Below are 230,686 nucleotides of genomic sequence, written 5' to 3'. Positions count from 1 at the left end.
CAGGCGAGCGGCCGCGGCAATCGCGAGCAGGCCGCCGAGGGAAAAGCCCAGCAGGTGATAAGGCCCCTGCGGTTGCTGCTGGCGCAGGTGTTCGACATAAAGCGCGCCGAGGCTCTTGATATCGCCGCCCAGCGCTGTGCTGTCGTCGCTCAGGTACGCCGCCTGCAAGCCCCACAGACGCCAGCCCGAAAGCGGCGCCAGCAGCGTGCGGTAATCCTGCACGTGGCCGGTGGATGGGTGGAAACAGAACAGGTTGGCGGCTTCAACGGTGTTGGGTGCCGACAGCCGGACCAGCGGCGAGAGCTTGAGCTCGGCCTGTACCAGCGCCGCAAACGCCGAGACGCTCGGGGCATTGAACACCGCATTGACCGTCACCGGTGCCGCCAGCGCGGTCTGCAAGCGGCTGGCAAGGGTCACTGCTGCCAGGGAGTGGCCGCCCAGCTCGAAGAAGTCATCGTCGATACCCACCCGCTCCAGGCCCAGCACCTGCGCCCAGACGTCGGCGAGCAGGGCTTCCAGCGGTGTGCGCGGCAAGGCGCTGCCGACCGTGTCGAGGACTTTATCGGCCCATTGCTGCAGGGTCTTGCGGTCGAGCTTGCCGTTGCCCATCAGTGGCAATGCTTCGACGATCCGCAGGGTGGGCAGCATGTAGTCTGGCAAGCAATCCTGGGCCTGGCCGTGCAGCCGGGCGACCGTGGTCGAATGCCCGGGCGCCAGGGTCATGAACGCGAACAGTTGCTGGCCGAGCTCGCCCCGAGGGATGCATTCCACGGCAGCCTGGGCTACACCGGGAAGGCCGGTCAGCTGCGCCTGGATCTCGTCGAGTTCCACACGGAAACCGCGGATTTTCACCTGGCGGTCTGCGCGTCCGGTGATTTCCAGGCTGCCGTCATGGCGATAGCGGGCCAGGTCGCCGGTGCGATAGAGGCGTTCGCCAGGCAGTTGCGCCAGTTCGATAAAACGCCCGGCGCTTTGTTGTGCGTCCAGGTAACCGCGGGCCAGTTGCGGGCCGGCGATATACAGCTCGGCGCTCTGGCCGGGGGCGGCCAGCGCTTGCTGCTCGTCGAGCAGGTACAGGCGCATGCCGTCGAGACGGTCGCTCAGCGGCAGGCGGCGATAATCCATGGCCGGCTCGGCTTTGTGCATCACCACGCCAACGGCGGTTTCGGTCGGGCCGTAATGGTTGAAGAGCGCCAGCGTCGGTGCGAGGCCGCGAATGCTTTGCAACAGGCGCCGCGAGCAGCTTTCGCCACCGAGGATCAATTGCTTGCGTGGCAACACGGCAGCGCTTTGGGCGTGAATCAGCCAGGCGTCGAGCAACGACGGCACGATCTTCAGGTGGTCGATCGGGTACTGCGCCTGCCAGGCAGCCCAGGCCTGGGCATCCATCGCCGTTTCCTTGTCCAGCAAGTGCAATTCGCCGCCGCTGAGCAGTGCCGGGAACAGCAACGTGTAGCCCAGGTCGGCCGCCAGGGAAGTCACCACCGCGCTGCGTTCGCCGGGCGCCAGCGCCAGGCGGCGGGACACGCTGGCGACATAACTGGCCAGCTGCCGATGCTCGACGATAACGCCTTTAGGCGTGCCGGTGCTGCCGGAGGTGAACAGCACGTAAGCCGCGTCCTGGGATTGGATCTCGACATCGACTGGCGTGGTGGGTGCTTGCTGCCAGGTCGCTTCATCCCGCAGGTCGAGGCTGCCGATGCCGGGCAACGCGGGGGCGCTGCCGGCCGAACCACTCAGGACCAAGACCGGCTGCGCCTGTTGCAGGATGGCCAGGGAGCGCTGTGCTGGCTGATGCACGTCCAGGGGAATGAACGCCGCGCCGCTCTTGAGCACGGCGAGCATGGCCAGGACCATCTGCGACGAGCGATCCAGGTACAACGCCACGCGGTCTTCGCGACCCACGCCTTGAGCGCGCAGGTAACGCGCCAGTTGGCTGCTGCGGGCCTGCAATTGAGCGTAGCTCAGTGGCCCGCTGTGGTCGCGCAGGGCCAAGTGCTCGGGGAACTGCGCGGCACACGCATCGAAGCGCGCCGGCACGCTGGTAAACGGCAGCGCCGCGACGTCGACTGGCGCCTGCAGGGCGGCCAGCGTCGCGGTGAAACTCGGCGACTGCAATGACAGCTCGGCCAAGGGCTTGCCCGGGTTGGCGAGGGCATCGAGCAGCAGCGATTGGAACTGCTCCAGCAAGACCAGGGCGGCTTGCTCGCTGTAGCGGCTCGGCAGGTGGCAGAGGTTCAAGCGATAGCCGCCAGCGGTGGTTTCGGCCACCAGCAGCAGCTCCATGCCCGCGGGGATGGCCTGTGCGTCCAGCACGGTGAGCGTCGATGCCAGGTTGCCCAAGGTGTCGAGCCGTTCGGGCAACTGCCCACCCCACTGAAAACCGTACTGCGGGGCGTCGCCCGGCTGTGCAGCGCTGACGCCGCAGTATTCCTGCCATTCCGTGGCTTGCTCGCAGAGCACCTGCAGGTTCGCCAGCGCCTGGGCAAAATGGCTGTCCGCCGCCGGTTGCCAGCGCAGGGGCAGGGGCTTGGCGAACAAGCCCCAGCAGTCGGCGAGTTCTTCATAGTCGTCGCGGCAATCGTGGACCCAGTTCAAGGTCAGTGCGGGGCTGTCGCCAGTACTCAGGCGCTGCAACAGCACGCCCCAGGCCGTCATCAAGACCTGCTCGGGCGATGCGTCGTGACGCTGGCAAAAGCTGTCCAGGGCCATGCTCACCGACGGGTTGGCGTCCAGGCGAGTGGTGACCGGGGCGTCGGGGCAGTCGCTGCGTACCTGGCGGTAGAGCAATTCGCTGGCGGCCAGCTCGTCCAGGGCCTGGCTGGCCCAGAAGCGTCGGCCAGGCTCGGCGTCTTCATCGGCCTGCAATTCGTAGAGCCAGGCGCTGTACTGGGTATAGGTCATGGCCTCGTCATCCACCGATGGCGCATCGGTCGAGCCCAATGCCTGCGCCAGGCGCAGCAAGGTTCCGCGATCGGCGCTCAGTGCCGGCAATTGCAGCGTCACCTGGTGGTGATCGGCGCCGATTGCTTGCACCTCGACGTTGAAGGCGTTCGCGGCCATGACGGTGGATTCGATCACTTGCAATGGCATCAGCAAGCCAGGCTCAGGCCTCACCCGCAGGCGCAAGGCCTCGTGGCAGGCGCTCAGGGCGACGAGTCGTTGCTGCAGACGTTCCAGGGCCAACGGACCTTTTATTTCCAGTTCCAGGCGCGCTGCTGGCAACCCCGCCAACCACTGGCTGCGTTGTTGGGGCGAGAGGGCGAAGGCTTCTTCACGTTTTTCGAAGGCGCTCATGCCTGCACCTCCGCAGCCGGCGACGGCTGCGCTTCGGGCAGGCAGCCGGTCAATTGTTCACGGCGCATCATCTGGCCCATGGCAACGCAGATCTTGCGCTCGCCCTCGAAGGGGTCCCGGGCATGGGCCACCAACATATTGTCCAGCATCACCATGTCACCCTTTTGCCAACTGAAACGTACTGCGCAGTCTTCATAAGCTTCGCCGATCACTTGCATCACCGCGTCTTCGATCACGCTGCCGTCGCCGTAGTACACGTTGCGGGGCAGGTGCCCGGGGCCGAACAGGCTGATCAGGTTGTTGCGCACTTCCGGCTCCAGGCAGGCGGTGTGGTGCAGTTGCACCTGGTTGAAGAACGACAGTTCACCGGTCTCGGGATGCGCGACGATGGCCGGGCAATGCTGGGCGATCCGCAGGTTGTCGGCCCCCAGCCATTCCCAGCGCATGCCCGACGCCAGGCATTGGCGCTCGACTTCCTCGCGCTGTTCGGTCTTGAAGAAGTCCTGCCAGCGTACATCCAGCTTGTCGGTGAAGTGCCGCACATAAAGCAGCCCCAGGGCCTTGAAGCGAGCGACGATGTCCTCGGGCAAGCGCGCCAACACTTGCCGGCAATCGACGATGGGCGTGCAGCCGCCGCGCGGTGCCGGCGTTTCGCAATAGAACCACTGCTTGCGTGGCCACTGCGGCAGATGGGAGCTCTCGTTGTGGAAGAGAATCATGTGCTGTTCCGGGTACGGCGTGGAGTGGTAGATGTTCTTGCCCGAGGTGTTTTTCGGCAGGTCGCCGTAGGTCCCGTAGAGGTCGGGTTCGATGGCCTGGGCGAATTGTTCGAAAGCGCCAGCGTCCGGCAGGTTGAAACCTCGGAACAGCAGGCCACCGTGGGTCAACAACTGGGCATTGATCCATTCCCGGGCTTGCAGCGCCCAGTGCACCGGGTCCAGGTCGCCGAGCAACGGCTCGATCACCAATGGCAAGGCCTGCCCGGCGTTGAGGGTGCGGGTACGGACCTGCTCGTGGGCCACCTGGCTCACGGCGGTAGCGCGCGTCTGCTTGAGCTTGCTCAGTTTCGACTGCTTGCGCGCGCTGCGGGCCGAGGCCTCGTCGAGCGACGAATCGGCCTGGGACGGCGTGCTGGCGTTGCCGCCCTCAAGGCGCCACGACCAATGCTCCAGCGCTTGGCCTGCGTCCGAGAGGATCTGCTCCAGCAGGCTCTCGAAGCCTTGTTCGAGGCGCTGGACGGTCTGCGCCTGCAGCACGCTGGTGCGATACACCCAGCGCACGTTCAGGCCTTGTTCCTCGTCCTCTTCGACGAACACAGCGAGGTCGAACTTGCTGCTTTCCTGGGGCGATACCAAGTGCTCCACCTCAAGGTCCGGCAGGCTGGCATTGCCGCTGGGTGTGTTCTGCATGACGAACAGCACCTGGACCAGTGGGTTGACCCCCGGCGTACGCGGCGGCTGCAACTCCTCGACCAGTTTGTCGAACGGCACCTGCTGGTGCTGGAACGCCGACAGGCAATCCTCGCGCAAGCGTTGCAGGCGGACGTCAAAGGTTTCGCCCTCGCTCAGGCGGGCACGGATCGGCAACACGTTGACGAAGAAGCCGATGAGATGTTCCAGGGCCGGATGTTCGCGGTTGGCCAGGTCGGTGCCGACGATGAAATCGTTGGCTCCGGTGGCCCGCTGCAACAGGCTGTTGAAGGCATTGAGCAAGACCATGAACAGCGTCGCCCGTTGCGCTTGCGCATAGGCCTTGAGCACCTGCGTCTGGGCCGCGGTGAAGCGTTGCTCCAGCGCCGCGCCCTGGTAGTCGGGGCGCGCCGGGCGTGGCTGGTCAAGTGGCAGCGGGATCAGCGTTGGCGCGCCGTCGAGCTGGCGGCGCCAGTAGTCGATGGCCCTTGCCAGCAGGCGCTGTTGCGCTTCGCTGCGTTGCCAATAGGCATAGTCGGCGAACTGGATCGGCAGCACCGGCAGCACCGGTGTCGAGCCGCTGGTGCGGGCCTGGTACCCGACGATCAGCTCCTGCATCAGGATGCCCATGGACCAGGCGTCGGTGGCGATGTGATGCAGCACCAGTTGCAGCACATGATCATCGGCACCCAGGCGCAGCAGGTTGGCGCGCAGCATTGGTGCCTGTTGCAGATCGAACGGGCGAGCGGCCTGTTCAGAGATCAGGCGTTGCAGGGTTGGCGCCTGCTGCTTGCTGTCGAGGTGACTCAGCTCGGTCGGCGTCAAGTCCACCACAGGCGCCGGGCTGATGACCTGGCAAGGCTGGTCGCCGTGGAGGTGGAACGCCGTGCGCAAGGATTCATGGCGCTCGAAGACTGCCTGCAACGCCGCTTGCAGCGCCGCGATGTCCAGCGCGCCACGCAGCCTGACGGTGGTGGTCATGTTGTAGGCGGCGCTGGGGCCTTCGAAGCGATCCAGGAACCACAACCGTTGCTGGCTGTAGGACAGCGGCAACGGCTGGTTGCGCGGCGCCAGGGTCATCTCGCTGTCGCTGTCGGCTTCGGTCTGGGCGTTGCGCTGCTGATCGACCGCTTCGGCCAATTGTTCGAGGGTGCCGCGCTCGAACAGCGTGCGCAGTGGCAGGTTCACGTTCAACCGTCGACGAATCCGCGACAACACCTGGGTGGCCAGCAGCGAGTGACCGCCGATGGCGAAGAAGTCGTCATGCACACCGACATCGTCCAGGCCAAGGATTTCCTGCCAGAGTTCGGCGAGCACTGTCTCGGTTGGCGTACGCGGTGCGATGCCTTGCGCCTGCGCTGTCTCGTCCTGGGGCACATCCAGGGCGGCGAGGGCGCGGCGGTCGACCTTGCCATTGGCGTTCAGCGGCAATTGCGCAAGGGCCAGCCAACGGGCCGGGACCATGTAGCTTGCCAGTTGCTGGCCCAGGTAAGCGCTCAAGACCTGTTGCGCGGACTCACCGCCCAGGTCGACCGCTTCGTCGAGCACATACCAGGCCACCAGTTGCAACGCACCGCGGGCGTCGGGCAGCGCCAGCACCGCCGCGCTGTCCACCGCCGGGTGTTGCATCAGGCGGTTTTCGATCTCGCCCAGTTCGATGCGGTGGCCACGGATCTTCACTTGCTGGTCGCGACGGCCGAGGTACTCGATCACGCCGTCGGCGCGCATCCGGCCGATGTCACCGCTGCGATACAGGCGCGCATCGGCCTGGAACGGGTGCGGCACAAAGGCTTCGCGGGTACGTTGCGGGTCGCGCAGGTAGCCGCGACCTACGCCGACACCGCCGATGCACAACTCGCCGGGTACGCCGATGGGGACCATGCGCAGCGCCGAGTCGAGGACGAACACCTGGTTATTGGCGGTCGGCTTGCCGATGGGCATGTGCAGGCAGTCGTCGGCCGGGGCTTGGGTGATGGGGTAGAAGGCGACGTCGTCCGAGCATTCGGCGGGTCCGTAGGCGTTCATCAACGGGATGGCCGGGAAGCGTGCGAACCAGTCCCGCGCCAGGGCCGGTGGCAATGCCTCACCGGTAGGCAGGAGCCAGCGCAGGCTCGCCAGGCTGTGGTGCGCCTGGCTTTCCTGGAGCATGCCGCGAATCAGCGCCGGTACGGTTTCCAGCAGCGTCAGCTGCTGTTCTTGAACCGCATCGAGCAAGGCTACAGGGTCGTGGGCCTGGGCATCGGGAAGAATGTGCACGGTGGCGCCGAACAGCGGTGCGGCGAGGAATTGCCACACACTAATATCGAACGCCGCCGAAGCCGTCTGGGCAATCCGTTCGTGCTCACCCAGGCCCAGGCTCGGGACCTTGCCGAACATGTTGTTGAGCATGCCGCGTTGTTCGACCATCACACCTTTGGGCGTGCCGGTGGAACCGGAGGTGAAGATCACGTAGGCCAGTTGATCCGGGTTGTGCACATAGCTGACCGGCGGCTGTTCGCGGCCTTGCCAGAGTGCCTGGGCGATCAGGCAGGTGGGTTGCTGGCGCATCTGCGGCAGGACGTTGTCCAGTGCCGAGGTCGCGTGCTCGCACACCAGCAACAGCGGCGCTTCGCCCAGGTCCAGCAGATCCGCCAGGCGGGCGTGAGGCTGTTGGATATCCAACGTCTGGAACGCGGCGCCGGCCTTGAGCGTGGCGATCATCATCGTCAGCAAGGCCAGGCCACGCTCAGCGAACAGCGCCACCAGGGTTTCCGGGCCGGCCCCGGCGGCTTGCAACGCATGGGCGATGGCGTTGGCGCCGCGATCCAGTTCGGCGTAGGTCAGCGATTGTCCCTGGCATACCGCGGCGAGGTGTTGCGGGCGGCTGCGCACTTGTTCGGCGAACAGCGCCGCATAGCCGCGCTCCAGCGGGAAGTCGACGTCGCTGCGGTAGCAGTCGATCTGCAACTGCCGGCGTTCCGACTCAGGCAGCATGTGCAGGCTGCCCAGGGGCGCCTGCGGTGTCTCCAGCATGTTCGAAAGCAGCTGCACCAGGTGCCCGAGCATGCGCTGCACGGTGTCAGTGCTGAAACGCATGCTGTCGTAGGACAAGCGAATGCCCAGGCGGTCGCCGGGGTACAACACCACCGTCATCGGGAAGTTGGTGTGCACTCGGTCTTCGTAGATGTCGATGCTGAAGGCATCCAGTTGCACGCTGCTGATATCCAGTGGCGCGTTCTCGAACACCACCAGGCTGTCGAACAATTGCTGGCCGCGCGGCACCTGACTGCAACGCTGAATGTCCACCAGCGACGCGCTTTCGTGTTCGCGCAATTGCGCGTTGTGGGACAGCAGCGCCTGCAACCAGTCGGCCACTGGCGCTTGTGGGTCGACATCGATGCGCAGTGGCAAGCTGTTGATGAACAGCCCGACCATTTCTTCTACACCGGCGAGGTCAGTCGGGCGGCCGGCGACGGTCACGCCGAACAGCACGTCGCGGTTGCCGCTGTAGCGCGACAGCAACAGCGCCCAGGCGCCCTGAATCCAGGTGTTGGGGGTCAGTTGGTATTGCTGGCATAGCTGCTGCAGACGCTGGGTCTGGGCGATGCTCAGGGTCTGGTCGAAGTCGCCGACCTGTTCCGGCGCCTGTTCCGGGCCGGCTGCGGGGCTGTCCACGTGCAGTGGCGTCGGCTCGCTGAAACCGGCCATTTCGGCTTGCCAGAACGCGTGTGCGGCGGCCATGTCATGGCGTTCCAGCCAGCTCATGTAGCCGCGGAACGAGCGCAAGCGCGGACGGGCCACAGGTTCCTGGCGCACGATGGCCTGGTAGATCGCCAGCAGGTCTTCCATCAGCAGGCCAAAGCACCAGGCGTCGGTCAGGATGTGATGGAAGCTGCGCACCACGGCGAAGCGTCGCTCGTCGAGTTGGAACACCCGCAGGTGGGTCAGTGGCGCAGCGGCCATGTCGAAACCTTGCAGGCGTTGTGCTTCGAGGGCCTGGTCCATGGCCAGGCGCTGCTGTTCTTCGTCGAGATGACGCAGGTCCTGCCAGTCGAACGCCGGGTGGGTCTGGCGGTACACGCATTGCAGCGGCTCATGGTCGTCCTGCCACCAGAAGGCGGTCCGCATCATCGGATGGCGCTCGAGGAACAACTGCCACGCAGCTTCCATCGCCGGGCGTTGCAATACCCCGTCCCAGCTGTAGCGTTGTTGCATCAGGTAGATGCCGCTGTGGGGTTGCAACAGCGTGTGCAGGAGCATGCCTTGTTGCATCGACGACAACGGGTAGACGTCTTCGATGTTCAACCAGTCCAGTGGCTCGGCCGCCAGGGTCGCCGCTTGCTTGTGGCACAGTGGAAACGCCTGGCTGGCAGGGCGCAGGTCCGGTGTGGCGACGAGTTCGGCGAGTTCGCTCAAGCGTTGAGCAAGGCGCGGTGCCCAGTCGGCGGCGAGGGTGCCCTGGCTGCGCAGGTGCAGGCAGTCATCCTGCCACCAGGCGTCCAGGGTCAGTGGGCAAGGCGAAGCCGTCGATGGGCTTGCGGCTTCGACCTGGGCCAGGATGCCGCGCTCTTCGCGATGGCTGTCGAGGTTGCCCTGCCAGCGAATGGCGACCGAGGCCGTCGGCAGGTCACGCAGCGGTTCTTGCAGGTAGGTGTTGTCCGACAGGTAGCGCAGGGCGCCATAGTCGACGCCGTGTTGCGGGTAGGCGCGCATCTGCGTGGCCAGTGCCTGCAAGCGTTGCAGCAGGCTGTCGCCTTCGGGCTGAAGGAAATAAGGCACCGCCAGTGCCAAGGGCCCGATGATGCGTGCCGGGTCGAGGTCGGCCACGGCAATCGGCCCCGCGACCGGCAAGCGCTCGACACTCGGTCGGGCGCCGTGCACGCTCAGCGCGATCAGGCCATTGCCGCACAGTTCACGGTACTGTTCGGCCACGGCTGCGGCCAACAGGCTATTCCAGTCCAGTTGCAGCACTTCGCCCAGGCGCTTGAGTTCGCCTGAGGTGGCGGCCGCCAGGGTCTGTTCGATCACGCTGACCGGCTGCTGGCTGTCAGGCAGTTGCAGCGGTTCCAGACCGGCGTATTGCAGCCAGTGCTCCCAGGCGTCGTCCAGGGCATCGCCCTGTGCGTGAGCTTGCTGGTGCCGTGTCCACTGGGTGAAGTCACCACCGGCGTAGGACAGGCGCACCGGCCGCTGATAACGCAGTTGCGCCAAGGCCAGGTTGAGGTCAGTCAGCAGCAGCGACCAGGAGGCTTCGTCCAGGCACAGCGGATGAGCGGCCAGCAGCAGGGCGTGCTTGCCGCCCACTTCCAGCAAGCTGGCGTGCAGGGTTTGGCCGGCGTCCAAGTCCAGCGCATCGACACCGGCCTGGGCCAGGGCTTGCAGTTGCGCCGGGGCGCAGGTCTCCAGTTTTTCGGTGGTGATGACCGGGGCCTTGGTCGCGACCAGCACCCGTTGCTGCCACTCGCCCTCCGGCAGGGCCTTGAGCGCCAGGCGCAAGGCCTGGTGGTGTTGCTGCAAGGCGCCGATGGCCTGGCTCAGCAGCTCGCTGTCGATCGCCTGGGTCAGCGCCACGCAACGCCAAGTCGCGTGCAACGGCCCTTGTTGCAAGCGCGCCAGTTGACCGGCGGCCAGCGGCAGTTCATAGCCATCGGCAATGTCTTGTGCCACACCCTGGCTGGCATCGGCGCCCAGCACCCGGGCGATGTCGGCGATGGTGCGGTTTTCGAAGAGCTGGCGGGGCGTGAGTTTCAGCCCTTGCTGGTTGGCGCGGGCGATGATCTGCAAGTTGATGATCGAGTCGCCGCCCAGGGCGAAGAAGTTGTCATGCACGCCGACACGCTCAAGCTTCAGCACCTCCTGCCAGATGGCGGCCAGTTGCGCTTCGACTTCATTGCGCGGGGCAACGTGGGTGGCGCTGTCGTCCGTGGGCTTTTGCGGGAGCGGCAGGCGCTGGACATCGACCTTGCCGTTACGGGTCAGGGGCAGTTCGTCGAGGGTGATGAAGTGCGCCGGCACCATGTAGTCCGGCACCCGCGCTGCGAGGTCGTTACGCAGTTTCGTGGCGGACAGCGACTGGCTGGCGACCAGGTAGGCCACCAGGCGCAGGCTGCCGTCCAGTTCCACGGCGCGGACCAGCGCCTGTTCGATCAGCGGCGACAGGCGTTTGAGCTGCGCCTCGACTTCGCCCAGCTCCAGGCGGTTGCCACGGATCTTGACCTGGCTGTCGACCCGACCGAGGAACGCCAATTGGCCGTCCACTTGCCAGCGCACGCGGTCGCCCGTGCGGTACCAGCGTTGTTGATCCGCGTCGAGGTGGAAGCGCTCGGCGGTCAGGTCCGGGCGGTGCAGGTAACCCCGGGCCAGGGCGCCGTTGATCAGCAGCTCACCGGACACCCCGGTGGGCACCAGCCGACCGTTGGCATCCACCACTTGCAATCGGCGGTTCGGCAGCGGCCGGCCGAGGGCGATGCTGTGCAGGCCTGCCGGCAGTTCGGTGGCAATCGCCCCGACTGTCGCTTCACTCGGCCCATAGTGGTTGAACACCCTGAGCCCTGGGGCCAGGCGGTTGACCTGCTCCAGCAGCGCCGGGCTGAGGGCGTCGCCACCGAAGACCAGCAGGGCGCGCGGCAACAGGCGGGCGTCGGGAAGCGCCTGCAACAGACCGGCCAGGTGGCTTGGGGTGATCTTCAGCACATCCACCGGGTGTTGCTCGAAGAGTTCGGCCAGCGCCAGGGGGCTGAAGCCGCTGTCTTCATCCACCAGCAGCAGGCTGGCGCCGCTGCACAGGGCGCCGAACAGCTGGGTGTGGCCGAGGTCGGCGGCGATGCTCGACAGCAAGCCGTAACGGGCCGCCAGCGGTGGGTTGAGTACCGCGTGCACCGCCGTCAGGTAATCGACGATGGACTGGTGCTCGACCACCACACCCTTGGGGGTGCCGGTGGAGCCCGAGGTGTAGATCACGTAGGCGGCGTCAGTCGGGCTGTGGGCCACGGTCGGTGGCATGTCTGGCTGGGAGGCGATGGTCTCGGCCTGTTCCGCCAGCCACAGCGTCGGCGTGTGCTCGGCCAGGCCCTTGAGCAGGGGCGAGGCGGCCGCGCCGATCAGCAGCGCGGCGCGGCTGTCCACCAGCACATCGGCCAGGCGTCCGGCGGGTTGTTTGAGGTCCAGCGGCAGATAGGCGGCGCCGGCCTTGAGGGTGGCCAGCAGGGCAATCACGAACTCGGCGCTGCGCTCCAGGGCCAGCGCCACGACGCTGTCGTGGCCGATGCCCTGGGCGCGCAAATACTGGCTGAGGCGATTGGCCTGCTGGTCCAGTTCACGGTAGGTCAGGGCGACCTGACGGTCGCGGACCGCCAGGTGTTCCGGGTGAGCGGCCACCTGTTGTTCGAAACGCTGGTGCAGGCACGCCTCAGGCACCGGCAGCTGCACGCCGCGACCCTGCACGAGCAGTTGCTGGCGTTCTTCAGGGCTCAGCCATTCAAGCTCGTTGACCCGGCACTGCGCTTGTGCCGTCATCGCCAACAGGATGGCGCGCAATTGTGCCGACAACACCGCGACCTCTGCGTCGCTGAAGCGACTGCGGTCGTAGCTGATCAGGTAGTGCAGTTGTTTGTCCGGCACCACGATCAGCGATAGCGGGAAGTGGTTGCGGCCTTGGGTGAGGGTAATGCCATCGACCTGCTGGTCGTTGCTCGGGGCACTGAAGCTCAAGCCACCGGTGTCCTGGTTGAGCGCGTCGGTGACCGGGAAGTTCTCGAACACCAGGATCGAGTCGAACAGCGCCTGTTCGGCAGCGATGCGCGTCATCGACTTGAGCTTGCCCAGCGGCAGGTAGGCGTGGTGACGCAGATCACTGTTGGTTTGCTGCAAGTGTTGCAGCCAGGTCACCAGCGTCGGCTCGTCAGCCCATTGCACACGCAGCGGCAATGTATTGATGAACAGCCCGACGGTGCTGTCCACCGCCGCCAGGTTCTCCGGACGTCCGGCGACGGTGACGCCATAGACCACGTCGTCACGCCCGGCGTGTTGGCCCAGCAGCAGTGCCCAGGCGCCCTGGATCAGCGTATTGATGGTCAGATCGTTCTGGCGGGCGAAGTGCGCCAGTTGCTCGGTTTCGCTGGCTGCCAGCAGACTTTCCCGTTCGGCGAACGGCGCTCCTGCCGGTGCTGCCTGGCGTACGGCGAAGGTGGGCAGCGGGGTCGGCTCGCTGACGTCCTGCAACTGCTCGCGCCAGAAGCCTTCGGTGGCGACCATGTCCTGTTCCGCCAGCCAGGCGATGTAATCGCGATAAGGGCGGGTCGGCGCCAAGTGGGCGGGGCGGCCATGGGCTTGTTCGTAGTACAGCGCCAGCCACTCCTGGACGGCGATGCCGACGCTCCAGCCGTCCATGAGGATGTGATGGAAGGTCCAGATCAGGTGCCAGCGCTCGGGGGCCAGGCGCACCAGGCACACGCGCATCAGCGGCGAGTCATTCAGCTCCAGGGGTTGCGCCCGCTGCTCCAGCGCCAACTGTTCCAGCGCGGCCTGTGGCTCGGCGCGGTCTTGCCAGTCCAGTTCGGTCAGGGGCAGGGCGACTTCCTGTTGCACCACCTGATAGGCATCGTCCAGTTCTTCCCAGAGAAACGCACTGCGCAGCACCGCGTGGCGCTGCATCAGCGCCTGCCAGGCAGCGCGAAACGCGTTCAGTTGCAGCGGGCCGTTCATGTCCAGGCTCAATTGTTGGTAATAAACCCGCGAATCCGGTTCATAGACGCTGTGGAACAACAGGCCGTGCTGGGTCGGCGAAAGGGAGTAGATGTCTTCGATGTTGTTCATGCTTGCTTGGTCCATTTCAAAGTCTTGAAAACTCAAGTGAGTCGATCAAGGCGCCGCATCGGTCTGAGACCTGCGGCGCCGCATCGCTCGCTAGCTTTGGGAATTGGGTTTGGTCTTGAGCTTGCCCAGCAGCTTGTCCAGGGATTTCTGGTTCAGCGCCTTGGCCAGCGGGAAGTCCGCGGGCATCAGCGAACCGGCCTGCGGGTCGAGGCAGTGTTCGACCAGCGCCTGCAAACGTTCCAGCAGGCGAGCGGGCAAGCGGCTGTCGGCGTTTGGCGTGACGCTGTGCCACTCGACACGCAACACGCCGTCCTCCAGCCAGGCCACCACCTCACGGGCGTGGGTCACCCGGTTAACCGAGGCCACGTCCGGCGGCGGGGTCAGGCTGCTGGCGCGCAACCAGCCCTCTGGCGTTTGCTCATGCCCCAGGTAGTTGAACAGCACATCACCGTGGCTGGCCGGCAACTCGCCGCGCTGGCGCAGCAAGCCGTAGCCGAGGCCCAGGCCAGGTACGTCACGCAAGGCTTGCTTGGCGTTGCGCACTTGATCGCCCGCGGCGCCGCTGGCATTCACGCGCAGTGGGTAGAGGGTGGTGAACCAGCCGACGGTGCGGCCGACGTCCAGCCCGGCAAACGGTGCGTCACGCCCGTGGCGCTCCAGGTCCACCACGATGTCGCTGCGCTGTTCGGCCTCGGCCAGGGTCGCGGCGAGGGCGGCGATCAGCAGTTCTTCCGGTTGCGTGCGGTAAGCCGCATGGGATTCGGTCAGCCATTGGTGCGTGCGGCTGGCGTCCCAGCGGGCCGACAGGGTCTGGCGTTCGGCGACCGTGGCCATGGGCGGCTGGTTAGCGCCGATCTGGGCACTCCAGTAGCGATGCTCGGCGGCGACCTTGGCGGCATGGGCTTGCAGGTGCTCGCTCCATTGACGATACGAGGTGGTTTTCGCCGGCAACGTCGGGCTCTCGCTACGCTCCAGTGCCGGGTACAACTGCTGGAAGTCTTCCAGCAGCGGCGTCCAGGAAACTGCGTCCACCACCAGGTGATGGGCCACCAGGTATAGGCGCTGCGGGGTGCCTTCCAGCAGCGCCGCGGCAAACAGCGGGCCGTGTTGCAGGTCCAGGCTTTGGGCAACTTGCAGCAGTTGTTCCGGGCGTTCGCAGCAGGTCAGTTGGGCCGCAGCCACTGGTGCGATGTGCGCCTGCCATTGGCCGTCGACGTCGGTGAAACGCAAGCGCAGGGCGTCGTGGTGGGCGACCAGTCGATCCAGCGTGGCTTGGACGATGGCCGGCACCAGGCGACGGTCGCTGTCGGCCAGCACCGATTGGTTCCAGTGCGCGACCTGGACCTGCTGCTGGTCGAAGAACCACTGGTGCAATGGCATCAGCGGCATCGGCCCGGTCACGTCACCTTGTTCGGCCTGGGTCAGCAACGCCGTGGTCACGTGGGCCAGGGCCGCTGGGGTTGGCGAACGGAACAAGTCCCGTGGGGTGAGCGAATAGCCCTGTTCACGCAAGCGCGAGATCAGTTTCAGGCCGAGGATCGAGTCACCGCCCAGGGCGAAGAAACTGTCCGAGGTGCCGACTTCACGGCCACCGGTCAAGGTGTCGCCGAGCAGCTCGCCGAACAACTGGCAAAGCAGGCGTTCCAGGTCGTTGCGCGGTGCCGCGTAGTCCTTCTGGGTGTTCGGCAAGGGCAGGGCGGCGAGGGCCTTGCGGTCGATCTTGCCGTTGGTGCTCAGGGGCAGGGCCGGGATCTGCACCCATACCGCCGGCACCATGTAGGCCGGCAGCTCGGCCGCGAGCTGGGTGTCGAGGTCCGATTGCGCGGCGCTACTGCTGTAGAACGCCACCAGGCGGTTGTCGATGACCAGGGTGCAGGCACCGGTGATGGCCGGCAGGTTCAGCAGGGCTGAGTCGATTTCCCCCAACTCGATGCGCTGGCCGCGCAACTTCACCTGATGGTCGAGACGCCCCAGGTACTCGATGTTGCCATCGGCCAGGAAGCGGCAACGGTCGCCGGTGCGGTACAGGCGATCACCGGCCACGAACGGGCTGGCGAGGAAGCGTTCCTCGGTCAGGTCCGGGCGTTTCAAGTAACCCCGGGCCACACCGACGCCGCCGATGTACAGCTCGCCGATGCTGCCAATCGGTAGCGGTTGCAGGGCCTCGTCGAGGATGTACAAGCGCAGGTTGGCGATGGGTTTGCCGATCGGCACGATTGCATCGTCCGCCGAGCAACGCCAGACCGAGACGTCGATGGCCGCTTCGGTCGGGCCGTACAGGTTGACCAGTGCCGCCGGGTGCTGGCCCATGAAGCGCCGGACCAGGTCCACCGGCAGGGCTTCGCCACTGGCGAACACCTGGCGCAGGCTCTGGCAGTTGACCAGGCTCGGCTCTTCGACAAAGGCCCGCAGCATCGACGGGACGAAGTGCAAGGTCGTGACCCGTTCCTGCTGGATCAACTGGCTGAGGTAGGCCGGGTCGCGATGACCGTCCGGACGGGCAACCACCAGGGTCGCGCCAGTGATCAGCGGCCAGAAGAACTCCCACACCGACACGTCGAAGCTGTACGGGGTTTTCTGCAGAACACGGTCGTTCGGGCCGATCGGGAAGGCGTCCTGCATCCAGTGCAGGCGGTTCATCAAGGCGCCGTGTTCGTTCATCACGCCTTTGGGTTGGCCGGTGGAACCGGAGGTGTAGAGCACGTAGGCCAGGTCGTGGGCTTCGACATTGATCGGTTCGAAGGCGGGTGCTTGGGGCAGGGCGTCGAGGGTCCAGGCTTGATGCCCGACCGGGAGGCGCGACAGCCACTGCGCTTGGGTCAAGGTGACCCGGGCATCGGCGTCTTCGATCAGGAACGCCAGGCGCGCGGCAGGCAACTCCGGGTCCAGCGGCAGCCACGCGGCGCCGGCATGGACGATGCCGAGCAAGGCCACGACCATCTCCACCGAACGCTCCATGCACACCGGCACGATGCTGTCGGTGCCCACGCCAGCGGCGCGCAGGGCGCGGGCGACGGTTTGCGCCCGCTGGTCCAGCTCGGCATAGCTCAGGCGCTGGCCTTCGAACACCAGCGCCGGGGCGTTGGGGCTCAGGGCCGCTTGCTGGCTCAGGGCGGTGTGCAGGTTGGTTGGGCCGCTGTAGTGGCGGTCGGTGGCGTTCCAGCGGTCCAGTTGCTGCTGGTCCTGCTGTTGCGGGAACAGTTCGACCAGGGTGCGTCCAGGGCTTGCCACCAGGGCGTCAAGCAGCGCGCACCACTGCGCGCTCCAGCGTTGCATCGTTGCTTCGTCGTACAAGGCCGATTGGTATTCCAGCGCCAGCGTCATGTCGCTGCCGTCGTCCTGGACTTCCCAGCTCTGTTCAAACTTGGCGTCGATCACCGGCAGCATCTGTTCTTCGACGTTCAGCCCCGGCCATTGGCTGCTGTCGATGCGGTCGTAGTTGAGGGAGAACAGCACTTGGAACAGCGGCGTACGGTTCAAGTCGCGGTTCTGCGCGATAGCGCCGACCAGGGTGGCGAAGGGCAGGTCAGCATGGGCTTGGGCTGCACGCAGATCGGCCTCGAGGCTGGCCAGCAGTTGCTCGGCCGGGGCCCGTTGGTCGACGTCGCTGCGGATCACCAGGGTATTGACCAGGCAGGCCAGCAACGTCTGGGTTTGCCCATGGTCACGCTGGTCCGCCGGGGTGCCGAGACGAATCTCCCGCTGACCGCTGTAGCGGGCCAGCAGCGCGCTCAGGGCCGTGGCCAGCACCACGTAGGTGGTCGTGCCGCGCTGACGGGCAAACTGCCGGATGGCTTCGGCGCGCTGGGTTCCGAGGCGCACGGTGAGTTGCCGGGCGCGGCGATCGGCTTCGGCGCCGCGTGGGTGGTCGATGGGCAGGTCGAGTTGGTAGTCGTCCTGGCCCAGGTGGTTTTTCCAGTAGTCCAGGCTGTCATTGCGCCGGGCCTGGGTGTCCGGGTGCTGTTGCCACAGGGCGAAATCGACGTAGTCGATTTCCAGCGGAGCCCAGGCGGGCGACTGCCCGTTCAGGCCGGCGGCGTAGGCCTGGGTCAGTTCGTCGATGAGCAACTGCATGGCCCAGCCGTCGGTGGCGCTGTGATGCAGGCACACCAGCAACAGGTTCTCGTCACTGCCTTGGCGTTGCAGCAGGTGCGCCCGCCAAGGCGCCGCGGCGGCCAGGTCGAACGGCGTCATCAGTGCGTTCTGGGCATTGGCACAGGTCGCTGCCCAGTCCTGGGTTGCAACGCCAGTGACCGCGAGCGCCGGGCCGTGGTCGTCGATCAGCAATTGCGGCTCGCCGTCGACTTCGACGATACGGCTGCGCAGCACCAGGTGGCGCTGGCTGACCTGCGCAAAGGCCTCGCGCAAGACCTCGACCTGCAACTCGCCGCGCAAGGTCAGGGCGAATGGCATGTGGTACTCGCGGGACTCCGGTACCAGGCGGCTGAGCATCCAGAACCGGCGTTGAGCCAGGCCCAGGGGCAATTGCGCCGGGCGCGGTTGTGCGCTGATCGACTCACCGGGCATGGCCGCGCGCAGATGCTCGGCCAGGGCCGCGACCGTCGGTTGGGCGAACACCAGCGGCAAGGGCAGGGAAACCCCCAGGCGTTCACGAACCCGGCTGACCAGGCGGGTGGCCAGCAAGGAATGGCCGCCGAGTTGGAAAAAGTTGTCTTCGATGCCGACTTCCGCACCACCCAGCACTTCGCTGAACAGTTCGCAGAGCACGCTTTCAGTGACCGTGCGCGGCGCGGTGCGCGGCTGCTCGCTTTGGCTTTGTGGCAGCGGCGTGGCGGCCAATGCCTTGCGGTCAAGCTTGCCGTTGCTGTTGAGCGGCAGGTTATCGAGCTGCACGAACAGGCTTGGCTGCATGTGCGCGGGCAGGCTGTCACTCAGGTCGGCACGCAGGGTGACCTCATCGGCGTCACCGCACCAGAAACTCACCAGACGCTGGTCCAGCAACAAGGTGGCGGCGTCGCGAACACCGGCCTGTGCCAGCAGCGCAGCGTCGATTTCCCCCAGCTCGATGCGTTGACCGCGCAGTTTCACCTGATGGTCGAGACGCCCCAGGTACTCGATGTTGCCATCGGCCAGGAAGCGGCAACGGTCGCCGGTGCGGTACAGGCGGTCACCGGCCACGAACGGGCTGGCAAGGAAGCGTTCTTCGGTCAGGTCCGGGCGTTTCAGGTAACCCCGGGCCACACCGACGCCGCCGATGTACAGCTCGCCGATGCTGCCAATCGGCAACGGTTGCAGGGCTTCGTCGAGGATGTACAAACGCAGGTTGGCGATGGGTTTGCCGATCGGCACGATTGCATCGTCCGCCGAGCAACGCCAGACCGAGACGTCGATGGCCGCTTCGGTCGGGCCGTACAGGTTGACCAGCGCTGCCGGGTGTTGGCCCATGAAGCGTCGGACCAGGTCCACCGGCAAGGCTTCGCCACTGGCGAACACCTGGCGCAGGCTCTGGCAATTGACCAGGCTCGGTTCCTCGACAAAGGCCCGCAGCATCGACGGGACGAAGTGCAACGTCGTGACCCGTTCCTGCTGGATCAACTGGCCGAGATAGGCCGGGTCGCGATGACCGTCCGGCCGGGCAACCACCAGGGTCGCGCCGGTGATCAGCGGCCAGAAGAACTCCCACACCGACACGTCGAAGCTGTACGGGGTTTTCTGCAGCACACGGTCGTTCGGGCCAATCGGGAAGGCGTCCTGCATCCAGTACAGACGGTTCATCAAGGCGCCGTGTTCGTTCATCACGCCTTTGGGTTGGCCGGTGGAACCGGAGGTGTAGAGCACGTAGGCCAGGTCGTTGGCGTCGACGCTGATCGGCTCTGCGACTTCAGCGATTGGCAACGCATCCAGCGTCCAGGCGTCATGTTCGGCGGGCAGGCGCGACAGCCACTGCGCTTGGGTCAAGGTGACCTTGGCATTGGCGTCTTCGATCAGGAACGCCAGGCGCGCGGCAGGCAGTTCCGGATCCAGCGGCAGCCACGCGGCGCCGGCATGGACGATGCCGAGCAAGGCCACGACCATTTCCACCGAACGCTCCATGCACAGCGGCACGATGCTGTCGGTGCCTATACCGGCGGCGCGCAGGGCACGGGCGACGGCTTGCGCCCGCTGGTCCAGCTCGGCATAACTCAGGCGCTGGCCTTCGAACACCAGCGCAGGTGCGTTGGGGCTCAGGGCTGCTTGTTGGCTCAGGGCGGTGTGCAGGTTGGTCGGGCCGCTGTAGTGGCGGTCGGTGGCGTTCCACTCGATCAGTTGGCGGTGACGCTCTGCCGCCGGCAGCGGTGTCCAATCGCCGAGGCGGGTCCGTGGCGCTTCGAGCATCGCCTCCAGCAGTTGTTGCCATTGTTCCAGCCAACGCCGGGCCGTGGTTTCGCTGAACAGCGCGGCGCGGTACTCCAGCAACACCGACAGCACCTCGCCGTCATGCACTTCCCAGTTCAGGTCGTACTTGGTGGCCTGGGCGGTCACGGCGCGTTCGCTGACCCGCAACTGCGGCCATGGCTGGCTCGACGAGTCGGCGTTCTGCATGGCGAACAACACTTGGAACAGCGGCGTCTGGCCGAGGCTGCGCGAAGGCTTCAAATGCTCGACAACCTGGTCGAAGGGCACGTCCTGATGCTGCTGGGCATCCAGCACACGGTTGCGCACCTGGTTGAGCAAACCTTCGAAGTCCAGCGCCGGATCAAGGTCGGCACGCATGACCACGGTGTTGACGAAGCAGCCGATCAGCGGCTGCAGCTCGGCGAATGGACGCTGGGCCACCGGGCTGCCAACCCGTACATCGCGCTGGTTGGCGTAGCGGCCCAACAGCAATTGCGCGGCGCCGAGCATGAGCATGTACAGGGTGGCGCCGCGGTGCTGGGCGAACTGTCGCAGGCGTTCCACCAGGACGGGCGGCAATTGCAGTTGGACCGCGCCGGCCGCCGGGGCGAGCTGGGTTGGCCGGCCCTGTTCGGTTGGCAGGTCCAGCAGGTAGTCGCCGTCCTCCAGTTGGTTGCGCCAGTATTCCAGTTGGCTGCTGAACGCGGTCTGTTGACCGGGTTCGCGCTGCCAGAGGGCGTAATCGGGGTATTGCAGCGCCAGCCCTGGCAGTGCTGCCGGGGCGCCCTGGCACTGGGCGGTGTAGCACTGTCGCAGTTCATCCAGCAGGTTCTGGCTGGAGGCGTCGTCGGTGGCGCAGTGGTGCACGTTGAGCAACAGCAGCGACTGGGCTGCGCCGCTGCGTTGCAATAGCGTGGCACGGACCGGCACTTCGGCGGCGAGGTCGAAGCGGCGGCCGGTTTCGGCGTGGATCACCGCGTCGGTCAGTTGCTGCCATTGCTCGTCGCTGGTCGCTTGCAGTGCCGTCACCTGCAGGCTGATATCGACCTGGGGTTCGATCACCAGCGCCAACTCGCCATCGCTATCGCGCACGATGCGGCTGCGCAGGATCTCGTGGCGCTGGACCACGCTGTTCAAGGCCGTGTGCAGGGCCTGGACGTTGAGTTCGCCGTCCAGTTGCACGGCGCTGACCACGTTGTACTCGCCACCGCCGGTGCTCAGTTGTTCAAGGAACCACAAGCGTTGCTGTTCGAACGACAGCGGCAGGCGCGCCGGACGCGCTGCCGGGACAAAGGTCGCCGCCGGGGCTTGCAGGGGATCGCCCAGCAGCGCGGCCAAGGCGTCGAGGGTCGGGTGTTCGAACACCGCCCGCAACGGCGGCACGCTGGCGAACTGTTGGCGCAGGCGGGCAAACAACGTCGCCGCCAGCAGCGAGTGGCCGCCGATGTAGAAGAAATGGCTGTCACGGCCGATCTGCGACGACGGCACCTTCAGCAACTCGGCCCACAGGGCAGCCAGTTGCTGTTCGGCGGCGCTGCACGGTGGATCGAGGGCGTCTGGCGCGGCTTGGATGTCCGGGGCCGGCAAGGCCTTGCGGTTGAGTTTGCCGTTGTCAGTCAGCGGCAGTTCATCGAGCAGTACGAATGCCGAGGGCACCATGTAGTCGGGCAGGGCGGCGCCAATGGCTTTGCGCCAGGCATGGATGTCGGCCTGCTGGTCGCACGTCACATAGGCGACCAGGCGCTTGTCGCCGGGCACGTCTTCACGGGCCAGCACCACGGCCTGGCGCACGCCCGGTTGGGCGCCGATCAAGGTTTCTATTTCCCCCAGCTCGACACGGAAACCACGGATCTTCACTTGATGATCCATGCGTCCCAGGTATTCGAGCTGGCCGTCGGGCAACCAGCGCACCAGGTCACCGGACTTGTACATCCGTGCCCCGGCCACGGTGGAGAACGGGTCTTCGATGAACACCTTCGCGGTCTGCTCGGCGCGGTTGAGGTAGCCCAGGGTCACGCCGGCACCGCCGATGTGCAGTTCCCCCGGGACGCCCACCGGCATCGGGTTGAGGAAGGCATCGAGCACGTAGGTGCGCACGTTGGCGATGGGCCGGCCGATGATTGGCCGCAGCGGGAAGTCATCCACCGCGCAACCAGTGGCATCCACCGTGCATTCGGTTGGGCCGTAGGTGTTGAAGAAGCGGCTGCCGGCAATCGACGGCAGGCGTTGCCACAGTTGTGCGTCCACCGCATCGCCACCGAACAGCACGAAGCGCGGCAGGTACACCTCGCCACGCCGAACACCGTCGCTTTCGAGCAGGGCCTTGAGCTGTGCCGGGGTACATTCGAAGGCGTCCAGGCGGGTGTCGCGGAAGAATCCAGCCAGGGCCTCAGGGTCGTAGCGCACGTCTTCCGGGGTCAGGTACAGGCTGTGGCCGTCGAGCAACAGGATCAGCTCGGCCACCGAACTGTCGAAGGCGAACGAGTAGTTGAAGCTGGTACGCATCGGCTGGTCGGTGTAGCGGCGATACAAGCCATGGATACGCGCCCAGGCCAGGTTGACCACCGAACCGTTGGTCACCAGGGTGCCCTTGGGCTTACCGGTCGAACCGGAGGTGTACATGATGTAGGCCAGGTCTTGCGGCCCGGCGAGCGGGGCAGGGTTGCTGTCCGGCTGGTTGGCGAACAGGGCTGCGTCGCTGTCCAGGCGCAAGCGCGGCAGTTCGGCGCCCAACTGTTCCAACAGGCCTTGCTGGCCGAGCAACAATGCCGGTTGCGCGTCTTCGAGCATGTACGCCAGGCGATCCACCGGGTAGGTCGGGTCCAGCGGCACATAGGCGCCACCGGACTTGAGAATGCCCAGCAGGCCGACCAGCAGTTCCAGCGAGCGCTCGACACACAGCGCCACCGGGCTGTTGGCGCCGACGCCCCGGCTGCGCAGGTAATGCGCCACCTGGTTGGCGCGCCGGTTGAGTTCGCCGTAGCTCAGGCTGCGGCCTTCGAAGCACAGGGCGTCACGCTCCGGGGTGCGTTCGGCCTGTTGTTCGAACAACTGGGCGAAGGTCAGGTGCGTTGGCACCGCCATCTCGGTGCGGTTCCACTCGACCACGGTGCGTTGCCATTCGACGTCCATCAGCAACGGCAAGGCGGCGACCGGGCGTTGGGGCTCGGCGAGCATGTGTTCGAGCAGATGTTCCAGGCGCGCCAGGGTCTGGCGGGCGCTGTCGGCGACGAACAGATCGAGGGCGAACATCAACTCCAGCTGGATCGGCGCATTGGCCGGGCACAGCACGTGCAGGTCCAAGTCGCATTCGGAATGTCGCAGCGGCGTGTCCAGCGCTTCGAATGCCAGCCCGGGGAAGCGCAACCGCGACTCCATGGCCAGTTGCTGGGCGACCATCACCTGGTACAGCGGCGCATGGCTGAGGCTGCGTGGCAGTTGCAGGCTGTCCACCAGTTGCTCGAAGGGCAGGTCCTGGTGCAGCAGGCCACTGCGCAGACGTTCGGCCACCTGTTTGACCAGGGCGCTGAAACCGACTTGCGGTTCGAAGTCCGCGCGGATCGCCAGGTTGTTCAACAGTATGCCCAGCAGGCCTTCAGTGCCCGGCTGTTCACGGTGGGTGACCGGGGTGCCGACCAGCACCGTGGCATCGCCGCTCAAACGGTGCATCAGCACGGCGAAACCGGCGAACAGGACGGTGAACGGCGTGGTGCCGAGGCGACTGGCAAAGGCCTGTACCCGGGAGCTGAGGTCGGCGCTGAGTTCACGCTGCACGATCCCGGCGCGGTAGCTTTGCACCGACGGCCGTGGATGATCGGTGGGCAAGGCCAGCAGCGGGCTGGCGTCGCTGTCGCGCCGGTCGAGGGTGGTGGTCCAGTAGTCGAGTTGGCGCTTGAGTTCGGCGCCTTGCAGGTGTTCGCGCTGCCAGAGGGCGAAGTCGGCGTATTGCAGCGGCAGGGCCGGCAGTTTGGCAGGGGCGCCGTTGCAACGGGCTTCATAACCCAGGGCCAGTTCGCGCAGGGCGATGGTGGCCGACCAGGCGTCCGAGACCAGGTGATGCAGGGCGATGCCGAGCACGTGCTCGCCCGGCGCCAGGCGTAGCAAGCGCGCACGCAGCAGCGGTGGGCAGGTCAGGTCGAACGGCAGCTCGAAGGTGTCTTGCAGGGCATTGAACTGCGCGCCGGCGCGAGCGGTGGTGGTCAGCCCCGACAAGTCTTCGAAGGGCAGCGCGATGTCCAGCGCTGGGCTGATGCGCTGGCACGGCACGCCGTCGGTGCTGTGGATGCCGGTGCGCAGGATTTCGTGGCGCAGCAGCAGGTCGTTCAGGCTGGCGTGCAGCGCCTCGACATTGAGTTCACCCTTGAGGTGCAGGGCGAACGGGATGTTGAACAGGGTGGTGCCCGGCGTCAGTTGCTCGATGAACCACAAGCGTTGTTGCGAGAACGACAGCGGTAGCAGCGCCGGACGTGGCTGGGCCTTGGGCACGCTGATCGCGCTGGCTTGCGGCGCGGCGGCCTGGGCCTGGCGGGCGGCGATGGCCACGGCCAGCAAGGCCACGGTCGGCTGTTCGAACAGCACCCGCAACGGCAGGTCGAGCTTGAACTGGGTGCGCAGGCGGGCAACGATCTGGGTTGCCAGCAGCGAGTGTCCGCCGAGGGTAAAAAAGTTGTCTTCCACGCCCACCGTATCGCGTCCCAGGACCTCGGCCCAGATCGACGCGACGGTGGTTTCCAGCGCGTTGCGCGGGGCGATGCTTTGCTGGGTGTCGGCCTGCCAGTCCAGCTCCCGGGCGGCCAGGGCCTTGCGATCGACCTTGCCGTTATTGTTCAGGGGCAGTTTGTCCAGGCAGACAAAGGCCGCCGGCACCATGTACGGCGGCAGTTGCGTGCGCAGGTGTTCGCTCAGGCCGTCGCTGCCCAGGGTTTCGTCATGGGCCGACCAGTACGCCACCAGCCAGGCTTCGCCGACGGTGTTTTCCCGCAGCAGGACGGCGGCTTCGCGTACGTTGGGGTGCTGGGCGAGACGGTGTTCGATTTCCGTCAGTTCGATCCGGTGCCCGCGCAGTTTGACCTGCTGGTCGCGGCGGCCGAGGTATTCGATCACCCCGTCTGCACGCCAGCGTCCCAGGTCACCGGTGCGGTACAGGCGACCTTCGAGTTGAGGGTGGTCGATAAAGGCTTCAACGGTGCGCTGCGGGTCGTGCAGGTAACCGCGGCCAACGCCGACGCCGCCGACACAGATTTCCCCGGCCACGCCCACCGGCACCGGGCGCAGGGATTCGTCCAGCACATACAGGCGGTTGTTGGCGGTCGGCTGGCCGATGGGCATGTGGCTGACCTCGGCCCCCGGTGCTTTGAGGATCGGCTGGAAGGCCACGTCGTCGGCGCACTCGGCCGGCCCGTAGGCGTTCATCAGGGCAATGTCGGGGAACCGTGCGAACCAGTCGCGGGCCACGGTCGGCGGCAGGGCTTCGCCGGTAGGCAACACCCAGCGCAGGTCCGGCAGTTGCAAGTCGCACGGGCACAGCGCGAGCAAGGTGCGCATCAGGCTCGGGACGATTTCCAGCACGTTCAGGCGCTCGCTGGCGAGCACCTGCAACAGGCGTTGCGGGTCGTGGGCAACTTCATCCGCAAGGATGTGCACGGTGGCACCGAGCACCGGTGCGGCAAGGAACTGCCACACCGAAATGTCGAACGCCACCGAGGCAGTCTGGGGAATCCGGTCGGCGGCGCTGAGCCCCAGGGCCGGTACTTTGCCGAAGATGTTGTTGAGCATGCCGCGCTGTTCGATCATCACACCCTTGGGCGTACCGGTCGAACCCGAGGTGAACAGCACGTAGGCCAGGCTGTCGGGGCTGGCGAGCACCGGCAGTGGCGCGTCGTTGCCGGACGTCCAGCAGGCTTCGGCGAACAGCGCCTCGGGTGCCTGGTCGAGGCCGCTGAGCAGTTGATCGAGCAGGCCGCTGCAGGCTTCGCTGGCGACCAGGAGCGGGGCGCGGGACAGCCCGAGGATTTCCCGCAGGCGCTCGGGCGGGTGATTGACTTCAAGGGGCAGCATCGCCGCACCGGCCTTGAACACCGCCAGCATCATGCTCAACAGCGCCAGGCCACGGGGGGCCACCAGCGCGACCAGTTGGTCTTCAACTGCGCCGGCCTCGCGCAGAGCGTGGGCCAGGCGCGTGGAGCGCAGGTCCAGCTCGGCGTAGGTCAGCGACTCCCCGTCGCAGGTCGCGGCGACCTGATCACCGCGCTGGGCGACCTGGGCGGCAAACAGCTCGGCGTAGCTTTGCTCCAGCGGAAAATCGTGGGGGTTGAGTGCCCATTCGCCCAGCAACTGCTGACGTTCGTCGGCGGCCAGCAGCTCAAAGCTGGCCAGCGGCGCCTCGGGTGCGGCGAGCATGTTGCGCACCAGGCTGGCGATGTGGCCCAGCAGGCGTTGCACGGTGGCGGCTTCGAAACGTTCGCGGTCATAGGAGACGCGGATGCCCAGCTGTTCGCCCGGCAGGATCACCACGGTCAAGCCGTAGTGGGTGTGCACGCTGTGGTCCATGCCTTCGAGGCTGAACTGGAAGCCGCCTTCGAGGATCTGTTCGTCGATGGGTGCGTTTTCAAATACCAGGATGCTGTCGAACAGGGTCTCGCCCCGGGGGAAATCGCTCCAGCCCTGGATGTCGGTCAAGGGCGTGTGTTCGAAGTCGCGCATGTCGACGTTGAGCTTTTGCAAGTCGCCCAGCCAACTGCCGAGCGAGGCGCTCGGGTCCACCGAAACCCGCAGCGGCAAGGTGTTGATGAACAGGCCGATCATTTCCGCGACACCGGTCAGGTCGGCCGGGCGCCCGGCCACGGTGACGCCGAAGACCACGTCCTGTTGCCCGCTGTAGCGTGATAGCAGCAGCGACCAGACGCCCTGGAAGAACGTGTTCGGGGTGATCCGGCGACTGCGGCAGAACGCCGCCAGTGCCTGGGTTTCCTGTTCGTCGAGGTGGATCAGTTGGTCGTCCACCAGCACCGCATCGGTGTAGCGGTCGCGGGTCACGCCGTTGTCCACGGTCAGCGGCGTGGGGGCATTGAGACCTTGCAGCTGGCCGCGCCAGAACTGCTCGGCCTCGCTCGCGTCCTGGTGTTGCAGCCACTGGATGTAATCGCGAAACGGCCGCGGGCTTTTCAGCTCTGGCGTGCGGTCGTTGCACAGTGCTTCGTAGACTTTGAGGAAGTCCACGGTCACCAGGGAAATGCACCAGGCGTCCATCAGGATGTGGTGGAAGCTGCGAATGAACTCGTAGGACTCATCGCCCAGGCGTACCAGCCGGAAGCGAATCAGCGGTGGCTTCGACAGGTTGAAGCCGACTTTCTGCTCGTCTTCCAGCAGCGTGCGGATTCGCGCTTCCTGCTCATGGGGGGCGAGCCCGCGCAGGTCGAGGGTGTCCAGCGGTACCTTGACCTGGCGATGGATCACCTGCACCGGTTGCTTCTGGCTTTTCCATTGGAAACTGGCGCGCAGGGAAGGGTGCAACGCCACCACCTGGCGCCACGATTCGAGGAACGCCCCTTCATCGATAGCCCCGCCGATGCGGTAGCGATCCTGCATCAGGTACACACCGGAGTCTTCGTGCAGCAGGGAGTGGAACAGCATCCCTTGTTGCAGCGGCGACAGCGGGTAAATGTCTTCGATCGGGTTACCGGTGGTTTTTTCGGTGGTCATTGAAAGCGTCCTGCGTAAAAAGGGGCAACGGTGATGGCGGGGCGACGGGACGAGCCGCTCACAGGTCGGCCTCGTCCAGTTCGGCCATCAGCGCTTGCATTTCGTCATCGGACAGGCCCGAGGCGCTGAACTCGGTGCTGTCGGCTTGCGGCTCGGCGGCGCTCGGTGCCAGCGGTTGCGCGACCTCGGCCATGGCCGCGATGGTCTGGCGTTCGAAGACTTGCTTGGCCGAAAGCGCGATGCCTTGCTCGTGGGCCTGGGCCACCACTTGCAGGCTCAGGATCGAGTCGCCGCCGATGGCGAAAAAGTTGTCGGTGACACTCACCGTCGAGAGCTTCAAGACCTTGGCGACGATGGCTTGCAGGGCGGTTTCCATGGCGTTGCGCGGCGCCACGTGGGCGCTTTCGTCGAACGAGTCGGGGGCGGGCAATTGGCGGGTGTCGAGCTTGCCGTTGGGCGTGCGCGGAAAGCTTGCCAGGGTCAGCACCAGGGCCGGCACCATGTACGACGGCAGGCGCTCGCCGAGGAAACGCTTGATCGCCTCGGAGTCCGGTGCGTAGCCGTGGGCGGCGAGGATGTAGGCCAGCAGGCACTTGCCGGCGGCGTGTTCCTGGACGATCACCGCGGCTTCGCGCACGTCGCTGTGGCTGCACAACTGGCGTTCGATTTCACCCAGCTCGATGCGGTAGCCGCGCACCTTGACCTGATGGTCCTTGCGCCCCAGGAACGCCAGGCGCCCGTCGGCCAACCAGCACGCCAGGTCGCCCGTACGGTAGGCGCGAGTGCCGTCGGCCAGGGTGACGAAGGCCTTGGCGGTTTCTTCGGGTTTGTGGCGATAGCCGCGGGCCAGGGTCGGGCCGGCGAGGACGATTTCCCCTGGCTCGCCAATGCCGCAGGCAGTGTCGAACTCGTTCAGCAGGCGCAGGTCCATGCCGGCGATGGGGCGGCCAATGCTGACGTTGCGGTTTGGCTCCAACACCTCATAGGTGGCCCAGACGGTGGCTTCGGTGGGACCGTATTCGTTCACCAGCCGGGCGTGGGGCAGGGTCTTGCTGTGTTGCGCGATCAGCGATGGCGGGCAGGCTTCACCGGCGACGATCCAGCAGGCAAGGCTGTCGGTGCCTGTGCTGCGCTGCAGTTGATCGAGCAGGGCCTGGTACAGCGACGGCAGCGACAGACCGTGGCTGACCTGATGCTGGGCAATCAGTTGCGCCAGGCGGGACATTTCCAGCTCTTCACCCGGGGCGGGCAAGACCAGGCGTCCGCCTTGGGCCAGGGTCCAGAAAATCCCGGCGACCGAACTGTCGAAGGCGAACGACGACAGCAGCAAGTAGGCGCGCACCGGAGTCTCATAGGCGGCCATGCGCACCTGGGTCGAGAAGCTCAGTGCGCCGTGGCTGATTTCCACGGCCTTCGGCGCACCGGTAGAGCCCGAGGTGTAGATCAAGTAGGCGAGGTCGATCGCGTCCGGCAACGGCAGCGCCGGCCAATCGCCGAGGTCCGGCGCTGCCAGGTCATCCAGCACGAAGCGTTGCAGGGTGGCCGGCACGCTGTCGGCCAGTTCGCTGCTGACCACGATGTGGGCAATGGCGCTGTCGGCGAGCATGTAGGCGCGGCGGTCGGCCGGGTAGGTCGGGTCGATCGGCACGTAGGCGCCGCCGGCTTTCAACACGGCGAGCATGGCGACAATGGCCGCGTTGCTGCGGGCGAACAGGATGCCGACGGGCACGCCAGGACCGATTCCGGCCGCGACCAGTCGATGGGCCAGTTGCGTGGCGCAGGCGTCGAGGTGGCTGTAGCTCAGGTCACCGTTCTGGTCGCTGAGGGCAATGGCGTCTGGCTGTTGGCGAACCTGACGGGCAATCAATTCCACCAGCGTCACCGGTTCGATGGCCGGCACGCTCGCGCCGGTGCCGATCAACTGCGATTGCAGCGTTCCACCCAGGGGCAGTTGGGCCCAGGCCCGTTGCGGTTCAGCCAGGGCGCCTTGCAGCAGTTGCAGCCATTGCTCGGCGAGGCAACCCGCGGCTTCGGCGCTGAGGGCATGGCGGTCGTAGACCAGTTGCGCGTGCAGGCTGGCGGGCAACTGGCGTACGTTCAGGCAGGCCTTCAGCGGGTTCATCACCGCGCCGGCATGACGCTCCCGGGCATCGCCCGAACGCCAGGCAAAGGCATAGCCGGCGTTGAGGTGGCCGGTGTAATAGTCTTGCCAGCCGACTGCCCGTTCCAGGGTGGCGGCCACTTGTGTGCTTTGTTCCAGCAGGGTCGCCTGGGCATCCAGTTCGATGCTCACGGGCAGGCACTGCTCGAACAGGCCCAGGGTGTTTTCCAGCTCCGCGCCGCGACTTTCATGGATCAGGGTGAGCGGCACCTGTTGCTGGCCGGCCAATCGTCCCAGCACCGCTGCCCATGCCGCCAGCAGCAGGTCCGGGGTCAGGGCCGAGTGACGGGCGAGGTCGCTCGGCAGAGTCAGGTCCAGCCGGGTCGGCGCGAACCCGCCATCGAGGGCCACTTCGAGCGGCAGCTGCAAGGTGGCCTGTTCGGTTTCGCCCGAGGGTTTCCAGAAGCTCACGCCCGGATGGTCCGGCGCGTCTTCAACCAGGCTCCAGCGCCATTCGGCGTAGTCGGCGTACTGCAAGGTGTCGGACAGGTCCGTGGGGTTGTCTTGCAGCAGTGCGCCGGCCAGCCATTTCAGGCTGGCGAGGTCGAAGTGGCTGCTGGCCGCCGCCAGGTCCAGGACCGCTTGTTCATCGGACAGGCGCACCAGGGTCACGCACAGTGGGGTTGCCCAGTCGCGGGGCTGGGTGGCGAGCCGGGCCAACGCGGCGTCCTGGTCGACGCGGCTGTGCTGGCGCAAGTCCTGGAGGTTCACCGCCAGCGAGCCGGCTTCGTCGATCACCTGCACCGGGTGGCGCAGGCCGGGCACGGGCATCAGGCGCGTGCGCAGGATTTCACTGCCGGCCACCAGGGCTTGCAAGCAGTTGTCCAGTGCAGCGACGTCCAGCGACTGTGACAGCGACCATTGCAGATGGCAGCTGAACGGGTGCTCCGCCGCGCCGTTGATGTGGGGGTAAACCGATGCCTGTTGCGGCGAAATACGAAAACCTTGAAGTCCGCTCATGTTCATCTCGACTGGAAAAGGGCTTGAGCCTGGATCACCGCACAGATGTCGGGGCTTGCTGGACACGTGTCAGGCAAGCCTCCTGCGAACGGCGGGTGGACCCGTTGAATGTCAGACGGCAACGTCGCTCGACAGCAGGGCTTCAGCCATGCCGGTCATGATTGCGCGCTTGCCGGTAAAGGGTTCGCGACCGTGCACGGCGAGCATGTTGTCGATGAACAACACGTCCCCCTGTTGCCAACTGAATCGCACCAGCGAATCGAGGTAGGCCGCACGCAGCGATTGCAGTACGTGTGGCTCGATCGGTTCGCCATCGCCATAAAAGGTGTTGGTGGGCAGGTCGAGGTCGTTGAAGTTGCTTTGCAGCGAATCGCGGATTCGCTCAGGCAGGGTGCTGATGTGGAAGAACGTGGCGTGATTGAACCAGACCTCTTCGCCGGTGCGCGGGTGGCGCACCACGGCCGGCCCGCGTTGGCGGGTGCGCAGGCGATTGTTGTCTTTCCATTCCACTTCGATGCCGACGCTGGCGCAGTAGGCCTCCACTTCGCGGCGGTCTTCGGACTGGAACACGGTCTGCCATGGCAGGCCGAAACCGTCGCCGTAGTTGCGCACGTACAGCACGCCTTTTTCCCGGAATCGCGCTTCGATCTGCGGGCTGATCCCGGCCTTCACGGCGCGGGTCGAGCCAATCGGTGTTTCACCGCCGGTCTCGGACGGCAGTTGGCAGTAGAAGAACAGCCGCAGTGGAAAGCGCGGCGAGTAGGAGTGCTCGTTGTGGGGGAAAATCATCTGGTCGGCCGGGTAGTCGGTCGAGGTGTAGATGTTGCCGCCGACCCGTGTCCGGGGCGAGGCGCGGAACATGTATTCCAGAGCGCCGGGGGAAAGGGCGGCGATCACTTGGTCGAACTGCTCGACGGACGCGACGTTGAAGCCGCGAAACAGCAGGGCGCCGTACTCCAGCAGTTTCTTTTCCAGCGACTCGCGTTCCCGGGTGGCCCAGGCGATCAGGTCGACGCCGCTGACCGCCGGCTCGATCACCAGGGGCAGGACGTGGTCCGGGCTGAGCAGGCGCTCGGTGACCAACTGTTGTTCCGAGACGTTCATGGCTTTGCGACGCACGGCGCCGAGGGCGCGTGGCGATGGGGGCACGATAGACATAACGGCATCCGACTCGGTTAAAGGGACAAGGAGCGACGTTTGGCTTGCATCATCTGGCTGCGACCGGCCAGCGCCTGTGACTGTTGTCGCTCACGGGCAAAGGCCTGGTCCCAGTTATCGATGCGCTCGGCCAATGCCGGCAGCGGCTCGTCCAACAGGGTGTGTAGCTGTTCCAGCAGGCCCGTCCACAGGTGTTGCAGGCGCAGGGCACGCTGCTGGTCGAAGTATTCGCCGCGATACTTGAGGGTCGCGGCGAGGCCTTCGCTGCCGTGCACGAGGTCGAGCACCAGGTGGAAATCTCCCGGTGCCTGGGCCACGTCCAGCGCGGACAGCTGCGCGCCGGCGATGGCGGTCGGGGTCACCCGTGACGGTTGATAGTTGAGCTTGACCTGGAACAGCGGCGAGTGACCGGGGCGGCGTTGCGGCGCGAGGGCCGAGACCACCAGGTCGAAAGGCAGGCCTTGATGGGCATAGGCCAGGCGCGCTTCATCGCGAACCCGCTCAAGGAAACCGGCCAGGGTCGGTTCGCCACGCAAGTCGCAACGCAGGGTCAACTGGTTGACGAAGAAGCCGATGACGTCGCTGTGCTCGGCCAGTGGCCGGCCATTGACGTCGGTGCCCAGCAGGAATTGCTGCTGGCCGCCCAGTTGCTTGAGCACCAGTTGGTAGCTGGCCAGCAACAGCATGAACAAGGTCATGCCTTGCTCGCGGGCCAGTGCTGCCAGCCGTTCGCAGCGGGCCTGGGGCACGCTGAAGTCCAGGCTGTGTTCGCCCGGGGCCTGGCCGCTGCCACCGAGTTCCAATGTTTGCGGCATGCCGGCCAGGTGTGTGCGCCAGAAGTCCTGCTCGGTGGCGATCTGCTGTTCGCTCCAGTACCGGGCTTCCCATTGGGCGAAATCGAGGTATTGCCCCGGCAGCCCTACGTCCGTCGAACCAGCCAGCTCCGCCAGCAGCACTTGTGCCGAACGCCCGTCGAAGGCGATGTGGTGCAGGGTCAGCAGCAGGTCATGCTGTTGGCCATGTCGGCTAAGCAACTGCGCTCGCAGCAGCGGGCCGGCTTGCAAATCGACAGGGTTGGCGTGTTCGTGGGCCAGGTGCTCGCTCAGCGCCTGCTGTTGCTGCGCTTCATTCTGCTCGCGCAAATCATGATGGATCAGCGCTACCGCCGTGGCCGGCAACACCTGTTGTTGCGGGCCATCGACACCGTCGCGGTACACCGTGCGCAACACGCCATGCCGCTCGACCAGCGTGTTCAAGCGCAGGGCCAGGGCCTCGATGTCCAACGGCCCTTGCAGGCGCAGATGCAGCACCAGGTTGTGGCGGGTGTCGTCCGGGTTCAGTTGGCGCAGGAACCACAGGCGACGCTGGGCGAACGACTGATGGCCCTGGTTGAGGTTGGCCTGCTCGGTCGAGGCTTCGGCCGTGGGCGCCGGTTCATTCAGGAAACCTTGCAGGGCCAGCGCCCATTGTTCCAGGGTGATTTCCCCGAACAAGTCCTGGGTCTCGAAATTCCAGCCCAGGTCCCGGTGCAGGCGCGCAGCGAAGTCGGCCACGCCGATGGAGTCCAGGCCCTGGCCGATCAGGCTGCGTTCGAAATGGGCGGACAGATACGGGTTGACCGCGTGCAGCGTCTGTTCCAGCCATTGGCGGCAGGCGACCTGGGCCTGTTGCGGCGTCTGGGCCACCAGGCGCTTGAACTGGGCAAGGTCAAGGGTCTCGCCGTTCGAGGCAGGCTGCCCACCGCTCTGGGCGATGATGCTCAATGTGCCGGCGGCCAGCTGCTTGCGTGCGCCTTGACGGGCGATCTTGCCGCTGGTGGTCATCGGGATGGTGCCGGCTTGCACCAGCACAATCTGGTCGATGCCACAGTCGGCGGCTTCGCGCACGGCGTTTTGCATCGACGCGAACAGCGCCGGATGATGCGCCGGGTCGACGAACTTGCGCTGCGGCTCGGCGACGATCACCAGTTTCTCGCGGCCCAGGGCCGGGTCCATTTCCGAGAAGGCGGCGATGCGTCCAGTGCGGATGCCCGGCTCGGCGTCGGTGATGGCGAATTCGATGTCGTGGGGATAGAGGTTGCGTCCGTTGAGAATCAGCAGGTCCTTGAGCCGACCGCAGATCACCACCTGACCTTCATGCATGAAGCCGAGGTCGCCGGAGCGCAGGTAATGCTCCGATGAGCCGGCAATCCGTGCTTCAAAGGCTTCGCGAGTGGCCTCGGGGTTCTTCCAATAGGACTCGGCGTTGCTCGGGCCCTTGAGCCAGACTTCGCCGATGCGGTCGGCGGCGCAGCGTTCGAAGGTGTGCGGGTCGACGATGGCGATGTTGTGCAAGGCTTGCGGGTAACCACAGGCGACGAACTCCACGGCGGCGGCATCGGCCGTCGCCAGGGCCACACGACCGGTCTCCAGCACGGTCTTGTCCAGGCGCAGCACCACTGGCAGTGCATCGGCCGGCGTGGCGCTGACGCACAGGGTCGCTTCGGCCTGGCCATACCCTGGGCTGATGGCCAACGGGTTCAGGCCACACGCGGCAAAGCGTTGGGCGAAGGCCTCCAGGGTGCCAGGGTGGATCGGTTCGGCGCCGTTGATCGCGTGTTTCCAGGCACTCAGGTCAAGCTGCGCGATCAGGTTGTCGCTGACCACGCGGTTGCACAGGGCATAGGCGAAGTTGGGGGCGAAACTGGCGGTGGCGCGGTAGCGGCTCAACGCCTGCAACCAGGTCGACGGCGCATTGACGAACGTCTGGGACGCCATCAGGTAGCAGGGCATGCCGCTGTAGAGCGGGGCCAGCATGCCGCCGATCAGGCCCATGTCGTGGTACAGCGGCAGCCAGTTGACCATGGCGCCGTGCTCGTCGAAAGCGTACGCCTGGCGCATCAGTTCGACGTTGGCGATCAGGTTGCGTTGACGCACCTCGACACCTTTTGGCGAACCGGTAGAGCCGGAGGTGTATTGCAGGAAGGCCACGGTAGAACCGTCGATGACCGGGCGTTGCCACTGGCTGGCCGGTGGCGTGCCCAGGTCCTGGACGGTCAGCACATCGACGCGTCCTTCCACCAGTTCCAGCAAGCCTTCGCAATAATCTGCCGGTGCAAGAATCAGCCCCGGTTCGGCATCCACCACCACGTTGCGGACGCGATCGAGGTGGCGCGGCTTGCGCGACGGCGGTGGGAACAACGGCACGGCAATCAGCCCCGCATACAGGCAGGCACAGAAAGTGCGGGCGTAGTCGAGGCTGCTGGGCAACATCAACAGCACCCGATCACCCGGTGCATAACGTGCTTGCAGCGCGGCCGCCAGGGATTGGGATTGCTCGTGCAGCTGGGCAAAGGTCAGGGTTTCGCCGATCTCTACGCCGTCCGGCAGAAAATGCAGGGCCGCACGATGAGGGAAGTGCTGGGCGTTGGCTTCCAGCACGTCGATCCAGTGTTCGAATGAAAACATGTGCAATTCACGCCATGGCCACGATGACTTTGCGGTCACCGGTGAAAGGATTGCGACCGTGTGCGACCAGTCGGTTATCGAGCATCAGGATATCGCCGGGCTGCCAGGGGAAACTGATGGCAGTCTCGCGGTAGACCTCGCGCACGGTGTCGAGCATGTCGTCGGCAATCGGCGAGCCGTCGCCGAAATAGACATGGCGCGGCAGGTTCTCTTCACCCACTGCCGCCAGCAGGCTGGCGCGTACGCTCGGTTCGATGGCCGAGACATGGAACAGGTGCGCCTGGTTGAACCAGACCCATTCACCGGTCTCGGGATGCTGCTGCACGGCGGTGCAACGCTGGCGGGTGCGCAGGTCGCCATCGGCTTTCCATTCCCACTCGATGTCGTTGTCCTGGCAGTAGCGTTCGACCTGGGCACGGTCCTGGGTGTTGAAGACCTTTTCCCAGGGCAGGTCCAGGGCGCCGCTGTAGTTGCGCACGTAGAGCAACTCGCGGCTGGCGAACAGCTCGCGAATCTCGGCAGGCATGCGCTGGTAGATCAGGCGGCTGTCGGCAATCGGGGTCTCGCCGCCGGTTTCACTGGCCTTGATGCAGTGGAACCAGATGCGCGAAGGCCAGGGGCGGGTGTAGGCCTGTTCGTTGTGCAGCGGGATGAATTGATGGGCCGGATACTCGGTGGAGCTATAGACCCCGGCGAAGACTTTGCTGCGCGGTGTGGAGCCGAACTCGTAACTGGCCAGCGGTGCACCAAAGCTGGCAGCGAAGCGCTTGAAATCAATGGGCGTGGCGACGGTGAAACCGCGAAGCAACACGCCGCCAACGGTGCTCAGGACATGGGCCAGGCTGTCGCGGATCGAGGTGTCCAGATCGTGGATCGACTGCCCCGATGTCCCCTGCACCAGCACGGGGAGCGATTGGGCGCTTGCATCCGTGGGCGCCATTGAAAAAAGCTCGGAACGCCCGTTCAGGTGTTCGATTGAGGTCATCCTTGTGCATCCTCTTATAGCGTCTTCGACCAGTCACAAGACCTTGAAAGCAGGGCAGCGGTCAGCGATGTAGGACTCGTCTGTAATGTATGTAAGGCGATACAAGACGACATACTAGGTACAAATGAGATGGATTATCAATACTATTTATTTAATTTTTTTTTTGGATTAGACTCCGCTCCGCTGGCGCCAAACAGCCTTCGGCCAGCTCAAAAAACCTAAAAATATCTGTCGCAGGGGAGCGGGGCGTGAATTTCAAAAAGAACACAATTGCGTTGGCTGTAGGGTCGGCCATCGGCCTGAGCAACGGCGCATGGGCGGCCGAAGAAGCCGGCAAGATGGAGATCGCTCCGATCACTGTGACGGGTGAAAAAATCGACCGCCCCCTCGATAAGACCCAGTCCAGCGTCGTGGTCGTCACCGACAAGAACCTGCGTGAACACGGCGACAAGGACCTGGTGGATGTATTTGCCCGCACGCCCGGCGTCTATAGCCAGGCCGGCAATGAGAACTGGGGTATCCGTGGCGTGCCGGTGTCCGGTTTTGACGACCAGGGCCCGGCGGCCCTCAACGGGGCAGTATCGGTGTATGTCGACGGTGCCGTGCAGCCCAACCGCGCGCTGACCCTCAGCCCGGTCCCGCTCTGGGATGCCGAGCAGGTCGAGGTTTTTCTCGGGCCGCAATCCACCACCCAGGGCCGTAACTCCCTGGCCGGTGCGGTGGTTATCCGAACCAAGAACCCAACCTTCGAACCGAGCTTCTCGGCGCAGACCAGCGTGGGCAACTACGGTGAGCACGGTGCGGCCGTGGCGGGCGGCGGGGCCATCGTCGATGACAAGATCGCCGGGCGTATCGCCGTGGATTATTCCGACGGTGACGGCTACATCCGCAACACCACGCTCGATAAAGACGCCAACCCGCATCGCACCAGCAACGCCCGCGGTAAATTGCTGATCCTGCCCAATGACGACACTGACGTCTTGCTGACTTATGCCCATAACGAACATCGCCAGGGTGACCGCTCGACGATGCGCGGCGCCGATGGCAAACCGAGCTATTACGACATCGCGTCCAATACCGAGGCCTTCGACAACCTCAAGCAAGACACCCTCAGCGCCAAGGTGGATTATCGCCTGAACGATGCCTGGTCGCTGACGAGCATGACCGCCAATACCAATACGGACTACAGCAACCGTCTGGACTTTGACCAGAATGCCGTGGACAACGAGGTCGTTCTGCGTAAGCAGGACGGCAACCTGTTCAGTCAGGAACTGCGCCTGAATTACGACTCGGACACGGTGAAGAGTTTCGTCGGTGCCTACTATGGTCACAACACCAACAACTTCCACGACCGGTTGTTGTTCGATGATGTGCTGGTTCGTACCGTCAAAGGTGATACCAAGATTGAAAACAAGGCGGTGTTCGGTGAAGTCAACTGGACGTTCGCCCCGCGCTGGACCTTGATCACCGGCCTGCGTTACGACCACGAAACGAACGATACCGACATCGAAGCAGATGGCCGCTTCGTGCCCGAGAAAATCAAGAAGTCGTTTGATGCCGTGCTGCCGAAACTCGGCATCGACTACGAACTGGCAACGGACCAGTACCTCGGTTTCACGGTGCAGAAGGGCTATCGCGGTGGCGGTGTCAACCTGCGTTCCGGTAGCGGTCACCAAGCCTACGACCCGGAATACACCACCAACTACGAGCTGTCCTATCGCGGTTCGTTCTTCGACAAGACCCTGCGTACCCGCGCCAACCTGTACTACACCGACTGGAAAGATCAGCAGGTCAGCGTGCGGCAGCCCGGTAGCACCGTCATTGATATCTACAACGCTGGTCGCAGTGAGATCAAGGGCCTGGAAGTCTTCGTCGAAAAAGACATCACCGAGCAACTGACCCTGAACGTCGGCGGCGCCATTACCGATAGCAAATACAAGGACTTCGTCGCTGACAATGGTCAGGACAGGAGCGGTGAGGCGTTCCTCTACTCGCCTAAATACAAGGCCTCGGTGGGTGGTGTCTATCGTTTCGACGATCGCCTGATATTCGGTACGGACATTGTCTATCAGAGCACTGCGCCTTCGGAGTACGAGTTCGATTCAAACGGTAAAGTCACTGGTGAGCGTAAGAGCGACGCCTATGTGCTGGTGAATTTCAACACCGAGTACAAAGTCACCAAGAACGTCGCAGTGTCCGCCTACGTGAAGAATGCGTTCGACAAGGAGTACGTCACCAACAATCGCGACGACGACATCATCGACGTCGGCGCACCGCGCACGGTGGGGATGATCCTGCGCTACGACATGTAAACCCACGGGCGCGGGGAGGCAATCTCCCCGCGTCTGTCCTGCAACGTTTCGGATGTTTGTTTCCAGGCTGTTTGTTCCCTTCCAAACCCAGCCTCCATGGAGGAAATCATGAGTGCTTTTTCGAATGTCACAGCGGGTGGCGCGCAACAGCTACGCCTGTTGCACACCGGTCTGTCGAATCCTTACTGCCTCGATTCGACACCACTGCTGGAACGTCAGCAACAGCAGGAATCCAACGCCCGCAGTTACCCGCGACGCATTCCCCTGGTGCTTGAAAGGGCCCATGGCATTTATGTGCAGGACAGCCGAGGGCAAGTGTTCGTCGATTGCCTGGCCGGTGCCGGGACCCTCGCGCTGGGCCACAACCACCCGGTGATCATCGAAGCCATCACCCAGGTCATGGCGGCCGGTGTGCCGATGCATACCCTGGACCTCATGACGCCCGTGAAGGACGCATTCGTCCAAGAGATTTTCGCTTGCCTGCCCAGCGAGTTCGCTCGCCATGCACGCATCCAGTTCTGCGGCCCGAGTGGGGCCGATGCGGTCGAGGCCGCGCTCAAGCTGACCCGTACCGCGACCGGACGGCATTCGGTCCTGGCGTTCGAAGGGGCCTATCACGGGATGACCCTGGGCACGCTGGCTATCAGCGGCAACCTGTCGCCAAAGAATGCCCTCGGCGCGTTGATGCCCGGCGTGCAGCGCCTGCCGTTCCCCCACGACTATCGTTGCCCGTTCGGGGTGGCCGGCGATCAGGCGGTCACGTTGAACGTTCGATACCTGGAACACTTGCTCAACGACCCGGAAAGCGGGGTGACAGCACCGGCGGCAATGATCCTGGAGCCGATCCAGGGCGAGGGTGGGGTGATCGCCGCGCCGGACCGCTGGCTGCAGGAGTTGCGCCGGTTGACCCAGGCCCACGGCATTCCGCTGATCGTCGACGAGATCCAGTGCGGCATTGCCCGCAGTGGACGGATGTTCGGCTTCGAGCAATCGGGCATCACGCCGGATGTCATCACCCTGTCCAAAGCCATCGGCGGCGGGTTGCCGCTATCGGTGATGGTCTACCACGAGTCGCTGGACGTCTGGCAGCCGGGTGCCCACGCCGGCACATTCCGCGGCAATCAACTGGCGATGGCGGCGGGTACCGCGACCTTGCGTTTTATCCGCGATCAAGGCCTGGTCCAGCACGCCGAAACGGTGGGCGTTCACCTGCAGAAACAATTGCAGGCGCTGCAAAACGAGTTCGCCTGGATCGGCGATGTGCGTGGACGCGGCCTGATGCTCGGCATGGAAATCGTCGACCCGCAAGGCACCCCAGACGTACAAGGCCATCCGCCGGTGGACACGGCCCGGGCCAAGGCGTTCCAGCAGGCTTGCCTGAAGCACGGCTTGATCGTTGAACTGGGCGGACGCCACGGCGCGACCGTACGCTTCCTGCCGCCGCTGATCATCACCGAACAGGAAATCGATTTCGTCGCGAAAATCCTGTTCCAGGCTGCGAGCACAATCAACGAGCACCCCGCAGGCTGATCATCCAGGTTCGACCCCGCATCCAGATACAACACCCAACCCTGTGGGAGCGAGCTTGCTCGCGAAGGCGCCGGCCCATCCAACATCACCACAAGCTGACCCACCGCTATCGCGAGCAGGCTCGCTCCCACAAGGGATTACGGGTGCCCACAGCATCCGGACCCAACACCAAACCCTGTGGGAGCGAGCTTGCTCGCGAAGGCGCCGGCCCATCCAACCTCACTACAAGCTGACCCACCGCTTTCGCGAGCAAGCCCGCTCCCACAAAAGATTGCAGATGCCCACAGCACCTGGATTCAACACCAAACCCTGTGGGAGCGGGCTTGCTCGCGAAGGCGTCAGCACATCCAACATCACCGCAAGCAGACCCACCGCTATCGCGAGCAAGCCCGCTCCCACAAAAGATTGCAGATGCCCACAGCACCTGAATTCAACACCAAACCCTGTGGGAGCGGGCTTGCTCGCGAAGGCGTCAGCACATCCAACATCACCACAAGCAGACCCACCGCTATCGCGAGCAAGCTCGCTCCCACAATGGATTGCGAGTGCCCACAGCATCCGGATTCAACACCAAACCCTGCAACAGTTGCTCAAGCACTGGCGTGAGTCAGCCCCGTCAAGGTGTCCGCGATGGCCTTCGTGCGTTGTGCGGTGCCTTCGGTGGTGCGGCTCGAGTCTTCCAGGGCATCGAGCATCTCGCGCAGGGCGCTGACGGCGACGGACTGGTCTTCGATCTGTTGGGCGACGCCTTGGATCTCCGTCGAGAGCAGGTCAATGTCCACGCCGATTTCCGCGGCATTCTTGCGGGTGATTTCCGCGAGCTTGCGGACCTCATCAGCCACCACCGCAAACCCTCTGCCCATCTCACCTGCCCGCGCTGCTTCGATGGCCGCGTTAAGGGCCAACAGGTTGGTCTGCCCGGCGATTTGCTGGATGACCTGTACGATCGACTGAATACGCAAGCTCGAACTGGCGAGCGCACGGGCGCCGACCACTGCTTCACCCGCTTGGGTGGCAAGCTGTTCGACGGTCGTGCCGGCCTGCTCGGCGACGCTGTTTTGCCGGTCGATCGTGCCCGTCAGGTCATCCATCGACAAGTGCAGTTCGCCAGAGTAGTGCTTGATTTGCGTCGCCATCAGCGCTTGTTGCTGGCTGGCCTGGGCCAATACCTGGCCCAGATCCGTCAGGCCGTCGAACACCGGCAGGATGGTGTTGTCCAGGCCGCGAGTGTCCAAGGCGCTGCTGAAGTCATTCATCTTGAACGCCATGATCTGCTTGACCACGACATGGTTCAGGCCCGCCAGCTTCTTGATCTGGCGGCGCAGGAAAAACGCCTTGAACTCGCCGTAGTGAGCAATGAAGTTATCGACGTACTCATCGACAAAACTGGCGCCCTTGGTGACTCTGAAGAAGAAAATCGCCGTGAGTGTCTGGTTGAGGTTCAAACCGAGGATTTCACCAAACGTCGAGAAGCCGGCCAGAGGCACATCCCCGAAAATACCGGCCATGCTGCCCAGGTCGCTGCTGTTGTTGAGCCGGCGCAGGATGCAGTCGTTGAGAATAGCGGCCACCGGACGGCCGCCTTTGCCCTTGAGGAATTTCTCGTAGTCGAGGCGGGTCGCCTCGCGAAGGGGCGTACGCTTGACCATCACCAGCTCTTCGCCGGGCGCCACGTCGCAGAACAGCTGGATGATCTGCTGCTGATAATCGATGCGGGCAATGGAGCGCACGAACAGCTCATCGCCCACACGGATGGCGAATGAATAATCGGCCAGCTTCTTTTCCAGTGCCTGGGCACTGCACTCGAATGCATCGCACAGCGCCTGGACCATGCTCTTGATGTTCCCACGGCTGTCGATGACCTGGTCGATGGTGCGGTCCTCGACCGACGCGGTCAGCACGCTGAACGTCAGCCCGGCTGGTTGGAAGTTCTGACTCTTGAACACCCCGAAGCGCACATCCGCCGCGGTTTTCAGGAAGACAATCTGCGCATGGTTCTGATAGCTGCGCTGCCCATCACTGATCAAGGTCTTCTTGAAATCGGCCTTGCCACCGGCCGAACCGCCGACGAACAGGCAAGGGAAACGTCCCGACTCATAGAGCGCCTCCATGAAGAACGACTCGGAAGCCGAAAGCCCATCGAACACCACGTAGGCCAAGGTATCGCGGTGGTCAATGGGCGTGCTCACTTGCGCCTGCTTGATGTTAGTCACCAACCTGGCGATTCGCTCACGCATGGCCAAGCGCTTGCCGCCACCGCGAATGTCCTCGCACTCCAGCGGCACCATCACCACCTCGGCCGACACAATCACACTGGCATCAAACAGCTGTAGCACCACCCGATCCCAGGTCTCGCCGGTCTGGCAATACAGCGTGTTCGCATCGTTGCACAACTCACCTGACGTCGTGCACAGGCTGATGGCGCAGTGGGCAAAGCGCTTCTTGACCTTGGCGGCGACCTGGTCGATGTCCAGGTGGGGGGAGATGAATCCGGTGATCAGCATTGGGGTGATACGTACGTTGGTCAGCGCCTGGTCGAGTTCACCTGAAGTGCAGGCCACGCTGACCGTCCCTTGAGTGTGGGCGCGGGCTTTGTTGAAGAGGTTCGGTAGGTTCATGGCTGGACTCGGTTGAGTGCGACGTGACGCGTACGAGGTATGCGTGCGGAGTCCATTCTCTGTAGCGGTCACGGCTGGGGGGGGCTTGTGTGGGCGTGAGCTTGTGCTATTTGCGGGGAGGGTCCATAGGGGCTTTTGGTTGGGGTTTACTACGTCTGTTGGCCAGCGACTTTCGTATGGGTGCCAGGGGAGGGCGATGAAAAAACAGTCTCTGACCTCTAGACGAAAAAATGGCAGCCGCTATGCTTCGGTGGTGGCCTCTTGCTACTTTTTATGGCCGTCATAACCAGTCCTTGGCGTGAGAGGAGGACTGGTTCGTCATCGCCCTTTTTGCAGAGACAACTCGTGAACAAACAAAAAGCTGTGCCGGGATTTGCTCGGAGTAGTTTAGATATAAAAACTGTGATGCTTTGTGTGTTGAAATGAGTGTCTCGAATATTAAAGGGGTTATTATAGTTAACGAAGCTGTATCTGGTGTCCAGTTGGCTGAGTTACAAAGAAAATTTCATATGAAACTGCCAGAGTCCTATGTGCAAATGCTTCGCTCGGCTAACGGCTTTTCATTGCAAAGTGGCGTGGTCGTCTATACTTCTGATGAACTTGTTGAGAGGAACGAGACTCTTGAAGTGAGCACTTATGCTCCAGGTTGTCTTGCGATAGGCGACGATAGTGGTGGTCGTTCCATATTAATTTCTTTCACAAGTGAATGTGTTTATTTGGTGGGGCAAGGTAGCATGGATTCAGATGATTTTGAGATGATTAGTAATTCGTTGACTTGTTGGCTTAGCAAGGGGTGTGTGCTCTAGTGCGCTGCGCTCGAAATAGCCTGTCCATTAGAGTGTGATTTAGCTCGTTTGCTTCTAATTTTGTGGTGCGCAGCGCTACATGTGAGGACGTAATGTACGAGTATGTAGAGTATGTGTTAGCTAATTATTTTAATGTGGCGATTGGTCATTCCGAAGGAGAGGCTGTTTCAATTTTGCGTGTGCACCTAGCCTCAAATCCAACCCTTTTTAATGGGGTTAGAGCACATATAGAAAATGCACTTGGGGACGAAAGTTTTTCGTGGAAAGAAGCTCTTTCTAGAAATGATGTTGTTACATTTGAAATAGAGGATGGGGCGCGCGAGTATGCGCGAGAGCTACTTGGGAGGCAAGTACTTAAGTTGTGATTGTTTATAAGATATCGGTTAAGAGGATCTGTAATAAAGGAGGGCTGTCGATGCTCAAAAAAATTGGGGAGGTTGAGATAAAAATTCATAATTCATAGTCGAAAGGGGGGCGGAGATGGGCCTCGACTTTAACTCACCTGTGATTGGCTCGTCTCATAATCGTGATCTGTTTCCGCATTACATTTGGTCGAGGGTGGAATAAATGATGACTAGTGATGAGTTATGTAAGTGCGCAAAGGCTGTTTCAACAAGAGGGTTTTGTCGATTTTGTTGAGATGTTAAGCCGGGATTATGTAAGTAATCGTGATGAGTGGCAGAACGATACTCTGGATCAGTTTCTTTTAGGGCTCTCAGGTTTCGCAAATGACATGGGTGGATATTACAAAAATATGGGGGAAGCTGTTGATGTTGACAAAATAACTTGGCGGATTGCTGCTGAAATGTTAATTGCCGCTACTGTCTACGAGTGATAGCGGATCCTCGGGGGGGCTATATTCCTTATGTTTCTGCTGTTGGGAGAGCTTGCTTGAGCATCCAGCGCCGACTTAAATCTGCTCTATTTCAATACCATGAGTCTTGTGATGGAGTGGAGTTGTTTGAAGTGCTCAGCACCCATCCAGAAATATTTTCGGGGAAGTATGGTGAGTACCCTGACGTACATCGATTGATAGATCTTAGGGTAGGGGCGCGAGGTTTTCGAGTTTGCCGTCAAATATCACAGGGTGAGTTAATAACTCTGGTTCCTATTGAAGAGGTATTTAATACGTCAGGAGTTCCCCTTTGGTTGACGGGAGAGAAATTGGTGCTGTGGGCTATAGATGAAAAGGAAAGTCCGTCAGACGAACCAACTGATTGGAGTAGGTATTGTTAGCTATGAAATATCATTTGACAGAGGGGGAGTTCAATGATCCAGCTGAATCCGAGATCCTCAATGACCTCTCGACTCACTCGGGTATGGCACTTCCAAAAAGTTATATCGACTTTCTCAAACAGCATAATGGTGGCGAGGGTTTCATAGGCGAGTATTACATTGTTTTTTGGAGTGCAGAGGAATTGGCCGACTTCAATCGGGAGTATGAAGTAGAAGTCTATGCTCCGGGCATCTTCTTGTTCGCTTCGAGCGGAGGCGGAGAGGGGTATGGCTTCGATACCAATGACGCAGCGATGCCGATAGTGCGCATCCCGTTTATAGGCATGGATCGGCGGTATGCCGAAACGCTAGCCTACGATCTCCCCGATCTATTTGCTCGGTTGGCAAACGAGGATGAATAAGCCAGGGCGCCCCAAGGGAATGGAGTTGTTCGAGATCGTACCGGTCATTTTAGGTGGCGATCCAATAAGCCCAGAAAACAAAACATGGTTGACGAGGCAACAGCATTTTGAAGCTGTGCGCTATTGGAATCAAGTTGTCAGCGGTAGGCGAAAGGAGCAGAGGTAACAATAGCGGATACTGTAGGAAATGTGAACTGCTCCAATGTTTTTTAAAGTTGACAATATGGAAGATCGGAGATTGACGCATGTATGATATTTTTCGCAGTTCTTTCTCCGAGGATTATCGTGTAGTCGATAAAGGCCTGACTGCTCTGGATATTAAAGGCGACGCTTATGGGGTGTCTGAACTGATGTCGGAGTTTGGAGGGTGTTCATTTGATAGAGCATTATATCGAGTGATGGCGCCTAGCTCGATTAGTGAGTGGAACCAAGTCATTGAATATGCGTTCCCCAATTTCGATGGGCGTGTGCAATGCTTTGGTTACGATTGGCTAGGTCGCATATTTGCGCTGGATTCAGGCCGGTTGGAAGGGGGGCATTCTGGAGTTGTTATGTTTGAGCCAGGAACCGGAGAGGCGCTAGAGATTCCCTGCAATATCGTGACTTTTCATAACGAAGAATTGATGGAGTTCCGAGAAGAGGCCTTAGCTGTTAGCTTCCATATTCAATGGCTAGCTCAAGGTGCTGCTCCTAGCTATGAAGACTGTATCGGCTATAGGGTGCCATTGTTTCTCGGTGGTAAAGATGTTGTCGAAAACCTAGAGGTTTCAGACCTTGATGTCTACTGGACATTAATAGGCCAAATAATTAGGAAAACGAAGGAGCTTCCTCTAGGTTCATTACTGGCGAATATTGTGCCCACTGATGAGGGGGAAGGAGGTTAGAGCCACATTTTTACTCTGGCGAAAATCTCTCTTTTCACTTGACGCATACTAGGGGATCTATGGTGAGTCTGATGAGGCTAACAATGCAGTCGAGAGTTTTTATGGTGTCTTCAATAGATGTTGAAGTGGCTAATAAGATAATGTCTTAAACATATTTCCAATCTATCGCGAGTGAGAGTGGTGTCGAAAATTTTATCTATATTTTTACACGTTATTAAAGTGACGGTTCTGCCACTGGCGTTGTCTAGTTGTTGTCTGATAGAGATGGAACAGGTTTTTTTTGACGAGCTTCGTATTGAAAATAAGTTAGCAATACCAATAACATATTGCAACGAATTCGATGCTACGACCTGTTCTGAGGTAGTCCAGAGCGGCGGAAGCTACAGCGTAATTTTCGTTTCGCACGTTGATAATGACGATGATGAAGAGATTTTAGAGGCATTTGATCGTCAAAACATCAGGGTCTGTGGAAAGGTCCTTGATATCAAACTTATTCGCTCAGTGTCGCCAATAGTTAAGCGTGACAAGGACCATTTTGAGATCATCATTAATAGGGCGGCAAGCGATCAATTTTGCCAATAGTATAGCCTTTGGGTTTTATCGCATCGATCAGCGCGCTAAATAATGTGAGAGCAGGTTATGAGACAGATGACGGATGAAGAAAAGACTGAGTTAAAAAAGAGAAAGGACAGGTTTGACGTGTTTCGCAAGGAATGTATGCCCGTTCTACATGATTTTGCTAATATATTAGGTTGTGAAAGTCCGCATGAAATACTGATTGTGCCTGAAAAATTTCTACCTTATATAAGTAAATATATGGCAGCGCAAGATGTGAGTGATAGCAATCGCATTTGGTTGATGACAAGGATAGGCTATTTTATTGGGGAGTGGCTTGTTGGTAAATTTGACGGGTGCTGGGTAGTTGATGAAAGCGTTGAGTCAAAAACCTTTTCGAGGTATGTGATTGGAGAGTTTGGGGGGGCTGGGGCAGGAAAAGTCATAGATCCATTTTCTTTGGCTCAAGCATATGTCGATACTCGGCCGCCTAGAAATTTGATCGAGCAGTTGGATTTGGTAGTAAATTCTTTTGAGGACTCCTGAGGTGGTATGAGGCGCGGAGACGGATAGCGGCACGCGGTCACTGTTTTCCAGTATGGGACGATTTTTTTTGCTGAGCTAGAAGTGAGAGTGGATTTCCGCTTTAATTTATCAAAGGAAAGTTAATATGGAAGTGATAGTGACGTTGTTAGATCACTTTATTGATGGGAGAGATACAAGTATTGAAGCTGCAAATCGTTTAGAAGTGTTGATTGATAACGCTTATCCAGACGATAATTTTTTACAAGCGACGGTGGAAGTTTTGGCGTGCTATCGCCCTGAAGGTGGAGATTTTATTTTTGATGTGAATCAAGTGCGAAATCGTCTTGTTGAAACTCGAATTTATTTGATGAAAGTCGCTTCCCTATGAAGACTGGTCCGAGCACATAAAAGAGCAGTGGGCAGATCACTTTGATTCTCTGCCAACGCAGCTTGAGTTTGCGAGAAACGGGGACAGACCACGTTTTCTGATGAAATTGAAGCAATGATCGTACGGGGAGCTCAGTAAGGCCGACCGGGGCGCCCGGAAAGCGATGCTGTCTTGGTTTGGATACGTAGTCTGTCTCCGTTTTTTTTTAAGTAGAGGCGTAAAGGTGGCGATGATTTTATTATTCCTTTTCATGTTCGGCCGCTTGAGTCGTCAATCATGCCGTCTGATTTTTCTGGGGCATATGTAAGTTGCTATGCGTCTGGAATTGATTATGTTGATGCTACTCAGAAAGCGCTAAAGCGGCTTTCTGATGATGGTCTGTATCCAATTGAAATTTTGGAGCCGATCCATTAGGAAACGTGGTCTGTCCCTGAGGAATTTCAGCTGTCAATTGTTGTGAAACCAATCGTTCCTAGAGGTTGAATTCAATGCAATATGTAAACCTGCTTGGTGTGCACCCTGGTTGCGTGGAACTGCGACCATTTGCGAAAAAATTCTTTGACGCCCTAGGCGTTAATGATAGGGAAAAGCGCGAGAGCAGTAATTACATTGATGGTTATTATTTTAAGGGTTCCCTTGGTGGCATGACTTTCTCCGTCGCTATTTCAGACGAAGATGCGCATGAAAACGTACCGTACTGGATTCACATTTCAGCGGACTTGGTCACACCTGACGCTCTGGAAGATGCGGTTTCCCAGTTGATTCGAGATAAGGTACTTCCAATGGGATTTCAGTTGCTCCGTATTGTTAACTTCGGCAAGCGAGGTGAGCTGCGAATTGACTACTGACATGTCAAGCGTGATAAAGATAATATTGTTATTGGTAGCGTTGTGATGACGGATTTTGCCGATGGCGAGATTTTCAGATTGGATCACGGCGACCAACGCACTTGAGAAGTCAGAAGGCAACAGAAAGATAGGGCTCTAATAAATGAAGTTTACAATGAGCGTAGTCGAAAAATTTGAGTTGTCAGATGGAGTTACGATTCTCGCTTGTAAAGGCTGTAACTCAAATGTTGATGTTATCGGAAAACGATTTTATCCGGTTTCTGGTGATAAGGTTCGACAGCCTCTGACGATAGTTTGTGAGCGTAAGCTGCTAAATCAACAGTCGAATCTTGATCAAAAGGCTTTTGAAATAAGAGATGTTGTGGATCTGACGCAAGAAGAGGCAAGAAGTGGAGGTTGGCAGTTGGTCGTAGAATAAGATCAAGAGGGCTCAACGGAGGGGCAAAATTCTGGCTCACTTAAAGTAGTGCTATTAACGCTTTGTTACGTTCTTTAAAGGCTAAATAGAATGCTAGCGATTGTCGGGTAAAAGCATTGCGCACAAGTAGATTCTGAGTTTGGCGATAAAAATTATCTGTTTTGAGGGTTGGCTGGATGAGTTCTCCAATTATTTTTGGCTTGAGCGAAGATGATAATTCAATGAGGTTGATTTATCGTCTTGAGCATGACTTGGAAAGAGATCACGAAAGAGTATCGTTGACTCAAGCTTTAACATTGGATAAAACTCGCCCGCTTATAGGGCTTAAAGGAACCTATGGGCTTTTTGGATCAGTAGATTGGTGGGGTAGCATCCGCCAAGGACAAATGCCACTGTTATTCGTTTCTGGCGTCATTTTGCGGGCTTATGTTGCGGGGCAAGATAAGCATCAAGCGAATAATATGCTTGATTTAGAGCTAGAAGACGGCTCGGTGCGAGCTGTTGGTATTTATGTCAATGACAGGGAAGACGTTCGGTTGTTTCGGCCTGGTTACAAAGCTAGTGTTGTGTATGCGTTAGATGAATTGAAACAACAGCCGGCTGCTGATGGTGTGAATTATTCGAAGGTTGCATTGGAGATGGCGGTTTCGTTGCAGTCTGTTATATAGCAAAAGCCAGTTTGTGTTGGCAGTTTTGGGGCGGTGCGGGCAGACCAAGTCTTCTAGGCGTTTTGGAGATGGTGATTAAGCGTATGAAGAAGCAGCTTGAAATAAGGAATGAGGTGACAGCGTTTTATATTCGTAGTGAGTTTGAAAGAGGAGATGCTCTATTAGCTGATTCAGTGGGTGTGCTATCTAATTATATTAAACTCGAGTGTATTGGGAATAGGCATTTTTATAAGCGGGAGCTAGCTGATGCGATTCGTTGCTATGAGGAAGGAATTAGTTTGAATTCCGAACACCAAGTGGCGAGATATCAGTACTTGGTCGGCGTGCAGCTTGAGAAAAAAATGGAGTTGGTGGAGGCCTTTAAGCGCTATCAGGCAGCTATAGAGGCTGATTCTTCATTTGTGGATGCCTACGTAGAGTTAGGGGGGTTGCTTGTTAGGGTTGGTGATTTAAAGGGAGCTTTGCATTGCTATCGTGACGCTGTTCGTATTGATAGTTCTGATCCCGGTAATCTATTTAATCTAAAAGCAGTTTTAGAGAGGTTGGTAGAGGAAGATCCTGGTGACTATGAGGACGAGCTTAAGCGCATCAACAAAACTTATGAGGGTTGTCCAAGAGGCGCTCAGTTGCAGGATAAAAGTTGGTGATAAGCGGAATTTTTTGGAGAGCCGGGGACAGACCACGCTTTCTGATGAAATTGAAGCAATGATCGGGCGGGGAGCTCAGTGAGGCCGACCGGGGCACCCGGAAAGCGATGCTGTCTTGGTTTGGAAACGTAGTCTGTCTCCGTTTTTTCCTTAAGTAGAGGCGTAAAGGTGGCGATAGTTTTTATTATTCCTTTTCATGTTCGGCCGCTTGAGTCGTCAATCATGCCGTCCGATTTTTCTGGGGCATATGTAAGTTGCTATGCGTCTGGAATTGATTATGTTGATGCTGCTCAGAAAGCGCTAAAGCGACTCTCTGATGATGGTCTGTATCCAATTGAAATTTTGGAGCCAATCCATGAGATGAACTCTGGAAACTGGTTCGAGCACATAAAGGAGCAGTGGGTAGATCACTTTGAGTCTATGCCAACGCAGCTTGAGTTTGAAGAGGCGATGCAGAACAACAAAGTGGTATATGGGCCTTTTGGTTCATATTCCTAGCAGTGGAGCTTCTGGAGGTAGTAGTTTTTTTGCTTCATCCATCTGCTGATTCATTACAAGTGAATTGATCTTGTGGGCCAGTGGTGTTACGTCAGTAATCCGCTGAATCCATTCTTCGGTATATAAACGGACGGCCTCTTGGCTGAGGCCTATCTGGATGGCGCGATACGGCAGTGGTTGCAGTAGTAGATTGCGCTCTGGGTCCCACTGAACACGTACCGGGGAGCGGCTTTTGAGTTGTTTCCATTCCTCGTGGCTCATGTTAGGTTCAGAATGGCTAGAGCAGCTATGTGCCAGTGCCCACTCGAAACCTTCGCGGGTTATGTCGATGGCAAGGATGCGTTTTTGGCCTTCGTCCTTGAATCCCCAACCGGCGCGATACATCATCCACAGAAATGATGGCTTAATCCACGTCATGCGCTCCATTTTAAAGGGAGGCGAAACAAACGTTCCGCGTGTTAACGCGCTGTCGGCAATAGCATCGGAATAGGCTTGATAAACACGAATGGTTTTATCGTCATAAACAGCGCGGATTTGTTGGAGAGCAGTTTGATTCATTGCTTTTTCTCGCTGTAACCCATCGGTTTGAAAGGTCTTTTTATGAGGGTGCCGCGAATGAAGGGAGCGATCGTGCATGATGGGGCCAAGAATACACCCTATGGGAAAAGCCTGAAGTCCCCTCGGCTGGGAATGGGGCCTCTCTACGGTAAACCAAGGAACCACCACCATTCGTCCCCGCCAGGCAGGAAAAATGGAGGTAGGCCGCATTTTCTGATGAAATTGAAGCAAAGATTGGACGGCGAGCTCAACGAGGCCGTCCGGGGCGCCTGGGAAAGCGATTGCTGTCTTAATTTAGAAAACGTGGTCTATCTCCGTTTCCCCCCGGATGCCTAACCAGAGTCCCAAAAATAGGATGGAAAAAATGTCTCCGTTCAAGATACTGATTGGGTTGGGTTTGATGTGTTGGTCGACTCTTGTTTTTGGGTTTAGAAGGGGGTGGGTAAAGAGAGAGGATATTTTTGATTACGCTCTCAATCAGCTTGTGAGTAGCAGTCATGCTAGTAATGAGAATGTCGCTATCATTGCCGGGGCGGAGGATTTAAGTGATGATGAGCTTATTGGTCTGATTTTAACGCTAGAGAGCACAAATAATGCTTCCGACTTAGATAAGTGGCGACTGGGATTCTTATTGTGGATCGAAGCATCCGATGGCTCTGACAAAGAGAAGATAAATCTCCTTCAGAAAGCTTATGCGGATTTTGACTACCCAGAGGATATGTCTTCGTGCAGCGTATATTCCCAAGATGAGATTTCTCCGCTTTTAGCAATGAGTGACGTTGCGGCTGCATTGAAAGAACGGTTTTTGCTTGGGAGAAGCGGGGCAGACCACGTTCTCTGATGAAATTGAGCAATGATCGGACGGGGAGTTCAGCGAGGTCGACCGGGAGGGGCGGGACAGCGATTGCCTCGTCATCGTCCTTGAGGAGACGAGGAGGAAAACGGGGGGGGGGGCAGATTTGAGCTTACTTGTAATCGGCCTGTCTCATAATCGTAATCTGTCCAGGTTTTCTCGTTGTTAAGCAATAGAAGGTCGAATTTTTAGCGAATGGCTGAGGTTGTTGTGTAATGAATAATGAAAAGATATTACCTGAGCCTCGAGAAATCGAAGAGGCGACGCGCAATCCAAATGGTTGGGTGTATAGAATATATGGTCGCTATGGGGTAAACGATGCAGTCCCACCTGAAGCTGTTGTGGGTGCTTGGAAAGTTAATGAGGAAGGACTCATTGTGGGTGAATTTATTTCGAATCCGAAGTTCATCCATAGATGACAGAGCAGTAAGGTAGGGTGATGAGTATCTCTATAGTGAAACCCAAAATAGCTCTATTGTTCTGTGGTATTTTTTATAGAAAACGTGGTCTTTCCCCGTTTTTGTGGTCGATATTGGCGATCAGGCTGTATGGCAGTTGCGCAGAGATAGGGGGCTTTAACTATGGAATCCGAACTGCTCAATGAAGTTTGTCAGATTGTTGAAGACTGCAAAGTGCTAAACTTTTCAGAGTCAAAACTGGCACTCGCAATAATTCGCGCCGCAGAAAAATACTCCGATAAGGAAGTCGTAAGCGTCTTTTCCAGTCTGTCAAACGGTGTGATGGCGGAGATTGGGCAGCATATCTCCAGGTACGAAACTACCGGGGAGTATTACGTCATTTCAAATGCGGGTATAAGCGACTTGTCTGGACTGATGGGGCGCATTTCGAAACTGGTTTAAGCTTCAATCAGCGCATGTAGTAAAAATGTTAAGGCCTGTAAAGGATGTTGTGAATGCTACCCAGGTGCTGGCGGAAACGCCCATCAATGGCTATTGTTGCCGGCGTTGTTTCCCCCAACCCATTAAGGTGCCTAAAAACCACCAATTGTGTAGGAAACGTGGTCTGTCCCTGAGGAATTTCAGCTGTCAATTGTTGTGAAACCAATCGTTCCTAGAGGTTGAATTCAATGCAATATGTAAACCTGCTTGGTGTGCACCCTGGTTGCGTGGAACTGCGAACTTTTGCGAAAAAATTCTTTGACGCCCTAGGCGTTAATGATAGGGAAGAGCGCGAGAGCAGTAATTACATTGATGGTTGTTATTTCAAGGGTTCCCTTGGTGGCATGACTTTCTCCGTCGCTATTTCAGACGAAGATGCGCATGAAAACGTACCGTACTGGATTCACATTTCAGCGGACTTGGTCACACCTGACGCTCTGGAAGATGCGGTTTCCCAGTTGATTCGAGATAAGGTACTTCCAATGGGATTTCAGTTGGTCCGTATTGTTAACTTCGGCAAGCGAGGTGAGCTGCGAATTGATTACTGACATGTCAAGCGTGATAAAGATAATATTGTTATTGGTAGCGTTGTGATGACGGATTTTGCCGATGGCGAGATTTTCAGATTGGATCACGGCGACCAACGCACTTGAGAAGTCAGAAGGCAACAGAAAGATAGGGCTCTAATAAATGAAGTTTACAATGAGCGTAGTCGAAAAATTTGAGTTGTCAGATGGAATTACGATCCTCGCTTGTAAAGGCTGTAACTCAAATGTTGATGTTGTCGGAAAACGATTTTATCCGGTTTCTGGTGATAAGGTTCGACAGCCTCTGACGATAGTTTGTGAGCGTAAGATGCTAAATCAACAGTCGAATCTTGATCAAAAGGCTTTTGAAATAAGAGATGTTGTGGATCTGACGCAAGAAGAGGCAAGAAGTGGAGGTTGGCAGTTGGTCGTAGAATAAGATCAAGAGGGCTTAACGGGGGGCAAAATTCTGGCTCACTTGAAGTAGTGCTATTAACGCTTTGTTACGTTCTTTAAAGGCTAAATAGAATGCTAGCGATTGTCGGGTAAAAGCATTGCGCACAAATAGATTCTGAGTTTGGCGATAAAAATTATCTGTTTTGAGGGTTGGCTGGATGAGTTCTCCAATTATTTTTGGCTTGAGCGAAGATGATAATTCAATGAGGCTGATTTATCGTCTTGAGCATGACTTGGAAAGAGATCACGAAAGAGTATCGTTGACTCAAGCTTTAACATTGGATAAAACTCGCCCGCTTATAGGGCTTAAAGGAACCTATGGGCTTTTTGGATCAGTAGATTGGTGGGATAGCATCCGCCAAGGACAAATGCCACTGTTATTCGTTTCTGGCGTCATTTTGCGGGCTTATGTTGCGGGGCAAGATAAGCATCAAGCAAATAATATGCTTGATTTAAAGCTAGAAGACGGCTCGGTGCGAGCTGTTGGTATTTATGTCAATGACAGGGAAGACGTTCGGTTGTTTCGGTCTGGTTACAAAGCTAGTGTTGTGTATGCGTTAGATGAATTGAAACAGCAGCCGGCTTCTGATGGTAGTGTGAATTATTCGAAGGTTGCATTGGAGATGGCGGTTTCGTTGCAGTCTGTTATATAGCGAAAACCAGTTGGCAGCTTTGGGGCAGTGCGCGCAGATCAAGTCTTCTGATGTATTTTGATTGACTGAAACAGTAGGGGAATAGAAAAGGGTGCTGTCTCTTCTGGAGTTGACTAAGTTTTTGGTTCGACTTGTACGAAAGGACTCTCCATATGCCACGCAGAGCATGCGTCTCGATACCTGGCGTATCCTTGCGTTCAATTCTATGGGGTAACGAGGCATATTTGTTCCGAACGGTGATAGCTTGAATGGGTGGAAGCCATGGTGATGAAGAGGTTGATGAGCTTGGATGAAATGGAGCCAATCGCTAAGGAGGCTACGCGTCTGGCGTTAAGTGAGTATCCGGAACCGTCGAAAGAGGATCAGTCCAATTGGACGCTGGGGAAATTCGAAACTGAGGGCGAGGGCGTGTTTGAAATATACATACCTTCCGAACGGCCGTTGGATGCAAAAGTGATTAGTCGAATCCGAGTCGATCGCAAGACTGGGGCGGTCAACGTCGAGGTCTTCCTGGAGAGTTAGGCTCTGTACGAAAAGGAATGTCGCAAACACCGCATAGCACAAGCTAACGAGACCACCGCAGCATAACTTTTCGCGAGCTTGTCGAGGCGTGTGACGATGCAGCGGCTTTCTTTCAGCCAGCCGAACATGCGTTCGATGATGTTTCGCGGCCGGTATTTTGGCCGATACAAAAAGCTGGGCAGGCCGGGCTTGGTTTTGCATTTCATGGGTCGCAGAGGAATTATTGGATGCATCCGGTAACGGTCACAGTAGCGGCGCAGAGCTTCAGCATCGTAGGTTCAGGGGATCCCTTAGGAACAGAACACGTTTTTCGGTAATCGTGGTTTATTCCCGGTTTCCTTTACAAAAATTTGTCTGGCGGCACAAAATCTGAACGATCTATTGCGAGTAAGAACGATGTCAAAAATCTTATTTATATCTCTAAACGTCCTTAAAACGTTGGGTCTGCCGCTGGTGCTATCTGGTTGTTTTGTGGCACAGAATCTGGAAGAGCAAGTTTTTTTATACGAGCTGCGCATTGTAAATAAACTCGCAGTGCCAATAGCTTACTGTGAAGACTTCGAGGCTACGTCTTGTCCTAACGTTGTCCAGAGCGGAGGGAGCGAGCGAGAAATTTTCAGTTCATACGTCGAAAATCGCACTGATGAAGAGAAGCTAAGGTCATTCAATCGCCAAAAGATCAAGATCTGTGGGAAGCTCGTTGAACTCAAGCTAATCAGCTCAGTTTCACCGGTAGTCAAGCATGACAAAGATCATTTCGAGATCATCATCGACACTTCGGTAAGCGATACGTTTTGCCAGTCGGAGGTATCAGGATAACGGGGGACAAATCCTGAGGGATCCCCATAAATCTACTCCAATACCTGTGCCTCTTGATGCACCCCTGCTCGCAACGCGTGCTCAAGCCTCTCAAAGGTGCTTCGAGAATTTGAGTCGCGTCCGCAAAACGTGTCTGCCGTTGAGGGACTGCGAGCATTGGCTCCACGCGTAGGAAACTTCTGAAAATCCCACCAAAAGCACTATTCTGGTCCTAAGCCTCTCGCCGGAGGTTTTCTGTCGCGTTACGCTCTGGGTGTCGCTGCACATTCAGCGATCGGGCTTGGTAACCCGGTGGAATAAGGCGTAACAGTGTACAGACAGGATTGCAGGCTTTCAGGCCTGCGATTTTGTTTTATGGCAGCTGTGCGTGGGACGTCTTCTGACGTGCCGGTTTCCTTGATTCCCCGGTTTACCAACCTGCGCACAGCTGCCACCCATTCGCTTGGTAACGGATGCGGCAGCTCTTCGGATCAAGGGAGTTGAACAATGCATATCGATAGATCAAGCAAACGGCCTCATCTGCTCCACAGCTCTGTATCGCGGTCCCGCTGCATCTCAGTCAGTGGAGATCGCAAATGACCGAACAAGCAGAAGCAAAAACCATCGGCTACACCCCATTCCATTATTGCTCCGATCGTCCGCTGTTCCGCGTTAACGGCGGTGTCCCGTTAGATGAAGCGTTGCAACAAGCGTCAGATCTCTTACATCTCGCCTACCGGCTTGCAGAGGACGCAACCTTCGAAAGGAAGACGGACCGTCATGCCTGGGCCGCTCATTATCTAATGGAGATGAGCAAAGCAGTGATTGACGATGTAGTGAAAGTCATGACGGTTAGACCCGGGGAATCAAAACACTCCAATAGCTAACGACGCACCGAGACTGCAAGTATTCGATTCGTCGGAACGAGGACAGGCCGGGGCAGACCAGGAATATGGGGGGCGATTATTGGTGAACTCAAATCGTGTTTTGCCCCCCGGTTTTCCTCGATATCCAAGCCCGCTGCTGAAGTAATGAAGATAGGACTGAAAAATATGGCCTTTTACATTGAAATGGACAAGACTGCTGATACCGAGGAGTACGTTGAATATTCTTTTGGGCGGGGTACGGATGTTGGGGTTCTTAGGCTAAACAAAGTACGGGGAACGCTAGCGGTACTTGCTGCATGCCCACTAGACCAAGACGGAGGATGGTCGCAGAGAGCAAGCATGAAGTTGGCGAGGCTATGGAAGGAAGGTGTATATCCTGAAAAAACTCAATGGGCCTCGTAAGTCAGGGGGGAGCGGGGGCAACCTCTGAGGGATGCCGATTTATTTACTGAAAATCAAGAAGTTGGAATTGCTGAAAAGGCCTGCATGAGTGGGTAGCAGTGTATCGCTGCCAAATAGATTTTTTTGCAGAGAGGGAGTTGGCGAGCCTGTTCGCGATGACGTCAGCACATTCAGCATCACTGCAAGCTGATCCAACGCTTTCGCGAGCAAACCCGCTCCCACAGGGGGGCTGTGCCAGTCGAGGAACCGAGGTTCACCACCCATCCAATGTGGGAGCGAGCTTGCTCGCGATGAGGTCGGCACATTCAGCATTGATGCCAACTGATCCACCGCCATCGCGAGCAAGCTCGCTCCCACAGGGGGCTGTGCTGGTCAAAAAAAGCCGGGGTTTACCACCGACCCGACATGCGACCTGGCCTCAGCCCAGATCCCCAGCCTCATGCCGCTCCGGCACCTGGCTCGCCTCATCCCCCCACGTACGGTTGACCCGCTGTCCGCGCAGGACGGCCGGGCGCTTGGCAATCTCTTCTGCCCAGCGCTGCACATGGGTGTATTCGTGGGCACTCAGGAATTCGGCGGCGCCGTACACGTTGTTGCGCACCAGTTGGCCATACCAGGGCCAGACCGCGATGTCGGCGATGGTGTAGTCATCGCCTGCCAGGTATTGGCTTTCGCCGAGGCGGCGATCCAGGACGTCGAGTTGACGCTTGGCCTCCATGGTGAAGCGATTGATCGGGTATTCGAGTTTCTCCGGTGCATAGGCGTAGAAATGCCCGAAGCCGCCACCCAGGTATGGGGCAGAGCCCATCTGCCAGAACAGCCAGTTCAGTGTTTCGGTGCGGCCCGCCGGGTCGGTGGGCAGGAAGGCGCCGAATTTTTCCGCCAGGTACAGCAGGATCGAACCGGACTCGAAGACACGGATGGCAGGTTCCACGCTGCGGTCCAGCAGGGCCGGGATCTTGGAGTTGGGGTTGACCTCGACAAAACCGCTGGAGAACTGGTCACCTTCGCTGATGCGGATCAGCCAGGCGTCGTATTCCGCGCCCGTATGACCCAGCGCCAGCAGTTCCTCCAGCAGGATGGTCACCTTCACGCCATTGGGCGTGGCCAGGGAATAGAGCTGCAACGGGTGCTTGCCAATCGGCAAGGTTTTTTCGTGAGTTGGCCCGGCGATAGGGCGGTTGATGCTGGCGAACTGGCCGCCAGACGGGGCGTCGTTTTTCCAGACCTTGGGCGGAACGTAGGACGCTTGGCTCATCGGGACATACCTCATCGTTTGCTTGTGGTGTGATCCCCCAGAGTCTACCGCTGTTCGTTCATGATCCGCGCCACTTCACCGGAAGCCTTGAGCTGCTCGAAAGCGCGCTGGGCCTTGGCGACGACTTCGTCAGGTGTGCTCAGGCTGAACGCCAGGTGGACCTTGTGGGGTTGCTCGTCGAGGGTATAGACCTCTTCCAGCGAAGTGAAATCCACTTGGGCATCCTTGCTCATCAGGCGCGCGGTGTTCTCCGGCAGCGGCAGCAGTTGGATCTGGTGATTCAGCAGCTTTTGAAAGTTGTCGTGGTTGTTGGCCGAGATGACCAGCCGGGTAAACCCACGCTGTTGCAGGTAAATCTGCTTGGCGTCATTTCGCACCACGCCGATGCTGTACTGCTTGGCATCCTCGAGATTGTTGACGGCGATACCTTCACTGTCTCGCATCTTGTAGAGCCGGCTCGCCACCCGGTGTATCTCACCGACCCATTTGAACAATTGCTCGCGGGCCGGGGTGCGGTCCAGGGGGAAAATCAACACGTTAGGCTCGTGCAGCGCCTTTTCGTAGGCCCGGGCCCACGGGTATAGCGACAGGCTGTAGTCGGTGAGCTGCGCGTTCTTCAGCGTTTCTTCGGCGATGCGAATACCCGGCCCGACGACCTTGTTGTCACGCTGGTAGGCATAGAGGGAATCTTCGGTCACGACTTCGATCGTCTCGGCGTGGCTTTGCAGGCTGATCGAGGTGAGAAGCAGGCACGAGCAGAGTATCAGGCGATAGTACATATACAGACCTCATGGCACGCGATGGTTTACAGGGCGACGCAATCGCGCCCCTTGTGTTTGGCCCGGTACAGCGCCTGGTCGGCGCGTTGCAGCAGTTGATCGAAATGGTCCATGGTCTCCGGGTCCAGCTCGGCGACGCCGATGCTCACGGTGACAAACGACGAGACCTTGGAACCGCTGTGGGGCAGTTCACGTTCCGCCAGGCTTGTACGGAAACGTTGGGCGGCCTCGCAGGCCTGGGCGGCATCGACGTTGGGCAGGACCACGACGAACTCTTCGCCGCCTACGCGCGCGGTCAGTTCGCCAGAGCGGCCGAACACGCTGCGCAGGGTCTCGGCGATCTCTTTCAAGCACAAGTCGCCCTGCATGTGGCCGTAGGTGTCGTTGTAGATCTTGAAGAAATCGACATCGCACATGAGCACGGCCAGCGGGGTTTTGTGGCGGATCGCCCGGCGAAACTCGATGTCCTTCAACTCGTCGAAATAGCGACGGTTGGCCAGCCCCGTCAAATCGTCGTGGCGTGACAGTGCTTCGAGGGCCTGGTTGGCCGCCTTCAATTCCGCGGTGCGGGCCTCGACCAGTTCGGCCATTTGGTCGCGGCTGGCGGCAAGGGCCAGTTCGTCCGAATGCTGGCGTTCCAAATGGGCGCGCAGGTTGTCCTGGAGTGTATTGACCTGGAATTCGAGCAGGCTCAGCTCGTCCTGGCGCTGCACCGCCCGTTGCAGCTTGAGGTGACGCTTGAGGGTTTGCGGCGCCAGTTCGCCCAGGTGCCGGGCGATGTGTACCACATGCACGGTCACCAGGCGGTTGAACACGGTCATGACCAACCCTGCCAGCAGCAAGGACTGGATGAGCTGGGTGATGACGATGCTGCGTGCTTCGCCCCAGAGGCGCTCCCACAGCAGGTTATTGTCGCCTTCGATGGTCAGCTCGCCGACTTTTTCATGGGCCCCGGCGTAGGGTTGTGCGATGAGCTGGCGATGCAGCACCGGCACCACGCCCGATTGACCGGCGGGGTATCGATTGAGTTCGATGACTTCAGGCGCTTGCCCGGGGCGCAGGATGTTCAATACCAGGCGTCCCACGGGCGCTGCCATGGCGACGCTGGCGATTTGCTGGTCGAGGGATTCACGGTCCAGTTCCCAAATGGCATGGGCCAGGGTGTTCTGGAACACCTGGTCGATCAGGGCCAGCTCCGAATTCATTTCCGCCAGATTGTTTTCCCAGGCCAACCAGGTACGCCAGGTGACCATCGCCAGGGTAAAGAGCAGGCAGAACAATAGCGTTGCCAGTACCAGGCGGCGTCCCAGGGAGCTGAACGCCCTGGTCTGTGGTTGTAAGGAGGACGCCCTGCGGAAATTGGCATCCATGTCATAACCATTTGCGCAGGATGGCATCGTAGACGCCATTGCGCCGGATGGTCTCCAGGCCCACACGGAACTTCGCCACCATATCGGCTGGCGTATTGCGGCTGAATGCCATGCTCAAGCCGTCTGCGCTGCTCAGCTCGGGCAGTGCCAGCGAGCGGATCAGCAACTTGTCCGGGTCTTCGCCGTTCTGGCGCGTCAGGTACAGCGCGTTGAGCTCATTGGAAATCCACAGCTCCACGTGATCGACCTTGAGCTTGCGGTAGTTGTGTTCGTACTTGGTGCTCGACTGCAATTCCTCGCCGATGCGAAAGCCCTTCGAGACCAGGTATTGCTCACCCACGTCCTGATTGACCGTGGCGATCTGGTGACCATGGGCATCGGCCAGCGAGTCGAGTTTCACCGGCCGGTCCGCCAGCGAGTAGAGGTACCACTGCGTCGGGCCGATGCTGCCGACCCACTGGAAAAGCGGTTCACGTGCAGGGGTGCGGACGATCGAGTAGATGAGCACGTTGCTTTCATTGAGCGCCAGTTCGTAGGCACGGGCCCATGGCATGGAATGGATAGGCGCGTCCATGCCGACCTCCTTGAGCACGGCCTGGACCACCTCGGTGCTCATGCCGGTCATTCGGCCGTTCTGCGTCATGTTGTAGGGCGGCAGTTCCTCGGTCACGATGCGCAGCGGCGCCTCTGCCGCGCCAGCGCTTGCAGCGAGGAACATCAGGACGCCCCACACCAGCAGGCGATTCAGCGGCAAACCCATTGATCATTACCCTATGCAACTGCAGAACCCGGAGGTCTGGAAGCTATTATTGATAGGGTTATCGGCTGGGCTGACGCCTGCTTGAATCCGGCCTGTCGAAACTGCCAGCCCAGCCGCAGGATCAACCGTTCAACAACGTCATCGTGTGCGCCTGGTATCGGTCGCCTGCCACGGCACCTTCGCCTGCGAAAATTCCATCCAGCTGGGCCAATTCGTCAGCGCTCAACATCACCGAAGCCGCTGCCACGTTGCTTTCCAGGTACTTGCGCTGCTTGGTGCCCGGGATCGGGATGACATGGTCACCCTGGGCCAATACCCAGGCCAAGGCCAATTGCGCAGCGCTGATGCCCTTGTCCAAGGCCAATGCCTTGACCCGCTCTACCAGCGCCAGGTTGCGATTGAAGTTGTCGGCCTGGAAGCGCGGGTTGAAGCGGCGATAGTCATCGGCGGCGAAGTCCTCCGGTGATTTCAGCTCACCGGTCAAAAAGCCCCGGCCCAAGGGGCTGTAGGCGACGAATGCAATGCCAAGGCGCCGGCAAGTATCGAGCACGTCATTGTGTTCTGGCTCACGGGACCACAGCGAATATTCGCTTTGTACCGCTGCCAGGGGATGCACGGCGTGGGCCCGCTGGATGGTCTCGGCGCTGGCTTCCGAGATCCCGATGTGGCGGACCTTGCCGGCCTTGACCAGCTCGGCCATGGCGCCGATGCTTTCTTCGACGGGCACTTCAGGATCGATGCGGTGCTGGTAGTAGAGGTCGAGGTAATCGGTATCGAGACGCTTGAGGCTGCCCTCGACAGATTGCCGGACGTAGTCGGGGCGACCATTGACGCCGCGGGCATGGGGATCGCTGCTGCGCACCAGGCCGAACTTGCTCGCCAGGTAAAGGCTGTCACGCTTGCCGCGCAGGGCCCGTCCGAGCAGTTGTTCGTTGGTATGCGGCCCGTACATGTCGGCGGTGTCGAACAGCGTCACGCCCAATTCCACGGCGCGGTGCAGCGTGGCAATCGCTTCGAGCTCGTCCACGCCCGTGGTGTAGAAATCCGACATGCCCATGCAGCCCAGGCCGATGGAGGAAACGTGAGGGCCGCGATGGCCGAGTTGGCGAGTCTTCATGCTGATAGCTCCTGGAAATGAACGACCTGTGCAGTCTCTATCAAGGGGTTTCCTGGATAAATCCATGATTATTGGTTTAACTATTCGTGATATCTAAATAATGAGGCGCGAGATTGGACCGATTACAGGCCATGCAGGTGTTCCGGCGCATCGTTGAACTGGGCGGTTTTGGCAAGGCGGCCGATGACCTTGGGCTTCCGCGGGCCACCGTCAGCCTGCTGATCCAGCAGTTGGAAGCCCATCTGGGCGTGCAACTGTTGCAGCGCACCACCCGGCAGGTGCGCGCAACGCTTGATGGGCAAGCGTATTACCAGCGCAGCGGCCAGTTGCTGGACGACCTCGATGACCTCGAAAGTTCGTTGTCGGCGCAACGCAGCCAGCCGCGCGGCACCTTGAAAGTGGACATGCCCATTGCCTTTGGTTGCACCTGGATCGTGCCACGCCTGCCGGATTTCTATCGTCGCTACCCGGCGTTGCAACTGGACATCGGTTTTCATGATCGCCAGGTCCATCTGCAGCGCGAGGGCGTGGATTGTGCAATTCGCGCCGGCAACGTCGTCGACCAGGCGCTGGTGGCGCGTCCCATCGTGCGTCTGCATCAATTGACGTGCGCCAGCCCTGACTATCTGGCCCGCGCCGGCACGCCCGGGCGGTTGGAGGATTTGGCGGCGCACCGGGCCATCGGGTTTGCGTCCGGCAATGGGCGGTTCTTTCCGTTCGAATTCGAGGTGGCGGGGCGGGTGCGCGAAATGCAATTGCCCAGTGACTTGAACGTCAACAATGCCGACGCCTACGTGACGGCCTGTGAAGCGGGATTCGGCTTGATCCAGGTGCCGCGTTATCACGTGCAACAGCAGTTGGCCGAAGGCCGGCTGGTTCAAGTGCTCGACGACTACAGCGTGCCGTCGTGGCCGATCTCAGCGGTATACCCGCCCCATCGACAGTTGTCGCCCAGGGTGAGGGTCTTTATCGACTGGGTGATCGAGCTGTTGCAGGGAGAGGCGGATGCCCAGGGGGCGCTGATGGATAGGGTGTAGAGCAGCGCCGAATCGCTGTGGGAGCGAGCTTGCTCGCGATAGGGCCCTGTCAGTCAATAGGACCTCAAGCCTTGACCCAGCGTTGGCGACTCCAGCTGCTCAACGTATCGACCGCGAAAACCAGCAACAACATCGCCAGGATCACCGTGCTGCCCTGGGCTTCCTGGAACAGGCTGAGGCTGACGTAGAGCATTTGCCCCAAGCCCCCGGCGCCGACGAAGCCGAGCACGCTGGCCATGCGGATATTGTTTTCCCAGCGGTACAAGACATAGGCCAGTAGCTGGGGCAGGAGGTTGGGCAGCGTGCCGTAGCAGAAAGCCAATACCGCATTGCCACCTTGCAGGCGGATGGCGTCGGCCGGTTCGGACGGGGTATTTTCCAGGGCTTCGGCGAACAGCCGGCCGAGCACGCCGGTGGTGTGCAGGGCCAAGGCCAGGGTGCCGGCATTGGGGCCGAGCCCGGCGGCGAGGACCATCAGCGCCGCCCACACCAATTCTGGAACCGCGCGCAAGGCATTGAGCACCAGCCGCGAAGCGCTCTGCAGGGGCCAGCCGAAGCGCCCGGCCGCAGGCAAGGCCAATAGCAGGCCGAAGACTGCCGCGAGCAAGGTGCCAATGGCCGACATGGCGAGGGTTTCCAGGGCGCCGTGGCCGATCGCCTTCAGGTGGCCCAGGCTCAGGTCCGGGCTGAGAAAATGCTGCGCATAAGCGCCCATCTGGTGCAGATTGCCGCTGTCGCCGAGCTCGCCCAGGTCGATGCCCAGGTAGATGAACGAGGCGACGACTGCCGCACCGATGCCCAGGACAATGACCGCGTTGATCAGGCGATTCATGCCAGCCTCCAGCGCAGCAGGCGGCTGAGTTGATCGGCGAGCAGTACCAGCACCAGGAACGTCAGCAGCAGGCTGGCCACTTCACCGCCGGCGAACATTCGCAGCGACAGGTCCATTTGCTGGCCCAGGCCCCCGGCACCGACGAAGCCCATCACTACCGAGGCGCGGATGGCGCACTCCCAGCGATACACCGTGTACGACAACAGTTCCGCCGCGACATTGGGCAGGATCCCGTAGCAGAAAGCGGCGAACCGGCTGCTGCCGGATTGCAAGAGCGCATGGGCCGGACGCTGGTCGACCGACTCGTAGATTTCCGCGTAGACCTTGCCCAGCATGCCGCTGTAGGTAATGGCGATCGCCAGTACACCGGCCGTGGGGCCGAGGCCGACGGCACGCACGAAGAGCAAGGCCCAGACGATTTCCGGGACGCTGCGCAGGAAGATCAGCAGGCCGCGCACCGGCCAGCGCAGCAGTTGCCCCCAATAACCCGGGTGCCCGGCACGGGAGGCCGCCGACAGCGATAGGGCGCGGCTGGCCAGCAGGCTCGCGGGCACCGCCAACAGCAACGCCAGGGCCATGCCGGCAGTGGCGATCGCCAGCGTCTGCAAGGTGGCCTGCCACAGCAGCTCGACAAATTCGTCGCCATGGGCTGGAGGCCAGAAGGCTGCTACAAACCGGCCCATTTCACTCTGGCTGTCCCTCGCCACCAGCACGCGAAGGTCCAGTTCGCTGAACTGGATGCCCGGCCACAGCAGGACGAGGGCCAGCAGAGTGAGCAGCAGGCGCGGGCGGGTGGCGGGGTCTCGGGTATCGCGTGTCAGCATCGGGGAATCTGCACGCTCAAGGAAGCGGGGGGCGTTGGCGAAGACTGTAGCTGTTCGTTGGCGTAGAGCGTGTCGAGCAACTGGCGGTCTACGGCTTCGGTTGGCAGGTCGAACAGGATCTGTCCATCACGCAGGCCAATGACCCGGGAAAAGTGTGCCAAGGCCAGTTCCACCGCATGCAGGCTGGCGACCAGGGTGACGTTGTGCTCCCGGGCATGGCGGCAAAGCACCGAAAGCGTGTGCTGGGCCAGTACCGGATCCATGGCCGAAACCGGTTCATCGGCCAGCAGCACCTCAGGCGCCTGGTACAACACCCGGGCAATGCCTACGCGTTGCAGCTGTCCGCCCGACAGCTGCTGGCATTGCGCGAACAATTTGTCGCCCAGGTCCAGTCGGGCCAACGCCGCCCTGGCGCCTGGAATATCCAGCGGATGCAGCAGGTTCAACAGGCTTTTGCCGATGCCCCACTGACCGAGCTTTCCGGCCAGGACCGCCGTGACCACGCGTTGACGCGGCGGCAGCGGCGGCGATTGGTGGATCAGGCCGATGCGCGCGCGCAGGCGTTGACGCTGGCGGGCAGACAACTGCCAGGCGCGTTCGCCGAGCAGTTGCAGCTCGCCGTTACCCGGGCGCAGGGCAGTGGCCAGCAGGTTGAGCAGGCTCGACTTGCCCGCGCCGGACGGGCCGATGATGGCGACCTGTTCACCGACGCCGATGTGCAGGTCGATGCCGCGCAGCGCCTGGACGCCATTGGCATGGGTAACGCTGACCTGGGTCAGTTGCAGGGTCATTTGAGCAGTTCGGCGGCGCGTGCGGCTTCCTCGATGCCCTTGTAGTTCTCAGGCTTGGTTTCGATGAAGCGGCTGGCGGCCTGCAGATCGAGGATTTCCTTGTCCTTCGGGTTGGCTGGATCGAGTGCCAGGAAAGCTGCCTTTATCTTGGCCGCCAACGCTGGGTCGAGGGTACCGCGCACCGTCCAGTTGTAGTCGAAATAGGCTGGGGTGGTGGCGAAAACCTTGACCTTGGTCGTGTCGACCTTGCCGGCAGCGACCAGTTTTTCCCAGACACTGGCGTTCAGCACGCCAGCGTCGACCTTGCCGGCCTGGACCCAGGCGACTGTGGCGTCATGGGCGCCCGAGTAGCCCACGCGACTGAAGTAGCTTTCCGGCTTGATGCCGTCCTTGAGCATGAAATAGCGCGGCATGAGGCTACCGGACGTCGACGACACCGAACCGAAGGCAAAGGTCTTGCCCTTGAGGTCGGCGAGGGATTTGACGGCCGGGTCGGCGGTGATGAATTTACTGGTGAACTGGGCGTCCTGTTCGCGTTGGACCAGGGGAATGGCGTTGCCGGTTTTCAGGCGTGCCTGCACGAAGGTGAAGCCGCCCAGCCAGGCCATGTCGATCCGGTCGGTGGCCAGCGCTTCGACTACGGCGGGGTAGTCGCTGACGGGTACGAACTCGACTTTCATGCCGGTTTGCTGCTCCAGATAAGCACCCAGCGGCTTGAACTTGCGTAGCAGCTCGGTCGGGGCCTCATCGGGAATCGCACTGACTTTCAAGGTGTCGGCGGCCTGGGTCAGCAGGCTGCAAAAAGACAGGGCAACGCCGACGGCCAATGCCAGGGAACGCTTGAGCATGGAGGATCTCCGGTACATGAAGGCAAGGAATGGTGAAGCATCACGCCCACGTGGAGGGCGGTACGCCGCTCTGTGAGGGTAGACGAAGGAGAGCGATATTAACCGTTTTCTGGCCTGCCAGATGAAGAAGATAGGACAGAGCAGCGATCTCAAGCTCACCCACAACCCTTGTGGGAGCGAGCAAGCTCGCTCCCACATTGGCAGGTGGCGGACAGGAGATTCAGCGCGAGGCCTCAGTCAGGTGAGGCCTCGGCGAACGAGAGGTCAGAACAGCTTGGTGAACAACCAGTAGAGGCTGCCCGAAAGGAGGATGGCAGCAGGCAGCGTCAGTACCCAGGCCATCACCAGGTTGCGGATGGTGCGCATCTGCAAGCCGGAACCGTTGGCGACCATGGTGCCGGCCACGCCGGAGGACAACACATGGGTCGTGGACACCGGCAAACCGAACATGTCGGCGGCGCCGATGGTCAGCATGGCGACGGTTTCGGCTGAGGCACCTTGGGCGTAGGTCAGGTGGGACTTGCCGATTTTCTCACCCACCGTCACCACGATGCGCTTCCAGCCGACCATGGTGCCCAGGCCGAGGGCGATGGCCACGGCGATTTTCACCCACAGTGGAATGAACCGCGTGGAATTGTCGATCTGCTGCTTGAACAGTTGCAGCTGGGCGCTGGTGTCGGCGTCGAAGTTGCCGACCTTGTTCTTGTCCATCAGGCGAATGGTTTCGCTGGTCAGGTACATGTCGTTGCGCACGTTGCCCACGGCTTCGGCGGGGACTTTGGCCAGCGAGCCGTAGCCCTTGACCTCGGCGCCGATGCTGCCGGTCATGGCGGCCAGGGCCGGAACCAATTGCGGCGTCGCCTCCTTGCTGCCCACGTAGGTGGAAAGGATCGCTCGCGGATTTGCCGGGGCCGGCAGCGGCGAGTGCTTGACCAGTGCTTGCTGGGTGACTTGCGCCACGGCGGCGAATTGCAGCGCCTGGTCGGCCGGCATGGTGCGGTTCAGCGCATACGCCATCGGCAGGGTGCCGACCAGAATCAGCATGATCAGGCCCATGCCTTTCTGGCCGTCGTTGGAGCCGTGGGCGAATGACACGCCGGTGCAGGTCAGGATCAGCATGCCGCGAATCCACCAGGGCGGCGGCGTATTGCCTTCCGGGGCCTTGTACAGCGAGCGGTTCTTGACGAAGGCCCGCAGCGCCAGCAGCAGCAATGCAGCGCAACCGAAGCCCACCAGCGGCGACAACAGCAACGCATAGCCGATCTTGGTCGCCTGGGCCCAGTCCACACCGCTGGTGCCGTCACGCCCGTGCATCAGGGCATTGGCGACGCCCACGCCGATGATCGAGCCGATCAGCGTGTGGGACGACGACGCCGGCAAACCCAGCCACCAGGTGCCCAGGTTCCACAGGATGGCGGCAATCAGCAGGGCGAAGATCATCGCGAAGCCGGCGGAGGAGCCGACTTGCAGGATCAGTTCCACCGGCAGCAGGGCGATGATGCCGAAGGCCACGGCGCCGCTGGAGAGCAGCACTCCGAGGAAGTTGAAGAAGCCCGACCAGGCCACGGCGAAGTTCGGCGCCATGGAATTGGTATAAATGACCGTGGCCACGGCGTTGGCAGTGTCGTGGAAGCCATTGACGAATTCGAAGCCAAGGGCAATCAGCAGCGCCACGCCCAACAGCAGGAACGGCGTCCAGGTGGTCACTACGGTGCCGAGTTCGTTCATGTCGTGCATCAGGCTGTAGGCGGTAAACAGCAAACCGCTGCCCAGTACGGCGAAAAACACCACCAAGGTGATCACGCTCGGTTTGCCGGTGAGCTGCGGTCTTGAGCTGGGGGCGATGGAACTCGATGAGTCCATGACCAGGGTCTGGTTTGTCATGATGAAATCCGATTCAGTGAGCTGTGGAAGTGGGAGGCGCGGTGCCGGGCGTCCCTGCCTGGCTGGCCTTAATAGACCCGAGGCACGATGAGCTCCGGTGGCGTCGGACTGCGGGAGTAGTCTTGCTGTCGTACTCGCTGCGGCAGTTCGATGGCCGGCATTTCCACCTCTTCATAGGGCATTTGCCCAAGCAGGTGATGGATGCAATTGAGCCGGGCCTTTTTCTTGTCGTCGGCGTGCACCACCCACCAGGGAGCCTCGGCGATGTGGGTGCGTTCGAGCATGATTTCCTTGGCCTTGGTGTAGGCCTCCCAACGCCGGCGGGACTCCAGGTCCATGGGGCTGAGCTTCCATTGCTTGAGTGGGTCATGAATGCGACTGAGGAAGCGCAGGTGCTGTTCCTGGTCGGAAATGGAGAACCAGTACTTGATCAACTGGATACCGGAGCGAGCGAGCATCCGTTCGAATTCCGGCACGGTACGGAAGAACTCTTCGTACTGGTCGGCGGTGCAGAACCCCATGACTTGTTCGACCCCGGCGCGGTTGTACCAGCTGCGGTCGAACAGCACGATTTCACCCGCCGCAGGCAGGTGCGAGACGTAGCGCTGGAAGTACCATTGAGTCCGTTCACGGTCGTTGGGGGCGGGCAGGGCGGCGACGCGGCATACCCGTGGATTGAGTCGCTGGGTAATACGCTTGATCACGCCACCCTTGCCAGCGGCATCGCGTCCTTCGAACAGGATCACAACCTTGTGTCCGGTCTTGACCACCCAGCTTTGCAGCTTCACCAGTTCGCCTTGAAGGCGGAACAGTTCGCTGAAATACAGTCGTCGGATTTCCTTCTCGCTGCTATCCGGGGCGTGTTCATCGAACAAGGCGTTCAGGTCATACCCGTCTTCGGATAACTCCAGCTCCAGCTCTTCGTCACTGTGGTCAAGCAGTTCGCGGTGGATGCGCTGTACCAAGGTGTCCTGGGTTGAAAGCATGATGGAAAACTCGGTCGTGGAGGCGCCATCCACGCTAGTTGCATTTTGTTACATGACGGTGACGGTCATCCGAGCTTCACGCGCTTTCCCATGGCTAAAACGTTTATCTCTGGAGGATGCCTGCACGATCGAGTTTTATCGATTACGCTCGAAGGCGCAGGGTTCGCCCGAAATTTCGTTGGTGCGCGTCTGTTTTCCATGGCCGAGCGCCAGGGGTGTCATCCAGGTGTCATCGAAGCCATGGCAGGATCTTCGCAAACCATCGTGGGAAGTCCGGCAGCGCCTGTGCCTGCTGGCTGATGAATCAAGGAACACCGCTATGAAAGGCGACGCCCCCCTGTTCGCGGCCATTGACTTGGGCTCTAACGCTTTCCGCTTGATGATCGGCCAGTCGGTCAAGCGCAATCGACAGTTGGTGATCCAGGAAGTGAAAACCCTGCGCGAGCCGGTCCGATTGGCTGAGGGCCTGCAGGCCGGGGCGTTGGACGAGCTGGCACTGGATCGGGGCTGGCAGGCGCTCGCCCGATTCGGCAAGAAACTGCGCGGCTTTGAAGCCGGACGGGTGCGGGCGGTGGCGACCAGTGCCGTGCGCGAGGCGGCGAATGCCCAGCTGTTCCTGGCCAGCGCCGAGCGCCACCTGGGGTTTCGGATCGACGTGCTCTCCGGGCACGAAGAAGCCCGACTGGTGTATGCCGGTGTTGCCCATACGGTGCCCGGTGTCGAGCGTACGCGGCTGGTGGTGGACATCGGCGGTGGCTCGACCGAACTGATTCTGGGGCAGGGTGCGCAGCCGCTGTTCACGGAAAGCATTGCCATTGGCAGCGGCACTTTTGGCGCGCGTTACTTTCCGGGCGGATGCATGACTGCTCAAGCGCTGTTGGAGGCGGAGCGAGTGGCCGTCCTGCAGTTTGAAAGAGTGGCGTCTCGTTATCGCGCGCTGGGCTGGCAGCAGGCTATCGGCTCTTCCGGTACCGCGCGGATGTTGGCCAAAGTGCTCAAGGCCAACGACCTCAACGACTTGGGTAAAGGCGGCATTACCTACAGTGGATTGTTGCGGTTGTCGTTGCGACTGTTGGAGGTCGGCCATGTCAACCAGCTCAGGTTGGCCGGCTTGCAAACCCACCGCCTGGGCATCCTGCCCGGTGGCCTGGCGATCATGCTGGCGGCATTCAAGGTCTTTGGTATCTCGCAAATGATTGCTTCCGAGCCGGGCCTGAGGTTCGGCGTTCTGCATGGTCTGATGCATCAGCACTGATCACGGACGGTTGTTACCCATTGCCGTCTATCAGCGATGGCTCAATTTCGAGCATCAGCGCCTCTTCGGTGACCCCTTCTTTACCAGATCATCCAGCATTTCATCGCCTGGGCAGTCGGTACGTCCGGTTATCGCAAAGCGTGGGCCCGGATCAGGGTGATTGCGTGAACGGGGCTTTTCGCTCTTTCGATATGCAGTCAGTGAAGGCACAATGCGCATCCTTTTTTGGCTCGCCTTGCCCGGAGGCCTCGAAAATGATCAAAACGCCGTACTACCTCATCGACAAACAAAAGCTGCTGGCGAACATGCAGAAGATCGCCTATGTGCGTGAGCAGTCCGGGGCCAAGGCCTTGTTGGCGCTCAAGTGCTTCGCCACCTGGTCGGTGTTCGACCTGATGCAGCAGTACATGGACGGCACGACTTCGTCGTCGCTCTATGAGCTCAAGCTCGGCCGGCAGAAGTTCGCTGGCGAGACCCATGCCTACAGCGTCGCCTGGGCCGACGATGAGATCGAGGAGATGCTCGCCAACTGCGACAAGATCATCTTCAACTCCATCGGCCAGTTGCAGCGCTACACCGAAGCGTCGGCCGGCAAGGTCCGCGGCCTGCGGGTCAATCCGCAAGTGAGCAGCTCCGATTACCTGCTGGCTGACCCGGCGCGCCCCTTCAGCCGCCTGGGTGAATGGGATCCGGTGAAAATCGAGCAAGTCATCGAGCATATCTCCGGCTTCATGTTCCACAACAACTGCGAGAACGGCGATTTCGGTTTGTTCGACCAGATGCTGGGCACTATCGAAGAGCGCTTTGGTCACTTGCTGCATAAGGTCGAGTGGGTCAGCCTCGGTGGCGGCATTCACTTCACCGGCGAGGGCTACGCCCTGGACGCCTTCTGCGCGCGGCTCAAGGCCTTCTCGCAAAAATATGGCGTGCAGGTCTACCTGGAGCCGGGCGAGGCCGCGATCACCCAGAGTGCGTCGCTGGAAGTCACCGTGCTCGACACGCTCTACAACGGCAAGCACCTGGCCGTGGTGGACAGTTCCATCGAGGCGCACATGCTCGATCTGCTGATCTATCGCCTGGACGCCAAAATGGCACCGAGCGAGGGCGAACACACCTACATGGTGTGCGGCAAATCCTGCCTGGCCGGAGACATTTTCGGCGAGTACCAATTCGATCGTCCGCTGTCCATCGGCGATCGGCTGTCGTTCATCGACGCAGCGGGCTACACCATGGTCAAGAAAAACTGGTTCAACGGCCTGAAAATGCCGTCCATCGTAGTGAAGCAGCTCGACGGCAGCGTCGAGGTGGTTCGCGAGTTTGTTTACGACGACTATCTGTCCAGCCTGTCTTGAGTTGGCGGAAGGAGAAATGAAGAAATTGAAGAAGAACGTACTTATCATTGGTGCAGGAGGTGTCGCCAAGGTGGTGGCCCACAAGTGCGCGCAGCACAACGACGAACTCGGTCGTATTGCTATCGCGTCGCGCAACATCTCCAAATGCCAGGCCATCATCGACAGCGTCAAGGCCAAGGGTAGCCTCAAGCAACCCGCCGACATCAAGGCTTTCGCACTGAACGCTCTGGATGTCGACGCGACCAAGGCGCTGATTCTCGAAACCGAGTCGCAGATCGTCATCAACGTCGGCTCTGCCTTTCTCAACATGTCGGTGCTGCGTGCCTGCATCGATACCGGCGTGGCCTACCTGGACACCGCCATCCACGAAGAACCGGGCAAGGTCTGCGAGACACCGCCCTGGTACGGCAACTACGAGTGGAACCACCTCCAGGAGTGCCAGGAAAAGAACATCACCGCCATTCTCGGCGTGGGCTTCGACCCGGGTGTGGTCAATGCCTATGCGGCACTGGCGCAGCAACAGCATTTCGACCGCATTGATTCGATCGATATTCTCGACGTCAATGCCGGCTCCCATGGCAAATATTTCGCCACCAATTTCGACCCGGAAATCAATTTCCGCGAATTCACCGGACAGGTGTGGAGCTGGCAGGACAGCCAGTGGACCAGCAACACCATGTTCGAGGTCAAGCGCACCGACGACCTGCCGGTCGTAGGCTCGCAGAACCTGTACCTGACCGGCCACGACGAAGTGCACTCGCTGTCGAAGAACCTCGACGTGCCCAACGTACGTTTCTGGATGAGCTTCGGTGAGCACTACATCAACGTGTTCACCGTACTGAAGAACCTCGGCCTGCTCTCCGAGCAACCGGTCAAGACCGCCGAAGGCCTGGAAGTCGTGCCGCTGAAAGTGGTCAAGGCAGTGCTGCCTGATCCGAGTTCGCTGGCGCCGGGCTACACCGGCAAGACCTGCATCGGCGACCTGGTCAAGGGCGTCAAGGATGGCCAGCCGCGCGAGATGTTCATCTACAACGTGGCCGACCACGAGGACGCCTACGCCGAAACCGACAGCCAGGGCATTTCCTATACCGCAGGCGTGCCACCCGTGGCCGCAGCCTTGCTGGTGGCCCGTGGCGAGTGGGACGTGCAGCGCATGGTCAACGTCGAGGAGCTGCCTGCCGAGGCGTTCCTCGAGGCGTTGGACGTGATGGGCTTGCCTACGCGCATCAAGGACGAGCATGGAGACCGTCCCTGGAACCAAAACGCCTAAGGATAGCGGCGGGTTGCGTTCCGGCTCCCACAATCCGCGGGAAGCCTTGAAAAAATGCTCCGTATCGAAAGGTACGGGGCATTTTTCGTTTATGACCCCATCAAACAGATAACCTGTGGCGAGGGAGTCCCCGCCACATCTTCGACGCCGCGCTGTCGCGCAGGGAACTAGAGCGACGTCCACGAGATATCTGTTTTTGATCGTTCCCGCGCTCTGCGTGGGAATGCATCCCGTGACGCTCTGCGTCACACTCCAGAAGCGGAACGCGGAGCGTCCCTGGCGACATTCCCACGCGGGAGCGTGGGAACGATCGATATGTATTTTCAGCCTTAAAAATCACATGGTTGCAATTTGTTCCATGAGAGCCTGTTCTCGCTGGGTCGAGCGTAGGAGCTGCCGAAGGCTGCGATCTCTTGATTTTTCGCTCACCACTCAATTGGCTGGAGCAACGTCCACGTTTCGTAGTCAGGCATTTCTACTCTCTTGCTCCTTAAGCAAATCCAGTGTCCTTGCGTCGACCTTCAGCCCACCCTCCAACGCTTGGGCATACACGGAATGCTCGCCCGCAGCCGCTGCAAAAAGCGTCATGCAGGACGCGAACTTCATGGCATCGATGGTCCCGAGGAGTTTCTCCAAAGCGACTCCCGAGTCCAGTACGGCACGGGTGGCGCGCTCGAGTCGCGGTCCCAGAAGCGGGTGCTGCAAATAGTCACGCGCTTCGTCAATGCCGCACAGGCCATAGTAGGTGGCGTTCTCACTGACGCCCAGGCCGCGTAATTGCGGAAAGATGAACCACATCCAATGGCCTTCCTTGCGGCCACGCCGCAGTTCCAGCAAGGCGTGCTCATAGGTAGACGCTTGCGCCTGGATAAAACGCTCCAGTGATTCGGTCATGCGAGCCTCCGTATGGTTTCAAGGCTGAAGAATGAACCAGACAAGGGCAAAGCCTATAGCACACTTGCGCTATAGCGCCGCTCGGCGCTCGTCCCTAACCTATGAGCGTTATCGGTTTTTCGATCGATCGCAACGAGCACATCGGGACAAGGATCTGTTTTTTGAAAAGTACATCTGCCAGAAAGTCCAACGTCAATCCGGCTTGGCGCAAACGCCTGGCAACGGCGTTCACCGCCTCGACCCTTGCCGTCAGTGGCTGGGGTTCTTTTATCGCCGATGCGTCGGCCTCGACCGCCAGTGCAACGTCTTCAGCCGCTTGCACCAACGAAGCGGACTTTCAGGCCGGGACAGTGGTGGAGTACGAAAGCCGCGACAACCTGTCGTCGGCCATCAGTCGCGGCAAAACCGAGACGTTGGGGCGTGAGGCATTTGCCGACGCCAATCCGGTGGCTTCGGCGCACACCTCGTTCTTGAACAATGCGCCGTTCTTCCTGACGACAACCTTCGCCGAGATCAAGGACGGTCGATTGATTCGTTACGGCGATCGCCATGGCGCCGGGGCATCGTTGGTGACCACCCTCTACCAGCCTCCCGCTTCCACACCGATTGATCTGCAACCTGGGCAGACCGTCACCGTCAGCTACAAAAACAAAGCCGTGAGCGCCGGGGCAACCATCGAGTTCGATGTCGTCGAGAAACTGACTTACAACGGTCGCGAAACGATCAAGACCGCCCTCGGCACGTTTGATACCTGCAAGTTCACCAATGAAATTTCTACCGGCTCGGCTTCGGCCACGCAGCCGAAAAACGTCGTCGTTGTCCAGAATTGGTTTCCTGCGGACGGACCCTACCGTGGGCAGTCGATCCGATCCGTCACGCCGCCGGCCAATGGCGTTGCGCAGAGAATCAGCGAAGTTATCAAGATGCAGTATGAGGCGCGATGAACGACGCGTTTCGGGCCAGAAGATTTGCCGGATCATCGTGGCAGACGAACACCCGCTGTTCCGAGAGGGGATGACGCTGTTACTGCAACGCCTGGTACCTGAGGCGATGATCGAACAAGCAGGGAGCCTGGAAGAAGTACGGACGCTCGTAACGAATGGACACGCTCTCGATACGCTGATTCTTGATATACGTCTTCCCGGCCTGGGTTCCGTCAGCGAGCTTGCGCAGTTGCGCCAGGCACTCAAGCACACTGTGATGATTGTGGTTTCGACCCTGGATGACGGCGATGTCATTGGGCGTGTCATGGAGACCGGTGTCGACGGCTTTGTCGGTAAGAGCCTTTCTCCCGAGCAGGTCGGCAAGGCTATCGGCGCTATTCGTCGTGGCGAAGTACTGGTCAAGTACGAGCCTTCGGACCCGCTGCCGCTTGGCTCCAACGATGACATGAACAAGCTCACGTCCCGGCAGCGAGAGGTCTGGCAATTGATTGCCGAAGGCAAGACCAACAAGGAGATCGCCGCAGCGCTTGAGATTTCTCCCTTCACTGTGCGCATTCATGTCTCTTCGTTGATCCGTGCGCTGAACGTCCCCAACCGGGCGGTGGCTGCGGCGCGTTTTGCCGGGCGCCAGGCGCCTGGCACTTTGCGTTAGACGAGATGAGAAATCGACGCCTGGCCAAGGCAAGGCGTCGATCCGGCTAGCGCTTACAGCCAGTACCGCAGGCCGAGCATCAAGGACTGGGCGTTGTATTCGGTTTTCACATCGGCTGGGACCAGGCCCTGGATTTTGCCGTAGTTCGCTTCGCCGGTCTTGAAGTAGCGGTAATCCAGGGACATGGACCAATGGTCGCTCAGCTCGTAAGCAACGCCTGCGCCGAGTTGCCAGGCCGAGACGGTGTCGCGATGGGTGCCGCCGAACTCGACGCCACCCGCTTCCAGGCCCTTGATGGTCAGCACCGCGTAGCCCAGGCCACCGCCTACATAAGGTGTGAAGCGGCTGAAGGGGGCCGGCAGGTTCGAGACGTCATACCAGAGGTTGGCCATGAGGCTGCTGGCTTCCTCTTCGCCTTTGCCCTCGATGCTGCTTCCGCCCTCGTAGACCCGGTTATTGAATTGGTCCATGGTGTTGCGGCGGTAGCTCAGCTCCACCTCGGGCCGCAGTCCGACCGGGAACCGCCAGCCCACTGCCAGCCCGGTGGCGTAGCCCGAGTGCAGCGGTTGATTGTATTCCATCTCGACGAAATCATTGCTGTTCTGGGTCAGGTCCTGTTTAGAGACCCAGTTCACGCCGCCCATGCCACTGACATAGGGGCCGAGGTTGTCGGCGAAACTCGATGCTGGGGCAATAGCCCCCAGGCCAACGATGGCCATGAGCAGATATTGGCTGTTTTTCTGTAGGTTCATGCTAGATCCGAAATGTGCTGTTATCGATAAGTAAGCAAAGCGAGTCCGGGAAGGTGCGTTCAGCACGCGTGCTTCCGGGAGGCATTCACACGAGGTGCAAAGGCGTCGCGGTTTTCTCGTGTCCTGGGGCGCCAATGGCCCGTTGTTCAGCCAGCCGGCACAGGTTGTCCAGTGCCGTGGTCATCGCTGCGGTCAACGCTTTGCGCAGCAGTCCGCGATACAGGAAACTCAACGGCCCGGAAATTTTCGCGCTATGGATGACATGGGTTTCATCGGGAGAAAGCCTGCGCAACTGATGATCGAACTCGAGGTCGATCCACAGCAGCCGTGCACTGTTGCGATAGCTTTCGTGCAGGCTCACGGCTTCCAGTTTCAGTGGCATGTTCAAGCCATTCTTGAGCACGCATTTGCCGCGTGTCCCCGCCTGGAAAGGGCCGTCGAGTTGACACTGGCGAACGTCGGTATCCCATAACGGCGCTTCTGCAAAATTGCTCCAGATCTTCCAGATTTCAGAAGGGGGCGATTTGACTATGACTTGCACTTTGACATCGTTCACGGCGACACCTTGGTTGTGGGGGGCACGGTCATGCTGGAGGGCAGATCCATTCAATGCTCAGGCCGCCGGCGCGGATTGACTGAGCACCTGGGCGGTAATGCTCGCTTGACCGATTTTTTCGCCCCGGTTGAACAGGTCGATATAGATGCGGTTGGTCTTGAATGCCTGGAGCGCCGCATCAAAGCCGGCTTGCGGCGCCAATGACAGCGGGCTGTTCCTGGGGATGGGGCGATCCAGGGTGAAGCTCAAGGCCAGCAGATTCATTGGCGTATTGAGTGGAATCCGCAGATGGCTGTGGGCGATCTGCATGTAGCACTGGCGAGCGACTTCGAGGAAATACACCATCGAATAGTGTTCGGGATCACCTGCCTGGAAGAAGTGTTCCTGCGGCAGTTTCACCGTGTCCACGCTCAGGCCCTGGGCGACGCCGCTCATGTCACTGACGATGACGTTCTCCTCCCTGGCCTTGTGCAACAAGGCCTTGTTACGGCAGGGCGTGGCGGTGAATTCGCCGGCTGGCGATGTCTCGAACGCCGAGCTGTAGGCCATCCCGAGGACGCAGGTGCACATCACTTTCCCGGCCTGCATGACCTTGGCATTGAACACCTGGGGATCCTGGCCTTGCTCGACGTGCAGATCGATCACGCCTTGCTTCTGTACGTATTGCTGGAACTTGATCGTCAGGCTCTTGATGTAGGCGACCCGTCCGCTCAGAGGCGGCATGGCCAGTTCGATCAGTTGCAGCACGCCCTCGAGCAGCAAAATGCCCGGGACGTGATCCAGGGGATGATCGAAGAAGTACGGGTGTGCTTCATCCACCACGAGCTGGGCGTGCAGCGACTGTGGGCTGCGCTGGGCGTTGGCGATCACGATATGTTCCGCGCTGCGCTGCCAGTGCGTCGGGCGCTGGGTTGTGTCGCCATGGTGCAGGGCGAACAGGCTTTCCATGGCGCGAACCCGCACCCGCAGCCCGGAGAGCAAGGTGCTGGTGAGCATGTCGCTGAGTTGCAGTACGTCGACGCCATCGTTCTGTGGTTCGCGGACCAGGCTGACAGGCCGGGCAGGCGTGATGACCTGCTGCAGTTCGTGGGATGACGAATGGGCAAAGCGCAACATGAAGGGATGCTTGATGGGCGAGCTGGCTTCGGCCGCCGTCGGGCTCCATTGGCGAAGCTTTTCGGTAAACAGCCACATCACCGTCTTGCCGGCGTCGCGCACCTCGATCACGGAATGGGTCGCGCCCTTCAACATCACCGCCAACAGGGTCTCGATGCCGCTGGCTTCAGCCAGGAAACCGGTCATCTCCTGCAGTGATCCGCTGGCAGGCGTCGCAGCAGGCTGCAACTCACAGACGTCAACGTTCGGATAGTCGCTCGGCGCTTTGTCCAGCCGTTGGCAAGCCTCTTCCAACGAGCCGGCAGCGTGGGCGAGGACCGCCGCGCGGATCACCAGCAAGGGTTTGTCAGCGGCATCCGGTTGGTAACGACGCAGCGCGATCAGTCCCAGTCCTTCACCTTGCGTGATTGCGCTACTCCGGGCGCGCTCGACCTCGATTTCACCGCTGACAAAACGCCCTGCGCCGAGCAGCAGCGTGGTGATGCCGTCGTTGAACCATTGCGGCGAGGCCAGCAAGGTTTGCCAGAACAGGCCCGCTGTGCCGACCAGGGTCTGATGGAAACCCTTGAAGTCAAAAATCTGCGCCGGATAGCCGGACAACATGTTCGGCAGCATGGTTGCCACGTCTGTCACTTCGACGCCCGGTGCCGCACCTTGCGCCCGGGAGTAGAAGTTGTGGGCGCTGCTGTAGGCATTGCTGAAGCGCTCGCCACCCATGTTGCAGCACATGACCATCGCTGTGCCGGGCGAACCGGCCACGCCTGGCAAACGCCGCAGCAAATGATTGACGCGATCGGTGATCAACAGCTTGAACGGATCGACATGAGCCAATGGCTTGGGCCCCATGCCATAGCCATCGATATCGATGACGTGGTCTTGTGCGAGGAATTTACCCAACAACGGTTGACCGGGCGCCGGGGTGTAATCAACGAAGCGCCCATAAGGGAACATGACGGAGGGGGCGGCGGGTTGATCGAGTTGCTGCTGGAATGACTGCAAGGAACGGTGGCTGCCCAGCGCTGCTTCAGCCTCGACAATGGCAAGGTCGAGCATGACCACGCCACTGGCGCTCGCCGGCGCGGTCAGGGGGGCGGCAGGGTGGTTGTCGGGAATGTATTCATCCACCACCAAGTGCGCGTTGGCACCGCCGAAACCAAAACTGGAGATGCCAATCCGGCGTGCAGATGGATGATCCTCCAGGGGATGTATCTGCTGGGTGGCGAGTCTCAGGCAGGTCTCGTCGACCTTGGTGCTGGGGCGGTAACCGGGCTGCGGGGGGATGCCTTTATGGCGCAGTATCATCAAGGCCTTGGCGAGCGAGGCACCGCCGGCAGCGGCCAGGGGATGGCCGATGACCGACTTGATCGAGCCGATGGTGATTTTCTTGCCGTCCGGACGATGGGGGGCAAAGAAGCTGTTCAGCGAGGCCAGCTCCGTTGCGTCCCCCAGCGGTGTCCCGGTGCCGTGGGTCTCGATGTAGTCGACATCGCGTGGATCGAGGCCGCGATAGGCTCGTTGGTAGGCCGAGTACTGGGCCTGTTTGCCTGGCGCAAACACCGAGCCTTCGGCGCCGTCGGCGGACATGCCCAAGGCGCGCAGCACGCCCAGGGGATGACGCTGCGCTGTCAGGGCCTGGGCGAGCGGTTCGACCAGAAAGGCCACGGCACATTCGCCCGGCACGATACCGTCGGCGTCCTGGCCGAACGCTTCCATCCGCGCGCGGGCGGAAAAAGCCGTCAACTGCGAGAAACCCAGGAACAGCGCGGGTGGCAGCACGGTGTTGAGGGCCATGACAATCGCGTTGTCAGCCTGGCCACTGTTGACCAGTGCCTGGGCCATATCCAGGGCATAGGGGAACGAACTGCACGCGGTGTCTACCGATAACGCCGGCCCACCCAAGGCAAAGGCCGCCGCCAGTTCTGCAACTTGTTCACCCGGTGTAAAGCCGGCCGGTGCGTCGGTTTTTCCGGACACGCCGGTGACGAAATAGCTCTCGTCACTCCAGGAGGTCGCGACCACCAGCGCGGTGCGCTCCCTGCTTAGCGCCGAGCCTTGTCCGGCGAGTTGGGTGAGCAGCGTCTGGAGCACTTTCTTGCCGATGGCGACCTGTCGTCCTTCGTGCCGTGACGGGGTTGAGACGTCATCGGTCAGGCAAAAAGCGCTGTCCAGGTACGTGCGATCCTTCTCGCCGGCCTTGGTTGAATAGATCGACGCCTTGTCCAATTCCCAGCGTGTCGGCATTGATTCGATCGGTGCGATCTGCCCTTGCGAGAGCAACTGCCAAAGCGCATCCGTGGACGGCGCCCCCGGAAACTCGCCCGCCATTGCGCTAAAGCAAAAATCGCCCTTTGTTGTGACTGCGCCACTCATACCTGTCTCCCTGATCGCCAAAATGCTGGGTGACCTGTTCGATCACCCGGATTCCATTCCTGTTGCTGCCGGGCTCAGCTCAGCCTGGCCAGCAGCGACAAGGCATCCTCAGGCGTGCGACGGGACATCAGCGCTTCACCGGCAAATTCGCTGGCAGAGCACTGTTGCGCCATGGATTGGCAGAGCGCCTCTCGGGCAAAGCCGTTGAGGCCCAGTTGTGCGAACGGCGTCTGGATGTCGATCGACTGCGCTGCGTCCGGGATCAGCGGGGACAGGGCGTTGAGCAGCAGGTTTTCTTCCTGCCCTTGAGTGTCCGTCGTGGCCGCTGAAGGTTCGTCGCCAGGCGCCGCCTGCGGCTGGGGAGCGGCCAGGGCGGTTTGAATCAGGGCGATGGTTGCCTGCGGGAACTTGGCGTTGGCCAGTTCGGAACTGTGGGCCTTGAGCTGCGGCCACATGGCGACTACCGACTCCAGGAAGTCCAGTTGCACCAGGGAATCCAGGCCCAGGCTTTCATAGCTTTGTGTCGGGTCGATCTGCTCGACCGTAAAGCCGGTGATGGTCGCGAGTTGGTCGAGTACCCACGCTTGGACATCCACCGTTGGTGCCTGCGGATCGGCTTCAAGCCGCGCCAGCAATGCGGTTGGGGTAGGGGCGTCGAAGAGCTGCGAGGTCAGGTCTTTCTTTTCCGGGAAGTGCTGGGCCAGGGATTCGAAAATATCGACCAGCCCCAGGGAGTCGATCCCCAGGCTCTCGAAGCTCTGATCGAAGTCGATCTGTTGAGCCTGGAAGCCGGTGACCGTACTGATTTCGGCACGCAACCATTGCCCGTAGCTGAGTGCATTTGTCTCTTCGACGGCTGCGGCGGCTTCGACGACAGGCGTCGGCGCCAGTATGGTCGGGTTTGAATGAACCGGCTCGAGTACGGGAACACTCGTGTTGACCGCCGCTTCGGTCCCATTGGCATAAACGCCTTCAAGGACTTGTTGATGAGCATTGAAGTAATGCGCAGTGACCGTTTCAGCCTGTTCCAAGAGTCGCAGCAATATTGATTCTTTGGCGATATTGGATTCGCAGAGTGAATCAATAATCTTTTCGGAAAGAGAGAAATAGCTATGGGCTATTCTCCCATTGGACACGATGAATTCCTGCACAACATCATTAAGTTGCAAGCGCATAAGATTCTCCTAACCAAGTCGGTCGATATTTCTATAAGTAAGAAAGATCAAAAATCATGGCCCAGGGCAGGGCCTTGTTTATATCAGTTCATCAAACTGGCAGTAGCCATGGAGCGACTTAAAGTTGGAGTTCCACTGCGTCGGTCTCGCAAGATATTGTTTTTCTGGCACCCTTGAGCAACCCGGACCTTACATTCAGATACGTCATCAGCGTTATTGCATCGGCACCGAGGAAAGCGATATAGCCGTCAGGACGAATCAGCATCATCGTGCCTTCCTTGGCGTGATAGCGCTTATGCAGTCGCCAATCGGGGTCCAGCAACGTCGAGTGCCAAGCCGGCAGGCCGGCGCTGCTCAGGGCGTCGATCACGCAGTAGGCCTTGATGCCTGGGAAGTCCTTTTCCACCGACTTGGCCAGCGCGTAGTAGCCTGGCAGCAACGGCGAAAACTGATCGGCCGCGCTGAAAATCAGCAGCGTGAATGTCCCGTGGAACAAGTCGATCAAGCGTTTTGCTGGCATCCCTTGCAGTTGCCACAGTTCGACATCGGGCGCCAGTTGCCCGGCGCGAGGCGCTGCGCTCTGGAACTCGGGTTTTTTCCCTTTCTTGCTCCAGTTCTTGCGCTGCTTCTTCGTCAGCGATTCTTGAATGTAGTCACTTTTCTCATAGTGATATTGATGACCGGAAATCATCGACGGCAGTTTGCGCTGGACCTTTTTGCGGTTGCTCAACAGCGGCAGGACATTGTCGCGCAGCCACACCAGGGCGCGACGCCGGACCGTAATCAGCCCCGTCAGCCGGTGTGCGGTGTTCTCGACTTCCAGGGCAACCGGGTAGCGCTCTTCGTTGTAACTGTCGAGCAAGGATGGATTCGCCAGGCCCTGATCGACATAGGCCATTTTCCAGGCCAGGTTGTAGGCCTCGGAAACCCCCAGGTTCATCCACTGCCCACCGATGGGGCTGCCGATATGCGCCGAGTCCCCCAGCAGAAACACGGAGCCTTGTTGCATCGATTGCACGCGGCGATGCTGGAAAGAGGCGATGGTGGTCGATGAAATGTTGGACAGCGTCATCTTTTGCCCGCGCCCTTCGCACAAGCGCTGGAAGTTCTCCAGGCTCAAGGACGGGCGCTCGCCTTCTGGCGGCAGGTTGTAGGGCATTTCGATGAACAACCGGTAACGCGATTGAGCGCTGATCGGTGCAACGGCCACATAACCGTCCTGCGCACCCAGGAAAAATGCGCCCTCGTCCTTGCTTCCGGACCACTCGATATCGGCATCGGCGAGCATGAAGAAGCGGTCGTAGGACGAGCCTTCGAAGGTCATGTCCAGGCGTTTTCTGATGTTGCTGCGAGCACCGTCGCACGCGGCCACCCAACGACTGGTGAAGTGTTCGTCGGTGCCGTCGGCATGCTTGAGCGTCATGCGCACCGAACCCGGCAGGTTTTCGATGTCCGTCAGTTCGGTATTCCACTCCACCTCGGCACCCAGCTCCCTGAGCCGCTCCAGGAGAATCTTCTCCGTTTGCGGCTGTGGCAGGCTCAGGAGCAGGGGATAGGGCGCGTCCAGGTAGGAGAAGTTGTAGTTCAGTACCCGCTTGGCATTCGACTGCACCGAAAACTGGTTGATCGTGAAGCCGTCGCTGATGGCTTGCTCGGCAACGCCCAGGTCCCGAAAGATTTCCAGGGTCCGGGAATGGATAGCCATCGCCTTGGTCGCCGTCGAGGGGCCGGCGTTCCTTTCAATGATGCGGAACGACACGCCCCATTTCTTCAACAGGATTGCCAGGGACAGGCCAACAGGACCGGCGCCGACGATCATGACCGTCGGGGCGCTGCCAGGTCGCTGGAAATGCTTGGGGGCCAACGTGCTCAGAGTGTTCATCGATCAGTACCAGTTTCTGTAGAAGGGAGAGTTGGCAATGCCGAGCAGGGCATCGTCGCCTGATGAATCGCCGTAGGCATAAATGTAAAAATCATCAAGGTTGCTCAAGCAGCCCTTGAGCCGCGTGACTTTCTCTCGCTCTACACAGTTGGTACCGGATATCCCGCCGGTCAGCTTGTTCTTTGCCGTTGCCAGGCGGGTACCGCACACATAGTCGAAACCCGCGGCCTGGCCCCAGGGGATCAGGTAGTTTTCCGGCGAATTGCTCACCAGCGCGGTGACGTGCCCCATGGACTGATGCCATTGCAGCCGTCGCAACGCCTCGGGCCTGAGCCAGAGCGGCAGCAGCTCGCTGATGAAATACTTGGCATGCTCGCGCTCTTGCTCCACCGACAGGCCGCCCAGGTAGCAGGCGATGAACGCCAGGCGCGCTTGCATCAGCGGGGTGATGCCGACGATCACGCTGAGCATCTTGGGCAGCAGGGGAATGATCCGCAGCCAGAACGAACGTGTGCCTACGATGAAGCGCATGTAGCGCCAGAACGTGTGCCGGTCGGTCAATGTGCCGTCGAAGTCGAAAACGGCCAGGACCGGTTGTGTGCTGTTAGCGTGCATGTGCCTCTTCCTTGAGAGAAGTAATCTCGATGGTCTTGGGCAGCTTGAAGCCCGATAGGTAGCGCGAAAGCAGGGTGGACAGCGCGTTCTGGGTCAGCTCGCCGGTCCCTTCGACGCACAGGTGCAGCACGTTGACTTCCTTGTGGTCCGGGACGATATAGGCCTTGGCGCGCACCACGTCGGGGTGCTTGAGGGCGACGGATTCGATTTCCACCAGGTCGACCATCTGCGCCTTGATCTTCGAGATTCGCAGGCGTTGGCAATAGAAAAACACATGCCCATCGTCGTCCTGCCAGACCAGGTCACCGCTGTGGAACCAACCATCGCGGAAGAACCGCGCATTGGTGTCCTCGGCATCGTTATAGCCGTCGATCACCATCGAGCCGCGTATCAGCAATTCGCCGATACGCCCAGGCGCTACGTCCTGGCCCTGGGCGTCGACGATGCGTAGCTGCACACCGCTGATCGGCTGGCCCATGGCGCCACGGTGGACCGTTCCAATCGAGCTCTGGACGATCACGGGCATGCTTTCGGTCAAGCCATAGCCCTGCAGCACCGGATTGCATCCCAGCAGCCTTCCCAGCTTCTCGGCCTCGTCGGCCGGCAGGTGGCTGCCGCCCGAGTAAATCATCAGTTGCGGGTGCAACGGCAGGAGCGCGCCTTTACGCTTGGCCAGGCGCGTATTGAAGTAGCGAATGACGTCGGGCACCAGGCAGGCAAAGGTGACCTGATGCTCGGACAGGACTTCAGCCAGGTCTCGATTGAGCAGGGTGTTGGTCATCAGCAGGGTGGCGCCGATGCTCAAGGGAAACACCATCATCACGGACAGGCCGAAGATGGCATACAGCGGCAGCGTCACCAGATGAACGGATCCGACGCCTTGCAGATGAAAATGCTCATGCAGCCCGTCGCTCGATTGCGTCAGGTCGAGATAACGGTGAGAAACAGCCAGGGGCCTGCCGATGCCACGATAGGTGAATTGTACCGAGACGATCGGATTGCCCTCGGGCAACAACAAGGCTTCGATCTGGCAAGGCAGTTGAGATATGGCCGTTGCGTTGGCAGGCAGGGGCGCTGACGGTTCGCTCCCGCCGTCCAGCACCAGGGAGTGCCTGACACCGTTGTCAGCCTGGAATACCTCGCTGTGTTGCACCCATAGTGTTTCGGTCGTGACCACGAGCGTCGGCCTGGCGAGGCTGACGACACTGGCCATTTCGAAGGAGGTCAACTTGTAGTTGAGGATGACCGGAATGGCACCTCGCCCGATGATCGCCAAGTAGTAAGCGATGAACGCCACGCCATTGGGCAGTACCAGCGCTACTTTGTCGCCAGGCAATACACCGAGCGCTGTAAGAGCGCCATTGCATTGTTCAGCCTTGATGCGCAACTCGCGATAAGTAACGGTATCTTCTTCCGTGTCCAGATGTCGAATAGCAACTTGCTCGGGGAACGATTCCGAAAAACCGACAAAGCGATGCAGAAAACCTTCTTTATATGAAAGGCTTTTCATTTACCAACCTCTCTCAATCCTTGGATGTATGGCTAGTCAAAAAAAGTACTACAGAGGCAGGCTATATATGAATTGTTTCAATTAAGCATCTGTGTAGTTGTTATTCCGATACCAATCCAGGGTATCGGTCAGGGTTTCAGCAACAGGGCGGAACTTGCACTCCAACTCCCGTGAACTTTTGTTGTGGCTGAAATGAGTGCGGCCTTGTTCTTGCTCCATGAGCTTGACCGTGGAGGTACTGATGAGCACCGGTTTTTTGGTGATCCGATAATAACCTTCATAGATAAGCGCGATGATTCGCAGCATGAACAGGGGCACTTTTCGCTCTGGGGCTTTTATGCCACTGACGCTGGACAGCGCCTGGAAAATGCTCTTCATGTCCATGTGATTGCCGGCGGCCAGGTAACGCTCTCCGGACCTGCCGCGGGTGATGGCCGCGATTTGATGCTCGGCCACATCCCGGGCATCGACAACGGAAAAGCTTCCGGGCAGTACACCGGGCAATTTTTGTCCGACGAAGTCGAGCAGGAACTGGCCTGAGGAAGTAGGGCCGATATCGCCGGGGCCGAACATCCACCCTGGCAGGACCATGGCGATAAACATGTCCGGGTGCTGGGTCAGGAATTGCTGGACCTTCTGTTCGGACAATATTTTGCTCAAGTAGTAATCGTCAGCCTCCAATTCACTGCGAGACATGGTTTCATCGATCACTTGATCCCGGTTGCCCTTCAATACGGCAATGGAAGAGGTGTGGACTGCACGACGGATACCGGCGTCATAAGCGGCTTGCAGCAAGCGCTCGGTGCCGGTCACATTGGTGTCATACAGCTTTTGCCAATGTTTCCCACCTTTGTAACTGTCGCGGAAATAGGCCGCCGTATGAAACAGGGCATCACACCCTTGCAGGGCATGGGCGAAGGCCTCGACATTAAGCATGTCGCCTTCGACAAACTCCACAGGCAGGCTGCCGAACTGTTTCTTGGCTTTCTCTACGGAACGAACCAGCGCTTTTACTTTGATGTTCCGCTTTAACAGCGCACGAACGACATTATTCCCGAGCAGGCCAGTAGCGCCTGTAACGAAGGCATATTCCATTAAAATCCCGCTCCTGTGAGGTGACCTGGCATTGCATCGAGAGCGGTGTCACTGACTCGATGCGCTGATCAGGCGTTGGGCTCCACCAACGGCGCAAGTAAAAACCATTCGGTATCTGAAAATCAAGTGGTATTTCGTCGGATTGACGAGCTGATGGCTCTGCACCGGGCTTCATGGGCGTTTTTTCACGATCCAGCGTGGGGTGTCGGACAGGAAAATATCCGGTTTGAGCCGCTCAAAGGGATGTCAGGGACTCATCAAACGGGGCGAAATGAAGATTTTGATTGCTTCATATTCGAGCAAAACTGTGGCGGGTAGCCCATCTAGCGTGCCTTTCCGGCTGTTCCAACTACATGGCACATACATGGCACTTCTTGAAAGTTAAAATGTAAATGATTGAACAAGGCGCGTATAAGATATGATGGCGAAAACGGGTTACGTACAGTGAGTAATCGATTCGTTGCATCCAGTTACACATAGCTATCTTGTTTGGCCAAAGGAGCCGAGGGCGTGATTAAAAAGAGACTAGGTCGAGAAGAGAGCCAGCAAGTAACAAGAGACAGATTGTTCGACACAGCCACTGAGCTGATGATCCGAAAGGGCTTTCATGCCGCCAGCGTCAACGTTATCGCCGAAGAGGCGGGCTTTTCCAAAGGCGCCTTTTTCTCAAATTTTTCAAGTAAATCGGACTTGCTGCTGCAATTGACTCAACGCTTCAAGCGAGTTGAGATCGACCGACTGAGTACGACCCTGGCATCGGGATATTCGGCGGAGCAGTTGAGTCACGGCTTGAATGCCTATATCGACACGCTGAAGAACAATACCCGCTGTGCGATCCTCGATGCCGAGTTGCAATTGATCGCCTTGCGCGATGAAGAATTCTCGCCGCATTACTACGACTTGCATGAGGAAAACAGCGAGGCCTTGGGCAAGTTGATTACCATCATATTCAATCACGCTGGCAAGAAGCCGCCGCTGGCCTACGCCGCGCTTGCCAAGACCTTCACCGCCCTGGCGGAAGGCCTGATATTGCAAGGGCATAAAGACCCAGCTGTTGAAATCAAGCTGGTATTGAACTCGCTCATCCAGACCGCAGAGCCTCTATAAGCCCTTGGTTTATCGCTGATAGGCCAGCAAGCGGCGCTCAGACCATCGGAATACACCCACCAGCATGCACGCCAGCAACATGTAGAGCAGGGCGGCAATGCCATCGGCCTGGAAGGTCTTGAAGTTATCCTAGGATTCGGGCCGCGAAGCTTGACTGAACGCATTGATGAGTATTTAGTTGTGCGGTACAACTACTCAATCATTGCGTCCGAGGTCCCCATGAACCATTGCCCACCAGATCTGATTGAGAACGTCCGTTCAGCGTCGCGCCTCATGGTGCGAGAGCTGGGGTTCATGCGCACCACGCTGGCGGCGACGGATTATCCGCCGTCGTCGGTGCACACAATAGTGGAGATCGGCAATCACGAATCCCTGACGGCGGGTGAGCTTGTCGAGTTGCTCGGCCTGGAAAAGTCCAGCGTAAGCCGGATGGTTCGCAAGCTCGTCGAGGCCGGCGAGATCGAAGAAATTCCCCATGAACAGGATGCGCGCGCCAAGCGATTGCGACTCACCGCGCAGGGGCAAAACACCCTTCGAGACATCGATGCTTTCGCCACGCAACAGGTTGTCGCGGCCATGTCTCACTTGTCCAGCGGGCAATGTCAGATCGTGAGCGAGGGGATTGCCAGCTATGCCGACGCCTTGCACGCTCATCGGCTCGGTGCAGAGCCACCTGCGCCGGCGCAGTTGGAGATTGCCCGGGGCTACCGTCCTGGCCTCATCGGTCGCATGGCGGAAATGCACGCAAACTATTACGCCAGGCGTTCAAACTTCGGTCAGCCGTTCGAAAGCCTGGTGGCATCGGACATGGCGGAACTGATGGGGCGTTTGCACAATCCGCGCAACGAGGTCTGGTCGGCCCTGGATGGCGAACGAGTGGTCGGTTCAATTGCCATCGACGGCGAAGGAGAGGACGGCAGTGCGGTGCTGCGTTGCTTCATCCTGGATGATTCGGCACGAGGCAAGGGCGCCGGTAGACGCTTGTTGGCTGAAGCGATGAAGTTCTGTGACGAGTGGGGCTTCAGTTCAACGAGTCTCTGGACGTTCCAGGGGCTCGATGCTGCCCGCAAGCTGTACGAGGATTTCGGTTTCAAGTTGGAACTGGAGCAAGAAGGGCAGCAATGGGGGCAGCGGGTCATGGAGCAGTGTTTTGTCAGGCCGGGTCCAGCCGCCTCATCACGTTGACGCGTAATCCGTCGAGATCAACTGGCCGACGTGGATTTGAAAACCCCACTGAGGATGAAGGCATAGCGTTCCGGGCGGATGAAAAACGTCGTGCGGTCGCAGCAGCGTCCGTCGGCAAAATAGGATGTGCGTTCCATGACCAGCAGCGCGGCGCCGCGTTTGACCTGCAGCGCGCTGGCCAGGCCTTTGTCGGCTTCCTGCGCACGGATGGCCAGGTCGGCACGGGTGACCGCCAGGCCGGTGATCGACTCGAGAATGGAATAGATCGGTTGATGTTCGACTTCAGCCCAGGCCACGCTGGCCAGCTCTGCCGGTAAGTGGCTGCGCCCCAACGCGATGGGTTCGTCATCGACGAAGTGCAAACGCTCCAGGAGCAGGCAGTCGTCTGCGTCCTCAAACAAACCACGCAGGATCTCTGGAACGGGCTGCAGGGCATGGCTGACCACCTGCATGCTCGGTTGCAGCCCTTGCAGCAACAACGCCTCATGAAAACTGCGCAACGCATCCAGGCCGTGGCGTACCTGCTTGGCTGCCACGAAGGTGCCTTTGCCTTGCTTGCGCTCCACCACGCCGTCGTCGCTGAGCTTGCCCACCGCCAGGCGAACCGTGACGCGGCTCACCCCGAACCGTTCGCCCAACTGTGCCTCGGACGGCAGCTTGCCGCTGGGTTCGTAGTCGCCGCGTTGGATTTCCTCCAACAGTTGATGGGCGATCTGTTCGTAGAGCGAGGTGGTGCTGTCGCGAAGAATGGGCGTGGACACAGTCAGTTTCCATGGCCTTGAGCGGGGCAGGGTGCCTTCACTTCTAAGGTTATAAAAATAGGTTATTGGGACTACTTGTATTAATACGTATTATGTCAGGTATTCCCATTGTAAACGACCTGACGACACTTGCCATGCTCAAAACCTTTCCTTACGCACAGCCGCAAGCCGATGCCCTGACGGTCGATGACATCAGCTTCAGTTACCCCAATGGGCACTCCGTATTTTCCGCTTTCAGCCTGAACGCCCAGCCTGGCGAGTTCGTCGCGATCCTGGGGCCATCCGGTTGTGGCAAGACCACGTTGCTGAACTTGTTGTCGGGGTTCATGCAACCGCAAAGCGGTCGTATCACGATCAACCAGACAGCGGTACGTCCGGAGCGTTCGGAATTGGGCTATGTGTTCCAGGCGCCGCAACTGTTTCCCTGGTTGAGCGCGTTGGAAAACGTCCGTTTCGGTCTGCGGATGAGCGCTCGAATCGACGAATCGCAGCAGCGCGCCCAGGCGTTGCAGTACCTGCGCCTGGTCGGGTTGGAGAATGCGGCGCATCGGCTGCCGCACCAGCTTTCCGGTGGCATGCAACAGCGTGTCTCCCTGGCCAGGACCCTGGCCCTCGAACCCAGCGTGTTGCTGATGGACGAGCCGTTCGCCGCGCTCGATGCCATCAGCCGCAACAGCATGAATGAAGAGACGTTGCGCATCTGGGCCGAACTGGGCCAGACGGTGTTGTTCATCACCCACGACATCGACGAAGCGGTATTCCTGGCCGATCGGGTCGTCGTGCTCAATATCGCGCCGGGCGGTATTCACAGCGAGCTGGAGATCCACCTGCCGCGCCCCCGCAGCAACCTGCAAACCCGCCGCCTGCCGGCCTTCCTGGATTACCGCAATGAACTGATGACGCGCATTGCCCAGGTGATGGACGCGCCCCAGGCCATTGCTCACTCCACTCCTCGACTTGAGCTGACAGCATGATCAAACGTTCGCTGCTTGCCCTTACATTGTCTGCTGCCACGTTGGCGGGCAGCGCATTCGCTGTGGCGGGTGAAGAGAAACCCTTGCGTGTGGGGTACGTCTTCGCCATGGCCAACGCCCCGGCGCTGATTGCTGACAAACAGGGTTACTACCGCGAGGAAGGCTTGAACGTCGACCTCAAGTCGTTGGGCGATGGCCCGGTGATCCAGCAGGCTCTGGCCGCGGGTGAACTGGATGTGGCCTACGTCGGCACGCCGCCGGTGTACCAGTGGTTTTCCCGCGGGCTGCAAAGCCGGATCCTGGCGAAGGTCAATTACGGTCAGGCTGCAGTGATTGTCGACGCCAAGAGTCCGATCACCAGCCTGGATGCGCTCAAGGGGAAGAAACTGGCCGGGGTCAAGAAGGGCAGTGGCATGGATGTGTTGCTGCGCGGTTATGTCCTGAAGGAAAAGGCCGGGCTCGACCCTGACAAGGACCTGGACATCATCGACATGCCGCCGGGCAACATGAACGCGGCCCTGGAGCGCGGCGTCGTCGATGCGGCATTTTCCTGGGAACCCTTCGTCAGCCAGTCGGTATTGCGCGGCTCGAGCCGGATCCTGCTGGACGTCAACCAGGCGTTGCCCCAGTACCCGTGGTATGTGGTGATCGCCTTGCCGAAAACCTTGCAGGAACGTCCGGATGATGTGGTGAAGCTGCTGCGTGCCCATCGCAAGGCCATCGCCTTCCTCAATGAGCATCCCGCCGAGTCGAACCGGCTCATCGCCGAGGCCTTCAAGCTTGAAGCGGTGCAAGGCACTGACGGCAAGACCATCGCCCCGGACGCCATCGTCGCCCAGGCCCGTACCCGACTGGGCTGGTCGGCGGATTTGCAGGCGTCGGACATCCAGTTCATCCAACGTCTGATGGATTATTCCCACGACCTGGGCTTTATCGAGACCACGCTCAAGACTGATCAGATCGTGGATACCTCCTACCTCGAAAAAACCGCGCACTGAGTCCGTCATGTCCTTGCCAAAACCGAACTGGGGATGGGCGTCGCTGCCATTCCTGCTGTTGATCTGGATCGCCCTGGCGAGCCGCTTTCCCACCTACATCCTGCCGCAGCCCTGGGACGTTGCCCGCGAGGCGCTGCGCTGGCTGGGCGACCGCTCGCTGTTGCAGCACCTGCAGGCCAGTGTGCTTGAAGAGGTGGGGGGCTTTTGCGCGGCGGTGATCGTTGCGATTGCGCTGGGCACTGGCGCTGGCCTGTCCTCGCGTTTTCGCGACTTTATCTCGCCACTCAACAGCCTGTTCATGGCCATCCCGCCGATTGCCTGGGCGCCGCTGATCATGATCATTTTCGGCCTGGGCTATGTGTCCATCGTGCTGGTGATTTTCATTGCCGCGATGTTCCCCATGGCGGTGACCATCCAGGAGGGCGTGCAGAGTATTCGCGGCGGTGAAGTCCGCGCGGCGCGCACCTTGGGTGCCAATGCCTGGCAACTGTTGGCCCACGTCTACCTGCCGGCCTCGTTGCCGTTCGTCACGGCCGCCTTGCGCATTGGCTTCAGCCAGGGCTGGCGGGCACTGGTCGCGGCGGAAATGATCGGCGCCTCCCAGGGCATCGGCTGGATGGTGTCCACGGGCGGCCAGATCGGCAACAGCAGCCAGGTGCTGCTGGGCATTGTCGTGATCGGCCTGATTGCCTGGCTGATGGAGAGTTTTGTATTCCGGCGCATCGAGCGTCACTACCAGAAATGGCGCGTGCAATAAGCGCTACCTGCTTGTCTTCGTCCCCCTTTCAAACCTTCAGTGGACCACTGCACGAGGTGTCATGTGAGTAACGTTTTCGATCCCCGCGAAGCCGGGCATTACATCGCCCCGCAAGGCTTGTACGAGCGCAACAAGAAACGTCCGTTCCTGGGCAGCGTCCACTGTGATCGTGACACGCTGGTCGCCGGTCAATGGGATGAAATCACCCTGGTCTACGAGGTCGGTGGCAGTGGCCTGGCCGATGGTGCCTGGCTCAAGCTGGCCTTCAAGTTCTACTCCGACTGGGCTTTGTTCCAGACTTCGAACCCGGCCGGCCCCAACTACGTCAGCGCCGAATACCAGGCCGGTGAACTGGTGCCCGGCCAGAGCCAGGCCACCGTGCAGCACTTGAAAGTGCGCTTCGACCAGAAGGGCCATGAACGGCCGTTCCAGAAAGCGATCATCATCGACATCATCGACGGTTACCTGAACCCGGGCGACAAAGTCATCATTCGTCTGGGTGACCGACGCCAGGGCGGGGCGGGGACGCGGGTGCAGAGTTTCGTCGAGAAGGACTTCCGTTTCCGTCTGTTCATCGACCCGTTGGGCAGCTCGAAATTTGCCGAGGTGCCGGGCGACCCCTTGCTGGACATCGTGCCGGGACCGGCGCGGAGCGTGCAGTTGATCGTGCCGCGACTGGTCAGCGCCGGTGAGGCGTTCGATGTCCTGTTGCGGGTGGATGATGCCTGGGGCAACACCTGCCGAAACTTGCCGCTCAACGGTGTCCTGACCCTCGTTGACCCTGAAGGTGGCGAGCGCCAACAGCCGTTCACGCTGGCCGCCGAAGGTTGGGCCACGGCCCGGCTCGAGGGGCTTGATCTCGGCGCCGTGGGCGAGTGGCGTTTGTCCGCCAAGGTGGCAGAGCCTTTTGTCGACGGCGCCCAGGCCTTTGTTACCGTCGACCCGGCCGGTACTGCGTTGCGTCCGCTCTACGCCGACCTGCATGTGCACTCCGATGACACGGTGGGCACCAACGACACCCTGTACAACCTCAGCTACGGTCGCGATGTCGCCGGGCTCGATGTACTCGGCTACACCGCCAACGACTTCAATATCACCGAGCAACGCTGGGACCAGGCGGTCAATTTGATCCACGAACTCAACGAACCGGGGCGATTTGTTTGTTATCCCGGCACCGAGTGGTGTGGCAACTCTTGTGCGGGCGGCGACCGCAACGTGGTGTTCCTGCATGACCGCAAGCCCGAGTTCCCCTTCGACAACCAGGGGCGGCTGGTGCGCTCCTTCGAGTGGAACGAGTTCACCGCCGGCACCATCAAGCCGGGGGCCTGGCCGGTGGACGAGTTGTACGCCGCCTATGCCAAGGACCCCGAAGGGCATCTGATGATGCCCCACGTCGGCGGACGTCGTTGCAACCTCGACTGGCATCACCCGGAGCTCGAGCGGCTGATCGAGGTCGGTTCGGCCTGGGGCCAGTTCCATTGGGTCTACGCCGAAGCGTTGCAGCGCGGCTATCGGGTGGGAGCCGCGGCGAACAGCGATGAACACCAGGGCCGCTGCGGTGGCGGCGTGCCGGCCACGGCGGTGTTCGGCTCCCGTGGCGGGCTGACCGGCGTTGTCGCCGAGGCTTTCGACCGCGCCAGTGTGGGCAAGGCCCTGCGCGCTCGTCGCACCTTTGCTACGACGGGGGAGCGTTCGTTCGCCAGCTTGCGTCAGGGCAGGCACTTCATGGGTGAAGTCTTCACTGCTGATTCGAATGCCACCTTGGACTATCGACTGCTGGGCGAGGCGGGCTGGGAGCAGGTCGATCTGTTCGATGGCGACAAGCTGATCTGGTCGCGCAACCTGCATCAGGAACTGGGTTTTTGCACGCAACGCATTCGCTTGCGCCTGGGGGGCGCACGGATCAAGGACCGTTATCGCGGCGCCTACTGGACCGGCGAAATCCGCATCACGGGCGCGGTCATCAATGGCTTCCGCGCGTTGGGCCTCGATCATCCCGAGCAGACCGTATGGCGCAAGGATGCGACGGTCCTGGCGTTTCGCACCGACACCAACGGCGATACCGACAGCATCGAAATCGACCTGTCGCAACTGGCCGGCGCGACGCTGCAGGTCCACAGCCGTATCGACAACTACGTCAAGGTCGGCGACCCGTCCGAGCCGCAACCTTACGTACACGCGCCGACGGTGTTGATGACGCTGTCCGGCGAACAGTTGCTGGCGCAATCGCAAGTGGTCGAAGAGTTGCCGGGCGCGGAGTTGAAGGTGTCCCTGGAACGGGTGACCGCCGCAGCGCTGCCCCGTGAGCTGCAGGGGACAATCGAACTGGCCCGGTTGGGTCTTGAGCCAGGTCGTGAACACCCGCTGTTCATCTGCGCCCGCCAGCGGGATCAATCACGGGTATGGACGTCCGCACTGTTTCTGACCCTGTAGGCGCTGTCGAGTGCAACGAGGCTGCGGTCTTTCCCCAGACACTTGAGTCTCAAGCGAGAGATCAAAAGATCGCAGGCTTCGCCAGCTCCTACAGGGCCCAGCGGGAGCCATCTCTGGCCACATTTTTCGCAAAACCCCGACAGTCCCGGCAAACCTGCGAAAGCTCGCTAGTCCCCGTTGCGAGAAAGTGAAGCCGTCGATAACGACAGCGCCCACGGGCGCCGGGCTGGCGAATGTCTCGTCGGCCCGCTCACGCAGGAGAGCGATCATGACCGATATCCAACATAGCATTCCCCACGAAGTCGAAGGCAAGGTCGCACTGGTCACCGGAGCCGCCAGTGGCATCGGCAAGGCCATCGCATTGCTGTTGCATGCCCGCGGCGCCAAGGTGGTCGCGGAAGACATCAACCCCGCCGTCCATGAGCTGGCCCGTCCCGGGTTGGTGCCGCTGGAGGCTGACATCACCGAGGATGGCGCTGCCGAGCGCGCCGTTGGCCTGGCCGTCGAACAGTTCGGCCGGTTGGACATCCTGGTCAACAACGCCGGGATCATCATCAACAAGCTGGTGATCGACATGACGCGCCAGGACTGGGAGCGCATCCAGGCAGTCAACGCCACCGCGGCCTTCCTGCATTCACGCGAAGCGATCAAGGCGATGATGCCCAACCAGTCGGGGGCCATCGTCAACATTGCCTCCTACGCGTCCTATTTTGCCTTCCCGACCATTGCCGCCTACACCGCCTCCAAGGGTGCCCTGGCTCAACTGACGCGGACCCTGGCGCTGGAAGTCATCGGGCATGGCATTCGCGTCAATGCGGTCGGAGTTGGCGATGTGGTCACCAACATCCTCAATGACGTGGTCGAGGACGGCCCGGCGTTCCTTGCCCAGCACGGTGAAGCCGCGCCTATCGGCCGAGCCGCACAGCCGGAAGAAATTGCCGAGGTGGTTGCGTTCCTGGCGTCGGACCGTGCCAGCTTTATCGTCGGTTCGGTGGTCATGGCGGACGGTGGCATGACGGTCACTGCTGGCTGAGTCAAGAAAAACGGCGCCTATCCCATGAAGGGTAAGCGCCGTTTTTTTGCCTGCGGCCTTGAGCGTTTGTTCAGAGTTGCACCCGACGAAGTCTGCCGTTTAACGGCACCACGCTTCCATCTGGCGCAGGCAGTGGCCGCCCGACCAGCCCCATGCCTTCGCTGACCAGTACCGCGTCGGGTAACAGGCATAGGTTGGAAGGGGTATCCAGGTCGCGGGCGAGAACCGTGATCTGGGCTGTCTGCAAGTCGCAGCTCAGCAGTCGCCCACTGAACCGGGTAAAGCCACCATGCAGGGGTTCGCCGTTCCAGTCGGGGAGCAGCGGTTGTTGCAGGCGCTCGCAGAGCTCCAGCACCAGCAACTGGCCGTTGGGGCGCAGCGCCAGCCCGGTGGGCAGTTGCAGGCCGCGAATCAGGATGTCGATCCTGGCGCTGGCGGGCCAGACCCGGATCACCTGGCCGGCCTTCTCGGCGAAGTCGATGCCCTTGCGGCTCGGGTCGCCGTGCAGTTCGCCCGAGAACAGGCTGATCAGCACGGCGTCTGTCGCCGGTTCGTACACCAGGGTCACGGGAACGGCCTCCTGGCCTTGATCCAGTTCGGGCAGTTGCGCCAGTACGCGCTCTTCCTGGCCTGTGACGAACTCCACCAACTGGTTGGTATCGGGCTTGACGGCCAGCCAACTGCGGCGGGTCGGGTGGTAGCACAGCGCATTCAGGTTGCCACGGCTATGAAAGACCGGTTCGGGCGGTGTGAATTGCAGGTCCAGCAGTTTGGAGCCGGCGACGTAATCGGTCTGGCTGACCAGGCAGCGTCCGTCACCACAGGCGATGTCCGACACCCCCATGATTTCATCGCGCAGCATGCGCGCCTGCATGTTCATGGCGCGAAACCCTTGCGCCAGGGTTTCGCGGGGCAGGTAGGCGTCGGGCCGCTGCGGATCCGGTCGCAGTCGGCTGATACGGCCGCTGAAGGGGTGGTCGGGCAACCCCGAGCCTGCTTCGGTCAGCAGCAGGCTGCCATCGGCTTGCAGGCAGAGGCCGCGAGGGTTCAGCAGGTCCTCGGCGACCAGGGTGCTGGGGCGCAGGTTTTCCCCGGGGTGTGCGGGGATCTGAAGGGGAACGGGCATAGGCTCTCTCCGTGAATGAGCAGGGGATACGGTCATTGCGGCGGCTGCCACGGTTCACCGGTGAGATAGGCCCGCAGCAACGCCCGTTGGCAGGGCGACATCGAGCGCACCACGGGCATGAACAGCGTGGTGCCTTTGTAGGCGTCCGAGGTACGGGCGAGGATGGGGTTCTTGGCGCCCATGATGGCGTCGGGCTGATTCAGCGGGATATAGCGCGACATGGCGGGGAAGGCCAGGTAGTGAAAGCGCAGCACGTTGGGGTACATCAGCGGCCAGGTGATGGTGGTGCCCTTGGGAATGCCGAAGTCGGTCTGGGCGTATTTGCGAAAGTTGGTGAAGTAAGCGCTGCTGTCGAGGCCATTGGCCGTGCAGGTCAGGGCGACGAAACCGGCCTGGGCGGCGCTGCCCGGTTTGACGGTGACGGGGAAGCTGACTGAAAGCTGGCCGGCGCTGACCGTCAGCGAGTCAGGGTAGTCGAGGAAGTCCCAGTACTGCGGTTCTTTGTACGTGGGAGGATCAGCTGCCGGGATTGCCTGCAGGCCGATTTCGGTGGTGCTGGGGACCGCCCCGCCCAGGTACCTGACCTGCAGGGTGACCGACAGGCCGTTGGGGTAGTCCTCCAGGTAGACGTTGCGCTGGTCGGCATAGATCCGATAGGTCGACTCGGTGGCTTGCAACGTGGTGCCGGCGACCTTGCCCGGAGCGTTGATTGCCAAGGCAGAGGTCCGTACTGCCTGTAGCTGGTCGGCGGTCAGGGGCAGGTCGACGATGCCGCCATACACGTAGTAGTCGAATAAAAAGCGGCTGGTCGGCTCCAGGGTCGTCAGGGTGGTGGTGCCGGCACTGATGGTCACGGTCCCGTAATCGGCGTTGGGGCCGATCGGGCTGGTGATGTCGTCCCTGACGGCCCGGAAGGTTTCCTTCGGAATGACGTTCACCATGTCGATGCTCAGGTAACCGGTGTCGCCCAGGTCGGCATAGCCGGCATTGCCGGTACTCTGGTTGACCAGTTGCCGGCCCGGCTGGCAGTTCAGCGGCTCGTCGGCGAAGGCCGGGGCCAAGGTGCCGATGACCCGGCCGATGCTCGGGTTGGGCGTGTATTTGCCGGCGGCGTAGTCGGCGTCCAGTTGTTCGGTGGTCATCGTCGGGCACATTTCGAACATGACGAAACGCAGGACGATGCCCGTCGCCCCTGGTGCCTGGATGATCGAGCGCAGGCCGCTGCTGTTCTGGTTCCAACTGACAATGCTGCTCAAGGGAAAGGTCAGTTGAAACGTGCCGCTGGCGTGGAAAGAACCCGGCGCGTCCATTTTTTTCGGCAGCAGCACACGTCCCGCCACGTCGAAACTGCTGCACACGGTGTTGCTGCGGATCAGCAGTTGGATGTTGTCGTTGCCACCGATTTGCAGGCCGCCGACGAAGATCTGGGTGGTCGTCGAGGAGGTGGGGTCCAGGTCCACCATCATCGGGCCGGAAACGGGGCCCTGGCCGGTCACCGGGTCCACCGAACCGAGCAAATAGACGGCCTGGCCCACCAGGTCGCCGGTGGTGTTGATGCTGCCGGGGATGCCCTGGGAGCTGATCAAGGCGTTCTGCATGTCGACGACATGCTGCCCGTAGTGATTCCAGCCACCGGCGGTGTAGTAGTTGCCGGCGGGGGCATTGATCATGTTGTTCAACTGGTCGTCGGTGTAGGGCTCGGCGCCCGGTGCCAGGGTCGAGGTGGTCAGGTCGAAGAGCGGCCAGTCATCGTTGCCATCGTAGGGAATGGTCGGGGAGTTGTTCGGCAGGCTGACGTCGGTGCGGATGCCGCCCCAGAAGTTCAGCCGTGGTCCGTTCAGGATGCTCATGAGTTATTCCTCGTCCTTGATGGTTTTGCCGACAGGTGAATTGGCGAATTTGAACAGGTAGGAGTAGTCGGATTTGTAGGGACTCTTGACCGGTGTCGCCATGGAGTGGCAATTCATGCAGCTGCTGTTGGGCTGGATGTAGCTTTCCATGGTCACGTTGGCCGAAAGGGCGGGGGGCGGCTGGCCCAGCGGGTTGCTGGGGTTGTCCGGCATCAGCGGGCGCTGGGTGGTGATGAGTTGGTAGTACTTCAATACGCTGCGTTGCAGGCCCGGGTCGCTGCGGTAACGGGCGTTGACCTCGTTGGTGATCTCGGCGATCGGGGTGTACCGGTTCAACGGGTTCGGGGTCTGGAAGGTGGTGCCAGGCTTGGGCACGCAGACCAGGTGTGCGCCCTGGGTCTGCCAATCGCAGGGCGACTGGTTGAGCGTGGCTGCCGGGGCGCTGGCGTTGAAGTAGGAATAAGCCGTGCCGGAGGTCGGCTGGTCGACCCATGCACCGTTCACCAGCGTTTTGGGCGCAACGTTGTCGATCTGTTCGAAGGTCGACCAGATCCACTGCGGATAGCCGTTCACCTTGGTGATGACGTGCAGTCCTACCAGCCCCAGGTAGGCTTCGGTGACGCCGGTGCGCTGGCCTTGGTCGTCGAACGTGGCCACGCGCGCAAGCATGGTCAGGTAGCGGCTGGCATTGTCGTTGGGGGTGAGGATGCGCCAGCTCGATTTGACCTCGATGACCCCATAGGGGAAGTAGATGTTGTTGGCTTTGGAAACCACATCGGCGTTATAGAACTGGTTGGCGACGATGTAGTTGTAGGAGGTCTCGTTGGCCGAGATGTCGTAGTAGGTCGGGTTGCCGGCCTGGTCGATCAGCCAGCCGCCGACGGCCTGGTCGACGGCATTCACCTGGGAACTGTTCTTCAGCGCGGCGATGTTGATGATGCCCAGGCTCTTGGCAAGCTGCGGGGTGTTCCAGGGGCCTGGGTCGGCCCCCCGTGGCAGGAAGGTTTCTTCCACGGTCTTGTAGGTCTGCCAGACGGTGTAGCCGGGGTCCCCCGGCTGTTTGCTGCAGTCGGGATCACCGCGCTGTCCCGCCTGGGCGGGCCAGTTCACGGCGATGAACAGTTGCCAGCTGTATTGATCGAACAGGTCCTGGCTGGCACTGGCCGCTGGCGCTGTACTGGGGGGTTGGCAATTCAGGTTCGAGGCCTGCGTCCGTGGCATGGTTTGTTCCTGGGATTGCTCCAGGCCCAGGGCCGGAAGATTGGCCAGGCCCAGCAGTACCAGGATGAAACGGAGTGAAGTGTTCATGGCGATCCTTCGTCATTGGTCAGGGTTTGCGCTGCATGAGCTTGTTCCACTGCGCCTTTTGCCCGTTGCTCTGTGAAGCCGGTGGCTCGAACAGCTGGCAGGGCGGTGGATTCGCCGGGCACATCGCGGCCACCTGCGCCCAGGTCTGGGCAGGGTCCGGTTTGGCGATGCGGAAGTTGGTGTAGTTCTGGCTGACGATGGGGGCATTGGCGACGCTGCTGTCACCGGAGAAAAAGAACGATTGGGGCTGCCGGTAGGGCGGTTGCCCCGACATTTTCTTGTAGAAGGCATAGCCGAACAGGATCGGACCCTGCGGCGATTGAAGGTCCAGCGCGTAGGCCTGCACGCTGCCATTGAGGTTCTGGCTGCGCTCGGCGCTGTAGGGCAGGTGCTGGATGAAGTCTTGCCGCGGCGGATGATTCATCGGCGAAAACATGCAGCAGGCCGGCATGTCCTTGGGGCGATCCTGCGGGTAGGTCAGGAAGTACGCCTTGTTGCCCAGGGACACGAAGGAGCAGGTGTAGTTGTTGTTCTTGATCGGGAAGATCGGCAGGCAGTACTTCTCATAGTGCTCCATCATCGCACCGAAACCGTCGCCATCGGCCGGGATATAGGCCGTGTCGTAGTAGCTGGTTCCTCGGGAGACGGTGTAGTCCGCCGGGGTCAGGGTGGAGGGCGGATTGCTGTAGGGCGGCGGGTTTTTCTCATAGTTGTGCATCACCCGGTACATGGTCCAATCGCTGATCCAGAACGCCGGGAAAAACGGATCGGAAGGCTCGCCTGGGAGGCGTTTGGCGATGCAGTTGCCGTTCTGTTCGTTGCAGCCCTCGGTGTTGTGCACGCCCATGGTGAAGTACACCGCGCCGCTGTCCTGGGCGAACAGAGGTGGGCTGAACAGCAGGATCAACAGCAACAACCGGTTCAAGATACTGGTTTTCATAGGTCATTCCTTTGAAAAGTACCGGGTGACACTGTGGGAGCCTGTGGGAGCAAAGCTTGCTCGCGATGAACGATAACGCGGTCATTCGAAAGACCGCGGTGCCTTCGTCGCGAGCAAGCTCAGCTCCCACACAAGCTCGCTCCCACAGTGGTTTATCCTCCTTGGGTGAACAGCGTCACGGTCAGAGGTTGTCGTAATCGCTCATCTTGAGTTGTTGTGGCGGATAGTTGCGCTTGACCAGCTTCTGGGCCCACAGCTCCAATACCGCGCGGCGGCTCTGGGACATGTCACGGGTGATAGGCATCGAGAGCGTGCTTTCCTCCTGGTAGGGCTTGCTGATCAGCACAATCAACTGGTCGATGGCGCCTTCGACGCGCGCCTGGGAGTTGAGCGGCATGTACTTGTTCATGATCGGGTACAGGTAATAGAAGGTCTGCAGGATGCGTGGGTAGAGGAAGCCCTCCCACAGCTGCGTCGCGGCGTTCTGATCCTTGTAGACGGTGTTCCAGTAGTTGATGAAGTCCTGTTGCAGCTGCACGTCCAAGGGCAGGACGCGGAGCGGGGCGAGGAAGTCGATGTAGGCTTGGGGCAGCGGGAAGCTGAAGGGAATGACCGGATCGCTGTCGCCTTCCTTGACGAAAAAACGCAAGGTCGGGAAGCCCGGGGCCACGGCCCTGAAGCTCACCTGGGCGATGCCGTTGGCGTCGGTGGTGGTCGCTACATAAGAGTAATCCACCGGAGTGGCGTGGACGTCGTCGCTCAGGGTTCCGGTGGCGTAGACGCCGGCATCGAATGCCAGGCAAGGGTGCAAGTCGATCGTGACCGGTTTGCCGTCGCCCTGCAGGAATTGCTGATAACCGATCGGGTTTCCACTGGACTGATCCGTACTCTGCAGCGCAGTCAGTCGGCGGCCGCTGCCTTTGGCCAGATAGTTTTGTACGGGCGGCGCGTTATTGAAATTCGGCAGATTGGCCTTGTTCTGGTTGGGGTCGTCTGGGTGGTCGAAGAACAGCGTGAAATTGGCCGCGTTGCTGGAGGCCAGGTAGTAGTCGCTGGTGGTCACCATGTAGGGGTTGCCATATTCCGCCACCCACAGCGTGGTATTGGCCGCCGGCTGACCATTTTTCTGCACCATGATGGTCAGCGTCTTGTGGTCGCCCACGTCGATGAAACTGCCGCTCTCCACCACTTCGGCGGTCCAGGTTTGCTGGGTGGCGGCGATCACGGGTGTCGGGGCGGCCGTGGCCTTGAGTCGCAGCTCCAATGGATGACCTGGTTGTAGTTTCGTCAGGTCCGCGTCGCTGAGCGGGAAGTCCTGCAGGCCGGAGCGTTTGTCGAAGGCTGCCTGGTCATACCGGTCGAAACCCAAGTCCACTACCGGCGTGAATTGATCACCCTCGCGTACACCCAGTTGATAGTCGCCGGCCTGGAATTTTTCGGCGGTCAGGATGGGCGCATTGGGCTCTACCGGATAGAACGGGAACGTGTTGGCCAGATCCAGCGACAGGGTGTTGCCGGTAATCTGCACTGAAGTCACGCCCAGTGTGGCGTTTTGGGGAGTCCCATTTGGTTGAACAACAGGTACGGCCTGCGCGGGCACCAGGCGCAGGCCGGCGGGGGCGGTCGGGTATTCGTCGGCGAACCAGAGGCCCAGGGTCGCAGCGGTGCGGCTGTAGGCGGGGTTGAAGAAAATACCGGAAACGTTGTCCAGGCCCTTCTGATACATCGCTTGCAGACGAGCCGTATCCGAGGGGGCATTGGAACGGGTGTTGACGTACGGGAAATCGTTGAAAACACCGTTCCTGTCGTAGCAGGTCAGGTAGGTGGAGAACCTGAACATCAGGCCCTTTGCCCCTTGCAGCTTCATCTGCTGCTGGAGGTTACTCAGCAGCGCCGAATCGCCGATGACCCATTCCAGGTTCTCCTGGGGAAAGCAGGTCTGCCAGGTGGTGGTGACATATACCAGGCCATGGAAGGTGCTCGCCCAATTGAAATTCAGGAAGCGATCCATCATTCGATACTGGCGATTGAGGGTCAGGCCACACGTGGCATCCCCCAGCATCAGCTTGTCGAAATACAACGCGGTGAAGGTGTTCTGCCACGGGCTGACGTCCACGAAGCGCGCGGCAGTCGGAGCGTTGCTGCCAAAGGGATTGCCGAGCAATTGGTAATCCCTGCCAACCAGCGCATCCTCGGTGATGTAGGTGTCGGCCTGCAGCTCGCCGCCAATGATCGTCGAGCGAGTACCTTTGTAGCTCACCGTGCCGCAGGCATTGTCGCCAAACAGATCCCATTCGGCGGGCATGTACGGGTAGGTTCCCGGGTTGGCATTGGTCGGTACCTGCAGCATATAGGCCGGCAGCTCCGCCATTGTCAGGGGCTTGATGGCCCAGGGCATCAGTAGGGTGGGGGCGTTCTTGGCGTTGATGTCGAAGTGGCTCATGAACGGCCAGTTTATGTCCGCGTTGACCGCGTCATACAGCGGATACACGTCGTTGTTGTTGGCCGTTGGCGGGTTCCAGAACATATGGCCGTTGAGGTAGATACGGGGGAAATTCAATACGCTCATGTCATGCTCCTTAGCGTTGCCACTGGGCGCGTTTCAGCGACCAGACAAAGTCCAGTTTTTTGTAGCCATCGAATGCCGAGGGCGGCAGCGGGGTGGTGGGATAGACAATGCCGCCCCCGTGGTTCAGAGCGAAATTGAAGTAGCCTTTGTCGTTCGAGTAGGCGGCGGTGCCGTGGCAGGCCAGGCAGGACGAGGTGTTCTGGAACGCCGATTCCAGCTGTGAGTTGGCCAGTACCTGGGTGATGGGTTGGAACTCGACCCCGATCAACTCGTACTTCGACAGGTTCCGGTTGTTGGCCTGGAAGCTGGTGTTCACCGGCTTGGCGGCCGGAGTCGGCCCCGTGGTGTTGGTCATCGGCGCAGGCGGGGCGGCATTGGTGACGGTGTACTTGCTGTTGTTGATGTTTTCGAAGGTGGTCCAGACCCAGTTGGCGTTCAGTTTGTTGACGACATGCAGACCGCTCAATGCCACATAGCCGACCTGGTAAGTACCGTCGTCCTGCTGGTAGTAGGCCTGGGCAATGTAGTAGCCGTCATTTACCAGGGTTTGTCGGTAGGTCGTGTCTGTGCCGATCCACAGCCACGCGGCTTTCAACTCCCAGGCGGTGGGGGGAAAGTTCAGGTCGTTGGCCAGGGCGGCCTGGCCATTCACGTTGTAGACCTGCTTGTTCACGATGTAATCGAACGTGTCCTTGCCCATCAGCAACTGAAAGCGTACGGGGTGGCCTTGTTGGGCATCGGGCACGGCACCCCCCATTTGCAGGATCAGGCCATCGACCTGTTGGGTGGCATTGATGTTATGGAAGGATCGGGACAGGTCCATGCCTTGTGCCTTGGCTTGCGTCACCACCGCGGCCGGGAGCGGTGCGGAGCTGTCATAGGCGCCCGGTGGTGCGCCGTTGGGCAGGTAGACCTGGTCCGAGGGCTTCATCATCTCCCACACCAGATTGCTGCTTTGCGCGGTACTGGGTTGGTTCAAGCAGACGAACCAGTTCCAGGCCATGGTCTCGGGACTCTGGGCAAACGCGGTCCGAGTCTGGTTGATGTCTGCTCCAAATTGCAGGAAGTTGCTGCAATCGAAGTTGTTGGTGTCCTGTGCCTGGGCCAAACCGGCCAGGGCACTGAGAACGGTTATGGAAATGGCTCGCCGCATGGAAGCTCCTTGGCATTCGCCGTATCGGCATGAGGGTGCCCCCGGAAGTGTTCCAGGAGCAGTTGCTTCACCGCCGTGGCCGCAAGGTGCTGTGGCAACGACAGATCACAATTGGTGATGAGCAGCGGGCCGGTCTTCTCGCTCGTGGGCAGCCGTCCGTGGCTGCCGCGGACCAGGCGGGTGTCCAGCGGAATCAGGTCCATGTAGTAGCGAAAGCCGAGCTTTTTCTGGAGCAGGCGGCGCGCCACTTTCAATTTCGGGAAGCGAATGGCCGGGTCGATGAACAGCTCGAGCGGGTCGTAACCTGGCTTGCGATGGATATCCACGGTGCGGGCAAAGTCGGGAGCCTTGCGCTCGTCGAACCAGTAGTAGTAATCGAACCAGTAACCGGGCGCGGCCACGGCCACCAGCTCGCCGCTGCGGGGATGATCCAGTTGCCAGGCCTGTTGTTCGGTTTTATCCAGTACCTGTTCGATGCCGGCCTGGCGTTGCAACAGCGCCTTGACGCGGGGGATGTCGCGCGCATGCTTCACGTAGATGTGCGCGACCTGATGATCGGCCACGGCAAACGCTGCACTGGCACCGGGATCGAGCAACTCCCAGGTCAGCGATTGGCGTACCTGCAACAAGCCCTCGGCACGTAACAACCGGTTGATGGAAACGGATTGGGTGACGGCTTCGATCCCGTATTCGGACAGCAGCATCACTGCCGCGCCTTGCGCTTGGGCAAAGTCCAGCAGACGCCCGACTTCGCTGTCGATGGCGCGTACCTCGTCGGCAATCGACGGGTGATCGGGCCCCAGGCGTTGCAGGCTGTAGTCGAGGTGGGGCAGGTAGATCAATTGCAGGTCGGGGTGGTTGAGCTGGAATTCGGCAATGGCACAATCGACGATCCAGCGACTCGAGGCGATGCCGGCCGCCGGTCCCCAGAAGCTCGGAAAGGGAAACTCGCCGATCTGCTGTTCGATACGCTCATGCAACGAGGCCGGCGCCGAATACAGGCCGAACATCTTGCGACCATCGGCCGGGTAGTGGGGCCGTGGGGTAATGGCGGCGTCCACGTCGGCATACATGTTGTACCACCAGAACAACTGGCTGCAGCGAAACCCGGGGTACTGACGCTTGAGTGTCTGCCAGACCTTTTCCCCCTGGATCAGTGCGTTGGGTTGCAGCCAGAAACGCACTTCGGCCTGGTCGCGGAAATACCAGCCGTTGCCGATGATGCCGTGTTCCGACGGTGGCTGTCCCGTGAGGATCGAGGCCTGCACGGTCGAAGTGACCGCCGGGAACACCGGTTGCAGCGTGGCCATCTTGGCCGTTTTCAACAGGGCATTGATGCAGGGCGTCGCGGCACCCAACAGCGCGGGCGTCAGGCCGACCACGTTGATCAGCAGCAGCGGCTGGCGCGCAGGATCAGAGCGCATGGGCATGGGCCTCCAGCGCTTGAGGTTGCAGCAAGCGGCGCTGCTGCAACTGGTCCTCGACCCAATGCAACTCCGCCGCGATGCCCTGGAGTTGGGCGTGCTCGGTCGTGGGCCGCAATTGGCTGGGCAGGACGCCCCAGCTGTAGGTTTCCACTTCCAGTACGGGGCGAAAATCCCCATGGTCGGCCAAAAAGTCGAACGTTTGCGACAGGGCAACCTGGCTGCCGCTGAGTTCGGGCAGCAGCAACTGCTCGCTGAACAGCGGAATGTGGAAGTGAATCCTCAGTTCGGGATGAGAGACGCGGTTTTGCTCACAATCATCCAGGGCCGCGGGGAGGTCCGCCCAGGCCGATAACCGGTCCTGTCCATTGCGGGCCTTCACTTGATGCAGGTAGGTGGGTTCGGCAAAACCGCTCAATGTCTTGAGCACCTGTTCGCGCCGGTGCTCGTCCTCAGGCAGGCGACAAATCAGTGCATTGGATAACTGGATCTTGCCGATGGGGACCCGGGCCTGACGCAATCGGTCCAGTGATTGATAGCAGTCTTCGAACATCACGGCCTGGTGGCAAACGTCAAAGCACAGCGCCAGGTGTTCATGGTGCGGGTCCGTGGCTTGCCAATGGCGGAAGAAGGCGATGGCCTGGTCGGTGTTTTCCAGCACGCAATCGGGCTCCATTTCCAGGCAGACCACGATCTTCTTGCCCGTCTCCCGTTGCAGCCGGGCCAGCCCGGCAGTGAGCTCGCGCAGTTGGTGCTCGGCATGTTGCTGTAGCGTCGGGCTCCAGTGGGCGGCATAGCCCAGCGGCAGGCTGGAGATCACCCCCTGGGCACAGTCCGCTGGCAGGGCCTGGGCGAGAAATCGAGCCAGGTCCAGGCTGTACGCCAGCCGCTGCGGATCGGCCCAGCTGGGCAGGTAGACGTCGGCTTTCACCGCGCCCTGGTGAAATTGGCCGTAGGGAAACCCATTGAGTGAGGTCAGGCGTAGCCCGCTGCGTTGCAGCAGGTCGAGGAAATCCGCACGGGTCGGCGCTTGTTGGAGTTCGGCGACGGCGAGGGCGCTGATCCACAATCCACTGTCCTGCGTGTCGAGCCCGCGCAGTGTGCGCACGGTGTGGAAATGCCGTTCGACGGATGCGCGCAGCCCGCCCAGGTCATGGGTCGGGTGCACGTTGCTGCAATAGCCGATCTGCGTGGCCGTCCAACCCGTGCGGGCGCTCATTTGATCACCGGTTCCTGGCCCCGCAGGGCGGAGTTGTCCTGCCATTGCCGCCGCTGATCGATGGGCAGGGGCGTGCTGACCAGGGCTTTGTCCAACTGGCCGCTCTGGGCAAAAAAGTCCACCGGGTTGTGGAACAGCACTTGTTCGACCTGGTCTTCACTGAAGCCTGCGGCCAACATTGCCTGGCCGGTCTTGGGCACCTTGAGCGGGTCGCTGATGCCCCAGTCGGCGGCGCTGTTGACCACCATTTTTTCCGTGCCGTACTGCTGCAGCAGCGCGACCATGCGCTGTTCCGACATCTTGGTGTTGGGGTAGATGGAGTGGCCGCGCCAGCAGTCGCTGTCCAGCACCAGGGGCAGGGTCAGTTCGTTGAGGTGGTCGATGATCACCATATGTTCGGCAATGCCGACCTCGCGAATGACCGCGAGCGTGCGTTTGGTGCCGCCGATCTTGTCGCGGTGCGGCGTGTGCACCAGCACCGGCAGATTGAATTGCTTGGCCAGCTCCAATTGCGCGGCGAGGAAGCGATCCTCTTCCGGGGTAATGTCGTCGTAGCCGATTTCACCCACCGCCACCACGCCGTCTTTCACCAGGTAGCGCGGCAGAATCTCCAGCACCTCGTTGGCCACCGACAGGTCATTGGCCTCCTTGGGGTTCAGGCCAATGGTGCAGAAGTGATGGATGCCAAACATGCTGGCGCGAAAGCGCTCCCAGCCCAACAGTGTGTCGAAGTAGTCGATGAAGCTGCCGACGCTGGTCCTGGCCTGGCCCTGCCAGAAGGCCGGCTCGATTACCCCGGTGATGCCGGCGGCCGCCATGTTCTGGTAGTCGTCAGTGGTGCGGCTGACCATATGGATATGCGGGTCGAAGTACTTGAGCATGGTGAATCCTCGTCAAAAAAAGCGGGGGACGGTGGGGCATCAGTTCGGCGAAACGCCGCCCAGGTGCTCGTGCCATTGCGCCGGCAAGCGTCGTTGCTGGCCCAGGCCGGCCAGGCGCTGACGTTGCGCCGGGCTCAGCAGGTCGAAGGCAATCACGTGGGGCAGTCCGGCGGACACCGTTCGTTCGGCGGCGAGTTGTTCGTCCAGCAGGTCGAGGGCCAACTGGTTGAGGGTGACGCTTTGTCGTTGTGCCAGGCCGATCAGGCGTCGTACGTCGAGGCCCATGCCCAGCGCTTTCAACACCAGTTGGCTGAAGGCCTGTTCGTTGTAGTGACGCGACGGGTAGGCGGTGTCCAGGGCGAGGGCGGCGAACACCTGGCTGTTGCTGGTGCGTCCGGCCTGGCGTGCAAGCTCCACGCACGTCCCGCGGCTATCGAGCCAATCGAGGGCTTTCAAGGTGGCGACCTTTTCCTGGTCGTCGCCCCACAGGAACAATTGGTGCAGCAGGGCGACTTGCCCGGCGGCGGGCTGCTGTTCCAGCACCTGGGCCAGCAGCAACGCCCGCGCCATTTGGACGTTACTCCAGCCGGCGATATCGGGCAGTGCTCGCTCCTTGAGGTTGCGCTTGCACTGGCTGCTCAAGAGTGACGAGGTATTGGAGTCCGGGCGCTGGGCAAGTTGCTCCTGTGCCTGACGCCACCATTGCCGCTCGGTTTCTTCGAGTTGACGAATGAAATTTTGCCGTTGTTCGTTCACGCAGTCGTGGCGCATGTCGAGGGCCGCCGATGCCGGTGCAGTAACGTCCGTGTTCATGTTGGTTTGATCCAGCGCTGGAAATGAGGAAGCAGGAAAAACACCAGGACACATAACAGGCTGCCCAGGGGCTGGTTAGCCACGGCCAGCACCAGGGCATCGAACAGCGGCAGGGCTGCCAGGCCAGCGCCGATAAAGACGCGGACCTGCCGTTGCCGAGGGTTGGCCAGGTTGCGCCAGTAGTGCCAGCCCAACCAGCCAAGCCATAACAGCAGCACCGGCCAGAACCAGGCGCTGCCTGCGTAGATCGCCAAGGCCAGTGGGCTCAGCATCAGCAGCAGGGGGAGGCGGCTGATCAGTTGGTTGCGATGTTCCTGGCGAGCCAGGTAGGTCAGGCCGCTGATGTAGACACCGAGCAAAATGGCGCAGAGCCAGATCGGTCCCGGCGGCACCGCCAGGCTTGCCGCTGCGGTGAGGTAGAGCGCCGAGCGGCAGGCTCCCATCAGCCAGACGCTGTGGGCGTATTTCTTGTGCAGCAGGTTGTAACCGAGGATGCAGCCCACCAACAGGGTGGCGCTGCCCAGCAGCCAGTGCGGCTGCTCGATCAACCGGCTCAGGCCCAGCAGTGAGGCCGCGGCCAGCACCAGCAACAACGCAGTGGCCAGCAGCACTTGCTGGCGGCTGACCAGGCCCAGGGTGATGGGGCGGGGGTTGTGGTGTTGTTGGTCCCAGTCGGCGTCCAACAGGTCGTTCAACAGCATGCCGGCCAGGTACAGCAGCGACAGTGCCGCCAGCAGCAGGATCCATACCAGGGAAGACGGCGGAGCCAGGGCCCCGGCGCTGCTGGCGAGCAGGGCGGCGGCCAAGGTGTTGGTCCACACCGTGGGCAGGTTGGACACACGGCCGAGGGTCAGCCAGGCCTTGAGGTTCGGCGCAGTCTGGTTCATTGCGCACAGCGCTCGTTCAGGGGTAGCGCAAGCTCGACCTGGGTGGACAGCCGCTGCAATGCCTGCTCCATTCGCGCGGTATCGATTTCATGCAAGTCCACCGACTCGCCGATCCGGCTGAGCATGGGGATGGAGAGTTGCCCACCCAGATGCTGGCGGAACTCCTCCAGCCCCAGCAAAACCTGCGAGCGCCCCAGTGCATCTTTCAAGATCAGTTCCGGCGGGTTCAGGCAGAAGCCGAGCTTGAGCAGCAGGTTCAGCACCCGTTCGGTGTCGCTGTCGTTCAACAACCCCAAGGCATTGGCATAGAGTCCATCCAGAGCCATGCCCACCGCGACGGCTTCACCATGGCGCAGTCGGTGCTGACTGAGATTTTCCAGTTTGTGAGCGGCCCAATGCCCGTAGTCCAAGGGCCGCCCGTTACCGCGTTCGAAGGGGTCGCCAGCACCGGTGATGTGCGCCAGGTGCAATTCGGCGCAGCGGCGGATCGCATAGCGGCTGGCCCCATGTTCGAAGCAGGCGAGGGCGTCGGCCTGTTGCTCCATCCACTGGAAAAACGCCTGGTCCTTGATCAGCGCCACCTTGACCGCCTCGGCCAGCCCGGCGATCTGGTCGCGCCGGGTCAGGCTGGTCAGCAATTGAAAGTCGTTGATGACTGCGGTGGCGGGATAGAAGGCCCCCAGCAGGTTTTTCTGGCCGAAGGCGTTGATGCCGTTTTTCACACCGATGCCGGCGTCGTTCTGGGCGAGCACGGTGCTGGGGATGCGAATCAGGCGAATGCCGCGGTGGAAGGTGGCGCAGGCGTAGCCCACCGCATCCAGCACCGCGCCGCCACCGACGGCCAGCACATGGCAATGCCGGTCCAAGCCATGTTTCAGCATGTCGGTGTACAGCCGCTGCAACACCTTAGAATCCTTGCTCGACTCGCCGGCCGGGACCGCGATCGGCGGCGCCTGCAGGTGCAGGTCTGGAAAGTGGCTGATGAAGTAGGCGTTGATCTGTTCCAGCAGGTGCGAGGCGCTGTGCAGCAGTTGTTCATCGGCGAATATCAACACCGTGACCGGGCCCCTGTGGCCGGCCATGAGCTGGCGGTGCAGGCAGGGATTGAGTGGATCGAATACATGATCGGTGAATACCACCGGGTAGTCGTAGCTGACCTTGAAGCGCCCGTGCAACGGTTGCTCCGCGTCGCTGCGGCGAAGGCTCTTGAACAGGCTGTACCCGGCGATGAACAGCCCGGGCAATACCATGCTGGCGAGCAGGGTCACCAACAGCGCGTTCTGCTCGACGAGAAAGGTGCCAATGGCGCTGTAGGCCAATGCCAGGCCAGCATTGGCCAGGGTGGTGACGAGGATGAACGCGCGCAGCGGGTAGCGTTGCATCCCGGCGGCGACGACCGAGGTTTCCGCCAGCACCGGGACCCCGCGCAGGCAGATCAACGACAGTGTGCCCAACCGGTACGCCAGTTGCCCCGGCTGGCGCTGATGCAGGCCCAGGCGGCCGGCCAACAAACGCAAATAGCCGGCTCCCAAGGCATAGCCCAACCCGGCGCCCAGGCACAGCCCCACGAAAATCGCCAGGTAACCCCCCACGCTGCCAAGCATCGCTACGGCCAGCAGCGCGACCATGCTCGACGGCACCGGCAGCACCACGTCCAGCGCCAGCAGGGCGATCAGCAGCAACGCCAGGTAGAGTTTCTGCGCGGGCGTCGAGGGCTGGTACAGGTTGAGATGGGTCAGGAAATCCTGGATCTGTTGTTCGAACAGCAAGAAGCTGGCGATCACCAGGGCTGAAAAGCAAACCAACGACAGCCAGAAATGTCCGGCTGCGCCTTTTTGCGAGAGCAAACGATACCCACGGCCATGCTTCATCAAGCATCCCTCTTGTTGTTATTGACTGATTCCGTGTCAGTAATTGAAAGCAACGCCAAGTGTGTGTTTTAGGCCAATAGACGCTCTCGCCCGAAGGGCTGTCAGGTGTGGTTGATGATGTGGTTGGAGACAGGTTTGAATCTAGACGGCCCGGGTGTTTTTGCAAGGTCATCTGATGGCAATTTGATTTGGGCTGCCACTGCGCGTTTCAGGTACCCCGTACCAGCGGCTTGTCCCGCTCGTTCAGGGCCTCGAATACCCGCGCAACTGCGCCGGGCTGACGCCAAGGCGTTGCTTGAACAGCGTGGTCATGTGCGCCTGGGAGTTGAAGCCACAAGTGTGGGCGATATCGGTCAGTCGGGCGGTTGAATCGCGCATCAGCGCCCGTGCCTTGGCCAGGCGCCGGTCGATCAGGTAGCTGTGTGGACTTTTGCCGGTGGCATTCTTGAATGCCCGCATGAAATACCCTTCGGACAAGCCAAGCAGGCCGGCCATTTCCTTGACCCCCAGCGGACCGTCGAGACCGGCGTCGATGAACTCGTCGAGCAGGCGCATTCGCCCGCCGGTGATGGCCCCTTGTACGGGGGCCGAAAACGTCTTGGGGTCCTTTACCCGTTCAGCCAATCCGAGCGCCCAGGCCTCCCAGTCATCCTCTGCGCTGGCACGCAGCAATGCGCTGCGCATTCTCAGCGCGAGGGTGATGGCCTGCGGGTCAATACGGTTGTTGAACGCATGCTCCCCCGGCAACGCCATACCGTCGGTGCGCACGACCCGCAGGTATTCACCGCCCCTGGGGGACTCGGAGAACACGTCGCATTCGGCGGGGACGAATGCCAGGCCGTTGGGGATCGCCTCGAAGGGCTGCACGCGGTCGCTGCCGATGGCATGCAGGCCGCGCTGGCTGTCGAAGGCGAAGCCGATCGCCGACTGTGTGGCGACATAGCGGGTGGCGTAGGCGCAGCCGGGCAGCAATTCGATCGCCCACGGTCCTGCCTCGATGCGACGGACCGGTTCGGACTGGGGCGGCTGGTGGCGGTTTCGAGGGTTCATGAACAGCATAGTAGTGAAGAGAGGGCCTGAAAGTCAGGTCAGTTTTCTGAAAGCCCGCCGGTGGTGCCCTGATTAGACTGGGCAAAAACCCGGAGGCCCATCATGCACACACTGACTCGCGACGATATCGAACAAGCTGCCCGCCACTTATACGAAGTCATGCCCGCCACCGCCCAGTACGCCTGGCCCTTGTTGGCTGAACGGCTGGGTTGCACGGTGTGGGTCAAGCACGAGAATCACACCCCGACGGGGGCCTTCAAGGTACGCGGCGGCCTGACCTTCGTGCGCTGGCTCAAGCGCGAGCACCCAGAGGCAAAAGGCATCGTCACGGCAACTCGCGGCAACCATGGCCAGAGCCTGGCGCTGGCAGCCAGCGCATTGGGTTTGAAAGCGTTGATCGTCGTGCCGCAAGGTAACTCGGTGGAGAAGAACAACGCCATGCGCGGTTTTGGCGGTGAGGTGGTCGAATATGGCCGCGATTTCGATGAGGCCCGTGAAGAGGCCGCGCGCCTGGCCCAAGCGCATGGCCTCTTCCTGGTGCCGCCGTTCCATCCCGAGTTGGTCAAGGGCGTGGCGACCTATGGGCTTGAGCTGTTCAACGCGGTGCCGGACCTGGACACCGTCTATGTGCCGATAGGCTGTGGCTCGGGGATCTGCGCGGTCATCGCCGCCCGCGATGCCTTGGGCCTGAAGACCCACGTGGTGGGCGTGGTGTCCACCGAGGCCGTCGCGGCGAAGTTGTCGTTTGAAACGGGCAGGCTATGCGAGACCGATTCGGCGAATACCTTTGCCGACGGCTTGGCCGTGCGCAGACCCATTCCCGAGGCCTTTGCCATCTACGGCGCCGGGGCGGCGCGAATCGTCGCGGTCAGCGACGCTGAAATTGCCGGGGCCATGCGGGCGTATTACACCGACACCCACAACCTCGCCGAAGGTGCCGGCGCCGCTGCCTTGGCAGCGCTGATGCAGGAGCGTGAAACGATGCGGGGGAAAAGGGTGGCGGTGATTCTGTCCGGTGGGAATATCGACCGGCCGGTGTACGCGAATCTGATTGGCTGAGGTTGGGCTTGTCGCCGTCATTGCGAGCAAGCTCGCTCCCACAGTGGTTCTTTGCCGGATATGAATTTTTTATTCAATGGAGATTGAATGTGGGAGCGAGCTTGCTCGCGATGAGGCCTGTAAGCCCAATATCCATCGTTATTGCAGGCTCTGTGTCATAGCCGGCGAAAGGGCGGTCTGCGGGCGCTGCCACAAAGTGAAAGCTTCAGGGAGATGTTGCCCAGCCAACAGTCTGTTGCGGCACTGTTGCGCCCTGGACATTGGCTGCCTGTGACTATGAGCTTATGCTTTAAAAGAATTTCTAATGTGAATTCCAAGAGCGTTATGTTCTATGAAATTCACTCAGGAATGTCTTCATGAAGTTCGCCCGATCCCTGCGCCGTCTGTTCCTCAGCACATTGTTCGCCGCCCCTTTGGTCCACGCCAGCGAGCCCTTGGTACTGCACGTCGGCGACCAGAACTATTACAACGTACGGGCATCGGTGGAGGCTTCGGGTGTGCTTGAGGGCGCACCTTACCAAGTCGACTGGAAACACTTCCAGGCCGCCGCGCCCCTGGCCGAGGCGCTGAATACCGGCGACCTGGACCTGGGTTTCCTCGGCGATTCGGGTTTTCTGTTCCTGGCTGCCAAGCAGGCACCGGTGAAATTGATCGGTGTCTCGCGGCAGAACCCGGACACTATCGCGCTGCTGGTGCCCAAGGATTCACCGGTCAAGACCATCGCCGACCTCAAGGGCAAGAAAGTCGCCTATTGGCCCGGTGCCTGGAGCCAGCAACTGACTTTGCGCGCCCTGGAGCAGGCCGGTTTGCCAGAGAACCATGTGGCATTCATCAAACTGATGCCGATCGACGCGGCGGCGGCCTTGCCCCAGGGCAGCATCGATGCGTTTCCAGTGTGGGAGCCCTACATCTCGCAACAGATCCTGTTCTCCGGCGCCCGGCCGATCCTGACGGCGAAAAACCTCATGCCCGGCCTCAGCGCCATTGCCGCTTCGACGCCGGCCATCGACAGCAAGCGCGAAGCCATCGCCGACTTCCTCGGGCGTGTGAAACAAGCCCGCGCCTGGGTCGACAACCACACCGACCAATACGCGGACCTGTGGGCGAAAAAGGCCAATCTCGACCAGAACGTCTCGCGTCATTGGTTGCGCCAGGCACACATGAGTGTCGGCCCGGTGGACCAACAGGCTGCCGCCGACCTGCAAAGCACGGCGGACTTCCTGTTCAAGGTCAAGGCGCTGCCGGCACCGCTGGCCACTGCCGGGATTATCGACACGTCCTTCAACCAGGCCTTGAGCGAATAAACCGAGCCGCTCTGGATCAGGGCACCAGTACGGCTTTTGCGCTGCTACCCTTGGCGATCAGCGCGTACTGGGCCTTGCCGTCCACCAGGGGGATTTCAATAATATCCGTGGGAGCGTCGATGACGCCTGCCTCGAAGTGCTTGCCAAATTCTTCAAGCATCCGGGCGCAATCGGTATTGTCATAGAGCAGCGAGTTCACCCCGATCAAGATGCCGCCTTTGCGATAGAGCGCCAGGGCGGGGAAGTGCACCATCCCATCCGGCGGGGCAGCAATGATCGCGATGCGACCGAAGTTGGCCAATGCCGATACCGCCTCTTGCAGCCAGAAGCCGGTGGTGTCGAAGATGACCTGCGCCCCTCCCGGAAACACCGCGTTGACCTGCTCTGCAAGGCTGCCGGGCGCGCTGGTCACGATGACGTCGTAGCCTTTGGCTTGCAACTCGGCGGCCCGCTCCGGTCGCCGTACCGCCGCAAGCACACGGGCCCCGCGGGCCTTCGCCAGGGCAAGCGCTGCGCTGCCTACCGCGCCATTGGCGCCAATCACCAAGAATGTCGTGTCGCGCTGCACGTGGGATCGTTCAACGGCATCGTAGGCGGTGGTAAAAGGCACGCCCATAGCCGCCGCCTGGACGAAGGACAAACGCTCGGGCTTCAGGGCCACGCCACTTGCCGGAACCGTGAGGTATTGCGCATGGGAGCCGTCACGCAGGAAACCTGGGCCCCTGCCGGTTCCCCAGACCGCTTTGCCGAGCAGGTGTGCCGGGCCTTGCTCAATCACCCCGGCGAAATCACGGCCGGGCACGCGGGGCAAGGTGGTATAGGGGAAGCGGCCCTCGACATTCTTGACATCACTGGGGTTGAGCCCAGCCGCCTTGACCCGGATGAGGACCTCGTCGGGGCCCGGGACGGGTGTCGGCAAGTCAACGAGGCAGAGGTGGTCCAGGCTGCCGGTGGCGGAAAACTGTAGGGCTTTCAAGCTGCAATACTCCTCGACGAAATGTGCATCGAGGATAGCGTCCGGGCCGATAGCGAGCCCGCCAGAGAGTTTCGTCTATCGGACAAATCCCCTTGATGCCATCGCGTTTTTATACGCCGACGGTGCAACGCCCAGGGAGCGGCGGAACATCTCGCTGAAACTGCTCAGCGTGTAGCCCAACCGCGCCGCTATCGTCCCCACCGAGTCACCCTCCAGGAGTGCGGCGACGGCGTGGGCCAACTGCACTTGGCGTCGCCACTCGGTGAACGTCAGGCCAAGCTCGGCATGGAACAACCGGGCCAAGGTGCGGGTGCTGGCCCCCACCGACTCGGCATGCTGCTCAAAGGACATGGCCAGGCCGGGGACGTCGAGCACCGTCTCGCACAAATTGCGCAAGCGCCTATCCCCGCCGGCAGGCATGGGCACCTTGAGCACCGCCGAGCGCTGCTCGCGAAGTTCCAGCACCAGCAGGTTGTCCAAGGCATCACGCAACGCAGGATCAGGACGGTTACCCAGCGCCACTCGCCGGATGATCAGCTCGCGCAGCAGTTTGCTGACCTCGAGCACTTCCAGCTCAAGCCCCACGCCCATGGCCAGTTCTGCGCGTAAATAGAGATTGCGCATCTCCAAGGGCGAAACCACTCGGATCCCATGTGTGACCCGCGGCGGCAGCCACACCGCGCGCTGCGGCGGGACCAGCAGCGCAGCACCGGGTGTATCGACCCACATGAGACCACTTTGCGCGTAGAGAAGCTGGCCCCATTCATGATGATGAGGCGCGATCAACGTCCCGGATGAGTAGGTGCGGGAAAGCGGTTGAACAAGATGCGTCGTGTCCGTCAGATCGGGAGGTGAAGCAAGGGCCATGACCGGAACTCAGAACGATAACGGTGCTTTTTAGCACAAGTGCGCAAGCGTTGGGGCCTGGCGTGGCTGTACCGCCGCTATCGCGAGCAAGCTCGCTCCCACAAGGGATCCGGGTGTATCTCGAATCTCACAATCACCCCGGACACCTGTGGGAGCGAGCCTGCTCGCGATAGCGGTGGGTCAGATCGCACCGAGATTGGATGCCGCCTCCGCAGCCATGGCCGCCCGGACGCTAGGGCGTGCGGCGATTCGCGCCATGAACGCCGCCAGCGCCGGCCAGTCCCTGATCTGGATATTGAATAACGGCAGCCAGTTCAGGACGGTAAACAAATAGCCGTCGGCCAGGCCAAAGGTGCCCATCAGGTAATCCTGTTGTTCAAGGGCCTGGCTGAGGTAATCCAGGCGCCTGAACAGCTTTGCCCTGAAGATGGCCTTGGTCGGCTCTGCAATATTGGCGTTGAACAGTGGCGCACATCCGCTGTGAATCTCGGAGGTAATGAAGTTCAACCATTCCTGCAGGCGAACCCGCTCCCAGGTGCCATTGACCGGCGCCAGTGTGTTTGCGGGAACCAGATCGGCCAGGTATTGGACGATGGCGGGCCCCTCGGTCAGGACATCACCGTTATCCAGCATCAAGGCTGCCACGTAGCCCTTGGGGTTGATGGTCAGGAAGTCGAGCCCATCGGCAGTTCGTTTGGTCTGGTTGTCGACCCGAATCAATTCAAAGGGCAGGCCCAATTCCCGCAGCACGATGTGCGGGGACAATGAGCAGGTCATGGGGGCGAAGTACAGTTTCATGGTTTCCTCAAGGTCGGGGAGCGTGCCGCCAGAATCCGCGAGGGCCGGAACATTTTCAAAGGACATCTTCAGTGCTAGCGTATGACAAAATCTCATGAGAAAGCCAAACCCAATGGCCACACGAATCCCATCTCTAAATGGCCTGAAAGCATTCGAATCGGCCGCTCGCCACATGAGTTTTACCAAGGCCGCGCTAGAGCTGAACGTCACTCAAACAGCCATCAGCCATCAAATTCGCCGGCTCGAAGAGGAGCTGGGCGTGCGCCTGTTCCTGCGGCTCAAGGATGGTCTGGCCCTGACAGACGAAGGACATGGCTATTTCCCAGGCGTTCGTGCGGCGTTCCATGAGTTGCGCTATTGCACGGAGACGTTGCTGGAGAGCCGCAACAACAGCGTCTTGACCATCAGTACGCTGGTGTCCTTTGCCTCCAAATGGTTGTTGCCGCGACTGGCGTCTTTCCAGCAGGCGTTTCCCAACATTGACGTACGCGTTACGGCCTCCACCGAACGGGTGGATTTTCGCAAGGGCGGCGTCGATGCGGCCATTCGTTACGGTTCCGGGGATTGGAAGGGCTTGCGGGCGGACTGGCTGATGGCTGATGAGATCTTTCCGGTGTGCAGCCCCAGGCTGCTGCAAGGTCTGACAGCCCTGGAGAATCCGGGCGATCTGGCCCGGCACACCTTGTTGCAGGTCAGTGGGGTGACCCACGACGACTGGAGTGCCTGGTTGAGTGCCGCCGGCCAACCGAAAAAACTGGCCGAAGGCAGCCGGTTGACTTTCGACCTTGCCATGATGGCTGTTCAGGCTGCGGTTGACGGCCTGGGGGTCTGCATCGGGCGTTCAACCTATGTCGAGGATGACCTGAAGGCCGGACGATTGGTTGCCCCCTTTGATCTGCGATTGAAATCTGACCTCGGCTTTTATTTCGTGAGTCCGCTTGAAACAGCCGACACCCCAAAAGTACAGGCCTTTAGAACCTGGTTGATGGATTCGGTGAGTTTTGGCGCCAAAACATAATTACAGCGTACCGTTCAGCCTCCAGCCAGCGAGCCGATATGAATAAAAGGTCCGGTTACTTTCAGGGTTCACCGAGGGTACGTCATGTTTAATAAAACACTAAAAAATGAACTGACGGCTAGGACGGCCGAATTGGCAACATACAAAGGACTGGTCGGCGCCTTGGAGCGGTCGATGGCTGTCATCGAGTTCAGCCCCGATGGCAAGGTCCTTCGGGCGAACGAGAATTTTCTTGGCACGATGGGCTACCGTGCGGATCAGTTGGCCAGCCTGTCCCATCGGGATTTTTGCACCCCAGCGCTGGTGGGCAGCGCCGAGTATCGTGAATTCTGGAACCAGCTGCGCGCCGGCCAATTTGTTTCCGGCACGTTTCAGCGCCGTAGCGCGCAAGGCCAGAACGTGTGGCTGGAAGCTAGCTATAACCCGGTAGTGGACGAGCAAGGCCGCGTCGTGAAGGTGGTCAAGTACGCACTCGATGTCACCGCCAAGGTTGCCAGCGAGGCAGAAACACGTGGCCGGCTGGCGGCACTCGACCGGGCCATGGCAGTGATCGAGTTTGACCTGGGCGGCAACATCCTGACCGCCAACGACAACTTCTTGAATGTCATGAATTACACGTTGGCAGAGCTCAAGGGCAAGCATCACCGGATGTTCTGCGAACCGAGCCTGGTGGGCAGTTCGGAGTACAGTGATTTCTGGCGTCGTCTCAACGCCGGCGAGTTTTTCAGTGGCCAGTTCAAGCGCCTCGGCAAAAGCGGCAAAGTCGTCTGGCTGGAAGCCAGCTACAACCCGGTCTACGACGCCGAAGGCAAGTTGTGCAAGGTTGTGAAGTTCGCCAGTGACATCAGCGAACGGGTGGAGAAGTTCGAAGAGGATTCGCGTGGCGCTTCCCGTGCGTACCATATCTCCGCCGAGACCGAGCGAGTGGCCGAACAGGGCGCCCAGGTGATCCACCAGACTGCCAAGGAGATGCGCGAGATCGCCGACAACATTGGCTCTTCCGCGCGTCTGGTTGGGCAGTTGGGGGCGCGTTCGGAAGAGATCACAGCCATCGTCAACACCATTCGCGGCATTGCCGACCAGACCAACCTGCTGGCCCTCAACGCGGCTATCGAGGCCGCGCGGGCCGGAGACCAGGGGAGGGGATTCGCGGTGGTGGCCGACGAGGTCCGGCAACTGGCCGGGCGCACCAGTCGCTCCACCTCGGAGATTGCCGAAATGATCGGCATGATTCTCTCCGAAACCCGCGACGCCGTCGCCAGCATGAACGTGACCCATGAAGGCGCATTGCGCGGTGTAACCCTGGCAGACCAGGCCGGCTCGGTCATCGTGCAAATCAGGAACGGGACCACGGATGCACTCGAGGCCGTGAGCATGTTTGCGTCCAAACTCGACGAGTCCGAGGTGATTCCCAAGACGGCTATCGGCTGGGTGGGCTGAGGTGAGCTGAGTCCTCGCCCCAGCGATCCATGCGCTTGACCAATTCAAGCAATACCGCTCGCAGTTCCGGCGGTCGCACGGGCTTGGCCAGCACCGAGATACTCAGGCTTTGCAGCGATTGGCGTATCCGCTCGATCTCATGCCCGGTGATGACCAGCGCCGGGACTTGCCAGCCGCGCTGCTCGCGTAGCGCGGCAATGCATTCGGCGCCCGAGACTTTTGTGCCCAGGTCGAAATCGGCGATGACGATGTCGCAATCGCTGGTCAGCCCTTCACCGTCGCTGTGGGCCTCCACCTCGCAGCCCCATTTTTCCAGCAGCGCCGAGGTCGCCATCAGCACGTTGGCGTCGTCTTCAACCAAACACACCCGCAACCCGTCCAGGCGATTCTGGACGGGCACCACCTTGGGCGCCATGACACGTGGTACCGCCGGTTTCAGGCCGCTGATCGCCACCCGGGTGCCTTGTCCGACCTTGGAACGGATGTGTATATCGACATTGAGCATCTGGCTGATGCGCTTGACGATGGACAGGCCGAGGCCGAGCCCCTCGACATCCTTGTCGCGCGCATGGCGAACGCGGTAGAACTCCTTGAACACCTCGGGCAAATGTTCGGCGGCGATGCCGCGCCCCTTGTCGTAGATCACCACGGCCAGGCGCTGGCCCTGGCGTCGCACGCCGATCAGCACGGGTTGGCCGGGTGCGTATTTGAGCGCGTTGGACAGCAGGTTCTGGACCATCGTGGTCAGCAAGCCGGGATTGACGCTGACCCAGTAAGGACAGGCGCGCAAACGCAGCTCGACGCCGGCCCAGCGGGCCGCTTCGGTGTTCTGCTTGACGACGTCCTGCAGCAATTGGCCCAGGTGTACGGTGTCGGCCTTCGGCATCGGTTGGCCGTGATCGAGGGTGTAGATATCGAGGATCGAGCGGAACAGTTGCGACACGGTGTGCAGCGAACGGTCGATGTTGTCCACCAGCCGCAATTCTTCCAGCCCCAGCCTGGCGTCACGCAGGCAGGCCGTAAACAGACCGATGGAGTGGATTGGCTGGCGCAGGTCATGACTGGCCTGGGCCAGGAATCGCGATTTCTCCTGATTGGCCAAAATGGCTTCTTCGGAGGCAATGCGTGTGCGCTTGAGCAAAATGTGCGCGTAGGCGGGCACCACAATGGTGGTGACGATCAACATCAGGAACATGTAGGGCTGCGTATGCCAGAACGGGGTCAGCCAGAAAACCAGTACCAGGGTCGACAGCGCGATAACGGTCGCCAGCGCCAGGTAGCGCGAGCCGAAGCGCATGCCATTGCCCAGCGTGACCCAGAGTAATGCAGCGTACACCGGGAGCGTGCCCTCTCCACCCACGATCATGGCAAATGCGATGCCGGCATAGTCATGCAGCATCGTGAAAAGGCGCCGCCAGAAGAAGTGTCCAGGCCAGCGCTTGATGATCATGCGCAGGAACACCGAGACGAAGATGAACGTACAGATGTAGATAATGATGGGTACGTAGCTCGCGGCCTCTTCTGGATAGAGGCCGGCGAGGATGACGATATACAACAGCGCACAGGCGCTGACGGTCAGGCGTAACGTGGCCTGGTCGAGTTCACTGTTCTTTTCCACTGGCTTTGGCACCGCATGACCTCTGATGCCTCCAAGCGTAGCGGCTAGCCTCGGTGAAGGTTGGGAACAGACGTGATGCTGTCCCCAACGGGCGATGCCATTGCGTCAGTAGACCCTGTAGTACTTCACGACATCATCGACGAAATAGATGGTCAATACCGAACCCTGGCTCTGGCTTTGGCCTGTTTTCGTGCCGGTCACGCTGCTGACGTCATTGGCTACGGTTTGCGCCTTGGACAGTTGTGCCGAGGTTTCATACATCTTCAGGCTGGTTTCGGTCGAGACGTACTTATGGGCCAGCTTCATGTACTTATCCAGGCCTTCATCAGTCTTTTCATAGGTCCAGTTCGACTCGTTGCTGGAGCTCGTCGAATTGAGTTCTTCATTGGTCGGCGCGCCGAACATTTGAGTGATCTGGCCTTTTGTCGTCTTGCCCGGAATGATTGTTTGCTTGAGGTACGAGACGTCGTATTTTTTGGCGCCCTGATTCAAGGAACCCATCAAGTTGCCCAAGTCGCCGGTGTTTGCACAACCGTTCAGTACGCCCGCCAGCACGCACAGCGCCATTCCATTTCTAAGTGTTTTTCCATATTCGAAGGACATGATGACTTACCTTGAGTTAATGTCAGGACCATTCCATTTCAACCGTGCAGACGGTGAAGTTGACCCAGCATTGCGCCGCCTATCGATTTATAAAATCCATAGGCTTCGCACGTCATAACGTTTCAATAGGTACAGTGATACTGCACGGCGCATGGCATGTTGGCTTTCTTTATGTTTGGCTGTTCGAACAGCCTTTTTATGGAGCGTCCACAGCTTAGGGGGAGAGTACTGGGCGACGCTATAGTACAAGTGTGCTATGGCCTCGGAGATGGGCAGGCAGGGAGGATGATGCTCAATTAATATTCGCGGTCGTTATACATTTAATTGTCTTGTTTTCCCGGCCATCCACCATTGCCTGGGAAGTTGGAAAACTGCGCCGCAGCCGCCGCGCGCGTGGGCACCCCCAGGGATTTGAGCAGGCTTGAGACATGGATGCGCACCGTGAACGGGGAAATGCCCAGGTCCCGGGCTATCTCCTTGTTGGTCTTGCCGGCGGCGATCAAGCCAAGCACTTGCCGTTGGCGCGCGGTCAGTTGGGAAAGTGCATCGTCCAGGATCGCGTTTTCGGCCTGATACTTCACCACCACTTCGCCTTCGCGTATTGCCATGATGGCGTCGGCAATACCGGCGGGGTCGATATTCTTGCCGATGAATCCGTCGGCACCCAGCGCCATCACTTGGGAAATAACATCGACATCATCCACCATTGAAACCACAATGATCGAGGTGCGCTTGAACTCACTGCGCAACTGGCCGATTACTTGCAACGATTTGATCCCGGGAAAGCGCAAGTCGAGTATCAGGGAGTCCACTTCCATTCCGGAACGTGCCAGCGCCAATACTTCGTCCAGATTTCCAGCCTGTTCTATGGATGCTGTCGGTATGAGTCGTTCAATGGTCCTCAGCATACCTTCGCGAAACAAAGGATGGTCATCTGCCACAATTACTCTGCACGTCATGCTTCAGATCCTTCTGATCTTCCAGTTCACGAATCGTAACCTAAACTGCCCCCTTGGGTTTCAAGTTTGAAACAACCTTTCATGTTGGAATAATCCAGTGACTATGACGGAAAAGAATAGCGAGCTTGATCAGGCTACCTTGAGATTGACGGTCGGGGCCTGTGCTTCACTCTACGTCATTGTGGTGGCCTGTCTGGCCAGTGACTTCGATACCTATGTACCGATCCTGTGGTACATGGCCTTTTTTTTCGGCGTCGCGGTCCCGCTGCGCATGGCGATCAAGCGCTGGCCCGGGCACTTTTTCCTGCGTCGTCTTTTTGCCATGAGCCTCGACTATGCAAGCCTCGCCTTCGCCTTGATCGTGGGGGGAGAAGGCACGCTACCAGTCTACGCTGCATTGCTCTGGGTCACGTTGGGCAATGGCATGCGCTTCGGCTCGCGCTACCTGGCGCTGGCAACCGTTATCGCGCTGTCGACCCTGGTGGTGATTTTCCTGCTCACGCCGTTCTGGCGTGGCCAGCCCTACCTGTTCCTGATGCTGATCGTCACCACCATCGTGGTGCCCGCCTACGCGCATATCCTGCTGACCCGAACCCGCATCGCTTCGGAAGAGGCGATTGCCGCGAACCAGGAGAAATCCCGCTTCCTGGCCCAGGCCAGCCACGACTTGCGCCAACCGATTCACTCGATCGGCTTGTTCACCGCCTGCCTGCGCGATGCCCGGTTGGGCCAGGAAGAGTTGCGACTGGTGGACAACATCGACCGCTCGTTGCACATCGTCTCGCAGCTGTTTCGTTCGATCCTCGATATCTACACCCTCGATAACGGGCAGCTTGAACCGCAGGCCGAACCTGTACACCTGGGCGCGTTGCTTCAAGATGTGGTCAAGCAGAACACCGAAGCCGCACGCTGGGCCGGTGTCGAGTTGCGCCTGCGGCCTTGCCGGCATTGGGTCAATGTCAACGCCGGCCTGTTGGCGACCATGGTGCAGAACCTGGTCTCCAACACGCTCAAATATGCCTCCGGCCAACCAGTGTTGATCGGCGTGCGGCCGAAAGGCAGCGGCCTGGCCATCGTCATCTACGACAAGGGCCGGGGCATTGCCGCCGAACACTTGCCCGAGGTGTTCAAGGAGTTCTATCGGGTGCGCCACGTTCGTGACAAGGACGTCGAGGGGCTGGGCCTGGGGTTGTCCATCGTCAAGCGAATCAGCCTCCTGATCAATCTGGACATCCAGCTGGACTCCCGGCTCGGCAAGGGCACGCGCGCCATGATCCAGGGGCTGGAAACGGTTGCGCCAAGGGCGATGGTGGACAGGCCGGTGTCCACCCATAGCCGTTTGCAAGGCTTGCGGGTGTGCCTGGTGGAGGATGACGCCAACGTGCTGATGGCGACATCCGCGCTATTGGAGAAGTGGGGGTGCGAAGTGGAAACCCACAGCGACGGGGTGGGCGTGACCAGTGACTGCGACATCATCATTGCCGACTTCGACCTGGGCACGAAGGTCTCCGGTTCCGAATGCATCGCCGCGATTCGCGAGCAACGGGGTTGGGAAGTCCCCGCCATGATCATGACCGGCCATGAAATCGAAAGAATTCGCCACGCGCTGCACCACATGAACATCTCGATCCTGGCCAAGCCTGTGCGGCCTCCGGAGTTGCGGGCGACCTTGCTCGAGCTGACCAAGAACTTTGCCAGCGTCAGGACCTGACCTCCGTTCGGGCCATGCCTCGTGCTTCCACCATTCCATTTTATGAAACGGTGGATTGCAGTTTGTGCGTATTCCTGCGCCGTCGCTTTGGGCAGAAGATGAGTCCAGCCATTTGCACAGCCGTGCAAACGATGGCGGAGAATCCCTAACCGTAGCGCACTGGCGCAGGCGTTCATGCTGCGAGCGCGAGGAGTAGCTGATGGACGAAGCCTTGCAAGCAAAAACCTCGCCCTGGCACGAAGGAGAGCTGGCCTTGCAGCGCTCCGTCGGGGCAGTCGACATGATGGCCGGTGTCGGGCAACGGCAACTGGCGCGCACGTGGATGCCGGACCAGCATCGGGAGTTCTACGCCCAACTGCCTTTCGTGGTGCTGGGGGCGGTGGATCGGCAAGGCGATGTCTGGGCGACCTTGCGCGCCGGGCAACCAGGCTTCATGAACTCGCCCGATCCGCAGACCCTGCACATCGACCTCGAGCCTGAGCCGAACGACCCGGCCCAGGAGGGCATGGGCGAGGGCGATGCCATCGGGATGCTGGGGATCGAGTTGCACACCCGCCGGCGCAACCGCATGAACGGTGTCGTGCGTCGTCAGCTCGACCCTGGGCTCGAGATTTCAGTGAGCCAGGCGTATGGCAACTGCCCTCGCTACATCAACCTGCGCCAGTACCACTTTGTCGACGCGCAGGCCGTTGCGCCGCGTCAACTGACCGTGTCCGACCCACTGGTGCGGCGCCTGGTGACGGCGGCCGATTCGTTCTATATCGCCACCTACGTGGTGCGCGACGGCGAGCGGCAGGTCGATGCTTCCCACCGTGGCGGCAAGCCGGGGTTTGTGCGCATGGACGAAGACGGATCGCTGACCATTCCGGACTTTTCCGGCAACCTGTTTTTCAACACGCTGGGCAACATCCTGCTCAATCCGCGGGCCGGGCTGGTGTTCGTCGATTTCCAGACGGGCGATCTGCTGCAAATGAGCGGCTCGGCGCAAGTCCTGCTGGACGACCCCGAGATCAGCGCGTTCCAGGGCGCCGAGCGGCTGTTGCGCTTTACCCCGCAACGCATCGTGTATCGCCCGGCGGCCATTGCCCTGCGCTGGAAGGACCAGGACGAAGGCGACTCGCCCAATTCAATGATGACCGGCAGCTGGGAGCAGGCCGCCGAGCGCTTGCAGGCCGAGGCGCTGCGTAGCCGCTGGCGTGCATTGCAGGTCGCGCGGGTGGTGGATGAAAGCCACAACATTCGCTCGTTCTACTTGCAGGCAAGCGATGGCTTGGGTTTGCCCCGGTTTGAAGCCGGGCAACATTTGCCGGTGCGGATCTTGCTGGAAGGACAGAACGCGCCATCGATCCGGACCTATAGCGTATCCAGTGCGCCGTCGGATGATTTTTTGCGCATCAGCGTCAAGCGCGATGGTTCGGTGTCGTCTCACCTGCATGATCAGGTGCAGGCGCTGCACGAGCTTGAGGCGCGGGCGCCCCAGGGCCATTTCACCGTCCAGGCCACCGAGCGACGTCCGTTGGTCTTGCTGGCAGCGGGCGTGGGCATCACACCGTTGTTGTCGATGTTGCGCGAGGTGGTTTACCAGGGCCAACGCATCAGCCGCATGCGCCCGGTCTGGCTGGTGCAAAGCGCCCGCTCGGTGGCCGACCTGGCTTTCCGTGACGAGATCGACGAACTGGCCGCCCGTGCCGGCGACAAGCTGCAGGTGCTGCGCATGGTCAGCCAACCACCCACTGATGGAGGAGGCGCTGAAGGTTATGACCTGACCGGCAGGATCGATGTGGAACTGCTCAAGAAGCTGCTGCCGCTCAACGACTACGACTTCTATTTGTGCGGGCCGGGCAGCTTTACCCAGGCGCTGTACGACGGGCTGCGCAAACTGCGCATCCCTGACGATCGCATCCACGCGGAGACCTTTGGGCCCTCAACGCTCGTGCGGGATCTCGAAGTGAGCATGCCGGCGCCAGAGCAAGTGCCGGCTGCGAGTGAAGCGGTGAAGGTCTTGTTCGCCAGTTCCGGCAAGGAGGCACGTTGGGAGCCGGGCAGCGGGACGTTGCTGGAGCTGGCCGAAGCGCGCGGCCTTAATCCGGAATTCAGTTGCCGCGGCGGTTCCTGCGGCACCTGCAAAACTCGCTTGAGCCGCGGCCAGGTGCATTACCTGAGCCAGCCGGCCGAACCGGTTGGTGAAGGTGAGGTGCTGATCTGTTGCGCGGTGCCGGCCCAGGGGAGCGAGCCGTTGGTGCTCGAGGTCTAGGCTGACCGCCTGACTGTTTCACCGGATGAAATGCTGGATTGTAGAAGCTGGTTATTCCGCTGTCCGGGGCAGGAGCAGAGGATAGCGCCATCGACGCGATCACCGCTTCGAGCCCAAAACAACATGGAGTACGTCATGTCTGAGAAAGCGATCAAACTTTATCGCCACCCGCTGTCGGGGCACGCCCATCGTGTCGAGCTGATGCTCTCGCTGCTTGGCTTGCCAACCGAGTTGATATTCGTGGACTTGATGAAAGGTGAGCACAAGACTCCGGAGTTTCTCGCCATCAACAGTTTTGGCCAGGTGCCGGTGATCGACGACAACGGCACCGTCCTGGCCGACTCGAACGCGATCCTGGTCTACCTCGCGGCCAAGTATGGCAAGGGGCAATGGCTGCCCAGCGATCCGCTTGCCCAGGCGCGGGTGCAGCGCTGGCTGTCGGTGGCGGCGGGCCAGATCAACCAGGGGCCGGCCAACGCCCGGTTGATCACCGTGTTCGGCGCCGGCTATGACGCCGAAGACGCCATCAAGCGTTCCCATGCCCTGTTGAAGGTGATGGAGACGGAGTTGGAGCAGAGCCGGTTCCTGGCCGGTGAGCAACCGACCATCGCGGACGTGGCCGCGTACACTTACGTGTCCCATGCGCCGGAAGGCAACGTCGCGCTGACCGACTACCCGAACGTCCGGGCCTGGCTGGGCAGCATCGAAGCCTTGCCGAATTTCGTCGGCATGCAACGCACCGCCAAGGGCTTGCAGCAAGCCTGATTCACACCGCAGGTGCTTGCCGGGGGGCATCTTCCGGCAAGTACATTCAAGCCACGTGCCCTCAAGGCTGGATCGCCCATGGATCGCTTTCAGGAAATGCAGGTTTTCATGGCGGTTGCCGAGGAGGAAGGGTTCGCCGCTGCCGCCCGTCGACTGCGTATATCACCGCCAAGCGTGACGCGCGCAATTGCGGCGATGGAGGAGCGGATTGGCACCCAGCTGTTGTCGCGCACCACCCGCAATGTGTACCTGACTGAAGCGGGGCAGCGCTACCTGGAGGATTGTCGACGGATCCTGAGTGAGCTCGATGAAGCCGAGGAGGCCGCTGCCGGCAGCTATTCGATCCCCTGCGGGTATCTGACGGTCACCGCCCCGGTGCTGTTTGGCGAGCTGTACATCGCGCCTTTGCTGACGGATTACCTGGATCAATTTCCCTCGGTACACCTCAACGCCTTGTTGGTCGACCGCGTGGTGAACATCGCTGACGAAGGCATCGACGTGGCGATCCGCATCGGCCATTTGCAGGAAAACAATCAGCACGTCATCAAGGTAGGTGAAGTGCGCCAGGTGATTTGTGGCGCCCCGGCCTATTTCCAGCGACACGGACGGCCAACCCATCCTGGCGAGTTGAGCAAGGCCAATATCGTGATGTCTTCGGCCAGTCATTTGCTGAGCCACTGGCAGTTCATGGACGAAGCCAATTCGCTGAGCCTGCGCTTTGATCCACGCCTGGTGGTGACCGCTAATCAGGCGGCAATCAACATCGCCTGCCAGGGTTGGGGCGTGACCCGGGTCTTGTCCTATCAAGTGGCCCGGCAGGTCGCCGACGGCGAGCTTGAGGTAGTGCTCAAGGCGTTCGAGCCACCAGCGTTGCCGATTCACGTGGTGTATCAGAAGAGCAATCGAGTGCCGGCCAAGGTGCGCACGTTCGTGGACTTCCTCGCTGATCGGTTGGGGGACGACGTCACGCTCAAGCCTGTCGTAAAAGGCATCGCCTGATGGCTCGCCACCATGAAATGCTGATGTTCCATGCGCTGTCGCAGTGCCCCAGTCTCGCCTCGGCAGCCCAGCGCCTCAACGTTTCCGGACCGACCGTGATGCGTGCCATCGCTCGGCTGGAGGCGCGATTGGGTGTGCAGTTACTGTCACGCAGCACGCGCGGGGTCGTGCTGACTGAAGCCGGGGTCGGCTTCATGGCTGATTGTTCACGGATCCTCAATGCGATTGACGAGGCCGAGGCGTCGGCCAAGGGCTGGCATGTCCAGGCCCAAGGCAACCTGACGATCCTGTTGCCCTTGCTGTTCAGCCGCTATGTCATGGCCCCGGTGCTGGCCGGCTACATGGATCAGTACCCCGAGATCAGGGTATTTGCCCACTACCACGATCGTTTTCCGAACATGCATGAGGAAGGGCTGGATGTGGCGGTGTTGGTGGGGAATCTGCCCAACTGCTCATTGATCGCACGACCGGTCGGCAGCGTTCGTTCGCTCGTCTGCGCCAGTCCTGGCTACCTGGCGATTCATGGTGAGCCGGTTGTGCCGCAGGATCTGCACAATCATCGATTGATCGCCACGCAGGCCAACCAGGATTGGGTCCAGTGGCCTTTCCAGCAGCAGGCCAGCGGCCTCAAGGCACGCACGCGGCTCAGTTGCGCCACGCTGCAGGCGGCCATCGACGCGGCGGCTCATGGGGCTGGGTTGATGCGCTGCTTGAACTATCCGCTGTACGACTATCTGAACAGCGGACGCTTGCGCCGGGTCCTGCAACCCTATGAACCGCCCTCGATACCGGTTCATGTGGTCTACCGCGAAAGACGCAAGGCGCCGATGCGCGTGCGCAGTTTCGTGGACTACATCGTCGAGCACCTGCGCGAGCACCCGGCGCTGCGAGCGGATGTTTCTTGAATATCAGCTCGCGCTTGGACCCAGGATCCCGCGGCGCACACGGCCTGGCGCCTCACCGAAGACTTCCTTGAATTTCTTGCTGAACGCGGCCTGGGATTGGTAGCCGACCTGTACGGCAATATCGCTCAGCCCCAAGTGTGAGTGACTGAGCAGGCTGAAGGCCAACTCCATGCGGACTTGCGTCAACAGTACCCACGGCGAGACACCGGCCACCTTGACAAATGCACGCATGAAGTTGGCCCGGGACATGCTCGCGATGTCCGCCAGGCCTTGGATGGTCCACTCGTGCGCAGGGTCCGCCAGCATTGCCTGCCAGGCCCGGCCCAGACGCTTGTCGCCGAGCAGGGCCAGCGAGCCGCTGTCCTGTCCCTGGCTGGCCAGATGCGCACGCAGAATCAGGGTGAACAGCGCCTGTGACAGGGCATCGAGCAAGAAGCGCGCGCCGACCTTATTCCCATCTGCTTCTGCGCGCATGACCTCCACCAGCGCCGGCAACGGCCCATTGGCCGGTAATGCGCCGCTGGGAATCACCAGGTATTCGGGCAAGGCGCCGAACAGCAACGAAGCCCGGTTGAAGTGAAAGCCTCCGCAAAGCATGTCCAGCTCCGCGCTGGCGCCGCCAATGCGATGAATCGGCAAGGTGCCCCCGGTCAGGATTCGGGGGGAGGTCGGCGTTACCGTTTTGCCAGGGCTGTGCATGACGTGAGGGGCACCGCGCGGCAACAGCAGGATGTCACCGGCACGCATGGGCAAGCGCTGCCCATCGGCAAACTCGACGCGGCATTCGCCGGCCAGCACGATGTGATAGGGCGCTGTGCCCAGGGCTTGCTGCCCGTGATCCATGGCCCAGTCGCCCTGGAACTGACAGCGCAGGTCCAGGCTGCCGCGCACGTTGGCCAGGCTGATGAGTTTATCGATCGCATTCATTTGAGCATTTCGCCAAAAAAACTGAGCGCATTGAGCAAACCCGAGTGGCGCCAGGGTGAAAAACTGAGGGCGTCAAAACAGTACACCCAACCCACTCAGGAGTTAATGCCATGTTCAATAACTGGTCCGAATTGTTGCCCACCATTCAGAAGGCCTTTGGCGCACTGGGCCGCAGCAACCCGAAAATGGTCAAGGCCTATATGGCGCTAGGGGAAGCCGCCAGCGAAAACAATGTGCTCGATGCCAAGACCCGCGAGCTGATCTCGATCGCCATCGCCGTCACTACCCGCTGCGACGGTTGCATCGCCGCCCACACGGACGCGGCGATCAAGGCCGGCGCGAGTCGCGAGGAGGTCGCGGCGGCCCTGGCAACTGCGATTTCGTTGAATGCGGGGGCGGCCTATATCTACTCGCTGCGGTCGCTTGAGGCGTATGACATGCTGAAAGCGCCGGTGTGATTTGTATGGGGGCATATCCGTTGCTGCGGTAAGGGCGGAACCATAAGCCGCCGTTACCGCAACAACGGATATACACACCAAAAAAACACCCCTCTCGGAACGAAATATCAAAACCTCGGTAAGCCTTTTTTGTTCAGTCAGCTGCGATTGTTTCAGATTACGCAATCAAGTCATGTAATTCCTGGACATTCTCTAAAAACCGTCCGCCAGTGAAACTGATCCCAGAAGCGATTGACCGTTTCGGGTCGTCGCAGCGTTCTCCATCCATCGGGAGATTCCCATGATCGACACGACTTGCACCGGCAACCTTCGGCCCGATACCTCCGTTGCGACTTACCAGGAGCACGAAAGCGGATTCCTGTTGCCCCAATTGATGGGCGCCTTGGCAAGCGAGTCCGCAGGTTTCGTCTCGAACGACCTGTGTCAGCAACGCGCGCACGGCACTTTGCTGGCGAAGGCTGGCGCCTTGGTGATGCGGGTGCTGAAGCTAACGCCGATCGGCTAACGCAGAACCCGTGGCGAGGGAGCAAACAATGAAGCGTCGCTTCGTGCGCACTTGAACATGGGGATGAAAGAGGTCGCTACTTTTCCGTTCAACGGGTTTGAGTTCGCTGTTTATTCGTACATTGGCTAGGCAGAAAACGAAAGCGGGCCATGCATTACGATCGACTAAGTCGACACCGAATCATGGCAGCAGACGCAAAGCTTGTTGCCATCGAGATCTCGAAAGTAGGCGCCGTAATAATCAGGGTGGTAGTGGGGTCTCAAGCCGGGTTCTCCCTCACACGTCCCGCCCAGTGCCAGCGCTGTCGCGTAGCTGTTCCTCACCGCTTCCCGGCTGGGGGCAAGCAGAGCCACCATTTGTCCGTTGCCGGGTTGGTGCACCTTGCCGTCAAAGGGTTTTCCAATCACGAAGATCGGGCGCGGTGAATGCTCGGCAATCCAGCCCGCCCAGCCTTTGTGGGCGTCGCTAAATTTCAATGTCAGGCCCAGCCCGGCCATGACCTTTGAATAGAACCCGAAGGCGCGATCAAAATCGGCGATACCTAGAAAAACATGCGAGATCATGATGACTACCGTTTTGCCGTGGGCGCGAGGGTTGTTTGAAATTCCAGCCTACGCTGCCACAGGAATCATCGCGCTGCCAAGTCCGGGCGGTTAGCGCTCCGGCTCAGACGCTCGGCGCCTGGCCTGCCGGGCTTCGGTGCCGACGACCAGCCAGATGCCAATCCCGGAGACCGCCATGCCCGAGACCATTTGCCATGAAAGCGGCTCGTTGAACATGGCCCACGCCCAGAGCATCGTAATGGGCGGGCTGAGGTACAGGACGCTGGCGACCCGGGTGGCGGTTGCGCGGCGCAGGCACAGCCAGTAGAGCCCATAGCCGCCCATCGTCGACAGGCCCGCGGTCCACAATACGCTCAGTGCAAAGCCTGTGCTGGGTATCGGGGCGAGGCTGCCATGGGCGGCTTCGACCAGGGCGAAGGCCAGTCCCGAAACGCAGCATTGCAGCCACAGGTTAGGCAACAGACCCAGCGATTGCGCGGGGGGGAGATATTTCTGCCACAAGGTCGCGACAGCGAGCGAGAGCATGCCAAGCAGCGGCAGGCCATAGGCCCACCAAGGCGCGTTGCCCCACGCCAGCGCGCCTTGGGTCACCAGCATGACGCCGAGCAGGCCGATGAGCAGCCCGGCCCAGATCTGCCAGGCCAGTCGTTGCCGCAGTACACCCGCAGCCAACAGCGCCAGGCCCATCGGCAGCAGGTCGGCGACAAGCGCGGCCAGGCCCGCCGGCACACCCAGGGCAATGCCTTGGGTGATACCGGCCAGGTAGCCCGCCATCGCCAGAAGGCCGATACCGGCATTTTTCAACAACACGACGGGCGAGGTTCGGCGCAGCGCTCTGGCGACGAAGGGCAACAGGACGAGCGTGACCACGACGCAACGCCAGAACACCACCAGCAATGCTGGCGCGTAATCAATGGAAAAACGCGCGCCGACGAAGCCGGAGCTCCACGTCAGCAGCAACGCCGCCTCGAGCAACGGCAACGGAATCAGCCAGTGCCAGTCGGGCTTGGGCAGGGAAGGGCAGTCCATCGATTTGGTCGGGTTCATGACCACAGGCTACGAAACCCGCGTAATCTAATAAATCAAAATGTAGTGCATCAGTTCTTCACGAAGATTGAATCATGACGGCCATACTCGATATCGACTTGATACGTACCTTTCATGCGGTGGCACGGATCGGCAAATTCAGTGCGGCGGCAGAACAGCTGCACAAAAGCCCGGCGGCGGTCAGTGTGCATATTCAGCGTCTGGAAGCGGTCGCTGGCGGGCGTTTGCTCAACAGGGACAATCAATCCGTATCCCTCACCGCCTTGGGCAAGCGTCTGCTCGTGGCGACGACGGAGCTGCTGAGCACCCATGATCGGGTGCTGGCCGATCTGCACGGAACCCGGCTGGCGGGACGCATTACGCTGGGGGTGCCGGATGAATACGCCGAACATGTCATTCGCGACATCCTCCCGACCTTCGCCGCCGGGTGGCCCAACGTGGTGCTGGAACTCAAGACCGCGCCCAGCTACGCGCTACGTGACCTGGTCCAGCGTGACAAGCTCCAGGCAGCGGTCGTTGCGCAGCCGAAGGGGCAGGTCAGTGCTGGCGGGCAAGTGCTGGTTTCCACCACGCCGGTCTGGGTCGGTCCGGTCCACACAACAGTGGCCTCGATGGAGCCGCTGCCGCTGGCGGTGCATGCGGCGCAATGCCCTTATCGGCAAGCGATGATGGAGGCCCTCAGGCAAAGCGGCCGCAGGACCCGAGTCGTCCTGGAAAGCCCCTCCAACCAGGCCGTCAAGGCGTGTGTGGAGGCAGGGTTGGCGGTCAGCCTGATAGACCGCGCGCGGGTGACGGACACCATGCAGATCCTCGAAGGCCTGCCGGTTATTCAGGAGCACGAGGTGGTGTTCCTGCGAGCTCGGGCGTCACACGGCGATGAGGCCGTGGACCTGCTTTCCCGTGCCATGCAACAGTCTTTCCGGCTGTAGAGCCGGTCCAGGGACTGCTGCGCAGCCCCAAGACCAAACCCGCCAAACGATCAAGCCGACAGCGGCGGCGTCCGCGGCGGGATCAGGCGTTTGGAGCCAATCGATTCAAACGCCGAAGCCAGTCGCAACAGCGTCGAATCGTCATAGGCGCGGCCAGCGAACGTCAGCCCGACGGGCATGCCGATGTCCGCCATGACGCCCATCGGCACCGTGACAGTCGGCACGCCCAGATGGCGGATGGCGAGGTTGCCATTGGCGACCCAGACGCCGTTGCTCCAGGCGATATCGGCAGACGCCGGGTTGATGTCCGCATCCGCCGGCCCGACGTCGGCGACGGTCGGGAAGATCACCGCGTCCAGGCCCAGCTGCGCCATCCAGTCCTCCAGATCGATTCGACGTGTCTCTTCAAGCCCCCGCAGGCCGTCAGGCAGGGTCGGGATCTGGTCCCACGGCATGATGCCGCGCTGGGCCATCTTCACGTACTCATCCATGCCGGCGGCCAGATCGTCCTCCCGGTTGGGCAGGGTGCCCGGGTCGTGGGGGAAGATCTTCGGTCCGTCGACGTCGGCCAGGCGATTCAACTTCGGATCGCCGTTGGCCCGCAGGAAATCATCGAATGCCCAGGCCGACAGGTCCCACAACTCATGGTGCAGGAACTCCTTGGAAACCAGGCCGCGGGTGAAGACCGTCGGTGCGCCAGGACGATCGCCCTCGCAGTTGGATACCAGGGGGAAATCCACCTCGACCACTTCGGCGCCACAGGCCTCAAGCGCCTTGCGCGCTTGCTCCCAGAGCTCGATCACCGAGGCGCGGGTGATGATTCGCTGCCCCGTCGGACCGCCGATGCCGGGGGCCGGGGCTGTGCCTGCTTCAGGGTCGGCGTTGATGTACATCCGAGGAACGCCGAACCGAACGCCTGCCAGCGCACTTGGGTGGCTGGCAAGGCTCGGATACGAGGCCGGGCGAACCGAGTCGACGCTCGGAATCGGCACCCAGGGTTGCAGGCGCCACAGGTCGCCACGGGTGTCCAGGTCCTCGGCGACCACCACGTCCAGCACTTCGAGCAGGTCGGCCATGGTCCTGGCGTAGGGCACGACGACGTCCATGGTCGGCGTCAACGGCCAGTTGCCACGCACCGAGATCACGCCGCGCGACGGCGTATACGCGCACAAGCCGTTGTTCGACGCCGGACCGCGTCCGCTCGACCAGGTTTCTTCGGCAAGGCCGAACGCCGCGAAACTGGCGGCAGTTGCCGTGCCCGCACCGTTCGAGGAGCCCGAGGCAAAGGGCGCGGTGAGGTAGTCGCCGTTGTACGGGCTTTCGGCACGGCCATACACCCCGCGCTGCATGCCGCCGTTGGCCATGGGCGGCATGTTGGTCTTGCCCAGGCAGATGGCGCCGGCGGCGCGAAGCCGCTCGATGGTGAACGCATCGCGATAAGCAACCAGGTCCTTGAACGCCGGGCTGCCGGAAGCGGCAGTGAGCCCCTTGACCAGGTAACTGTCCTTGGCCGTATAGGGAATGCCGTCGAGCGGCCCCAGGGTCTGGCCGCTGGCCCGACGGGCATCGGAGGCCTGGGCCTCTTTCAATGCATCGGGGTTGCGCACCACCACCGCGTTGAGGGCTGTGGGCGTATCGGGGCCGTCGTAGGCATCGATCCTGGCAAGGTAGGCCTGGACAAGCGCCACCGCCGTTGTCTGGCCCGACTCCAGCGCAGCGCGCAATTGGGCAATGGAGGCTTCGGTGATTTCGATCATGCTGTTAGCGCCGCGGCAGAGGGATGGCGGGGTGTTCGGGTCCATTGAAGTTGCTCCTGAGACTTCAGGTCATCTCAAAGTGGATATTTATCGGACTTGCGCACTGTACTACGGAATAGCGATCAGGGGCAGTTCAGGTTTGACCGAACTGCCTCTCTAACGAGCCAAAATTTTCCACCTTCAGACTTCGTTAAGAAACGACCTCGATACTTTCCCCCAATAGCCCGAGGGAGAACGTTGACCCATGCCCGATTTCGACTGGAACATCCACCTGCCGCTGGCCTTTGGCGATGCCGGCCCGCCGGTTCGCCACTTGCACCGGGCTTTGCCGGGACAACCTCGGCGAGATGAGTTCGAAGCGTTCATCCAGCAGCGTTTTCGCCAGGTCCACGGTGCCGATATTCGTCACTTCATGCCGGAGCTGTTCGGGCTCGACGATGTCCACGGCACGCTCTGCGCTGCCGCTGGCGTGCGCCGCGCCGCACAGGGGCCGCTGTTCCTCGAACGTTATCTGGACAGCCCCATCGAGCCCTTGATCAGTGCCGCCGCTGACCGTCCGGTGGACCGCGCCGGCATCGTCGAGGTTGGCAATCTGGCCGCCAGCGACACGGGCAGCGCCCGGCTGAGCATCATCGCGATCACTTATCTGTTGGCCATGGGCGGTCTGGAGTGGGTTGCGTTCACTGGCAACATCGGCTTGGTCAACAGCTTCCATCGCCTGGGTCTCAAGCCTGTGACGCTGTGCCCTGCAGACCCTCAGCGCCTCGGCGAGGACCGCCATCTCTGGGGCCGCTACTACGAAAGCCAGCCGTGGGTTCATGTCGGAAACATCCGCGCCGGTTTCATTCATCTGCGCAATACCGGCCTGTTCAATCGTCTGGGACTGCCGACGGACCTCGGGGAAACCAGCCATGTCGCCTGAAATGGAACGCTTCAAGCGCACCCTGCGTGGTCATGCCGAGCGCAGGGGCCACGCCGTGGCGCTGTGGGGCGACGGCTCGCAGCTCGACTACGCGACGCTTTATTCCGAAGTGGTATACCGCCAGCAACGCCTGCGCGATGAACACATCAGCGTGGTCGCCCTGGCCCTGGACAATGGCATCGAAGCGATGCTCTGGGACCTTGCCGCACTGTTCGAAGGGCTCACCTGCGTCATCCTGCCCGGGTTTTTCAGCCAGGCTCAACGTCGGCACTGCCTGGAACAGAGCCAGGCCGAGCGAGTGATTGCCGAGCCCGTGTTCGAAGCGGAACTGCAAGCTGCCGGATACCAGCACAGTGGTGAGTTCTGGCGGCGGCACTTCGACGGGCCGAGCCGTCTGCCGGTGGGCACCGCCAAGCTGACGTTCACCTCCGGTACCACCGGCACGCCCAAAGGCGTCTGCCTGAGCGCCGACAGCCTGTTGCGGGTGGCCCGTGAACTGGAGCAGGCCAGCCAACCGGTCGAGGCCAGGCATCACCTGGCGTTACTGCCTCTGGCGATTCTGCTGGAAAACCTTGGTTGCTACGCGGCGTTGTATGCCGGTGCCATGCTGAGCCTGCCCAGCCAGAAGACCCTCGGCATCCAGGGGGCCAGTGGGGTCGACCCGACGCGTCTGCTGGGATGCCTGGCCGAGCGTCGGGCGCAGAGCCTGATCCTGGTTCCGCAGTTGCTGTTGATGTTGGTCACGGCTGCCGAACAGAAGATGTTCAACCCGCACATCGTGCGATTCGCTGCCGTCGGCGGGGCACGGGTGTCCCACGATTTGTTGCAGCGGGCCCAGCGTGTTGGCCTGCCGGTGTTTGAAGGCTATGGGCTGTCGGAATGCGCCTCGGTGGTCTGCCTCAATCGGCCACAGGCCCACCGTGCCGGCAGTGTCGGCCAGCCGCTGCCCCATGTGGAGATCCGCTTGGCCGATGACGGCGAAGTCCTGATCAAGGGCTCGACGCTGCTCGGTTACCTGGGTGAGCCACCGCACACCAGCGAATGGTGGCCCAGCGGCGACCTGGGCGAGTTCGACGAAGAGGGTTTTCTTTACCTGCGCGGGCGCAAGAAGCACCAGTTCGTGACCAGTTTCGGGCGCAACGTGAACCCCGAATGGGTTGAAGCCGAACTCACCCAGGGCGGTGACATTGCCCAGGCCTTTGTCTATGGCGAAGCCATGCCGCACAACCATGCACTGCTCTGGCCCGCCCGGGCCGACTGCACGGATCAAGCGCTGGAGCTGGCCGTGGCCAAGGCCAACGACACGCTGCCCGATTACGCGCGGGTCCATCACTGGACGCGCCTGGACCAACCCTTCAGCGCTGCCAACGGCATGCTCACCGCTAATGGCCGGCCACGCCGGGAGGCCATCGTCGAGCATTACCGCGCGCAGCTCACTTCATCTGTCTTGTCCGAGGAATCCCCATCATGAGTTTTTTTGACACGTTGCAAGAAGCCACCCAGCAAGAACGCCAGACCCTGTTCAATCTGCCGATCATTCGTGACGCCCTCAACGGCCAGGTCAGCCTGGCCAGTTACCGGGGCTTCCTGATCCAGGCGTATTACCACGTGCGCCATACCGTACCGTTGATGATGGCGTGCGGGGCGCGGCTGCCAACGCACCTGGAATGGCTGCGCAAGGCCGTGTGCGAATACATCGACGAAGAGTACGGCCACGAGCAATGGGTGCTGGATGACATTGCCGTGTGCGGTGGCGATAAGGAAGCGGTGCGCAACGGCCAGCCCTCGTTGCCCATCGAGCTGATGGTCAGTTACCTCTACGACTTGATCGCCCGAGGCAACCCGGTAGGCCTGTTCGGCATGGTCAATGTGCTGGAGGGCACCAGTATCGCCTTGGCGACCCATGCCGCCGACAGCATCCGCGAGCGCCTGGAATTGCCGCCCACGGCGTTCAGCTACCTCAGTTCCCATGGATCGCTCGACATCGAGCATATGCAGACCTATCGCGGCCTGATGAACCGCCTGGACGATCCGGCGGACCAGGCTGCGGTGATCCATGCCTCCAAGGTTGTGTACCGGTTGTACACCGACATGTTCCGCGGCCTGCCGCGCGACGGGGAGCATGAACATGCGCTTGTGTGATGCGCGTGTCGTGCTGACCGGTGCCAGCGGCGGAATTGGCCAGGCCATCGCCGCCGCCCTGTGTGCCAGTGGCGCGCGGGTCCTGGCCGTGGCCAGGCATCGCGAAGCCTTGCAGCCGTTGCTGGAGCAGTATCCGCAGCAATTGAGCTGGGTCGAAGCCGACCTGACCTTCCTCGCCGACCGGCGCAAAGTGTTGGTCGCCGCCGAAGCCCAGGGCGGCATCAACCTGCTGATCAATGCGGCCGGCGTGAACCACTTCGCCATGCTCGAGCAACTCGACGACAGCGAGATCAACGCCATGCTGGCGCTGAACATCAGCGCGCCGATCTGCCTGACCAAACTGCTCTTGCCGCTGCTCAAGCAAGCTGACAGTGCGATGGTGGTCAACGTCGGCTCGACCTATGGATCAATCGGTTACCCGGGATACGCCAGCTACTGCGCCAGCAAGTTTGCCTTGCGCGGTTTTTCCGAAGCCTTGCGCCGGGAGTTGGCCGATACCCGTGTCGGGGTGCTCTACGTAGCGCCCCGGGCCACCCGTACCTCGATGAACAGTCCGGCGGCCGATGCGCTCAACCAAGCCCTCAAGGCCAACGTCGACGACCCGCAAACCGTGGCGGCGGCGGTGATCCACGCGATTATCGGCGACCGACGCGAGCTGTATCTGGGCTGGCCCGAACGCTTTTTCGTCGGCCTCAACAGCCTGCTGCCCAACCTGGTGGACCGTGGCCTGCGCAAGCAGTTGCCACTGGTGCGCCGTCTCAGTCATAAACCCGAAAACGAGCACCTCAAGCCATGAAAAAAATCTTCGCTTGCCTGTTGATCGGCACCCTGAGCCAAAGCGTCTGGGCGTTGGAGGCGGCCGACCAGCAACGTCTCGGCGACATCCAGCAGAGTTGGGCCCATATTCAATATGAAGTGCCTGAAGGCCAACGCGCCGATGCGTTCGAAAAACTCGCAGTCCAGGCATCGGCGTTCAAGCAGGAGCGCCAATCGGTGGCCGAAGCGTGGATCTGGTCTGGCATCGTCAACAGCAGTTGGGCCGGTGCCAAGGGTGGGATCGGCGCGCTGGGCAAGGTCAAGGATGCCAAGGGCGACCTGGAAAAAGCCCTGACCCTGGACCCCAAGGCCCTGCAAGGCTCGGCCTACACCAGCCTCGGCGCACTCTACGACCGGGTGCCGGGCTGGCCCCTGGGTTTCGGCGATTCGGACAAGGCCGAGCAATTGCTCCAGCAGGCTTTGCAACTCAACCCGAACGGCATCGACAGCCTGTACTTTTGGGGCGATCACCTCTACCGTCAGAAGCGCTATAGCGAAGCCAAGGCAGCGCTGCAAAAAGCCTTGCAGGCAGCACCGCGGCCAGGTCGAGAAACGGCCGATGCCGGGCGCCGCAAGGAGATCGACGCTTTACTGGTGGATGTGAACAAGAAACTGAACTGACAGGAGCGGATGTGCGTTTATTACTGATCGAGGATGACGTGGCCTTGGGGGAGGGCATCCATCAGGCCCTGAGTCGCGAAGGTTATACCGTCGACTGGGTGCAGGACGGCAGCAGCGCCTTGCATTCGTTGCTCAGTGAAACCTTCGACCTGGCGGTGCTCGACCTGGGCCTGCCACGCATGGACGGCCTGCAAGTGTTGCGGCGCTTGCGTGACAGTGGTTCCAACCTGCCGGTGCTGATCCTCACCGCCCGCGATGCCACCGAGGATCGCATCGCCGGGTTGGACGCCGGGGCCGATGATTATCTGGTCAAGCCCTTCGATCTGGCGGAACTCAAGGCCCGGCTACGGGCCTTGTTGCGCCGCAGCGCCGGCCGCGCCCAGGCGTTGATCGAACATGCCGGTATCAGCCTGAACCCCGGTACCCAGCAAGTCAGTTACCAGGGCAAGCCGGTGGCGCTGACACCCAAGGAATATCAGCTGCTCCATGAGCTGCTCTCGCCGCCGGGCCGAGTCATGACCCGCGATCATCTGATGCAGCTGCTCTACGGCTGGAGCGAGGAGGCCGAAAGCAACACGCTGGAAGTGCACATCCATCACCTGCGCAAGAAATTCTCCACCGACCTGATCCGCACCATCCGCGGTGTCGGTTACCTGGTGGAGGAGCGTCGATGAGTTCGATCCGGCGTCGTACCCTCACGTTGATCCTCGGCCTGCTGTTCCTTGGCCTGTTGATCATCACCGTATTCAACCTGCATGACAGCAACCACGAAATCGCCGAGGTCTACGATGCCCAGTTGGCGCAGAATGCCCGGCTCTTGCAGGGCGTGATGCGCATGCCGATGGCGAGCAAGGAACACGCCGAGCTGTATCAGGCGTTCAATTCGGCGCTGGGGCAGGCGGTTCCCAGGGTCGATGGCCATCCCTATGAAAGCAAGATTGCTTTTCAAGTCTGGAACTCACAAGGTTCGGTGCTGGTTCATACCTCCAGCGCACCCTCGTTCACCTCACCGCCGGGCGCGCCCGGTTTCAGTGAGGTCGTGGACCAGAAGAACCGTAAGTGGCGGGCGTTCGTCCTGGACGATGCGCAATACGGCTTGAAGATCTGGGTGGGCGAGCGCGACGACGTGCGTGCCGACCTGGTCGATCGCATTGTTCGTCACACTGTCGTGCCCAACCTGATCGGCAGCGTGGTGCTTGCCGCAGTGATCTGGCTGGCCATCGGCTGGGGGCTCAAACCCCTGGTCGATATGGCGGCGAAGTTGCGCGCCAGGCATCCCGGCTCACTGGAACCCCTGCAAATGATGCCGCTCCCTACGGAGCTTGAGCCCATGCAGGCGGCGCTCAACCGCGTCTTGGCGCAGATCCAGGAGGTGATGGGCCGTGAGCGGCGTTTCATTGCCGACGCCGCCCATGAAATGCGTACGCCCCTGGCCGTGCTGCGGGTGCATGCACAGAACCTGATGGAGGCGGGAAGCGAGCAAAGCCGGCGCGAGTCCCTGGAGCACCTGATCGCTGGCGTCGATCGCACTACGCGCCTGGTCAATCAACTGCTGACCATGGCGCGGCTCGAACCGCAGGCAGGTGTTCCGACGCCTGCGGTCATCGACCTGCCCGCCACGGTTCGTGCGAGCCTGGTTCAACTGACGCCCTGGTTGTTGAGCAAGGGACTCGAGCCGGTGCTGGACGTCAGCGATGACATCGGCCCGGTTCGAATCGACCCCGTGGCCATCGACATCGCCTTGAACAACCTGGTGACCAACGCGGCCAATTTTTCGCCGGCCAACGGCACGATCACCGTACGCCTGGCCAGGAAGGGCGATCACTACGAGCTGTCAGTCGAAGACCAGGGGCCGGGTATCGACGAGACCGAGCGTGAGCGGCTCTTCGAGCGGTTCTACAGCCGCGGCAATGACCAGGGGGCTGGGCTGGGCCTGACGATCGTGCGCACCATCGCGGATCGTCTGGGAGGGCGCATTCGCTTGGAAAATCGCACCGAGGGTGGGCTGTGCGCGACCTTGGAAATAGGGCGCTTCTAAGCGGTTTCTCGACGCCATGACAGGTGGCCAGCCCCTGGTGGTGGGCTCAAGCCGGCGTATCGGCCGTGGATTGTTCGGCGAGAAAGGCGACTATCTCGTCGACCGTGCTGCGTGCCGTGCGTGTAACGCCGATCAGGGTGGCGGAAGCCGACCCCGTCCACTCGCCGTAGCCGACCAGCCACAGCCTGGGCTCTTGTATCGAGCGGGTGCCCTCGACTTCCACACGGCCGTCGTTGTTGAGCACTCCCAGCGTATCAAGGTGCTGCAGGGCGGGCCTGAACCCGGTGCACCAGATCACCACGTCCACTGCTGATTCGCGGCCGTCGGCCCAGATCACGCCGTTGCGGATAAAACGCTCGAAAGGCCTGACAGACTGAAGGACGTTGCGTTCACGAGCCTCGACCACCGGCGGCACCATGACGATGTCACCCAACCCTCCCACGGGTTGGTCGATGACGCGACCTTCCTGTTGGGCCTTCCAGCGTTCGGTGGCGCGCTCGAACAACACGCGCCCATCCACTTCGTCGGGAAGGAACAGTGGCTCGACGGGAGTGACCCAAGTAGTCTCGGCGATTTTCGACACCTCGGCCAGAATCTGCGCCCCTGAATTGCCGCCGCCCACCACCAGGACTCTCTTGCCAGCGAAAGGGGACGCCTCGACATAGTCCGCCGAATGCAGTTGCTGGCCGGCGAACAAGGCCGCATCAGGGTAGCGAGGGATGTAGGGGTTGCTCCAGGTACCCGTTGCGCTGACCACGACCCGTGCGTCCCATTGCCTGTCCCGGGAATGGACGCGCAAACCCGTTTCCGTGGGTTCCACACGGGTGACCTGTACCGGCCGCACCACGGGAAATCGATAGCGCTGTTCATACTGCTTGAGGTAGTCGATCACGTGGTCTCGTGACGGATAGCCATTTTGTGTGGGGGGCATCATCCAGCCGGGGATCGAACTCCAGGTCGCCGGGGAAAAGAGTCGTAGCGAGTTCCAGCCATGCCGCCAGGCACCACCGGGTTCTTCCTGGGCGTCGAGGATGACGAACGACAGAGGCGTACGCCGCAGGAAATAGGCCACCGCCAAGGCCGCTTGGCCGCCACCGATGATGACTACGTCAAATGTATCGGGCTGTGAGCGGGGCATGACGGCGAATCCTTTGGTCGAGTGAGAGCCTGTTGCGGAGCTCCAAGGGTGACTGGCAAGGTTCAATGGCCGTTCCAAAAGAACGGCCATTGCGCCTCTCAGCTACGTTTGCAGGTCTTGATGCCCAACAACGAATAGATCGGGCAGAAGCGCATGAAACCGGTGGCCAACGGCACGAGGCCGATCCAACCCCACGCGCCGATCAAGCCCGTCAGGCTGAGGATAATGAGGACAAGCCCCACAGCGATACGTGCGCCCCGGTCAATGGTTCCAATGTTGGCTTTCATGACAATCTCCCGATCAATGGACGCGCCGGGTTTCCAGCGCGGAGAACAACAACATGCCCGCCAACATGGCCAGCATGAACACAAAGGCTTGCCAGTGTCCGGTCAGCAGGATGGCCACGGCAGGGCCAGGGCAGATGCCGGCGATGCCCCAGCCGATACCAAACACCAGGCTGCCACCGATCAGGCGTGGGTCCAGTTCTCGCTTGACCGGCAACTGCATGGGGCTGCCCAGCAGCGACTGAGTCTGTTGGCGCGCCCAGGCCAGGGGGGCGATGGCGGTGCCAATCGCTCCGATCATCACCAGCGCCAGGGACGGGTCCCAGGTGCCGGCCAGATCTAGAAATCCCAACACCTTTTTCGGGTTGGCCATGCCTGCCAGGAGCAGCCCGAAGCCAAAGAGCAGGCCAGCGATGAATGCCGTCAGTTTGCGCATGTTCAAACCCCTATCACGTGACGCAGGACAAATACCGTGGCGAAACCGCTGAGCATGAAACACGCGGTGGCGACCATCGAGCGCGGTGAAAGGCGCGATAGGCCACACACGCCATGGCCACTGGTGCAGCCCGAACCGTAACGAGTGCCGACCCCCACCAACAGGCCGGCGACGGTGAGGCCGAGCCAGCCGTTCTGGAACTCGATCGGCGGCAAGGTGGCAAACACGCCCCATAACAGCGGCGCGACAAGCAGGCCCAGGAGAAACAGGGCCTTCTCGCCCAGCCCTTCGCTGCCACGTTGCAAGAGGCTGCCGATCAGCCCGCTGATGCCGGCGATCCGGCCGTTGGCGACCACGAACAGGCTGGCCGCCAAGCCAATCAACATGCCGCCGGCCAGGGATGCCCACGGCGTAAAGTTGAGCCAGTCAATATTCATCAGCGTTCTCCGCTACACATCGTTGATATTCCATCTGGTTTCAACCCAGGACCTTTACCAGCAGGGCGACCGCTACCAGCGTCGACACCAGGGCAAAGCCTCTTTGCAGATAGGGTTCCGGCAACCTCGCGGCGACCAGGCGCCCGCCGAGCATGCCGACGATGGCCCCCATGGAAAAGGGTAGCGCTATGGGCCATTGCAGGTGGCCCATCGCCGAACTCGCCAGCACCCCTGACATGGAAACCAAAGCGATGACGGTCAGCGACGTGGCGAGCACCGACTGCGTGGTCAAATTGGTGTACCGCTGGAGCGCCGGAACCATGACGAAACCACCGCCCACGCCGAGCAGTCCGGAAAGCACCCCAGCGACCATGCCCGAAGCCGTGAGCGCCCACGCGCAAGTGCCGGTCCAGTTCAGCTTGCCGCGATTTTCGTCCAGGACACAGGGCGGCGGTTTGCGTGTTTCGGATGCCTTTGCTCTGACATGAGAGGGCAATGATTTTTGCAATGCCCGGAACGCCACGTACATCAGCAACAAGGCAAACAGGATCGTCAGCGGACGGTTGGGCGTGCGCTGCGCCAACCAAAGGCCCAGCGGCGAACAGATGACCCCCGCACTGGCCGTCACCAGTGCAGCCTTGTAGCGCACGATGCCATTGCGCAGGCCCATCACGGCGCCCAGGGTGGCGGCCAGGCCCACCGCCAGCAATCCAATGGGCCCGGCTTCGGCCATGCTCAAGCCCACGCCAAAAACCAGGAACGGGACGGCGAGTATGCCGCCGCCGGCACCGGTCAGCGCCAGGATCACGCCCACCGTAAAACCCAGTACCAGGACGGTAATCATCTCGGTCTCCTGGAGGTGAAGGTTGATTTCATAGGTCCGCCAGTTCAGGTTTCGCCAGCCATTCACGGCCCTTGAGCATGGCTTTCCAGTACAGCGGTGGAAGAATGCGCTCTTTAAGTAGCCAGGCGAGCCGCGAAGGCCTAGTACCGTCGATCAGCCAGGACGGGAAACTGGGGGCGAGCTTGCCGCCATAGGTGAATTCAGCGAGAACGACCTTGCCCCGTTCCACGGTCAGCGGGCAGGAACCGTAGCCGTCGTAATGGGCGCTGCCCTTGGCCTTGCCCATGGCCGCCAGCACGTTATGAGCGACCACGGGCGCCTGCTTGCGCGCCGCCGCTGCGGTCTTTGCGTTGCTGGTATTGGTCGCATCGCCCAATGCGTGAATATTCGCCCAGGCCTTATGCCGCAAGCTGTCGGGGTCGACATCGATCCAGCCCGCCCCATCGGCCAGAGGGCTTACGCGGATAAAATCCGGCGCCACCTGAGGGGGCACCACATGCAGCAGGTCGAAGTCGTGCGTCACCAGGTGCGTACTGCCATCGGCCTTGACGCACCTGAAGGTCGCCGTTTGTGCCGGTCCATCGACAGACGTCAGCGTACTGCCGAAATTCAGGTCGATCCCATAGGCGTGGACGTACTCCATCAAGGCTGGCACGTAGTCGGGAACGCCGAACAGGACTGTCCCGGCGCTGCAGAAGTCGATCTCGATATCGCCGAGTACCCCTTGGCGTCTCCAGTGGTCGGCGCACAGGTACATCGCTTTTTGAGGGGCCCCGGCGCATTTGATCGGCATGGGGGGCTGCGTGAAAATGGCCCGGCCACTGCGCAGTTGCTGCACCTGTTCCCAGGTGTAGGGGGCCAGGTGGTACAGATAGTTCGAGGTGACGCCGTTGCGCCCCAGTGTCTGCGGCAAACCTTCAATGGCATGCCAATCCAGTTTAAGGCCCGGGCACACGATCAACTGCTCGTAGCGGACCACGCGGCATCCATCGAGAATAATGGCGTCGTTTTCAGGTTCGAAGGCCGCGACAGCCGCTTTGATCCAATGCACGCCCCGGGGAATGGTCGCGCCCATCGTGTGGGCCGTTCTGTGCGCGTCGAAGACGCCACCGCCGACGAGGGTCCAGCCGGGCTGGTAATAATGCACATCCGCCGGGTCGATAATGGCAATGTCCAGGCCCGGCTCGCGGGCCAATAGGCTTGAAGCTGCCGCGATGCCCGCCGCACCGGCGCCGACAATGACCACGGCATGCCGGGCTTCGGCCACGCCAACGGGCGTGCGTCCCTCGTTGGCAATTCTACGGATGACGCCTTTCATGTCGAAGCCGGCTTTGCTGGCTGTTTCGACAATCCGTGGCAAGGGCTGCTGGCCGGCCTGGGACAGGGCCCACATCGTCGTCGAGCGCATGCCGGAGCGGCAATACGCCAACACTGGCTTGGGTAAGGACTCGAACAATTTACCGAAGGCAACGCCCTGTTCGTCGGTCACCTTGCCGGACTCTGCGGCAAGGTAATGCGCCTCGATGCCCATCGCTTGTGCCGCACGCTGGATGTCGGCAAACAAAGGTTGATCGCTGCCTTCACCATCAGGGCGGTTACAGATGATGGCGCGGAAGCCGCTGGTTTTGATCTCACTCATCTGGTCGGGATGAATCTGCCCTGAGATCGAGAGGCCGGACGCAAGGTGGCGGATGTCCATGACTGTCTCCGTGATGACGGTTTTTCTTATGAGAGGGGGCGGGTCTTCAGAGCCGATTGAGTGGGATTTTCAGGTAGCACGTGCCGTTCGACTCCGGCTCCGGGAAATGCCCGGCCCGCATGTTGACCTGGACCGATGGCAGGATGAGCGTCGGCATGTCCAGCGAGGCATCGCGCTGGGTGCGCATCGCCACGAATGCTTCTTCACTGATGCCGTTACGGACATGGACATTGTCGGCACGTTGCTCGGCGACGGTGCTGGAAAATTGCACCTCGCGGCCACCCGGTTGGTAATCGTGACAGGTGTAGAGGAGGGTGTTGGCCGGCAGGCTCAAGACCTTGTTGATGGATCGGAACAACGTATGCGCGTTGCCCCCGGGGAAATCACACCGTGCGGTACCGTAGTCGGGCATGAACAAGGTGTCGCCGACGAATGCCGCTGTTTCCTGGCCGTCGCTGATGACATACGTCATGCAGGCGGGCGTGTGGCCCGGTGTGTGAAGCGCACGGCATTGCAGCGTTCCGACTGTGAACGACTCGTCATTGACGAACAGATGGTCGAACTGACTGCCATCGCGGGGCATCTGCCCACCTGTATTGAACAGCGTGCCAAAGACTTCCTGCACGGCGGTAATCTGGCTGCCGATCCCTATCGTGCCACCGAGTTTTTCCTTCAGGTACGGGGCGGCGGTGAGGTGGTCGGCATGGACGTGGGTTTCAAGAATCCATTCGACCTTCGCCCCCAGCTCGATCACCCGGGCCATCAGCTTGTCGGCCGAGGTGGTCGTGGTACGGCCTGATTTGGGATCGTAATCCAGGACGCTGTCGATCAACGCGCACTGGCGGGTCACTTCGTCCAGCACCAGATAGCTGACAGTGTGGGTCTCAGGATCGAAAAATCCTTCGACGTACGGTTTTACGGTCATGAACGGTCTCCTTCGGGGCTCTCAGCCGCTTGAAGAACAGACACAGCAATAATGCTGCCATGTCGATTATGGGCTGCTTAGAAACGCTAACCGTATGATTTTATTGGTTTAAATTCATGGGTGCCGACAAGGTCTCTTCCGATGTCCAGACAATTGAACTGCCATTGGCAGCGTTTGTTGGCATAGTGGCAGTGTCAACCTTGCTGGATGAATCACTGGAGCCGCGATGACACACAGCCTGCCGCCCACCCAAGACCTGCTTCCGCATCCAGACCAGGTGCAGTCCCTGGTCTCGTTTCTGGAGCACGAGCCCCAGCCGATGATCGTCCTCGATCCCGATTACAACATCCTGGCGGCAAACACGGCTTACCTGCGTCAGTTCGGCAGCGCCGACAAGCCGTTCATTGGCCATAAGTGTTATCGGGTTTCCCACCACTACGATGTGCCTTGTGACCAGGCCGGTGAGAACTGCCCGATGAAAAAGGCCAGGGAGATGCGCAGTCCGGATCGGGTCTTGCACATTCATCACACACCGCGCGGGCCCGAACACGTCGATGTGGAATTGCGCCCGATCCTGAATGAGCAGGGTGTCATCACCGCTTATGTGGAACGTCTTACCCAAGTGCGTAGCGCATCGGCACGGCCGAGCAACGAGGGGCTGGTGGGCAGTTCGCCGGCCTTTAATCAGGCGCTGCTGGAGCTGCAGCGGGTAGCGCCCTCGATGTTACCGGTCCTGCTGCTGGGAGAGTCCGGCACAGGCAAGGAGCTGTTTGCCCGCGCCGTTCATGAAACCAGCGAGCGGGCCGCGGGGCCTTTTGTCGTGGTCGATTGCTCCGGGTTGACCGAAACCTTGTTCGAGAGCGAGCTGTTCGGCCACGAGAAGGGCGCGTTTACCGGCGCCACTGTGCGCAAGGTGGGCCTGGTGGAGACGGCCCAGGGCGGCACGCTGTTTCTCGATGAGATAGGCGACGTTCCCCTGGCCATGCAGGTGAAACTGTTGCGACTGATCGAGTCTGGAACCTATCGCCGTGTCGGCAGTGTGGAAACCCTGCACGCGGATTTCAGGCTGGTGGCCGCGACCCATAAGCCGTTGGAGAAAATGCTCGAGAAAGGCGAGTTCAGGCAGGACCTGTACTACCGCATCAGCGTGTTTCCCATCCATTTACCGCCCTTGCGGCATCGCCTTGAAGACATCGGCTTGTTGGTGGATTCATTCCTGCAACGTTCCGGGATCGGTAAGCGTCGACTGACCATCGATCCCGAGGCGCTGATGCAATTGCAGCGGTTTTCCTGGCCGGGCAATATCCGCGAGCTGCGCAATGTCCTGGAAAGAGCTGCGCTGTTTGCCGACGACGGCGTCATTCACGCCTTGCATCTGCCCGCGCCCCCCGTGGCGTTGTTCGCCCCAGCCTTGACGCCTGCGCCCGACAGCAGGGACCTGGACCAGCTCCTGGCCACTTTCAAAGGCACCCGCAGCGAACTGGCCAGACACCTGGGCGTGAGTGAACGCACGTTGTACCGGCGGTTGAAAGAACAAGGCCTGGCCTGAGCCCCATCGAGCCTTGACTGCCAATGACTGCCAGCCCCTGGCAGTCATTGGCAGGTTCTCCTCCCTCCAAACCAATCGCTGAGCTTCGGCGTTTATCGCTAAATAATTGGTTTTTAAGCATAAATAATAAATTCAGGCGTTGGCATGAGCCGTGCTAATGCTTGCCCCATGACTATTTCCGATAAACGACTGCGTCGCCATCTGCTCACAGCAGTACTGATCAAACTGGTCGTGCTGACAGTGCTGTGGTGGCTGTTCATCAAGGATTCGCGCGTCAGCGTCGACTCGAACACCATCAGCGGCAGGTTCGGCGTACCCACCTCGGCTCAAGGGGCAAGCAAGTGATCTCAGAACAACTGGTGGATCTGTCACGGCTGCAATTCGCAGCGACTGCGCTGTACCACTTTCTATTTGTGCCGCTCACCGTGGGGATGGTGTGGCTGCTGGTCATCATGGAAAGCGTCTACGTGATGACCGGCAATGTCATCTGGAAAGACATGACTCGCTTCTGGGGCAAATTGTTCGGTATCAACTTCGCGTTGGGCGTGACCACCGGCATCACCTTGGAGTTTCAGTTCGGCACCAACTGGGCGTATTACTCGCACTACGTCGGGGACATCTTCGGTGCCCCGCTGGCCATCGAGGGCCTGATGGCGTTCTTTCTTGAATCGACCATGATCGGGTTGTTCTTTTTCGGTTGGGATCGCCTGAAGAAAGAACATCATTTGCTGGTCACGCTGCTGATGGCCATTGGCACAAACCTGTCGGCGCTGTGGATTCTGATCGCCAATGGCTGGATGCAGAACCCGGTGGGTTCGGAATTCAGTTACATCACCATGCGCATGGAGATGGTGGATTTCTGGGCCGTGGTCTTCAACCCGGTGGCGCAGGCCAAGTTCGTCCACACCGTGTCTGCCGGTTACGTCACCGGTTCGATGTTTGTGTTGTCGATTTCCAGTTGGTACTTGCTCAAGGGGCGTGATGTCGAGTTCGCCAAGCGCAGTTTCCGGGTGGCGTCCGCCTTCGGCCTGGCCTCGGTGCTGAGTGTCATCGTCCTGGGGGATGAGTCGGGTTACACGGTGGGCGAGGCGCAGCAAACCAAGCTGGCGGCCATGGAGGCCATGTGGGAAACCAAACCCGCACCGGCGGGCCTGACCCTGGTGGCCAGCATCAATGAAGCCGAGTCCAGGAATAACTGGGAACTCGATGTGCCGTGGATGATGGGCTTGATCGGCACGCGCTCGGTCAGCAAGCAGATTCCGGGCATTCATGACATCAAGGCGAAAAACCGCGCACGCATTCTGCGGGGCATTACTGCGGTCAATGCGCTTGAAGCACTGCGCGCCGATCGCACCGATAAGGCCGCGTTCGATACCTTCGAAGCGTACAAGGCCGATCTTGGCTTTGGCCTGCTGCTCAAAAAGTACGTCGAGGATGTCAACCAGGCCTCGCCGGCCATCATCGACAGGGCTGTGAACGATACCGTACCGCGCGTGACCCCGATGTTCTGGGGGTTCCGGATCATGGTCGGCCTGGGCTTTGCCATGCTCGTGCTTTTCGGGCTGGCCTTCTGGAGCACCTTGAAATCGAGCGGCGCACATCATCGCGGGTTGCTGCGCTGCGCACTGTTGATGCTGCCTGCGCCATGGCTCGCCTGTGAACTGGGCTGGTTCGTGGCCGAGTACGGCCGCCAACCCTGGACCATCTACGGTGTGTTGCCGACCCACATGAGCGTTTCCACCCTCAGCGTCGATAACCTTTACGGCTCACTGGCTGGGTTCGTCGTTTTCTACACGGTGCTGCTGGCGGTGGAAATGTTCCTGATGGTCAAGTTCGCCCGCCAGGGGCCCGGCAGCCTCGGTACAGGTCGGTATGTCCACGACGCCAAGTTGAAGGAGCTTCACCATGCTTGATTACTTCACGCTCAAGATCATCTGGTGGGCGCTGGTCGGCGTCCTGCTGATAGGTTTCGCCATCATGGATGGCCACGACATGGGCGTCGGCACGCTGCTGCCGTTCGTGGGTCGCAATGACATGGAGCGCCGTGTCGTGATCAACACCGTGGGGCCGCATTGGGATGGCAATCAGGTCTGGTTCATTACGGCCGGTGGCGCGTTGTTCGCCGCATGGCCGGTGGTCTATGCCACTGCATTCAGCGGATTCTATTGGGCGATGATCCTGGTGCTCTGGGCGTTGTTCTTCCGCCCGGTGGGTTTCGACTACCGCAGCAAGATCCACCATCCGATGTGGCGCAGTACCTGGGATTGGGGGCTTTTCGTGGGTGGGGCCGTGCCGCCGCTGGTGTTCGGCATCGCATTTGGCAACCTGTTGCAGGGCGTACCGTTCCACTTCAATGAGTACCTGGTGTCAACGTACACCGGCAGCTTCTGGCAGTTGCTCAACCCTTTCGCGCTGCTGACCGGCCTGGTCAGCAGCGCCATGATTACGCTGCAGGGGGGCACGTACCTGGCCCATCGCACCGAGGGTGGGATTCAGTCCCGGGCGATCAAAGGCGCGTTAGGCGCTGCCATCGTGCTGGTGTGTTCGTTCGTCATAGCGGGTATCTGGCTGCAATGGATCGAGGGGTATCGCATCACGTCGCTCGTGGATACCGCCGGGTTGCCTGACATTCTCGGCAAGTCGGTCGTGAGGGAGGCGGGGGCCTGGATGGCCAACTATGGTCGCTATCCTTGGTTGTGGCTGCTGCCCGCGCTTGGACTGGCCGGCGCAGCCGGTGCGGCGCTGTTGCTGATGAGGCGCCGTACCCTTTGCGCGTTCGTTGCGTCTTCGCTCGCGGTGGTGGGCGTCATCAGTACGGCAGGGGTATCGATGTTCCCCTTTGTCATGCCGTCGTCATCGATGCCAGCGGCAAGCCTGACCGTGTGGGACAGTGTTTCCAGTCACCTGAGCCTGGCCATCATGTTCTGGGCCACGTTGTTCTTCATGCCATTGATCGTGATCTATACCGCTTGGGCGTATCGCGTCATGCGCGGCAAGGTCACGGCCACCCAGATCAAGGCCAACGAACATTCGGCGTACTAGTGTCGACAGAGGAGTAAAGCAATATGTGGTATTTCGCCTGGATGCTGGGAGTCGGTTTCGCACTGCTGCTGGCGATACTCAATGCAATGTGGGGTGAGAACGAGGCAGGACGAGCCATGAGTGACCGTGACGAGGCGCAGCCATGACGCCGGATGTCGCTGACGTGCAGCCCTCGTCACGGCTGCATCGGCTGAGCCTGGCCGTCGCGGTGACGATCATGTTGGCCTGTACGCTCTACCCGCCACTGATGACGGCGCCGGATGGGAAAGCCGACCATGCGCTGGCAACGGCATTGTTCATCGCCATGAGCGTGGCCTTTGTAAGAGGGGTGGGGTTCATTCCGCGCAGGCTTGTCTGGCGAAGGATGTTCTCGGGCTGGACCTGCCTGGGGGCACTTGCGCTTGCCGGCGGGTTGAAGTTCTTGCACTGAGGCCTGACGAGAAGCCCGGCGATGGCCGGACGGTGATCAAAAAACTCACCTGCCGACGCGGCAGGTGAGTGGGGGCAGTCCTGGAGGCCGGCCTAGCGAGCTGGCGGGCTCATTTGCTGTTGTTGCATCATCTGCTCCATCATCATCTGTTGCATGCCCATGTACCTGTCCATCATGTACTGGTGCTGCTTCATCTGCTCGGGCGTCATCTGGGAATAGTGGTTGCCCATTTGTTTCCAACCCATCATCGGGCCGTTTCCCTTCATGTGGCCGCCCATCATGCCACCTCCGCAACACCCCATCATCCCATTCATCATCTGCATGCTTTGCCGCATCGAGGCCTGGTGTTCTTGCATGAGTTTCTGGCGTTGCGCCGGATCGCTGGTGTTCTGGATCTGGGTCATCTGTTCCTGCATTTTTTTCAGGTTTTCCTGGGCCGTCGCCATCTGCTGATCGAATTGCTCGACGCTCATCGACGACTGGGGCGCCTTGGCGGCGTCGGTGGCTTGCTGGGCAAAGGTCAGCGTGGGGAAAAACACCGCGGTCAGAGCGAGGGCGGCGAGTCTGGGTGCGTTCATGGTTCAGTTCCTTGCAGGCTGGTGGAGCGGGGGAGCGGGATCGTCACGGTTGACGATCGGACTCGGTTAAACGCAGTCGAAGCTGTTTTTCAATTTCGATGATGGCGAACAGCGCGATGCCCACCGCGATGATCAGCAGTCCGTCCTTGAAGGGGACCGCTTGGGTCGCGAACACGGTTTGCAGCGGCGGCGCGTAGGTGATGGCGAACTGAGCGACGGTCACCACCGCGATGGTCGCCCACACAACCTTCGTACCTCGAAGGCCCTTCCAGGTCAGCGACGTGCCGTAGAGATTGCGGATAAAGAACAGATGGAAAATTTCCATCACGACCAAGGTGTTCACCGCCAGGGTGCGAGCCAGTTCGACGGAGTAGCCTCGGTCCAGGGCATAGGTAAAAATGCCGTAGACGCCGCACAGGAACAGAATGGAAACGAGCACCATATGCCAGACCAGTGCGCCGCTGATCAACGGCTCCTGTCGTGAGCGCGGAGGCCTGCGCATGGTGTTGTCTTCGGTCGGTTCGAACGCCAGCGCGATACCCAGCGTGATGGCGGTAATCAGGTTGATCCACAGGATCTGTATCGCAGTGACTGGCAATGTAAGGCCAAACAGCAGCGCGACAATCAGGGTCATTGTCTCGCCCGCATTGGTGGGTAACGTCCAGCTCAGGACTTTCTTGATGTTGTCATAGACCGTCCTGCCTTCACGCACAGCGGCCACGATGGAGGCGAAGTTATCGTCCGCCAGGACCAGGTCCGCGGCTTCCTTGGCCGCTTCACTGCCTTTGCCGCCCATGGCGATGCCGGCATCTGCGCGTTTGAGCGCTGGCGCGTCGTTGACGCCGTCGCCGGTCATGGCCACGGTCATGCCGTTGAGTTGCAGCAACGTCACCAGCCGCAGCTTATGTTCGGGGCTGGTGCGCGCGAAGATGTTCACTTGCTTGAGCGATTCCCTGAGGGTGGCATCGTTCATGGCGTCCAGGTCGTTGCCAGTCAGTACCTTGTCGGGGTTGTCCAGGCCGATCTGATCACCGATGGCGCAGGCGGTGCCGGCGTGGTCCCCTGTGATCATCTTCACGACAATGCCGGCCGCCTGGCATTGCTTGATCGCCTGGATCGTTTCCGGGCGGGGCGGGTCGATCATTCCTACCAGGCCAAGCAAGGTCAGTGTCCCTTGCACATCGGCAAATTCCAGGATGGCGTGTTCGGGTGGGACGGACCTGACGGCGAGCGCCAGCACGCGTTGGCCTTTGCGGGCGATGGCATTGGCCTGCGCGTGCCAATAGTCGGCATCGAGCGGGGCTGTTGCCCCTGTGCTGCTACGTTGGCGCGTGCACATGGTCAAAATCTGCTCCGGCGCGCCTTTGACATAAATCGCCGCTTGCCGGTCATGGTTGTGATGCAGTGTCGCCATGAAGCGGTGTTTGGCGTCGAACGGAATGGCATCGGTGCGGGCCCAGGTGCCGCGTTCCTCCTCGTCGTTGATGCCGGCCTTGGCGCAAAACACCAGCAGTGCGCCCTCCATGGGGTCCCCTTCGACTTTCCAGGTGTCTTCGTGCTGCCTCAAGCTTGCGTCATTGCAAAGGCTGGTCGCGCGCCCCAGTTCGGCCAGCACCGGGTGATGGGAGGTATCGATCAACTGATCGGCAAGGTTCATGTTGCCCGAAGGCTGGTAGCCGACACCGTCGACCGTGAAGGTCAGGTCACTGGTGACGACGGATGCCACCATCATCTCGTTACGGGTGAGGGTGCCGGTCTTGTCCGTGCAGATGACTGATACCGAGCCCAGGGTTTCGATGGCCGGCAGGCGCCGAACGATGGCGTTGCGATGGGCCATCGCCCGCACGCCCACCGCCAGGGTGATGGTGAGTACGGCGGGCAACCCCTCGGGTATGGCCGCGACCGACATGCCCACCACGACCATGAATATCTCGGTGAAGACGTAATGCCCGACAAAGTGGCCATAAGCGAGTAGCAGGCCGGCGATCAGCAAAATCAATAGCGTCAGCCAGCGGGCGAAGACATCCATTTGCTGTATCAGGGGTGTTGTCAGTGGCTCCACTGTCGACAGCAGGTTGCTGATGCGCCCGATTTCAGTCGAGGTTGCCGTGGCGACAACGACCCCTGTTGCTTGTCCGCAGGTCACCAGGGTGCCACTGAAGGCCATGCAGGCACGATCACCCAGGGCTGCTTCGATGCGTACCGGCTCGGTATTTTTTTCAGCCGGTGCGGACTCTCCGGTCAGGATGGCTTCCTGCACCTGGAGCCGGTTGGCATGCAGCAGGCGCAGATCCGCCGGGACTTTGTCGCCAGCCTCCAGCAAGACGATATCGCCGGGTACCAGTTCTTCGCCGGCGATGCCCAGGCGTTCGCCGGCACGTATCACCGTTGCACGGGGCGCCAGCATGTTGCGGATGGCATCCATGGCCTGTTCGGCCTTGCCTTCCTGGACATAGCCAATGATCGCATTGGCCACCACGACAGCGAGAATGACCACCGTGTCCCACAGGTGTTGCAGCGTTGCGGTGATTGCAGCGGAACCGAGCAGCACATAAATCAGGATGTTATGAAATTGCAGCAGAAATCGCCGCCACGCTGGCCGCCGGGTTGACGCTGACAACCGGTTGAACCCCGTACGCTCAAGCCGGGCCTGGACTTCGGCGATGTCCAGCCCGGCTTGCTCATCGACACCAAGGTGTTTGAGCGCCTGTTCGGCGGGCAACGTGTACCAGGCCAGGCCCTGCGAGGGCGTTGTCGGGTGCGCCGCTGGTATGTTGCTCGGTCGGTTCATCAGCCGCGTTCCTGTGGGTACGGAGCGGTTGTTCTACAGGCCATCTGCGCAGGTCTGCCTCAGCCAACTTGCTGCGGCGCAATCACCCACAGGCTGCAGGGCATCTTGTACAGCAGGCCTTCGACGGTGCTGCCGATCAGCTTGTCCAGGCTGCCATAGCGCACGCGCCCCATGACGATGACATCAATGTCATGGGACGCGGCGTAGCTCGCCAGCACCTTGGCCGGGTCACCCATGATCATGCGTCGCTGGTCCGGGGCGATGCCATTGCGTTCGGCCAGTGCATCGAAGGCCGCACCCTGGGACTCGTAGAGCTGGCGGGCCAGGGTCGAGGAGAAGAACATCGAACCGTTGCCAAAGCCGTATTCAGCGGCAGTGATGGACGAAAGGTCATAGGCGTAGATGACTTCCAGCGTCGCGTCGCAGCTGGTGGCCAGCTTGTTCGCTTCGCTCAGGATCCGATCATTGAGGCCTTCGTAGCGGCCGTCCTGATGGAACGGGTCGATGGCCGCCAGGATCTTGCGCGGACGGGCGTGGGTGACCTTGTTGACGAAGTGCAGTGGAACCTCGCATTCGCGCAGCAGATGCACGTCCAGCGGCGTGAACATCAGTCGGGAAAACCACGACTCGGGGTCCACCGACTTGATCAGCGCATCCATAGGCGCTTCCTTGAGGTGGACCAGGATCTCCTGCAAGGGGCGCTCGACCCACGTCACTTCTGTCGTGACCTCGATACCGAGGTTGCGCAGGGGCCTGGCCTGTTCTTCCAGCCACTGCCGATGGCGCTCGATGTAGCCCAGGCGCATCTGCTCCAGCGCCTGCTCGTTGACCAGGCCGGCCGTGGCCAGGCCTTCGAGGTAGTCAAAAGCGACGATGTGCAGCGCCGCGCCTTCGGCCTTGGCCAGTGCGGCAGCCCGGTCGAACGCCGGGCTGTGTTCCATCAGTGGCGAGACGACCAGCATCAAGCGTGATTGCGTAGACATGACAAACCTCCCGGGCAAGGACCTGTTGGCGCCGGACGAGGTTTCGCGCGGCGTGGTGTCTGTCATTGATCATGAGCGCCATGGAGCTCGCTAACTTGATTTGCATCAAACACGCTGCAAAGCGTTGAATTGAAGGCGGCAACGGCGAGGCAATCGCGCTATGTTTGAGCATGATCAGTCGCCCCAGGGCACGAGCGCAGCCGGCTCGGACCGCTGGATTGAGTGACAACCGCAGACAGTGCCAGGGAGCCGTAACCATGACTGAAACCCTGGCCTTCGCCAATGCCGCCGCCGCGCTGGGAATCGGCCTGCTGGTGGGGCTTGAGCGCGAACGACGCAAAGGCGAGGGCGACCGGCGCGACTTCGCCGGTTTGCGCACCTTCGCCATCACGTCCGTGCTCGGCTACCTGGCGGTCCAGGCGGGCGGCCCCCTGTTACTGGGGGGCATGACCCTTGCCCTGGGCGCTTTGGTGACCGTGGCCTATTGGCGAAACCTCGACAAGGACCCCGGGATTACCAGCGAGGTGGCCTTGTTCGCGGTATTGGCACTGGGCGCGCTCTGTGCGAGCGCCCCGGGCCTGGCGACCGCGATTGGGGTGGTGATGGCCGGGCTGCTCGCCAGCCGCCAGGCGTTGCACCACTTTGCCCGCAAGCAGTTGACCGCTACCGAGATGCGCGATGGCCTGGTGCTGTTGATCGCCGCGCTGGTCGTGCTCCCGCTGGCGCCGGATCGCTTCCTCGGACCTTATGACGCAATCAACCTGCGCAACCTGTGCACGCTCACCGTTATGCTGATGGCGGTGGGTGCACTGGGGCATGTCGCGGTTCGAACCCTGGGGACCCGCTATGGCTACGCTCTCAGTGCGATTGCCTCTGGATTCGCCTCCGCCACGGTGACGGTCGCGACCATGGGTGGCATCGCGGCCAAAGACCCGATCAATCTCAAGGTGGTGAGCGCCGCGGCAGTGTTATCCAACCTGGCGACGGTGGTTCAAATGGGCCTGATCCTCACGGCCGTCGACCCCGCGCTGTTGCGTTGGATGTGGGGCCCGCTGTTGTGCGGGATGCTGATGGTATTGCTCTACGCCGGCGTGCTGATGTTTCCCCGCCCAAGGGCGCGGGCCGATGAGCCCATCAAGCATGGCGGTGCCTTCAGCCTCAAGCTGGCGGTGACGATGGTCCTGGCGATGACCGCTATCACCGTCCTCTCGTCGGCAATGCTCGATGCGTTTGGCCAGGCCGGGGTGACCGTCACCGCGATTTTCAGCGGGTTGCTCGACGCCCACGCCTCGACAGCTTCCATCGCTTCCCTGGCCAAGGGCGGGTTGTTGCCCTTCGACGGCGTCGCCGTGCCGATCTTGATCGCGTTTAGCAGCAACTCCCTGAGCAAGTGCGTGGTGGCCTGGCTCAGCGGCGGACGGAGGTTTGCCGCGTATGTAATTCCCGGCCAGGTGCTGATAACGCTGGCAATGTGGGTGGGGCTGTTGCTCCCGAGTTTGTCAGCCTGAATGATGGCCGTTTGATAAAGATCAAGTCCCGTCCCTGGCATATGTTCATTCTGGAACCTTCAATCCTTTAAGTGGCTGTCGCCACGTGCCGAGGTGTTCCATGTCCCAGACTCAACGTTTATTGCTAGTGGCGCCTGACGCCATGATCCGTACGCCGGCGTTCGACCGCGCCACCGAGTTGGCCCTGGCGCTGGACCTGCCCCTGCACATCGTGGCGTTCGACTACCTGGAGTTGCTCTCGGTGGCCGGTCTGTTCGCCCCGGAGCAGGTCAAGCAAGCGCGTGAGGGTTATCTGGAAACCCACCGGCATTGGCTGTGGCAACAGGCCGAACTGGCGCGCCGGCACGGCGTCGAGGTGACCTGCGAGGTGGTTTGGAGCAAGGATGCCTTCCAAGCCTTGCAGCAATACGTCAAGGAGATGCCGATGGCGTTGATCATCAAGGATGCGCAGCCGGAACCGGCGATGAAGCGGGTGTTTTTCACGCCCCTGGACTGGCGCTTGCTGCGTGACTGCCCGGTGCCAGTGCATCTGGTCACGGATTCGCGTAACCCGCGGCCTCGGCGGATCCTGGCGATTGTCGACGTGCTGCGCAGCGAGGATCAGGACCTGGTATTCAACGACCAGATCGTCGACGCCGCGGTCAAACTGGCGGAACAATGCAACGCCCAGGTCGAGTTGCTGCACGCCTTCGATTGGACGGCTGTCTACGCCTCGGACATGGGCATTGGTGCGCTGCCCCTGGCCACCGGGCTCTATGAAGCGTTGGGCCAGGCACAGCATGAGGTGTTCGAGTCCCTGGCCGAACGGCATGGGGTTGCACCGCAGCAGCGCCACTTCATCGAAGGGGCGCCGCTGAACAGCATTTGCACGTTCGCCAGCGATCACCAGATCGATGTCATCGTCATGGGCACCACGGAGCATCGTGGCCTGGACAAGCGCCTGGGCACCACCGCCGAGCTGCTGCTGCAACGGGCGCCTTGCAGCGTGTTGGCGATCAAGCCGCAAGTGTGATTGGAGCAACGCTGCGCGAGGCCATACCAAGGCCTCGCGCGGCGTCCGGAGCTAAAGGTAGAGCCGGTGGATGACCTGCCGGGTGTCGTCGGGATCGCTGTGGGTTTCAAAACCCAGGCTATGGGCCAAGTCCCGCATCGGGGCATTGCTGGCCGCGTCCACGGAGTACATCTGGCGGTAGCCGTTTTTACGCGCGGTGTCGATCAGGTGCTCCATCAATAACGTCCCCAGCCCCAGGTGTTGCCAAGGGTCGGCGACCGTCACTGCACACTCGCATTCGTGTTCCTGGGTCGAGCAATAGCGGCTGACCCCGATCTCGATCAACTCGCCGTTGTCATGGACCAGGGCGATGTAGGCCATGTGCGTCTTGCAGTCGACATCCATCAATTGATCGAGCAGCGCCGCGCCTGGCTCATTGATCTGCGCCAGGAAGCGCATGTGCCGGGACTCCGGTGACAGGCGCATGATGAAGTCGTATTCGCGCTGGCGGTCCTGCTCCCTGAGCGGGCGGATCAAGACATGCCGGCCGTCCTTGAGTGCCTGGATCCAGTGTTTGCCACTGATGCTGGCATACAGGGCAGCGGCGCGTTCGTTGTGGTCTTTGACAGTAAGCATGGTGCGATCCTCCCTCGGATGTGCACGTGCGGTGCGATAAATAGCTACGCATTCGGTACTGTTCTACGCCCGCCACGGCGATCGATTCTGATCTGGATCAGTGCCCGCGTATCCGTCCATCGATTGCCCTGCCTTTGATTCAGATCAAACCGTCCGGGGCCTTGATGGGCGCACGCTGAAGATCGCGCCGGAAAAGGCCGGTGCAAGGTTTCGGGTCTGAGTCGATCTGCCCGATGGAGGTGTGCGATGGGGCAATACCAGCGTCTGCTATTGATCGTCGAACCGGATCTGCACCCCTCCGCAGCGATGCGCAGGGCCTGTGCCCTGGCCCGGGCCAGCGGCGCGGCGCTGCATTTGTGCGCTTTCGTCCAGCCGCCGGCGCGTACCCACTTGTGGGGTGAAAAAACCGACGAAGCGAGTGTGCAGCGCTATTTGCACCACTACCGTCGCTGGATGGTAGAAGAGGCGGAGCTGCTCAAGGAGGAAGGCCTGGATGTGACGACTCACGTGGTGTGGACGCTCCATCCGTTGCTGGACATCCTGCGCTATGTCGAGCAGTTCCAACCTGACCTGTTGATCAAGGACGTCACCCTCGAACCTTTGCTCAAGCGCGTGTTCGCCACGCCCCTTGACTGTCATTTGTTGCGCGACTGTCCGGTGCCGGTGCATCTGGTCAACCAGGCGGTACACGGCTTGCCGCGCCGGGTCGTGGCGGCGGTGGACCCCTCGGACCCCGAGGCCAATGCCTTGAACGAGCACATCGTCCAGACTGCCGACGCGCTGGCCCGGCAATGTGACGCCTCGTTGAATCTGCTGTATGCCTGCGACCTGTCGCCGGCCTTCAATGGCGAAACCTCGTTGCTGGCCGGTGCCTGGGATGACGACTTTGCCGACGCCCTGCGCGAATCGCTGCATGCGGCGTTTATCAGCCTGGCCGAGCGCTGTGGCGTACCGGCGGAACGTCGGCACTTTGTCGTTGGCCTGCCGGTGCCGGTCATCCGTGAGTTCATCGACGAATTCGAGGCCGACGTGGTGGTGATGGGCACTGTGCACCGCGCCGGTCTTGAGCGTTTGATTGGCAGCACGACAGAACGCGCCTTGTATTCGGTGCCGGGCAGTGTGCTGGCGGTCAAGGGATAAGTACGATAGCCCCGTTGACCTGTCCGCTCCTCAGGCGCTCCAGGGCCTGGTTGGCTTGGACCAATGGGTAGCAGGTCACGTTGCAATGCACGGGCGTACGCTGGATCTGCTCGAAAAACGCCACGCCGTCCGCGCGGGTCAGGTTGGCTACTGAACGCACGCTGCGCTCCTGCCACAACAGGCGATAGGGAAAGGTGGGGATATCGCTCATGTGAATGCCGGCGCACACCACGCAACCGCCTTTGGCGGTGGCTTGCAAGGCCAGCGGCACCAGTTCGCCGACGGGGGCGAAGATCAGGCTGGCGTCGAGCAGATGTGGCGGGAGCTGGTCCGATGCTCCGGCCCAGGTCGCGCCCAGCGAACGGGCATAGTCCTGGCCGCTGTCATCACCGGGGCGAGTGAAGGCATAGACTTGCTGGCCCCGGCCCACGGCGACCTGGATCGCCAGGTGCGCAGCGGCGCCGAAGCCATAAAGGCCCAAGTGAGGGGCGTTCTGCGCCATCTGCAAGGCCCGGAAACCGATCAGCCCTGCACACAGCAGGGGTGCGGCTTCGGCGGCCTCCAGTGTATCGGGCAGAGGGAAGCAGAACCGCGCGTCGGCGACGGTGTAGTCGGCATAACCACCGTCCAGTTGGCAGCCGGTGAACAGCGCCTGGTCGCAGAGGTTTTCCCGGCCCGAGCGGCAGAACTCACACACGCCACACGTCCACCCCAGCCAGGGCACGCCCACCCGTCGGCCGATCCAGTCCGAGGCAACTTGCGCGCCAACGGCGGTGACCTCACCGACAATCTCGTGGCCCGGCACCCGAGGCAACCGGGCCTGGGGCAGTTCACCGTCGAACAGATGCAAGTCGGTGCGGCACACACCGCAGGCTTGCACCTTGATCAGCATTTGCCCGGCGGCCGGCGTCGGTTGGGGACGTTCCTCCAGTTGCAAGGGTTGACCAATCGTGTGCAGGACCATGGCGCGCATGAGCATTCTCCTGTGTGAATGGGCGCTCGCCATGCCAGTGAGCGGCGCCAGGGCATCGAGCAAGCACCTTGTATGACCTTAGCGTCCCTGGTTCTGATGTAAATCAAGTCACCCTTATTCCCGCGTTCCAGAATCAGGCATGGCAACCCTGTTTTTTGTGGAGGACGTGATGAGCGATTTTCTCAGCCCCGACCAACTGGAAGGCATTGACGCCTACTGGCGTGCGTCCAATTACCTGGCCGTGGGGCAGATCTACCTCAAGGACAACCCGTTGCTGCGCAAACCGCTGCAGCGCGATCACGTCAAGCCGCGCCTGCTGGGACACTGGGGCACGACGCCGGGGCTGAATCTGATTTACGTGCACCTCAATCGCCTGATCAAGTCCCGTGACCTGAACATGATCCTGATCACCGGCCCCGGTCATGGCGGCCCGGCCATCGTCGCCCAGAGTTACCTGGAGGGCAGCTTCACCCAGTGTTATCCCTCGGTGGAGCAGAACGAAAACGGAATGCTGCGCCTGTTCCGGCAGTTTTCCTGGCCTTATGGCTTATCCAGCCATGTCTCGGCGCAGATTCCCGGCTCCATCCATGAAGGTGGAGAGTTGGGTTATTCCCTGGCCCATGCCTATGGCGCGGCGTTCGACAACCCTGACCTGATCGTGGCTTGCGTCATCGGCGATGGTGAGGCCGAAACCGGCACGTTGGCGGCAAGCTGGCACTCCAACAAATTCCTCAACCCCAGGCGTGACGGCGCCGTACTGCCCATTCTTCATCTCAACGGTTTCAAGATCGCCAACCCCACGCTGCTTTCGCGCATCAGTGAAGACGAACTGTCGGCCCTGATGTATGGCTACGGCTACGATCCTTATTTTGTCGAAGGCGACGATCCGCAAGCGGTGCACCAGCAGTTGGCCAGGACCCTGGACGGCATGTTGCTCAAGATTCGCGAAATCCAGCGCATGGCCCGTGCGGATTCGTCGGGACGTACCCTGGAACGCCAGCTCTGGCCGATGCTGGTGTTGCGTACGCCCAAGGGCTGGACCGGTCCGAAATTCGTCGATGGCCAGCAGGTTGAAGGCACCTGGCGCGCCCACCAGGTGCCGCTTAGCCACTTCGAGCTGCCCGTGCATTTGACGCAACTGGAACAATGGCTCCAGAGCTACCGTCCGCAGGAATTGTTCGACGACAACGGGGCGTTGCTCCCGGACATTGCCGCGTTGGCGCCGACGGGACATCGGCGCCTGGGCGCCAATCCCCATGCCAATGGCGGCATGCTGCTCAAACCCTTGGAACTGCCTCGGTTCACCGATTACGCCGTGCAATTCAGCGCGCCCGGCAGCCTGCAGGCAGAGGCCACCCGGGTGTTGGGTGGTTTTGTCCGTGATGTGATGAAGCACAACCTGCGGGCAGGCAATTTCCGCCTGTTCGGTCCCGACGAAACCGCCTCCAATCGCCTTGATGCGGTGTACGAGGTCAGTGGCAAGACCTGGATGGCGGCCCTGGAGGCGGGCGATACGAACCTGGCGTGCGACGGCCGGGTGATGGAAATTCTCAGCGAGCAAGTGTGCGAAGGCTGGTTGGAGGGCTATTTGCTGACTGGCCGGCATGGGCTGTTTTCCTGTTACGAGGCGTTCATCCACATCGTCGATTCGATGTTCAATCAGCATGCCAAATGGCTCAAGACCGCCGCCCAGATCCCGTGGCGCGCGTCGATTGCTTCGCTCAATTACCTGCTCACGTCCCATGTCTGGCGTCAGGACCACAACGGCTTTTCCCATCAGGACCCGGGGTTCATCGACCTGGTGGCGAACAAGAGCGCTGACGTGGTGCGTATCTACCTGCCAGCAGACGCCAATTGCCTGTTGTCCGTTGCCGATCACTGCCTCAAGAGCCGCGATTACATCAATGTGATCGTGGCCGGTAAACAGCCGGAATGGCAGTGGCTGGACATCGATTCGGCCGTTCGGCACTGCTCGGTCGGGATCGGTCGCTGGGCCTTTGCCTGCAACAACGACGAAGACCCGGACGTGGTGATGGCCTGTGCCGGTGACGTGCCAACCTTGGAAACCCTGGCCGCTGTCACGCTGCTGCGTGAATACGTGCCAGACCTGCGCGTGCGAGTGGTCAATGTTGTCGACCTGCTGGCCCTGCAACCGCCGCAACAGCATGCCCACGGATTGCCGGACGCCGAGTTCGATGGGTTGTTTACCGTGGACAAGCCAGTGATTTTCGCCTTCCACGGCTATCCGTCGCTGATCCATCGGCTGATCTACAAGCGTCACAACCACGATAACTTCCATGTCCGCGGTTTCATGGAGGAGGGCGCCACCACTACGCCGTTCGACATGGCGGTCATCAACCACCTGGATCGCTACCAACTGGCGCTCGATGTCATCCAGCGCGTGCCACGCTTGCAGCCGCTGGTGGACAGCGCTCGGGATCGCTACTGGGCAACCATGGAAAAGCATCAGCTGTACCTCATCGAGCATGGGCAGGACATGCCCGAAGTCTTGAATTGGCGCTGGGCGCCGACGCCGCAATGACGGCCAACATGCCTCATGGCATCGACGCTGCGCCGTGGCGTTCGAGCCCGACTTTGGAGACCCATCATGAGCCAGTACCAACGCCTGTTGCTGATCCTCAACCCGGCACAACGTCATTCGCCCGCCCTGCATCACGCCGCGGCCCTGGCGGCGGCCAGCGGGGCGCACTTGCATGTCATCGCCTTGATTCCCTCGCTGGACATTCTTTCGCTGCTTGAAGAGAGGCCCCGTGAGGAGGCGCGGCAGAACTATCTCCAGGATCATCGCCATTGGTTGGAGGATGAGGCGGACAAGATGCGTCGCCGTGGCCTGCGGGTCACCACTGAGGTGGAATGGGCCCAGAAGATGGGCAAGCAGATCCTGCAACACGTTACGCAGATCCAGCCGGATCTGCTGATCAAGCAGGTACAACACGAGCCCATGCTCAAGCGGGCATTTTTCACCCCGCTGGACTGGCAACTGCTGCGCAACTGCCCGGTGCCGATGTACCTGGTGGGGGCCACCGGTCATGCGCTGCCGCGCACCGTGGTCGCGGCGGTGGACCCTTCCAGTGCGTTTGCCCAGAACAGCGGGCTGAACGACCGGATCATCCGCCAGGCAATGGGGCTGGCCTTGCAGTGCGACGCCGAGCTGCATCTGGTTCACGCTTATGAGGTGTCGTCAGTCTATCTGGGGGATGTCGGCGGTGGCGGCCTGTCGCTGTCGCAGCTCAGCAAGGAACTGCGCAGGAGCCTGGAAAAAACCTTCCTGGAACTGGCGAACCTGTTTGGTGTGCCGGCCGAGCGCAGGCATTTTCTGCTTGGGCATCCGGTCTCGGCCCTGAGTGAATTTGCCCTGGAGCATGAAGTGGACGTGATCGTCATGGGGCGATTCCAGCACGACGATCTGTATGGGCTGCTGGGCAGCACGACCGAGCACATCCTCTACCAGGTGTCGTGCAGTGTTCTGGCGGTGTGATGAATCGGACTTGACCGCTGAGCTGTTGACAAAGATCAACGGCAACGAGGTCAAACAATGGGACCAATAGACCTATTATCGATTGTCCAGGAGCACCGCCATGCGCATGACATTTCTCGGGGCCGCCGGTACGGTCACCGGCAGCAAGTACCTGCTGGAACACGACGATCAGCGCATCCTGATCGATTGCGGCCTGTTCCAGGGCTACAAACAATTGCGCCTGCACAACTGGGATCCCTTCGAACTGCCGATGCGTGACCTGGATGCGATCGTACTGACCCATGCCCACCTGGACCACAGCGGTTATCTGCCGGTGCTGGTGCGTAATGGCTATCGCGGCCCTATCTATGCCTCGCCGGCGACCTGCGAGCTGGTGAAGATCCTGCTGCGCGACAGCGCCCGCCTGCAGGAAGAAGAAGCCGAATACGCCAACCGCAAGGGCTTCTCCAAGCACGCGCCGGCCTTCCCGCTGTACACCCGTGAACACGCTGAGCGAGCGCTGAAGCTGCTGCGCCCGATTGCATTCGAACATCCGGTGGAGATCGCCCGGGGGATAACCATCTTGCTGCGTCGCGCCGGGCACATTCTCGGTGCCGCGACGGTACAGGTCCAGGCCGGTGGGGTGACGCTGGTGTGTTCCGGGGACTTGGGGCGGCCCGAGGATCCGGTGATGTTCGCGCCGAAGGTCGTCGAGCAGGCAGATATCCTGCTGGTGGAGTCCACCTATGGCGACCGTCGACACCCACACGAGTCGCCGGAAGACCAATTGGCAGAGGTGATCACTCGCACCGCGCTGCGCCGTGGCATCACGTTGGTGCCCTCGTTCACGGTTGGTCGTGCCCAATTGCTGATGTACCACTTGTATCGCCTGAAGCAACGCCGGGCGATCCCCGATATCCCGATCTACCTCAACAGCCCCATGGCCATCGACGTCACCCGGTTGTACCAGCGCTTTGGCGACGAGCATCGTCTCTCCAGGGAAGAGTGCGAAGGCATGTGCCACATCGCCCATCCGGTGCGCTCGGTCAAGGACTCCATGGCCCTGGACCTGCAACGCACCCCGGCGGTGATCATCGCCGCCAGTGGCATGGCTACCGGCGGGCGCGTGCTGCACCACCTCAAGAGCCTGGCGCCCAACCCGATCAACACCTTGCTGATGCCCGGTTTCCAGGCAGGCGGTACGCGAGGTGCGAGGATTGTGGCGGGCGAGCCTGCGGTGCGCATCCATGGCAAGGATGTGCCGATCAACGCCGAAGTGGTGCCCATGCAAACGCTCTCGGCCCATGCCGATGCCGACGAAATCATGCAATGGCTGCGCGGCTTCAAGACACCACCCCGGCACACCTATGTCGTGCATGGCGAGCCCAATGCGTCCGATGTCTTGCGTCACCGCATTTGCGATGAATTGGGTTGGTCGGTGTCGGTCCCGGAGTACCGCGATAGCGTCGAACTCTGACCCACCGCCTTCGCGAGCAGGCTCGCTCCCACAGAGGATTTTCTGTGCCCGCCGGATTTGTGCCCGCCACGGCCCAGTGTGGGAGCGAGCCTGCTCGCGAAGGGGCCGGCCGCTTCAACGACGCATTCGGCCTGAAATAAGCGCAGGCATGAAAAAGCCCCTCGTCGTTGGCCGGCGAGGGGCAGGGTTCAAAACGATCAATCGGCCTTGATCGGCACGACCTTTTCCGCTTTCAGTGCTTCGGGTTTTTTTGGCAGTGTCAGCGTCAGCACGCCTTTGCTGAACTGGGCTTCGATCTTGTCGCTGTCGACGCCTTTTGGCAGGTTGAACACGCGCTCGAAGGAACCGTAATGGCGCTCGGACAGGTGATAACCCTTTTTCTTTTCTTCCCTGGTTTCTTTTTTCTCCCCCTTGATGATCAGGTTGCCGTTGGCCAGGCGGATTTCGATGTCTTTCTGATCCATGCCGGGCAGCTCGGCGGTGATTTCATAGCTCTTTTCCTTCTCGCTGATGTCAACGGCCGGCAGGCTGCTGGTGGAGAACTCGCGACGCCAGAAGGGCTCGACATCGAACAACCCGCGACTGAACGGAGAAATCCCCGTGCCCCGGTTGAAGTCATCGAACAGGCGATCCACCTGCTGGCGAAGCTTTTCAAATGGATGCCTGAGGTCAGTCTTGGAGGGATGTGGCGCGTTTTCTTCGGTTTTGACCGGCATTTTTTTCACTGAATTGGACATTTGATTTTCCTCTTTGGTGATGTCCGGGCGAGTACCTGGCCAGATGACCAGGCACCGTCGCCGAACGGGTCAATGCACGCTTGCGAACCTACAAAGACAGTTGGCCGGACCAGAGCATCCAGCCGGCGAAAATCGCCGCCGCCCAGATCACCAGCAGCAGGCCCCAGCCAAACCCATTGAAGGCCCGGCCCGTCCTGGCCCGTTGGGCGCTCAGGTAGATCAGCGAGCCGGGGGCATAGAGCAGGGCACTGAGCAGCATGTACCGGGGGCCGGCAGCGTAGAGCAGCCAGACGCAATAGCCCGTCGCGACCACAGCGATGGCCATGTCGCGCAGTTGCAGGCCGCGATGGCCGGCGTAGGTCTGGCCTTGCCAGGTCATCTTCAGTGCATACAGGCCACTGAACAGGTACGGCAGCAGGATCATCGAGGTGGCGAGTGAAATCAGCGCCAGGTAGCTGGCGCTCGAATACAGGGTCAGCAACAGGAACAGCTGAATGCAGCCGTTGGTGATCCACAGCGCGTTGGCCGGTGCGCCATGTTGGTTTTCCGTGGCCAGCAGGCGCGGCATGACCTTTTCCTTGGCCGGCGTGAACACCGATTCGGCTGCCAACAGCGTCCAGGCCAGCAACGCGCCGCCCACCGACACAATCAGGCCAATGCTGATCAGCACCGCACCCCAAGGCCCGGCCACCGCTTCCAGTACACCCGCCATGGAGGGGTTCTTCAGCGCGGCCAGTTCGGGCTGTCTGAGGACACCCAACGACAATAGGGAAACAGCGATCAGCAGCAACAATGTGAGGACGAAGCCAATCACGGTGGCGCGGCCCACATCGGCCCGTTCGGCGGCCCGGGCGGAGAATACGTTGGCGCCTTCAATACCGATGAACACCCAGACCGTCACCAACATGGTGCTCTTGACCTGGTCCAGCGTACTGCCCAGTGCCGGCGCACCCCAGAAATCCACCATGAAGGTGTCCTTGGAGAAAGCGGCAATGACCAGCCCGATGAACAACAGCAACGGCACCACCTTGGCGATCGTGGTCAGGGCGTTGGCCTTGGCGGCGGTGCGCATCCCGCGCAGGATCATCCAATGCAACGCCCACAGCACCACGGACGCGCCGAGGATCGCGGCTTTGTTATTGCCTTCGCCAAACACGGGGAAAAAGTAACTGAGCGCGGCGAACAGAATCACCAGGTAGCTGACGTTGCCGATCCAGGCGCTGATCCAATAGCCCCACGCCGAATTGAAACCGAGGAATTCACCGCCCAGGGCACGGGCGTAGGCGAACACACCGTTGTCCAGTTCCGGTTGGCGGTTGGAGAGTGTCTGGTAGACCAGGGCCAGCGAGAGCATGCCCACGCCGGTGATGAGCCAGCCGATCAGGATCGCCCCTGCACCGGCGCTGGCTGCCATGTTCTGGGGCAGGCTGAAGATGCCGCTGCCGATCATCGAACCGACGACCAGGGCGATCAGCAGGCTCAGCGACAGGCGCCGGGGCTCGACCTTTCGCAAACTGCCGGCCAAAGGGTGGGGGGTGACGGTCGGGATGACCGGTTTTGTACCTTGCAGGTGCGTTGCCATGATCAAAGCCTCCATGAGACGGGAGGTTCGGTAACCTTCGTCGATACAAAGGTTCGAACGCTAGTCTTAATGTCGACCTGTAGGCATTGGGGGGTATTGATGTAGATCAGATGTCATGCAGGGCGGGCGTTACAGCTCGGAATGACGATGGCAACCGGCGACCTTCTGCCTGAGGCCGGGCAAGTCCAGAATGGTGACATTGCGCCCATGCATGTCCACCAGTTCCTCCTGGCGTAGGTGGGCGATGCCCCGGCAGATGGTTTCCAGGCGCAGGCCCAGGTAGGAGCCGATGGCTTCGCGGCTCATGCGCAGCACGAATTCCCTGGAGGAATAGCCGCGCATGTTAAGCCGCTGGGACAGGTTCAATAGGAACGCCGCCAGGCGTTCGTCGGCGTTCATGTTGCCGAGCATCAACAGCATGCTGTGGTCGCGCACGATTTCCTGGCTCAGGAGTTTGTTCAGGTTGTGCTGCAACGACGGTAAATCGTGGGCCAGTTTTTCCAGGAGGTTGAAAGGCAGCGGGCAGACTTCGCTGTCTTCCAGGGCAATGGCATTGCAGGCGTAGTGATCGGTACTGATAGCGTCCAGGCCAAGCATTTCGCCTTGCATCTGGAAACCGGTGACCTGTTCGCGACCGTCTACCGAAAGGACGCTGGTCTTGAAGAAGCCCAACCTCACGGCATACAACGAGCGCAGCGGGTCGCCGGTGCGATACAGCGCTGCGCCTTTCTTGACCTTGACCCGCTGGGCGATCAGCGTGTCCAGGCGCTCGACTTCACCGCCCGTCAGGCCGATGGGCAGGCACAGTTCAAGCACGCTGCAGTTCGAGCAAGCGGTCTTGAGCGCATGCACGTGCAGAAGTCGCGGTTCAAGCTCGCTCATGGAAAAATTTCCTTTATCTGGTGCAAGCATAGAAGAACAACGCAGCTGCGCTTGTTTTTTGTCGGCCTAAAGTGTTACCGACTGTCGATAGACGCAGAACGGGTACAAAGGATGGGGGTGCAAACCTTCACTATGGGGCTTGCAGATGACGCTATTGCGTCGTGGGTGTGCGTACAGGGGGCGTTGGATTCGTTCACGCCGTGACAGATCGATCAACGGTCAGGCGCTGTCAAACCAGTCGCAAGGTCAGCGCAGCGTGTTTAAGCGGCAGGAGCGGGGCAAACTCTTCAGGTGTCAGGGTTTCCTTTTCCACCAGCAGATGGGCCCCGGTGTCCAGGTCTTCCCGATGGCTTTCCAGCAGTGTGCTGGCGCGTTGATAGGCTTCAGCGAGCAAGGCGCGAATAGCCAGGTCGACTTCCCTGGCGGTTTGTTCCGAATAGTCCTTGTCACCGATTTCCATGCGTTCGCCCAGGTAGCTCGCACTTTTGCGCTCCAGCACCGCCAGGCCAAGCTCTGTGCTCATGCCAAAGCGGGTGATCAACTGCCGGGCGATATCCGTGGCGTGGGCCAGGTCATCGGCGGCTCCGGTCGAGACTTGGCCATAGGCCAGGCATTCGGCGGCACGTCCCGCCATCAGGACGACCATGCGGTCCTTGAGCATCTGGTAGCTGACAAGAAAATGATCTTCCGTCGGTCGCTGCAAGGTATAGCCCAGCGAGCCAATGGCGCGCGGCACGATCGAGACCTTATGGACCGGGTCCATGTCCGGCAGGTTGCTGGCCGCCAGGGCATGGCCCATTTCGTGGTAGGCCACCACTTGGCGTTCATCGGGGTGCAGCAGGCTGCCCTTGCGTTCGATCCCGGCAACGATGCGTTCCACCGCCGCGGTGAAATCGTCGAGGCTCACCGTTTCGGCACCGCGTCGAGTGGCGATGATGGCCGCCTCGTTGACCAGGTTGGCCAGGTCTGCTCCGGTAAAACCGGTGGTGATGTCGGCGATACGCTCGCTATCGAGGTCCTGGCCGGTGACGATTTTCTGAAGGTGGACCTTGAGGATCGCCTGGCGGCCTTTACGGTCGGGGCGATCGATCAGGATCTGCCGGTCGATCCGGCCGGCTCGCAACAGCGCCGGGTCCAGTACCTCGGGGCGGTTGGTCGCCGCGAGCAGCACGACACCCTCACGCGGGTCGAACCCATCGAGCTCTGACAGCAATTGGTTGAGGGTTTGTTCTTTCTCGTCATTGCCCCCGAAGGCGCCAACGCCGCGCATTTTGCCCAGCGCATCGAGTTCATCGATAAAAATGATACACGGCGCTGCCTGCCGGGCCTGTTCGAACAAATCATGCACGCGAGCGGCACCAACACCGACGAACATCTCGACGAATTCCGACCCCGATATCGAGAAGAAGGGCACGCCAGCTTCTCCGGCGATGGCCTTGGCGACCAGGGTCTTGCCGGTGCCGGGCGGGCCGACCAGTAACGTTCCCTTGGGGATGTGTGCGCCCAGGCGCGCATATTTCGCCTTGTCCTTGAGAAAGGAGACAATTTCCACCAACTCGACCTTGGCTTCGTCGATGCCGGCGACATCGGCAAAGGTCACCCCGGTATCGCGTTCGACGAACACCTTGGCGCGGGACTTGCCAATGTTCATCAGCCCGCCCAGGCCCTGCTTCTCGGCCAACCCGCGAAACAGGAAGTGCCAGACCGCCATGATCAGCACGAAGGGCAGCAACCAGCCCAGCAAACCGTTCAAAAAAGTGTTTTCGTTGATACCTGTAAAACCGACACCTGATTGGGCGAGGTCCGTTGCCAGAGCCGGATCGACCCGTACGGTCGAGAACAGATTGTGACCCTCAATCGGTTCCTGCAATTTGCCGCTGATGTGTTCTTTTTCGACGCGTAAATCGCTGACCTTCTGATTGCTCAACAGCTGTAGGAACTGGCTATAGGGGATGACCTGCACCGCGGGGCGTTCGAAAAACAGGAACTGCACAAGGCTGAACACGGCCAGTGCAATGAAGAAGTAGGACAGGTTCCATTGGTGGGTTTTTTTCATGGCCTCGACTCAATAAAAGGCCTCGGATGAACAGGCCGTGCATAAATGGTCGGGGAGATCGCAGGCTCCCCGGTTTGCTTTTTCTACGCCTGAGGGCTGCAAAGACATTGAGCTAAATCAACTAGGTTCAAGTGAGCCACGGTGTGGATGTCGGACGAGCCATGCAGTTGACAAAGATCAGAGTGCACCGGGGGTGTTGCCCGATACTCGAGCCAGTTGTTAGCCGTTTTTCCTGCTGCGCTTAACCGAGGAAATAACCATGGCCTTGAATAGATACTTACCTGTCGTATTGATGAGCATTTTTCTGGCGACCACTGCCGGGTGCTGTAACAAGCTCGCCCAAGAAGTGGATGCCCGACTGGAGTCGGCGGAGAATAACGCCGCGACGGCAAGGCTCAGGGCGGATGAGGCCTACAGGAAGGCTGAGCAGGCCGAGATAATGTCCGAGCAGGCGCAACGTACTGCCGAGGAGGCAAGCATCCGCGCCACTCGGATGACCGATAAGGCCAAGCGCAAGTAATCAGCGGATGAAGGAGGCATTTCTATCAGGAACAGTGGACGTCAGAATGATACGAACTGCCATCATCACCCCCACCAGCACGCCAGCAAGACCGGACGCTTCTAGAAGCGTTGGCAGCCGCTGATGAAACAACAGGCCCAGTAGTGTGGCAAATAGTGATTCCAGGGATATCAACTGCCCGGAAAGCACCATGGGAAGGCGACGGGACGCCGCGTTCCACGCCCAGGCCCCGATGACTGACGACATCAGCGCAATCACAAGACCCCAGGCATACAGGTGTCCCGCCAGGGAAACACTGAAACCCAGGCTTGGCAGCTTGAGAAGATCAAACGCTTGCGCTGCTGGTAACAAGCACAAGGTGCCGATCCCTGCGCCGACCATCATGAGGCCGGTCCAGGCCCCCGAAGCGCTGGCCGACAGGTTGACCAAGGCGCCCTGGTTCAACCAACTGAATACGATCCACAAGAGCACCGCACCGATCGAGAAAAACACGCCCGTCAACCATGAACCGTCGTCGCTCAGGGGCTGCTGGATACTGCTGATGTTCGACAGCAATAGCCCTCCCGTTAAAAAAACCAGCGGTATCGCCAGCCTTCGCCATGGGAGGGTTTTGTGGGTGGCGTTGCCGAGCAGTGCCTGCAGGATCGGCACCATGCCAATAAACGCCGGGGTCAGTACCGGCCCGGCAAACATGACGCCTGCGGCAATGCAACTGCTGTAGCCGAGATACCCGATGACCCCCAGGCTGGCGCCAAGTAGCAGTTGGCTGCGACGCATACGCCGGAGCTGGGTTCGATAGCCCACCACGACAGCCACGCCCAGCGCCCCGGCGATCAGGAACCGTATGATCATCAGATCGTGGATCGTGTAGGCACCGACGACGTAAGGCGCAATGAAATTCAACGCCCAGCTCAGCGTCGCGACGACGGCAAGGCTCACGCCGGCGAGGGTGTTCGAGTAGGCATTGGGCATTCATGCATATCCTTAAGGCATTGAACTCATGTTGCACAGCGTCGCAGCTATGCTACAAACGAGTTCTCGGCCCTGGATGCATTACCTCTGATTATGAATACCCTTGGAAAATCATTGCCGCCGCTTGCCAGCTTGTTGCCCTTCGAAGCGGCTGCGCGCCTGGAGAGTTTTTCCAAGGCCGCCGAGGAACTGCACATCACCCAAGCGGCGATCAGTCGGCAGATCCGTGGGCTCGAAGAGGACTTGGGGCTGAAGCTTTTCTGCCGTCGTAACCGCGCCGTCTTCCTGACCCCCCAAGGACGTGAGTTGGGCCGTGTGGTGAGTAACGCGTTGCAAAGTATCAGTGCCAGTGCTGTCAGCCTTCGTCAATCGCCAGGTAAAAACCGCGTCGTTTTGCTGTGCCAATTATGTGAAGCGTTCTATTGGTTGATGCCGCGGCTCTCGACGTTCCACCAGCGATACCCGGAAATCGAGATACAGGTGGCCACATCCACCGGGCCGCTGACTGAGTTCAATGAGCATTTTGACGTGGCCCTGCAAAGCACGGGACGGCCCAGCGGCGTCCATGGCTTGATGTTTACCGCCGCTGATGAAGTGTTTCCCGTATGCAGTCCTCATTACCTGCGTACCCACAAAGCGTTGCAAGTCCGTGACCTGAAGTCCCACACCCTTTTGCACTATCACGCTACGCCGCCTCATTGGATGCAGTGGGGTGCCTGGTTCCAGGCGTTTGGGCAGTCGTTCGACAACTCTTCCGAGGGCTCGGTGTTCGATAGCTACCCCTTGATGCTCCAGGCGGCGGTCGAGGGGCATGGCATCGCATTGGGGTGGCGGCGCACCGCCCAAGGGCTGCTTGAGAGCGGTGCGTTGGTGAGGCCTTGCGCAGAAAGTGTCCCTTTGCCTGATGCGATATCGGTATTCAGCCGGCCGGGCGGGGAAGGTCGGGTTGAGGTAAGCGCGCTGCTCGACTGGCTTGAAGGTGAATTGGGAAGTGATCGTCAGGCCGGCTTCGGTCAGTCGCGGTTAAACCGTTGAAGCTGCCATGACGGATAAAGTATTGGTATCCATTGTGGCTGGGTCAGAACGGCCCCAGCTTGAGGGGGTACTGGATGACGATATACAGCCGGTCGATGTCATCGCCGCCCTGGCTGCTATTGGCGCGATGGGTGACATGGGACAGTTGCAGCGACAGGTCCTTGGCCGGGCCTGACTGCACGATGTAATGCAGGTCCAGGTCGCGCTCCCAATGGCGTCCGCCAGCGCCTTGTTGCGGACTGTAAGTGCCAGTGTCGCTATCGAACAGGTTGTAGGCGCCGCCTTGGGGGGCATGGCTGCCGTCTATCCCGCGTCCAGTCACATAGCGGGCCATGAAGCTCAGGCCGGGGACGCCCAAGGTGCCCAGGTCAAGGTCGTAGCGCGCTTGCCATGAGCGCTCACCCGGGCCGTTGAAGTCGGCATATTTGATCGAGTTGGCCAAGTAGATGGAGTCGCCGCCGACGAAATCGAAGGGCGTGTCGCCGTTGATTTTCTGATAGGCCAGGGTGAACGCCTGGGCATTGAGCCGGTATTTGCCACTCAGGCTATAAGCTGTGGTGTCGATGGCCCCGGCGTTGGCCTTGCCATAGTCGCGGGTGTGATACAGGTTGCCGTCAAGGAACAGTTCGCCAAGGGTGGCATGCAGGTTGGCATAGTACTGGCGCCAGGTGTCGCTCAGTTCGGAGGCGTAGAGCGCGCCGCCCAGGGCTTGGCCGGTGAACAGGTCGGCGCCGATGAAGTCGATGGCGCCGTTGCGCGTCGTCGCCCCATACCCGGAAAAGTCACCCTTGCTGGTCGAGGCGTCCTGATTCTTGAACGCACTGAAGTGGCCCGCCTGCAGATCGACCCCTTCGACCTCGCGGCTGGAGAGCAGCAGGCCGCTGGCGTATTCGGGTTGCAGGCGCTTGTCTGCGGTGTCGAATACCGGGCTCTGCACAGTCATTTCGCCGACCGCCAGGGTGGTGCGTGAGGTGTTGAACTTCAGCGCGCCACCCGCACTGGAGTAGTGGTCCTCGCTTCGTCCGTTCTCATCCAGCGGCAACAATCCCGTTCCGGAATGCCCCTTGCCGCCGTCCAGTTTCAACCCCAGGAACGCGTGGGCATCGATGCCTACGCCGATGGTGCCGGGGGTGAAGCCGGACTCGAACGAGGCGATGAAGCCCTGGGCCCATTCCTGTTCGTAGCTTTTGCCGGCCGGTGTCGGGGTGCGATAGTCATTGTTGAGGTAGAAGTTGCGGCTGAGGACTTCCAGCGTCGCGCCGTCGAGAAAGCCAGGCGTGCTTTGCGCGAGCTGCGCTGCCATCGCCGGTGCGGCGCTGCCGGTGAGCAGGGCAAGCAGCCAGAGCGGTTTCAGGGTGACGGTTGAGTGGTGTTGTGCAGGCAACATGCTTCATTTCCATGTGAAATTGGGCGGGCGAAGGGGGCGGTACTACGCGCAGCCAGGTGTGTACGGCTGAGCGCGCAGTTCCCGACACCGCCAGGCAAACGGATTGATGCCTTCGCTGTGGGTGAAGATGTGACAAAAGTGCGCCTGGTCGCAGAACCCGCATTCCAGGCTGATTTGCGTCAGGGTCAAGTCGGTCTCCCGGATCAGTTGCTTGGCCCGGGCGATGCGCTGGCTACGGATCCAGGCTTGAGGGGACTGGCCGGTGCTGCATTTGAATGCTCGGGAAAAATGACTGCGGGACAGGGCGCAGGCCTTGGCCAGTTCGGTGATTTCCAGCGTGTCGCTAAGGCCGTCGAGAATCACTTTCTTGACCAGGCTTTCGCGCCAGGGAGACAGGCCCCCGGTGCCGGTTTTGCGCGTTGGCTTGATGGCCGCCCTGACGGTGGTGTGTGATGCACGAGCCATGACAAAAACTCCGTGTCAGTGGGAAATGCCGGGCGCACCGTACGGTGGACGGCCAGCTTCCCGCTTGAGAAAACAGGTCTGGGCAGAGGGCTTCATTCTTGGGTGTGAGGCGCGAGCGTGCGAGTTAAACGTTGTTAATTGCGTTCAGGTGCAGCACCGGACGCAGTACTCACTCAGCACATGCCTGCAAGTTCTGCGGTGTGAGACGAGTGCATGATGACCTTCTCCGGCTGGTGTATGAGTGGCCGTTCTTCTGACTCGATCAAGGTGAAGGTATGAAGCATTCTCTGGCGTGCACACTGCGCGGGGCGGGCCTGGCATTGGCGCTGACATCGCTGGGCGCCCTGGCCCAGGCGCCGCTCCAGGGCACTCAAGTACCCGGTTACTACCGCTTGACGGTGGGCGACTACGAAGTGACGGCGCTGTTCGATGGCTACAACGATCTGTCGCCCAAGCTGCTCGAAGGCCTGAGCCAAAGCCAGATCCGCGCCTTGCTCGCCCGTCGCTCGATTGAAACGCCGGGGGTGCAGACCGCGTTCAACGCTTTTCTGGTCAATACCGGTAAGCAACTGATCCTGGTGGACACCGGTGCCGGCCAATGTATCGGCGCCACGGCTGGAATGCTCTCGGCGAACATGCAGGCCGCCGGTTATCGCCCGGAGCAGGTCGATGCCATCTTGCTCACTCATTTGCACCTGGATCACGTGTGCGGGCTGGTCGACGACAAGCAGCAACCGCTGTTTGCCAACGCTACAGTCTATGCCGCGAAGGCAGAAGCCGATTACTGGCTCGATCCCCAGGGACTGGCGAAGGCGCCGGCCGGTGCCCGGGAATTCTTCAAGATCGCTCAGGATTCCACCGCCCCTTATGTGGCAGCCGGCCGCTTCAAGACCTTCGCCAGCGGCCAGTCGCCGCTGCCCGATGTCGACGCCGAGCTGGAGCCAGGGCATACGCCCGGCAGTACCACGTACCGGTTTACCTCCCAAGGCCAGAGCATTCTGTTCATGGGGGACCTGGTGCATAACCTGGCGGTGCAGTTCGAGCATCCTGAAGTGTCGATTCGTTTTGATGTCGACAATCAACAGGCAATCAAGAGCCGGGCCAAGGTGTTCAATGCCGCGGCCACTACCAGGACCTGGGTGACAGCGGCGCATTTGCCGTTTCCGGGGATAGGGCATATCAGTGCAGTGGGCGGGCACTTCCAGTGGGTACCGGTCGAGTACGGGCCTTATCAACGGGCAGCCAAGGTGCCGATGATCGAGTGAAATCCAATCGCTCGCGCCGTTAGAACAGGTGTTGCCTCACGGCCGGAGACCTCGACACCCGGGCGTCGGCGTCAGCGCGTTTGAACCTGAGGCTGCAACTGTCCGCCGACTATGGATATTTCCTTGAGCTGCAAACCGTCGCGCATGACGAACAATGCGTCCATCCCGCGTTCTTGTGCCAGGCGGGGGCCTTGGGTTTCGCCCAGTACCATCAGCGCTGTGGCCCAGGCGTCGGCGAGCATGCATGAAGTCGACACCACCGTGACGGCTGCGAGTGCGTTGCACAGTGGGGTGCCGGTGGCCGGGTTCATTGTGTGGGCGAAGGATTGCCCACAGACGTCGACCCAGTGTCGATAATCCCCGGAGGTGGCGATGGCGGCGTCGCTGAGTTCCATCACACCCATGACCTCACGCACGCCCCGGCGGGGCTTTTCCAGGGCCACGACCCAGGGCTGCCCATCTGGTTTGTTGCCGCGGGCACGCATCTCGCCGTCGATGCCTACCAGGTAGCGCGCGATGCCAAACCTGTCCAGGCAGCGGGCCAGCTCATCGACACCAAAACCTTTGGCAATGCCGTTCAAGTTGAGGTTAAGCGGTGCCTGTTTGCGCACCAGGTTGCGTTGTGAATCAACGACCAGCGCTGCACTGGTCGAGCGTCGAGTTGGCGCAGGCGCCGGTTCGGTGATGGACAGCTCGCCGGGACCGAAGCCCCAGGCGTCCACCAGATCACCAACGGCGATATCGAAGGCGCCGCCCGATTGCCGGCTGACGCGCAGCGCCGCAGACAATACCGTGGTCAGTTCCTCGGGCAGCGCTATCCATTCCTGCAACGGTGCGTTGTTGAGGCGATTGAGGTCCGAATCGGCTTTCCAGGTCGACATTTGTTGGTCCACCCGGCCCACGGCGTGCGCCAGGCTGCGACTGATCGGGCGGGTGTCGAGTTCGGTTTCGGCATAGAACAGGGCGGTATAGCGCGTGCCCATGGTTTCGCCGCTCAGGCTGTAGCGTTGCAATTCAGTAGACGTCTTCACGATAGCGTCCTTGTGCCTTGAGGGTCCGCACATTCAGGTTCAGCGGTGCCAGTACTTCGTCCAGGGCCAGCATCACCCCCTTGGCCATCTCGCGACCGCCGCAAACCAGTACCTGGGCGCCTTTTTCGATCAGCCGACGCAACATCAGGGCGTCGCTGATCAGCCGGTCCTGCACGTAGGAACGGTCCATGACCTGGGAAAAGGCTGCTTGCAATGCGGTGAGACGCTGGTCCGCCAAGTAATGGTTAAGCTCGGCTTCGTAGAGGAAATCCGAGGTCGGGTTGCGCCCGCCCCAATACAAGTGCATGGGGTGGTGGGCCTTGTTGTTGCGGATAAAACCGGTCAGCGGGCCGATGCCGGTACCGGCACCGATCAGGATCACCGGATGAGCGCCCGACGCGGGACGAAATTGTGGATTCGGTTGGATAAAGGCGTCGATGGTCGCCCCGATCTCCAGGCTGTGAAGGAATGACGAGCACAGACCTCCTTTGTGTTTGCGTACGCAGATCTCCAGCACGCCGTCCTGTGAACTGCTGGCCAGCGAGTAGAACCGCGGGAGGGGGTTGCCAGGGGGCAGGATGCCGACCAGATCACCGGCTTCAAAGGCCGGTAACTTCCCTGGGGCTTTGAAACGCAGCACGTGGGTGGGCGCGCCTACCTGTTCACCATAGGCAATGCGTTCGACCAGGATCAGTTGATCGGTGCGGGGCGGCTGTGGGGTGTGGATCAGCGTCAAGTCATGCCCCAGCACTTCACCCACGGCGTGGCCCCACCGAGCGAACTCCTGGGAGGATTGGCGGTTGATGGTTTCCAGGCCAATCAAAGGCGTGCCACCGGCCTGCAACAAGGCTTCCTGTACCTGATGGGCAAACTGACAGAACTGCGCAAACTGCCGGTCGCCAAAACCCAGCACGGCAAACGGCTGGCCAGGTTTCAGGCCGGCTTCGGCCAGCCGTGCCAGGAACTGCGAAGCCGAGGCCGGGGCATTGCCGTCACCGTGGGTCGCGGTGAGGATCAACACGCGTTGAGCGTTGCCGTAGTCGTTGGCGTATTGATTCATTGCTGCGCTGTGAACGCGGTGGCCGGCTTGATGCAAGGCTTCATGCAAGGTGTTGGCAAAGCCCCAGGTGCTGTTGGTTTCGCTGCCGACCAGGATCACGGTGTCGGCGGTTTGCGCAGCGCTGTTATGGCGGATATTCGGCCCGGCCTGGCGGCGACGCCACCAGATCAGGATGCCGGTGATGCTCATCACGGGCACGCCGAGGGCACAGAGGCCCAGCAACAGGCCCAGCCACCAGAGCCCTTCACCGGTGTGCAACTGATAGATCAACTCGTAGACGTTGCGCATCGAGTCGTGAGCTTGATAGGACAACAGGGCACCGCTGACCGGGTCCACGTAGCCGTCACCCTGGGCCGTGCGCAGGGAAAACACGTCTTGCGGATTATTCGGGCTGGGATAGACGAGCTCGCGCAGGTCAGTCAGATCGGTGGCCTGCAAAGCTTGCAGGCTCGCCACGGGCGAGGCCGAGCCTGCGCTGATGTGGTCGGGGAATGCAGGCTCGCTCTGACTGCCATCGGCGATGAAGTCGAAGGTCGTGGCGCACATGTAGAGCCCGCTCAGTGCCGATAACAGCAGCCCAAGCAACGCTAAGCGACCGACCTCAGCGTGCCAGCGCTGGCTGAAGTCGCCCCGCAATGGCCGCAGCAGGTTGCGCCAGCCGCCGACCCGCCGGACCAGCAACAGCGCCCCGGACACCGACAGCATCAGCATGAACAGCGCGCCGACGCCTGACACCCCGTGGCCCGGCGTGCCGAGAAACAGCGAGCGGTGCAGGTCTTTCATCCAGCGTGAGAAAGCGGAGGGTTCGTAGGGGGCCAGGCCTCGCCCGGTCAGTGGGTCGACCTTTTCGGCCCCGACCCGGCCGTCCTGATTGAAGTAGACAATGACGGTCCCGGACGCTGTGCGCTGGATCTGCTCCACGCCCGGAAAGTGACTGGCAACGCGTCCGGCCAACTGGCCGACATTGACTTGCCCGGCCGCAGTGGACGTGTTGTTCAGGCGTTCAAGGGCCGGATCGACAGACAATGTCGCGCCGCTGATGGCCAAGAGCATGACCAACAGGGCGGCGATCAGACCGGGCAGGGAGTGGAGCTGGCGAAGCATGTTCGGCCTCCGAACAGGTAGGTGCTACAAATCGTAAGTAAAGGATTCGACGTAGGTATTACCGGCCGCCGGCTTGCCTGCGCCTTCGCGGGTCAATGGCACGCTGACGTCGGCGCGGGCATCACGCTTATCCTCGACGGCGCTATCGATACGGATCTGATACCCGGCATCGATCAGGGTGTCTGCCAGCTCGACGCTGACTTTGAGGGTGTCGCCGCTGCCAACGCTGGCGCCGCTGACGCCGTCGTACTCGCTGGGGTTCAGCTTGCTTCCACGGGCCCAGTCGGCCAGGTGCTTGTAGTACTTGGCCTTTTTGCCGGCCACCCAGAGGGTTTTCTGGTACTGGCCGCTGGCGTCGGTGACGTAGATCGCCAGGTACGCATCGTTGCCGCTGTAGCGCTTGAGCTGGGTGGTGAGGGTTACTTCACGGGCCTGAGCCAGCCCCGGCAGGATGATGGCGCCGGCGAGGCAGGTTGCAGCGATGATTTTTTTCATGGAGGTTGTCCTTTTGATCGTTGGAGCGAGAGCCTGGACCTGCTTGCTGACAGCAACCTGAACGGCAGGATCAACGCGTCGAAATGTCACGGTGCGGGGGCAGGGGCGAGGTAAGCGCTGGCATCGTCATCGTCCCGGAAGTAGATCTCGAGCTTGCGCAAGTGCAGCGACGCCGGTGCGTAGCGGGCCTCGATGACATTGCCCTGGCGGTCCAGGCCCTTGAGCTTGTAGCAGCCGTCGTCGACCTTGATGCGCTGCACCTTCCAGCCGTACCGCTGTTCCACCTGCAGGCGCAGGGTTTCCCGTGGCTGCCAGTCGTTGACCAGTTCGCCGCAGTCGTCATCGGCCAAGGCGTAACCGTTGGCCAGCACACTTATCAGCGCAGTGCTGGCGATAAAACCTGATTTCATGATCTGTCTCCTGCCGGGGGCTTCGTTGTGGGCATACCCTACGGTGCATTCCTGACAGCCAGCTGAATCTTCAGATTCACGTCAGGTAAGGCCGCTAAGGTGCGGCAAACCACGATTACAGGAGCTGCCCGATGCGGGTTTTATTGGTTGAGGACTCGCCACGGTTGGGGGATGCGGTGCGCGAGCAGATCGCCGATGACGGCCATGCCGTTGATTGGGTGCAGAACCTTGCCCAAGCACGCAGCAGCGTGAGCACCACCGCTTATGACCTGATCCTGCTTGACTTGATGTTGCCGGACGGTCGAGGGCTGGACTTCCTGCGTCAGCGGCGCAGCGCAGGTGACGCGACTGCGGTGATCATCCTGACGGCCCAGGACCAGATATCTGATCGAATCGCCGGCCTCAATGCCGGCGCCGACGATTACCTGGTCAAACCCTTCGATCTGTTTGAACTGTCGGCCCGTGTGGCTGCGGTGGCTCGTCGTTACAGCGGCAACCCCAATCCCCAGATCAGGCTTGGTGAGCTGCACGTCGATATGACGGCCCGTACGTTGCAGCGGGCCGGCGTGGCCGTGGAACTCACGGCCCGGGAATGGGCGCTGTTGGAGGCATTCATCCAGCGTCCCGGCGCGCTGCTGTCCAAGGGGCAACTCGAAGATCGGCTGTACGCCTTCGGTGCCGAAATCGAAAGCAACACGATCGAGGTCTATATCAGTCGATTGCGCAAGAAGCTCGGGCGCGACCTGATCGAGACCGTGCGGGGCATGGGTTACCGGATGGTGTCGGCATGAAGACGACCTTCAGCCTGCAAAAACGTCTGGGCCTGGGCCTGACGCTGGGCATGACGTTGCTCTGGCTGGTGGCGACAGTCGGCACCTGGCGCGGGGTACGACATGAGTTGAACGAGGCCTTTGACAGCGCACTGGAAGAGACCGCCCAACGCATCCTGCCCCTGGCCGTGCTGGAAATCAGCAACCGGGAAACCCCGGGCGAGGCGCAGCAGGTTGCCACTTTGAAGATGCACAAGGAGTACTTGAGTTATCTGGTGCGCGATGCCGAGGGCAAGGTCCTGATGCAGTCCCACGATGCCAACCCGAAGGTATTCAGCAAACATCCGATTGAAGGTTTCTCCACGACTGGAAAGTACCGTCTGTATGGCGCCAGTGCGCTGCGCGAGACGGTATTCATCGAAGTCGCCGAGCCGCTGCGCCATCGTCGTGGGGCCGCACGAGAAGCCTTGTTTGCCTTGTTGTGGCCATTATTGGCGCTGATCCCCATCAGCCTGTTGGGGACCTGGCTATTGGTGCGCATGAGCCTGGGCAGCGTGCTGGCCTATCGTCACGCCGTAGAGGCCCGCGGCGTGGGTGATCTTTCGCCGATCAAGGTGTCGCGCCTGCCGGCAGAAATCAACCCCTTGGCGGATGCGGTCAACCGCCTGCTGGAGCGCTTGCGCAAGGCCCTGGAGGCCGAACGCAGCTTCACCGCCAACAGCGCACATGAGCTGCGTACACCCTTGGCCGCGACATTGGCGCAAGTCCAGCGGCTATACCAGGAGGCCCCTGAAGGTCCGTTGCGTTTGCGTGCGAAAAAGATCGAAAGCGCCTTGCGCGAATTGGCCCGGTTATCGGAAAAGCTCATGCAACTGGCCAAGGCTGAAGGGGGCGGACTGCTCTCGCAAACGCCCCAGGACCTGGTCCCATTGTTGGCTCACGTGGTGGATGAATGGCGGCACAACAGCAGCCGGCAGATCGCGTTGCAACTTCCTGCCCAGACCCATGTGTATTCGACCGTCGACCCGGACGCCTTCGGCATCCTGTTGCGCAATCTGATCGAGAACGCATTGAAGTACGGTGCGATGGATCAACCCATCGAAGTCACCCTCACGGACCAGGCACTGCTGCGGGTGATCAATGCCGGACCGGTGGTGCCGGTGGCCGTCCTGCAGAACCTGACCGAACGTTTCGTGCGCGGCCAGAGCGAAACCAGTGGGTCGGGATTGGGCTTGGCGATCGTCAAGACGATTGTGCAGGGGATCAATGGACGAATCGAACTGTTGTCCCCGGCAAAAGACCGGCAGGAGGGGTTCGAGGTGCAGGTCCGGCTACCGCTTGCCACTGTTGCCACCGGCCATTCGTCAGCCAGCTAACCTGCGCATTCTTGACAAGCAATCGACCTTGAGCAAATACTCTCGTCCATATTCATATATATGACTAGATAACAAGGTGAATAAGGTCAATGAAATCTCTCTCCAGTGATGTCCGCCTGCCGCTGTATCAACGTTTACGCGACCAATTGGCTGAACAGATCGCCAATAACCGTTGGCGTCCGGGGGAGGCGATTCCTACTGAGGCGGTACTCTCGGCCGAATACCAGTTGTCTACCGGCACGGTGCGCAAGGCCATCGATGCGCTGGTCAGCGAGGGCGTCCTGGAGCGCCAGCAGGGGCGTGGCACCTTCATTCGCCGGCCGCAATTCCAGTCGTCGCTGTTCCGGTTTTTCCGCTTTCAAAGCGCTTCAGGCGAACGCCGGGTTCCCGAGAGCCGGATCCTGTCCGTGGAGCCGGTGGCCGCGCCTTCGGCGGTGGCCCAGGCGCTGGGGTTGCCGGCGGATGCGCCGGTGATTCGCATCGTGCGGGTGCGTCTGCTGGATGTGGCGCCGGTGCTCGCCGAAGAAATCTGGCTGCCCCGCAACCGTTTCCAACCCTTGCTCGAGATCGACCTGAGTCAAAAGGGACCGCTGCTTTATCCCATCTATGAAGAAACCTGCGGTCAGGTGGTCGCCTCTGCCGAAGAAACCCTCACCGCTGAATCGGTGAATGAGGTGTACGCGCGGCTGCTGCAGGTGCCGGTCAACAGTCCGGTGGTGGTGATCGAGCGTCTGGCGCGGGACTACGCCGGCAATCCCCTGGAGTGGCGACGCTCGCGCGGGCATGCCGAGCACTTCCGCTACAGCGTGGAAATCCGCTGAGCCTACCGGGTTAGCGGCGAGTCGGTCGCCGCAGCCCTTATCGTTTTGTTTGCCATGACTGGCCCTGTAGCGGCGCGGTTCGCTCTCGGCTGCCTTTCGTTCCACTTACAAGGATAAGAATCATGTTCAGCTGGTATCGCCAAGTCACTGCGCGAGAGCGCAAAACGTTTTGGGCCTGTTTCGGCGGATGGTCGCTCGACGCGCTGGAAGTACAGATGTTCGGCCTGGCGATACCGGCGTTGATCGCCGCGTTCGCCCTGACCAAGGGCGATGCCGGGCTGGTCAGCGGCGTGACCCTGGTCACTTCGGCCATTGGCGGCTGGGTTGGCGGGACGCTGTCGGACCGTTACGGACGGGTGCGCACGCTGCAATGGATGATCCTGTGGTTTTCGTTCTTTACCTTCCTGTCGGCGTTCGTCACCGGCTTCCACTCGTTGTTGATCGTCAAGGCGCTGCAGGGCTTCGGCATCGGCGGTGAATGGGCCGCCGGTGCGGTATTGATGGCCGAGACCATCAACCCCAAGTACCGCGGCAAGGTCATGGGCACGGTACAAAGCGCCTGGGCGGTGGGTTGGGGTCTGGCGGTCGGCGTCTTCACGCTGATCTACTCCCTTGTGCCGCAAGACATGGCCTGGCGGGTGATGTTCATCGTGGGCCTGCTGCCGTCGTTCCTGATCATCTGGGTACGGCGCAACGTTGAGGAACCCGACAGTTTCCAGCGCCTGCAAAAAGCCAATGTCATCCCGCAAAGTTTCTTCAAATCCCTGAGCGGTATCTTTCGCCCTGAGCTGATCCGCGTGACCTTGTTTGGCGGGCTGTTGGGGCTGGGGGCGCACGGCGGTTACCACGCGGTGATGACGTGGCTGCCAACCTTCCTCAAGACCGAGCGCAACCTGTCGGTGCTCAACTCCGGCGGCTACCTGGCGGTGATCATCTTCGCCTTCTGGTGCGGCTGCGTAGTCAGTGGCCTGTTGATCGATCGCATCGGGCGTCGCAAGAACATCGTGCTGTTCGCGCTGTGCTGCGTGGTGACCGTACAGTGCTATGTGTTCCTGCCGTTGAGCAACACCCAGATGCTGTTCCTGGGCTTCCCGCTCGGCTTCTTCGCGGCGGGTATTCCAGCGAGCCTCGGGGCGTTTTTCAACGAATTGTACCCGGCGGATGTACGCGGCGCCGGCGTGGGATTCTGCTACAACTTCGGCCGGGTGCTCTCGGCGGTGTTCCCGTTCCTGGTCGGTCACATGAGCGACTCCATGTCCTTGGGCTCGGCCATTGGCATCGACGCCGGGATTGCCTACGGCGTGGCGGTGATCGCGGCGCTTTGCCTGCCGGAAACCCGCGGTCGCAGCCTGGAAGCCACTGCTGCATCGGTGCCTGCGGTGGAGAGTGACGGCCAGGGCGCCCGAGCCTGATTTCCCTTATTTTCGATAGATGAAACCCATGGTTGATACCCGCACTACGCCGATCACCGGCATTGACTGTCACGCCCACGTATTCAGCAGCGAGCTGGAACTGGCGGCTGTCCGGCGCTACACACCTGACTATGACGCCACGCTCGCCCAGTACCTGGGCCATCTGCACGCTCACGGCTTGAGCCATGGCGTGTTGGTGCAGCCAAGTTTTCTCGGCACGGATAACCGCTACTTGCTGGCCGCGCTACGGCAAGCGCCAGAGCAATTGCGTGGGGTCGTGGTGGTGGCGCGAGACGTCAGTCGAGCCGAGCTGGACGACATGGCCCGGTTGGGCGTGGTCGGTGTTCGCTTGAACCTGATGGGCCAAGCTTTACCTGATTTTCGCGACCCCACCTGGAAAGGCTTTTTGGGCCACATCGCGGAGCTGGATTGGCATGTCGAGTTGCATGCCAACCTGGCGGACTTGCCGGGGCTGATGGGACAGCTGTTGCCATTGGGCATCAAACTGGTGGTCGATCACTTCGGTCGTCCGGATGCGCGTTTGGGGCTGGATCAACCTGGCTTTGCCCAATTGATGGAACTGGGGCAGGGCGGGCAGGTGTGGATGAAGGTGTCCGGCATCTATCGATTGGGCGCAACAGCCCCGCGGAATCTTGAATTCGCCCGCGCCTCGTTGACGTTGCTGGAACACCACTTCGGCCCCGAGCGCCTGGTGTGGGGCAGCGACTGGCCGCACACCCAGCATGAAGAACACGTGGGTTTCGAAACGGTGATGGAGCAGTTGTGCGCATTGGAATGTTCGGGGCCACTTATGCGGGCGTTAATGGTCCAGGCACCCCAGGTACTGTTCAAGTTTTGAGGCCCGAGGCTTGTGACATTGAGTTTTCCTGAACTCGCCCGATGAATAGGGATCTAGACTCCATTGATGCCCTGTGAAAGGTTTCAGCCAGGCGGTTTGAGGATGACTGATGTCGAACATTGAAGAGCTATCCAGGGAAACGCGTGCGCCAAGCGAGTACGAGAGCTTGATCTCGATGGGGACGAGCGCACTCGATGCCATTCCTGGTGCGGTGTACCTGTGCGATCGCCAGGGGTGGCTCGTCAGGTACAACAGTGAGGCGGCCGAGCTGTGGGGAAGGGCGCCGGCACTTGGAGAGAACGGTGACCGTTTCTGCGGCGCCCATCGACTGTTCCAGACTGACGGTACACCGCTGGCGTTCGAACACTGCCCGACAGCCTCGGCACTCAATACCGGCATTGCCTCGCGTAATCAGGAAGTGCTCATCGAGCGTCCGGACGGCTCGCGGTTCGTGGCGCTGATGAACATCCGCGCCCTCAGGGATCGGCAGGGGGGCGTCCAAGGCGTGATCAACTGCTTCCAGGACGTCTCGGCGCACCACGCCATGGCCGAAGAGCTTCGGCGCAAGAGCGACGACCTCGAAGACTTTTTCGAAAACAGCGCGGTGGGCCTGCATATCGTCAGCGGCGAAGGCATTATCCTGCGCGCGAACAAGGCGGAGCTGACGCTACTGGGCTATTCGGCCGACGAATACATCGGCCGCCACATCACCGAATTTCACCTCGACGAGCCGGTCATTGGCGACATCCTCACCAAGCTCGGCAGCGGCGACTGCCTGGAAAGCTATCCGGCGCGACTGAGGGCAAAGGACGGCTCGATCAAGCATGTCATGATCACTTCCAATGGCCGATTCGAAGACGGAAAACTCTTCAATACGCGCTGCTTCACCATCGACAGGAGCTGTGTCCATGCGGCCGAGGCGGCGCGCCAGGACAGCGATGACCGGCTTTCGGCGACCTACGAGGCGGCGACCATCGGTATTGCCGAGGCCGGCGTCGACGGTCGCTTGCTGCGCGTCAACGATGCCCTGTGCAACATGCTGGGTCGCTCGCGCGAAGAGCTCCTGTCGATGACATTCCTGGACTATACCCACCCCGATTGCATCCCGCAGGACGCGGGGTTGTACGCCCGCCAGGTGGCCGGTGAACTTGATAACTACGTGCTTCGCAAGCGCGCCGTGAAGCCCGATGGCGAGGTCGTTTACCTCGACATCCACAGTTCCTCGGTGAGGGACGTCAGCGGTACGTTTCGGTATGGCGTGCGAGTGCTGCAGGACGTCACGCTGGCGCGGCGGATGGAAAACCAGGTCCGCGAAAGCGAACGGCACATGCGCAATCTTCTCGAGGCGTTGCCTGCCGCGGTGTACACCACCGACGCCGATGGCCGCATCACCTTCTACAATCGCGCCGCTGTCGAACTGTCCGGGCGCACACCTCGGCTGGGCGACCAGTGGTGCGTGACCTGGAAACTGTTCAACACGGACGGCAGTTTCCTGCCCCACGACCAATGCCCGATGGCGGTGGCCCTGAAGGAAAACCGGCCGATTCGCGGCGTCGAGGCAATTGCAGAGCGGCCGGATGGTAGCCGCGTTCCGTTCACGCCTTTTCCCACGCCTTTGCATGATGCCGATGGAAACCTGGTGGGCGCCATCAACATGCTGGTGGATATCTCCGAGCGAAAGCAGGCGGAAAACCGGCAGAAGACGCTGATCGATGAGCTCAATCACCGGGTCAAGAACACCCTGGCCACGGTGCAATCGCTGGCAGCCCAGACGGCACGCAACGCAGAGGATGCGAAAGACGGCTACAGGCGTTTCGAGGCGAGGCTCCTGGCGTTGTCACGGGCACACGATCTTTTGACGAAACGGCATTGGGGGCAGACGCCGCTCGACACCCTGGCCCCCGAGGTGCTGATGCCGGTGTTTGGGCATGAGCCTGGTCGTATTGTGATTGAAGGCCCTTCTATGGACGTCGGCACTCGCGTGGCGCTCAACCTAACGATGACCCTCAATGAATTGGCGATCAACGCGTTGAAATATGGCTCGATGTCGGTCGAGAGCGGGACGCTTGCAGTTACCTGGCACCTGCAAACCCGGGCGGACGGAACGTTGCTGACCCTCGACTGGCGCGAACAAGGAGGGCCACCCGTGTCACCGCCGGAACGGGAAGGGCTGGGTTCGCGCTTGATGAGGCGCTGCATCGAGCGCGACCTGGCCGGCAAGTTCGACCTCACCTACGCTCCAGAAGGCGTTTGCTGCCGCTTTTCGTTCCTGATTGGGATGACCGGGGCATGACCCCATTTGTTGGCGTCAGGGTGCTGGTCGTCGAGGACGAAGGCGCGGTCGCCCTGTTAATCGAGGACATGCTGGAGGAGTTCGGATGCGAAGTGGTGGCCTCAGTCGCCCGGCTCGCTGCAGCACGTGACATGGCCGGCTCGGTGCAGGTTGATCTGGCGATCCTCGACGTCAACCTGGCTGGCGAGCGGGTTTTTCCGGTGGCCGAAATCCTTCGCGGTCGCCATATTCCCTTCCTGTTCAGCACCGGATACGGCGCCAGTGGACTTCCAGCCGAATACGCCGAGTGCCCGGTCCTGCACAAGCCGTTTTCGCAAAGTGAGTTGCAGCAGAAAATTGCCGTTACGCTGAGCGGGGCTCGCGAAAGCGGCTTGGCTGCCAGCACCGATGTCGACTGACCCGCCGCCTTCGCGAGCAAGCTCGCTCCCACCTGGGATTTGCGGTGGTCACTCAATCAAGCTCCACCGCTGATCCAATGTGGGAGCGAGCTTGCTCGCGATAACGGTGGCACAGGCAATCTCATCGCCAACGAATACAACACCGTCGCGAGCAAGCCCAGCCCTTGGCTTCAAGTAGGCCTCTGACTGTGCTAAATCTCTTACCGGTAACCAACCTCCCAAACTCCAAGGAGTGATCATGAGTCTCCACGGTCATTACGATCCGCAGAACATCTTTGCGCTGATCCTTCGCGGCGATGCGCCGTGCTACAAGATTTATGAAGACGCCGATGTGTTGGCCTTCCTGGATCTCTTCCCTCAATCGCGCGGGCATGTCCTGGTCATTCCCAAAGCCTCCCAGGCGCGAAATATCCTCGAGGTCGAGACCGCCGTCCTGGGGGCGATGATGTCTGCCGTGCAGCGCCTGACGCGGATCATCGTGGACGAATTGCAGCCGGACGGGGTTCAGGTCGCGCAGTTCAATGGTGCTGTGGCCGGGCAAACGGTCTATCACATTCACATGCACATCATTCCTCGCTGGGACGGTGAAGCACCCGGTATACATGGCAGGGGCAAGGCCGATCCCGAAGAGCTGGAAGCACTCCAGGCGCGTCTAGTCGAGCGCATTCGCTCAGAAGCCTGATGCTGGGCAGGACGCCGTAAGGGGCACAGGGCGTGCCCCACTCATCAAAATGCTCGGCGACCTTGCCACAACGTCCAAGGCTGTGCACCCCACCACAAAACCTATCAACAATGGGCTACCAAATCCCTGGCCAACCGCTACCATTGCGCGCTGATCTCCCAATACCCCGGACCTCACCTTCATGAAATTGCGCCTGCTGACCGCCGCCTTGTTTTTCACCTGCACCCTGACTCACGCCGCTGAATCGAAACCCGTTCCGAAAGCCCTGGAAGTACAGATCGGGCACTTGGTAGCGCTCATCAAGGACAGCTATGCCACCGGCTATCCCGAAGCGACGCTGGTGCAGACGCTGGACACCGGCGAGGACAGTCAGGTCACCCTTGCGGTCTTCACCATCGAGGGTTTCGGTATGGGCAACAACTACAGCCAATACCTGGCGGCCTTTACGCCCGAAGAGAACGAAGAAGGTGTGCTGCACTACAGCCTGTTGGACGTGATGCGCATCGGTGGCGACAGCTGGCGTGCCATCGACAAACTGGATGCCAAGCTGGTCAGCGACCCGACCGGGGAGCAGACCCTGATCGACATTCCCGTGATGGAGAATACCGACGAGGACGCGCCGAACTTCCCAAGCAAGGCCGCCGTGATTCACTTGTCGCTGGACGGATCACAGGCAGTGCGATTGGTCGAGATCAAGTAAAGCGGATTTATGCGATTGCGATATGAGTGCTATGTAATTGGCATGGTTTATCGATTAATGCAGCAAGGTTAATTTGTTTCTCTACGATATCAATCGAGAGGAAAGCCAAATGACTCTGCGTTCAACCGGTAGCCTTTGTTTTGCGCTATGCGCGGCGGCGCCTTTTGTCGACGCCGCCAGTACAGAAAGCACCAGCGAGTCCCGGACTTCGCAACAGATCAGTCGGGCCGGCAGCCAAGCGTCGGTCGCAGGCCCGGCGGACTCTTTCACCGGGCGCGTGCGGGTCGATCCTCTGTTCCCGGCAACCGATGAAATCGATGCTTCCGGCGCCTACGTCAGCTTCGAACCGGGCGCGCGTTCGGCCTGGCATACCCATCCTGCCGGACAGCGGTTGGTGGTGATTTCCGGTGTCGGTCTGACGCAGGAATGGGGCAAACCTGTGCAGCAGATCCTCCCGGGCGATGTGATCGTCTGCCCGCCTGGCGTCAAGCACTGGCATGGTGCCGCGCCGACGAGCGCCATGACCCACTTGGCCGTGACTGGCACGGTGGAGGGCAAAAACGTGGAGTGGCTGGAGAAGGTCAGCGAAGAACAATACAGCGCCGCTGGAGTGTCGACGCCATCGACCAAGCCGGATGCCGTGGCGGTTTCGCAAACCCTATCGGCCAAGCAGCAAGCCATACCGCTGATTGCCGCCGCCATGGCGACGAGCAACATGCCCGGCCTCAATACCGCCTTGAATCAAGGGCTGGATGCCGGCCTCTCCGTCAGTGAGGCGAAGGAAATCCTGGTGCAGCTTTACGCCTACAGTGGCTTTCCCCGCAGCCTCAACGCCCTCGGCGAATTGATGAAAGTGGTGCAGGCGCGCAAGCAACGCGGCGTCCAGGACGACCCGGGGCGCGAGCCCGTTCGCCTGATCCCTACCGGCGATGCGCTGCTGGCGGCGGGCAAGGCCAATCAGACGCGCATTGCCGGTGCGCCCGTCCAGGGACCGTTGTTCGACTTCGTCCCAGTCATCAACCAGTACTTGCAGACGCACCTGTTCGGCGACATTTTCGAGCGTGACAACCTGGACTGGCAAAGCCGTGAGCTGGCGACAGTCGCCGCGCTGGCGGTCACCCCCGGTGTGGAGTCACAACTGCGCTCGCACATGGCCGCCAGCCTGCGCGTCGGCTTGAGCGCCGCGCAACTGCGGCAACTGATCCAGCTACTGGGCGAGCAGGGCGATGCCGCCGCGGCCAAGCGCGCCGCCGAAGCATTGGACACCGTCCAGGCCAGTCAACCCTCGTAGCGCAAGGCTTCGCGCAGCAGCGTGAAGGCCGGTGAACTTTGGCGGCGACTGGGATAGTAGAGGTGGTAGCCGGAAAACGGCTCGCACCAATCTTCCAGCACCCGAATCAACCGGCCTTGCGCGACAGCATCCTGCACCAGGTCCTCCGGCATGAAGGCCAACCCCAAGCCTTGCAGCGCAGCCTCCAGGCGCATCGCGATGGTGTTGAACACCAACTGGCCTTCCACCCGGACTTTCAGTTCCTGTCCGTTTTTCTCGAACTCCCAGATGTAGAGGCCGCCATGGGTCGGCATGCGCAGGTTGATGCAATTGTGCGCCGTGAGGTCTTCGGGAATGACTGGCTTGGGGTACCGGCCGAAATACGCCGGCGAGCCCACCACCGCCATGCGCATGTCAGGGCCGATGCGCAGGGCAATCATGTCCTTGGCCACCTGCGGACCCAGCCGCACACCGGCATCGAAACCCTCCGCGACGATATCGGTAAAGCCATAGTCGACGATGATTTCGATATTGAGGTCGGGATGGTCAGGTAGCAGCCTGGCGAGAACGGATTGCAGGATGGTGATCGCGGAGTGCTCACCGGCAGTGATGCGCAGCTTACCCGCCGGCTTATCGCGAAACTCACTGAGCATCGCCATCTCGTTATCGATCTCTTCGAAGCGCGGCGCGACCACCCGCAACAGGTGTTCACCGGCTTCGGTCGGGGCGACACTTCGAGTGGTTCGCGACAACAACCTGACCCCCAGCCGCTCCTCCAACTGACGCATCGCCCGGCTCAGCGCCGGTTGCGACATGCCCAGTTTGGCGGCTGCGCGAGTGAAGCTACGCTCCTGGGCTACGGCGGCGAAGATGGCGAGTTGGTCGTAGCGTTCGGTGGTCATTGATCCGTCTCTGGTATGAGCAGGCTTGGATTATGACATCTATTGTATTAATTGGTTGAGCCATTTGAAGTTGGGATCTGCCAGGAAAATTGACTGCTATAGTCCACTGGCACCCCCTGATGAACTTGTTGTACGTGAGGCGCTAAGCGCTATAAAAAATTATTTAAGTTGGCTAATTGTTATATCGAACAAGGAGAGGGGCGATATGCGTAGGGCCATGGCATTTTTGGTACTGTTGATGAGTGCCTCGAATACACTTTTTGCGAGTCAATTTACAGGAGAGCTGAAGCTACTCCCTGAAGGCTGCCAATTTACCAAGGAGCGAAAGTGTCAGTTAGGATCGATGCTTACGTTCAAATCGCCAAATGGCTTGGTTTGGCAAACCGATATTTGGAAAGCAGGCAATCATGAGTCAGGAACCACGGATGGCGCGTCGATCCCCAAATGGGCGCAACCTATAATAGGTGATGCTTACGACGCGTCTTTCTTGAAAGCGGCAATTGTTCATGATCATTATTGCTACGAAGAAAATCGGGTCCGGTCGTGGGTTGAAACGCATCGGATGTTTTATTACGCGCTCATCGATCTTGGTATTGATAAAGTCAAGGCGAAAACAATGTATTTTGCTGTCTTTACTTTTGGACCTCACTGGAGGGATGTTGTCGAGGGAGAGAAGTGTGGTGAAAATTGCATCAAGACTTTAGCTCCTTCTGGACTGGTTTCAGAAGAAAGCCAACTCAATTGGGATAATTCAATAACGACGACACAAAATTTCAAGGCGGCTCTTGAGGCGGATCCGAGCATGAGTCTCAATGAAATCGAAGCTTATGCCGAATCGGCCAAGCCAAATGATTTTTACGTTGGTCAGGGGAGTACGTATGTTCCCGAGGGCGTGAATGATCCCAATTTATTACAGAAATATTAGTCGAGTGGAGAGGGCGATCCAAGATCGTTCATTTCCCCTCGCTCCGCAGCTTGCGCCTGCAACCGTCTCCCAATCATATCGCACCCGTCGCGCAGCGCTTCGGTGGGGGAATGGTTGAACGAGCTTGTCGTAGGAATCGACGGAGCGAATATTCCCCATTGACTTGCAGGACATTTCCTAGAAAATTCCAGCCTCTTGCGCCTGCTGATTCCGGTGCCTAGTCTTTGTCCACCGCTGCCAATTCAGCGGTCGGGTTTAGTCGCTCGGTATTTCGTTAGGCGCAAGGTCTCCTTGAAGTCAGGCTACGGTTTTCTCGCTGATTTTATGGTGGCTGTGCGCAGGGCACTTTCGGGTGCGCCGGTTTCCTAACGTCCCGGTCGACTAACCTGCGCACAGCCGCCACCCCACTTCGTTTAGTCGCGAACAGTGGCGGATCCGACTGACGTTAGGAGGTCCATATGGACAAACTCATCCCCGACCCACCCGTTCCACCGCTGCACCTGGACATCGCAGCCGACGTCAACGCCGAACGCGTTATCGATTCCTATCTGAACCCCAAGCCCGCCCAGCCTGACAAGAAGCCACCTCCGGAGCAGCTATTCACCGTCGTGGAGGATGTCGATGCTGAAAGCCTGTTGGCCAACCTCAGCGAAACCTTGGCCTCCGCCAATGCCATGGCCGGCGATTTGGCGTTCGACCTGGAGGATTCTCGACGGCATGTTGCACTAGGGTTGCAACAGTTGATCGAGCTGGGTCAGCTATTGGCAAACCGGGCGCTGGATGTCATCGACCCTAGATAGACGTTCGTAACTGGCGTGGGATAGACCCCATTTTTCCAAGATAAATCGGGTCGGAAGCAGGGCAGCTTCCGACCCAAAACACCCGCTTGCAGATCATCCCCAAGCGCTCAGCGCTCATACCTGATCCATGTCCTCCGTCACCCCCCGATCCTCACCCAGGAACCCACCACTCTGATGGTGCCACAGCCGCGCATAAATACCGTTCTTGGCGAGCAATTCAGCGTGAGTACCCTGTTCAATGATGCGTCCATCATCCATGACAATCAGTCGATCCATCGCCGCAATCGTGGACAGTCGATGAGCAATGGCGATGACAGTTTTACCCTGCATCATTTCATCGAGGCTTTCCTGGATGGCCACTTCGACTTCCGAATCCAGGGCGCTGGTCGCCTCGTCGAGGAGCAGGATCGGGGCGTTCTTGAGCATCACACGAGCAATCGCGATGCGCTGGCGCTGACCGCCCGACAGCTTGATGCCGCGCTCGCCCACCAAGGTGTCGTAGCCGCTATGACCCTGGCGGTCGCTCAGTTGGCTGATGAACTCATCGGCTTGGGCATTGGCCGCGGCACGGCGGATTTGTGCGTCGCTCGCGTCGGGTCGGCCATAGGCGATGTTGTCGCGAATGGAGCGGTGCAGCAGGGACGTATCCTGGGTGACCATGCCGATGGCGCTGCGCAGGCTGTCTTGCGTCACGTGGGCAATGTCCTGCCCGTCAATGCGAATCTGCCCGCTGTCGACATCATAGAAACGCAGCAGCAAGTTGATGAGCGTGGATTTGCCCGCGCCGGAGCGGCCTACCAGGCCGATTTTTTCGCCCGGGCGAATGTTCAGGCTCAAGCCATCGAGCACCTGGCGTTCACCGTTGTAGTTGAAGCTCACCTTGTCGAAGGTGACCGCTCCGCCAGAGGTCGCCAGCTCCCCGGCGTCCGGCGCATCCTGCACCTTGGGGCCGCGGGTCAGGGTGGCCATGCCGTCCTGCAAGGTGCCGATGCTCTCGAACAGCGAGGTCATTTGCCACATGATCCAGTGCGACATGCCGTTGATACGCAACGCCATGGCGGTAATCGCCGCCACGGCACCGGCGCCGACGTCGCCCTGGTGCCACAGCCAAAGCGCATAACCGCCTGCAGCCATGATCAACCCCACCACCAACGCTTGGTTGACGATTTCGAATTGGCTGACCAGGCGCATCTGGCGAAAGCCGGTCTGCTTGAAGTCCTCCATGGCCGCGCGCGCGAAGTGCGCTTCACGGTTGGAATGGGAGAACAGCTTCACGGTGGTGATGTTGGTGTAGGCGTCTGAGATCCGTCCGGTCATCGAGGAGCGCGCATGGGCCTGTTCCTGCCCGACTTTCCCCAAGCGGGGCACGAAGTAGAGCATGGCCAGCCCGAACAACACGATCCAGGCAAGGAACGGCAGCATCAGTTTCAGGGCGAAGCCGCCGGCCAATGCGATGATCGCAATGAAATACACGCCGATGCCGGGTGCGATCTCGATCAGAGTGAACAGCACGTCGCGCACGGCCAGCGCAGTCTGCATCACCTTGGTGGTGACCCGGCCGGAGAACTCATCGGAAAAAAACGACAGGCTTTGGCGCAGCATCAGGCGGTGAAAGTCCCAACGCAGCCGCAACGGCAGATTGATCGCCAATACCTGGTGCTGCACCATGGTCCGCAATGCCACCAGCCCGATGCTCGCCACCATGACGATGCCCATGCCCCATAGCACGCGACTTTCCTGCGCCGCCGCCTCACCACCGGCTTGCCAGGTCGAGAGCAGATCCACGACCTGACCGAGGAAGGAAAACAGCCAGGCTTCGTAGATCGACACACCGGCGCTGAGCAGCGCAAACGCAAGGATATAGCCGCGGGCGCCCCGTGTGCAGGCCCACAGAAACCGGGCCAGGCCTTCGGGGGGCGGCGGTACCTCGTCGGGTGGGAAGGGGTCGAGTCTTTGTTCAAACACGCGAAGCATGGTGGTCTCCAGAACGATCAATTAAGGAGATTCTGCCATTTAAAGGTGGCTTTGAGGGTTCTGTGGAGTGGTGGGTATGGTTCTATTGGCATGCTGCTCAAGATATTGGGTTGCCGGGAGGGGAGCTAAGCTACGTATTGACATATCGAAAAATCTCGATATTCTCGAGGCATGGAATTGATCGAAATATTCAAAGCACTCTCAAACCCTACACGCCTGCAAATCTTGAAAGGCTTGAAGGATCCCGCAAAGAACTTCCCTCCACAGGATGAAGGTGACGTTCTCACGGTGGGTGTCTGCGTCAGCAGTATTCAAGAAGGTATCGGACTGTCGCAGTCAACGGTGTCTGGTTACCTTGCAACGCTGCAACGAGTGGGCTTGGTCGAAGTCCGGCGCGTCGGTCAGTGGACCTACTACAAGCGCAATGAAGCAACCATCAGGGCGCTTGCCGAGGTCATAGGGAAAGAGCTGTAATTTTTTACCGTAGCATATCGAGATATCTCGATATTCCTTTTTGTAGATTCGAGGATTTTACGATGAAAGCAATGGTACTTAAATCATTCGGCGGGTCGGGATCGTTCGAACTCTGCGATGTGCCCAAGCCTGTGCCGCACACGGGGCAAGTCCTGGTCCGGGTACACGCAACCTCCATCAATCCGTTGGATTACCAGGTTCGACGCGGCGATTATCCCGACCTGGTGCAACTGCCGGCCATTACCGGACACGATGTATCGGGTGTCGTCGAAGAAGTTGGGCCAGGCGTGACAGCCTTCGCTCCAGGAGACGAAGTCTGGTACACCCCGCAAATATTTGACGGGCCAGGCAGTTATGCCGAGTACCACGTTGCTGCTGAAACCATCATCGGGAAGAAGCCACCCTCGCTAAGCCATCTGGAGGCGGCAAGTCTGAGTTTGGTTGGCGGGACGGTGTGGGAAGCATTGATCGTGCGTGCGGCGCTCAGAGTGGGGGAAAGCATTCTGATCCACGGCGGCGCGGGAGGCGTCGGTCATGTGGCGATCCAGATGGCAAAAGCCATGGGGGCACGGGTGTTCACGACCGTGCGCGAGGCAAACGCTGAGTTCGCACGGAGTCTGGGGGCCGATGTGGTCATCCATTACGAAAAAGAGGATTACGTCGACGCCATCATGCGGGAAACGGGGGGCCGCGGAGTTGATGTTGTGTTCGACACCATCGGCGGCAATACCTTGTCGCGCAGCCCCGACGCGCTGGCACAGCTTGGCCGCGTTGTCTCGATCGTGGACATTGCACAGCCACAAAACCTTGTCCAGGCCTGGGGCAAGAACGCGAGTTATCACTTCGTTTTCACAAGGCAGAACCGCGGCAAGCTCGATGAGTTGAGCGCATTGGTCGCGCGAGGTCAGCTGCGGCCACATGTTGGCGCTGTCTATTCGCTTGCCGACATTGCACTTGCCCATGCCCGGCTGGAGAGTCCCAACAACGGCGTTCAAGGAAAAATCGCGATAGCAGTCGAGCCATCGCTCATCGCCTAAGTGCGCACTTTTAACCGTTCAAGTCATCTTCGAGGAACGCCATGATTTATGAGGTCGCTCTGCTCCCCATTCACAAAGAACGCATTGAAATGTTCAGGCGTGCATTTGCCGAGGTCGCTCCTTTGCTCACCCGCGCAAAGGGTTACTGCGGTCACCTGCTAGCGCAAGGGATTGAGTCCCCCCAACAATTCAACCTGATCGTGCGATGGCAATCGCTCGAGGATCACACGCCGGGTTTCGAAGAGAGTGAAGACCATCGGATGTTCATGATGGGTTTGGAGGACTATTTTTCGGAAGAACCGAGGGTCTACCATATTGACGGGACAGCGTCCTGCTCACCGTTTCTGACCGAGCAGTGGTCGAATTGACCGCCCTCAGGGATTGGAGCTCATCCGGCCCCGGATCGCCATGCGCAGACAACCCCAGGCGATGAATCCGATGATCAACACCTCGGCCATGCCCACCAGCATGTTGAATGAGAAGGTGAGCGGTTGCTCGGCCCAGTAGAAAGTTGTCGTGCCCGTTCGACCGCCGACACGCAGCCGCCCGGCAAACAGAGCGGGCACCAATGCGATGACGCGACTCAGCTCCAATAGTGCCAGGAAAACACCCATTAGAAGGAGCAGGGCGCGTGCGGGCGTGCCGAGTTTTTCGGTGACCTCATGGGAAGGCGTGGGCCCCTTGGCTTTGCGCTGCCTGGCTTCCCTCACCGCCTTACCGCTGGTTGGGGCTGGAGCAGGCCTGTAGGTAACCTTCTTCACTCCCGCCGCCGAACCCACCACGACTTCGGTGGGCACTGCCACGTTCAGGTAGTCGGCCAGCTCTCGCAGCCACACGTCGGTGCGTTTACTACCCGGCACTACCGGAACGTTGTCGGTCGTCAGGCGGTGTTCGCTGCCATCGCGCATCACCAGCCACAATTGGGTGTAAGCCGGTTCGGCATCTTGGCGGCGGCGAAGCTCGAGGCATTTGGGGGTATCGATTCTGAACACTGAATGCACACGCTCGCGGCGCCCAAAAAAGTTTTGGGTGCGGCGCTTGCCTTCACCGTCGCATCGCGATAACTGCAAAGTCTCGCGGATGCCGGTGTACACCATCAGGAGTAGGCCGAGTGCGGGAATCAACAGCAACCCGAGCACGATCAGCAGTGAGGACAGTGGATCGACGTCAATCAGCGGCGTGCCCCCATCAGCGATCACAAATACGGCGAACGCCACCGGCAAGATGAAGGCAAGCGCGCCTGTCAGCAGCACGAAGGCGCTCTGCACCCGGTTGCGCGAGTGGATGTGCAGGTCATCCTGGGCGGTGCGCTCGAAGCGATGTCCAATCAACATGCAGATCTCCTGGTGCGCCGCTTTTAGATCGATCAAGGGGACGTGACAATCGGTTGCACGTCGCAGGCCTGGATCGTGTTTTACGCCGCGCAGAATACCTCATGCCCAGACATAATCACTCCGCACTCAACTCCCACAACACATCCAGCACATGTTGCGTAGGCCGTTCGATCTCCTGACTGCGGTGGGCGATACCCAGTTGACGCCACAATAAGGGCTTTAGTGGCCGCATGACGATCCTGTTATCGAGCAATGGCGTGGCCGCCTCATGGGGCAACAACGTCGCACCATATCCGGCCGCCACCAGACTTTTGATCGCGTCGTTGTAGTTCAGTTGGATACGCGGCGCAGGCTGTTGCCCATCACTGGCGAACCACTCCGCCGTCAAGCGCGAAAGGCGTGTGGTGGTGTCGTTCAAAATCAACGGCTGAGCGGCCAACCAAACGGGGGTCACAACCTCCGGGGACTCCCAGCGAGCCGGCAGGAACGCCATGACCGGGTCCCGTCGCCACGGCTCGATCCGCAAGCCCTTCACCGGCGGCTGCGGCAGCGCAACCAAGCCAACCTCCAAAGCGCCCTCGGCAAGTTTCTTCAAGGTTTCCTGGGAGGTGAGCACCGCGACTTGTACATCGATCGCGGGGTGACGTTGGCTCAACGTCTCCAACGCATGCGGCAGCAACTGTGCGATGGCACCCGTGGAGGCGCCTAGCCGCACACGCCCGGCCAACCCTTGAACCTGACGTTCAACGTCTTCAAGCGCCTGCTCTGCGTCTGCCAATAGGCGCCGCGCGCGTTCCACCAATGTGTTCCCTATCGCTGAAGGCTGAACGCGCCCGCGGGTGCGCGACAACAGCTTGCCGCCTACGCGCGCCTCCAGGTCGGCGATATGCAGACTGACGGTGGGTGGTGCAAGGTGCAGCGCACGGGCGGCCTCGGCAAACGACCCCAGGTCGGCAATCGCTACCAAGGTGCGCAGACGGTCGAGGCTGATTTCGCGCATGAGGGATTCCTTGTTCAGAAAAACTGAATTTCATCGTTTATAAATTCAACTTTTCCTATCTTAGAGCCTCGCTGAAGATTGGGCTCCTGATTTCCAATGTCCGAGAGCATTCCATGGCAAGTCCCCTTGTATTCATCGATGGCGACCAAGGCACCACCGGGCTGCAAATCCATCAACGTCTGCGCGAGCGCAGCGATCTGCGGCTTTTCACCCTCAGCCCTGAACATCGCAAGGATCCGCAACGTCGCGCCGAAGCCATCAACCACTGCGACATCGCGATTCTCTGCTTGCCCGACCAAGCCGCACGCGACGCGGTAGCGACCATCGAAAACTCCGCCGTTCGGGTGATCGATGCGAGCTCGGCGCACCGCACCCATCCAGACTGGACCTATGGATTCGCAGAGATGAACCCGCAACAGGCCCAACGCATCGCCGCTGCGCGCCGGGTCAGCAATCCCGGTTGCTACCCAACGGGGGCGATCGGGTTGCTGCGTCCATTGCTGGAGGCCGGATTAGTGCCCAGGGATTACCCGCTGAACATTCATGCCGTGTCGGGTTATTCCGGAAAAGGACGCGTCGGCGTGCAAGAGCATGAGGGCGCAGGCGCAGCACAGGCGTCGGCGTTTCAGGTCTATGGGCTGGGGCTGGCACACAAGCATATTCCGGAGATTCAGCAGCAAAGCGGGCTGACGGAGCGGCCGATGTTCGTGCCGGCCTATGGCGCTTTTCGGCAGGGGATCGTGCTGACCATTCCCTTGCAAACCCGATTGCTGGCGCCAGGCGTGAGCGCGGTGCAGTTGCATGGATGTTTGATGCAGCACTACGCCGATGCGCACCATGTACAGGTGATGTCGATGCAGGAATCCAAGGAGATGACGTCCCTTGATCCTCAAGCGCTTAACGGAACCGATGATTTGCGATTGTCGGTGTTTGAGAATGATGAGACCGGGCAGGTTTTGCTGGCTGCGGTGTTTGACAATCTTGGGAAGGGCGCCGCTGGCGCGGCGGTGCAGAATCTGGACTTGATGCTTGCAGGCGCATGACCGCGCAAATCAGCTCGCTGCCCTGACTTCAATGGGTAGCGGGAATATTCTGTTTGGGCATGAAGAATCGAGCAAAGAGCTCAGATTGTGACTTGATATTTAATTTTGCGTAAATGTTGCGGCGGTGAACTTTTATGGTCTCCGCCGAGAGGGACAGCTTTCCGGCTATCTCTTTATTGGAGAAGCCGCTGAGCAATAAACGGAGTACATCACTCTCGCGTGCTGTTATTTGGGTGCCAAGTTGATTGACCGTTTCCGGCCACAGAGGCGGTTCAGCCGGAGTTTTCTCTACGTCAACTTCAAAACCCATGCGCTGATGCATTAATGCAGTCACCCACGGTTTGATGATGTCAAGCATGGTTATTTGTTCTTGGCTAAAGCGAACTTTGCTGCCGATGGAAATGCACAACGTTCTGTCGGGGTCGAGCTGGACATTGTACTGTGCCTCATCCATGGAGATGTATTGTGCAAAATACTTGTGGTAGTACTCGGTTTCAAGAAAGTATGCCGGTGCAATATCCAATAGGTGGAAGAAACCACTCTGTGGATTTTCCCGATTGGCTATATAGAACGGATCCAGCAAGTAAAGACCCTTCACATAGCGATGAATGAACGCGTCGACTTCTTCCGCGTCTGCTATCTCAGGAAGGCTAACGACCTGCACGTGTTGATTGCTGAAAATCAATACAACCCAATTATCGATCTGTACATATTCATTTAATGTGCGAACAAGTGAACTCCAGAAATCTGGACGGTTCAGCTGCATGATCAGCTTCCCAATCGATCGATGCCAAGCCAGGCTGTGGAGGTCAAACGGCATTTTCTACCCCTTTAGGGTTAGGGATTCGCAGGTCAAAGGTAAGTATTCGTAGGTATTTACTATTCGGTAACACCCGGTATATTCGCTGCCAGGGTTAACGATGGCCATGAGGGCATATCGTCTTGACAAGGATGTTGCATGAGAAAGTCACATTTGCGAACCATTTTTTCCGCCTCGCTTCTCTGTGCAGGGATAAGCACATCAGTAGCGGCTGTAGAGCCCGGGATGTATCTGTATAACTGGTTCGGGTTGCTTGCGCCGGAGACGCCAAAAGAGTTTGAACAGGAAACTGGCACGAGCGTGCATATGGATGCGTTCGACAGCGCCGAAATCATGCAGAGCAAGGTCATGGCTGGGCGCACCGGTTATGACGTGGTTGTGGCGACCTCCAATGTGTTGCCCAGCCTGATCCAGGCGGGAGTCCTTCAGCCGTTGGATCGTAGTCAACTGAGTAACTTTTCACATATCGATCCTGATCTCTTGGCACAGCTCGCGGTCAATGACCCTGGTAACCGCTACGCCGTACCTTATCTATGGGGCACTACCGGCATTGGTTATGACGTTGACAAAGTCAGGGTGGCATTGGGTGATAGTGCTCCGGTGAATAGTTGGGACCTGATCTTCAAAGAAGAAAACATTAGCAAGCTCCAGTCATGTGGTGTGGCAATGCTTGACTCTCCAAGTGAGATCATTTCCATTGCCTTGAATTACCTTGGACTCCCTAGCAACAGCAAGAACCCGGAGGATTACCAGAAAGCTCAGGCTTTGCTGTTGAAAATCCGTCCTTATGTCCTCTATTTCGACTCGTCCAGAATCGACGCCGACCTGGCTGACGGCAATATTTGTGCAGTTGTGGGATGGGCCAATGGCGCCCTTGCGGCACAGGCCATCAACGAGAAGACCAACACAGGGCGCAAGATCGCCTACAGCCTGCCTCGCGAAGGAGCGCTGTCCTGGTCGGAGAATCTGGTTTTGCTGAAAGATGCTCCCCATCCCAAGGAAGGCATGGCGTTCATTAATTATATGATGCGACCAGAAGTTATCGCCAAGACCTCAAACCACACGCTATACCCTAACGCCAATAAGGATGCCGCCGAGTTTGTCGAGCAGAAGCTGCGAGACAATCCTTGGATTTATCCAGACAAAAAAACGGTCGCAACACTTATTCCGCTTGAGCCACTGCCATTGAAGTTGGAGCGGATCCGCACGCGGATCTGGACCAAAGTGAAGAGTGGTGTCTGATCTGACTTGATTTGCATGTCTGGAAAGTAAGACGCAAACGCCGATATACAGGGATGCTGGGCGGGTGGGTGAGTACCTGTTAATCCATCAACCCAGTATTACTCAGGGTCTTCCGGTCCATTGCGCCGCCTTATGTAAGAAGAGAACAGCGGATGTTCAGCCCAGCCAATCAAACGCACTTCAGTTTGACCATCGACGGTTTTGAGCACGATTTTCAAGTGCTCGCATTCACTGGAGAAGAGGCGATCAGCAGGCCTTACCTCTTCAACGTGGAATTTGTTAGCGAGCGGCCTGACCTGGATCTCGAAAACCTCTTCGACGTAGAGGCTTTTCTGACCTTCGACGCGAAGGGCAACGGCATTCATGGACGGGTCTACCACATCGCTCAAAGCAGTAACGGTGAGCGTTTGACGCGCTACAGGCTGGCCCTCGTACCGCACCTGTCCTACTTGCGCCATCGCATCAGCCAGAGGATCTATCAACAGTTCTCGGTGCCGAAAATCGTCGCCTTGGTACTGGAAGAGCACGGCATTCTGGGCGACGCCTATCGGTTTCATCTGGGGGCGACCTACCCCGAGCGTGACTACTGTACCCAGTACGACGAAACGGATTTGCACTTCATTCAGCGCTTGTGCGAAGAAGAGGGTATCCACTTTCACTTCCAGCACAGCGCTCATGGCCACGTGCTGGTCTTTGGCGATGATCAGGCGGTTTTTCCCAATATTGGCCAACCCACTGCTTATGGCCATGAGAGCGATAGGGTGGCCAACGAGCCATTGATCAAACGCATCAACCTGCGTCTGGGACAGCTCACCAGTCGTATCTCGCAGCGCAATCATGATTTCGAGCAATATCTGGACAATGAGAAAGATGACAGACCGGAGCGTTTCACCGGTCATGAGCACGGCAAGCAGATACGCCTTCGGACTATGGAGCGCCGCCATGTGGCCTATCGACAAGCCGAGGGGCAAAGTGACCAGACTCGGTTAGTCAGCGGCCACGTGCTGGAAATCTCAGGCCATCCGCGCCAAGAGTGGAACACTCTATGGCTACTGACCCAGGTCATCCACGAAGGTCGGCAACCACAGGTGTTGGGTGAGGACGTCGCCAGTGACAACACTGGGAACGACGATGACTTTCATCAGGGTTACCGCAACCGCTTTGTCGTTCTTCCGTGGAATGTTTCCTATCGTCCGCCGTTGGCTCACAAGAAGCCTCAGGTACCAAGCCTCCAGACCGCTGTAGTCGTCGCTTTGGAAGGCGAGGGGATCCAGAGCGATCGGCGCTTCGGGCGGATCAAGGTCAAGTTCCCCTGGGACCGCGAAGATAGATTTGACGACAAGAGTCATTGTTGGCTGAAGGGAACCGCCGATTGGAGTTGTGAGATGGGGCCGCCTCGGACGGGCATGGAAGTCGTGGTTACATTTCTTGAGAATGACCCTGATCAGCCGGTGGTCAGCGGTTGTCTGTGTTGTCGCTAAGGGGGACAGACCCTTACATTGATGTTGCTGAGCGCCAGTTTTTGGCCGATTGCTGCCAGTCACAAGTGACTGCAATCGACTTTGGTGACCTTACGAACTGCCTTCGCTACGGATCACTCTATAGGCGCACATCAAAGAGGTTGCCTATACCGCAGAGCGGTCTGCGCGGGTTAATCTACGACCACAAACGATCATATCGCAGCGTCGGTCGGGTGCCTTTACTGTCTTCCCGAGCCGACATCACACAGACATTCGTCAGGATTTACCATGGGCGAAACACAAATGATCCGCCAAGCAGTTGCAGACGATGAAGTAGCAGTGCGTGCTTGTGCCGAGAAAGCGTATGCCCAGTATGTTTCGGTAATAGGACGAAAGCCTGCACCGATGTTAGCGGATTTCGGTGCTCAGATCGCAGCCGGTTTTGTGCACCTTTCAGTCGGAGAACAAGACGAATTGCGAGGCTTCATCGTCTTCTTTCCTGTGGGTCAGCAGATGTTTCTCGAAAATGTAGCCGTGTCCAAAGAAGGTCGTGGGAAAGGGATCGGCAAAGCACTCATTCAATTTTGCGAGGCGCAGGCGACGCGCTTGGGCTTTGGTAGCGTTTGTCTCTATACGAATGTGAAGATGACCGACAATCTGTCAATTTATCCTCGACTTGGTTACGTCGAAGTCCAGCGGCGCTCGGAGGATGGATTTGATCGTGTCTACTTTGAAAAACGTTTGGGTTGACACTTTTTCAAGATCAAAGTCGTGGTAACCACTGATTGCACATGGCCGATTTCTGCCTGCCGCGATTGCCATGGATGCCCGCTTCAGCGCCCTCGCTGCCGGAGGCAAGGCAGACCTCTTTGATGCAACGAACCGGGTTGTTCGATGAGTCGAGTCACGACGAGCATTGTGGTCGCTGTCATGCCTCAGACCGGCGGCAGCGCCGCAAGGTGTGGAGAGTCGCCGAAGTACTCGATCAGGAGTTCGGTGAGGACCCGTATCTTGCGTGCGGGATGCTGGCCTGACGGGCGAATGACATAGGCACCTGCCGGGGGCGGTGGATGACGCGTCATGATCGGCACCAGTGCCCCCGAGGCCACATGTTCAAAGGTGAGGCAATCGGGCAGGTAAGCGATCCCAAGGCCTGCTGTTGCCGCAGCGACTAACGCGATGCCGTTGTCGGCTTTGAAGCGGCCCTGCGGACGAACCGTGATGATCTTGTCCCCATCCATGAATTGCCAGGCTTCTGTGCTCTGCATCAGGGCCTGATGGGCGACAATCTCCTCCGGCGTCTCAGGTGATCCGTGCGCCTTGATGTAGTCCGGACTGGCGAGGAGCTTCCCATAGATCGGGCCGATGCGCCTTGCGATCAAGTTGGAGTCCTGAAGGTAGCCAACCCGTATCGCACAATCGTAACCCTCCGTGATGAGGTCAACGAAACGATCGCTGTAGCAGGTCTGGATATGAAGCTGGGGGTGGCGTCGTGCCATTTCCGCGAGCACGGGCGCGAAATGCGTCGGGCCGAAAGAGAGTGGTACGGCGACTCGCAAACGGCCACGAAGGGCTCCGGCGGGCAGGATCGTTTCCTTGGCTATGTCGATCTCGGCGCAGACTCTGGCGGCGTAGTCGCGGAACGTAGCCCCGGCTTCTGTGAGAGCCGCCCCGCGTGTGGATCGTGCAAGCAACTGGACGCCAAGTTCCGTTTCAAGCCGAACGAGCCTGCGACTGACGATCGATTTGGACACGCCAAGCCGAAGCGCGGCAGGTGAAATGCCCCCCGCATCAGCCACTTCGACGAAGGTCTGCAGCTCTTCAATGTCCATTCCAGCGTTCCCCATTTTGCGACACAGCTCGCCTCGCAATGCTACTACTGCACCGAATAGGGGAACAGCACAATGCTGCTTCCGGGCAACGTCGCCGCTGGTGCATGTCTCCCGGAAAATCATTTCTCCCACAAGCGTGGATTACCCATAAAAGGATTTGCCAATGGCAAGCGAGAATATCCGCAACCCGCAGACCGACCAACTCCTGTCCCCCGAGAACTCGGCATTGATCATCATCGACTACCAGCCGATCCAGGTCTCCTCGATTCGCTCGATGTCCCGTGACGAGCTCGTCTTCAACATAACGAGCGTCGCCAAGGCGGCGGTCAATTACAATCTTCCGATTATTCACTCGACCGTCAACGTCGCGACCGGCCGCAACAAACCACCGATCCAGGAGCTGCAGGACGTGCTCGGCCATCTGCCAACCTATGACCGCACCTCGATCAACAGCTGGGAAGACACAGAGTTCAAGCAGGCGGTCAAAGCGATCGGCCGCAGGAAGCTCATCATGACTGCGCTCTGGACCGAAGCATGCCTGACGTTCCCGGTACTCGACGCGATTCAGGAAGGTTATGAAGTCTATGTGCCGGTCGATGCGGTCGGCGGCACGTCACTGGCCGCGCACGAGGCGGCGTTGCGCCGAATGGAACAGGCGGGCGCGAAGCTCATCAGCCGCGTGCAGATGTACTGCGAACTCCAGCGCGACTGGGCGCGAGCGTTGACCGTTCCCGGCTTCATGGGTGTCTTCGATAACTTCGATGGTTTCAACGCCGAAAAGGCCCATGGAGGCACGCGCTAAGAACGCCTGACTGATACGTGATGAAAGTGGCGTTCGCGAATGCGGCCGCTACTTTCATTTCCATAATCGGCGTTGATGGTCTTGCATTGGTGCTCAAGTAAAATAACAAGGAACCCTCAAAAATGCCCACCGCCCACGTCTTCATCGCCACCAGCCTGGATGGCTTCATCGCTCGCCCCGACGGTGACATCGACTGGCTTCTACAACGTGACGACCCATCCGAAGACCACGGCTATTCAGCCTTCATCGCCGACAAGGAGGTGATCGTGATGGGGCGCGGGAGCTATGAAAAGGTGCGGACCTTCGACACCTGGTTCTACGACCGGCCCGTGATAGTGCTGTCCGAACAGCTAGCCGATTCGCCAGTGCCCGAGGCGTTGGAGGGCAAGCTGCGTTTCTCCGATCTGGCCCCCAAGGATTTGATGGCTGAGCTGGAGAGTCAAGGCGTGCAGCGCGTCTATGTGGATGGTGGGCGGGTGGTGCAGTCGTTCCTGCGCGATGGGTTGGTCACCGATATGGTGATCACCACCGTTCCTGTATTGATCGGCTCGGGGCGGCCGTTGTTTGGCGGGCTTGAGCGGGATGTGGATTTGAAACTGGTATCCAGCCGCAGCTTTCCTTCGGGGCTGGTGCAGTCCACCTACAGACTGGTCCTATGACTGGCGATTCAATGCCACACAACCGGTGGGGCTTGACAGCCATGGGATACTGAAAGCGTAGCCACATCCATCGCGGCTTCATCCCGTCACGACGCAAAGGAAGGTGCTCTCCATGCGCAATGAAGAACTCAAGGCCTTATTCGATCAGCAGGCCGCCAGCTACGATAAGCAGTGGGCGGGAATGGCGCCCATTCGTGACGCCCTGTACACCCTGCTCGACGCGGTGTTCGCTGACTTACCGGAGAATGCCCGGATACTCTGTGTCGGTGTGGGCACTGGTGCGGAACTGACCCACCTGGTCAAGCAGAACCCCGGCTGGCATTTCACCGCCGTTGATCCCTCGGACGCCATGCTCGATATCTGCCGACAGAAATCGGTACAAGAAGGCTTCCTTTCGCGTTGCAGCTTTCACCATGGTTACCTTGACGCGCTGCCTGCCGAGCCTGACCACGACGGCGCTACCTGTTTTCTGGTGTCTCAGTTTTTGCTCGAACCACAAGCCCGTATAACTTTCTTCCACGAGATCGCCCGCCGGCTTAAGCCGGGTGGAATACTGGCAAACGCCGACCTCGCCGCTGATACCGAATCACCTGCCTATGAGGCGCTACTGCGCAACTGGATGACGCTGATGTCCTCTGCAGGCGTACAGCCGGAAATGCTGGTGAGAGCTCGTGCCGCCTACGCCCGAGACGTGGCTATCCTGCCGACACAGCAGGTCGCCGGTCTCATCGAGAGCGCTGGGTTCGAGGCTCCGGTACAGTTCTTCCAGGCGGGGCTGATGCATGGGTGGTTTTGCCCGCGCAAGGCAGACATCGTCTTGAGTTAGACGTGACCTTGACTTTCAACGCACGCGGTCGCGGCTTTGTGCGGCCAGGTCCAGGGCCTTTTGCATGTCCAGCCGCGCCGAGCGGCCGACGTCTTTGTCGTTGAGTTGGTAGCGGCGCTCCGACGGCAGAATGGGGGCGGTGAGGTCTTCGGCGTCCATCTGTTCGAAGTCGTGATTGTCGCCGATGGTCATGGCGCTGCGGCGTAGCAGCATGCGCAGTTGCTCGGGTTGCAGTTGCGGGTTGATGGACAGCATTGCCGCCAGCAGCCCCGCGACCATGGGCGTGGCGTAGGACGTGCCGCAATGCACTGCGCCTTGCTGGCCTGCGTTGGTCGTCGAGGCATGTGCGCATGCGGCGGCGGTGATGTCGACGCGCATGTCGATGTTCGAGGAGCTGCGTTTGACCGCGTAGGCCGGGTCGTCGACGGCGACGCCGGTGTGCTCGCTGCGCTGGTGCCCGCCGACCACCAGCAATTGCTCGGTGATGAAGGAGGAGGGCAGGCGGTATTCATCGCTGCCCGAGAACGAAGCGCCATTGCCGGCGGAGTTCACCACGATGACGTCGGGATGTTCCTTGCGCAGCCAGAGGAAAAACTCCTCCAGCAACTCCTCGTACCCGCCCATGGCGATGCCCGAGCGCAGCAGCGAGTCGACGTCATCGCCTTTGATGTCTTTCGCGCCGACGCGGTGGATGCCCCAGCTCCAATTGAGTACGCGTACACCGTCCTCCACGAGGTTGACCGAGGCAGCGATGTTGGCGGTGATCCCGGCATCGGAATTACGTTCGACGATGACCTCGAAGCCACCGCTGGTTTTGTCCAGCCCGCGGAGAAAACCAGTGTTGCCGCTGTCGTCCCAGCGTGCTGCGAGAATGCCGGCGACGGTTGTGCCGTGGTTGTCCGGTTTGTCTGCATCGCGGGCGTAGACGCAGGTGCGTGGTGGTGAGCAGGCGCCAAGGTAGTCTGCAAAGTCCGTCGTGTCGAAATCCACATCACGCTCGATCAGGCCGATGCGCACCGGTTGCGGCTGGATGGGCGGCTGTCGTCCGGGGATGCGTCGTTGGTAATAATTCACCGCGTCGAGAAAACGATTCGCGGCCCACTCGTCGGAGTCCAGGGCTGGCTTCTTCGGTTCTTCAGGATGGACTGCGGCTTGCTCGGTTTCTTCGGCCGAGGATTCTTCGATGACCACGGCGTCCACGCTGGTCTCGCTGCCCAGGCGCAGCACCAGGGCGTCGCGCTGCACCAAGTCCTTGGCCGGCAGGCGAAGTTGGTACAGGTTCAGCGGCGCGATGCTGCCGACCACCGTTGCCCCGTACTTGTGGGCCAGGCGCTCGGCTTCCTGGCGGCCATCACGGTCTTCTTCGATCAGCACGCTGACCAGGTCGACATAGGTGGTCAGGCCATCCATGTTCTTCGCTACTTCGTCCGTTCCGGCGGCCAGTACGTGACTGTTGCGCAAGGTCAGCCAGGCGGCATTGCTGGCGCGTGGGCCGTCCTGCAGCCAGAGCGGGCCGCTCTGGTAGTCGGCGCTGTCCAGGCGCAAGCGCAGGTTTTCCCCTTCGCGCTGGACCTTGTCTGCGGGTATCACCTTTGCGCCCAGTTTCAGTTGTGGCGTTGCGTTGCCCAGTCCGCGTACGGTCAGGCACCAGTCCTGGTGCTGGCTTTGCAGCAGGTCGCCGCAGCGTTTCAGGCTTTCCAGGCGCAGCGGTTCAGGCACTGCGGCAGCTGCGCAGGCAGACAAAGAGAACAACGTAGCGAGGGCAGCGGATCGTAGGGGCATGAGCCAGGTTTCTTTGCCGAGGGTCCTGTTGCTCCGACTGTTGCGTTGCTTGCTTCGTTCAGCGCAATAACGCTACCCAGCGATGACGCCTCTTCGTTCAGAAGCTATCGAGGCGCACACCCAACATGAACGCGATACCTGATATCCCGATCAAAACTGTCTTCCGGGTTTTCATAAGCTTCCAGTGTTTCCAAGAACCCTGTGCGCTCAAGACTCACCAGATCCTCAAGGGACCAATCAAAGGGGAAGTCGCTGGAAAAGCTTTCGCCCTGGTATTCAATCCAATGAAAAACCGGGAAGGGCAGGTAACCGAGCCACTCTGATCGATAGGTGATCTCGTCGGATTCGCTGCTCGTCACCACGGCGTGGATCTTGTTCTTGATGGTTGCTTGGCGTTCATCCATGGTGTTTCGATCCTGGGTGATGAGATGGAGAGAGCAGCAAAGTTGTTCGGCTAATGGCAATCATCGACGACAGGCCTCGTATCCTGTGTAGAATCCGTTTTTTCCAGTTTTCAAAGGATTGAGCCCGTGATTACTTGCCATGTCAGGTACGTCATTGACCCCTACCAGATCCCAGCTTTCGAGAGCTACTCGCGCCAATGGATTGAAGTGGTGACCCGAATGGGGGGCGTCCATCATGGCTACTTTCTTCCCGCCGAAGGCGCCAACAATATCGCCTACTGCCTGTTCAGCTTTTCCAGCCTGGCCGACTACGAAAACTATCGAAGGAAAGCCGAACAGGATCCAGCGTGCGTTGAATTGGTGACCCAGGCGACGGAACAACGATTCATTCTGAGTTATGAGCGTAGTTTCCTGCGGCCTGTTCTTGATTGAGCGGGTGGCTGCTTGAATCAATGTCAGATTTCAAGCCATGAGCCAACGTTCGTTAAAGTCCTACATCACACCGAAGACCTATTACTATCGCGGCACCTAGATAGACCTCTGGTTAACGCGTTTGGATAGCGCTTCGGCGCTTTCCTTGCGCTCGGAGTAGCGGTCGACCAAATAGGTTTCTCTGCCGCGCACCAGCAAGGTGAACTTCATCAGTTCCTCCATGACATCGACGACCCGGTCGTAATAGGACGAGGGCTTCATGCGCCCGGCTTCGTCGAACTCAAGGAAGGCTTTGGGGACGGAGGATTGATTGGGGATCGTGACCATGCGCATCCAGCGACCCAGCACGCGGAGTTGGTTCACTGTGTTGAAGGATTGCGAGCCGCCACATACCTGCATCACCGCCAATGTCTTGCTTTGGGAAGGACGAACCGCGCCCAGTGCGAGCGGGATCCAGTCGATCTGCGCCTTGAACACCGCCGACATCGAGCCGTGGCGTTCCGGCGAGCACCAGACCTGGCCCTCCGACCACATCACCAAGTCGCGCAGTTCCTGCACCTTGGGGTGATCGACGGGCGCATCGTCCGGCAGTGGCAACCCGGACGGGTCGAAGATAGCGGTTTCGGCGCCCATGAGCTCCAACAGACGCGCCGCTTCGCGGGTCAGCAACTGACTGAAAGAGCGTTCGCGGGTTGATCCGTACAGCAAAAGTATGCGCGGTTTATGTTCGGGTTCTGCGCTCTTTGCGAGTTTTTCCGCTGTTGGTACGTCGAAGAGTGACAGGTCAAGATTTGGGAAGTCATGCGGGGTTTCGCTGGAGAATTCAGTCATTACACAGCTCCAATCCGGTCCAGAACATATGGAAAAAAGCATATTCGTATTTCCATATGTTTATCGCAAGCCGCAATTGGCTGACCGCGCAAAATTCTGCCGATGGAAAACGATATTCCTTATGGGAATGCCGCGCATAAAATTAATGAATTTTTATTATCCATAAGCGCGGTGTAGCTTGATTTCAGCACACGGAGAACTGCGCCTTGAAATCATCCTCGTTAAGTTCAGCGGAAAAATTTGATACCTCACGGGCCAACGAGTACGGCCGGCAGAGCCGCATTGCGCTCGCTGGATACGACGCCTGCCAGGACCTGGCGGCGTGCATGCTGGCAGCGACCCTTGGAAATGTGGGCTCGGCGAAAATACTGGTGGTGGGCGCCGGCGGTACGGCGCAAGAGATCATTGCAATGGCCAAGCTGGAGCCGGGTTGGCGCTTCACTGCCGTCGATCCGTCCGAGCCTATGCTGGAGGCCGCGAAGCAGCAATTAGTCGCAAACAACGTGCTTGAAAGAACCGCCATGCATCTTGGGCATGTTGAAGACCTGGTAGCCAACGGGTCGTACGATGCTGCCACCTTGATCGGTGTGCTCCATCATCTCGATGGGGATGAAGCCAAGTCGAAAATATTACGGTCCATCCAGGCACGTCTAAAGCCGGGGGCGCCGCTGATTGTCGCCGGGAACCAATATGCGTATGCCAGTCAGCCGTTACTCCTCGCGGCCTGGGGGCAGCGCTGGCGACAGCATGGCGCCAGCCCGGAAGAAGTGACGGTCAAGCTTGGCAAGATTCTTCAAGGCGCCGACCCTCCACATTCCGAGGCAGCGGTTCAAAAACTGTTGAATGATGCAGGATTCGGCAGTGCTACCCGGTTCTTCAGCAGTCTTTTCTGGAGCGCCTGGTTAACCTGCAAAACGGCCTGAGCATGGAGCTTCAGCGACCTGGATCAGCTTTCCGGGGGCGAGATGGGGGCGTCGCTGGCTTCTGCCGCCAGCTTCAGTCGGTCGGCTTTGCTGATGTATTGAGTCTTGTTTTTGGGAGCCAGCTTGGCGCTGGCTTTTTTGGCGTTAGCCTTTAACAACTGGTTTATTTTCTTGCGGCGATTCATGTTGTTCTGCTCAGCATGTCAATTTTCCGGATGGTATCAGCTTTCCGTTTTCTCAGGATCTTTCCTCATTTTTGCAGCGGGCTTCACACGGCGCTCGATAATGATCGAGTCATTCGGGATCTCCAACCGGATCGCCGTTTCATCGGCGTGCATTTCAATGAGTGTCGAATTGCCTACGCCTCGGAAAATCACCGTTGCATTTTCAAATTTTTTGTAATTTTCCAGCGGTGAATCCTTGGGGGCTGGCAATAGATTGGCGTAAGGCGGTTTCACCAGAATCGTTGCCCTTTCTATACGTATTTGCGCGAAGCTCATGGCCACTTGCAGCAAGTCCGAAGTCACGCCGCCCATGAGAAGGGGCGTCAGGAGGATGACCCCACCGATCACTGCCCTGGTTCTCTTCAAGGGTTTCATTTCGGCGTGAGGATTCTGGTCAGGATGCTCGGAATCGACGACTTCAGGTGCCGATGGCTGCGCTGCTTTTATTTTCTTGTTCTGCTCCAGATAGGCGGAGTAAACGATGTACTGAAAAATGGGCAGAAGGATGAGCTGAATGTGTTCCAAGGGGCTTTTATGGGTAAGGAAATAAATGGTCACCGCGCCGCATATTCCAAAAAATACCGAGAGGAAGGTTATTTTTGGTCGTTTGAATTCCAGTACGGGATTTTTATCGGTGATTTTTCCATGTAGCCAGACGAAGCTTCTCAGCACGGGTATGAAGAACGGCGAAAGCAATATCCCGACAGCCGTGACGGAGACTGAAAAGTAAACACAAACCAGTCCGAAGCAAAACGCCGTGACCAGAAACAACAAACTGTCTCCAACGGATACGCCTTGTGGGTAATGACCGTTGCTCAATAAATAACTGACGATGCACGTGCCGCCAATCAGCAATCCGATTTTTGCCGACAGGGAGAGTAGTTTTGTAGCGATCTCTATCTGTTTTTCCAGTCCGGTGGTTGCTTCCCGCATCATAGAATCCTCCTTGATATTAAGCAGCAGACGGTCGCTTCCCGGACGCATCTATCCGTAGAGCATAGCGATGCTTTGGTTGTTCGTGGCGTGAGAGTGCGCGCAGAGTTGGGGCGAGGTTGGCGAATGCTTCCCATGAGTCTCTGGAGGTGATCGCGTGTTCGCACTTGGTACAACGTCTAAATGTAAAAAAAGCGTCTTGAAATGCCGGTCTTCAGACTGCCTTAAGACTTTACCCGCAGGTTGGCAGCATCGCTTCCCAGCGATCGGATCGGGGCTGCCGAATGAGTCGGCGGCTCGTCAGACTTTCACGAGGCGCGTTATGACCCGCGATATTGCCGTAAACCGTTATGGAAAACTGTCGATCACCCTGCACTGGTTGATGCTGGCGCTGTTCGTCGGCGTGTATGCCTGCATTGAGATCAAGGGTTTGTTGCCCCGTGGCAGCACCGGGCGAAGCCTGTTCCTGGGGTTGCACGGGCTCTTCGGGTTGAGCATTTTTGCACTGGTTTGGGTCCGCCTGTTCGGGCGCTTGACACCGCGCCCGCCAGTCACTCCCGCGCCGCCGGCCTGGCAGACGGGTATTTCCCACCTGATGCATGCGGCCCTGTATGGCCTGATGATCGCGACACCGGTGCTGGCCTGGCTGATGCTGGCCGCCGGAGGTAAGCCCATACCGTATTTCGGGTTCTTCTTGCCGGCCCCCGTGGCGGTGGATCCCGATTTGGCCAAACAGCTCAAGTATTGGCACGAATTGCTCGGCAGCAGTGGCTACTGGTTGATCGGCCTGCATGCGGCGGCGGGTCTGTTCCATCATTACTGGGTGGGTGACAACACCCTGGCGCGGATGCTGCCGGGGCGAAACCGCTCTTGACTACTCGGCTGACGCGATGAGTGCTGCGCTGGAAACGCCTGTCTGACTCAGCCCAATTGCGCCGGTTTTGTCAGGTATGTTTGCTCGCACGAACATATCTGACAAATCGGCGTTCCTGTTTCGGTGTTCCCCCGGAACTCCGTGAAGAACCTAGTCCCTTTGTCACTTCAGATTGCTCTGGAAGAAGCTCGTCAGCTTATCGAACGGAATGAGGTTGACCCGATCATAAAGATCGACATGGCCAGCCCCGGGAATGATGACAAGTTCCTTGGGTTGACCGGCGAGCTTGTAAGCCTCCTCGCTGAACTCCCTGGAGTGCGCATCGGCGCCAGCAATGAATAACATCGGATGAGGCGAAATGGTCTCGATGTCATTGAGCGGGTAGAAATTCATGAACTTGATGTTGCTTGTCAGCGTCGGGTGCGTGGTCAGGTCTTTGGACGAGCTCGATGGCGTGAACTCACCGCGGGGGGTGCGGTAGAAGTCATAGAACTCACGTTGGATAGGATGGGTGTTTTCATCCAACTGATGCACCGTACCGCTGGTGTAAAGCGTTTCACCGCCTGCGAACTCCACATTACGCTGCTGTGTGGCCTGCGCGATGATCGCCCGGCGCTGTTCAAGCGTTTGGGAGTGCTTCAATCCGTTGCGATTGACGGCTCCCATGTCATACATGCTCACCGTTGCAATGGCTTTCATGCGCGGGTCAATCTTGGCTGCACTGATAACAAAGCTGCCACTGCCGCAGATGCCGATTGCGCCAATCCGCTCTTTATCGACAAAAGGCTGGGCGCTGAGAAAGTCCACCGCTGCGCTGAAGTCTTCGGCATACATATCCGGCGAGACTGCATTGCGCGGCTGCCCCTCGCTTTCGCCCCAGAATGACAAATCCAGGGAAAGGGTCACGAAACCTCTTTCCGCCATTTTCGTGGCATAGAGATTGGCGCTCTGTTCCTTCACTGCGCCCATCGGGTGGCCTACGACAATTGCCGGATTCCTTGTCTTGCCATTGAGTTTTTTCGGGATGAACAGATTGCCTGCCACGTTCATCTGATATTGGTTTTTAAAATTGACCTTCTGTACGGTCACTTCGTCGCTGGAATAAAAATTGTCTGCGCCATTAGACATATCGGCCCCTATTGCTGACAGTGAACTGACAAGCAGCGTCAGTAAAACGATGATCTTTTTCATTGGAAATCCTATCGATGCGGAGTAATCAATTCTGGGAAAACATCACTTGCACACCCCGCCGGCCCAGCGCCTGAGCCAGTCTTGCGGGGTCGTCCACACGCCCCAGGCGCGTGTATGCGTAGGTTGAAACGAAGTTCGTATAGAAGATGACCAGGGTGTCCGGGCCATACAGCATGAGATCGCCGCTGTGGATCGTTCCCGGCTTGCTCGCTTGGGTAGGTAGTGCTTGGGGGAGGGCGGCGTACTTTTCATTGCGGTTGAGATCACTCATGTCCAACGTCAGTGGCAATAACGCGACGAGCGCGAGGGCAGCTGCGTTGTCGGCCAGGGTGATGGCGAAGCGTTGTTCCCCGACGGTCATCCACATGCCAGTGTTCTCCGTTAGCGAAGATGCCGATGCGGCTTCATTCATTGTCGAATAGCTGCCGAGCACGAGCATCGAAGCCAGCAAACCAAGCCAGGTCGCCCTCATCGCAGTTCTGCTTTCATTCCTGTTCATGGGGAACATGGTGAGCGACGGACAGTCACGCGACTAGCTAATGAATGCTTAACAAGGCTATAAGAATGGCTAATCAATTGGCTTAGATGCGTCTCTCCATGATCAAAAGAAATCTCAATGACCTGCTGTCTTTCGTCACGGTCGCGCGCGAAGGCAGCTTCACGCGCGCTGCCGGGGCATTGGGTGTCACACAATCTGCACTGAGCCAGGCAATCAATGGCCTGGAAGCACGCTTGCAGATCCGCTTATTGACGCGGACCACTCGCAGCGTTTCGCCGACCATCGCTGGTGAGCGGCTGCTGCAAGCGATAGGCAATCGCTTCGATGAAATAGAAGCGGAGCTGGATATGCTGACGGAGATGCGCGACAAGCCCGCGGGCACCGTACGCATCACCTGCGGTGATCATGTCTTGCGCACGACCTTGCTACCCAAACTTACCGGGTTGCTGCACGACTACCCGGATATAAACGTTGAATTTGACGTGTGTTATGGATTCCGAGACATCGTGGCGGATCGGTTTGATGCTGGTGTGCGCCTGGGGGACACCGTCGACAAAGACATGGTTGCCGTTCCGATAGGCCCTCCATTGCGGATGGCTGTCGTCGCTTCGCAAGCGTACTTCGCTGCCCACGCCATTCCCAAGGCCCCGCGCGACCTGATGAGCCATCGCTGTATCAACCAGCGCATGCAGACATCAGGCGGGCTCTATGTCTGGGACTTTGAGCGGCGAGGCAAACAGGTGAACGTGCGAGTTGACGGCCAGCTGATTTTCAACACGTCGACTCATATCGTGCAGGCGGCAGTGGCCGGGCTGGGCGTTGCCTACCTGCCAGAAGAAGAGTTTGAACCGTACCTGCAAGAAGGCCGGCTGGTGCGGGTGCTGGAAGATTGGTGTCCGCCGTTTTCAGGCTACTATTTGTACTATCCCAGCCGGCGACAGCCTTCGCCTGCATTTACATTGGTTGCTAATGCTTTGCGCAAAGACATCTAAGAAAGTAGTCGCTTTCAGAACACGTTTCGTCGTCCATGTGCAATCGCCAACCCCCGGGAGTGGCAAGCTGTGAGGATGCCCCGGACCAGATGCGCCAAAGACACCTGGCCGGAGAGCGAGAATGGCGATCGGATGTGCCACGCGACCGTGACGTGGGCCGCACGCCCAAGCCAAGACTCCGGACGGCGGCCGCTATGCGGCGGTGGCGTTCGAGATGCCGAGGTACGTTTATGCCCGATGAGACGCTTCACCTGCCTTTGATCCACAGCGTGCTTGCGCGCGAAAAGGACACCCCCGGTGCCTTGCTACCTATTCTCCATGCCATCCAGGCAGGCTGCGGGTATGTCCCCGACAGCGCCGTCCCGGAGATCGCCCACGCCCTCAACCTCAGCCAGGCTGAAGTGCGCGGGGTCATCAGTTTCTACCACGATTTCCGCACCACGCCGCCGGCGCGCCATACCCTGCGCCTGTGCCGGGCCGAGTCCTGCAAGAGCATGGGCGCCGAGACCCTGGCTGCGCAGTTGCGCGAGCAATTGGCGCTGGACGATCACGGCACCAGCGCCGATGGGAGCATCAGTCTGCGGCCAGTCTATTGCCTGGGTGCCTGCGTCTGCTCGCCGGCCCTGGAGCTGGACGGGGAGTTGCACGCGCGGATCACGCCCGAGCGTCTGCGTCAGTTGGTCAATGACTGCATGGAGGAGGGCGCATGCTGACGCTCTGTATCCCCCGCGATTCGGTAGCCCGTGCCGTGGGCGCGGACAAGGTGGCCGATGCGTTGGCCCTTGAGGCTGAGCGTCGACAGCTGCCGTTGACGGTGTTGCGCACCAGTTCCCGTGGCCTCTATTGGCTGGAACCGCTGGTGGAGCTTGAAAGCGCCGGCGTCCGGCTGGGCTTTGGCCCTGTCACACCGGCCGATGTGCCGGGCTTGCTGGATGCGCTGGCAGGCGATCCCGGCAGCCATCCGCTGGCCCTGGGGCCGGTGGAGGAGATTCCCTATCTCAAGAGCCAGCAGCGCCTGCTGTTCGCGCGCGCCGGCATCACACAACCGCTGTCCCTGGACGACTACCGTGCCCAGGGCGGTTTCCTGGGCCTGGCCCGGTCCATCCAGATGGATGGCGCAGACGTGGTCGCCAGCGTGCTGGATTCCGGCCTGCGCGGTCGGGGCGGTGCGGCGTTCCCGGCGGGCATCAAGTGGCGCACCGTGCGTGATGCCGTGGGGGCGCAGAAGTATGTGGTGTGTAACGCCGATGAGGGCGACTCCGGCACCTTCGCCGACCGCATGCTGATGGAAGGCGACCCCTTCCTGCTGATCGAAGGCATGATCATTGCCGGCATCGCCGTAGGCGCGACGATGGGCTACATCTACGTGCGTTCGGAATACCCGGCCGCCATCAGTACGCTGAACGAAGCGCTGCGCATCGCTCGCGACGCCGGCTATCTGGGCGCGAACGTGAGCGGTAGCGGCCGCGCCTTCGACATCGAGGTTCGTGTCGGGGCCGGCGCCTATATCTGCGGCGAAGAAACCGCACTGCTGGAATCCCTCGAGGGCAAGCGCGGCACGGTTCGCGCCAAACCGCCACTGCCGGCGATTCAAGGCCTGTTCGGGCTGCCGACCCTGGTGCACAACGTGGTGACCCTGGCCTCGGTGCCGATCATCCTGGAGAAGGGCGCGCAGTTCTATCGCGACTTCGGCATGGGCCGCTCCCTGGGCACGATGCCGTTCCAACTGGCCGGTAACGTCCGTCAGGGCGGTCTGGTGGAGCGCGCCTTCGGCCTGAGCCTGCGTGAACTGGTGGAAGGCTACGGCGGCGGTACTGCCAGCGGTCGGCCCCTGAAGGCCGCGCAAGTGGGTGGGCCGTTGGGTGCCTGGGTGCCGCCTGCGCAATTCGATACACCGCTGGACTACGAAGCGTTCGCCGCCATGGGCGCGATGCTTGGCCACGGTGGCGTGGTGGTCGCCGACGACAGCCTGGACATGGCCCAGATGGCCCGGTTCGCCTTGCAGTTCTGCGCCGAGGAGTCCTGCGGCAAGTGCACGCCGTGCCGGATCGGCTCCACCCGTGGGGTGGAAGTGGTGGATCGCTTGATCGCCAGCACCGAAGCCGGTGCTCGCCAGGAACAGGCCCTGCTGTTGCAGGATCTGTGCGACACCCTGCAATACGGTTCGCTCTGTGCCCTCGGCGGGATGACGTCCTACCCTGTCGCCAGTGCCCTCAAGTATTTCCCCGCCGACTTCGGTCTGGCGACCACGGAGGCCGACCAATGATCAACATCTTCGATCCCAGCAGCGATATCGACCTGGGCACCCCGGCGCGCGAAAGCGACGTGCAGGTCAGCCTGACCATCGACGGGCGCGAAATCAGCGTCACCTCCGGCACCTCGGTCATGCGTGCCGCGGCCTTGCTCGGCACCACCATTCCCAAACTCTGCGCCACCGACAGCCTGGAGGCGTTCGGCTCCTGCCGCATGTGCCTGGTGGAGATCGATGGCATGCGCGGCTACCCGGCCTCCTGCACCACCCCGGTAACCGAAGGCATGGTGGTTCGCACGCAAACCTCCAAGCTCGCCACGCTGCGACGCAACGTGATGGAGCTGTACATTTCCGATCACCCGCTGGACTGCCTGACATGCTCGGCCAACGGCAACTGCGAATTGCAGACCGTGGCGGGGCAGGTGGGCCTGCGCGAAGTGCGCTACGGCTACGAAGGCGCCAATCACCTGGATGAAGCCAAGGACGTTTCCAACCCCTATTTCGAGTACGACCCGAGCAAGTGCATCGTCTGCAACCGCTGCGTGCGTGCCTGCGAGGAAATCCAGGGCACCTTCGCCCTGACGATCACCGGACGCGGTTTTGACTCTCGAGTGGCGGCGGCCGGCGGTGACAACTTCCTCGATTCCGAATGCGTGTCCTGCGGCGCCTGCGTGCAGGCATGTCCGACGGCGACCCTGATCGACAAGAGCGTCGTGGAGATCGGCCAGCCGGAGCGCAGCGTCATCACCACTTGCGCCTACTGTGGCGTGGGTTGCTCGTTCCGCGCCGAGATGAAAGGCGAACAACTGGTGCGCATGGTCCCGGACAAGAACGGCCAGGCCAACCACGGCCACTCCTGCGTCAAGGGGCGCTTCGCCTGGGGCTACGCCACGCACCCGGACCGCATCACCAAACCGATGATCCGCAAGCACATCGACGACCCGTGGCAGGAAGTCAGTTGGGATGAGGCGGTCACTTACGCCGCCAGCGAATTGCGCCGGATCCAGCTCAAGTACGGACGCGATTCCATCGGCGGCATCACCTCCAGCCGTTGCACCAACGAAGAAACCTACCTGGTGCAGAAACTGGTGCGCACCGCGTTCGGCAACAACAACGTCGACACCTGTGCCCGCGTCTGCCATTCGCCTACCGGTTACGGCCTCAAGCAGACTTTGGGCGAATCCGCTGGTACCCAGAACTTCGACTCGGTGATGAAAGCCGACGTCATTCTGGTGATGGGCGCCAACCCCACTGACGCGCACCCGGTGTTCGGCTCCCAGCTCAAGCGCCGCCTGCGCCAGGGCGCACGGCTGATCGTCATCGATCCACGGCGCATCGACCTGGTGGATTCACCTCACGCCCGTGCCGAGCTGCACCTGCAACTGCGTCCGGGCACCAACGTGGCAATGCTCAACGCGTTGGGTCATGTGATTGCCACCGAGGGCTTGATTGACCAGCCTTTTGTCGAGGCACGCTGCGAGGCGGCGGACTTCGCTCGCTGGCGCGATTTCGTCAGCCTGCCGGAAAACTCCCCCGAGGTCCTGGGCCCGGTGTGTGGCGTGCCTGCCGAGCAGATCCGCGCCGCCGCACGGCTCTACGCCACCGGCGGCAACGCGGCCATCTACTATGGCCTCGGCGTCACCGAGCACAGCCAGGGCAGCACCTCGGTCATGGGCATCGCCAACCTGGCCATGGCCACCGGCAACATCGGTCGCGAAGGTGTCGGGGTTAACCCGCTGCGTGGACAGAACAACGTCCAGGGCTCCTGCGACATGGGCTCATTTCCCCACGAGCTGCCGGGCTATCGGCATATTTCCAACGAAGCGGTACGCGCCGAGTTCGAACAGGCGTGGAACGTCACCCTGCAACCCGACCCGGGCCTGCGCATTCCCAACATGTTCGAGGCGGCCCTGGACGGCACCTTCAAGGCGCTCTATTGCCAAGGCGAGGACATCGCCCAGAGCGACCCCAACACCCAGCATGTGACGGCCGCGTTGTCCGCTTTGGAATGCGTGATCGTCCAGGACATCTTCCTCAACGAGACGGCCAAGTTCGCCCACGTGTTCCTGCCGGGCAGCTCGTTCCTTGAGAAGGACGGCACCTTCACCAACGCCGAGCGCCGCATCTCCCGCGTTCGCAAGGTGATGGACCCGCTGGCCGGCAAGGCCGACTGGGAAGCCACCATCGCCCTGGCCGACGCCCTGGGCTACAAGATGCACTACAACCATCCTTCGGAAATCATGGATGAAATCGCCCGCCTGACGCCGACTTTCACCCGCGTCAGCTACGCCGAACTGGATCGTCACGGCAGCCTGCAATGGCCTTGCAACGATGCCGCACCGGACGGTACGCCGACCATGCACATCGATCAGTTCGTGCGCGGTAAAGGGCGCTTCATGCTCACCGGCTACGTGCCCACCGATGAGAAGGTCAACGGCCGCTACCCGCTGCTGCTGACCACCGGACGCATCCTCAGCCAGTACAACGTCGGCGCCCAGACCCGACGCACCGACAACGTGGCCTGGCACGAGGAGGATCGGCTGGAGATTCACCCAACCGACGCCGAGAACCGCGGGATCGTCGACGAAGACTGGGTGGGTATCGGCAGTCGTGCCGGGCAGACGGTGCTGCGTGCGAAGGTGACCGAGCGGGTGGCACCGGGCGTGGTCTACACCACGTTCCATTTCCCTGAGTCGGGCGCCAACGTGATCACCACCGACAACTCCGACTGGGCCACCAACTGCCCGGAATACAAGGTGACGGCGGTCGAGATCGTGCGGGTCAGCCAGCCTTCGGAATGGCAGAAGCGTTACCAGGCGTTCAGTGATGAACAGGGACGCTTGCTCAGGGAACGTCGCCATGCCGAGAAAGCCGAGGTGCGTCGATGAGTTCTGATAGCTTGATCAAGATGGCCAACCAGATCGCCCAGTACTTCGCCACCGAGCCGGATCACACATTGGCGGTGAATGGCGTGCGCCAGCACATCAAGAGCTTCTGGACGCCGGGCATGCGCCGGCAATTGCAGGATTGGCAGCAGATGCATCCGGGGGCTGTCCTGCACCCCCTGGTGCTGGAGGCGCTGACTGAGCCGGAGGGGACGACCTAGCGCGGTTTACTGGCGTCAAGTTATCTGCGTTGCGCTTATCAGGTGGCTGTCCTAATCTCCGAGACAAGGCATTGTGCCAGCAACGACTAGGGGAAAGGGATGTTCACCGAAAACGCACCGGTTCAGGTAGCGAAGGCGTTGCGCGCAGCCTTCAGCACTCGATTCGCATTGGTATGCGGATTGTCACTCTTCATCGTCGGTTGCGCCGTTCCAACAGGGACGGCGCATCTTTTCAAGGTTCAACCTGCTCGTCCCTCGAGCGTCGTCGATAAGCAGTTCGAAGAGGCGGCAGCACTAAAGCTCAAGTGGCAACAAGCCCAGCAGGCCCACGCCGCCCTGGTGAAAAAAGGGGCGACCTCCGCCGACCTCGCTGCTGCCGATGCACAAACGCAGCAAGCAAGAAAAGAATTCCAGGACGCCATCCGCAATTTGAAAGCCGAGCGCCTGCGCATCGATGGCGACATCTTCAGCGCCGATAAAGCTGGCGCTATTCGTAAACCTGACAGCGAGGGCAACGGTGGCGATGTGTTCGCTGTCTATTTGACGGATGCTTACTTTAAGTACCTCAAGGATCTCGGTGGGGTGAACGAAGTCGTGATCGTTGCCGAGTTCACCGAAGTGGGTGGCGAGAATAAAAGCGAAACGGTGACCAAAGTACTCGGGCCTTATCTCGGGGTCGCCGATAACGCCAAGCCGAACCTGCTGAATAAATTGTTGTACGGCCCCAAAAAGCTTGAGTCCGATCACCTGTCGATGAAATTGACTGTCCTGGAATATGACCAGGGCGAGAACGAAGACTCCGCTGCATTTCTCGATTTTATCGGCTCGGCCAGCAAGACATTGTCCCTGGCCAACCCGATAACAGCTGCTGAGCAAGTATTTGCCAAAGAAGTCGCCAAGAGTCTGCTGGCCCTCAACAAAGACGACATTGTGCTGCAGATCGACGTGGATCTGGTGGCTGGCCCCGACGATGAGGCAGTGGAAGATAACGGTTCGGTCTTGGCGCTCAGGCCTGGGAATTATGTGCTGATCAACCAGGAGCGCTGTGCCCCCACCAATTGCTATTTCTATTTGACGAATCGTGGCAATAAAGAGAACCCGCTGGCTTGGCTGGGGGATACGCTGATGCTGGTGCCTACCGCCATGCGGCGCGGTTGGACTGACACGCCAGACGGTACGTCGTTGGAGGACATCCAGGCTGGAGAGATCGAGTACGCCAATCACGGTCTGCAACAGCGCGGCAAGAACGAGACGTTCCTGGACAAGACCTGGGTGTCGTTTGCGGTCCGCAAGGGTGGCGATGACGTGCTCTGGGGACGGCGACGTGCGTTGATCGAGGCAGAGAAAGCCGTCCAATACATCAACAGGCAAGAGACGAGTGCGCTGTTGAAGAGTGCCGACTATGAACGTGCGCGGACGGCCCTGGATGCTGCCCAGCAGGCCGAGCAAGAGAGCCGGAGTGGGATAACGTTCGTTTCCCCCCTGGATGCCAAGGGTCGATTCGCGCCTTCAGCCAAGAACGACTCGTTTTGCCTTACCCACGCCAAGCCGGTCAGCAACCCCCAATATTCGTTCTATCAATTGAACGAGGCTGCTGAGCCTACGCCGATCAAGAGCGTGGCTATTGTTCCGGGTAAATCCACCTCCAGCGTGTCGTGCTTCAGTTATCCCGCAAACACTTTGCTTGCTGGCAAGTATCAATTGGTGGTGACCACGCCCGGGAAGATGATCCCGGTGACCCAGACTGCGGCCTTTGAGATGTTGCCATGAGTTGAAGAGGGGAGCGCAAGTGCTTCGATAGGCAACCCTGGCCGGCATCGTCATGGCGAATAGCAAGCCGGCCAGGGTTGTTTACAACTCAGCGAACAGTCAATTGACGGTGACGTACGGGTCCCAAGTGTTGGTCGGGCCAATCTGGTTCAGGTCACGATCCAGCAGAACGAAGTAGATTTTGTACCAGAGCTTTCCTGCGCTCAGCGCCGTCGATTGCCACATGGTGTACATCACATCGGTTTTGGAAATACCGCCGGGAGCAGCCTTGTTCAGATAGGGCACCACACCGGGGATGTTGAAAGAGTTAGGTTTCGAAATGGTGCCCTTGTAATCACCGCCCTGGTGGGGGTCGCCGATCTCGATGTCCTTGATCAATGCGATGCGGTCGAAGTTGCGCGACAGCGTGGTGGCGCGCCAGCGAATGTTGTCACCAGGGTTTACGTCGAACCACAACTCGTTGCCGCCTTCGCCTTCGCCGGCATTGGTGTTGGCATGGCTGTCGACGGCACCGCGGGTCACCAGCATGGCAATCGCGCCGCCTACGTCTTTGGGGTGGGCGAGCAGGTAATCGGCGTCAACGTTGACGAGCACATCAATGGTTTGGGTCGCTCCAGACATGTTGTTGCTCCTTGAGAGTAATGACATTGACGACCGCCCTTGCAAAGGGGTGTCCGGGCCACCCGGTCCCTGGGTGCGGTCTCGAGAGGAACGATAGGTGATGGCCTTGTAGTGTCAAATTTCCAATTCTTGACGCTGGCGAAACGGAGCGAAGCGCAGCACAACCAAGGCTTTGATTTACCTTTGTCGTGGTCGATCTCTTAATGGGTTTTTGGTTGTTTTCTGAGGGCATCAGTGGACAAAGGCGCACAACCGTTGTCGGTGACTGCTTCTGATCCTGCGGAAGATGGGAGCCATTACCGACCGCGGTTCAGTTGTGGGACTGATTCGCCGTCCAGCGCTTCATCTCTTCGGCAATGAAGTGATGCACCAGGTCGCTGTACATCTTCTCGATGGCGTCCGGGCTCAAACCTTCGGCCTCGGCCCACTTGCGTCGTGTCGCCAGCATGGCCTTGAGACGCTCCGGTGCCTGCACCGAAGTTGCCGATGTCTTGAATTTCGAGGCCGCGAGCACGTATTGATAGCGCTTGCCCAGCAGCGTGATGACCGCCTGGTCGAGGGCATCGATTTCGCGTCGGATGTCCTCCATGTTTGCGCATTGCGAGGGTTGCAACGGGTCCATGCAGTGAGCTCCGCTTGTTGAACAAGACCGGCCCGACGCGAGCCGATCTTCTGATGGAGTTTAGAAGCACCAGTCTTCAGCGCGAACGACACGACAGAAGGCGCCTGCCAGGGTTGCGTTGTGATGGGCGACGATCATTTCTGCCTTCAATTCAGGCGTGTCGGAACAGGTATGACCGTCGGCGATCAGGACCGCGTCGAACCCCAGGTCCCGAGCGGCTCGGCAGGTGCTGTCGATACAATACTGGGTTTTCATACCGGTGATGACCAGGCCTTCAGCAGCGCAAGCCTTTAGCCGCTCTGCCAGGCCTGTCTGGGTGAAGGCGTTGGGGCGATTTTTTTCGAAGATGACTTCATCACCCTCCAACTGCAGTTCCTGCACCAGTTGCGTCAACGGGCTTCCAGGCTCGATGGGCGAGCCAGGCGGGCCTACGTGGCGAACCAGGAAAATCGGTGCGCCAGCCCTCCGGGCCTTGAGCAGCAAGCCATTCAATGTGTCCAGCAACGCTTCGCCGGCCCAGGGTTTATCCGGGCCGTGAAACAACCCAACTTGCATATCGAGAATCAACAGAGCGTGCATGGTGCTTTCCTTGCGTTTGGGCCAGCGACGCAAGGGCAAAAGAAAAGGCCCTTACCATCACTGGCGGGCCTTTGAGATACGTGTGTTATTGGCTCACGACACCTCACGACCCGCCTTGGCGGTCGTGGTTGTGGTGGTCGAGGCAATCTGTGGCAGGTTCATGGTGCTGACAGTAGCTTGCGGCCGTCAGGTTTGGCAAGCGGGTATGTCACCTGCTTGCGAAAGCCGTCGATCGTTCCCACGCTCCTGCGTGGGTACGATCAGGTTGCGGGGCCTGTGGAAGATCGTTCCTCACGCTCCGCGTGGGAATGCCGCCAGGGACGCTCCGCGTTCCGCTTCTGGAGGGTGACGCAGAGCGTCACAGGATGCATGCCCACGCGGAGCGTGGGAACGATCAATTGTGCCGTCGCCGTCTCAACGGTTTAGCCTTCGAGCCCGCGCTGTTCGATCACGCCAAACACATCCGCCACATCCTGCACCAGGATCCGGGCGACGTTGGTGATGGTGTTGATGTCGCTCGATGCCGAATCACGCAGGCTGCTGCACGCCACCAAGGTCAGGTAATCGAGCGTGGCGTGCAGGCGTTCGCTGGCACAGGCGTGGAGTTCGGGGAGTGGGGCGTAGGTGTCGATCAGCAGGACGGGGTGGGTGGTGGCGGTTTGGGTGAGAGGGGTGAAGCGGCTGGATGGTTGATTCGTTGTCATAAGGTTGCACTCATTCGATAGAAAGAATCGCCACCTTTTTGCTGCGAACCAAATGGGTGGCAGTTGCGCGAGGGTTCGCAGACCGAGGAACCAATCCAAAAACTCGGCAGACCCGAAAGTCTCCCGCGCACAACCGCCATAAAATGAACGCAGGCAAGTTTGCCTGAATTTCATTTGACGGTATTCAGATTTGTTCACGCGGGCTGCGAAACCCAGCCACCGGCCAAAGCCAGCGACGCCCCAACTATAGAAGTCGATCCCGGCACCCACAACCGACCTGTAGGACGCACGCTTCCCCTGTGGCGAGGGAGCTTGCTCCCGCTCGGCTGCGCAGCAGTCGCAAAACCGGTGCCTGCGGTATACCTGGCGAAATAAGGTGTCTGGTTTGTGGCCGCTTCGCAGCCCAGCGGGGATAAATCCCCTCGCCACAGAGGTAAATTCCTACGAGATTTTCGGACCGATTTTTGCCGCTACCACTGGAGTGCACGACTTTCTGTG

The 230,686-nt window shown here is 60.4% G+C and carries 194 protein-coding genes and 3 pseudogenes (1 of these 197 only partly in view); 102 read left to right on the top strand and 95 right to left on the bottom strand.

What is annotated here, in order from left to right:
• The 7 genes from F7R20_RS01250 to F7R20_RS01220 all read right to left on the bottom strand — a co-directional run.
• Positions 1 to 3,297, bottom strand: partial view of a non-ribosomal peptide synthetase gene (locus tag F7R20_RS01250; RefSeq protein WP_003200893.1) — the 5' portion only. 540 nt of this gene lie to the left of the window's left edge; 3,297 of the gene's 3,837 nt are visible here — the first part of the coding sequence; its start codon is at positions 3,295 to 3,297; its stop codon lies beyond the left edge, outside the window.
• Complete coding sequence (locus F7R20_RS01245; RefSeq protein WP_042956661.1) at positions 3,294 to 13,499, bottom strand: non-ribosomal peptide synthetase; 10,206 nt, start codon at positions 13,497 to 13,499, stop codon at positions 3,294 to 3,296. Before F7R20_RS01245 ends, F7R20_RS01250 begins: the two co-directional genes overlap by 4 nt.
• A gap of 90 nt (positions 13,500 to 13,589) precedes the next feature.
• Entirely contained in the window at positions 13,590 to 27,536 is a 13,947-nt protein-coding gene (locus F7R20_RS01240) for a non-ribosomal peptide synthase/polyketide synthase (RefSeq protein WP_003200898.1), read from the bottom strand.
• A gap of 58 nt (positions 27,537 to 27,594) precedes the next feature.
• A complete protein-coding gene (locus F7R20_RS01235) occupies positions 27,595 to 30,657 on the bottom strand; it encodes a non-ribosomal peptide synthetase (protein WP_033028095.1) in 3,063 nt (1,020 codons plus the stop codon).
• A 111-nt stretch (positions 30,658 to 30,768) separates the two neighbouring features.
• Positions 30,769 to 31,815, bottom strand: a complete 1,047-nt coding sequence (locus F7R20_RS01230) for a TauD/TfdA family dioxygenase (protein WP_003200902.1) — start codon at positions 31,813 to 31,815, stop codon at positions 30,769 to 30,771.
• Positions 31,816 to 31,832: 17 nt separating this feature from the next.
• Entirely contained in the window at positions 31,833 to 35,261 is a 3,429-nt protein-coding gene (locus tag F7R20_RS01225) for a condensation domain-containing protein (RefSeq protein ID WP_003200903.1), read from the bottom strand.
• 7 nt (positions 35,262 to 35,268) lie between these two features.
• Positions 35,269 to 36,246, bottom strand: a complete 978-nt coding sequence (locus F7R20_RS01220; RefSeq protein WP_003200905.1) for a TauD/TfdA family dioxygenase — start codon at positions 36,244 to 36,246, stop codon at positions 35,269 to 35,271.
• 248 nt (positions 36,247 to 36,494) lie between these two features.
• Between F7R20_RS01220 and F7R20_RS01215 the strand changes: the two genes are divergently transcribed.
• Both F7R20_RS01215 and F7R20_RS01210 read left to right on the top strand, forming a co-directional pair.
• Positions 36,495 to 38,558: a TonB-dependent receptor gene (locus F7R20_RS01215; protein ID WP_013693074.1), complete on the top strand. Its 2,064-nt coding sequence runs from the start codon at positions 36,495 to 36,497 to the stop codon at positions 38,556 to 38,558.
• Positions 38,559 to 38,666: 108 nt separating this feature from the next.
• Complete coding sequence (locus tag F7R20_RS01210) at positions 38,667 to 40,088, top strand: diaminobutyrate--2-oxoglutarate transaminase (protein ID WP_003200911.1); 1,422 nt, start codon at positions 38,667 to 38,669, stop codon at positions 40,086 to 40,088.
• 590 nt (positions 40,089 to 40,678) lie between these two features.
• Here F7R20_RS01210 and F7R20_RS32170 read toward each other — a convergent pair.
• Positions 40,679 to 41,179, bottom strand: a complete 501-nt coding sequence (locus F7R20_RS32170; RefSeq protein ID WP_223471818.1) for a methyl-accepting chemotaxis protein — start codon at positions 41,177 to 41,179, stop codon at positions 40,679 to 40,681.
• Positions 41,180 to 41,551: 372 nt separating this feature from the next.
• Positions 41,552 to 42,592 (bottom strand): annotated as a pseudogene (locus F7R20_RS32165) (FIST signal transduction protein); the annotation flags it as partial.
• Between the two features lie 536 nt (positions 42,593 to 43,128).
• Between F7R20_RS32165 and F7R20_RS01195 the strand changes: the two are divergent.
• The 13 genes from F7R20_RS01195 to F7R20_RS01135 all read left to right on the top strand — a co-directional run bounded on the left by F7R20_RS01195 (position 43,129) and on the right by F7R20_RS01135 (position 50,580).
• Positions 43,129 to 43,512 carry an SMI1/KNR4 family protein gene (locus tag F7R20_RS01195; protein WP_151180583.1) on the top strand — a complete coding sequence of 128 codons (384 nt, stop codon included), beginning with the start codon at positions 43,129 to 43,131 and terminating at the stop codon, positions 43,510 to 43,512.
• Between the two features lie 92 nt (positions 43,513 to 43,604).
• Positions 43,605 to 43,877: a hypothetical protein gene (locus F7R20_RS01190; RefSeq protein ID WP_151180582.1), complete on the top strand. Its 273-nt coding sequence runs from the start codon at positions 43,605 to 43,607 to the stop codon at positions 43,875 to 43,877.
• Between the two features lie 215 nt (positions 43,878 to 44,092).
• A complete protein-coding gene (locus F7R20_RS01185) occupies positions 44,093 to 44,347 on the top strand; it encodes a DUF7660 family protein (RefSeq protein ID WP_050516653.1) in 255 nt (84 codons plus the stop codon).
• Positions 44,348 to 44,750: 403 nt separating this feature from the next.
• Positions 44,751 to 45,149: an SMI1/KNR4 family protein gene (locus tag F7R20_RS01180; RefSeq protein ID WP_003200929.1), complete on the top strand. Its 399-nt coding sequence runs from the start codon at positions 44,751 to 44,753 to the stop codon at positions 45,147 to 45,149.
• A 245-nt stretch (positions 45,150 to 45,394) separates the two neighbouring features.
• Positions 45,395 to 46,033, top strand: coding sequence for a T6SS immunity protein Tdi1 domain-containing protein (locus tag F7R20_RS01175; RefSeq protein WP_003200931.1), 639 nt, complete (start codon positions 45,395 to 45,397; stop codon positions 46,031 to 46,033).
• Between the two features lie 180 nt (positions 46,034 to 46,213).
• Positions 46,214 to 46,615, top strand: a complete 402-nt coding sequence (locus tag F7R20_RS01170) for a hypothetical protein (RefSeq protein WP_145902455.1) — start codon at positions 46,214 to 46,216, stop codon at positions 46,613 to 46,615.
• Positions 46,616 to 46,681: 66 nt separating this feature from the next.
• Complete coding sequence (locus tag F7R20_RS01165) at positions 46,682 to 47,134, top strand: hypothetical protein (RefSeq protein ID WP_050516652.1); 453 nt, start codon at positions 46,682 to 46,684, stop codon at positions 47,132 to 47,134.
• 124 nt (positions 47,135 to 47,258) lie between these two features.
• The gene (locus F7R20_RS01160) at positions 47,259 to 47,501 is read left to right on the top strand and encodes a hypothetical protein (protein WP_003200940.1); all 243 of its coding nucleotides are present in this window, start codon (positions 47,259 to 47,261) and stop codon (positions 47,499 to 47,501) included.
• 488 nt (positions 47,502 to 47,989) lie between these two features.
• Positions 47,990 to 48,349, top strand: a complete 360-nt coding sequence (locus tag F7R20_RS01155) for a hypothetical protein (RefSeq protein ID WP_033028096.1) — start codon at positions 47,990 to 47,992, stop codon at positions 48,347 to 48,349.
• A 154-nt stretch (positions 48,350 to 48,503) separates the two neighbouring features.
• Positions 48,504 to 48,767, top strand: coding sequence for a hypothetical protein (locus F7R20_RS01150; protein WP_170291489.1), 264 nt, complete (start codon positions 48,504 to 48,506; stop codon positions 48,765 to 48,767).
• Positions 48,768 to 48,943: 176 nt separating this feature from the next.
• Entirely contained in the window at positions 48,944 to 49,435 is a 492-nt protein-coding gene (locus F7R20_RS01145; protein WP_050516651.1) for a hypothetical protein, read from the top strand.
• Between the two features lie 83 nt (positions 49,436 to 49,518).
• Positions 49,519 to 50,082 (top strand): tetratricopeptide repeat protein, encoded by a 564-nt coding sequence (locus tag F7R20_RS01140; RefSeq protein WP_151180581.1) that lies wholly within the window; start codon positions 49,519 to 49,521, stop codon positions 50,080 to 50,082.
• A gap of 222 nt (positions 50,083 to 50,304) precedes the next feature.
• Positions 50,305 to 50,580 (top strand): hypothetical protein, encoded by a 276-nt coding sequence (locus F7R20_RS01135; protein ID WP_050516650.1) that lies wholly within the window; start codon positions 50,305 to 50,307, stop codon positions 50,578 to 50,580.
• Here the strand turns inward: F7R20_RS01135 and F7R20_RS01130 are convergent.
• Positions 50,569 to 51,138 (bottom strand): DUF4291 domain-containing protein, encoded by a 570-nt coding sequence (locus F7R20_RS01130; RefSeq protein ID WP_042956660.1) that lies wholly within the window; start codon positions 51,136 to 51,138, stop codon positions 50,569 to 50,571. The genes F7R20_RS01135 and F7R20_RS01130 overlap by 12 nt on opposite strands.
• A gap of 364 nt (positions 51,139 to 51,502) precedes the next feature.
• Between F7R20_RS01130 and F7R20_RS01125 the strand changes: the two genes are divergently transcribed.
• From F7R20_RS01125 to F7R20_RS01095, 7 genes are all read left to right on the top strand, one after another.
• Positions 51,503 to 51,979, top strand: coding sequence for a DUF2247 family protein (locus F7R20_RS01125; RefSeq protein ID WP_033028098.1), 477 nt, complete (start codon positions 51,503 to 51,505; stop codon positions 51,977 to 51,979).
• Positions 51,980 to 52,206: 227 nt separating this feature from the next.
• A complete protein-coding gene (locus F7R20_RS01120) occupies positions 52,207 to 52,410 on the top strand; it encodes a hypothetical protein (protein WP_003200954.1) in 204 nt (67 codons plus the stop codon).
• Between the two features lie 162 nt (positions 52,411 to 52,572).
• The gene (locus F7R20_RS01115; RefSeq protein WP_003200957.1) at positions 52,573 to 52,851 is read left to right on the top strand and encodes a hypothetical protein; all 279 of its coding nucleotides are present in this window, start codon (positions 52,573 to 52,575) and stop codon (positions 52,849 to 52,851) included.
• Positions 52,852 to 53,078: 227 nt separating this feature from the next.
• Positions 53,079 to 53,438: a hypothetical protein gene (locus F7R20_RS01110; protein WP_033028099.1), complete on the top strand. Its 360-nt coding sequence runs from the start codon at positions 53,079 to 53,081 to the stop codon at positions 53,436 to 53,438.
• Between the two features lie 154 nt (positions 53,439 to 53,592).
• Positions 53,593 to 53,856, top strand: coding sequence for a hypothetical protein (locus tag F7R20_RS01105; protein ID WP_170291488.1), 264 nt, complete (start codon positions 53,593 to 53,595; stop codon positions 53,854 to 53,856).
• 175 nt (positions 53,857 to 54,031) lie between these two features.
• Positions 54,032 to 54,526, top strand: a complete 495-nt coding sequence (locus F7R20_RS01100; protein ID WP_050547511.1) for a hypothetical protein — start codon at positions 54,032 to 54,034, stop codon at positions 54,524 to 54,526.
• A 279-nt stretch (positions 54,527 to 54,805) separates the two neighbouring features.
• Complete coding sequence (locus F7R20_RS01095) at positions 54,806 to 55,048, top strand: hypothetical protein (RefSeq protein WP_033028197.1); 243 nt, start codon at positions 54,806 to 54,808, stop codon at positions 55,046 to 55,048.
• Here the strand turns inward: F7R20_RS01095 and F7R20_RS01090 are convergent.
• Positions 55,045 to 55,323 (bottom strand): annotated as a pseudogene (locus F7R20_RS01090) (IS5/IS1182 family transposase); the annotation flags it as partial. The gene F7R20_RS01095 and the pseudogene F7R20_RS01090 sit on opposite strands and share 4 nt — an antisense overlap.
• A gap of 1,119 nt (positions 55,324 to 56,442) precedes the next feature.
• On the opposite strand from F7R20_RS01090, the gene F7R20_RS01085 reads away from it, so the two are divergent.
• On the top strand, positions 56,443 to 56,733 hold the full coding sequence (locus tag F7R20_RS01085) for a DUF3077 domain-containing protein (protein ID WP_003200969.1): 291 nt from the start codon (positions 56,443 to 56,445) through the stop codon (positions 56,731 to 56,733).
• An 820-nt stretch (positions 56,734 to 57,553) separates the two neighbouring features.
• Here F7R20_RS01085 and yghU read toward each other — a convergent pair.
• The 5 genes from yghU to F7R20_RS01050 form a co-directional block, all read right to left on the bottom strand.
• Entirely contained in the window at positions 57,554 to 58,393 is an 840-nt protein-coding gene (yghU, locus tag F7R20_RS01070; protein WP_003200973.1) for a glutathione-dependent disulfide-bond oxidoreductase, read from the bottom strand.
• A gap of 44 nt (positions 58,394 to 58,437) precedes the next feature.
• Positions 58,438 to 59,172 carry a substrate-binding periplasmic protein gene (locus F7R20_RS01065; protein ID WP_003200974.1) on the bottom strand — a complete coding sequence of 245 codons (735 nt, stop codon included), beginning with the start codon at positions 59,170 to 59,172 and terminating at the stop codon, positions 58,438 to 58,440.
• Between the two features lie 26 nt (positions 59,173 to 59,198).
• Positions 59,199 to 60,542 carry a diguanylate cyclase gene (locus F7R20_RS01060; protein WP_003200976.1) on the bottom strand — a complete coding sequence of 448 codons (1,344 nt, stop codon included), beginning with the start codon at positions 60,540 to 60,542 and terminating at the stop codon, positions 59,199 to 59,201.
• A 1-nt stretch (position 60,543) separates the two neighbouring features.
• The gene (locus F7R20_RS01055; protein ID WP_003200978.1) at positions 60,544 to 61,302 is read right to left on the bottom strand and encodes a substrate-binding periplasmic protein; all 759 of its coding nucleotides are present in this window, start codon (positions 61,300 to 61,302) and stop codon (positions 60,544 to 60,546) included.
• 121 nt (positions 61,303 to 61,423) lie between these two features.
• Positions 61,424 to 62,419, bottom strand: a complete 996-nt coding sequence (locus tag F7R20_RS01050) for an aldo/keto reductase (RefSeq protein WP_003200981.1) — start codon at positions 62,417 to 62,419, stop codon at positions 61,424 to 61,426.
• Positions 62,420 to 62,532: 113 nt separating this feature from the next.
• Here F7R20_RS01050 and F7R20_RS01045 point away from each other — a divergent pair, with 113 nt between their 5' ends.
• Positions 62,533 to 63,456 (top strand): LysR family transcriptional regulator, encoded by a 924-nt coding sequence (locus tag F7R20_RS01045; protein ID WP_003200985.1) that lies wholly within the window; start codon positions 62,533 to 62,535, stop codon positions 63,454 to 63,456.
• A 64-nt stretch (positions 63,457 to 63,520) separates the two neighbouring features.
• Here the strand turns inward: F7R20_RS01045 and phnE (F7R20_RS01040) are convergent, their stop codons facing one another.
• From phnE (F7R20_RS01040) to ppk2, 6 genes are all read right to left on the bottom strand, one after another.
• Positions 63,521 to 64,288 carry a phosphonate ABC transporter, permease protein PhnE gene (phnE, locus tag F7R20_RS01040; RefSeq protein ID WP_003200987.1) on the bottom strand — a complete coding sequence of 256 codons (768 nt, stop codon included), beginning with the start codon at positions 64,286 to 64,288 and terminating at the stop codon, positions 63,521 to 63,523.
• A complete protein-coding gene (gene phnE / locus F7R20_RS01035; protein WP_003200989.1) occupies positions 64,285 to 65,112 on the bottom strand; it encodes a phosphonate ABC transporter, permease protein PhnE in 828 nt (275 codons plus the stop codon). Before phnE (F7R20_RS01035) ends, phnE (F7R20_RS01040) begins: the two co-directional genes overlap by 4 nt.
• The gene (locus F7R20_RS01030; RefSeq protein ID WP_003200992.1) at positions 65,106 to 65,903 is read right to left on the bottom strand and encodes a phosphonate ABC transporter ATP-binding protein; all 798 of its coding nucleotides are present in this window, start codon (positions 65,901 to 65,903) and stop codon (positions 65,106 to 65,108) included. Before F7R20_RS01030 ends, phnE (F7R20_RS01035) begins: the two co-directional genes overlap by 7 nt.
• Positions 65,900 to 66,751, bottom strand: a complete 852-nt coding sequence (locus F7R20_RS01025) for a putative selenate ABC transporter substrate-binding protein (RefSeq protein ID WP_003200995.1) — start codon at positions 66,749 to 66,751, stop codon at positions 65,900 to 65,902. Before F7R20_RS01025 ends, F7R20_RS01030 begins: the two co-directional genes overlap by 4 nt.
• Positions 66,752 to 67,015: 264 nt before the next feature.
• The gene (locus F7R20_RS01020) at positions 67,016 to 68,635 is read right to left on the bottom strand and encodes an inorganic phosphate transporter (protein WP_003200997.1); all 1,620 of its coding nucleotides are present in this window, start codon (positions 68,633 to 68,635) and stop codon (positions 67,016 to 67,018) included.
• A gap of 68 nt (positions 68,636 to 68,703) precedes the next feature.
• Positions 68,704 to 69,621, bottom strand: a complete 918-nt coding sequence (gene ppk2, locus F7R20_RS01015) for a polyphosphate kinase 2 (RefSeq protein ID WP_028237133.1) — start codon at positions 69,619 to 69,621, stop codon at positions 68,704 to 68,706.
• A 319-nt stretch (positions 69,622 to 69,940) separates the two neighbouring features.
• Here ppk2 and F7R20_RS01010 point away from each other — a divergent pair, with 319 nt between their 5' ends.
• The 3 genes from F7R20_RS01010 to F7R20_RS01000 all read left to right on the top strand — a co-directional run bounded on the left by F7R20_RS01010 (position 69,941) and on the right by F7R20_RS01000 (position 73,498).
• Positions 69,941 to 70,876, top strand: a complete 936-nt coding sequence (locus tag F7R20_RS01010; protein WP_003200999.1) for a Ppx/GppA family phosphatase — start codon at positions 69,941 to 69,943, stop codon at positions 70,874 to 70,876.
• Positions 70,877 to 71,130: 254 nt separating this feature from the next.
• Positions 71,131 to 72,228, top strand: a complete 1,098-nt coding sequence (locus F7R20_RS01005; RefSeq protein ID WP_003201000.1) for a carboxynorspermidine decarboxylase — start codon at positions 71,131 to 71,133, stop codon at positions 72,226 to 72,228.
• A 25-nt stretch (positions 72,229 to 72,253) separates the two neighbouring features.
• Complete coding sequence (locus F7R20_RS01000) at positions 72,254 to 73,498, top strand: saccharopine dehydrogenase family protein (RefSeq protein WP_003201002.1); 1,245 nt, start codon at positions 72,254 to 72,256, stop codon at positions 73,496 to 73,498.
• A gap of 465 nt (positions 73,499 to 73,963) precedes the next feature.
• Here the strand turns inward: F7R20_RS01000 and F7R20_RS00990 are convergent, their stop codons facing one another.
• Positions 73,964 to 74,392, bottom strand: coding sequence for a DUF1810 domain-containing protein (locus F7R20_RS00990; protein WP_003201004.1), 429 nt, complete (start codon positions 74,390 to 74,392; stop codon positions 73,964 to 73,966).
• 101 nt (positions 74,393 to 74,493) lie between these two features.
• On the opposite strand from F7R20_RS00990, the gene F7R20_RS00985 reads away from it, so the two are divergent.
• Positions 74,494 to 75,336 carry a hypothetical protein gene (locus F7R20_RS00985; protein ID WP_013693118.1) on the top strand — a complete coding sequence of 281 codons (843 nt, stop codon included), beginning with the start codon at positions 74,494 to 74,496 and terminating at the stop codon, positions 75,334 to 75,336.
• On the top strand, positions 75,323 to 75,988 hold the full coding sequence (locus F7R20_RS00980) for a LuxR C-terminal-related transcriptional regulator (protein ID WP_013693119.1): 666 nt from the start codon (positions 75,323 to 75,325) through the stop codon (positions 75,986 to 75,988). Before F7R20_RS00985 ends, F7R20_RS00980 begins: the two co-directional genes overlap by 14 nt.
• Before the next feature lie 53 nt (positions 75,989 to 76,041).
• Here the strand turns inward: F7R20_RS00980 and F7R20_RS00975 are convergent, their stop codons facing one another.
• From F7R20_RS00975 to F7R20_RS00940, 8 genes are all read right to left on the bottom strand, one after another.
• On the bottom strand, positions 76,042 to 76,740 hold the full coding sequence (locus F7R20_RS00975) for an outer membrane protein (RefSeq protein WP_003201010.1): 699 nt from the start codon (positions 76,738 to 76,740) through the stop codon (positions 76,042 to 76,044).
• An 85-nt stretch (positions 76,741 to 76,825) separates the two neighbouring features.
• Positions 76,826 to 77,296: an SRPBCC family protein gene (locus tag F7R20_RS00970; protein WP_013693120.1), complete on the bottom strand. Its 471-nt coding sequence runs from the start codon at positions 77,294 to 77,296 to the stop codon at positions 76,826 to 76,828.
• A gap of 57 nt (positions 77,297 to 77,353) precedes the next feature.
• Positions 77,354 to 80,782, bottom strand: coding sequence for a polyketide synthase family protein (locus tag F7R20_RS00965; RefSeq protein ID WP_003201013.1), 3,429 nt, complete (start codon positions 80,780 to 80,782; stop codon positions 77,354 to 77,356).
• A 74-nt stretch (positions 80,783 to 80,856) separates the two neighbouring features.
• Complete coding sequence (locus F7R20_RS00960) at positions 80,857 to 81,957, bottom strand: acyl carrier protein (RefSeq protein ID WP_003201015.1); 1,101 nt, start codon at positions 81,955 to 81,957, stop codon at positions 80,857 to 80,859.
• Between the two features lie 118 nt (positions 81,958 to 82,075).
• The gene (locus tag F7R20_RS00955) at positions 82,076 to 83,839 is read right to left on the bottom strand and encodes an FAD-dependent monooxygenase (RefSeq protein ID WP_003201017.1); all 1,764 of its coding nucleotides are present in this window, start codon (positions 83,837 to 83,839) and stop codon (positions 82,076 to 82,078) included.
• Positions 83,840 to 83,842: 3 nt separating this feature from the next.
• A complete protein-coding gene (locus F7R20_RS00950; RefSeq protein ID WP_003201018.1) occupies positions 83,843 to 84,454 on the bottom strand; it encodes an HAD-IB family hydrolase in 612 nt (203 codons plus the stop codon).
• Positions 84,444 to 85,964 carry a class I adenylate-forming enzyme family protein gene (locus tag F7R20_RS00945; RefSeq protein ID WP_003201020.1) on the bottom strand — a complete coding sequence of 507 codons (1,521 nt, stop codon included), beginning with the start codon at positions 85,962 to 85,964 and terminating at the stop codon, positions 84,444 to 84,446. Before F7R20_RS00945 ends, F7R20_RS00950 begins: the two co-directional genes overlap by 11 nt.
• A gap of 81 nt (positions 85,965 to 86,045) precedes the next feature.
• Positions 86,046 to 87,059 (bottom strand): SDR family oxidoreductase, encoded by a 1,014-nt coding sequence (locus F7R20_RS00940; protein WP_003201022.1) that lies wholly within the window; start codon positions 87,057 to 87,059, stop codon positions 86,046 to 86,048.
• A gap of 510 nt (positions 87,060 to 87,569) precedes the next feature.
• Between F7R20_RS00940 and F7R20_RS00935 the strand changes: the two genes are divergently transcribed.
• Positions 87,570 to 88,166 (top strand): TetR/AcrR family transcriptional regulator, encoded by a 597-nt coding sequence (locus tag F7R20_RS00935; protein WP_003201023.1) that lies wholly within the window; start codon positions 87,570 to 87,572, stop codon positions 88,164 to 88,166.
• A 219-nt stretch (positions 88,167 to 88,385) separates the two neighbouring features.
• The gene (locus tag F7R20_RS00925) at positions 88,386 to 89,351 is read left to right on the top strand and encodes a bifunctional helix-turn-helix transcriptional regulator/GNAT family N-acetyltransferase (protein ID WP_003201025.1); all 966 of its coding nucleotides are present in this window, start codon (positions 88,386 to 88,388) and stop codon (positions 89,349 to 89,351) included.
• 17 nt (positions 89,352 to 89,368) lie between these two features.
• Here F7R20_RS00925 and F7R20_RS00920 read toward each other — a convergent pair whose 3' ends face one another.
• Positions 89,369 to 90,112 (bottom strand): GntR family transcriptional regulator, encoded by a 744-nt coding sequence (locus F7R20_RS00920; protein WP_003201027.1) that lies wholly within the window; start codon positions 90,110 to 90,112, stop codon positions 89,369 to 89,371.
• A 134-nt stretch (positions 90,113 to 90,246) separates the two neighbouring features.
• On the opposite strand from F7R20_RS00920, the gene F7R20_RS00915 reads away from it, so the two are divergent.
• The 5 genes from F7R20_RS00915 (at position 90,247) to F7R20_RS00895 (ending at position 96,307) form a co-directional block, all read left to right on the top strand.
• On the top strand, positions 90,247 to 91,086 hold the full coding sequence (locus F7R20_RS00915) for an ABC transporter ATP-binding protein (protein WP_003201029.1): 840 nt from the start codon (positions 90,247 to 90,249) through the stop codon (positions 91,084 to 91,086).
• Positions 91,083 to 92,084 carry an ABC transporter substrate-binding protein gene (locus F7R20_RS00910; protein ID WP_003201030.1) on the top strand — a complete coding sequence of 334 codons (1,002 nt, stop codon included), beginning with the start codon at positions 91,083 to 91,085 and terminating at the stop codon, positions 92,082 to 92,084. The genes F7R20_RS00915 and F7R20_RS00910 overlap by 4 nt, the downstream gene beginning before the upstream one ends.
• Positions 92,085 to 92,091: 7 nt before the next feature.
• The gene (locus tag F7R20_RS00905; protein WP_003201033.1) at positions 92,092 to 92,841 is read left to right on the top strand and encodes an ABC transporter permease; all 750 of its coding nucleotides are present in this window, start codon (positions 92,092 to 92,094) and stop codon (positions 92,839 to 92,841) included.
• 63 nt (positions 92,842 to 92,904) lie between these two features.
• Entirely contained in the window at positions 92,905 to 95,274 is a 2,370-nt protein-coding gene (locus F7R20_RS00900) for a hypothetical protein (RefSeq protein WP_003201035.1), read from the top strand.
• Positions 95,275 to 95,542: 268 nt separating this feature from the next.
• Positions 95,543 to 96,307, top strand: a complete 765-nt coding sequence (locus F7R20_RS00895) for an SDR family NAD(P)-dependent oxidoreductase (protein WP_003201036.1) — start codon at positions 95,543 to 95,545, stop codon at positions 96,305 to 96,307.
• Positions 96,308 to 96,377: 70 nt separating this feature from the next.
• Here F7R20_RS00895 and F7R20_RS00890 read toward each other — a convergent pair whose 3' ends face one another.
• The 13 genes from F7R20_RS00890 to F7R20_RS00830 form a co-directional block, all read right to left on the bottom strand.
• Positions 96,378 to 97,433 carry a hypothetical protein gene (locus F7R20_RS00890; protein ID WP_003201038.1) on the bottom strand — a complete coding sequence of 352 codons (1,056 nt, stop codon included), beginning with the start codon at positions 97,431 to 97,433 and terminating at the stop codon, positions 96,378 to 96,380.
• A gap of 32 nt (positions 97,434 to 97,465) precedes the next feature.
• A complete protein-coding gene (locus tag F7R20_RS00885) occupies positions 97,466 to 99,283 on the bottom strand; it encodes a hypothetical protein (protein WP_003201041.1) in 1,818 nt (605 codons plus the stop codon).
• A gap of 3 nt (positions 99,284 to 99,286) precedes the next feature.
• Positions 99,287 to 100,591, bottom strand: a complete 1,305-nt coding sequence (locus F7R20_RS00880; protein ID WP_081352551.1) for a hypothetical protein — start codon at positions 100,589 to 100,591, stop codon at positions 99,287 to 99,289.
• Positions 100,592 to 100,610: 19 nt separating this feature from the next.
• Positions 100,611 to 101,531, bottom strand: coding sequence for a hypothetical protein (locus F7R20_RS00875; protein ID WP_003201045.1), 921 nt, complete (start codon positions 101,529 to 101,531; stop codon positions 100,611 to 100,613).
• A gap of 181 nt (positions 101,532 to 101,712) precedes the next feature.
• A complete protein-coding gene (locus F7R20_RS00870; RefSeq protein WP_003201047.1) occupies positions 101,713 to 104,100 on the bottom strand; it encodes a hypothetical protein in 2,388 nt (795 codons plus the stop codon).
• Positions 104,101 to 104,110: 10 nt separating this feature from the next.
• Positions 104,111 to 105,253 carry a hypothetical protein gene (locus F7R20_RS00865; RefSeq protein WP_003201049.1) on the bottom strand — a complete coding sequence of 381 codons (1,143 nt, stop codon included), beginning with the start codon at positions 105,251 to 105,253 and terminating at the stop codon, positions 104,111 to 104,113.
• On the bottom strand, positions 105,232 to 106,677 hold the full coding sequence (locus F7R20_RS00860; protein ID WP_003201051.1) for an alkaline phosphatase family protein: 1,446 nt from the start codon (positions 106,675 to 106,677) through the stop codon (positions 105,232 to 105,234). Before F7R20_RS00860 ends, F7R20_RS00865 begins: the two co-directional genes overlap by 22 nt.
• The gene (gene eboE, locus F7R20_RS00855) at positions 106,667 to 107,896 is read right to left on the bottom strand and encodes a metabolite traffic protein EboE (protein ID WP_003201053.1); all 1,230 of its coding nucleotides are present in this window, start codon (positions 107,894 to 107,896) and stop codon (positions 106,667 to 106,669) included. Before eboE ends, F7R20_RS00860 begins: the two co-directional genes overlap by 11 nt.
• A complete protein-coding gene (locus F7R20_RS00850) occupies positions 107,893 to 108,777 on the bottom strand; it encodes a TatD family hydrolase (RefSeq protein ID WP_003201055.1) in 885 nt (294 codons plus the stop codon). The genes eboE and F7R20_RS00850 overlap by 4 nt, the downstream gene beginning before the upstream one ends.
• 39 nt (positions 108,778 to 108,816) lie before the next feature.
• Positions 108,817 to 109,590: an EboA domain-containing protein gene (locus tag F7R20_RS00845; RefSeq protein WP_003201056.1), complete on the bottom strand. Its 774-nt coding sequence runs from the start codon at positions 109,588 to 109,590 to the stop codon at positions 108,817 to 108,819.
• Positions 109,587 to 110,477, bottom strand: coding sequence for a UbiA family prenyltransferase (locus tag F7R20_RS00840; protein ID WP_003201058.1), 891 nt, complete (start codon positions 110,475 to 110,477; stop codon positions 109,587 to 109,589). The genes F7R20_RS00845 and F7R20_RS00840 overlap by 4 nt, the downstream gene beginning before the upstream one ends.
• Positions 110,474 to 112,348: a 3-dehydroquinate synthase gene (locus tag F7R20_RS00835; RefSeq protein ID WP_003201059.1), complete on the bottom strand. Its 1,875-nt coding sequence runs from the start codon at positions 112,346 to 112,348 to the stop codon at positions 110,474 to 110,476. Before F7R20_RS00835 ends, F7R20_RS00840 begins: the two co-directional genes overlap by 4 nt.
• A gap of 243 nt (positions 112,349 to 112,591) precedes the next feature.
• Positions 112,592 to 113,407, bottom strand: a complete 816-nt coding sequence (locus tag F7R20_RS00830) for a helix-turn-helix transcriptional regulator (protein ID WP_013693133.1) — start codon at positions 113,405 to 113,407, stop codon at positions 112,592 to 112,594.
• 93 nt (positions 113,408 to 113,500) lie between these two features.
• Between F7R20_RS00830 and F7R20_RS00825 the strand changes: the two genes are divergently transcribed.
• Together F7R20_RS00825 and F7R20_RS00820 are read left to right on the top strand one after the other, a co-directional pair.
• The gene (locus F7R20_RS00825) at positions 113,501 to 114,457 is read left to right on the top strand and encodes a threonine dehydratase (RefSeq protein WP_003201063.1); all 957 of its coding nucleotides are present in this window, start codon (positions 113,501 to 113,503) and stop codon (positions 114,455 to 114,457) included.
• 356 nt (positions 114,458 to 114,813) lie between these two features.
• On the top strand, positions 114,814 to 115,761 hold the full coding sequence (locus F7R20_RS00820; protein ID WP_003201065.1) for an ABC transporter substrate-binding protein: 948 nt from the start codon (positions 114,814 to 114,816) through the stop codon (positions 115,759 to 115,761).
• Positions 115,762 to 115,777: 16 nt separating this feature from the next.
• Here F7R20_RS00820 and F7R20_RS00815 read toward each other — a convergent pair whose 3' ends face one another.
• The 3 genes from F7R20_RS00815 to gstA form a co-directional block, all read right to left on the bottom strand.
• Entirely contained in the window at positions 115,778 to 116,737 is a 960-nt protein-coding gene (locus F7R20_RS00815) for a quinone oxidoreductase family protein (RefSeq protein ID WP_003201068.1), read from the bottom strand.
• Positions 116,738 to 116,812: 75 nt separating this feature from the next.
• Entirely contained in the window at positions 116,813 to 117,604 is a 792-nt protein-coding gene (locus tag F7R20_RS00810; RefSeq protein WP_003201069.1) for an AraC family transcriptional regulator, read from the bottom strand.
• A gap of 180 nt (positions 117,605 to 117,784) precedes the next feature.
• Complete coding sequence (gstA, locus tag F7R20_RS00805; RefSeq protein ID WP_003201070.1) at positions 117,785 to 118,402, bottom strand: glutathione transferase GstA; 618 nt, start codon at positions 118,400 to 118,402, stop codon at positions 117,785 to 117,787.
• Positions 118,403 to 118,514: 112 nt separating this feature from the next.
• Between gstA and F7R20_RS00800 the strand changes: the two genes are divergently transcribed.
• The 3 genes and pseudogenes from F7R20_RS00800 to F7R20_RS32155 all read left to right on the top strand — a co-directional run bounded on the left by F7R20_RS00800 (position 118,515) and on the right by F7R20_RS32155 (position 120,860).
• Positions 118,515 to 119,420 (top strand): transcriptional regulator GcvA, encoded by a 906-nt coding sequence (locus tag F7R20_RS00800; protein WP_003201071.1) that lies wholly within the window; start codon positions 118,515 to 118,517, stop codon positions 119,418 to 119,420.
• Between the two features lie 84 nt (positions 119,421 to 119,504).
• Positions 119,505 to 120,272 (top strand): annotated as a pseudogene (locus F7R20_RS32160) (PAS domain-containing protein); the annotation flags it as partial.
• Entirely contained in the window at positions 120,246 to 120,860 is a 615-nt protein-coding gene (locus F7R20_RS32155; protein ID WP_371914646.1) for a methyl-accepting chemotaxis protein, read from the top strand. The pseudogene F7R20_RS32160 and the gene F7R20_RS32155, both read left to right, overlap by 27 nt.
• On the opposite strand, the gene F7R20_RS00790 is transcribed toward F7R20_RS32155, so the two are convergent.
• The 3 genes from F7R20_RS00790 to F7R20_RS00780 all read right to left on the bottom strand — a co-directional run bounded on the left by F7R20_RS00790 (position 120,841) and on the right by F7R20_RS00780 (position 124,040).
• Positions 120,841 to 122,478, bottom strand: a complete 1,638-nt coding sequence (locus F7R20_RS00790) for an ATP-binding response regulator (RefSeq protein ID WP_003201074.1) — start codon at positions 122,476 to 122,478, stop codon at positions 120,841 to 120,843. The genes F7R20_RS32155 and F7R20_RS00790 overlap by 20 nt on opposite strands.
• Positions 122,479 to 122,583: 105 nt before the next feature.
• A complete protein-coding gene (locus tag F7R20_RS00785; protein WP_003201077.1) occupies positions 122,584 to 123,081 on the bottom strand; it encodes a hypothetical protein in 498 nt (165 codons plus the stop codon).
• 320 nt (positions 123,082 to 123,401) lie between these two features.
• Positions 123,402 to 124,040: a response regulator gene (locus F7R20_RS00780; RefSeq protein WP_003201079.1), complete on the bottom strand. Its 639-nt coding sequence runs from the start codon at positions 124,038 to 124,040 to the stop codon at positions 123,402 to 123,404.
• A 103-nt stretch (positions 124,041 to 124,143) separates the two neighbouring features.
• On the opposite strand from F7R20_RS00780, the gene F7R20_RS00775 reads away from it, so the two are divergent.
• The 5 genes from F7R20_RS00775 (at position 124,144) to F7R20_RS00755 (ending at position 130,674) form a co-directional block, all read left to right on the top strand.
• On the top strand, positions 124,144 to 125,751 hold the full coding sequence (locus tag F7R20_RS00775) for an ATP-binding response regulator (RefSeq protein ID WP_003201082.1): 1,608 nt from the start codon (positions 124,144 to 124,146) through the stop codon (positions 125,749 to 125,751).
• Between the two features lie 199 nt (positions 125,752 to 125,950).
• A complete protein-coding gene (locus F7R20_RS00770) occupies positions 125,951 to 128,005 on the top strand; it encodes a 2Fe-2S iron-sulfur cluster-binding protein (RefSeq protein ID WP_038856975.1) in 2,055 nt (684 codons plus the stop codon).
• Positions 128,006 to 128,140: 135 nt separating this feature from the next.
• The gene (locus F7R20_RS00765) at positions 128,141 to 128,770 is read left to right on the top strand and encodes a glutathione S-transferase family protein (RefSeq protein WP_003201089.1); all 630 of its coding nucleotides are present in this window, start codon (positions 128,141 to 128,143) and stop codon (positions 128,768 to 128,770) included.
• A gap of 78 nt (positions 128,771 to 128,848) precedes the next feature.
• A complete protein-coding gene (locus F7R20_RS00760) occupies positions 128,849 to 129,769 on the top strand; it encodes a LysR family transcriptional regulator (RefSeq protein ID WP_003201095.1) in 921 nt (306 codons plus the stop codon).
• Positions 129,769 to 130,674 carry a LysR family transcriptional regulator gene (locus F7R20_RS00755; RefSeq protein ID WP_003201098.1) on the top strand — a complete coding sequence of 302 codons (906 nt, stop codon included), beginning with the start codon at positions 129,769 to 129,771 and terminating at the stop codon, positions 130,672 to 130,674. The genes F7R20_RS00760 and F7R20_RS00755 overlap by 1 nt, the downstream gene beginning before the upstream one ends.
• A 3-nt stretch (positions 130,675 to 130,677) precedes the next feature.
• Here the strand turns inward: F7R20_RS00755 and F7R20_RS00750 are convergent, their stop codons facing one another.
• On the bottom strand, positions 130,678 to 131,601 hold the full coding sequence (locus tag F7R20_RS00750; protein WP_003201099.1) for an AraC family transcriptional regulator: 924 nt from the start codon (positions 131,599 to 131,601) through the stop codon (positions 130,678 to 130,680).
• 110 nt (positions 131,602 to 131,711) lie between these two features.
• Between F7R20_RS00750 and F7R20_RS00745 the strand changes: the two genes are divergently transcribed.
• Together F7R20_RS00745 and F7R20_RS00740 are read left to right on the top strand one after the other, a co-directional pair.
• Entirely contained in the window at positions 131,712 to 132,059 is a 348-nt protein-coding gene (locus F7R20_RS00745) for a carboxymuconolactone decarboxylase family protein (RefSeq protein ID WP_003201101.1), read from the top strand.
• A gap of 280 nt (positions 132,060 to 132,339) precedes the next feature.
• Positions 132,340 to 132,564 carry a hypothetical protein gene (locus tag F7R20_RS00740; RefSeq protein WP_003201103.1) on the top strand — a complete coding sequence of 75 codons (225 nt, stop codon included), beginning with the start codon at positions 132,340 to 132,342 and terminating at the stop codon, positions 132,562 to 132,564.
• A 164-nt stretch (positions 132,565 to 132,728) separates the two neighbouring features.
• Here F7R20_RS00740 and F7R20_RS00730 read toward each other — a convergent pair whose 3' ends face one another.
• On the bottom strand, positions 132,729 to 133,127 hold the full coding sequence (locus tag F7R20_RS00730) for a VOC family protein (RefSeq protein WP_003201106.1): 399 nt from the start codon (positions 133,125 to 133,127) through the stop codon (positions 132,729 to 132,731).
• Between the two features lie 90 nt (positions 133,128 to 133,217).
• The gene (locus F7R20_RS00725) at positions 133,218 to 134,174 is read right to left on the bottom strand and encodes a DMT family transporter (RefSeq protein WP_003201108.1); all 957 of its coding nucleotides are present in this window, start codon (positions 134,172 to 134,174) and stop codon (positions 133,218 to 133,220) included.
• A 74-nt stretch (positions 134,175 to 134,248) separates the two neighbouring features.
• Between F7R20_RS00725 and F7R20_RS00720 the strand changes: the two genes are divergently transcribed.
• Positions 134,249 to 135,103 (top strand): LysR family transcriptional regulator, encoded by an 855-nt coding sequence (locus tag F7R20_RS00720; protein ID WP_003201110.1) that lies wholly within the window; start codon positions 134,249 to 134,251, stop codon positions 135,101 to 135,103.
• A gap of 50 nt (positions 135,104 to 135,153) precedes the next feature.
• On the opposite strand, the gene F7R20_RS00715 is transcribed toward F7R20_RS00720, so the two are convergent.
• On the bottom strand, positions 135,154 to 136,860 hold the full coding sequence (locus tag F7R20_RS00715; protein ID WP_003201112.1) for an amidase: 1,707 nt from the start codon (positions 136,858 to 136,860) through the stop codon (positions 135,154 to 135,156).
• Positions 136,861 to 137,104: 244 nt separating this feature from the next.
• Between F7R20_RS00715 and F7R20_RS00710 the strand changes: the two genes are divergently transcribed.
• Genes F7R20_RS00710 through F7R20_RS00680 form a run of 7 tightly spaced genes read left to right on the top strand, consistent with a single transcriptional unit; the run spans position 137,105 to position 143,399 of the window.
• The gene (locus F7R20_RS00710; protein ID WP_003201114.1) at positions 137,105 to 137,782 is read left to right on the top strand and encodes a thermostable hemolysin; all 678 of its coding nucleotides are present in this window, start codon (positions 137,105 to 137,107) and stop codon (positions 137,780 to 137,782) included.
• A complete protein-coding gene (locus F7R20_RS00705) occupies positions 137,772 to 139,253 on the top strand; it encodes an AMP-binding protein (protein ID WP_003201116.1) in 1,482 nt (493 codons plus the stop codon). Before F7R20_RS00710 ends, F7R20_RS00705 begins: the two co-directional genes overlap by 11 nt.
• On the top strand, positions 139,250 to 139,924 hold the full coding sequence (locus F7R20_RS00700; protein ID WP_003201118.1) for a TenA family transcriptional regulator: 675 nt from the start codon (positions 139,250 to 139,252) through the stop codon (positions 139,922 to 139,924). Before F7R20_RS00705 ends, F7R20_RS00700 begins: the two co-directional genes overlap by 4 nt.
• A complete protein-coding gene (locus F7R20_RS00695; protein ID WP_013693148.1) occupies positions 139,911 to 140,720 on the top strand; it encodes an SDR family oxidoreductase in 810 nt (269 codons plus the stop codon). Before F7R20_RS00700 ends, F7R20_RS00695 begins: the two co-directional genes overlap by 14 nt.
• The gene (locus F7R20_RS00690; protein WP_003201121.1) at positions 140,717 to 141,361 is read left to right on the top strand and encodes a tetratricopeptide repeat protein; all 645 of its coding nucleotides are present in this window, start codon (positions 140,717 to 140,719) and stop codon (positions 141,359 to 141,361) included. Before F7R20_RS00695 ends, F7R20_RS00690 begins: the two co-directional genes overlap by 4 nt.
• Positions 141,362 to 141,372: 11 nt before the next feature.
• Positions 141,373 to 142,035 carry a response regulator gene (locus tag F7R20_RS00685; RefSeq protein WP_003201124.1) on the top strand — a complete coding sequence of 221 codons (663 nt, stop codon included), beginning with the start codon at positions 141,373 to 141,375 and terminating at the stop codon, positions 142,033 to 142,035.
• Positions 142,032 to 143,399 carry a sensor histidine kinase gene (locus F7R20_RS00680; RefSeq protein WP_003201126.1) on the top strand — a complete coding sequence of 456 codons (1,368 nt, stop codon included), beginning with the start codon at positions 142,032 to 142,034 and terminating at the stop codon, positions 143,397 to 143,399. The genes F7R20_RS00685 and F7R20_RS00680 overlap by 4 nt, the downstream gene beginning before the upstream one ends.
• 46 nt (positions 143,400 to 143,445) lie before the next feature.
• On the opposite strand, the gene F7R20_RS00675 is transcribed toward F7R20_RS00680, so the two are convergent.
• The 7 genes from F7R20_RS00675 to F7R20_RS00645 all read right to left on the bottom strand — a co-directional run bounded on the left by F7R20_RS00675 (position 143,446) and on the right by F7R20_RS00645 (position 149,162).
• A complete protein-coding gene (locus tag F7R20_RS00675) occupies positions 143,446 to 144,537 on the bottom strand; it encodes an ArsO family NAD(P)H-dependent flavin-containing monooxygenase (protein WP_003201128.1) in 1,092 nt (363 codons plus the stop codon).
• 98 nt (positions 144,538 to 144,635) lie between these two features.
• On the bottom strand, positions 144,636 to 144,824 hold the full coding sequence (locus tag F7R20_RS00670; protein ID WP_003201130.1) for a YgaP family membrane protein: 189 nt from the start codon (positions 144,822 to 144,824) through the stop codon (positions 144,636 to 144,638).
• Positions 144,825 to 144,837: 13 nt separating this feature from the next.
• Positions 144,838 to 145,257 carry a DUF6691 family protein gene (locus F7R20_RS00665; protein ID WP_003201132.1) on the bottom strand — a complete coding sequence of 140 codons (420 nt, stop codon included), beginning with the start codon at positions 145,255 to 145,257 and terminating at the stop codon, positions 144,838 to 144,840.
• A 2-nt stretch (positions 145,258 to 145,259) separates the two neighbouring features.
• Positions 145,260 to 145,694: a YeeE/YedE family protein gene (locus tag F7R20_RS00660; RefSeq protein WP_003201134.1), complete on the bottom strand. Its 435-nt coding sequence runs from the start codon at positions 145,692 to 145,694 to the stop codon at positions 145,260 to 145,262.
• A gap of 40 nt (positions 145,695 to 145,734) precedes the next feature.
• Positions 145,735 to 146,538, bottom strand: a complete 804-nt coding sequence (locus F7R20_RS00655) for a sulfite exporter TauE/SafE family protein (RefSeq protein ID WP_003201135.1) — start codon at positions 146,536 to 146,538, stop codon at positions 145,735 to 145,737.
• Positions 146,539 to 146,566: 28 nt separating this feature from the next.
• Positions 146,567 to 148,237, bottom strand: a complete 1,671-nt coding sequence (locus F7R20_RS00650; RefSeq protein ID WP_003201137.1) for a bifunctional protein tyrosine phosphatase family protein/NAD(P)/FAD-dependent oxidoreductase — start codon at positions 148,235 to 148,237, stop codon at positions 146,567 to 146,569.
• A gap of 46 nt (positions 148,238 to 148,283) precedes the next feature.
• Complete coding sequence (locus F7R20_RS00645; protein WP_003201139.1) at positions 148,284 to 149,162, bottom strand: MBL fold metallo-hydrolase; 879 nt, start codon at positions 149,160 to 149,162, stop codon at positions 148,284 to 148,286.
• A gap of 226 nt (positions 149,163 to 149,388) precedes the next feature.
• Between F7R20_RS00645 and F7R20_RS00640 the strand changes: the two genes are divergently transcribed.
• The 6 genes from F7R20_RS00640 (at position 149,389) to F7R20_RS00620 (ending at position 154,183) form a co-directional block, all read left to right on the top strand.
• On the top strand, positions 149,389 to 150,711 hold the full coding sequence (locus tag F7R20_RS00640; protein WP_003201142.1) for a sigma-54 interaction domain-containing protein: 1,323 nt from the start codon (positions 149,389 to 149,391) through the stop codon (positions 150,709 to 150,711).
• A gap of 168 nt (positions 150,712 to 150,879) precedes the next feature.
• Positions 150,880 to 151,056, top strand: coding sequence for a cytochrome oxidase putative small subunit CydP (gene cydP, locus F7R20_RS31540; protein WP_033028102.1), 177 nt, complete (start codon positions 150,880 to 150,882; stop codon positions 151,054 to 151,056).
• The gene (locus tag F7R20_RS00635) at positions 151,053 to 152,624 is read left to right on the top strand and encodes a cytochrome ubiquinol oxidase subunit I (RefSeq protein ID WP_003201147.1); all 1,572 of its coding nucleotides are present in this window, start codon (positions 151,053 to 151,055) and stop codon (positions 152,622 to 152,624) included. The genes cydP and F7R20_RS00635 overlap by 4 nt, the downstream gene beginning before the upstream one ends.
• Positions 152,617 to 153,753, top strand: a complete 1,137-nt coding sequence (gene cydB, locus F7R20_RS00630) for a cytochrome d ubiquinol oxidase subunit II (RefSeq protein WP_003201149.1) — start codon at positions 152,617 to 152,619, stop codon at positions 153,751 to 153,753. Before F7R20_RS00635 ends, cydB begins: the two co-directional genes overlap by 8 nt.
• Positions 153,754 to 153,776: 23 nt before the next feature.
• Positions 153,777 to 153,899, top strand: a complete 123-nt coding sequence (gene cydX / locus F7R20_RS00625) for a cytochrome bd-I oxidase subunit CydX (protein ID WP_003201151.1) — start codon at positions 153,777 to 153,779, stop codon at positions 153,897 to 153,899.
• Complete coding sequence (locus F7R20_RS00620) at positions 153,896 to 154,183, top strand: cyd operon YbgE family protein (protein WP_003201153.1); 288 nt, start codon at positions 153,896 to 153,898, stop codon at positions 154,181 to 154,183. The genes cydX and F7R20_RS00620 overlap by 4 nt, the downstream gene beginning before the upstream one ends.
• Before the next feature lie 92 nt (positions 154,184 to 154,275).
• Here the strand turns inward: F7R20_RS00620 and F7R20_RS00615 are convergent, their stop codons facing one another.
• From F7R20_RS00615 to F7R20_RS00605, 3 genes are read right to left on the bottom strand one after another with little or no spacing between them, the layout of a single operon-like run.
• A complete protein-coding gene (locus F7R20_RS00615) occupies positions 154,276 to 154,761 on the bottom strand; it encodes a hypothetical protein (RefSeq protein WP_003201154.1) in 486 nt (161 codons plus the stop codon).
• Between the two features lie 43 nt (positions 154,762 to 154,804).
• Positions 154,805 to 157,552: a cation-transporting P-type ATPase gene (locus F7R20_RS00610; protein WP_003201156.1), complete on the bottom strand. Its 2,748-nt coding sequence runs from the start codon at positions 157,550 to 157,552 to the stop codon at positions 154,805 to 154,807.
• Positions 157,553 to 157,611: 59 nt separating this feature from the next.
• Positions 157,612 to 158,535: a universal stress protein gene (locus F7R20_RS00605; RefSeq protein ID WP_003201159.1), complete on the bottom strand. Its 924-nt coding sequence runs from the start codon at positions 158,533 to 158,535 to the stop codon at positions 157,612 to 157,614.
• A gap of 257 nt (positions 158,536 to 158,792) precedes the next feature.
• Here F7R20_RS00605 and F7R20_RS00600 point away from each other — a divergent pair, with 257 nt between their 5' ends.
• Entirely contained in the window at positions 158,793 to 160,043 is a 1,251-nt protein-coding gene (locus F7R20_RS00600; protein WP_003201161.1) for an MgtC/SapB family protein, read from the top strand.
• A 100-nt stretch (positions 160,044 to 160,143) separates the two neighbouring features.
• Complete coding sequence (locus F7R20_RS00595; protein ID WP_003201162.1) at positions 160,144 to 161,055, top strand: universal stress protein; 912 nt, start codon at positions 160,144 to 160,146, stop codon at positions 161,053 to 161,055.
• 51 nt (positions 161,056 to 161,106) lie between these two features.
• Here the strand turns inward: F7R20_RS00595 and F7R20_RS00590 are convergent, their stop codons facing one another.
• The gene (locus F7R20_RS00590) at positions 161,107 to 161,670 is read right to left on the bottom strand and encodes a GNAT family N-acetyltransferase (protein ID WP_003201164.1); all 564 of its coding nucleotides are present in this window, start codon (positions 161,668 to 161,670) and stop codon (positions 161,107 to 161,109) included.
• Positions 161,671 to 161,916: 246 nt separating this feature from the next.
• On the opposite strand from F7R20_RS00590, the gene F7R20_RS00585 reads away from it, so the two are divergent.
• On the top strand, positions 161,917 to 162,810 hold the full coding sequence (locus tag F7R20_RS00585) for a universal stress protein (RefSeq protein ID WP_003201166.1): 894 nt from the start codon (positions 161,917 to 161,919) through the stop codon (positions 162,808 to 162,810).
• On the opposite strand, the gene F7R20_RS00580 is transcribed toward F7R20_RS00585, so the two are convergent.
• On the bottom strand, positions 162,800 to 163,783 hold the full coding sequence (locus tag F7R20_RS00580) for a zinc-dependent alcohol dehydrogenase family protein (protein ID WP_003201167.1): 984 nt from the start codon (positions 163,781 to 163,783) through the stop codon (positions 162,800 to 162,802). The genes F7R20_RS00585 and F7R20_RS00580 overlap by 11 nt on opposite strands.
• Before the next feature lie 169 nt (positions 163,784 to 163,952).
• Here F7R20_RS00580 and F7R20_RS00575 point away from each other — a divergent pair, with 169 nt between their 5' ends.
• The 3 genes from F7R20_RS00575 (at position 163,953) to F7R20_RS00565 (ending at position 168,738) form a co-directional block, all read left to right on the top strand.
• Entirely contained in the window at positions 163,953 to 166,325 is a 2,373-nt protein-coding gene (locus tag F7R20_RS00575; RefSeq protein ID WP_003201169.1) for a phosphoketolase family protein, read from the top strand.
• Between the two features lie 66 nt (positions 166,326 to 166,391).
• Entirely contained in the window at positions 166,392 to 167,282 is an 891-nt protein-coding gene (locus F7R20_RS00570; RefSeq protein WP_003201170.1) for a universal stress protein, read from the top strand.
• 100 nt (positions 167,283 to 167,382) lie between these two features.
• A complete protein-coding gene (locus F7R20_RS00565; protein WP_003201172.1) occupies positions 167,383 to 168,738 on the top strand; it encodes an MBL fold metallo-hydrolase RNA specificity domain-containing protein in 1,356 nt (451 codons plus the stop codon).
• Positions 168,739 to 168,935: 197 nt separating this feature from the next.
• Here the strand turns inward: F7R20_RS00565 and F7R20_RS00560 are convergent, their stop codons facing one another.
• From F7R20_RS00560 to ftsH, 4 genes are all read right to left on the bottom strand, one after another.
• Positions 168,936 to 169,475 carry an Hsp20/alpha crystallin family protein gene (locus F7R20_RS00560; RefSeq protein ID WP_028237069.1) on the bottom strand — a complete coding sequence of 180 codons (540 nt, stop codon included), beginning with the start codon at positions 169,473 to 169,475 and terminating at the stop codon, positions 168,936 to 168,938.
• Positions 169,476 to 169,563: 88 nt separating this feature from the next.
• Positions 169,564 to 171,057, bottom strand: coding sequence for an arginine-ornithine antiporter (gene arcD / locus F7R20_RS00555; protein ID WP_003201174.1), 1,494 nt, complete (start codon positions 171,055 to 171,057; stop codon positions 169,564 to 169,566).
• Between the two features lie 129 nt (positions 171,058 to 171,186).
• On the bottom strand, positions 171,187 to 171,939 hold the full coding sequence (fnr, locus tag F7R20_RS00550) for a fumarate/nitrate reduction transcriptional regulator Fnr (protein WP_003201177.1): 753 nt from the start codon (positions 171,937 to 171,939) through the stop codon (positions 171,187 to 171,189).
• Between the two features lie 229 nt (positions 171,940 to 172,168).
• Positions 172,169 to 173,995: an ATP-dependent zinc metalloprotease FtsH gene (gene ftsH / locus F7R20_RS00545; protein WP_003201179.1), complete on the bottom strand. Its 1,827-nt coding sequence runs from the start codon at positions 173,993 to 173,995 to the stop codon at positions 172,169 to 172,171.
• A 259-nt stretch (positions 173,996 to 174,254) separates the two neighbouring features.
• On the opposite strand from ftsH, the gene F7R20_RS00540 reads away from it, so the two are divergent.
• The gene (locus tag F7R20_RS00540; RefSeq protein ID WP_003201181.1) at positions 174,255 to 174,515 is read left to right on the top strand and encodes an Lpp/OprI family alanine-zipper lipoprotein; all 261 of its coding nucleotides are present in this window, start codon (positions 174,255 to 174,257) and stop codon (positions 174,513 to 174,515) included.
• Here F7R20_RS00540 and F7R20_RS00535 read toward each other — a convergent pair whose 3' ends face one another.
• Positions 174,516 to 175,487 carry a DMT family transporter gene (locus F7R20_RS00535; RefSeq protein ID WP_003201183.1) on the bottom strand — a complete coding sequence of 324 codons (972 nt, stop codon included), beginning with the start codon at positions 175,485 to 175,487 and terminating at the stop codon, positions 174,516 to 174,518. It abuts the gene before it with no gap.
• A 93-nt stretch (positions 175,488 to 175,580) separates the two neighbouring features.
• Between F7R20_RS00535 and F7R20_RS00530 the strand changes: the two genes are divergently transcribed.
• Positions 175,581 to 176,522, top strand: a complete 942-nt coding sequence (locus tag F7R20_RS00530) for a LysR substrate-binding domain-containing protein (RefSeq protein ID WP_003201185.1) — start codon at positions 175,581 to 175,583, stop codon at positions 176,520 to 176,522.
• Positions 176,523 to 176,565: 43 nt separating this feature from the next.
• Here the strand turns inward: F7R20_RS00530 and F7R20_RS00525 are convergent, their stop codons facing one another.
• Both F7R20_RS00525 and F7R20_RS00520 read right to left on the bottom strand, forming a co-directional pair.
• Complete coding sequence (locus tag F7R20_RS00525; protein WP_003201187.1) at positions 176,566 to 177,909, bottom strand: OprD family porin; 1,344 nt, start codon at positions 177,907 to 177,909, stop codon at positions 176,566 to 176,568.
• A gap of 42 nt (positions 177,910 to 177,951) precedes the next feature.
• Positions 177,952 to 178,374, bottom strand: a complete 423-nt coding sequence (locus F7R20_RS00520) for a helix-turn-helix domain-containing protein (protein ID WP_003201189.1) — start codon at positions 178,372 to 178,374, stop codon at positions 177,952 to 177,954.
• A gap of 275 nt (positions 178,375 to 178,649) precedes the next feature.
• On the opposite strand from F7R20_RS00520, the gene F7R20_RS00515 reads away from it, so the two are divergent.
• Positions 178,650 to 179,639, top strand: coding sequence for an MBL fold metallo-hydrolase (locus F7R20_RS00515; RefSeq protein WP_003201191.1), 990 nt, complete (start codon positions 178,650 to 178,652; stop codon positions 179,637 to 179,639).
• 71 nt (positions 179,640 to 179,710) lie between these two features.
• On the opposite strand, the gene F7R20_RS00510 is transcribed toward F7R20_RS00515, so the two are convergent.
• The 4 genes from F7R20_RS00510 to F7R20_RS00495 all read right to left on the bottom strand — a co-directional run bounded on the left by F7R20_RS00510 (position 179,711) and on the right by F7R20_RS00495 (position 183,739).
• Positions 179,711 to 180,670 carry an FAD:protein FMN transferase gene (locus F7R20_RS00510; RefSeq protein WP_003201193.1) on the bottom strand — a complete coding sequence of 320 codons (960 nt, stop codon included), beginning with the start codon at positions 180,668 to 180,670 and terminating at the stop codon, positions 179,711 to 179,713.
• Positions 180,654 to 182,834, bottom strand: a complete 2,181-nt coding sequence (locus F7R20_RS00505; RefSeq protein WP_003201195.1) for a PepSY domain-containing protein — start codon at positions 182,832 to 182,834, stop codon at positions 180,654 to 180,656. Before F7R20_RS00505 ends, F7R20_RS00510 begins: the two co-directional genes overlap by 17 nt.
• Before the next feature lie 24 nt (positions 182,835 to 182,858).
• Positions 182,859 to 183,329 carry a DUF2271 domain-containing protein gene (locus F7R20_RS00500; RefSeq protein WP_003201197.1) on the bottom strand — a complete coding sequence of 157 codons (471 nt, stop codon included), beginning with the start codon at positions 183,327 to 183,329 and terminating at the stop codon, positions 182,859 to 182,861.
• An 86-nt stretch (positions 183,330 to 183,415) separates the two neighbouring features.
• Positions 183,416 to 183,739: a PepSY domain-containing protein gene (locus F7R20_RS00495; RefSeq protein WP_003201199.1), complete on the bottom strand. Its 324-nt coding sequence runs from the start codon at positions 183,737 to 183,739 to the stop codon at positions 183,416 to 183,418.
• Positions 183,740 to 183,870: 131 nt separating this feature from the next.
• Here F7R20_RS00495 and F7R20_RS00490 point away from each other — a divergent pair, with 131 nt between their 5' ends.
• From F7R20_RS00490 to F7R20_RS00445, 10 genes are all read left to right on the top strand, one after another.
• The gene (locus F7R20_RS00490) at positions 183,871 to 184,530 is read left to right on the top strand and encodes a response regulator transcription factor (RefSeq protein WP_003201201.1); all 660 of its coding nucleotides are present in this window, start codon (positions 183,871 to 183,873) and stop codon (positions 184,528 to 184,530) included.
• Positions 184,527 to 185,885: a sensor histidine kinase gene (locus F7R20_RS00485; RefSeq protein WP_003201205.1), complete on the top strand. Its 1,359-nt coding sequence runs from the start codon at positions 184,527 to 184,529 to the stop codon at positions 185,883 to 185,885. Before F7R20_RS00490 ends, F7R20_RS00485 begins: the two co-directional genes overlap by 4 nt.
• An 89-nt stretch (positions 185,886 to 185,974) precedes the next feature.
• On the top strand, positions 185,975 to 186,706 hold the full coding sequence (locus F7R20_RS00480) for a GntR family transcriptional regulator (RefSeq protein WP_003201206.1): 732 nt from the start codon (positions 185,975 to 185,977) through the stop codon (positions 186,704 to 186,706).
• Between the two features lie 122 nt (positions 186,707 to 186,828).
• Entirely contained in the window at positions 186,829 to 188,118 is a 1,290-nt protein-coding gene (locus F7R20_RS00475) for an MFS transporter (protein ID WP_003201208.1), read from the top strand.
• A gap of 28 nt (positions 188,119 to 188,146) precedes the next feature.
• Entirely contained in the window at positions 188,147 to 188,977 is an 831-nt protein-coding gene (locus F7R20_RS00470; RefSeq protein ID WP_033028103.1) for an amidohydrolase family protein, read from the top strand.
• Positions 188,978 to 189,086: 109 nt separating this feature from the next.
• Positions 189,087 to 191,270, top strand: a complete 2,184-nt coding sequence (locus F7R20_RS00465) for a PAS domain-containing sensor histidine kinase (protein ID WP_003201212.1) — start codon at positions 189,087 to 189,089, stop codon at positions 191,268 to 191,270.
• Entirely contained in the window at positions 191,267 to 191,668 is a 402-nt protein-coding gene (locus tag F7R20_RS00460; RefSeq protein ID WP_003201215.1) for a response regulator, read from the top strand. Before F7R20_RS00465 ends, F7R20_RS00460 begins: the two co-directional genes overlap by 4 nt.
• A gap of 238 nt (positions 191,669 to 191,906) precedes the next feature.
• Positions 191,907 to 192,350 (top strand): HIT family protein, encoded by a 444-nt coding sequence (locus tag F7R20_RS00455; RefSeq protein WP_003201216.1) that lies wholly within the window; start codon positions 191,907 to 191,909, stop codon positions 192,348 to 192,350.
• Positions 192,351 to 192,531: 181 nt separating this feature from the next.
• The gene (locus tag F7R20_RS00450; RefSeq protein WP_003201219.1) at positions 192,532 to 193,050 is read left to right on the top strand and encodes a hypothetical protein; all 519 of its coding nucleotides are present in this window, start codon (positions 192,532 to 192,534) and stop codon (positions 193,048 to 193,050) included.
• Between the two features lie 109 nt (positions 193,051 to 193,159).
• Positions 193,160 to 194,341: a (R)-mandelonitrile lyase gene (locus tag F7R20_RS00445; RefSeq protein WP_003201222.1), complete on the top strand. Its 1,182-nt coding sequence runs from the start codon at positions 193,160 to 193,162 to the stop codon at positions 194,339 to 194,341.
• Here F7R20_RS00445 and F7R20_RS00440 read toward each other — a convergent pair.
• Positions 194,329 to 195,222 carry a LysR family transcriptional regulator gene (locus F7R20_RS00440; protein WP_003201226.1) on the bottom strand — a complete coding sequence of 298 codons (894 nt, stop codon included), beginning with the start codon at positions 195,220 to 195,222 and terminating at the stop codon, positions 194,329 to 194,331. The two genes, F7R20_RS00445 and F7R20_RS00440, sit on opposite strands and share 13 nt — an antisense overlap.
• Before the next feature lie 205 nt (positions 195,223 to 195,427).
• Here F7R20_RS00440 and F7R20_RS00435 point away from each other — a divergent pair, with 205 nt between their 5' ends.
• Together F7R20_RS00435 and F7R20_RS00430 are read left to right on the top strand one after the other, a co-directional pair.
• Complete coding sequence (locus F7R20_RS00435) at positions 195,428 to 196,147, top strand: DUF1353 domain-containing protein (protein ID WP_013693176.1); 720 nt, start codon at positions 195,428 to 195,430, stop codon at positions 196,145 to 196,147.
• A 458-nt stretch (positions 196,148 to 196,605) separates the two neighbouring features.
• Complete coding sequence (locus F7R20_RS00430; RefSeq protein WP_003201229.1) at positions 196,606 to 196,947, top strand: DUF6124 family protein; 342 nt, start codon at positions 196,606 to 196,608, stop codon at positions 196,945 to 196,947.
• Positions 196,948 to 197,061: 114 nt separating this feature from the next.
• Here F7R20_RS00430 and F7R20_RS00425 read toward each other — a convergent pair whose 3' ends face one another.
• Positions 197,062 to 198,921 carry an ABC transporter ATP-binding protein gene (locus F7R20_RS00425; RefSeq protein WP_003201232.1) on the bottom strand — a complete coding sequence of 620 codons (1,860 nt, stop codon included), beginning with the start codon at positions 198,919 to 198,921 and terminating at the stop codon, positions 197,062 to 197,064.
• Between the two features lie 171 nt (positions 198,922 to 199,092).
• Between F7R20_RS00425 and F7R20_RS00420 the strand changes: the two genes are divergently transcribed.
• From F7R20_RS00420 to F7R20_RS00410, 3 genes are all read left to right on the top strand, one after another.
• Entirely contained in the window at positions 199,093 to 199,395 is a 303-nt protein-coding gene (locus F7R20_RS00420; protein ID WP_003201234.1) for an ArsR/SmtB family transcription factor, read from the top strand.
• 62 nt (positions 199,396 to 199,457) lie between these two features.
• A complete protein-coding gene (locus tag F7R20_RS00415; RefSeq protein WP_003201236.1) occupies positions 199,458 to 200,432 on the top strand; it encodes a zinc-dependent alcohol dehydrogenase family protein in 975 nt (324 codons plus the stop codon).
• A 41-nt stretch (positions 200,433 to 200,473) separates the two neighbouring features.
• A complete protein-coding gene (locus F7R20_RS00410) occupies positions 200,474 to 200,800 on the top strand; it encodes an antibiotic biosynthesis monooxygenase family protein (RefSeq protein ID WP_013693180.1) in 327 nt (108 codons plus the stop codon).
• A gap of 6 nt (positions 200,801 to 200,806) precedes the next feature.
• Here the strand turns inward: F7R20_RS00410 and F7R20_RS00405 are convergent, their stop codons facing one another.
• Both F7R20_RS00405 and F7R20_RS00400 read right to left on the bottom strand, forming a co-directional pair.
• Positions 200,807 to 201,766 carry a hypothetical protein gene (locus tag F7R20_RS00405; RefSeq protein ID WP_003201239.1) on the bottom strand — a complete coding sequence of 320 codons (960 nt, stop codon included), beginning with the start codon at positions 201,764 to 201,766 and terminating at the stop codon, positions 200,807 to 200,809.
• A gap of 115 nt (positions 201,767 to 201,881) precedes the next feature.
• Positions 201,882 to 202,766: a LysR family transcriptional regulator gene (locus tag F7R20_RS00400; RefSeq protein WP_003201241.1), complete on the bottom strand. Its 885-nt coding sequence runs from the start codon at positions 202,764 to 202,766 to the stop codon at positions 201,882 to 201,884.
• 113 nt (positions 202,767 to 202,879) lie between these two features.
• Between F7R20_RS00400 and argC the strand changes: the two genes are divergently transcribed.
• A complete protein-coding gene (gene argC, locus F7R20_RS00395; RefSeq protein ID WP_003201243.1) occupies positions 202,880 to 203,809 on the top strand; it encodes an N-acetyl-gamma-glutamyl-phosphate reductase in 930 nt (309 codons plus the stop codon).
• 28 nt (positions 203,810 to 203,837) lie between these two features.
• On the opposite strand, the gene F7R20_RS00390 is transcribed toward argC, so the two are convergent.
• Positions 203,838 to 204,629 carry a helix-turn-helix transcriptional regulator gene (locus F7R20_RS00390; protein WP_003201246.1) on the bottom strand — a complete coding sequence of 264 codons (792 nt, stop codon included), beginning with the start codon at positions 204,627 to 204,629 and terminating at the stop codon, positions 203,838 to 203,840.
• A gap of 138 nt (positions 204,630 to 204,767) precedes the next feature.
• Between F7R20_RS00390 and F7R20_RS00385 the strand changes: the two genes are divergently transcribed.
• The 3 genes from F7R20_RS00385 (at position 204,768) to F7R20_RS00375 (ending at position 208,081) form a co-directional block, all read left to right on the top strand.
• A complete protein-coding gene (locus tag F7R20_RS00385) occupies positions 204,768 to 205,871 on the top strand; it encodes a polyamine ABC transporter substrate-binding protein (RefSeq protein WP_003201249.1) in 1,104 nt (367 codons plus the stop codon).
• A 152-nt stretch (positions 205,872 to 206,023) separates the two neighbouring features.
• Complete coding sequence (tssI, locus tag F7R20_RS00380; RefSeq protein ID WP_003201251.1) at positions 206,024 to 207,352, top strand: type VI secretion system tip protein TssI/VgrG; 1,329 nt, start codon at positions 206,024 to 206,026, stop codon at positions 207,350 to 207,352.
• 267 nt (positions 207,353 to 207,619) lie between these two features.
• Entirely contained in the window at positions 207,620 to 208,081 is a 462-nt protein-coding gene (locus tag F7R20_RS00375) for a GNAT family N-acetyltransferase (RefSeq protein WP_033028104.1), read from the top strand.
• A 185-nt stretch (positions 208,082 to 208,266) separates the two neighbouring features.
• Here F7R20_RS00375 and F7R20_RS00370 read toward each other — a convergent pair whose 3' ends face one another.
• Positions 208,267 to 209,163, bottom strand: coding sequence for a LysR family transcriptional regulator (locus tag F7R20_RS00370; RefSeq protein ID WP_003201254.1), 897 nt, complete (start codon positions 209,161 to 209,163; stop codon positions 208,267 to 208,269).
• A gap of 163 nt (positions 209,164 to 209,326) precedes the next feature.
• Here F7R20_RS00370 and F7R20_RS00365 point away from each other — a divergent pair, with 163 nt between their 5' ends.
• The 3 genes from F7R20_RS00365 (at position 209,327) to F7R20_RS00355 (ending at position 211,450) form a co-directional block, all read left to right on the top strand.
• Positions 209,327 to 209,965, top strand: coding sequence for a hydrolase (locus F7R20_RS00365; RefSeq protein ID WP_003201256.1), 639 nt, complete (start codon positions 209,327 to 209,329; stop codon positions 209,963 to 209,965).
• A gap of 122 nt (positions 209,966 to 210,087) precedes the next feature.
• Positions 210,088 to 210,624: a dihydrofolate reductase family protein gene (locus F7R20_RS00360; RefSeq protein ID WP_003201258.1), complete on the top strand. Its 537-nt coding sequence runs from the start codon at positions 210,088 to 210,090 to the stop codon at positions 210,622 to 210,624.
• 112 nt (positions 210,625 to 210,736) lie between these two features.
• Positions 210,737 to 211,450 carry a class I SAM-dependent methyltransferase gene (locus F7R20_RS00355; RefSeq protein WP_003201260.1) on the top strand — a complete coding sequence of 238 codons (714 nt, stop codon included), beginning with the start codon at positions 210,737 to 210,739 and terminating at the stop codon, positions 211,448 to 211,450.
• Between the two features lie 15 nt (positions 211,451 to 211,465).
• Here the strand turns inward: F7R20_RS00355 and F7R20_RS00350 are convergent, their stop codons facing one another.
• Together F7R20_RS00350 and F7R20_RS00345 are read right to left on the bottom strand one after the other, a co-directional pair.
• Positions 211,466 to 213,232: a S8/S53 family peptidase gene (locus F7R20_RS00350; protein WP_003201262.1), complete on the bottom strand. Its 1,767-nt coding sequence runs from the start codon at positions 213,230 to 213,232 to the stop codon at positions 211,466 to 211,468.
• Between the two features lie 104 nt (positions 213,233 to 213,336).
• Positions 213,337 to 213,636, bottom strand: coding sequence for a hypothetical protein (locus tag F7R20_RS00345; RefSeq protein ID WP_003201264.1), 300 nt, complete (start codon positions 213,634 to 213,636; stop codon positions 213,337 to 213,339).
• 126 nt (positions 213,637 to 213,762) lie between these two features.
• On the opposite strand from F7R20_RS00345, the gene F7R20_RS00340 reads away from it, so the two are divergent.
• Complete coding sequence (locus tag F7R20_RS00340) at positions 213,763 to 214,068, top strand: NIPSNAP family protein (protein ID WP_003201266.1); 306 nt, start codon at positions 213,763 to 213,765, stop codon at positions 214,066 to 214,068.
• 96 nt (positions 214,069 to 214,164) lie between these two features.
• On the opposite strand, the gene arsH is transcribed toward F7R20_RS00340, so the two are convergent.
• Positions 214,165 to 214,899, bottom strand: coding sequence for an arsenical resistance protein ArsH (gene arsH / locus F7R20_RS00335; protein WP_003201268.1), 735 nt, complete (start codon positions 214,897 to 214,899; stop codon positions 214,165 to 214,167).
• Positions 214,900 to 215,105: 206 nt separating this feature from the next.
• Between arsH and F7R20_RS00330 the strand changes: the two genes are divergently transcribed.
• Complete coding sequence (locus F7R20_RS00330) at positions 215,106 to 215,822, top strand: class I SAM-dependent methyltransferase (RefSeq protein ID WP_003201270.1); 717 nt, start codon at positions 215,106 to 215,108, stop codon at positions 215,820 to 215,822.
• 23 nt (positions 215,823 to 215,845) lie between these two features.
• On the opposite strand, the gene F7R20_RS00325 is transcribed toward F7R20_RS00330, so the two are convergent.
• Positions 215,846 to 216,007, bottom strand: coding sequence for a DUF2986 domain-containing protein (locus F7R20_RS00325; protein ID WP_003201271.1), 162 nt, complete (start codon positions 216,005 to 216,007; stop codon positions 215,846 to 215,848).
• Positions 216,008 to 216,043: 36 nt separating this feature from the next.
• Entirely contained in the window at positions 216,044 to 216,982 is a 939-nt protein-coding gene (locus F7R20_RS00320) for a hypothetical protein (RefSeq protein ID WP_003201272.1), read from the bottom strand.
• 319 nt (positions 216,983 to 217,301) lie between these two features.
• Between F7R20_RS00320 and F7R20_RS00315 the strand changes: the two genes are divergently transcribed.
• The gene (locus F7R20_RS00315; RefSeq protein ID WP_003201275.1) at positions 217,302 to 217,853 is read left to right on the top strand and encodes a cytochrome b; all 552 of its coding nucleotides are present in this window, start codon (positions 217,302 to 217,304) and stop codon (positions 217,851 to 217,853) included.
• 162 nt (positions 217,854 to 218,015) lie between these two features.
• On the opposite strand, the gene F7R20_RS00310 is transcribed toward F7R20_RS00315, so the two are convergent.
• On the bottom strand, positions 218,016 to 219,044 hold the full coding sequence (locus F7R20_RS00310; RefSeq protein WP_003201277.1) for an alpha/beta hydrolase: 1,029 nt from the start codon (positions 219,042 to 219,044) through the stop codon (positions 218,016 to 218,018).
• A gap of 25 nt (positions 219,045 to 219,069) precedes the next feature.
• Complete coding sequence (locus tag F7R20_RS00305; RefSeq protein ID WP_033028105.1) at positions 219,070 to 219,516, bottom strand: cyclophilin-like fold protein; 447 nt, start codon at positions 219,514 to 219,516, stop codon at positions 219,070 to 219,072.
• Between the two features lie 125 nt (positions 219,517 to 219,641).
• Here F7R20_RS00305 and F7R20_RS00300 point away from each other — a divergent pair, with 125 nt between their 5' ends.
• The 6 genes from F7R20_RS00300 (at position 219,642) to F7R20_RS00275 (ending at position 227,662) form a co-directional block, all read left to right on the top strand.
• Complete coding sequence (locus F7R20_RS00300) at positions 219,642 to 220,535, top strand: LysR family transcriptional regulator (protein WP_003201282.1); 894 nt, start codon at positions 219,642 to 219,644, stop codon at positions 220,533 to 220,535.
• A gap of 230 nt (positions 220,536 to 220,765) precedes the next feature.
• Entirely contained in the window at positions 220,766 to 221,248 is a 483-nt protein-coding gene (locus tag F7R20_RS00295) for a formate dehydrogenase subunit gamma (protein WP_003201284.1), read from the top strand.
• Positions 221,242 to 222,801: a formate dehydrogenase beta subunit gene (locus tag F7R20_RS00290; protein WP_003201286.1), complete on the top strand. Its 1,560-nt coding sequence runs from the start codon at positions 221,242 to 221,244 to the stop codon at positions 222,799 to 222,801. The genes F7R20_RS00295 and F7R20_RS00290 overlap by 7 nt, the downstream gene beginning before the upstream one ends.
• On the top strand, positions 222,798 to 225,674 hold the full coding sequence (fdhF, locus tag F7R20_RS00285) for a formate dehydrogenase subunit alpha (protein WP_003201288.1): 2,877 nt from the start codon (positions 222,798 to 222,800) through the stop codon (positions 225,672 to 225,674). The genes F7R20_RS00290 and fdhF overlap by 4 nt, the downstream gene beginning before the upstream one ends.
• Entirely contained in the window at positions 225,671 to 225,892 is a 222-nt protein-coding gene (locus F7R20_RS00280; RefSeq protein ID WP_003201292.1) for a formate dehydrogenase subunit delta, read from the top strand. The genes fdhF and F7R20_RS00280 overlap by 4 nt, the downstream gene beginning before the upstream one ends.
• Before the next feature lie 99 nt (positions 225,893 to 225,991).
• Positions 225,992 to 227,662 carry a hypothetical protein gene (locus tag F7R20_RS00275; RefSeq protein WP_003201294.1) on the top strand — a complete coding sequence of 557 codons (1,671 nt, stop codon included), beginning with the start codon at positions 225,992 to 225,994 and terminating at the stop codon, positions 227,660 to 227,662.
• Between the two features lie 99 nt (positions 227,663 to 227,761).
• Here the strand turns inward: F7R20_RS00275 and F7R20_RS00270 are convergent, their stop codons facing one another.
• The 4 genes from F7R20_RS00270 to F7R20_RS00255 all read right to left on the bottom strand — a co-directional run bounded on the left by F7R20_RS00270 (position 227,762) and on the right by F7R20_RS00255 (position 230,188).
• Positions 227,762 to 228,283: an AidA/PixA family protein gene (locus tag F7R20_RS00270; RefSeq protein WP_003201296.1), complete on the bottom strand. Its 522-nt coding sequence runs from the start codon at positions 228,281 to 228,283 to the stop codon at positions 227,762 to 227,764.
• A 310-nt stretch (positions 228,284 to 228,593) separates the two neighbouring features.
• Positions 228,594 to 228,905, bottom strand: a complete 312-nt coding sequence (locus tag F7R20_RS00265; protein ID WP_003201298.1) for an isochorismate lyase — start codon at positions 228,903 to 228,905, stop codon at positions 228,594 to 228,596.
• A gap of 60 nt (positions 228,906 to 228,965) precedes the next feature.
• On the bottom strand, positions 228,966 to 229,484 hold the full coding sequence (locus tag F7R20_RS00260; protein WP_003201300.1) for an isochorismatase family protein: 519 nt from the start codon (positions 229,482 to 229,484) through the stop codon (positions 228,966 to 228,968).
• Positions 229,485 to 229,906: 422 nt separating this feature from the next.
• Positions 229,907 to 230,188, bottom strand: a complete 282-nt coding sequence (locus tag F7R20_RS00255; RefSeq protein ID WP_003201302.1) for a hypothetical protein — start codon at positions 230,186 to 230,188, stop codon at positions 229,907 to 229,909.
• Between the last annotated feature and the right edge of the window lie 498 nt (positions 230,189 to 230,686).

This window comes from Pseudomonas brassicacearum subsp. brassicacearum, from assembly GCF_008801605.1.
GTDB classification, from domain to species: Bacteria; Pseudomonadota; Gammaproteobacteria; order Pseudomonadales; family Pseudomonadaceae; genus Aquipseudomonas; species Aquipseudomonas brassicacearum.
The sequence above is the reverse complement of the archived record's forward strand: the minus strand, read 5'-3'. Positions and strand labels throughout refer to the sequence as shown.

Bases quoted from the DNA above. Each gene is read 5' to 3' on its own strand.
- F7R20_RS01245 (WP_042956661.1), bottom strand. From the start codon at position 13,499: ATGAACAACATCGAAGACATCTACTCCCTTTCGCCGACCCAGCACGGC.
- F7R20_RS01240 (WP_003200898.1), bottom strand. From the start codon at position 27,536: ATGACCACCGAAAAAACCACCGGTAACCCGATCGAAGACATTTACCCG.
- F7R20_RS01235 (WP_033028095.1), bottom strand. From the start codon at position 30,657: ATGAGCGGACTTCAAGGTTTTCGTATTTCGCCGCAACAGGCATCGGTT.
- F7R20_RS01230 (WP_003200902.1), bottom strand. From the start codon at position 31,815: ATGTCTATCGTGCCCCCATCGCCACGCGCCCTCGGCGCCGTGCGTCGC.
- F7R20_RS01225 (WP_003200903.1), bottom strand. From the start codon at position 35,261: ATGTTTTCATTCGAACACTGGATCGACGTGCTGGAAGCCAACGCCCAG.
- F7R20_RS01220 (WP_003200905.1), bottom strand. From the start codon at position 36,246: ATGACCTCAATCGAACACCTGAACGGGCGTTCCGAGCTTTTTTCAATG.
- F7R20_RS01210 (WP_003200911.1), top strand. From the start codon at position 38,667: ATGAGTGCTTTTTCGAATGTCACAGCGGGTGGCGCGCAACAGCTACGC.
- F7R20_RS32170 (WP_223471818.1), bottom strand. From the start codon at position 41,179: ATGGATGACCTGACGGGCACGATCGACCGGCAAAACAGCGTCGCCGAG.
- F7R20_RS01195 (WP_151180583.1), top strand. From the start codon at position 43,129: ATGAGTGTCTCGAATATTAAAGGGGTTATTATAGTTAACGAAGCTGTA.
- F7R20_RS01190 (WP_151180582.1), top strand. From the start codon at position 43,605: ATGTACGAGTATGTAGAGTATGTGTTAGCTAATTATTTTAATGTGGCG.
- F7R20_RS01185 (WP_050516653.1), top strand. From the start codon at position 44,093: ATGAGTTATGTAAGTGCGCAAAGGCTGTTTCAACAAGAGGGTTTTGTC.
- F7R20_RS01180 (WP_003200929.1), top strand. From the start codon at position 44,751: ATGAAATATCATTTGACAGAGGGGGAGTTCAATGATCCAGCTGAATCC.
- F7R20_RS01175 (WP_003200931.1), top strand. From the start codon at position 45,395: ATGTATGATATTTTTCGCAGTTCTTTCTCCGAGGATTATCGTGTAGTC.
- F7R20_RS01165 (WP_050516652.1), top strand. From the start codon at position 46,682: ATGACGGATGAAGAAAAGACTGAGTTAAAAAAGAGAAAGGACAGGTTT.
- F7R20_RS01160 (WP_003200940.1), top strand. From the start codon at position 47,259: ATGGAAGTGATAGTGACGTTGTTAGATCACTTTATTGATGGGAGAGAT.
- F7R20_RS01155 (WP_033028096.1), top strand. From the start codon at position 47,990: ATGCAATATGTAAACCTGCTTGGTGTGCACCCTGGTTGCGTGGAACTG.
- F7R20_RS01150 (WP_170291489.1), top strand. From the start codon at position 48,504: ATGAGCGTAGTCGAAAAATTTGAGTTGTCAGATGGAGTTACGATTCTC.
- F7R20_RS01145 (WP_050516651.1), top strand. From the start codon at position 48,944: ATGAGTTCTCCAATTATTTTTGGCTTGAGCGAAGATGATAATTCAATG.
- F7R20_RS01140 (WP_151180581.1), top strand. From the start codon at position 49,519: ATGAAGAAGCAGCTTGAAATAAGGAATGAGGTGACAGCGTTTTATATT.
- F7R20_RS01135 (WP_050516650.1), top strand. From the start codon at position 50,305: ATGCCGTCCGATTTTTCTGGGGCATATGTAAGTTGCTATGCGTCTGGA.
- F7R20_RS01130 (WP_042956660.1), bottom strand. From the start codon at position 51,138: ATGAATCAAACTGCTCTCCAACAAATCCGCGCTGTTTATGACGATAAA.
- F7R20_RS01125 (WP_033028098.1), top strand. From the start codon at position 51,503: ATGTCTCCGTTCAAGATACTGATTGGGTTGGGTTTGATGTGTTGGTCG.
- F7R20_RS01120 (WP_003200954.1), top strand. From the start codon at position 52,207: ATGAATAATGAAAAGATATTACCTGAGCCTCGAGAAATCGAAGAGGCG.
- F7R20_RS01115 (WP_003200957.1), top strand. From the start codon at position 52,573: ATGGAATCCGAACTGCTCAATGAAGTTTGTCAGATTGTTGAAGACTGC.
- F7R20_RS01110 (WP_033028099.1), top strand. From the start codon at position 53,079: ATGCAATATGTAAACCTGCTTGGTGTGCACCCTGGTTGCGTGGAACTG.
- F7R20_RS01105 (WP_170291488.1), top strand. From the start codon at position 53,593: ATGAGCGTAGTCGAAAAATTTGAGTTGTCAGATGGAATTACGATCCTC.
- F7R20_RS01100 (WP_050547511.1), top strand. From the start codon at position 54,032: ATGAGTTCTCCAATTATTTTTGGCTTGAGCGAAGATGATAATTCAATG.
- F7R20_RS01095 (WP_033028197.1), top strand. From the start codon at position 54,806: ATGAGCTTGGATGAAATGGAGCCAATCGCTAAGGAGGCTACGCGTCTG.
- F7R20_RS01085 (WP_003200969.1), top strand. From the start codon at position 56,443: ATGACCGAACAAGCAGAAGCAAAAACCATCGGCTACACCCCATTCCAT.
- yghU (WP_003200973.1), bottom strand. From the start codon at position 58,393: ATGAGCCAAGCGTCCTACGTTCCGCCCAAGGTCTGGAAAAACGACGCC.
- F7R20_RS01065 (WP_003200974.1), bottom strand. From the start codon at position 59,172: ATGTACTATCGCCTGATACTCTGCTCGTGCCTGCTTCTCACCTCGATC.
- F7R20_RS01060 (WP_003200976.1), bottom strand. From the start codon at position 60,542: ATGGATGCCAATTTCCGCAGGGCGTCCTCCTTACAACCACAGACCAGG.
- F7R20_RS01055 (WP_003200978.1), bottom strand. From the start codon at position 61,302: ATGGGTTTGCCGCTGAATCGCCTGCTGGTGTGGGGCGTCCTGATGTTC.
- F7R20_RS01050 (WP_003200981.1), bottom strand. From the start codon at position 62,419: ATGAAGACTCGCCAACTCGGCCATCGCGGCCCTCACGTTTCCTCCATC.
- phnE (WP_003200987.1), bottom strand. From the start codon at position 64,288: ATGAATCGCCTGATCAACGCGGTCATTGTCCTGGGCATCGGTGCGGCA.
- phnE (WP_003200989.1), bottom strand. From the start codon at position 65,112: ATGCTGACACGCGATACCCGAGACCCCGCCACCCGCCCGCGCCTGCTG.
- F7R20_RS01030 (WP_003200992.1), bottom strand. From the start codon at position 65,903: ATGACCCTGCAACTGACCCAGGTCAGCGTTACCCATGCCAATGGCGTC.
- F7R20_RS01025 (WP_003200995.1), bottom strand. From the start codon at position 66,751: ATGCTCAAGCGTTCCCTGGCATTGGCCGTCGGCGTTGCCCTGTCTTTT.
- F7R20_RS01020 (WP_003200997.1), bottom strand. From the start codon at position 68,635: ATGACAAACCAGACCCTGGTCATGGACTCATCGAGTTCCATCGCCCCC.
- ppk2 (WP_028237133.1), bottom strand. From the start codon at position 69,621: ATGCTTTCAACCCAGGACACCTTGGTACAGCGCATCCACCGCGAACTG.
- F7R20_RS01010 (WP_003200999.1), top strand. From the start codon at position 69,941: ATGAAAGGCGACGCCCCCCTGTTCGCGGCCATTGACTTGGGCTCTAAC.
- F7R20_RS01005 (WP_003201000.1), top strand. From the start codon at position 71,131: ATGATCAAAACGCCGTACTACCTCATCGACAAACAAAAGCTGCTGGCG.
- F7R20_RS00990 (WP_003201004.1), bottom strand. From the start codon at position 74,392: ATGACCGAATCACTGGAGCGTTTTATCCAGGCGCAAGCGTCTACCTAT.
- F7R20_RS00985 (WP_013693118.1), top strand. From the start codon at position 74,494: ATGAGCGTTATCGGTTTTTCGATCGATCGCAACGAGCACATCGGGACA.
- F7R20_RS00980 (WP_013693119.1), top strand. From the start codon at position 75,323: ATGAGGCGCGATGAACGACGCGTTTCGGGCCAGAAGATTTGCCGGATC.
- F7R20_RS00975 (WP_003201010.1), bottom strand. From the start codon at position 76,740: ATGAACCTACAGAAAAACAGCCAATATCTGCTCATGGCCATCGTTGGC.
- F7R20_RS00965 (WP_003201013.1), bottom strand. From the start codon at position 80,782: ATGAGTGGCGCAGTCACAACAAAGGGCGATTTTTGCTTTAGCGCAATG.
- F7R20_RS00960 (WP_003201015.1), bottom strand. From the start codon at position 81,957: ATGCGCTTGCAACTTAATGATGTTGTGCAGGAATTCATCGTGTCCAAT.
- F7R20_RS00955 (WP_003201017.1), bottom strand. From the start codon at position 83,839: ATGAACACTCTGAGCACGTTGGCCCCCAAGCATTTCCAGCGACCTGGC.
- F7R20_RS00950 (WP_003201018.1), bottom strand. From the start codon at position 84,454: ATGCACGCTAACAGCACACAACCGGTCCTGGCCGTTTTCGACTTCGAC.
- F7R20_RS00945 (WP_003201020.1), bottom strand. From the start codon at position 85,964: ATGAAAAGCCTTTCATATAAAGAAGGTTTTCTGCATCGCTTTGTCGGT.
- F7R20_RS00940 (WP_003201022.1), bottom strand. From the start codon at position 87,059: ATGGAATATGCCTTCGTTACAGGCGCTACTGGCCTGCTCGGGAATAAT.
- F7R20_RS00925 (WP_003201025.1), top strand. From the start codon at position 88,386: ATGAACCATTGCCCACCAGATCTGATTGAGAACGTCCGTTCAGCGTCG.
- F7R20_RS00915 (WP_003201029.1), top strand. From the start codon at position 90,247: ATGCTCAAAACCTTTCCTTACGCACAGCCGCAAGCCGATGCCCTGACG.
- F7R20_RS00910 (WP_003201030.1), top strand. From the start codon at position 91,083: ATGATCAAACGTTCGCTGCTTGCCCTTACATTGTCTGCTGCCACGTTG.
- F7R20_RS00905 (WP_003201033.1), top strand. From the start codon at position 92,092: ATGTCCTTGCCAAAACCGAACTGGGGATGGGCGTCGCTGCCATTCCTG.
- F7R20_RS00895 (WP_003201036.1), top strand. From the start codon at position 95,543: ATGACCGATATCCAACATAGCATTCCCCACGAAGTCGAAGGCAAGGTC.
- F7R20_RS00890 (WP_003201038.1), bottom strand. From the start codon at position 97,433: ATGCCCGTTCCCCTTCAGATCCCCGCACACCCCGGGGAAAACCTGCGC.
- F7R20_RS00885 (WP_003201041.1), bottom strand. From the start codon at position 99,283: ATGAGCATCCTGAACGGACCACGGCTGAACTTCTGGGGCGGCATCCGC.
- F7R20_RS00880 (WP_081352551.1), bottom strand. From the start codon at position 100,591: ATGAACACTTCACTCCGTTTCATCCTGGTACTGCTGGGCCTGGCCAAT.
- F7R20_RS00875 (WP_003201045.1), bottom strand. From the start codon at position 101,531: ATGAAAACCAGTATCTTGAACCGGTTGTTGCTGTTGATCCTGCTGTTC.
- F7R20_RS00870 (WP_003201047.1), bottom strand. From the start codon at position 104,100: ATGAGCGTATTGAATTTCCCCCGTATCTACCTCAACGGCCATATGTTC.
- F7R20_RS00865 (WP_003201049.1), bottom strand. From the start codon at position 105,253: ATGCGGCGAGCCATTTCCATAACCGTTCTCAGTGCCCTGGCCGGTTTG.
- F7R20_RS00860 (WP_003201051.1), bottom strand. From the start codon at position 106,677: ATGCGCTCTGATCCTGCGCGCCAGCCGCTGCTGCTGATCAACGTGGTC.
- eboE (WP_003201053.1), bottom strand. From the start codon at position 107,896: ATGAGCGCCCGCACGGGTTGGACGGCCACGCAGATCGGCTATTGCAGC.
- F7R20_RS00850 (WP_003201055.1), bottom strand. From the start codon at position 108,777: ATGCTCAAGTACTTCGACCCGCATATCCATATGGTCAGCCGCACCACT.
- F7R20_RS00845 (WP_003201056.1), bottom strand. From the start codon at position 109,590: ATGAACACGGACGTTACTGCACCGGCATCGGCGGCCCTCGACATGCGC.
- F7R20_RS00840 (WP_003201058.1), bottom strand. From the start codon at position 110,477: ATGAACCAGACTGCGCCGAACCTCAAGGCCTGGCTGACCCTCGGCCGT.
- F7R20_RS00835 (WP_003201059.1), bottom strand. From the start codon at position 112,348: ATGAAGCATGGCCGTGGGTATCGTTTGCTCTCGCAAAAAGGCGCAGCC.
- F7R20_RS00830 (WP_013693133.1), bottom strand. From the start codon at position 113,407: ATGCTGTTCATGAACCCTCGAAACCGCCACCAGCCGCCCCAGTCCGAA.
- F7R20_RS00825 (WP_003201063.1), top strand. From the start codon at position 113,501: ATGCACACACTGACTCGCGACGATATCGAACAAGCTGCCCGCCACTTA.
- F7R20_RS00820 (WP_003201065.1), top strand. From the start codon at position 114,814: ATGAAGTTCGCCCGATCCCTGCGCCGTCTGTTCCTCAGCACATTGTTC.
- F7R20_RS00810 (WP_003201069.1), bottom strand. From the start codon at position 117,604: ATGGCCCTTGCTTCACCTCCCGATCTGACGGACACGACGCATCTTGTT.
- gstA (WP_003201070.1), bottom strand. From the start codon at position 118,402: ATGAAACTGTACTTCGCCCCCATGACCTGCTCATTGTCCCCGCACATC.
- F7R20_RS00800 (WP_003201071.1), top strand. From the start codon at position 118,515: ATGGCCACACGAATCCCATCTCTAAATGGCCTGAAAGCATTCGAATCG.
- F7R20_RS00785 (WP_003201077.1), bottom strand. From the start codon at position 123,081: ATGTCCTTCGAATATGGAAAAACACTTAGAAATGGAATGGCGCTGTGC.
- F7R20_RS00780 (WP_003201079.1), bottom strand. From the start codon at position 124,040: ATGACGTGCAGAGTAATTGTGGCAGATGACCATCCTTTGTTTCGCGAA.
- F7R20_RS00775 (WP_003201082.1), top strand. From the start codon at position 124,144: ATGACGGAAAAGAATAGCGAGCTTGATCAGGCTACCTTGAGATTGACG.
- F7R20_RS00770 (WP_038856975.1), top strand. From the start codon at position 125,951: ATGGACGAAGCCTTGCAAGCAAAAACCTCGCCCTGGCACGAAGGAGAG.
- F7R20_RS00765 (WP_003201089.1), top strand. From the start codon at position 128,141: ATGTCTGAGAAAGCGATCAAACTTTATCGCCACCCGCTGTCGGGGCAC.
- F7R20_RS00760 (WP_003201095.1), top strand. From the start codon at position 128,849: ATGGATCGCTTTCAGGAAATGCAGGTTTTCATGGCGGTTGCCGAGGAG.
- F7R20_RS00755 (WP_003201098.1), top strand. From the start codon at position 129,769: ATGGCTCGCCACCATGAAATGCTGATGTTCCATGCGCTGTCGCAGTGC.
- F7R20_RS00750 (WP_003201099.1), bottom strand. From the start codon at position 131,601: ATGAATGCGATCGATAAACTCATCAGCCTGGCCAACGTGCGCGGCAGC.
- F7R20_RS00745 (WP_003201101.1), top strand. From the start codon at position 131,712: ATGTTCAATAACTGGTCCGAATTGTTGCCCACCATTCAGAAGGCCTTT.
- F7R20_RS00740 (WP_003201103.1), top strand. From the start codon at position 132,340: ATGATCGACACGACTTGCACCGGCAACCTTCGGCCCGATACCTCCGTT.
- F7R20_RS00730 (WP_003201106.1), bottom strand. From the start codon at position 133,127: ATGATCTCGCATGTTTTTCTAGGTATCGCCGATTTTGATCGCGCCTTC.
- F7R20_RS00725 (WP_003201108.1), bottom strand. From the start codon at position 134,174: ATGAACCCGACCAAATCGATGGACTGCCCTTCCCTGCCCAAGCCCGAC.
- F7R20_RS00720 (WP_003201110.1), top strand. From the start codon at position 134,249: ATGACGGCCATACTCGATATCGACTTGATACGTACCTTTCATGCGGTG.
- F7R20_RS00715 (WP_003201112.1), bottom strand. From the start codon at position 136,860: ATGATCGAAATCACCGAAGCCTCCATTGCCCAATTGCGCGCTGCGCTG.
- F7R20_RS00710 (WP_003201114.1), top strand. From the start codon at position 137,105: ATGCCCGATTTCGACTGGAACATCCACCTGCCGCTGGCCTTTGGCGAT.
- F7R20_RS00705 (WP_003201116.1), top strand. From the start codon at position 137,772: ATGTCGCCTGAAATGGAACGCTTCAAGCGCACCCTGCGTGGTCATGCC.
- F7R20_RS00700 (WP_003201118.1), top strand. From the start codon at position 139,250: ATGAGTTTTTTTGACACGTTGCAAGAAGCCACCCAGCAAGAACGCCAG.
- F7R20_RS00695 (WP_013693148.1), top strand. From the start codon at position 139,911: ATGCGCTTGTGTGATGCGCGTGTCGTGCTGACCGGTGCCAGCGGCGGA.
- F7R20_RS00690 (WP_003201121.1), top strand. From the start codon at position 140,717: ATGAAAAAAATCTTCGCTTGCCTGTTGATCGGCACCCTGAGCCAAAGC.
- F7R20_RS00680 (WP_003201126.1), top strand. From the start codon at position 142,032: ATGAGTTCGATCCGGCGTCGTACCCTCACGTTGATCCTCGGCCTGCTG.
- F7R20_RS00675 (WP_003201128.1), bottom strand. From the start codon at position 144,537: ATGCCCCGCTCACAGCCCGATACATTTGACGTAGTCATCATCGGTGGC.
- F7R20_RS00670 (WP_003201130.1), bottom strand. From the start codon at position 144,824: ATGAAAGCCAACATTGGAACCATTGACCGGGGCGCACGTATCGCTGTG.
- F7R20_RS00665 (WP_003201132.1), bottom strand. From the start codon at position 145,257: ATGCGCAAACTGACGGCATTCATCGCTGGCCTGCTCTTTGGCTTCGGG.
- F7R20_RS00660 (WP_003201134.1), bottom strand. From the start codon at position 145,694: ATGAATATTGACTGGCTCAACTTTACGCCGTGGGCATCCCTGGCCGGC.
- F7R20_RS00655 (WP_003201135.1), bottom strand. From the start codon at position 146,538: ATGATTACCGTCCTGGTACTGGGTTTTACGGTGGGCGTGATCCTGGCG.
- F7R20_RS00650 (WP_003201137.1), bottom strand. From the start codon at position 148,237: ATGGACATCCGCCACCTTGCGTCCGGCCTCTCGATCTCAGGGCAGATT.
- F7R20_RS00645 (WP_003201139.1), bottom strand. From the start codon at position 149,162: ATGACCGTAAAACCGTACGTCGAAGGATTTTTCGATCCTGAGACCCAC.
- F7R20_RS00640 (WP_003201142.1), top strand. From the start codon at position 149,389: ATGACACACAGCCTGCCGCCCACCCAAGACCTGCTTCCGCATCCAGAC.
- cydP (WP_033028102.1), top strand. From the start codon at position 150,880: ATGACTATTTCCGATAAACGACTGCGTCGCCATCTGCTCACAGCAGTA.
- cydB (WP_003201149.1), top strand. From the start codon at position 152,617: ATGCTTGATTACTTCACGCTCAAGATCATCTGGTGGGCGCTGGTCGGC.
- cydX (WP_003201151.1), top strand. From the start codon at position 153,777: ATGTGGTATTTCGCCTGGATGCTGGGAGTCGGTTTCGCACTGCTGCTG.
- F7R20_RS00620 (WP_003201153.1), top strand. From the start codon at position 153,896: ATGACGCCGGATGTCGCTGACGTGCAGCCCTCGTCACGGCTGCATCGG.
- F7R20_RS00615 (WP_003201154.1), bottom strand. From the start codon at position 154,761: ATGAACGCACCCAGACTCGCCGCCCTCGCTCTGACCGCGGTGTTTTTC.
- F7R20_RS00610 (WP_003201156.1), bottom strand. From the start codon at position 157,552: ATGAACCGACCGAGCAACATACCAGCGGCGCACCCGACAACGCCCTCG.
- F7R20_RS00605 (WP_003201159.1), bottom strand. From the start codon at position 158,535: ATGTCTACGCAATCACGCTTGATGCTGGTCGTCTCGCCACTGATGGAA.
- F7R20_RS00600 (WP_003201161.1), top strand. From the start codon at position 158,793: ATGACTGAAACCCTGGCCTTCGCCAATGCCGCCGCCGCGCTGGGAATC.
- F7R20_RS00595 (WP_003201162.1), top strand. From the start codon at position 160,144: ATGTCCCAGACTCAACGTTTATTGCTAGTGGCGCCTGACGCCATGATC.
- F7R20_RS00590 (WP_003201164.1), bottom strand. From the start codon at position 161,670: ATGCTTACTGTCAAAGACCACAACGAACGCGCCGCTGCCCTGTATGCC.
- F7R20_RS00585 (WP_003201166.1), top strand. From the start codon at position 161,917: ATGGGGCAATACCAGCGTCTGCTATTGATCGTCGAACCGGATCTGCAC.
- F7R20_RS00580 (WP_003201167.1), bottom strand. From the start codon at position 163,783: ATGCGCGCCATGGTCCTGCACACGATTGGTCAACCCTTGCAACTGGAG.
- F7R20_RS00575 (WP_003201169.1), top strand. From the start codon at position 163,953: ATGAGCGATTTTCTCAGCCCCGACCAACTGGAAGGCATTGACGCCTAC.
- F7R20_RS00570 (WP_003201170.1), top strand. From the start codon at position 166,392: ATGAGCCAGTACCAACGCCTGTTGCTGATCCTCAACCCGGCACAACGT.
- F7R20_RS00565 (WP_003201172.1), top strand. From the start codon at position 167,383: ATGCGCATGACATTTCTCGGGGCCGCCGGTACGGTCACCGGCAGCAAG.
- F7R20_RS00560 (WP_028237069.1), bottom strand. From the start codon at position 169,475: ATGTCCAATTCAGTGAAAAAAATGCCGGTCAAAACCGAAGAAAACGCG.
- arcD (WP_003201174.1), bottom strand. From the start codon at position 171,057: ATGGCAACGCACCTGCAAGGTACAAAACCGGTCATCCCGACCGTCACC.
- fnr (WP_003201177.1), bottom strand. From the start codon at position 171,939: ATGAGCGAGCTTGAACCGCGACTTCTGCACGTGCATGCGCTCAAGACC.
- ftsH (WP_003201179.1), bottom strand. From the start codon at position 173,995: ATGAAAAAAACCCACCAATGGAACCTGTCCTACTTCTTCATTGCACTG.
- F7R20_RS00540 (WP_003201181.1), top strand. From the start codon at position 174,255: ATGGCCTTGAATAGATACTTACCTGTCGTATTGATGAGCATTTTTCTG.
- F7R20_RS00535 (WP_003201183.1), bottom strand. From the start codon at position 175,487: ATGCCCAATGCCTACTCGAACACCCTCGCCGGCGTGAGCCTTGCCGTC.
- F7R20_RS00530 (WP_003201185.1), top strand. From the start codon at position 175,581: ATGAATACCCTTGGAAAATCATTGCCGCCGCTTGCCAGCTTGTTGCCC.
- F7R20_RS00525 (WP_003201187.1), bottom strand. From the start codon at position 177,909: ATGTTGCCTGCACAACACCACTCAACCGTCACCCTGAAACCGCTCTGG.
- F7R20_RS00520 (WP_003201189.1), bottom strand. From the start codon at position 178,374: ATGGCTCGTGCATCACACACCACCGTCAGGGCGGCCATCAAGCCAACG.
- F7R20_RS00515 (WP_003201191.1), top strand. From the start codon at position 178,650: ATGAAGCATTCTCTGGCGTGCACACTGCGCGGGGCGGGCCTGGCATTG.
- F7R20_RS00505 (WP_003201195.1), bottom strand. From the start codon at position 182,834: ATGCTTCGCCAGCTCCACTCCCTGCCCGGTCTGATCGCCGCCCTGTTG.
- F7R20_RS00500 (WP_003201197.1), bottom strand. From the start codon at position 183,329: ATGAAAAAAATCATCGCTGCAACCTGCCTCGCCGGCGCCATCATCCTG.
- F7R20_RS00495 (WP_003201199.1), bottom strand. From the start codon at position 183,739: ATGAAATCAGGTTTTATCGCCAGCACTGCGCTGATAAGTGTGCTGGCC.
- F7R20_RS00490 (WP_003201201.1), top strand. From the start codon at position 183,871: ATGCGGGTTTTATTGGTTGAGGACTCGCCACGGTTGGGGGATGCGGTG.
- F7R20_RS00485 (WP_003201205.1), top strand. From the start codon at position 184,527: ATGAAGACGACCTTCAGCCTGCAAAAACGTCTGGGCCTGGGCCTGACG.
- F7R20_RS00480 (WP_003201206.1), top strand. From the start codon at position 185,975: ATGAAATCTCTCTCCAGTGATGTCCGCCTGCCGCTGTATCAACGTTTA.
- F7R20_RS00475 (WP_003201208.1), top strand. From the start codon at position 186,829: ATGTTCAGCTGGTATCGCCAAGTCACTGCGCGAGAGCGCAAAACGTTT.
- F7R20_RS00470 (WP_033028103.1), top strand. From the start codon at position 188,147: ATGGTTGATACCCGCACTACGCCGATCACCGGCATTGACTGTCACGCC.
- F7R20_RS00465 (WP_003201212.1), top strand. From the start codon at position 189,087: ATGTCGAACATTGAAGAGCTATCCAGGGAAACGCGTGCGCCAAGCGAG.
- F7R20_RS00460 (WP_003201215.1), top strand. From the start codon at position 191,267: ATGACCCCATTTGTTGGCGTCAGGGTGCTGGTCGTCGAGGACGAAGGC.
- F7R20_RS00455 (WP_003201216.1), top strand. From the start codon at position 191,907: ATGAGTCTCCACGGTCATTACGATCCGCAGAACATCTTTGCGCTGATC.
- F7R20_RS00450 (WP_003201219.1), top strand. From the start codon at position 192,532: ATGAAATTGCGCCTGCTGACCGCCGCCTTGTTTTTCACCTGCACCCTG.
- F7R20_RS00445 (WP_003201222.1), top strand. From the start codon at position 193,160: ATGACTCTGCGTTCAACCGGTAGCCTTTGTTTTGCGCTATGCGCGGCG.
- F7R20_RS00440 (WP_003201226.1), bottom strand. From the start codon at position 195,222: ATGACCACCGAACGCTACGACCAACTCGCCATCTTCGCCGCCGTAGCC.
- F7R20_RS00435 (WP_013693176.1), top strand. From the start codon at position 195,428: ATGCGTAGGGCCATGGCATTTTTGGTACTGTTGATGAGTGCCTCGAAT.
- F7R20_RS00430 (WP_003201229.1), top strand. From the start codon at position 196,606: ATGGACAAACTCATCCCCGACCCACCCGTTCCACCGCTGCACCTGGAC.
- F7R20_RS00425 (WP_003201232.1), bottom strand. From the start codon at position 198,921: ATGCTTCGCGTGTTTGAACAAAGACTCGACCCCTTCCCACCCGACGAG.
- F7R20_RS00420 (WP_003201234.1), top strand. From the start codon at position 199,093: ATGGAATTGATCGAAATATTCAAAGCACTCTCAAACCCTACACGCCTG.
- F7R20_RS00415 (WP_003201236.1), top strand. From the start codon at position 199,458: ATGAAAGCAATGGTACTTAAATCATTCGGCGGGTCGGGATCGTTCGAA.
- F7R20_RS00410 (WP_013693180.1), top strand. From the start codon at position 200,474: ATGATTTATGAGGTCGCTCTGCTCCCCATTCACAAAGAACGCATTGAA.
- F7R20_RS00405 (WP_003201239.1), bottom strand. From the start codon at position 201,766: ATGTTGATTGGACATCGCTTCGAGCGCACCGCCCAGGATGACCTGCAC.
- F7R20_RS00400 (WP_003201241.1), bottom strand. From the start codon at position 202,766: ATGCGCGAAATCAGCCTCGACCGTCTGCGCACCTTGGTAGCGATTGCC.
- argC (WP_003201243.1), top strand. From the start codon at position 202,880: ATGGCAAGTCCCCTTGTATTCATCGATGGCGACCAAGGCACCACCGGG.
- F7R20_RS00390 (WP_003201246.1), bottom strand. From the start codon at position 204,629: ATGCCGTTTGACCTCCACAGCCTGGCTTGGCATCGATCGATTGGGAAG.
- F7R20_RS00385 (WP_003201249.1), top strand. From the start codon at position 204,768: ATGAGAAAGTCACATTTGCGAACCATTTTTTCCGCCTCGCTTCTCTGT.
- tssI (WP_003201251.1), top strand. From the start codon at position 206,024: ATGTTCAGCCCAGCCAATCAAACGCACTTCAGTTTGACCATCGACGGT.
- F7R20_RS00375 (WP_033028104.1), top strand. From the start codon at position 207,620: ATGGGCGAAACACAAATGATCCGCCAAGCAGTTGCAGACGATGAAGTA.
- F7R20_RS00370 (WP_003201254.1), bottom strand. From the start codon at position 209,163: ATGGACATTGAAGAGCTGCAGACCTTCGTCGAAGTGGCTGATGCGGGG.
- F7R20_RS00365 (WP_003201256.1), top strand. From the start codon at position 209,327: ATGGCAAGCGAGAATATCCGCAACCCGCAGACCGACCAACTCCTGTCC.
- F7R20_RS00360 (WP_003201258.1), top strand. From the start codon at position 210,088: ATGCCCACCGCCCACGTCTTCATCGCCACCAGCCTGGATGGCTTCATC.
- F7R20_RS00355 (WP_003201260.1), top strand. From the start codon at position 210,737: ATGCGCAATGAAGAACTCAAGGCCTTATTCGATCAGCAGGCCGCCAGC.
- F7R20_RS00350 (WP_003201262.1), bottom strand. From the start codon at position 213,232: ATGCCCCTACGATCCGCTGCCCTCGCTACGTTGTTCTCTTTGTCTGCC.
- F7R20_RS00345 (WP_003201264.1), bottom strand. From the start codon at position 213,636: ATGGATGAACGCCAAGCAACCATCAAGAACAAGATCCACGCCGTGGTG.
- arsH (WP_003201268.1), bottom strand. From the start codon at position 214,899: ATGACTGAATTCTCCAGCGAAACCCCGCATGACTTCCCAAATCTTGAC.
- F7R20_RS00325 (WP_003201271.1), bottom strand. From the start codon at position 216,007: ATGAATCGCCGCAAGAAAATAAACCAGTTGTTAAAGGCTAACGCCAAA.
- F7R20_RS00320 (WP_003201272.1), bottom strand. From the start codon at position 216,982: ATGATGCGGGAAGCAACCACCGGACTGGAAAAACAGATAGAGATCGCT.
- F7R20_RS00315 (WP_003201275.1), top strand. From the start codon at position 217,302: ATGACCCGCGATATTGCCGTAAACCGTTATGGAAAACTGTCGATCACC.
- F7R20_RS00310 (WP_003201277.1), bottom strand. From the start codon at position 219,044: ATGAAAAAGATCATCGTTTTACTGACGCTGCTTGTCAGTTCACTGTCA.
- F7R20_RS00305 (WP_033028105.1), bottom strand. From the start codon at position 219,516: ATGAGGGCGACCTGGCTTGGTTTGCTGGCTTCGATGCTCGTGCTCGGC.
- F7R20_RS00300 (WP_003201282.1), top strand. From the start codon at position 219,642: ATGATCAAAAGAAATCTCAATGACCTGCTGTCTTTCGTCACGGTCGCG.
- F7R20_RS00295 (WP_003201284.1), top strand. From the start codon at position 220,766: ATGCCCGATGAGACGCTTCACCTGCCTTTGATCCACAGCGTGCTTGCG.
- F7R20_RS00290 (WP_003201286.1), top strand. From the start codon at position 221,242: ATGCTGACGCTCTGTATCCCCCGCGATTCGGTAGCCCGTGCCGTGGGC.
- fdhF (WP_003201288.1), top strand. From the start codon at position 222,798: ATGATCAACATCTTCGATCCCAGCAGCGATATCGACCTGGGCACCCCG.
- F7R20_RS00280 (WP_003201292.1), top strand. From the start codon at position 225,671: ATGAGTTCTGATAGCTTGATCAAGATGGCCAACCAGATCGCCCAGTAC.
- F7R20_RS00275 (WP_003201294.1), top strand. From the start codon at position 225,992: ATGTTCACCGAAAACGCACCGGTTCAGGTAGCGAAGGCGTTGCGCGCA.
- F7R20_RS00270 (WP_003201296.1), bottom strand. From the start codon at position 228,283: ATGTCTGGAGCGACCCAAACCATTGATGTGCTCGTCAACGTTGACGCC.
- F7R20_RS00265 (WP_003201298.1), bottom strand. From the start codon at position 228,905: ATGGACCCGTTGCAACCCTCGCAATGCGCAAACATGGAGGACATCCGA.
- F7R20_RS00260 (WP_003201300.1), bottom strand. From the start codon at position 229,484: ATGCACGCTCTGTTGATTCTCGATATGCAAGTTGGGTTGTTTCACGGC.
- F7R20_RS00255 (WP_003201302.1), bottom strand. From the start codon at position 230,188: ATGACAACGAATCAACCATCCAGCCGCTTCACCCCTCTCACCCAAACC.